This window comes from Enterobacter sp. I4 (assembly GCF_022669095.1).
Taxonomy (GTDB): Bacteria; Pseudomonadota; Gammaproteobacteria; order Enterobacterales; family Enterobacteriaceae; genus Enterobacter; species Enterobacter pasteurii.
Map to the genome: position 1 here is coordinate 338,626 of NZ_JALBUO010000003.1, position 230,686 is coordinate 569,311.

General features: G+C 56.3%; 212 protein-coding genes, 12 tRNA genes, 2 pseudogenes and 1 riboswitch (2 of these 227 running past the window's edge). Of the genes and pseudogenes, 109 read left to right on the forward strand and 117 right to left on the reverse strand.

The features are described from left to right. From artP to artJ, 5 genes are all read left to right on the forward strand, one after another. Positions 1-675 carry the 3' portion of an arginine ABC transporter ATP-binding protein ArtP gene (gene artP, locus MOQ06_RS20850; RefSeq protein WP_006809439.1) on the forward strand. The gene continues 54 nt to the left of window position 1, outside the view, so only the last 675 of its 729 coding nucleotides appear in the window; its start codon lies beyond the left edge, outside the window; its stop codon occupies positions 673-675. A gap of 18 nt (positions 676-693) precedes the next feature. Then, on the forward strand, positions 694-1,425 hold the full coding sequence (artI, locus tag MOQ06_RS20855) for an arginine ABC transporter substrate-binding protein ArtI (protein ID WP_006174322.1): 732 nt from the start codon (positions 694-696) through the stop codon (positions 1,423-1,425). Positions 1,426-1,431: 6 nt separating this feature from the next. Then, positions 1,432-2,148 (forward strand): arginine ABC transporter permease ArtQ, encoded by a 717-nt coding sequence (artQ, locus tag MOQ06_RS20860; RefSeq protein WP_176610775.1) that lies wholly within the window; start codon positions 1,432-1,434, stop codon positions 2,146-2,148. Continuing rightward, positions 2,148-2,816 carry an arginine ABC transporter permease ArtM gene (gene artM, locus MOQ06_RS20865; RefSeq protein WP_176610776.1) on the forward strand — a complete coding sequence of 223 codons (669 nt, stop codon included), beginning with the start codon at positions 2,148-2,150 and terminating at the stop codon, positions 2,814-2,816. Before artQ ends, artM begins: the two co-directional genes overlap by 1 nt. A gap of 175 nt (positions 2,817-2,991) precedes the next feature. Further along, complete coding sequence (gene artJ / locus MOQ06_RS20870; protein ID WP_148418718.1) at positions 2,992-3,723, forward strand: arginine ABC transporter substrate-binding protein ArtJ; 732 nt, start codon at positions 2,992-2,994, stop codon at positions 3,721-3,723. Between the two features lie 75 nt (positions 3,724-3,798). Here the strand turns inward: artJ and MOQ06_RS20875 are convergent, their stop codons facing one another. From MOQ06_RS20875 to nfsA, 11 genes are all read right to left on the reverse strand, one after another. Beyond that, the gene (locus MOQ06_RS20875; RefSeq protein ID WP_242174663.1) at positions 3,799-5,268 is read right to left on the reverse strand and encodes an ATP-binding protein; all 1,470 of its coding nucleotides are present in this window, start codon (positions 5,266-5,268) and stop codon (positions 3,799-3,801) included. Continuing rightward, positions 5,252-5,959, reverse strand: a complete 708-nt coding sequence (locus MOQ06_RS20880; protein WP_242174664.1) for a response regulator transcription factor — start codon at positions 5,957-5,959, stop codon at positions 5,252-5,254. Before MOQ06_RS20880 ends, MOQ06_RS20875 begins: the two co-directional genes overlap by 17 nt. A 72-nt stretch (positions 5,960-6,031) precedes the next feature. After that, positions 6,032-7,159: a 23S rRNA (uracil(747)-C(5))-methyltransferase RlmC gene (gene rlmC, locus MOQ06_RS20885; RefSeq protein WP_242174665.1), complete on the reverse strand. Its 1,128-nt coding sequence runs from the start codon at positions 7,157-7,159 to the stop codon at positions 6,032-6,034. A gap of 40 nt (positions 7,160-7,199) precedes the next feature. Then, a complete protein-coding gene (locus tag MOQ06_RS20890; protein WP_148418714.1) occupies positions 7,200-7,697 on the reverse strand; it encodes a YbjO family protein in 498 nt (165 codons plus the stop codon). Positions 7,698-7,739: 42 nt separating this feature from the next. Then, positions 7,740-8,585 carry a putrescine ABC transporter permease PotI gene (gene potI / locus MOQ06_RS20895; protein ID WP_148418713.1) on the reverse strand — a complete coding sequence of 282 codons (846 nt, stop codon included), beginning with the start codon at positions 8,583-8,585 and terminating at the stop codon, positions 7,740-7,742. Then, a complete protein-coding gene (gene potH / locus MOQ06_RS20900; RefSeq protein ID WP_242174666.1) occupies positions 8,582-9,535 on the reverse strand; it encodes a putrescine ABC transporter permease PotH in 954 nt (317 codons plus the stop codon). Before potH ends, potI begins: the two co-directional genes overlap by 4 nt. Positions 9,536-9,544: 9 nt before the next feature. Further along, positions 9,545-10,678, reverse strand: a complete 1,134-nt coding sequence (gene potG, locus MOQ06_RS20905) for a putrescine ABC transporter ATP-binding subunit PotG (protein ID WP_148419178.1) — start codon at positions 10,676-10,678, stop codon at positions 9,545-9,547. Between the two features lie 102 nt (positions 10,679-10,780). Further along, positions 10,781-11,893 (reverse strand): spermidine/putrescine ABC transporter substrate-binding protein PotF, encoded by a 1,113-nt coding sequence (gene potF, locus MOQ06_RS20910; protein ID WP_176610781.1) that lies wholly within the window; start codon positions 11,891-11,893, stop codon positions 10,781-10,783. Positions 11,894-12,243: 350 nt separating this feature from the next. Further along, positions 12,244-12,720, reverse strand: coding sequence for a YbjN domain-containing protein (locus MOQ06_RS20915; protein ID WP_193356572.1), 477 nt, complete (start codon positions 12,718-12,720; stop codon positions 12,244-12,246). 63 nt (positions 12,721-12,783) lie between these two features. Beyond that, on the reverse strand, positions 12,784-13,686 hold the full coding sequence (gene rimK, locus MOQ06_RS20920) for a 30S ribosomal protein S6--L-glutamate ligase (RefSeq protein WP_148418708.1): 903 nt from the start codon (positions 13,684-13,686) through the stop codon (positions 12,784-12,786). 63 nt (positions 13,687-13,749) lie between these two features. Further along, positions 13,750-14,472: a nitroreductase NfsA gene (gene nfsA, locus MOQ06_RS20925; protein WP_148418707.1), complete on the reverse strand. Its 723-nt coding sequence runs from the start codon at positions 14,470-14,472 to the stop codon at positions 13,750-13,752. Between the two features lie 185 nt (positions 14,473-14,657). Between nfsA and MOQ06_RS20930 the strand changes: the two genes are divergently transcribed. Further along, complete coding sequence (locus MOQ06_RS20930; RefSeq protein ID WP_014169305.1) at positions 14,658-14,927, forward strand: GrxA family glutaredoxin; 270 nt, start codon at positions 14,658-14,660, stop codon at positions 14,925-14,927. Positions 14,928-14,957: 30 nt separating this feature from the next. Here MOQ06_RS20930 and MOQ06_RS20935 read toward each other — a convergent pair whose 3' ends face one another. Next, positions 14,958-15,332, reverse strand: a complete 375-nt coding sequence (locus MOQ06_RS20935) for an inner membrane protein YbjM (protein WP_176610782.1) — start codon at positions 15,330-15,332, stop codon at positions 14,958-14,960. A gap of 275 nt (positions 15,333-15,607) precedes the next feature. Between MOQ06_RS20935 and MOQ06_RS20940 the strand changes: the two genes are divergently transcribed. From MOQ06_RS20940 to arsC, 7 genes are all read left to right on the forward strand, one after another. After that, entirely contained in the window at positions 15,608-17,293 is a 1,686-nt protein-coding gene (locus MOQ06_RS20940) for an aspartate:alanine antiporter (protein WP_242174667.1), read from the forward strand. A gap of 345 nt (positions 17,294-17,638) precedes the next feature. Continuing rightward, positions 17,639-18,256 carry a GIY-YIG nuclease family protein gene (locus MOQ06_RS20945; RefSeq protein WP_242174669.1) on the forward strand — a complete coding sequence of 206 codons (618 nt, stop codon included), beginning with the start codon at positions 17,639-17,641 and terminating at the stop codon, positions 18,254-18,256. 152 nt (positions 18,257-18,408) lie between these two features. Continuing rightward, positions 18,409-18,867 carry a hypothetical protein gene (locus MOQ06_RS20950; protein WP_242174671.1) on the forward strand — a complete coding sequence of 153 codons (459 nt, stop codon included), beginning with the start codon at positions 18,409-18,411 and terminating at the stop codon, positions 18,865-18,867. 411 nt (positions 18,868-19,278) lie between these two features. Continuing rightward, positions 19,279-20,082 (forward strand): DUF3800 domain-containing protein, encoded by an 804-nt coding sequence (locus MOQ06_RS20955; protein ID WP_242174673.1) that lies wholly within the window; start codon positions 19,279-19,281, stop codon positions 20,080-20,082. Positions 20,083-20,728: 646 nt separating this feature from the next. Further along, positions 20,729-21,049, forward strand: a complete 321-nt coding sequence (locus tag MOQ06_RS20960) for a metalloregulator ArsR/SmtB family transcription factor (protein ID WP_242174674.1) — start codon at positions 20,729-20,731, stop codon at positions 21,047-21,049. A 40-nt stretch (positions 21,050-21,089) separates the two neighbouring features. Continuing rightward, positions 21,090-22,379: an arsenic transporter gene (locus MOQ06_RS20965; protein ID WP_242174675.1), complete on the forward strand. Its 1,290-nt coding sequence runs from the start codon at positions 21,090-21,092 to the stop codon at positions 22,377-22,379. Between the two features lie 12 nt (positions 22,380-22,391). Continuing rightward, complete coding sequence (gene arsC / locus MOQ06_RS20970) at positions 22,392-22,823, forward strand: glutaredoxin-dependent arsenate reductase (RefSeq protein WP_242174676.1); 432 nt, start codon at positions 22,392-22,394, stop codon at positions 22,821-22,823. 18 nt (positions 22,824-22,841) lie between these two features. On the opposite strand, the gene MOQ06_RS20975 is transcribed toward arsC, so the two are convergent. After that, on the reverse strand, positions 22,842-23,399 hold the full coding sequence (locus tag MOQ06_RS20975; protein ID WP_242174677.1) for a TetR family transcriptional regulator: 558 nt from the start codon (positions 23,397-23,399) through the stop codon (positions 22,842-22,844). A gap of 82 nt (positions 23,400-23,481) precedes the next feature. Here MOQ06_RS20975 and MOQ06_RS20980 point away from each other — a divergent pair, with 82 nt between their 5' ends. Together MOQ06_RS20980 and MOQ06_RS20985 are read left to right on the forward strand one after the other, a co-directional pair. Continuing rightward, positions 23,482-24,696, forward strand: coding sequence for an MFS transporter (locus MOQ06_RS20980; protein ID WP_242174678.1), 1,215 nt, complete (start codon positions 23,482-23,484; stop codon positions 24,694-24,696). Then, on the forward strand, positions 24,686-25,498 hold the full coding sequence (locus MOQ06_RS20985) for a Cof-type HAD-IIB family hydrolase (protein ID WP_242174686.1): 813 nt from the start codon (positions 24,686-24,688) through the stop codon (positions 25,496-25,498). Before MOQ06_RS20980 ends, MOQ06_RS20985 begins: the two co-directional genes overlap by 11 nt. 46 nt (positions 25,499-25,544) lie before the next feature. Here MOQ06_RS20985 and MOQ06_RS20990 read toward each other — a convergent pair whose 3' ends face one another. Further along, positions 25,545-26,777 (reverse strand): MFS transporter, encoded by a 1,233-nt coding sequence (locus MOQ06_RS20990; protein ID WP_242174688.1) that lies wholly within the window; start codon positions 26,775-26,777, stop codon positions 25,545-25,547. 167 nt (positions 26,778-26,944) lie between these two features. On the opposite strand from MOQ06_RS20990, the gene MOQ06_RS20995 reads away from it, so the two are divergent. The 3 genes from MOQ06_RS20995 (at position 26,945) to deoR (ending at position 29,115) form a co-directional block, all read left to right on the forward strand. Next, positions 26,945-27,673 (forward strand): phosphatase PAP2 family protein, encoded by a 729-nt coding sequence (locus MOQ06_RS20995; protein ID WP_193356582.1) that lies wholly within the window; start codon positions 26,945-26,947, stop codon positions 27,671-27,673. 7 nt (positions 27,674-27,680) lie between these two features. Further along, positions 27,681-28,289: an undecaprenyl-diphosphate phosphatase gene (gene ybjG, locus MOQ06_RS21000; RefSeq protein ID WP_148418698.1), complete on the forward strand. Its 609-nt coding sequence runs from the start codon at positions 27,681-27,683 to the stop codon at positions 28,287-28,289. A gap of 67 nt (positions 28,290-28,356) precedes the next feature. Continuing rightward, on the forward strand, positions 28,357-29,115 hold the full coding sequence (gene deoR, locus MOQ06_RS21005; RefSeq protein WP_242174690.1) for a DNA-binding transcriptional repressor DeoR: 759 nt from the start codon (positions 28,357-28,359) through the stop codon (positions 29,113-29,115). A gap of 67 nt (positions 29,116-29,182) precedes the next feature. Here the strand turns inward: deoR and dacC are convergent, their stop codons facing one another. Then, a complete protein-coding gene (gene dacC, locus MOQ06_RS21010) occupies positions 29,183-30,388 on the reverse strand; it encodes a serine-type D-Ala-D-Ala carboxypeptidase (protein WP_242174692.1) in 1,206 nt (401 codons plus the stop codon). Between the two features lie 243 nt (positions 30,389-30,631). Here dacC and MOQ06_RS21015 point away from each other — a divergent pair, with 243 nt between their 5' ends. After that, entirely contained in the window at positions 30,632-31,258 is a 627-nt protein-coding gene (locus MOQ06_RS21015; protein WP_148418695.1) for a glutathione S-transferase family protein, read from the forward strand. Here the strand turns inward: MOQ06_RS21015 and MOQ06_RS21020 are convergent, their stop codons facing one another. The 5 genes and pseudogenes from MOQ06_RS21020 to MOQ06_RS21040 all read right to left on the reverse strand — a co-directional run bounded on the left by MOQ06_RS21020 (position 31,259) and on the right by MOQ06_RS21040 (position 35,290). Continuing rightward, positions 31,259-32,377: a PQQ-dependent sugar dehydrogenase gene (locus MOQ06_RS21020; RefSeq protein WP_242174693.1), complete on the reverse strand. Its 1,119-nt coding sequence runs from the start codon at positions 32,375-32,377 to the stop codon at positions 31,259-31,261. 106 nt (positions 32,378-32,483) lie between these two features. Continuing rightward, a complete protein-coding gene (bssR, locus tag MOQ06_RS21025) occupies positions 32,484-32,867 on the reverse strand; it encodes a biofilm formation regulator BssR (RefSeq protein ID WP_242174694.1) in 384 nt (127 codons plus the stop codon). A gap of 392 nt (positions 32,868-33,259) precedes the next feature. After that, positions 33,260-33,510 (reverse strand): annotated as a pseudogene (locus MOQ06_RS21030) (bacteriocin immunity protein). Then, entirely contained in the window at positions 33,504-33,758 is a 255-nt protein-coding gene (locus MOQ06_RS21035; RefSeq protein ID WP_242174695.1) for a hypothetical protein, read from the reverse strand. The pseudogene MOQ06_RS21030 and the gene MOQ06_RS21035 overlap by 7 nt, the downstream one beginning before the upstream one ends. After that, positions 33,758-35,290, reverse strand: a complete 1,533-nt coding sequence (locus tag MOQ06_RS21040) for a colicin E3/pyocin S6 family cytotoxin (RefSeq protein WP_277932330.1) — start codon at positions 35,288-35,290, stop codon at positions 33,758-33,760. The genes MOQ06_RS21035 and MOQ06_RS21040 overlap by 1 nt, the downstream gene beginning before the upstream one ends. Positions 35,291-35,555: 265 nt before the next feature. Here MOQ06_RS21040 and rimO point away from each other — a divergent pair, with 265 nt between their 5' ends. Continuing rightward, the gene (gene rimO / locus MOQ06_RS21045; RefSeq protein ID WP_193356585.1) at positions 35,556-36,881 is read left to right on the forward strand and encodes a 30S ribosomal protein S12 methylthiotransferase RimO; all 1,326 of its coding nucleotides are present in this window, start codon (positions 35,556-35,558) and stop codon (positions 36,879-36,881) included. Between the two features lie 102 nt (positions 36,882-36,983). Here the strand turns inward: rimO and gsiD are convergent, their stop codons facing one another. From gsiD to iaaA, 5 genes are read right to left on the reverse strand one after another with little or no spacing between them, the layout of a single operon-like run. Beyond that, positions 36,984-37,895, reverse strand: a complete 912-nt coding sequence (gene gsiD / locus MOQ06_RS21050; RefSeq protein ID WP_148418691.1) for a glutathione ABC transporter permease GsiD — start codon at positions 37,893-37,895, stop codon at positions 36,984-36,986. Position 37,896: 1 nt separating this feature from the next. After that, positions 37,897-38,817 carry a glutathione ABC transporter permease GsiC gene (gsiC, locus tag MOQ06_RS21055; RefSeq protein WP_148418690.1) on the reverse strand — a complete coding sequence of 307 codons (921 nt, stop codon included), beginning with the start codon at positions 38,815-38,817 and terminating at the stop codon, positions 37,897-37,899. 5 nt (positions 38,818-38,822) lie between these two features. Then, on the reverse strand, positions 38,823-40,361 hold the full coding sequence (gsiB, locus tag MOQ06_RS21060; protein WP_242174697.1) for a glutathione ABC transporter substrate-binding protein GsiB: 1,539 nt from the start codon (positions 40,359-40,361) through the stop codon (positions 38,823-38,825). A gap of 23 nt (positions 40,362-40,384) precedes the next feature. After that, positions 40,385-42,256, reverse strand: coding sequence for a glutathione ABC transporter ATP-binding protein GsiA (gene gsiA, locus MOQ06_RS21065; protein ID WP_242174698.1), 1,872 nt, complete (start codon positions 42,254-42,256; stop codon positions 40,385-40,387). Between the two features lie 11 nt (positions 42,257-42,267). Further along, positions 42,268-43,206 carry a beta-aspartyl-peptidase gene (gene iaaA, locus MOQ06_RS21070; RefSeq protein WP_148418687.1) on the reverse strand — a complete coding sequence of 313 codons (939 nt, stop codon included), beginning with the start codon at positions 43,204-43,206 and terminating at the stop codon, positions 42,268-42,270. Between the two features lie 189 nt (positions 43,207-43,395). Between iaaA and moeA the strand changes: the two genes are divergently transcribed. Beyond that, positions 43,396-44,628: a molybdopterin molybdotransferase MoeA gene (gene moeA, locus MOQ06_RS21075; RefSeq protein ID WP_242174700.1), complete on the forward strand. Its 1,233-nt coding sequence runs from the start codon at positions 43,396-43,398 to the stop codon at positions 44,626-44,628. A 1-nt stretch (position 44,629) separates the two neighbouring features. Beyond that, on the forward strand, positions 44,630-45,382 hold the full coding sequence (gene moeB / locus MOQ06_RS21080) for a molybdopterin-synthase adenylyltransferase MoeB (RefSeq protein ID WP_242174701.1): 753 nt from the start codon (positions 44,630-44,632) through the stop codon (positions 45,380-45,382). Between the two features lie 90 nt (positions 45,383-45,472). Here moeB and fsa read toward each other — a convergent pair whose 3' ends face one another. Further along, entirely contained in the window at positions 45,473-46,135 is a 663-nt protein-coding gene (gene fsa / locus MOQ06_RS21085; protein ID WP_242174702.1) for a fructose-6-phosphate aldolase, read from the reverse strand. A 127-nt stretch (positions 46,136-46,262) separates the two neighbouring features. Between fsa and MOQ06_RS21090 the strand changes: the two genes are divergently transcribed. The 4 genes from MOQ06_RS21090 to MOQ06_RS21105 all read left to right on the forward strand — a co-directional run bounded on the left by MOQ06_RS21090 (position 46,263) and on the right by MOQ06_RS21105 (position 51,974). Next, positions 46,263-47,162 carry a glycyl-radical enzyme activating protein gene (locus tag MOQ06_RS21090; protein ID WP_242174703.1) on the forward strand — a complete coding sequence of 300 codons (900 nt, stop codon included), beginning with the start codon at positions 46,263-46,265 and terminating at the stop codon, positions 47,160-47,162. A 4-nt stretch (positions 47,163-47,166) separates the two neighbouring features. Next, the gene (locus tag MOQ06_RS21095) at positions 47,167-49,599 is read left to right on the forward strand and encodes a formate C-acetyltransferase/glycerol dehydratase family glycyl radical enzyme (RefSeq protein ID WP_242174704.1); all 2,433 of its coding nucleotides are present in this window, start codon (positions 47,167-47,169) and stop codon (positions 49,597-49,599) included. A gap of 153 nt (positions 49,600-49,752) precedes the next feature. Beyond that, on the forward strand, positions 49,753-50,568 hold the full coding sequence (locus MOQ06_RS21100; RefSeq protein ID WP_148418681.1) for a Cof-type HAD-IIB family hydrolase: 816 nt from the start codon (positions 49,753-49,755) through the stop codon (positions 50,566-50,568). Positions 50,569-50,717: 149 nt separating this feature from the next. Next, the gene (locus tag MOQ06_RS21105) at positions 50,718-51,974 is read left to right on the forward strand and encodes a DUF1479 domain-containing protein (RefSeq protein WP_148418680.1); all 1,257 of its coding nucleotides are present in this window, start codon (positions 50,718-50,720) and stop codon (positions 51,972-51,974) included. Here MOQ06_RS21105 and MOQ06_RS21110 read toward each other — a convergent pair. Further along, positions 51,971-53,044: a LacI family DNA-binding transcriptional regulator gene (locus tag MOQ06_RS21110; protein WP_242174705.1), complete on the reverse strand. Its 1,074-nt coding sequence runs from the start codon at positions 53,042-53,044 to the stop codon at positions 51,971-51,973. The two genes, MOQ06_RS21105 and MOQ06_RS21110, sit on opposite strands and share 4 nt — an antisense overlap. 286 nt (positions 53,045-53,330) lie before the next feature. Here MOQ06_RS21110 and MOQ06_RS21115 point away from each other — a divergent pair, with 286 nt between their 5' ends. After that, positions 53,331-54,632, forward strand: coding sequence for an MFS transporter (locus MOQ06_RS21115; protein WP_148418678.1), 1,302 nt, complete (start codon positions 53,331-53,333; stop codon positions 54,630-54,632). Between the two features lie 17 nt (positions 54,633-54,649). Beyond that, a complete protein-coding gene (locus MOQ06_RS21120) occupies positions 54,650-57,013 on the forward strand; it encodes a glycoside hydrolase family 31 protein (protein WP_193356599.1) in 2,364 nt (787 codons plus the stop codon). Between the two features lie 90 nt (positions 57,014-57,103). On the opposite strand, the gene MOQ06_RS21125 is transcribed toward MOQ06_RS21120, so the two are convergent. Further along, positions 57,104-58,699: an ABC-F family ATPase gene (locus MOQ06_RS21125; protein WP_003858434.1), complete on the reverse strand. Its 1,596-nt coding sequence runs from the start codon at positions 58,697-58,699 to the stop codon at positions 57,104-57,106. A gap of 222 nt (positions 58,700-58,921) precedes the next feature. On the opposite strand from MOQ06_RS21125, the gene ldtB reads away from it, so the two are divergent. After that, entirely contained in the window at positions 58,922-59,842 is a 921-nt protein-coding gene (gene ldtB / locus MOQ06_RS21130; protein WP_148418676.1) for a L,D-transpeptidase, read from the forward strand. A gap of 42 nt (positions 59,843-59,884) precedes the next feature. Here ldtB and MOQ06_RS21135 read toward each other — a convergent pair whose 3' ends face one another. Genes MOQ06_RS21135 through MOQ06_RS21145 form a run of 3 tightly spaced genes read right to left on the reverse strand, consistent with a single transcriptional unit; the run spans position 59,885 to position 63,367 of the window. Beyond that, complete coding sequence (locus MOQ06_RS21135) at positions 59,885-60,601, reverse strand: GntR family transcriptional regulator (RefSeq protein ID WP_242174706.1); 717 nt, start codon at positions 60,599-60,601, stop codon at positions 59,885-59,887. A 15-nt stretch (positions 60,602-60,616) separates the two neighbouring features. Next, positions 60,617-61,939 (reverse strand): PTS transporter subunit EIIC, encoded by a 1,323-nt coding sequence (locus MOQ06_RS21140; protein WP_193356601.1) that lies wholly within the window; start codon positions 61,937-61,939, stop codon positions 60,617-60,619. A 51-nt stretch (positions 61,940-61,990) separates the two neighbouring features. Further along, on the reverse strand, positions 61,991-63,367 hold the full coding sequence (locus tag MOQ06_RS21145) for a glycoside hydrolase family 1 protein (RefSeq protein ID WP_242174708.1): 1,377 nt from the start codon (positions 63,365-63,367) through the stop codon (positions 61,991-61,993). Between the two features lie 482 nt (positions 63,368-63,849). On the opposite strand from MOQ06_RS21145, the gene MOQ06_RS21150 reads away from it, so the two are divergent. Then, positions 63,850-64,392, forward strand: coding sequence for a DUF523 domain-containing protein (locus tag MOQ06_RS21150; RefSeq protein ID WP_242174710.1), 543 nt, complete (start codon positions 63,850-63,852; stop codon positions 64,390-64,392). A 103-nt stretch (positions 64,393-64,495) separates the two neighbouring features. Here MOQ06_RS21150 and MOQ06_RS21155 read toward each other — a convergent pair whose 3' ends face one another. From MOQ06_RS21155 to MOQ06_RS21195, 9 genes are all read right to left on the reverse strand, one after another. Then, positions 64,496-65,473 (reverse strand): DNA-binding protein, encoded by a 978-nt coding sequence (locus tag MOQ06_RS21155; protein ID WP_242174711.1) that lies wholly within the window; start codon positions 65,471-65,473, stop codon positions 64,496-64,498. Between the two features lie 29 nt (positions 65,474-65,502). Then, complete coding sequence (locus MOQ06_RS21160) at positions 65,503-65,805, reverse strand: hypothetical protein (protein WP_242174712.1); 303 nt, start codon at positions 65,803-65,805, stop codon at positions 65,503-65,505. Next, the gene (locus tag MOQ06_RS21165) at positions 65,798-66,145 is read right to left on the reverse strand and encodes a hypothetical protein (protein WP_242174713.1); all 348 of its coding nucleotides are present in this window, start codon (positions 66,143-66,145) and stop codon (positions 65,798-65,800) included. The genes MOQ06_RS21160 and MOQ06_RS21165 overlap by 8 nt, the downstream gene beginning before the upstream one ends. 119 nt (positions 66,146-66,264) lie before the next feature. Continuing rightward, entirely contained in the window at positions 66,265-67,125 is an 861-nt protein-coding gene (locus MOQ06_RS21170) for a hypothetical protein (RefSeq protein ID WP_242174714.1), read from the reverse strand. Between the two features lie 13 nt (positions 67,126-67,138). Continuing rightward, complete coding sequence (locus MOQ06_RS21175; RefSeq protein ID WP_242174715.1) at positions 67,139-67,933, reverse strand: OmpA family protein; 795 nt, start codon at positions 67,931-67,933, stop codon at positions 67,139-67,141. A gap of 62 nt (positions 67,934-67,995) precedes the next feature. Then, positions 67,996-72,486: a YadA-like family protein gene (locus MOQ06_RS21180; protein ID WP_242174716.1), complete on the reverse strand. Its 4,491-nt coding sequence runs from the start codon at positions 72,484-72,486 to the stop codon at positions 67,996-67,998. A 46-nt stretch (positions 72,487-72,532) separates the two neighbouring features. After that, on the reverse strand, positions 72,533-73,183 hold the full coding sequence (locus MOQ06_RS21185) for a hypothetical protein (RefSeq protein ID WP_242174717.1): 651 nt from the start codon (positions 73,181-73,183) through the stop codon (positions 72,533-72,535). An 8-nt stretch (positions 73,184-73,191) separates the two neighbouring features. Beyond that, on the reverse strand, positions 73,192-73,797 hold the full coding sequence (locus MOQ06_RS21190) for a hypothetical protein (protein WP_242174718.1): 606 nt from the start codon (positions 73,795-73,797) through the stop codon (positions 73,192-73,194). Between the two features lie 10 nt (positions 73,798-73,807). Then, positions 73,808-74,614: an EAL domain-containing protein gene (locus tag MOQ06_RS21195; protein WP_242174720.1), complete on the reverse strand. Its 807-nt coding sequence runs from the start codon at positions 74,612-74,614 to the stop codon at positions 73,808-73,810. Positions 74,615-75,052: 438 nt separating this feature from the next. Between MOQ06_RS21195 and MOQ06_RS21200 the strand changes: the two genes are divergently transcribed. Together MOQ06_RS21200 and MOQ06_RS21205 are read left to right on the forward strand one after the other, a co-directional pair. After that, positions 75,053-75,904 carry a winged helix-turn-helix domain-containing protein gene (locus MOQ06_RS21200; RefSeq protein ID WP_148420730.1) on the forward strand — a complete coding sequence of 284 codons (852 nt, stop codon included), beginning with the start codon at positions 75,053-75,055 and terminating at the stop codon, positions 75,902-75,904. A 187-nt stretch (positions 75,905-76,091) separates the two neighbouring features. Continuing rightward, entirely contained in the window at positions 76,092-76,388 is a 297-nt protein-coding gene (locus tag MOQ06_RS21205; protein WP_242174722.1) for a hypothetical protein, read from the forward strand. Between the two features lie 387 nt (positions 76,389-76,775). Here MOQ06_RS21205 and MOQ06_RS21210 read toward each other — a convergent pair whose 3' ends face one another. The 6 genes from MOQ06_RS21210 to mntR form a co-directional block, all read right to left on the reverse strand. After that, on the reverse strand, positions 76,776-77,816 hold the full coding sequence (locus MOQ06_RS21210) for an aldo/keto reductase (protein WP_242174723.1): 1,041 nt from the start codon (positions 77,814-77,816) through the stop codon (positions 76,776-76,778). A gap of 101 nt (positions 77,817-77,917) precedes the next feature. Continuing rightward, the gene (locus MOQ06_RS21215; protein WP_242174724.1) at positions 77,918-79,441 is read right to left on the reverse strand and encodes an efflux transporter outer membrane subunit; all 1,524 of its coding nucleotides are present in this window, start codon (positions 79,439-79,441) and stop codon (positions 77,918-77,920) included. Continuing rightward, positions 79,441-81,012 (reverse strand): DHA2 family efflux MFS transporter permease subunit, encoded by a 1,572-nt coding sequence (locus MOQ06_RS21220; protein ID WP_242174725.1) that lies wholly within the window; start codon positions 81,010-81,012, stop codon positions 79,441-79,443. Before MOQ06_RS21220 ends, MOQ06_RS21215 begins: the two co-directional genes overlap by 1 nt. Then, positions 81,009-82,103 (reverse strand): HlyD family secretion protein, encoded by a 1,095-nt coding sequence (locus MOQ06_RS21225; protein ID WP_148420735.1) that lies wholly within the window; start codon positions 82,101-82,103, stop codon positions 81,009-81,011. Before MOQ06_RS21225 ends, MOQ06_RS21220 begins: the two co-directional genes overlap by 4 nt. 101 nt (positions 82,104-82,204) lie before the next feature. Beyond that, positions 82,205-83,314, reverse strand: a complete 1,110-nt coding sequence (locus MOQ06_RS21230; RefSeq protein ID WP_176610823.1) for an anion transporter — start codon at positions 83,312-83,314, stop codon at positions 82,205-82,207. Then, positions 83,311-83,781 (reverse strand): manganese-binding transcriptional regulator MntR, encoded by a 471-nt coding sequence (mntR, locus tag MOQ06_RS21235; RefSeq protein WP_148420737.1) that lies wholly within the window; start codon positions 83,779-83,781, stop codon positions 83,311-83,313. The genes MOQ06_RS21230 and mntR overlap by 4 nt, the downstream gene beginning before the upstream one ends. A gap of 183 nt (positions 83,782-83,964) precedes the next feature. Here mntR and mntS point away from each other — a divergent pair, with 183 nt between their 5' ends. Both mntS and MOQ06_RS21245 read left to right on the forward strand, forming a co-directional pair. Further along, a complete protein-coding gene (gene mntS, locus MOQ06_RS21240; RefSeq protein WP_032645368.1) occupies positions 83,965-84,093 on the forward strand; it encodes a manganase accumulation protein MntS in 129 nt (42 codons plus the stop codon). 268 nt (positions 84,094-84,361) lie between these two features. Beyond that, positions 84,362-85,945 carry a phosphoethanolamine transferase gene (locus MOQ06_RS21245; RefSeq protein ID WP_242174726.1) on the forward strand — a complete coding sequence of 528 codons (1,584 nt, stop codon included), beginning with the start codon at positions 84,362-84,364 and terminating at the stop codon, positions 85,943-85,945. 143 nt (positions 85,946-86,088) lie between these two features. On the opposite strand, the gene ompX is transcribed toward MOQ06_RS21245, so the two are convergent. Continuing rightward, positions 86,089-86,607 carry an outer membrane protein OmpX gene (gene ompX, locus MOQ06_RS21250; RefSeq protein WP_003858450.1) on the reverse strand — a complete coding sequence of 173 codons (519 nt, stop codon included), beginning with the start codon at positions 86,605-86,607 and terminating at the stop codon, positions 86,089-86,091. 354 nt (positions 86,608-86,961) lie between these two features. Between ompX and rhtA the strand changes: the two genes are divergently transcribed. The 6 genes from rhtA to ybiO all read left to right on the forward strand — a co-directional run bounded on the left by rhtA (position 86,962) and on the right by ybiO (position 93,561). Continuing rightward, on the forward strand, positions 86,962-87,849 hold the full coding sequence (rhtA, locus tag MOQ06_RS21255; protein ID WP_176610825.1) for a threonine/homoserine exporter RhtA: 888 nt from the start codon (positions 86,962-86,964) through the stop codon (positions 87,847-87,849). A gap of 300 nt (positions 87,850-88,149) precedes the next feature. Further along, positions 88,150-88,653, forward strand: a complete 504-nt coding sequence (gene dps / locus MOQ06_RS21260; protein ID WP_000100801.1) for a DNA starvation/stationary phase protection protein Dps — start codon at positions 88,150-88,152, stop codon at positions 88,651-88,653. 361 nt (positions 88,654-89,014) lie between these two features. Continuing rightward, the gene (gene glnH, locus MOQ06_RS21265) at positions 89,015-89,758 is read left to right on the forward strand and encodes a glutamine ABC transporter substrate-binding protein GlnH (protein ID WP_003858455.1); all 744 of its coding nucleotides are present in this window, start codon (positions 89,015-89,017) and stop codon (positions 89,756-89,758) included. Positions 89,759-89,851: 93 nt separating this feature from the next. Then, positions 89,852-90,511, forward strand: a complete 660-nt coding sequence (gene glnP, locus MOQ06_RS21270; RefSeq protein WP_003858462.1) for a glutamine ABC transporter permease GlnP — start codon at positions 89,852-89,854, stop codon at positions 90,509-90,511. Continuing rightward, positions 90,508-91,230 carry a glutamine ABC transporter ATP-binding protein GlnQ gene (gene glnQ / locus MOQ06_RS21275; protein WP_242174727.1) on the forward strand — a complete coding sequence of 241 codons (723 nt, stop codon included), beginning with the start codon at positions 90,508-90,510 and terminating at the stop codon, positions 91,228-91,230. Before glnP ends, glnQ begins: the two co-directional genes overlap by 4 nt. 120 nt (positions 91,231-91,350) lie before the next feature. Next, complete coding sequence (gene ybiO, locus MOQ06_RS21280; protein ID WP_148420859.1) at positions 91,351-93,561, forward strand: mechanosensitive channel protein; 2,211 nt, start codon at positions 91,351-91,353, stop codon at positions 93,559-93,561. Positions 93,562-93,602: 41 nt separating this feature from the next. Here the strand turns inward: ybiO and rlmF are convergent, their stop codons facing one another. Next, positions 93,603-94,514: a 23S rRNA (adenine(1618)-N(6))-methyltransferase RlmF gene (gene rlmF / locus MOQ06_RS21285; protein WP_242174728.1), complete on the reverse strand. Its 912-nt coding sequence runs from the start codon at positions 94,512-94,514 to the stop codon at positions 93,603-93,605. A gap of 244 nt (positions 94,515-94,758) precedes the next feature. On the opposite strand from rlmF, the gene mcbA reads away from it, so the two are divergent. From mcbA to ybiJ, 3 genes are all read left to right on the forward strand, one after another. Beyond that, positions 94,759-95,022, forward strand: coding sequence for a DUF1471 family periplasmic protein McbA (gene mcbA / locus MOQ06_RS21290; RefSeq protein WP_148420744.1), 264 nt, complete (start codon positions 94,759-94,761; stop codon positions 95,020-95,022). Positions 95,023-95,140: 118 nt separating this feature from the next. After that, a complete protein-coding gene (locus MOQ06_RS21295; RefSeq protein WP_148420745.1) occupies positions 95,141-95,407 on the forward strand; it encodes a DksA/TraR family C4-type zinc finger protein in 267 nt (88 codons plus the stop codon). A gap of 285 nt (positions 95,408-95,692) precedes the next feature. Continuing rightward, positions 95,693-95,953: a DUF1471 family protein YbiJ gene (gene ybiJ / locus MOQ06_RS21300; protein WP_148420746.1), complete on the forward strand. Its 261-nt coding sequence runs from the start codon at positions 95,693-95,695 to the stop codon at positions 95,951-95,953. 116 nt (positions 95,954-96,069) lie between these two features. Here the strand turns inward: ybiJ and ybiB are convergent, their stop codons facing one another. After that, positions 96,070-97,032 carry a DNA-binding protein YbiB gene (gene ybiB, locus MOQ06_RS21305; RefSeq protein WP_148420747.1) on the reverse strand — a complete coding sequence of 321 codons (963 nt, stop codon included), beginning with the start codon at positions 97,030-97,032 and terminating at the stop codon, positions 96,070-96,072. Between the two features lie 220 nt (positions 97,033-97,252). Between ybiB and MOQ06_RS21310 the strand changes: the two genes are divergently transcribed. The 5 genes from MOQ06_RS21310 (at position 97,253) to MOQ06_RS21330 (ending at position 102,610) form a co-directional block, all read left to right on the forward strand. After that, positions 97,253-97,786: a fimbrial protein gene (locus tag MOQ06_RS21310; protein WP_242174729.1), complete on the forward strand. Its 534-nt coding sequence runs from the start codon at positions 97,253-97,255 to the stop codon at positions 97,784-97,786. A gap of 61 nt (positions 97,787-97,847) precedes the next feature. Further along, positions 97,848-98,522, forward strand: a complete 675-nt coding sequence (locus MOQ06_RS21315; protein ID WP_242174730.1) for a molecular chaperone — start codon at positions 97,848-97,850, stop codon at positions 98,520-98,522. Between the two features lie 74 nt (positions 98,523-98,596). Next, positions 98,597-101,092 (forward strand): fimbria/pilus outer membrane usher protein, encoded by a 2,496-nt coding sequence (locus tag MOQ06_RS21320; protein ID WP_242174731.1) that lies wholly within the window; start codon positions 98,597-98,599, stop codon positions 101,090-101,092. A 17-nt stretch (positions 101,093-101,109) separates the two neighbouring features. Beyond that, positions 101,110-102,099, forward strand: a complete 990-nt coding sequence (locus MOQ06_RS21325) for a fimbrial protein (RefSeq protein WP_242174732.1) — start codon at positions 101,110-101,112, stop codon at positions 102,097-102,099. Positions 102,100-102,109: 10 nt separating this feature from the next. Next, complete coding sequence (locus MOQ06_RS21330; RefSeq protein WP_148420752.1) at positions 102,110-102,610, forward strand: fimbrial protein; 501 nt, start codon at positions 102,110-102,112, stop codon at positions 102,608-102,610. Here MOQ06_RS21330 and dinG read toward each other — a convergent pair. Together dinG and rhlE are read right to left on the reverse strand one after the other, a co-directional pair. Then, a complete protein-coding gene (gene dinG / locus MOQ06_RS21335; protein WP_242174733.1) occupies positions 102,597-104,774 on the reverse strand; it encodes an ATP-dependent DNA helicase DinG in 2,178 nt (725 codons plus the stop codon). The two genes, MOQ06_RS21330 and dinG, sit on opposite strands and share 14 nt — an antisense overlap. A 97-nt stretch (positions 104,775-104,871) precedes the next feature. Then, positions 104,872-106,251, reverse strand: coding sequence for an ATP-dependent RNA helicase RhlE (gene rhlE, locus MOQ06_RS21340; RefSeq protein WP_242174734.1), 1,380 nt, complete (start codon positions 106,249-106,251; stop codon positions 104,872-104,874). A 205-nt stretch (positions 106,252-106,456) separates the two neighbouring features. Between rhlE and cecR the strand changes: the two genes are divergently transcribed. The 5 genes from cecR to MOQ06_RS21365 are packed head-to-tail and all read left to right on the forward strand — an operon-like array spanning position 106,457 to position 112,097. Continuing rightward, the gene (cecR, locus tag MOQ06_RS21345; protein ID WP_242174735.1) at positions 106,457-107,134 is read left to right on the forward strand and encodes a transcriptional regulator CecR; all 678 of its coding nucleotides are present in this window, start codon (positions 106,457-106,459) and stop codon (positions 107,132-107,134) included. Then, positions 107,131-108,126, forward strand: coding sequence for a secretion protein HlyD (gene hlyD, locus MOQ06_RS21350; protein WP_193356619.1), 996 nt, complete (start codon positions 107,131-107,133; stop codon positions 108,124-108,126). Before cecR ends, hlyD begins: the two co-directional genes overlap by 4 nt. Then, entirely contained in the window at positions 108,119-109,858 is a 1,740-nt protein-coding gene (locus tag MOQ06_RS21355) for an ATP-binding cassette domain-containing protein (RefSeq protein WP_242174736.1), read from the forward strand. Before hlyD ends, MOQ06_RS21355 begins: the two co-directional genes overlap by 8 nt. Then, a complete protein-coding gene (locus MOQ06_RS21360) occupies positions 109,848-110,981 on the forward strand; it encodes an ABC transporter permease (RefSeq protein ID WP_148420758.1) in 1,134 nt (377 codons plus the stop codon). Before MOQ06_RS21355 ends, MOQ06_RS21360 begins: the two co-directional genes overlap by 11 nt. A gap of 9 nt (positions 110,982-110,990) precedes the next feature. Continuing rightward, positions 110,991-112,097: an ABC transporter permease gene (locus tag MOQ06_RS21365; protein WP_148420759.1), complete on the forward strand. Its 1,107-nt coding sequence runs from the start codon at positions 110,991-110,993 to the stop codon at positions 112,095-112,097. Here the strand turns inward: MOQ06_RS21365 and MOQ06_RS21370 are convergent. Then, the gene (locus MOQ06_RS21370; RefSeq protein WP_006809522.1) at positions 112,059-112,469 is read right to left on the reverse strand and encodes a YbhQ family protein; all 411 of its coding nucleotides are present in this window, start codon (positions 112,467-112,469) and stop codon (positions 112,059-112,061) included. The genes MOQ06_RS21365 and MOQ06_RS21370 overlap by 39 nt on opposite strands. A 133-nt stretch (positions 112,470-112,602) precedes the next feature. Here MOQ06_RS21370 and MOQ06_RS21375 point away from each other — a divergent pair, with 133 nt between their 5' ends. Genes MOQ06_RS21375 through MOQ06_RS21385 form a run of 3 tightly spaced genes read left to right on the forward strand, consistent with a single transcriptional unit; the run spans position 112,603 to position 115,561 of the window. Continuing rightward, positions 112,603-113,364, forward strand: coding sequence for an endonuclease/exonuclease/phosphatase family protein (locus MOQ06_RS21375; protein WP_193356622.1), 762 nt, complete (start codon positions 112,603-112,605; stop codon positions 113,362-113,364). Beyond that, entirely contained in the window at positions 113,361-114,599 is a 1,239-nt protein-coding gene (gene clsB / locus MOQ06_RS21380; RefSeq protein ID WP_242174737.1) for a cardiolipin synthase ClsB, read from the forward strand. Before MOQ06_RS21375 ends, clsB begins: the two co-directional genes overlap by 4 nt. Continuing rightward, positions 114,599-115,561 (forward strand): YbhN family protein, encoded by a 963-nt coding sequence (locus MOQ06_RS21385; protein ID WP_242174738.1) that lies wholly within the window; start codon positions 114,599-114,601, stop codon positions 115,559-115,561. The genes clsB and MOQ06_RS21385 overlap by 1 nt, the downstream gene beginning before the upstream one ends. A gap of 530 nt (positions 115,562-116,091) precedes the next feature. On the opposite strand, the gene MOQ06_RS21390 is transcribed toward MOQ06_RS21385, so the two are convergent. The 6 genes from MOQ06_RS21390 to moaA form a co-directional block, all read right to left on the reverse strand. Beyond that, the gene (locus MOQ06_RS21390) at positions 116,092-116,799 is read right to left on the reverse strand and encodes a Bax inhibitor-1/YccA family protein (protein WP_148420763.1); all 708 of its coding nucleotides are present in this window, start codon (positions 116,797-116,799) and stop codon (positions 116,092-116,094) included. Between the two features lie 58 nt (positions 116,800-116,857). Further along, entirely contained in the window at positions 116,858-117,310 is a 453-nt protein-coding gene (gene moaE / locus MOQ06_RS21395) for a molybdopterin synthase catalytic subunit MoaE (RefSeq protein WP_148420764.1), read from the reverse strand. A 1-nt stretch (position 117,311) separates the two neighbouring features. Continuing rightward, complete coding sequence (gene moaD / locus MOQ06_RS21400) at positions 117,312-117,557, reverse strand: molybdopterin synthase sulfur carrier subunit (protein WP_242174739.1); 246 nt, start codon at positions 117,555-117,557, stop codon at positions 117,312-117,314. After that, positions 117,550-118,035: a cyclic pyranopterin monophosphate synthase MoaC gene (gene moaC / locus MOQ06_RS21405; RefSeq protein WP_242174740.1), complete on the reverse strand. Its 486-nt coding sequence runs from the start codon at positions 118,033-118,035 to the stop codon at positions 117,550-117,552. The genes moaD and moaC overlap by 8 nt, the downstream gene beginning before the upstream one ends. Before the next feature lie 3 nt (positions 118,036-118,038). Beyond that, a complete protein-coding gene (gene moaB, locus MOQ06_RS21410) occupies positions 118,039-118,551 on the reverse strand; it encodes a molybdenum cofactor biosynthesis protein B (RefSeq protein WP_148420767.1) in 513 nt (170 codons plus the stop codon). A gap of 24 nt (positions 118,552-118,575) precedes the next feature. After that, positions 118,576-119,565 carry a GTP 3',8-cyclase MoaA gene (gene moaA / locus MOQ06_RS21415; RefSeq protein ID WP_148420768.1) on the reverse strand — a complete coding sequence of 330 codons (990 nt, stop codon included), beginning with the start codon at positions 119,563-119,565 and terminating at the stop codon, positions 118,576-118,578. Further along, positions 119,553-119,687: riboswitch (molybdenum cofactor riboswitch) on the reverse strand. Its footprint overlaps the gene before it by 13 nt. 227 nt (positions 119,688-119,914) lie before the next feature. Between moaA and yvcK the strand changes: the two genes are divergently transcribed. Beyond that, a complete protein-coding gene (gene yvcK / locus MOQ06_RS21420; RefSeq protein WP_148420769.1) occupies positions 119,915-120,823 on the forward strand; it encodes a uridine diphosphate-N-acetylglucosamine-binding protein YvcK in 909 nt (302 codons plus the stop codon). Positions 120,824-120,885: 62 nt separating this feature from the next. On the opposite strand, the gene uvrB is transcribed toward yvcK, so the two are convergent. Further along, the gene (gene uvrB, locus MOQ06_RS21425; protein WP_242174741.1) at positions 120,886-122,901 is read right to left on the reverse strand and encodes an excinuclease ABC subunit UvrB; all 2,016 of its coding nucleotides are present in this window, start codon (positions 122,899-122,901) and stop codon (positions 120,886-120,888) included. A gap of 751 nt (positions 122,902-123,652) precedes the next feature. Here uvrB and MOQ06_RS21430 point away from each other — a divergent pair. Further along, complete coding sequence (locus MOQ06_RS21430) at positions 123,653-124,375, forward strand: ATP-binding cassette domain-containing protein (RefSeq protein ID WP_242174742.1); 723 nt, start codon at positions 123,653-123,655, stop codon at positions 124,373-124,375. Here the strand turns inward: MOQ06_RS21430 and bioD are convergent. Genes bioD through bioB form a run of 4 tightly spaced genes read right to left on the reverse strand, consistent with a single transcriptional unit; the run spans position 124,338 to position 127,965 of the window. Beyond that, positions 124,338-125,039, reverse strand: coding sequence for a dethiobiotin synthase (bioD, locus tag MOQ06_RS21435; RefSeq protein ID WP_242174743.1), 702 nt, complete (start codon positions 125,037-125,039; stop codon positions 124,338-124,340). The genes MOQ06_RS21430 and bioD overlap by 38 nt on opposite strands. Next, positions 125,032-125,787 (reverse strand): malonyl-ACP O-methyltransferase BioC, encoded by a 756-nt coding sequence (bioC, locus tag MOQ06_RS21440; RefSeq protein ID WP_242174744.1) that lies wholly within the window; start codon positions 125,785-125,787, stop codon positions 125,032-125,034. Before bioC ends, bioD begins: the two co-directional genes overlap by 8 nt. Then, positions 125,771-126,928: an 8-amino-7-oxononanoate synthase gene (gene bioF, locus MOQ06_RS21445; protein ID WP_242174747.1), complete on the reverse strand. Its 1,158-nt coding sequence runs from the start codon at positions 126,926-126,928 to the stop codon at positions 125,771-125,773. The genes bioC and bioF overlap by 17 nt, the downstream gene beginning before the upstream one ends. Beyond that, entirely contained in the window at positions 126,925-127,965 is a 1,041-nt protein-coding gene (bioB, locus tag MOQ06_RS21450) for a biotin synthase BioB (RefSeq protein ID WP_242174749.1), read from the reverse strand. Before bioB ends, bioF begins: the two co-directional genes overlap by 4 nt. Positions 127,966-128,033: 68 nt before the next feature. On the opposite strand from bioB, the gene bioA reads away from it, so the two are divergent. After that, positions 128,034-129,341, forward strand: a complete 1,308-nt coding sequence (gene bioA, locus MOQ06_RS21455) for an adenosylmethionine--8-amino-7-oxononanoate transaminase (RefSeq protein WP_242174752.1) — start codon at positions 128,034-128,036, stop codon at positions 129,339-129,341. A gap of 48 nt (positions 129,342-129,389) precedes the next feature. Continuing rightward, positions 129,390-129,866 carry a kinase inhibitor gene (locus MOQ06_RS21460; RefSeq protein ID WP_014169213.1) on the forward strand — a complete coding sequence of 159 codons (477 nt, stop codon included), beginning with the start codon at positions 129,390-129,392 and terminating at the stop codon, positions 129,864-129,866. A gap of 137 nt (positions 129,867-130,003) precedes the next feature. Here MOQ06_RS21460 and hutH read toward each other — a convergent pair whose 3' ends face one another. The 5 genes from hutH to hutI form a co-directional block, all read right to left on the reverse strand. Continuing rightward, positions 130,004-131,524, reverse strand: coding sequence for a histidine ammonia-lyase (gene hutH, locus MOQ06_RS21465; protein ID WP_193356712.1), 1,521 nt, complete (start codon positions 131,522-131,524; stop codon positions 130,004-130,006). Then, positions 131,521-133,209 carry a urocanate hydratase gene (hutU, locus tag MOQ06_RS21470; RefSeq protein WP_242174755.1) on the reverse strand — a complete coding sequence of 563 codons (1,689 nt, stop codon included), beginning with the start codon at positions 133,207-133,209 and terminating at the stop codon, positions 131,521-131,523. The genes hutH and hutU overlap by 4 nt, the downstream gene beginning before the upstream one ends. Positions 133,210-133,336: 127 nt before the next feature. Continuing rightward, positions 133,337-134,071 (reverse strand): histidine utilization repressor, encoded by a 735-nt coding sequence (locus MOQ06_RS21475; protein WP_242174757.1) that lies wholly within the window; start codon positions 134,069-134,071, stop codon positions 133,337-133,339. Positions 134,072-134,090: 19 nt separating this feature from the next. Next, entirely contained in the window at positions 134,091-135,029 is a 939-nt protein-coding gene (gene hutG, locus MOQ06_RS21480; RefSeq protein ID WP_242174758.1) for a formimidoylglutamase, read from the reverse strand. Further along, positions 135,026-136,249, reverse strand: a complete 1,224-nt coding sequence (gene hutI / locus MOQ06_RS21485) for an imidazolonepropionase (RefSeq protein WP_242174759.1) — start codon at positions 136,247-136,249, stop codon at positions 135,026-135,028. The genes hutG and hutI overlap by 4 nt, the downstream gene beginning before the upstream one ends. A gap of 223 nt (positions 136,250-136,472) precedes the next feature. On the opposite strand from hutI, the gene MOQ06_RS21490 reads away from it, so the two are divergent. Continuing rightward, a complete protein-coding gene (locus MOQ06_RS21490; protein ID WP_176610855.1) occupies positions 136,473-137,756 on the forward strand; it encodes a putative acyl-CoA thioester hydrolase in 1,284 nt (427 codons plus the stop codon). Between the two features lie 53 nt (positions 137,757-137,809). On the opposite strand, the gene tisB is transcribed toward MOQ06_RS21490, so the two are convergent. Together tisB and pgl are read right to left on the reverse strand one after the other, a co-directional pair. Beyond that, complete coding sequence (gene tisB, locus MOQ06_RS22540; protein ID WP_148420784.1) at positions 137,810-137,899, reverse strand: type I toxin-antitoxin system toxin TisB; 90 nt, start codon at positions 137,897-137,899, stop codon at positions 137,810-137,812. Positions 137,900-138,342: 443 nt separating this feature from the next. Then, positions 138,343-139,338 (reverse strand): 6-phosphogluconolactonase, encoded by a 996-nt coding sequence (gene pgl / locus MOQ06_RS21495; RefSeq protein WP_242174760.1) that lies wholly within the window; start codon positions 139,336-139,338, stop codon positions 138,343-138,345. Positions 139,339-139,457: 119 nt separating this feature from the next. Between pgl and MOQ06_RS21500 the strand changes: the two genes are divergently transcribed. Continuing rightward, positions 139,458-140,276, forward strand: a complete 819-nt coding sequence (locus MOQ06_RS21500; RefSeq protein ID WP_242174761.1) for a pyridoxal phosphatase — start codon at positions 139,458-139,460, stop codon at positions 140,274-140,276. On the opposite strand, the gene modC is transcribed toward MOQ06_RS21500, so the two are convergent. The 4 genes from modC to MOQ06_RS21520 form a co-directional block, all read right to left on the reverse strand. Further along, entirely contained in the window at positions 140,277-141,335 is a 1,059-nt protein-coding gene (gene modC, locus MOQ06_RS21505; protein WP_242174762.1) for a molybdenum ABC transporter ATP-binding protein ModC, read from the reverse strand. Then, on the reverse strand, positions 141,335-142,027 hold the full coding sequence (gene modB / locus MOQ06_RS21510; RefSeq protein WP_148420788.1) for a molybdate ABC transporter permease subunit: 693 nt from the start codon (positions 142,025-142,027) through the stop codon (positions 141,335-141,337). Before modB ends, modC begins: the two co-directional genes overlap by 1 nt. Next, entirely contained in the window at positions 142,024-142,800 is a 777-nt protein-coding gene (gene modA / locus MOQ06_RS21515; protein ID WP_242174764.1) for a molybdate ABC transporter substrate-binding protein, read from the reverse strand. Before modA ends, modB begins: the two co-directional genes overlap by 4 nt. 178 nt (positions 142,801-142,978) lie before the next feature. Next, positions 142,979-143,131 carry an AcrZ family multidrug efflux pump-associated protein gene (locus tag MOQ06_RS21520; protein ID WP_003858549.1) on the reverse strand — a complete coding sequence of 51 codons (153 nt, stop codon included), beginning with the start codon at positions 143,129-143,131 and terminating at the stop codon, positions 142,979-142,981. 127 nt (positions 143,132-143,258) lie between these two features. Here MOQ06_RS21520 and modE point away from each other — a divergent pair, with 127 nt between their 5' ends. From modE to gpmA, 7 genes are all read left to right on the forward strand, one after another. Beyond that, entirely contained in the window at positions 143,259-144,047 is a 789-nt protein-coding gene (gene modE, locus MOQ06_RS21525; protein WP_193356716.1) for a molybdenum-dependent transcriptional regulator, read from the forward strand. Positions 144,048-144,114: 67 nt separating this feature from the next. Continuing rightward, positions 144,115-145,587, forward strand: coding sequence for a molybdate ABC transporter ATP-binding protein ModF (gene modF, locus MOQ06_RS21530; protein ID WP_242174765.1), 1,473 nt, complete (start codon positions 144,115-144,117; stop codon positions 145,585-145,587). A 201-nt stretch (positions 145,588-145,788) separates the two neighbouring features. Beyond that, positions 145,789-146,805 carry a UDP-glucose 4-epimerase GalE gene (gene galE / locus MOQ06_RS21535; protein ID WP_242174766.1) on the forward strand — a complete coding sequence of 339 codons (1,017 nt, stop codon included), beginning with the start codon at positions 145,789-145,791 and terminating at the stop codon, positions 146,803-146,805. Positions 146,806-146,814: 9 nt separating this feature from the next. Then, the gene (galT, locus tag MOQ06_RS21540; RefSeq protein ID WP_242174767.1) at positions 146,815-147,861 is read left to right on the forward strand and encodes a galactose-1-phosphate uridylyltransferase; all 1,047 of its coding nucleotides are present in this window, start codon (positions 146,815-146,817) and stop codon (positions 147,859-147,861) included. A 2-nt stretch (positions 147,862-147,863) separates the two neighbouring features. Then, entirely contained in the window at positions 147,864-149,012 is a 1,149-nt protein-coding gene (gene galK / locus MOQ06_RS21545; protein ID WP_148420794.1) for a galactokinase, read from the forward strand. Then, entirely contained in the window at positions 149,006-150,049 is a 1,044-nt protein-coding gene (galM, locus tag MOQ06_RS21550; RefSeq protein WP_242174768.1) for a galactose-1-epimerase, read from the forward strand. Before galK ends, galM begins: the two co-directional genes overlap by 7 nt. 240 nt (positions 150,050-150,289) lie before the next feature. Further along, entirely contained in the window at positions 150,290-151,042 is a 753-nt protein-coding gene (gpmA, locus tag MOQ06_RS21555) for a 2,3-diphosphoglycerate-dependent phosphoglycerate mutase (RefSeq protein WP_148420796.1), read from the forward strand. 59 nt (positions 151,043-151,101) lie between these two features. Here gpmA and aroG read toward each other — a convergent pair whose 3' ends face one another. Then, the gene (gene aroG / locus MOQ06_RS21560; protein WP_148420797.1) at positions 151,102-152,154 is read right to left on the reverse strand and encodes a 3-deoxy-7-phosphoheptulonate synthase AroG; all 1,053 of its coding nucleotides are present in this window, start codon (positions 152,152-152,154) and stop codon (positions 151,102-151,104) included. 304 nt (positions 152,155-152,458) lie between these two features. Between aroG and MOQ06_RS21565 the strand changes: the two genes are divergently transcribed. Beyond that, on the forward strand, positions 152,459-152,824 hold the full coding sequence (locus MOQ06_RS21565) for a YbgS-like family protein (protein WP_242174881.1): 366 nt from the start codon (positions 152,459-152,461) through the stop codon (positions 152,822-152,824). 99 nt (positions 152,825-152,923) lie between these two features. Next, positions 152,924-153,862 carry a CDF family zinc transporter ZitB gene (zitB, locus tag MOQ06_RS21570; protein WP_242174769.1) on the forward strand — a complete coding sequence of 313 codons (939 nt, stop codon included), beginning with the start codon at positions 152,924-152,926 and terminating at the stop codon, positions 153,860-153,862. Here zitB and pnuC read toward each other — a convergent pair. The 20 genes from pnuC to mngA all read right to left on the reverse strand — a co-directional run bounded on the left by pnuC (position 153,859) and on the right by mngA (position 170,714). Next, positions 153,859-154,578 carry a nicotinamide riboside transporter PnuC gene (pnuC, locus tag MOQ06_RS21575; RefSeq protein ID WP_242174770.1) on the reverse strand — a complete coding sequence of 240 codons (720 nt, stop codon included), beginning with the start codon at positions 154,576-154,578 and terminating at the stop codon, positions 153,859-153,861. The genes zitB and pnuC overlap by 4 nt on opposite strands. Before the next feature lie 22 nt (positions 154,579-154,600). Continuing rightward, the gene (nadA, locus tag MOQ06_RS21580) at positions 154,601-155,644 is read right to left on the reverse strand and encodes a quinolinate synthase NadA (RefSeq protein ID WP_242174773.1); all 1,044 of its coding nucleotides are present in this window, start codon (positions 155,642-155,644) and stop codon (positions 154,601-154,603) included. Between the two features lie 205 nt (positions 155,645-155,849). Then, positions 155,850-155,925: transfer RNA gene (locus MOQ06_RS21585), tRNA-Lys, on the reverse strand. Positions 155,926-155,947: 22 nt separating this feature from the next. Continuing rightward, positions 155,948-156,023, reverse strand: a tRNA-Lys gene (locus MOQ06_RS21590). A gap of 145 nt (positions 156,024-156,168) precedes the next feature. After that, a tRNA-Lys gene (locus MOQ06_RS21595) sits at positions 156,169-156,244 on the reverse strand. Between the two features lie 3 nt (positions 156,245-156,247). Then, positions 156,248-156,323, reverse strand: a tRNA-Val gene (locus tag MOQ06_RS21600). A gap of 27 nt (positions 156,324-156,350) precedes the next feature. Beyond that, positions 156,351-156,426: transfer RNA gene (locus MOQ06_RS21605), tRNA-Lys, on the reverse strand. Positions 156,427-156,587: 161 nt separating this feature from the next. After that, positions 156,588-157,376: a cell division protein CpoB gene (gene cpoB, locus MOQ06_RS21610; protein WP_242174775.1), complete on the reverse strand. Its 789-nt coding sequence runs from the start codon at positions 157,374-157,376 to the stop codon at positions 156,588-156,590. Positions 157,377-157,385: 9 nt separating this feature from the next. After that, positions 157,386-157,907 carry a peptidoglycan-associated lipoprotein Pal gene (pal, locus tag MOQ06_RS21615; RefSeq protein WP_003858578.1) on the reverse strand — a complete coding sequence of 174 codons (522 nt, stop codon included), beginning with the start codon at positions 157,905-157,907 and terminating at the stop codon, positions 157,386-157,388. 34 nt (positions 157,908-157,941) lie between these two features. Beyond that, entirely contained in the window at positions 157,942-159,234 is a 1,293-nt protein-coding gene (gene tolB, locus MOQ06_RS21620) for a Tol-Pal system beta propeller repeat protein TolB (protein WP_045308832.1), read from the reverse strand. A gap of 129 nt (positions 159,235-159,363) precedes the next feature. Further along, positions 159,364-160,617, reverse strand: a complete 1,254-nt coding sequence (gene tolA, locus MOQ06_RS21625) for a cell envelope integrity protein TolA (RefSeq protein ID WP_023299616.1) — start codon at positions 160,615-160,617, stop codon at positions 159,364-159,366. 28 nt (positions 160,618-160,645) lie between these two features. Further along, positions 160,646-161,074, reverse strand: coding sequence for a colicin uptake protein TolR (tolR, locus tag MOQ06_RS21630; RefSeq protein WP_003858589.1), 429 nt, complete (start codon positions 161,072-161,074; stop codon positions 160,646-160,648). A gap of 3 nt (positions 161,075-161,077) precedes the next feature. Beyond that, positions 161,078-161,770 (reverse strand): Tol-Pal system protein TolQ, encoded by a 693-nt coding sequence (gene tolQ / locus MOQ06_RS21635; protein ID WP_003858590.1) that lies wholly within the window; start codon positions 161,768-161,770, stop codon positions 161,078-161,080. Then, complete coding sequence (ybgC, locus tag MOQ06_RS21640) at positions 161,767-162,171, reverse strand: tol-pal system-associated acyl-CoA thioesterase (protein WP_003858593.1); 405 nt, start codon at positions 162,169-162,171, stop codon at positions 161,767-161,769. The genes tolQ and ybgC overlap by 4 nt, the downstream gene beginning before the upstream one ends. A 148-nt stretch (positions 162,172-162,319) precedes the next feature. Next, entirely contained in the window at positions 162,320-162,610 is a 291-nt protein-coding gene (gene ybgE / locus MOQ06_RS21645) for a cyd operon protein YbgE (protein WP_176610870.1), read from the reverse strand. Then, positions 162,610-162,723: a cytochrome bd-I oxidase subunit CydX gene (gene cydX, locus MOQ06_RS21650; RefSeq protein WP_006177208.1), complete on the reverse strand. Its 114-nt coding sequence runs from the start codon at positions 162,721-162,723 to the stop codon at positions 162,610-162,612. Before cydX ends, ybgE begins: the two co-directional genes overlap by 1 nt. A 14-nt stretch (positions 162,724-162,737) precedes the next feature. Then, the gene (gene cydB / locus MOQ06_RS21655) at positions 162,738-163,877 is read right to left on the reverse strand and encodes a cytochrome d ubiquinol oxidase subunit II (protein WP_148420803.1); all 1,140 of its coding nucleotides are present in this window, start codon (positions 163,875-163,877) and stop codon (positions 162,738-162,740) included. A gap of 15 nt (positions 163,878-163,892) precedes the next feature. Next, entirely contained in the window at positions 163,893-165,461 is a 1,569-nt protein-coding gene (cydA, locus tag MOQ06_RS21660; protein WP_148420804.1) for a cytochrome ubiquinol oxidase subunit I, read from the reverse strand. A gap of 676 nt (positions 165,462-166,137) precedes the next feature. Continuing rightward, positions 166,138-168,774 (reverse strand): mannosylglycerate hydrolase, encoded by a 2,637-nt coding sequence (mngB, locus tag MOQ06_RS21665; protein WP_242174776.1) that lies wholly within the window; start codon positions 168,772-168,774, stop codon positions 166,138-166,140. Positions 168,775-168,797: 23 nt separating this feature from the next. Beyond that, on the reverse strand, positions 168,798-170,714 hold the full coding sequence (gene mngA / locus MOQ06_RS21670) for a PTS 2-O-a-mannosyl-D-glycerate transporter subunit IIABC (protein ID WP_242174777.1): 1,917 nt from the start codon (positions 170,712-170,714) through the stop codon (positions 168,798-168,800). A gap of 171 nt (positions 170,715-170,885) precedes the next feature. Here mngA and MOQ06_RS21675 point away from each other — a divergent pair, with 171 nt between their 5' ends. Further along, entirely contained in the window at positions 170,886-171,602 is a 717-nt protein-coding gene (locus MOQ06_RS21675; protein ID WP_148420807.1) for a GntR family transcriptional regulator, read from the forward strand. 85 nt (positions 171,603-171,687) lie between these two features. On the opposite strand, the gene sucD is transcribed toward MOQ06_RS21675, so the two are convergent. The 8 genes from sucD to sdhC form a co-directional block, all read right to left on the reverse strand. Next, positions 171,688-172,557 carry a succinate--CoA ligase subunit alpha gene (gene sucD / locus MOQ06_RS21680; RefSeq protein WP_006809578.1) on the reverse strand — a complete coding sequence of 290 codons (870 nt, stop codon included), beginning with the start codon at positions 172,555-172,557 and terminating at the stop codon, positions 171,688-171,690. After that, positions 172,557-173,723, reverse strand: a complete 1,167-nt coding sequence (gene sucC, locus MOQ06_RS21685) for an ADP-forming succinate--CoA ligase subunit beta (protein ID WP_017384968.1) — start codon at positions 173,721-173,723, stop codon at positions 172,557-172,559. Before sucC ends, sucD begins: the two co-directional genes overlap by 1 nt. Positions 173,724-173,818: 95 nt before the next feature. After that, the gene (odhB, locus tag MOQ06_RS21690; protein ID WP_242174778.1) at positions 173,819-175,045 is read right to left on the reverse strand and encodes a 2-oxoglutarate dehydrogenase complex dihydrolipoyllysine-residue succinyltransferase; all 1,227 of its coding nucleotides are present in this window, start codon (positions 175,043-175,045) and stop codon (positions 173,819-173,821) included. Positions 175,046-175,059: 14 nt separating this feature from the next. Beyond that, on the reverse strand, positions 175,060-177,867 hold the full coding sequence (sucA, locus tag MOQ06_RS21695) for a 2-oxoglutarate dehydrogenase E1 component (RefSeq protein ID WP_148420809.1): 2,808 nt from the start codon (positions 177,865-177,867) through the stop codon (positions 175,060-175,062). A gap of 269 nt (positions 177,868-178,136) precedes the next feature. Next, positions 178,137-178,853, reverse strand: a complete 717-nt coding sequence (gene sdhB / locus MOQ06_RS21700) for a succinate dehydrogenase iron-sulfur subunit SdhB (protein WP_148420810.1) — start codon at positions 178,851-178,853, stop codon at positions 178,137-178,139. Positions 178,854-178,868: 15 nt separating this feature from the next. Next, positions 178,869-180,635, reverse strand: coding sequence for a succinate dehydrogenase flavoprotein subunit (gene sdhA / locus MOQ06_RS21705; protein ID WP_014883036.1), 1,767 nt, complete (start codon positions 180,633-180,635; stop codon positions 178,869-178,871). Continuing rightward, positions 180,635-180,982 (reverse strand): succinate dehydrogenase membrane anchor subunit, encoded by a 348-nt coding sequence (sdhD, locus tag MOQ06_RS21710; RefSeq protein ID WP_010428702.1) that lies wholly within the window; start codon positions 180,980-180,982, stop codon positions 180,635-180,637. The genes sdhA and sdhD overlap by 1 nt, the downstream gene beginning before the upstream one ends. Further along, positions 180,976-181,380 carry a succinate dehydrogenase cytochrome b556 subunit gene (sdhC, locus tag MOQ06_RS21715; RefSeq protein ID WP_242174882.1) on the reverse strand — a complete coding sequence of 135 codons (405 nt, stop codon included), beginning with the start codon at positions 181,378-181,380 and terminating at the stop codon, positions 180,976-180,978. Before sdhC ends, sdhD begins: the two co-directional genes overlap by 7 nt. A 639-nt stretch (positions 181,381-182,019) precedes the next feature. On the opposite strand from sdhC, the gene MOQ06_RS21720 reads away from it, so the two are divergent. Then, on the forward strand, positions 182,020-183,303 hold the full coding sequence (locus MOQ06_RS21720; RefSeq protein WP_176610874.1) for a citrate synthase: 1,284 nt from the start codon (positions 182,020-182,022) through the stop codon (positions 183,301-183,303). A gap of 80 nt (positions 183,304-183,383) precedes the next feature. Here the strand turns inward: MOQ06_RS21720 and nei are convergent, their stop codons facing one another. From nei to MOQ06_RS21755, 7 genes are all read right to left on the reverse strand, one after another. Continuing rightward, a complete protein-coding gene (gene nei / locus MOQ06_RS21725; RefSeq protein ID WP_148420812.1) occupies positions 183,384-184,175 on the reverse strand; it encodes an endonuclease VIII in 792 nt (263 codons plus the stop codon). Positions 184,176-184,193: 18 nt separating this feature from the next. Then, positions 184,194-184,934 (reverse strand): 5-oxoprolinase subunit PxpA, encoded by a 741-nt coding sequence (gene pxpA, locus MOQ06_RS21730; protein ID WP_242174779.1) that lies wholly within the window; start codon positions 184,932-184,934, stop codon positions 184,194-184,196. Further along, complete coding sequence (pxpC, locus tag MOQ06_RS21735; RefSeq protein WP_242174782.1) at positions 184,921-185,853, reverse strand: 5-oxoprolinase subunit PxpC; 933 nt, start codon at positions 185,851-185,853, stop codon at positions 184,921-184,923. Before pxpC ends, pxpA begins: the two co-directional genes overlap by 14 nt. Beyond that, positions 185,847-186,503 (reverse strand): 5-oxoprolinase subunit PxpB, encoded by a 657-nt coding sequence (gene pxpB, locus MOQ06_RS21740; RefSeq protein ID WP_176610877.1) that lies wholly within the window; start codon positions 186,501-186,503, stop codon positions 185,847-185,849. Before pxpB ends, pxpC begins: the two co-directional genes overlap by 7 nt. Positions 186,504-186,517: 14 nt before the next feature. Next, positions 186,518-187,261, reverse strand: coding sequence for a type 2 GTP cyclohydrolase I (locus MOQ06_RS21745; protein WP_148420864.1), 744 nt, complete (start codon positions 187,259-187,261; stop codon positions 186,518-186,520). 10 nt (positions 187,262-187,271) lie between these two features. Continuing rightward, entirely contained in the window at positions 187,272-188,684 is a 1,413-nt protein-coding gene (gene phrB / locus MOQ06_RS21750; RefSeq protein ID WP_242174787.1) for a deoxyribodipyrimidine photo-lyase, read from the reverse strand. 186 nt (positions 188,685-188,870) lie between these two features. After that, positions 188,871-189,077: a YbfA family protein gene (locus MOQ06_RS21755; RefSeq protein ID WP_003858637.1), complete on the reverse strand. Its 207-nt coding sequence runs from the start codon at positions 189,075-189,077 to the stop codon at positions 188,871-188,873. Between the two features lie 308 nt (positions 189,078-189,385). On the opposite strand from MOQ06_RS21755, the gene kdpF reads away from it, so the two are divergent. The 9 genes from kdpF to potE all read left to right on the forward strand — a co-directional run bounded on the left by kdpF (position 189,386) and on the right by potE (position 201,317). Then, entirely contained in the window at positions 189,386-189,475 is a 90-nt protein-coding gene (gene kdpF / locus MOQ06_RS21760; protein WP_014069365.1) for a K(+)-transporting ATPase subunit F, read from the forward strand. Continuing rightward, the gene (gene kdpA / locus MOQ06_RS21765; RefSeq protein ID WP_242174790.1) at positions 189,475-191,154 is read left to right on the forward strand and encodes a potassium-transporting ATPase subunit KdpA; all 1,680 of its coding nucleotides are present in this window, start codon (positions 189,475-189,477) and stop codon (positions 191,152-191,154) included. Before kdpF ends, kdpA begins: the two co-directional genes overlap by 1 nt. An 18-nt stretch (positions 191,155-191,172) precedes the next feature. Continuing rightward, positions 191,173-193,221, forward strand: a complete 2,049-nt coding sequence (gene kdpB / locus MOQ06_RS21770; RefSeq protein ID WP_242174791.1) for a potassium-transporting ATPase subunit KdpB — start codon at positions 191,173-191,175, stop codon at positions 193,219-193,221. 12 nt (positions 193,222-193,233) lie between these two features. Further along, positions 193,234-193,809, forward strand: a complete 576-nt coding sequence (gene kdpC, locus MOQ06_RS21775; RefSeq protein WP_242174792.1) for a potassium-transporting ATPase subunit KdpC — start codon at positions 193,234-193,236, stop codon at positions 193,807-193,809. Next, complete coding sequence (gene kdpD, locus MOQ06_RS21780; protein ID WP_242174793.1) at positions 193,810-196,497, forward strand: two-component system sensor histidine kinase KdpD; 2,688 nt, start codon at positions 193,810-193,812, stop codon at positions 196,495-196,497. Next, on the forward strand, positions 196,494-197,171 hold the full coding sequence (kdpE, locus tag MOQ06_RS21785; protein WP_148420821.1) for a two-component system response regulator KdpE: 678 nt from the start codon (positions 196,494-196,496) through the stop codon (positions 197,169-197,171). The genes kdpD and kdpE overlap by 4 nt, the downstream gene beginning before the upstream one ends. A gap of 278 nt (positions 197,172-197,449) precedes the next feature. Continuing rightward, positions 197,450-197,554 carry a leader peptide SpeFL gene (gene speFL / locus MOQ06_RS21790; protein WP_003858645.1) on the forward strand — a complete coding sequence of 35 codons (105 nt, stop codon included), beginning with the start codon at positions 197,450-197,452 and terminating at the stop codon, positions 197,552-197,554. A 254-nt stretch (positions 197,555-197,808) separates the two neighbouring features. Beyond that, positions 197,809-200,007, forward strand: a complete 2,199-nt coding sequence (gene speF / locus MOQ06_RS21795; RefSeq protein ID WP_242174794.1) for an ornithine decarboxylase SpeF — start codon at positions 197,809-197,811, stop codon at positions 200,005-200,007. After that, positions 200,004-201,317, forward strand: coding sequence for a putrescine-ornithine antiporter (gene potE, locus MOQ06_RS21800; protein ID WP_176610883.1), 1,314 nt, complete (start codon positions 200,004-200,006; stop codon positions 201,315-201,317). The genes speF and potE overlap by 4 nt, the downstream gene beginning before the upstream one ends. 103 nt (positions 201,318-201,420) lie before the next feature. Here the strand turns inward: potE and pgm are convergent, their stop codons facing one another. After that, a complete protein-coding gene (pgm, locus tag MOQ06_RS21805) occupies positions 201,421-203,061 on the reverse strand; it encodes a phosphoglucomutase (alpha-D-glucose-1,6-bisphosphate-dependent) (protein ID WP_148420824.1) in 1,641 nt (546 codons plus the stop codon). Positions 203,062-203,085: 24 nt separating this feature from the next. Further along, positions 203,086-203,631 carry a replication initiation negative regulator SeqA gene (gene seqA / locus MOQ06_RS21810; protein ID WP_148420825.1) on the reverse strand — a complete coding sequence of 182 codons (546 nt, stop codon included), beginning with the start codon at positions 203,629-203,631 and terminating at the stop codon, positions 203,086-203,088. Between the two features lie 183 nt (positions 203,632-203,814). Between seqA and ybfF the strand changes: the two genes are divergently transcribed. From ybfF to fur, 4 genes are all read left to right on the forward strand, one after another. After that, a complete protein-coding gene (gene ybfF / locus MOQ06_RS21815) occupies positions 203,815-204,588 on the forward strand; it encodes an esterase (RefSeq protein ID WP_242174795.1) in 774 nt (257 codons plus the stop codon). 128 nt (positions 204,589-204,716) lie between these two features. After that, a complete protein-coding gene (ybfE, locus tag MOQ06_RS21820; protein ID WP_148420827.1) occupies positions 204,717-205,004 on the forward strand; it encodes a LexA regulated protein in 288 nt (95 codons plus the stop codon). A 155-nt stretch (positions 205,005-205,159) separates the two neighbouring features. Continuing rightward, positions 205,160-205,690 carry a flavodoxin FldA gene (gene fldA, locus MOQ06_RS21825; protein WP_014069353.1) on the forward strand — a complete coding sequence of 177 codons (531 nt, stop codon included), beginning with the start codon at positions 205,160-205,162 and terminating at the stop codon, positions 205,688-205,690. 291 nt (positions 205,691-205,981) lie between these two features. Then, entirely contained in the window at positions 205,982-206,428 is a 447-nt protein-coding gene (fur, locus tag MOQ06_RS21830; RefSeq protein WP_003858655.1) for a ferric iron uptake transcriptional regulator, read from the forward strand. Between the two features lie 95 nt (positions 206,429-206,523). On the opposite strand, the gene chiQ is transcribed toward fur, so the two are convergent. Together chiQ and chiP are read right to left on the reverse strand one after the other, a co-directional pair. Further along, entirely contained in the window at positions 206,524-206,853 is a 330-nt protein-coding gene (gene chiQ / locus MOQ06_RS21835; protein ID WP_193356471.1) for a ChiQ/YbfN family lipoprotein, read from the reverse strand. A 47-nt stretch (positions 206,854-206,900) separates the two neighbouring features. Then, positions 206,901-208,298: a chitoporin gene (gene chiP, locus MOQ06_RS21840; RefSeq protein ID WP_148420829.1), complete on the reverse strand. Its 1,398-nt coding sequence runs from the start codon at positions 208,296-208,298 to the stop codon at positions 206,901-206,903. Positions 208,299-208,423: 125 nt separating this feature from the next. On the opposite strand from chiP, the pseudogene MOQ06_RS21845 reads away from it, so the two are divergent. Continuing rightward, positions 208,424-208,492: pseudogene (locus MOQ06_RS21845) on the forward strand (hypothetical protein); the annotation flags it as partial. A gap of 251 nt (positions 208,493-208,743) precedes the next feature. Here the strand turns inward: MOQ06_RS21845 and glnS are convergent. Then, entirely contained in the window at positions 208,744-210,408 is a 1,665-nt protein-coding gene (gene glnS / locus MOQ06_RS21850) for a glutamine--tRNA ligase (RefSeq protein ID WP_242174796.1), read from the reverse strand. 169 nt (positions 210,409-210,577) lie between these two features. Continuing rightward, complete coding sequence (nagE, locus tag MOQ06_RS21855) at positions 210,578-212,527, reverse strand: PTS N-acetyl glucosamine transporter subunit IIABC (RefSeq protein ID WP_242174798.1); 1,950 nt, start codon at positions 212,525-212,527, stop codon at positions 210,578-210,580. Between the two features lie 326 nt (positions 212,528-212,853). Here nagE and nagB point away from each other — a divergent pair, with 326 nt between their 5' ends. From nagB to MOQ06_RS21915, 12 genes are all read left to right on the forward strand, one after another. Further along, positions 212,854-213,654, forward strand: a complete 801-nt coding sequence (nagB, locus tag MOQ06_RS21860; protein ID WP_148420835.1) for a glucosamine-6-phosphate deaminase — start codon at positions 212,854-212,856, stop codon at positions 213,652-213,654. 55 nt (positions 213,655-213,709) lie between these two features. Continuing rightward, a complete protein-coding gene (nagA, locus tag MOQ06_RS21865; protein ID WP_148420837.1) occupies positions 213,710-214,858 on the forward strand; it encodes an N-acetylglucosamine-6-phosphate deacetylase in 1,149 nt (382 codons plus the stop codon). 8 nt (positions 214,859-214,866) lie between these two features. Further along, positions 214,867-216,087: an N-acetylglucosamine repressor gene (locus tag MOQ06_RS21870; RefSeq protein WP_148420838.1), complete on the forward strand. Its 1,221-nt coding sequence runs from the start codon at positions 214,867-214,869 to the stop codon at positions 216,085-216,087. A gap of 45 nt (positions 216,088-216,132) precedes the next feature. Further along, on the forward strand, positions 216,133-216,885 hold the full coding sequence (gene nagD, locus MOQ06_RS21875) for a ribonucleotide monophosphatase NagD (RefSeq protein ID WP_148420840.1): 753 nt from the start codon (positions 216,133-216,135) through the stop codon (positions 216,883-216,885). A 250-nt stretch (positions 216,886-217,135) separates the two neighbouring features. Further along, a complete protein-coding gene (gene asnB, locus MOQ06_RS21880) occupies positions 217,136-218,800 on the forward strand; it encodes an asparagine synthase B (RefSeq protein ID WP_176610890.1) in 1,665 nt (554 codons plus the stop codon). A gap of 226 nt (positions 218,801-219,026) precedes the next feature. Then, positions 219,027-219,103 (forward strand) — tRNA-Met (locus MOQ06_RS21885). Between the two features lie 8 nt (positions 219,104-219,111). Continuing rightward, positions 219,112-219,196 (forward strand) — tRNA-Leu (locus MOQ06_RS21890). Between the two features lie 23 nt (positions 219,197-219,219). After that, positions 219,220-219,294 (forward strand) — tRNA-Gln (locus MOQ06_RS21895). A gap of 32 nt (positions 219,295-219,326) precedes the next feature. Beyond that, positions 219,327-219,401 (forward strand) — tRNA-Gln (locus MOQ06_RS21900). Positions 219,402-219,418: 17 nt separating this feature from the next. Further along, positions 219,419-219,495 (forward strand) — tRNA-Met (locus tag MOQ06_RS21905). 41 nt (positions 219,496-219,536) lie between these two features. Next, a tRNA-Gln gene (locus MOQ06_RS21910) sits at positions 219,537-219,611 on the forward strand. A 34-nt stretch (positions 219,612-219,645) separates the two neighbouring features. Continuing rightward, positions 219,646-219,720 (forward strand) — tRNA-Gln (locus MOQ06_RS21915). Positions 219,721-219,833: 113 nt separating this feature from the next. Here MOQ06_RS21915 and ubiF read toward each other — a convergent pair. After that, on the reverse strand, positions 219,834-221,009 hold the full coding sequence (ubiF, locus tag MOQ06_RS21920; protein WP_242174800.1) for a 3-demethoxyubiquinol 3-hydroxylase: 1,176 nt from the start codon (positions 221,007-221,009) through the stop codon (positions 219,834-219,836). Between the two features lie 135 nt (positions 221,010-221,144). On the opposite strand from ubiF, the gene miaB reads away from it, so the two are divergent. The 10 genes from miaB to rihA form a co-directional block, all read left to right on the forward strand. After that, the gene (gene miaB, locus MOQ06_RS21925; protein WP_148420843.1) at positions 221,145-222,569 is read left to right on the forward strand and encodes a tRNA (N6-isopentenyl adenosine(37)-C2)-methylthiotransferase MiaB; all 1,425 of its coding nucleotides are present in this window, start codon (positions 221,145-221,147) and stop codon (positions 222,567-222,569) included. Between the two features lie 163 nt (positions 222,570-222,732). Further along, positions 222,733-223,779 (forward strand): PhoH family protein, encoded by a 1,047-nt coding sequence (locus MOQ06_RS21930; protein WP_148420845.1) that lies wholly within the window; start codon positions 222,733-222,735, stop codon positions 223,777-223,779. Continuing rightward, the gene (gene ybeY / locus MOQ06_RS21935; RefSeq protein ID WP_003858677.1) at positions 223,776-224,243 is read left to right on the forward strand and encodes an rRNA maturation RNase YbeY; all 468 of its coding nucleotides are present in this window, start codon (positions 223,776-223,778) and stop codon (positions 224,241-224,243) included. The genes MOQ06_RS21930 and ybeY overlap by 4 nt, the downstream gene beginning before the upstream one ends. 84 nt (positions 224,244-224,327) lie before the next feature. Beyond that, positions 224,328-225,206: a CNNM family magnesium/cobalt transport protein CorC gene (gene corC / locus MOQ06_RS21940; protein WP_148420847.1), complete on the forward strand. Its 879-nt coding sequence runs from the start codon at positions 224,328-224,330 to the stop codon at positions 225,204-225,206. A 5-nt stretch (positions 225,207-225,211) separates the two neighbouring features. Then, positions 225,212-226,750, forward strand: a complete 1,539-nt coding sequence (gene lnt / locus MOQ06_RS21945; protein WP_242174802.1) for an apolipoprotein N-acyltransferase — start codon at positions 225,212-225,214, stop codon at positions 226,748-226,750. Positions 226,751-227,145: 395 nt separating this feature from the next. Then, complete coding sequence (locus MOQ06_RS21950) at positions 227,146-228,051, forward strand: amino acid ABC transporter substrate-binding protein (RefSeq protein WP_148420851.1); 906 nt, start codon at positions 227,146-227,148, stop codon at positions 228,049-228,051. 155 nt (positions 228,052-228,206) lie between these two features. Further along, positions 228,207-228,947 (forward strand): glutamate/aspartate ABC transporter permease GltJ, encoded by a 741-nt coding sequence (gltJ, locus tag MOQ06_RS21955; RefSeq protein ID WP_148420853.1) that lies wholly within the window; start codon positions 228,207-228,209, stop codon positions 228,945-228,947. Continuing rightward, the gene (gltK, locus tag MOQ06_RS21960) at positions 228,947-229,621 is read left to right on the forward strand and encodes a glutamate/aspartate ABC transporter permease GltK (protein ID WP_148420855.1); all 675 of its coding nucleotides are present in this window, start codon (positions 228,947-228,949) and stop codon (positions 229,619-229,621) included. The genes gltJ and gltK overlap by 1 nt, the downstream gene beginning before the upstream one ends. Next, entirely contained in the window at positions 229,621-230,346 is a 726-nt protein-coding gene (locus MOQ06_RS21965; RefSeq protein WP_006809622.1) for an amino acid ABC transporter ATP-binding protein, read from the forward strand. Before gltK ends, MOQ06_RS21965 begins: the two co-directional genes overlap by 1 nt. A gap of 120 nt (positions 230,347-230,466) precedes the next feature. Next, positions 230,467-230,686, forward strand: partial view of a pyrimidine-specific ribonucleoside hydrolase RihA gene (rihA, locus tag MOQ06_RS21970; RefSeq protein ID WP_242174804.1) — the beginning only. Its footprint extends 722 nt past the window's final position; the window shows 220 of its 942 coding nt (coding positions 1-220); its start codon is at positions 230,467-230,469; its stop codon lies beyond the right edge, outside the window.

Genomic DNA, 230,686 nt, shown 5'->3' on the forward strand with positions numbered 1-230,686 from the left:
TTCGACATTACGCTGAGCTGCCCGGAGGGCGAAACGCTGGTTTTGCTCGGCCCTAGCGGCGCGGGAAAAAGCTCCCTTCTGCGCGTGCTTAATCTTCTTGAAATGCCCCGCTCGGGGACGCTGGCCATCGCCGGTAACCATTTTGACTTCGCGAAAACGCCGTCTGATAAAGCCATCCGTGAACTGCGTCAAAACGTGGGCATGGTTTTCCAGCAATACAACCTTTGGCCGCACCTGACGGTGGTGCAAAACCTGATTGAAGCCCCGTGCCGCGTGCTCGGTTTAAGCAAAGACCAGGCGATGGCGCGTGCCGAAAAGCTGCTGGAGCGTCTGCGCCTTAAGCCCTACAGCGACCGCTATCCTCTGCACCTTTCCGGCGGCCAGCAACAGCGCGTGGCCATTGCCCGCGCGCTGATGATGGAGCCGGCGGTGCTGCTGTTTGACGAGCCAACCGCGGCGCTGGATCCGGAAATTACTGCCCAGATCGTTAGCATCATTCGTGAGCTGGCGGAAACCAACATTACCCAGGTCATCGTGACCCACGAGGTGGAAGTGGCGCGCAAAACCGCCAGCCGAGTGGTTTACATGGAAAACGGGTATATCGTTGAACAAGGTGATGCGAGCTGCTTCACAAACCCGCAAACCGATGCCTTCAAAAACTACTTATCACACTGATGTGTTAGGGAAATTATAATGAAAAAAGTATTGATTGCCGCGCTGCTTGCTAGCGTCAGCCTTTCCGCTACCGCAGCCCAGACCATCCGTTTCGCCACCGAAGCGTCCTACCCTCCGTTTGAATCCATTGATGCGAACAACAAGATCGTTGGCTTCGACGTGGACCTGGCAAATGCCCTGTGTAAAGAGATCGACGCGACCTGTACCTTCAGCAACCAGGCGTTCGACAGCCTGATCCCAAGCCTGAAGTTCCGTCGTATCGATGCCGTGATGGCCGGTATGGACATCACCCCGGAGCGTGAAAAGCAGGTTCTGTTCACTACCCCTTACTATGACAACTCTGCCCTGTTTATCGGTCAGAAAGGTAAATACGCCTCGGTCGATCTGCTGAAAGGCAAGAAAGTGGGCGTACAGAACGGCACCACGCACCAGAAATTCATCATGGATAAGCATCCGGAAATCACTACCGTGCCGTATGACAGCTACCAGAATGCGAAGCTGGATCTGCAAAACGGTCGTATCGATGCCGTCTTTGGGGATACCGCTGTGGTAACCGAATGGCTGAAAGCGAACGACAAGCTGGCCGCCGTCGGTGACAAAGTGACCGATAAAGACTACTTCGGTACAGGTCTGGGTATTGCCGTGCGTCAGGGCAACACCGAGCTGCAGCAGAAATTCAACGCTGCGCTGGAAAAAGTGAAGAAAGACGGCACCTACGAAACCATCTACAAAAAATGGTTCCAGAAGTAATTCCTGATGAATGAAATTTTTCCTTTAGCAAGCGCCGCCGGGATGACCGTCGGCCTTGCCGTTTGTGCACTGATTATCGGCCTCGCGCTGGCGATGTTCTTTGCGGTGTGGGAGTCCGTTAAGTGGCGCCCCGTCGCATGGCTCGGCTCAGCGCTGGTGACCGTGCTGCGCGGGCTGCCGGAAATTCTGGTGGTCCTGTTTATCTATTTCGGCTCCTCGCAGCTGCTGTTAACGCTGTCGGACGGCTTCACCATTAATCTCGGCTTTGCGCAGATCCCGGTGCAGATGCAGATTGAGAACTTTGACGTCAGCCCGTTCCTGTGCGGCGTGATTGCGCTCTCCCTGCTCTATTCGGCCTATGCCTCACAGACCCTGCGCGGCGCGCTGAAAGCGGTACCGCAGGGACAGTGGGAATCCGGCCAGGCGCTGGGCATGTCGAAGGCGGCGATCTTCTTCCGCCTGGTGATGCCGCAGATGTGGCGTCATGCCCTGCCGGGTTTAGGGAACCAGTGGCTTGTGCTGCTGAAAGACACCGCGCTGGTGAGCCTGATAAGCGTAAATGATTTGATGCTGCAAACCAAAAGCATCGCTACCCGCACCCAGGAGCCGTTTACCTGGTACATTGTGGCGGCGGCTATCTACCTGGCGATCACGTTGCTGAGTCAGTACATCCTCAAGCGCATCGACCTGCGTGCAACGCGTTTTGAACGGAGGCCAGGCTGATGCTGGATTATTTACCCGAACTGATGAAAGGGCTGCACACCAGCCTGACGCTGACCGTGGCGTCCATCATCGTGGCGCTGATCCTGGCGCTGTTCTTCACCATCGTCCTGACGCTGAAAACGCCGGTACTGGTGTGGATTGTCCGTGGCTACATTACGCTGTTTACCGGTACGCCGCTGCTGGTGCAGATCTTCCTGATTTACTACGGCCCGGGGCAGTTCCCGTCGTTGCAGAACTATCCGGTTATCTGGCACCTGCTCTCTGAGCCGTGGCTGTGCGCCCTGATTGCCCTCTCGCTGAACAGCGCGGCCTACACCACGCAGCTGTTCTACGGCGCGATCCGCGCCATTCCGGAAGGCCAGTGGCAGTCCTGCGGTGCGCTGGGGATGAGCAAAAAGGACACGCTGGCGATCCTGCTGCCCTACGCGTTTAAGCGCGCGCTGTCCTCTTATTCGAACGAGGTCGTTCTGGTGTTCAAAAGCACCTCGCTGGCCTACACCATCACCCTGATGGAGGTGATGGGCCACGGGCAGCTGCTGTACGGGCGTACCTACGACGTGATGGTGTTCGGTGCGGCTGGCCTGGTGTATCTGGTGGTCAACGGCCTGCTGACGCTGATGATGCGCCTGATCGAGCGTAAGGCGCTGGCGTTTGAGCGCAGAAATTAACCGGGCAGATGCATAAACCACATATTAAAAGGCGGATAACCTGATGGGTTGTCCGCTTTTTTTTATTCAGCAATCAATATTTAATCATATTTATTGCATATAAATTCATTAAGTGGCATTGTACCTCCATGCCGCAGACACGGCGCATAATGACAAGACAGACGGGAGCATCACAATGAAAAAGTTAGTTCTGGCCGCACTACTCGCTACCTTCGCCGCTGGCGCATCAGCCGCAGATAAAATCAGTTTCGGCGTTTCTGCCACCTATCCGCCGTTTGAATCGCTGGATGCCAGCAACCAGATCGTCGGCTTCGACATCGACCTGGCGAAAGCGCTGTGCAAGCAGATGCAGGCCGACTGCACCTTTACTAACCACGCGTTTGACAGCCTGATCCCGTCCCTGAAGTTTAAAAAATACGACGCGGTGATCTCCGGGATGGACATCACGCCAGAGCGCAGCAAGCAGGTGGCCTTCACCGACCCGTACTACGCCAACTCGGCGGTGGTGATCGCGAAGAAAGGGGCTTATAAATCCTTCGACGAGCTGAAGGGCAAACGCATCGGCATGGAAAACGGCACCACGCACCAGAAGTACCTGCAGGACAAACATCCTGAAGTGAAAACCGTGGCCTATGACAGCTACCAGAACGCGATTATCGACCTGAAAAATGGCCGTATCGACGGGGTATTCGGCGACACCGCCGTGGTGAACGAGTGGCTGAAAACCAACCCGCAGCTGGGAACGGCAACGGAAAAAGTGACCGATCCGCAGTATTTCGGCACCGGTCTGGGCATTGCGGTTCGTCCGGATAACAAGGCGCTGCTGGAAAAACTGAACGGCGCGCTGAAGGCGATCAAAGCTGACGGCACGTACCAGAAAATCAGCGAGCAGTGGTTCCCGCAGTAACCTCTTTTTGTCGGGTGGTCCGGCCTGCGGGGGTGGTCTGTAGGCCGGGTAAGCGCAGCGCCACCCGGCAATTTCTCACAGCGGCACGAAGAATCTGAACCGCGCCCCGCTCGCCGACTCCATCAGCCTAATCCCTCCGCCGTGCAGCTCCAGCATTCTTTTCACGATTAACAGCCCTAACCCGCCCCGGTTTTCCCGCGCCGCCTGCGGCTGTAGCGCCGAAGGACGCTGGAACAGATCGTCGCGCAGCGCCGCATCGACGCCCGTTCCGCTGTCAGCCACTTCAACCTGCAGCCGATCGTTCTCCTGCCACACCGCCAGCCGAATATCGCCCCCCGCTGGCGTATGGCGTATCGCGTTATCCAGCAGGTTGGTGACCACCCGTTCAATCATGGACACGTCGGCGTTCACCAGCGGCAGCGGCCCGGGGACATCAATATGCAGGTTCAGCTCACGCGTGCGGGCGGCCAGTTCAAACTTCTGCGCGACGTCAGATATCAGCTCCGCCATCGCAAAACGCTCGCGCTGGGGCCTGATGCCGCCGTGCTCAAGACGCGCCAGTTCGAACAGCTGCTGCGAGAGATGACGCACCTTTTGCCCCTGACGCAGCGCGGTGGCAAGATATTGCTGATGCTCCTTCGGCGTCAGCGTCGCGGATTTGAGCGAGAGAGTTTCGAGATAGCCCAGCAGGGAGGTCAGCGGCGTGCGCAGATCGTGTGAAATATTGGCGATAAACTCCCGGCGCTGGCGATCGCTGTCCGCCAGCCGATCCCACTGGGAGGTGATTTTGCGCGCCAGCTCGATAAAGCTGTTGCGCAGGATCGCCACTTCATCCCGGCCAGCAGCCTCCAGCGGCTGGGCCGCCAGCCGCCCGATCGCGCTGATGCTGTCCTGCTCAAGCCCGGCCACGTCCTTCGTCAGCTGTTTAACCGGACGCGTTACCCAGTACCAGAGCAGCAGCCCCGCCAGCAGGCCAAACAGCGCCACCAGCAGCATGGACCACAGCGCCGTACTCCAGAGCGCCTTATGCCAGGCCATCTCCGCCAGCGCGTTGGACTCCTCCCCCTGCAAAATAATGTACAGATACCCCTTCAGCTCGCCGTCCTGCCGCAGCGGCGTGGCGCTGAACACCTTCCTGTTCTGGCTGCGGGGATCGTCGCCAAATACCGGCATCACCGTCCCGCTCAGGAAGCTCTGTATCGGAGCGAGGTCAATTTTTTGCCGCTTGATGTGGCCCGGCGGCGCGGCGTCTGCCAGCACGTCGCCATCGGGCGAGACGACGTACAGCTCAACGCTCGGGTTAAAGGTCATTAGCCTATCGAACAGCGGCTTTAAGGCGCCCCGATCGACCCTGCCCTGCGCATCCAGAATCGGTTCCCGCTGGACGATCTGCTGGGCCAGCCCGCCGGAGAGCCGCTGCACCATCGCGTTACCGTACTGCATGCTGCTGTAGAGCTGCACCGCGCAGGCAACGGTAGCGCAGAGCAGCAATAACGCCGTAAACAGCAGCGTCAGGCGCTGGCTCAGGCTAAAGCGACGCATCATGGTTCAGCTCCGCAAATTTGTAGCCTTTGCCCCACACGGTGCGAACGATCTCCGGTTCGGCGGCATCTTTTTCAATTTTGATGCGCAGGCGATTGATGTGGGTGTTAACGGTGTGTTCGTAGCCTTCGTGCTGATAGCCCCACACCTGCTCCAGCAGGGCCAGCCGCGAAAAGACCTCTCCGGGATGGCGGGCAAAGAAATAGAGCAGTTCAAACTCGCGCGGAGTGAGGTCGACGAGCTGACCGTGCAGGCGCACGGCGCGCGCCAGCGGATCGATAGTCAGGCCATGCGCCTGAATAATGCCGTCCGTCTGCGCCTGCCCCATCGCCTGCTGGCGGCGGAACAGCGCCTTAATGCGGGCAATCAGCTCCTGCACCGAGAAGGGTTTTGCCAGGTAGTCATCCGCCCCGGTTTCCAGGCCGGTAATACGATCGGTTTCGCTGCTGCGGGCGCTAATGATGATTATCGGCAGGTAGCGGGTCATCTGGCGGATACGGCGACAAATCTCCAGACCGTCGACGTTAGGCAGCATCAGATCGAGGATCACCGCGTCCCACGGCTGTTTTTCCAGAAGCGGTAACGCCTTTCCCCCGTCCGGCTCGTGGGTAATGGCGTAGCCTTCGTCTTCTAAGTTGAGTCGCAGAAGCGCCGCGATATCGTGGTCATCTTCCACCAGCAGGATCTGCTTCATGGGTAAGCCTTCATTCAATTTTTATGACGTAAGCTTACCTGATTTCGCAGGGATGAAGAGTTCACATTTTGTTTAAGATTTCACGAGCAACGTCAGCACTTCGTAATGCGCGGTGTGCGGGAACATATCAAAGAGCTGAACGCGCTCAATGCGGTAACCCGGCAGGCTGGCGATATCTTTCGCCATGGTTTGTGCGTTACAGCTGGAGTAGACGATAACGTCCGGCGCCATCTGGCTCAGGTAGTCGCAGAGCGCCTGGCCAATGCCCCGGCGCGGCGGGTTGACCAGCACCAGTTCCGGCACGTTGCCCTGCCCGGTGGCGAACCGGGTGGAGTCGAGCGCCTGAAAGCGCAGGTTCGTTAACCCCAGCTCCGCGGCGGACTGCTTCGCGCAGGCAATCGCCTCGGCAGAAATTTCAATCCCGGTGAGCTGCATGTCCGGCGTGGCGCAGTGCAGGCCAAAGCCGCCGACGCCGCAGAACAGATCCCACATGTGATGAACATGCAGCGCGCGCACCCAGTCGCGCGCGGTGGCGTACAGCGCGCTGGCAACGGCCGGGTTAGTCTGGAAGAAGCTTTGCGGACGGATCCACAGCGGCACGTCGTTGAAACGCTCCGCCAGCGCATGCTTTTCGGTGAAGAATATCTCTTTCTCCCCTTCCATGATGGCCATATGCACCGGCTGAATATTGGCGCTGATGACCCTGAGCTGCGGCAGCTGCGCCTGCAGCCACGGCAGCGCCGCGCGCAGCTGCTCCAGTTTGGTTTCCGAACGCAGCACGAAGCGCAGCATCATGCCGCCGTCGATCTGGCTTTCGGTAAGCAGGAGGTATTTCAGCTCGCCGCGCCTGCGGGCGACGCTGTAGGGCGTTAACCCCGCGCGGGCGATAAACGGCTTAAGCGCGGCAAACACCGGCTCAAACGAGGCGGGATACAGCGGGCAGGCGGTGAGATCTTCCGGGGTGCCGTCACGGTGCAGCATGCCCAGCAGCGGCTTTTCGACGCTGCCGCTGACCACCATTTTGGCTTTATTACGAAAGCCCTGCTCCGGCCCGCTGACGGGTGCACACCACTCGCCCACCGCGTGGCCGGCAAGCAGCTGCTGGAGATCGGCCATTTTGGCGGTGAGTTGTTGAGAGACCGGCTGTTCTATCCACTGACAGGAGCGGCAGCGGCCGGCGTCATAGAGTGCGCACTGCATAGGAAAACCTTAAGGATCACGAGGGCTGCGATTATACACATTATTGCAGGCGGAAGAACCGCCGACTGGAGGCCGGGATAAAAAGCAGGCACAAGACCAGCATGTCCGGCAGCTTCTGCATGACCAGTGAATGGAAAATCTCGCGGCGGGAGCTGCCGGGAATGCTGAACAGTTCAGGATAACCATAGCCCAGCGAGGCGGCCCACAGATAGCTGGCGGCGGCGATCTGCGTCAGCAGATAGACCCATCGCGCCCAGTTGCGCCCTTTTACCAGCGAGAACGCGCAGTAGATTTCGATAAACACCAGCATCAGGCTGCTGAGAAACACCAGCGTCAGATTCCACGTCTGCGCGCTGCGGTGAATAAATTCCCCCATCCCGCGCGGGCCCAGCGTGTTCATTATCATCAGCACGTCCAGGCAGCGGATCATAATAATAGCGAGCGCCGCCACCTGCACCAGCGCAGGAACGTTCGGACGAGCGTGCGAATGACGTGTTTTTTGCAAGAATCCCAATGTTTTTACTTCCCTGAAAAACAGTGCCGCGTCATACGCGGCACATCACTGGAAATAATAATTCCTTCAGCCGCGTCTTGCACGCTGGATATCGCGCACGCGCTGCTTTTCCGCGCGCGCCATCAGATACCAGGCGATAAATCCGACAATTCCGACCACGCCGAGGATGATGGACGCCAGGGCGTTGATTTCCGGATTCACCCCCATGCGCACGCTGGAGAAGACCAGCATCGGCAGCGTCGTCGCGCCCGGGCCCGAGACAAAGCTGGCGATAACCAGGTCGTCGAGCGAGAGCGTGAACGCCAGCAGCCAGCCGGAGATCACCGCAGGCATAATCATCGGCAGCGTGATGATGAAGAAAACCTTCAGCGGCGTTGCGCCAAGATCCATCGCCGCCTCTTCAATGGAGCGATCCAGCTCGCGCAGGCGCGAAGAGATTACCACCGCCACGTACGCCGTACAGAAGGTAACGTGCGCCAGCCAGATGGTTAGCATACCGCGATCCGCCGGCCAGCCGATGGCGTGCGCCAGCGCCACAAACAGCAGCAGCAGCGACAGGCCGGTGATCACGTCCGGCATCACCAGCGGCGCGGTGATCATAAACGCAAAGCCGTTGGCCCCGCGGAAGCGGCCAAAGCGCACCATCACCAGCGCGGCAATCGTGCCCAGCACGCAGGCCATCGTCGCCGCCAGCGCCGCAATGGTCAGGCTTAGTCCGACCGCGCTCATCATCGCATCGTCATGGAACAGCGCGCTGTACCAGCGCGTGGACCAGCCCGCCCAGACGGTGACCAGCTTCGAGCTGTTGAACGAGTAGATCACCAGCATCAGCATCGGCGCGTACAGGAAGGTAAAGCCAATCACCAGGATCAGGATTCGCCACGGAGAGCGTACTACCGGCAGGTTGTTCATCCGTGGTCTCCCATCTGCTTCTGCTGGTGTTTATGGAACCACATGATCGGCACGATCAGCAGCAGGAGCATGACGATCGCCACCGCCGAGGCCACCGGCCAGTCGCGGTTATTAAAGAACTCCTGCCACAGCACGCGGCCAATCATAATGCTGTCCGGCCCGCCGAGCAGTTCGGGGATCACAAACTCCCCCACCGCCGGGATAAAGACCAGCATCGACCCGGCAATGATCCCGCCCCTGGTCAGCGGCACGATGACGCTGAAGAAGGTCTTCAGCGGACGCGCGCCAAGATCGAGCGAGGCTTCCACCAGCGAGTAGTCAATACGCGTCAGGGCCGTGTAAATCGGCAGCACCATAAACGGCAGGTAGGCATAAACAATCCCGATATACACCGCGAGATTGGTGTGCAGGATCGTCAGCGGCTGGTCGATAACGCCAAGCCACAGCAGGACGTTATTCAGTATGCCGTTATTTTTCAGGATCCCCATCCAGGCGTACACGCGGATGAGGAACGAGGTCCACGACGGGAGGATCACCAGCAGCAGTAGAATGTTTCGCGTCGACGGCTTGCTGTGCGCCACCGCCCACGCCAGCGGGTAGCCCATCAGCAGACAGCAGATCGTGGAGACCGCCGCCACCTGTAACGACTGCAAGTAGGCTTCAAAATAGAGCGGATCCTCGGTCAGCTGCAGGAAATTACCGAGGTTTAAGGTCAGCGTAAACTGTCCGTCCGCCCACTCCCACAGATCGGTGTACGGCGGGATCGCCCGCGCCATCTCCGCCAGGCTGATCTTAAAGACGATCAGGAACGGCAGCAGAAACAGCAGGATCAGCCAGATATACGGCATGGCGATGACCAGCTTACGGCCATGTGCCATCTGCATGCGCGCCAGCCAGTGCGCGAAACCGCCCGGCTGTTTGACGCGGGCTGGAGGTTCAAGTGTACTCATGACCGCTCCTTATACCGTCAGGACTACGCAGCTGTCCGCATCCCAGCACAGGCTCACCTCGTCGCCCCAGGTCGGCTGTCCCTTGCGATACCGGTGTTCGTTCTGTAGCTGGGCGCTGAGCATCTGCCCGCTTTTCAGGCGCACGTGGTAGATAGAAAGGTCGCCCAGGTAGGCAATGTGCACCACTTCGCCCACGGCAAAGTTGTAGCCATCGGCGGGCGGCTCATCGCAGAGCATGATTTTTTCCGGGCGCAGGGCAACGTAGACCGGCACGTTGTCCATCACGGCGTTATCCGGATCCACCTTAAGCGGGTGCACCAGCCCCGGCGATTCGATCACCAGACCGTCCTCCTCACGCGCTTTCAGCAGCCCTTCGAAGACGTTCACCGAGCCGATAAACTCCGCGCTGTAGCGGGTGGTCGGGTGCTCGTAGATCTCCTCCGGCTCGCCAATCTGCACGAACTTACCGCGATTCATGATCGCAATGCGCCCGGCCATAGTCATCGCCTCTTCCTGGTCGTGGGTCACCATCACGCAGGTCGCCCCCACGCGCTCGAGAATATCCACCACCTCAAGCTGCATGCGGTCGCGCAGCTTTTTATCCAGCGCACCCATCGGTTCGTCGAGCAGTAAGAGCTTCGGACGCTTGGCAAGGCTTCTCGCCAGCGCCACGCGCTGACGCTGGCCGCCGGAAAGCTGGTGCGGCTTACGCTTCGCGAACTCCTGCATGTGCACCAGGCTCAGCATCTCCGCCACGCGCGCGGTGATTTCGGCTTTCGGCAGTTTGTCCTGCTTCAGGCCGAAGGCGATGTTCTGCTCAACGGTCATGTGCGGAAACAGCGCGTAGGACTGGAACATCATGTTAATGGGCCGCTGGTACGGCGGCACGCTGGAGAGATCGACACCGTCGAGCACAATCTGCCCGGCGGTCGGCTGTTCAAACCCGGCGAGCATGCGCAGCAGGGTCGATTTACCGCAGCCGGACGCGCCGAGGAGAGCAAAAATCTCACCCTTGTAGATCGTCAGGCTGACGTCGTCCACGGCATGCTGGCCGTCGAAGGATTTGGTGAGGTTACGAATTTCAAGAAGCGGGGTCAGCGCTTTACGGACTTTCGCCTGCGGGCGGGGGATCGCGTCATTCACGGGGTGCTCTCCGGCAGAAAACAAATCATGGTGCAGGCGCACCATAACGGTGCGCCCGTTGCCGGGAGCGCTACGCGTGCCCGGCCTACAGCTCACGGGTAATTACTTACCGCTTTTCACCTTCGTCCACGCGCGGGTACGCACGCGGTCAATTTTAGGTTCCTGCACCTTCAGGGTGAACAGCTTGGCAAACACGTCGGCCGGCGGATAAATCGCCGGGTTATTACGGATCTCCTCGCTGACCATCGGCACGGAGGCCTTGTTACCGTTGGCGTAGTAGACGTGATCGCTGATGTGGGCAATCACTTCCGGACGCATCAGGTAGTTGAGGAACTGATACGCTTCTTCTTTGTTTTTCGCGTCAGCCGGCATGGCGAAGACGTCGAAGAAGGCCAGCGCCCCCTCTTTCGGTATGAAGTAGGAGACATTGACGCCGTTTTTCGCCTCTTTCGCGCGGTTCGCCGCCTGCCAGACGTCGCCTGCCCAGCCGATCGCCACGCAGATGTCGCCGTTTGCCAGGTCGTTAATGTACTGAGAGGAGTGGAAGTAGCGAATATTCGGACGCAGCTTCAGCAGCAGATCGGTTGCCGGGCCGGTGTAGTCGTCGGCCTTGCTGCTGTTCGGATCTTTGCCGAGATAGTTAAGCACGGTGGCAAAAATTTCTTCCGGGGCATCGAGGAAAGAGACGCCGCAGCTTTTCAGCTTTTCAAGGTTTTCCGGCTTCAGCACCACGTCCCAGCTGTCCAGCTTGACGTCCGGGCCCAGCGCGGCTTTGACTTTATCCACGTTGTAGCCAATACCGGTGGTCGCCCACAGATAAGGCATCGCGTATTTGTTCTCCGGATCGTGTTTGGCAATCAGCTTCAGCACCTCCGGGTCGAGGTTTTTCCAGTTCGGTAATTTGCTCTTGTCCAGCGGCTGGAAGACGCCGGCGGTCAGCTGACGCTCCAGGAAGCTGGCGGAGGGCACCACCAGGTCAAAGCCGGTGCTGCCCGCCATCAGTTTGCCTTCCAGCACCTCGTTGGAGTCGAAGACGTCGTAAACCACCTTAATGCCGGTCTCTTTTTCAAAACTGGCGACGGTGTCCGGCGCAATATAGTCAGACCAGTTATAGACGTGCAGCGTTTTTTGTTCCGCAGCGAGCGTGCCGGCAGAGACGGCCATCAGAGCACCCGCAACCAGACCCGATAACCATTTTTTATTCAAGGCGATCATATTGTTATTCCTTCTGAAAGCTCGTTAACAAACGAACCAAAACTGTGCAGCCTGAAGATATGCAATAATCATGCATAGTTTGTCGCTCTGCCTGAAATAAAAATAACCCCCTTTATCCGGCAGGTCCGCTCGCTTTTTTAAGCATCGCAAGAATAACTGTAGCCCGTGTCTCCGGCTATAGCCCAGACGAAAAAACGCCTTTTATCAATTTTTTATGCAGATTATGTCTACGTGATAAGCCGAAATGGCCTGAGGGGAGGTGAAAGATTCTTTAAAGAAAGGTTAAAAGCAGCAGAAAAAATGGCGTTATGCAGCCGCTCTGGCAGCGACTGCGCAAAAGTCAGACAGCCTTAGTGGAGAAAATTGGGCGCTGCATCGTTATTCTCAGCATCATCTTCCGCGCTGTACAGCAGGTGATGCGCGTTGGCTTCCATCATCACCATGGAAATTTGCTCTTCGCTCAGGCGCATAAACCAGGCGAACTGCTTAAAGGAGAGCCCGGCACCGGAGAATAAAGACTGGCAAACTACCAGCTTCGGCAGATTATCATCCTGTATGTCGAGAAACGCTTTCACGGTCAAAGAACTGGCGTTAATCGCTGACAGATCGGACGCCAGCGCCAGCAGCGCGGAAGGCTTCACCTCGGCCAGCGCCGAGAAAAGAATCACGTCGTTAATCAGATCGATTTTGGCATCGAAAATACCGTCGAAATTTTGCATGTGAGGCAGATGCAGCGCCTGGCAGGAGTCGCATTCGAAAAAAGTAATACCGGCATCATCGAGCCATTGACGTAACGTATCCAGTGTAGGTACGACCTGTAAATCCATCGCTGTGCAGCCTCTTAAATAAAAACGGTGTTCAGATTACGCAAAAAGCGCGCGCCGATCCATTCAACCGCCCGTTTTCAGGCAGAATCCCGGCGTAGCATGGCGTTCAATCCATGCAATCATTTTACCTGCAATATCGACGCCTGTGGTTTTTTCCACCCCTTCCAGCCCCGGAGAGGCGTTCACTTCCATCACCAGCGGGCCGCGCTCGGCGCGCAGCAGATCGACACCCGCCACGTCCAGCCCCAGCGTCTGAGCGGCTTTCACCGCAATCTCGCGCTCGCGCTCGCTGATGACGGCAACCCGGGCGATGCCGCCACGGTGCAGGTTGGAGCGGAAGTCGCCCTCTTTAGCCTGCCGCTCAATGGCGGCCACCACCTCATCGCCGACCACAAAGCAGCGAATGTCGCGCCCTCTGGCCTCTTTAATATACTCTTGCACCAGGATATGAGCATTCAGGCCACGAAAGGCGTCGATCACGCTTTCGGCCGCCTGGCGCGTCTCCGCCAGCACCACCCCAATACCCTGCGTGCCTTCAACCAGCTTAATCACCAGCGGCGCTCCGCCCACCATGTCGATCAGATCGCTGGTGTCGTCCGGCGAATGGGCTATGCCGGTAACGGGCAGATCGATTCCCTGACGCGCGAGCAGCTGTAGCGATCGCAGCTTATCGCGGGCGCGGGAAATCGCCACGGACTCGTTGAGCGGATAGCTGCCCAGCATTTCAAACTGACGCAGCGCGGCCGTGCCGTAATAGGTGATCTGGGAGCCAATGCGGGGGATCACCGCATCAAAATGCGGGAGCTTGCGGCCTTTGTAATGAATCGACGACGCCGCAGGGTCGATGTTCATATAGCAGGACATCGGATCGAGGATCTCAACCTGATGCCCGCGTTTCGCCGCCGCTTCTCGCAGGCGCTTGCATGAATAGAGCGTTCCATCCCGGGACAATATGGCAATTTTCACCCTGCACCTCTCTGAAGACATGGGAAAGCCTGCCTATCATACACGAGGCGCAGGAGGAATGGACTATCGCGTCGCCCAGCCCTGCTTGTGCAGATACTCGAGAATGAACGGGCGGCTTTCCTTAACGATGGTGCGGCGGATATGGTCACTCCAGGTGTCGCGGCGGTTGTTGCTGTCGCGCGTTAAATAGTAGTTCGCCAGCTCTTCGTCATACTGGTCCAGCACGTTCGGATCGACCGGCTGGTAATGATTCTCGTGCACCAGCATCGCCGCAGGAATGCGCGGCTTGAGATCCGGGTTATCCGCCGGCCAGCCAAGGCACAGGCCAAACAGCGGCAGCACGTGCTTCGGAAGCTTCAGCAGTTCCGTCACGCTTTCGATATTGTTGCGCAGCCCGCCGATATACACCCCGCCAAGCCCCAGCGACTCAGCCGCCGTGAAGGCGTTTTGCGCCATCAGCGCGGTATCCACCACGCCCAGCAGCAGCTGTTCCGCCAGCCCCAGCTCCGCCTCCGGGCAGATTTGCAGGTGGCGGTTAAAATCGGCGCAGAATACCCAGAACTCGGCCGCCTGAGCGACGTGCTTTTGCCCGCCCGTCAGGGTCACCAGCTGTTCACGCATTGCCGGATCGGTGATGCGGATAATGGAGCTGCACTGCAAAAAGCTGGAGCTGGAGGTGCCTCTTGCGCTGTCGATGATCGCTTCCCGCTGTGCCTGGGTAATGGGCTCATCGGTGAAATGGCGAATGGAACGGTGGGAACGAAGCAGGTCAATGGTTGGCGTCATCTTGTCTCTCTTTGTGTTGCGTAAAACGTATGGCAGCCAGTATAGGCAATGATCTGCGCGATGTAATTGGCGAAACATAGCCTGACTGTATCAAAGTGACAGGTGAAACCTTCTTTCCATGACGGCAGGTTATCGTGCACTATAGGCGCTATTCGCCGTCAGGCTTGTTTTTTGAGGAGAGAGAAATGTTTGCAGTAATTTTTGGTCGTCCCGGATGCCCTTACTGTGTGCGCGCTAAAGAGCTGGCTGAGAAACTGACTGAAGAGCGTGATGATTTCAACTTCCGTTACGTTGACATCCACGCGGAAGGCATCAGCAAAGCCGATCTGGAAAAAACCGTTGGCAAGCCGGTTGAAACCGTGCCGCAGATCTTCCTCGATCAGAAACACATCGGCGGCTGCACAGATTTTGAAGCCTACGCCAAAGAGCATCTGGGCCTGTTTGCCGCTCAGTAATGCGAAGACGCCCTCTCCCCGAGGGCGTTTTTATTTACGTGGCTTGCGCTGTTGCAGCAGGCTACGCGTAAATAAGAAGCACAGCGCCCCCAGCGCGCACCAGAAAACGCCGCTCATTAACCACGCCACTTCCTGCCAGACGCTTCTCGACGAGAGAAACAGCACGCGCATCAGGAGCAGACAGAGGGGGGCCGCAAGCATCGCCCCGATAAGCGGCATGATCACCTCACCTTTTCGCGAGAGAAAACTGGCCACGACCCCCGGCAGGATGAAAAACAGCAGGCCCAGCTCCGGATGACCAGAAGCTCTGAAGGCTCCCTTCACATTAAAAGCTAACGACATGCAAACGACCGTAAACAGCAAAAAACAGCTGATTGCGCCCGCCCAGTTTCGCTTAATGTTCAAATTATCCTCCTGACTTCCTCTCTATCAAATACACACTCGTCCAGCGGACGCCCAGTCAGATAAAGCAAAGTGGCAATCCTTGCCAAAGGCCGCATGCAGTGATGCGATAATAGGTAGCTGTCGAAAGCTAATACGATTAAACTAACCGCTTGCTATTGGTTTAGGGAAATTATCAGGGAGCGAGACGCGGTTAGCGTTTGTCCCTGACCGTAAAAACAGTAGCCCAAATAGTCCTTTCATTCAACAACTTACTGGTAAACAAGAAGTTAGCCTCCGTGAATATAAACGTCGCAGACTTGTTAAATGGGAATTACATCCTGTTATTATTTGTGGTACTGGCGCTGGGCCTTTGTCTGGGTAAATTACGCCTGGGTTCAGTTCAACTTGGTAATTCCATTGGCGTTTTAGTCGTCTCCTTATTATTAGGTCAGCAGCATTTCAGCATTAACACGGACGCGCTTAACTTAGGTTTCATGCTGTTTATTTTTTGCGTAGGCGTGGAAGCCGGTCCGAACTTTTTTTCAATTTTCTTCCGTGACGGCAAAAATTACCTGATGCTGGCGCTGGTGATGGTCGGCAGCGCACTGCTGATTGCGTTAGGGCTGGGCAAGCTGTTTGGCTGGGACATTGGCTTAACGGCGGGTATGCTGGCGGGCTCGATGACCTCCACGCCGGTGCTGGTCGGCGCCGGCGATACGCTTCGCCATTCGGGGATGGCTGGGTCGCAGCTTTCCACCGCGCTGGACAACCTGAGCCTGGGCTATGCCCTGACCTATCTGATTGGTCTGGTGAGCCTGATTGTTGGCGCGCGCTATTTGCCGAAACTTCAGCATCAGGATCTGCAGACCAGCGCCCAGACCATCGCCCGCGAGCGCGGCCTGGACACGGACTCCAAACGTAAGGTCTACCTGCCGGTTATCCGCGCGTACCGCGTCGGGCCGGAGCTGGTTGCCTGGACCGACGGGAAAAACCTGCGCGAGCTGGGGATTTACCGTCAGACCGGCTGCTATATCGAACGTATCCGTCGTAACGGCATCCTGGCGAACCCGGACGGTGATGCGGTGCTCCAGATGGGCGATGATATTGCCCTCGTCGGCTACCCGGACGCTCACGCGCGTCTCGATCCCAGCTTCCGCAACGGGAAAGAGGTGTTCGACCGCGACCTGCTGGACATGCGTATCGTTACCGAAGAGATTGTGGTGAAGAACCACAACGCCGTGGGCCGCCGACTGGCGCAGCTGAAGCTGACCGACCACGGCTGTTTCCTCAACCGCGTGATTCGCAGCCAGATTGAAATGCCTATCGACGACAACGTGGTTCTCAACAAAGGCGACGTGTTGCAGGTCAGCGGCGATGCCCGGCGCGTCAAAACCGTTGCCGACCGTATCGGCTTTATCTCGATTCACAGCCAGGTGACGGACCTGTTAGCCTTCTGCGCGTTCTTCATTGTTGGCCTGATGATTGGGATGATCACCTTCCAGTTCAGCAACTTTAGCTTCGGCATCGGTAACGCTGCCGGCCTGCTGTTCGCCGGGATCATGCTAGGCTTCCTGCGAGCGAACCATCCTACATTCGGCTATATCCCGCAGGGCGCGCTGAACATGGTGAAGGAGTTCGGCCTGATGGTCTTTATGGCGGGAGTAGGCTTAAGCGCCGGTAGCGGCATTGGCAACGGCCTGGGCGCCGTTGGCTGGCAAATGTTGGTTTCCGGACTTATCGTCAGCCTGGTACCGGTGGTGATCTGCTTCCTGTTCGGTGCCTACGTGCTGCGCATGAACCGCGCCCTGCTCTTCGGGGCGATGATGGGCGCGCGCACCTGCGCCCCGGCGATGGAAATCATCAGCGACACCGCGCGCAGCAACATCCCGGCGCTGGGATATGCGGGAACCTACGCGATCGCAAACGTGCTGCTGACGCTGGCGGGTACGCTGATCGTCATTATCTGGCCGGGACTCGGATAACTCTTAAGTTTGCGCGGAGTGGAAAAAATTTTCGTTACGCGCAGAACTTTTTACGCAGGGTGCAGTCATAACTAGTGCCACTGCTTTTCTTTGATGTCCCCAATTTGTGGAGCCCATCAACCCCGCCGTTTTGGTTCAAGGTTGATGGGTTTTTTGTTGCCTGAAATTCACGCCCAACAAAATCAAACACTTACAATGATACTCTTTCTTGCGTGGCGGGCGCTAAAACTCGTCGCAAAAACCTGAATTTTAATCCCTCTGATTTTTCGTTCTTCTCTCTTTCAAAAAACATCGATTCTTTGCTGCAAATAAATAAAATCAAAAAAAGCCAGCAAGGAGAGCCGAATGTTCAAATTTTATCCTGAGAAAACCTACAGCAGAACGGAAGTCATGAGTGCGCCATCTCCGGTTCCAGCCGTGAACGGTATTTATTTTTGGTGGTTCAAAGAAGTTCCTCCGGGCGTTCCTGCAGAAGGCTGCATAACATTTGACGATTACACTCTGCTGTATGTCGGCATCTCACCAGACAAGCGTGGGAAGCCCAACAGTCGCTCGAATTTAAGGAAACGTATCAAAATGCATTACAGCGGAAATGCTGCTGGCTCAACTCTTAGACGTACGCTTGGAGTGCTATTGAGCCGTGAAAGCAGCTTTCCCCTGCGCCGGGTCGGATCTGGCTCCAGAATGACATTTACTCATCCAGGCGAGCAGTGGCTTGATGCCTGGATGGAAAAGAATGCCAAAGTTCACTGGATACCTGTCGAAGCGCCATGGGAACTTGAGGATACCCTGATCGCATCGATTCCCCTCCCCTTGAACATTCAGGGTAATGCTCATGATTTTAGAATGACGCTTTCGCGAATGCGTAGTCAGGCTGCAGCAGAGGCAAGGTTGATGGAGATTGCTGATGAAAGGGGTTTGAGGAGACGATTAATGGTCCAAACATTACAAATGCACCATTAAACCTGGATTGGTCAGTCATTTATTCCTTTCGGATAAGGTGCATGCATATAGTTAGTTGTCTTTACATCCAATAAAGTTGCATTGAAATAAAATTTCTGGCATCAATACACTATTGTCTTATCAAAGATACAAAGTCATTTATGAGAAAAAACATGAAATTCACCTTTGGTTTACCCTGGCATATTCCCGCCGCTATATTCCTTGTTTTATTCTTGGTTACTCTACTCCAGGTTTTAATCGATATTGAGGGTTATAAAAGCCTTCTTAACTTTCTTTGTGCTATTTTCGCGCTATCAACTATATTGGGTTCAAAGCTTATCCTCTTGGGTAGATTTGATTATTGGAAAAATATTTTAAATGCGTTGTGGAACACAGAGGCTACTTTTGTTTTCTTTTTTGGCGTGTATAAAATTTTCGAATTCTCATCCAAGGGAAAAAGCGCCTCCGAAATCATCGGGTACTGGGCTATCGATCATCCTATACAATTCATTATTAGTGTTTGCTTATTAAGCACAATAATCATAATGAGAATGTCTTTCTCTATAGCGGAAGTCTTTAAAAAAGAAATCATTGAATACTCTAAAAGCAAAGATAACATTGAATCATTATAACAAAGAATATAGACCCTCAAAATTTTTGAAACTGCTACTCATGTAAAATAATTATAGCAAACTCAAATGCATCCCTATATTTAATCAAAAAGTTATATGCATCTACATACTAATTAAGTTGATACCTCTCTACGCCATCCCACTTCGTATAAAGGTTCTCATTTATTTACATGACGGGCTTGAAACACGTCGTGGGTGCTCCATTACGATCCTTTTTAGATCATGCAAATCTATGCACCATTCGGCACTTATAAATAACACGAATTCCGTCATGCCCCCGCAAAACCAAAGTCACTCAAGCCTGCGTTTGATTGCCTCGACATTAATTGAATTAAACTGATCCTTATCAACCACTTAGTGATGTGGTTAAATCATAATCCTACTCTGAAATGTCACTGATGAAGGAAAAGCATGGACACAACTGATCCTGGAAAGCTGATCTGGCATGTCGCCTGCGATGAGTCAGGCATTGATGGTCAGCGATTTTACGGATTTGGCAGCCTATGGATGAAGTACCAAAGGCGTGGGGATTTCGTGCGTATCGTTCGTGATCTTAGGGTAAAGCATAACTGTAGCGATGAAATAAAGTGGCAGAAAGCTCATTCAAAACGAAATGCGGCTTTTTATCATGACCTCCTTGAAATGTTCTTCAAACACCAATGGCTGGCGTTCCACTGCATCATTGTTGAAAAATCAAAAGTAGAGAAATCCTTCCATGGTGGCGATTATGATCTGGCTATGCGTAAACATTTTGGCAAGCTGCTTGAAACTAAAATAGGTAACGTTATCAAGGCTCATCCAAACAGGGAATGTGAGTTCCGTGTGGAAGTAGATCCACTCCCATCACGATATAAAAAAGCTGATGAGGCGTTTGAAGTTATCACTAATCACATGCTAGCAAGAAAATTTGGACGTAAGGACATTATCAAGAGCGTCGTTACGAAGGATTCAAAATCCTCTGAACATATCCAAATTGCAGATTTTCTTTTAGGCGCAGTGATGTGCGCGTATCAAGGAAAAGCAACTTCGGAAGCCAAGCTGGCAGTTACAAACAAAGTTGCTTCTTATTTGGGCTGGGATTCACTTATGTATGATACATGGCCAAAAGAGCGCAAATTCAATATTTGGCTTTTTTTTGACAAGTCGAAAGGACCGAGAGATATTCTTACCAGAGATGTAAATTTGAAGTATGAATTACCTAAACCTAAAAAATAGAGCCGACCTCACAGCCGGCACGGTTGGAGTCCCAGTCACTCGACGAAGTTACCAACTAGGCGGTATCGACTTTCGGGGGGCCGCCTCTAATTCCCCAAAACCCAAAATTCAGTTCACTGATAGTAGCGTTTTGAAGTTTTAAACTCAACAAAATGCATAAAATTCATGTTGTAAGGTATATTACACTTAATTATCGCTTTCAAGTGAGAAATCACAAATATGTACTTCAGTGTTATCTTAAAGAGTAATCGCAGCGCCCTTGTCATCAACGCCATAGTCAGAGCTAGCGACAATCTGTATGTGTAAGTTCTATCTGTCAGCTGAGCAATTGGCTTAATGAATATATCGTTCACAACTCGCTCTCAACTACACGGTTATACATACAGCAAAAAATATACTTTTTAACGCTAAAAAAATCTTAAAATTACCTAATGCATTGATTTATAAGAATAAAAGTCATAACATTCTAGCATAACTGAAGCCATTAATTTTTCTCCTTCAGACGCTGGTTCATGTAAAGGTGCGCAACCCAACCCCCAGACGGCGAGACTGTCAACTCGCAGCATCATATCAACTTCCGCTTTTCTTCAGCAATCAAAATACATATGATTAAACGCATATAAACATTACGCCTGTAGGAACTACCATGCTCTACCCGCTCCAACTCTTCAAAACCCTCTCCGACGAAACGCGGCTCTCCATCGTCATGCTTCTGCGTGAAGCGGGGGAGCTGTGCGTCTGCGATCTCTGCTCCGCCACCGGCGAGCCGCAGCCGAAAGTCTCCCGCCATATGGCGTTACTCCGGGAGTCCGGGCTGGTCATCGATCGCCGGGAGGGAAAATGGGTCCATTACCGGTTATCTCCGAACATGCCCGCGTGGGCAGCGTCCGTTATCGATAACAGCTGGAACTGCCTGCGGGAAGAGACCCGCCTGAAGCTGAAAAGCAACCTTCCGGGTGCGTGCTAAGAAAAATACATTCACAAAAGCAGATATAACGGAGTAGACGATGTTTCTGGCAGGGGCGATTTTTTTATTCACACTGGTGCTGGTCATCTGGCAACCCAGAGGGCTCAGCATCGGCTGGAGCGCGACCATTGGCGCCGCGCTGGCGCTGGCGAGCGGCGTTATCCACGTTAACGATATACCGGTGGTCTGGAATATTGTCTGGAACGCCACGGCCACGTTTATCGCGGTGATCGTTATCAGCCTGCTGCTGGATGAGTCCGGCTTTTTCGAGTGGGCGGCGCTGCACGTTGCCCGCTGGGGAAACGGTCGGGGGCGGCTGCTGTTTACCTGGATCGTGCTGCTGGGGGCGGCCGTTGCGGCGCTGTTCGCCAATGACGGTGCGGCGCTGATCCTGACGCCTATCGTTATCGCCATGCTGCTGGCGCTCGGGTTTAGCAAGCAGGCGACGCTGGCGTTTGTGATGGCGGCAGGCTTTATCGCCGATACCGCCAGCCTGCCGCTGATTGTATCCAACCTGGTCAACATTGTGTCGGCAGACTTCTTTACGCTGGGGTTCAGCGAATACGCCTCGGTGATGATCCCGGTTGATATCGCCGCGATTGCCGCAACGCTGGTCATGCTGCACCTGTTCTTTCGCAAGGACATTCCTCCGACGTACGATCTGTCGAAACTCCGGGAGCCGGCGCGGGCCATTAACGATCTGCCAACCTTCAGAACGGGCTGGATCGTCCTTGTATTACTCCTGATCGGCTTCTTTGTGCTTGAGCCTCTCGGCATTCCCGTCAGCGCCATCGCGAGTGCGGGCGCGCTGATTTTGTTTGCCGTCGCAAAACGCGGGCACGCGATTGATACCGGTAAGGTGCTGCGCGGCGCGCCGTGGCAGATCGTTATCTTCTCGCTGGGGATGTACCTGGTGGTGTATGGCCTGCGCAACGCCGGGCTGACGGAGTCTCTCTCCGGCGTTCTGGATCGCTTAGCCGGTTACGGGCTCTGGGCCACCACGCTGGGAACCGGATTTATCACCGCCTTCCTGTCGTCCATAATGAACAATATGCCAACGGTGCTGATTGGCGCCCTCTCCATTGAAGGCAGCTCGGCAACGGGATTGATTAAAGAGGCGATGATTTACGCTAACGTGATTGGCTGCGATCTGGGACCGAAAATCACGCCGGTCGGCAGCCTTGCCACTTTGCTCTGGCTCCATGTGCTGACGCAAAAGAACATGACGATCGGCTGGGGCTACTATTTTCGGACGGGCATTATAATGACGCTGCCGGTCCTGTTTGTAACGCTCGCCGCGCTGGCGTTACGTCTCTCCGTCACACTGTAGTGAGTACCTGATATGAGCAACATTACCATCTACCACAACCCGGCCTGCGGCACGTCGCGCAATACGCTGGAGATGATCCGCAACAGCGGCACCGAACCCGAAATTATTTTGTATCTCGAGACTCCGCCCTCTCGCGACGAGCTGGTGACGCTGCTTGCCGACATGGGTATTGCCCCCCGTGACCTGCTGCGAAAAAACGTCGAGCCTTATGACCAGCTGGGCCTGGCGGAAGACAGGTTTAACGACAGCCAGCTCGTTGACTACATGCTGCAATATCCGATCCTGATCAATCGCCCGATCGTCGTTACCCCGCTGGGAACGAGGCTGTGTCGCCCCTCGGAGCGCGTGCTGGATATTCTGCCCGACGCCCAAAAAGGGGCGTTTACCAAAGAGGATGGCGAAGCGGTCGTGGACGCTTCTGGTCAAAAAATTAAGGGCCGCTAACGTCGCGGCGCCCTGCCGTTAAGCGCTGGGCGCCTGCTCCCGCGCAATACGGCCCACCATCACCCGGATTTCCTCCCGGGTTAAGGGCGCGCGGTCGGTTACAAAATGCAGGGTCATCCCTTCGATAAACGCGTCCAGCGCGCGGGCGGTGGCCGGATCAAACCACTGCTCAAGCGTGGTCTGACTCATCTTCATCCAGTCCTGCATGACCGTGCGCAGCGCGTTGCTGCGGTGCATAAAGGCATATAGCTGGTACATCAGCGCCATATTGTGCGGGGTGGTCACCGCTGAGCTGTGGATCAGCGTGGTTATCGCCTCGCACGCCCTCTCCCGCCCGGTAACGCCTGCAAAGAAATCCCGGTACTGCTGCGACATCTGCTGCGTAAACCAGGTGAACGCCTCTTCCAGCAGCGGCTCCATACCGTCGAAATAGTAGGTCATCGATCCCAGCGGCACGCCTGCGCAGGTTGCAATCTTGCGGTGCGTGACGGCGTGAATACCGTGCTCGGCGATGGTGTCCAGCGTCGCCTGGAGGATCTTCTCCCGACGGTTGGGGTCGTTCGGTGGTCTGCTCATAAAATCCTCATCCGGTTTGTGTACAAATGTACACAAAGTTGCTAGTGTTGTCGCTATCGTTGTACTTCTGGTGCTGACCCCAATGACGCTGACTTCTCCTCGCAAAGCCCTGCAACTTCGCATGTGGGCGCTGTTTATGTTCTTCTTTATCCCCGGGCTGCTGATGGCCTCCTGGGCGACGCGCACGCCCGCAATCCGCGATACGCTCTCCGTCTCCACGGCGGAAATGGGGATTGTACTGTTTGGCCTGTCGATTGGCTCGATGAGCGGCATCCTGTGTTCGGCCTGGCTGGTGAAGCGCTTTGGCACCCGCACGGTGATCCGCACCACCATGTGCTTCGCCGTGGTCGGTATGCTCGCGCTGAGCGTGGCGCTGTGGTTTGCCTCCCCCCTGATGTTCGCCCTCGGACTGATGGTGTTCGGCGGCAGCTTTGGAGCGGCAGAAGTGGCCATTAACGTTGAAGGAGCCGCCGTCGAGCAGGAGATGAACAAAACGGTGCTGCCGATGATGCATGGCTTTTACAGCCTCGGCACGCTGGCGGGCGCGGGCGTGGGGATGGCGCTGACGGCGCTGGGCATTGCCGCCAATGTGCACATATTACTGGCGGCGCTGGTCTGCATTATCCCCATTCTCACCGGCATCCGGGCTATTCCCGCCGGTACGGGACAAAACGCCTCGGATGAACAAAAGTCTGCGGCAAAAGGGTTGCCCTTCTACCGCGATCTCCAGCTGATGCTGATTGGCGTGGTGGTGCTGGCGATGGCGTTTGCGGAAGGCTCCGCCAACGACTGGCTTCCGCTGCTGATGGTGGACGGGCACGGCTTTAGCCCCACCTCCGGCTCGCTGATATATGCCGGCTTTACGCTCGGTATGACCGTCGGACGCTTTACCGGCGGCTGGTTTATCGACCGCTACAGCCGCGTCGCGGTGGTGCGCGCCAGCGCCCTGCTGGGCGGGCTGGGCATCGCGATGATTATCTTTGTGGACGTAGACTGGATTGCCGGCGTGTCCGTGATCCTGTGGGGGCTGGGCGCCTCTCTCGGCTTCCCGCTGACCATTTCTGCCGCCAGCGATACCGGCCCGGATGCGCCAACCCGCGTAAGCGTCGTGGCGACCACCGGCTACCTTGCTTTCCTGGTGGGGCCGCCGCTGCTTGGGTTCCTCGGCGAGCACTACGGGTTGCGCAGCGCCATGCTGGTGGTATTAGGGTTAGTGATTATTGCCGCACTGGTGGCGCGCGCGGTGGCAAAACCGGACGCTGAACAAACGACAATGGAGAAGGGATATGAGCGTTAAGCTGATTGCAGTCGACATGGATGGCTCCTTCCTGAGCGATGCGAAAACCTACAATCGGGCGCGTTTTCTGGCGCAGTACGCGCGCATGAAGGCGCAAGGCATTCGTTTTGTGGTGGCCAGCGGAAACCAGTACTACCAGCTGATCTCGTTTTTCCCGGAGATCGCCCACGAGATCGCCTTTGTCGCCGAAAACGGCGGCTGGGTCGTTGATGCCGGTGAAGATGTGTTTAACGGCGAGCTGTCGAAAGAGCACTTTCTGACCGTCGCCACCCTGTTAAACGACGTCCCCGGCATTGAGATTATCGCCTGCGGAAAAAACAGCGCCTACACGCTGAAAACCTATGACGACCTCTTTAAAGAGATTGCCCTGAAGTACTATCACCGCCTTGAAAGCGTCAGCAGTTTCGACAACCTCAACGATATTTTCTTTAAGTTCGGGCTTAACGTCTCGGACGACGAAATACCGCGCATTCAGGCGCTGCTGCATGAAAAGCTCGGCGATATCATGGTGCCGGTGACCACCGGACACGGCAGTATCGACCTGATTATCCCCGGCGTGCATAAAGCTAACGGCCTGCGGATCCTTCAGGCGCGCTGGGGCATTAAGGACAGCGAGGTGGTGGCCTTTGGCGACAGCGGTAACGACGTGGAGATGTTGCGCCAGGCAGGGTATGGCTTCGCGATGGCCAATGCCAAACCGCACATTAAAGCGGTGGCCCGCTTTGAGGCGCCGAATAATAATGACGAAGGCGTGCTGGACGTGATTGATAAGGTGCTGAACGGGGAAGCGCCGTTTAACTGATTTCGTGCGCTCTGGTCCCCTCTCCCACCGGGAGAGGGAATAAGGATTACGGTTGCAGCGCGCTTCCTACGCGTTTGTCTTTAAGGAACACCACCATTAACCCTACCCACAGCACGCCGTTGGCGAGGTTGAACAGGCTGAACAGTCCGTTGCCGCCAAGCGCGTAAGCGTGCTTGCTCACCTCAATACCGACGGTGAAAATCAGCATTTGCAGCATGCCCATCGCGGCAGACACCGTGCCTTTACTCATTTCACTGGCGAACAGCGTCAGGCGCACCAGGCCGGCATTCGCCACGCCAATACCAAACGCGTAGACGCTTAGCCCCGCGGTCATCCAGAGGTAGGCATGAGACGAGGCCACGGTCGCCGCCGCCGCAATAATCAGCCCTGCCGTAATGGGCCAGCCGCCCATAATAATCAGCGAACGCACGGTGCGACGCGACGTCAGACGCGCCAGCACCAGGTTACCGATAATCAGCGCGCCGAAAATCGGCACCTGCAACAGGCCATACTCATAGCTGCTAAGCTGCTCGCCGCTGATGATGATCACCGGCGACTGGGCAATCCACGCCAGCAGAGGCAGGCTGACGAAGCCCGTCGCCAGCGCGCCCGCCACAAAACGGCCGTTCTTCAGCACCGCTTTATAATCACGCCCCAGCTCTTTAAGCGAGAGCTTTTCTCCCAGGCGGGTGGCGGTCTCCGGCATCGCGCGGTGCAGACCAAAGAAGGAGACGGCCGCGAGCGCGGCAAAAAGCACAAACATCCCCTCCCACGGCGCAACGTGCACCCATGCGGCTCCCACCAGCGGACCCAGAAGCGGTGCAATCAGCGCCACGTTCGCCATCAGCGCGGTGATCTTGATGCACACCGCCTCCTCGAACGACTCCTGAATGGCGGCATAGCCCACGGCGCCGATAAAGCACAGGCTCACGCCCTGAAGGAAGCGCAGCAGGGTGAACTGCTCAATGTTTTGCGCCAGCAGCGTGGCGAGACAGGTAACGATAAACCACACTACGCCCGTCAGCATTACCGGACGGCGGCCAATACGATCCGACAGCGGCCCTAACAGCCACTGTAAAAACATGCCGCCCGCGAGATAGGCGGTCATGGATGTCGGCACCCACTCAATACCTGCGTTGTACTGCTCAACAACGGCCAGCATGCCAGGCTGGATCATGTCGTTGCCGATATAGGTAGAAAATTCGTAGAGCACCAGACACAGAGGAAAAAGTAACGCCTGACGACCCAGACGATTACCGGAAGAAGAACGGTTTATCATGCAATCTCTTTAGTATGAAAAAATCGCGATGAGTGTAATGAATTGCCGCTGTCTGAGATAGCACATTAACGTGAAATAACAGAAATAAAGCACTTATCGTTGTTGTTTAAGGTTTCCTTAAGTTGGCCTCTCTATGATAGGGCTATTTCACGCTACCGATCGAAATCATGACACACGTCGCCAGCCCTTCAGAATTATCTAAGTTACCGACAACTAAGACAAAACGACTTTACCGTTTGCCGACCCGCTTTTATGGTTATCAGCTTTTCGTGCTGATCGTTCTTGCCCTGCTTTTTACCTGGCTTTCGCGCGATGAATCGCTCGACCGGTGGATAACCGGCTTCTGGTATGACGCCGCGGCGCACCAGTTTCCGCTACAGCAAAACCCGCTGCTGGATCTGCTAAACCATCGGCTGGCGAAATACGTGGCCATTGCGCTGGCCGCCGTGGCGCTTATTTACGGTGCGTTCAGGCGCAATGCCAGGCTGGTAACGGCCGCGCTGCTGATGGGCCTGGGAGCGCTGGTGGTCGGCGCGCTGAAAAGCCTGAGCCACCACAGCTGCCCGTGGGATCTGGTGGAGTATGGCGGCAAAGCCGTTTCGTACCCCCTGTTCAGCGCCGTTCCGGCAGACAGCGGGCCGGGGCGCTGCTTTCCCGGCGGCCACGCCTCGAGCGGCTTTATGATTATGGGGCTGTTTTTTGCCTTCTGGCGCGAACGTCCGCGCCTGGCCTGGGCCTTCGTCGCGCTGGGTGCGGCGATGGGCCTTTTGATGGGCTTCGGGCAGGTGATGCGCGGGGCACATTTTTTCTCTCACAACCTGTGGGCCGGGTGGTGGGTCTGGTTTTCCCAGGTGCTGGCTTACGGGCTGGTTTCTACCTGGTTTGCTAAAGAGTAACGATACTATGTTAGAGAATCTGAACTACGAACTGTTTTACCTGCTCAACGCCACGCCGTCGTCACCGGAATGGATGATTGACCTCGCCACCTTCATTGCGAAGGATGTGATCAGCATTGTACCGGCTCTCGCCGCGATCCTCTGGCTATGGGGGCCACGCACACAGGTTACCGCGCAGCGCCATCTGGTGATCAAAATGGCGATGGCGATCGGCGTCAGCGTACTGGCAAGCTACGCGCTGGGCCACGCCTTCCCGCACGACCGGCCGTTTGTCGAACGCGTCGGCTACAACTTCCTGCACCATGCGCCGGATGACTCGTTCCCGAGCGATCACGGCACGGTTATTTTCACCTTCGCGCTGGCGTTCCTGTTCTGGCATCGCCTGTGGTCCGGGGCGGTGCTGATGGGAGTGGCGCTCGCCATCGCCTGGTCCCGCGTATACCTGGGCGTGCACTGGCCGCTGGATATGGTCGGCGGTTTCCTGGTCGGACTGATGGGCTGCGTCAGCGCGGCCATCATGTGGAGCCTCTTTGGTCCGGCGCTTTATCGTGGATTATCACAGGCCTATCGCGTTCTGTTTGCCCTCCCGATCCGCAAAGGCTGGATACGTGACTAACCCCGGTCCGTCAGGTTACACTTGAGCCCCCGCCCTGCGGGGGCTCACTTTTTTAGCCCGAGGATCTATGGAAACACGCCGCGATGACCGCATTGCTCAGCTGCTCCAGGCGCTGAAGCGCAGCGATAAGCTGCATCTCAAGGAAGCCGCCAGCCTGCTCGGCGTGTCTGAAATGACCATTCGCCGCGATCTGAACAGCGACAGCGCTCCCGTTGTGCTGCTGGGTGGATATATCGTCCTTGAACCGCGTAGCGCCAGCCACTACCTGTTAAGCGATCAAAAAACGCGGCTGGTGGAAGAGAAGCGCAAAGCCGCGCGGCTCGCCGCCTCGCTGGTGCAGCCGCATCAAACGCTGTTTTTTGACTGCGGAACAACTACCCCGTGGATCATCGAGGCCATCGACAGCACCCTTCCTTTTACCGCCGTCTGTTATTCCCTGAACACCTTTCTGGCGCTACAGGAGAAACCGGCGTGCCGGGTGATTTTATGCGGCGGTGAGTTTCACGCCAGCAATGCCATCTTCAAGCCGCTGAACATTCAGGACACGCTCAGCAACCTCTGCCCGGATATCGCCTTTTACTCTGCGGCGGGCGTGAACGTGCAGCAGGGGGCGACCTGTTTTAACCTCGAAGAGCTGCCGGTAAAACACTGGGCGCTTAACGCCGCGCAGCACCACGTGCTGGTGGTTGACCACAGTAAGTTTGGCAAGGTGCGCCCGGCAAGGATGGGGGAACTGTCGCGCTTCGACGCCATCGTGAGCGATTGCCGACCGGATGAAGAGCTGGTGGCGTACGCGAAAGCGCAGCAGGTCAAGCTGATGTATTAAGCGGGGTGCGGCCTGCTGCCCTCACCCCGGCCCTCTTCCACAGGGAGAGGGAGAAAACCCATAAGATTTAGCTAAACCAGCTGCCGAACCATCCGTGGAATTTCATCAGGACGAAATCCCACATCCGGCTGAAGAAGCCGCCCTCTTCCACCGCTTCCATCACCACCAGCGGACGCTGTTCAATCGACTTACCGTTGAGCTGGAAATCAATCGTCCCGACCACCTGGCCTTTTTTCAGCGGCGCGGTGAGCTGCGGATCGGTCAGGGTATAGCTGGCTTTCAGGTTTTTCAGCTGGCCGCGAGGAATGGTCACGGAACCGGCTTCACCCGCCCCCAGGCTCACTTCGCGCTTGTCGCCAAACCAGACGCGCTGGCTTACAAAGGTGGCGTCCGGCTTAATCGGCGTGACGGTTTCAAAGAAGCGGAAGCCCCATGTCAGCAGCTTTTCTGATTCGTTAAAGCGAATGCGGTCGGTTTTAGTGCCCAGCACCACCGAAATCAGGCGCATATCGCCCTGGGTTGCGGAGGCCACGAGGTTATATCCCGCCCCGGCGGTTGTCCCCGTTTTCATACCGTCCACGTTAACGTTGCTGCTCCACAGCAGGCGGTTACGGTTAGGCTGGCGAATATTGTTGAAGGTAAACTCTTTCTCTTTATGGATGGCGTATTCATCCGGAACGTCATGGATCAGCGCTTTGCCCAGCAGCGCCATATCACGCGCGGTACTGAACTGACCCGGCGCGTCCAGGCCGTGAACGGTTTTAAACGTGGTGTTGGTCAGGCCCAGCTTTTGCGCGTAGCCGTTCATTAAGCCAATAAATGAATCCTGACTGCCCGCCACGTAATCGGCCAGCGCGATACAGGCATCATTTCCTGACTGAATAATGACCCCCTTATTCAGATCGGAAACGGAAACCTGGTCGCCGGGCTTCAGGAACATAACGGACGAGCCTCGCAGCGCCGGGTTGCCGGTCGCCCAGGCGTCTTTCCCGACGGTGACCATGTCATCCAGCTTGATCTTGCCCGCTTTCAGCGCCTGGCCAACCACATAGCTGGTCATTATTTTCGTCAGGCTCGCCGGGTCGAGTTTTTCGTCGGCGTTACCCTCTGCCAGCACTTTTCCACTGGCGTAATCCATCAGGATCCAGGCGCGCGCATCGACAGGTGGCGCTTCGGGCGCCGCCTGTTCCGCCGCATAGAGCGTTGGGGCAAAAAGGAAAAGCAGCGCCGAGCCTGCCGCCAGGCTGCGCAGAGAAGAAGTTTTTTGCGTCATAAATGCCACCCGAGTGTCCATTCTAAAAATCACGTCACAATCACCGTGTCGCAAGAAGCGATGAGTAATAGCGCACTACAGCGTTCAAAGAAACCTGTTCCAGGTAAAGTTTTTAAAGTTTATGCAATAACATTCAGATACGCTTTGATTACGGCGTTTTTTTTAGCATCTGTTGCGTAATTGTTAGGTTTATCTCACCATGGCAAAAAGCTGATTCGGATTCACATCTCATCGGGAGTAAATATGATTACGCTGTGGGGCAGGAACAATTCGACAAACGTGAAGAAAGTGCTCTGGACGCTGGAGGAGCTGGATTTACCGTTCAATCAAATCATGGCCGGATTGTCGTTCGGCGTGAATAAGGACGCTGACTATCTGGCGATGAACCCAAACGGGCTGGTGCCGCTGCTGCGTGATGACGAGACGGACGCCACGCTGTGGGAGTCCAATACCATTGTGCGTTACCTTGCCGCTCAGTACGGCCAGGGCCGCCTGTGGGTAGAAAACCCGGCCAGGCGCGCCCAGGGTGAAAAATGGATGGACTGGGCAAACCAGACGCTTTCCCCAACCCACCGCGTGATCCTGATGGGGCTGATCCGCACGCCGGAAGCTGAACGTGACTATCCAGCCATTCACGCCGCGCAGGACGCCTGCGAATCGCTGTTTGCCATGATGGACGACGAACTGGCGAAGCACGCTTGGTTCTCCGGCGACGCGTTTGGCGTGGGCGATATCGCCGTCGCCCCTTTTGTCTGGAACCTGACCAATATGGGGCTGAGCTGGGCCCCGCGCCCGCACCTTGAGCGCTGGATCCGCCAGCTAAGCGAACGTCCGGCTTACCGTAACGTGGTGATGATCCCGGTGAGCTGATTACGCGCCGGACGGGCTGACCTTCAGCAGCTGCCCGTCCGTCTCGTCGGTCAGCACGTACAGATAGCCATCCGGTCCCACGCGCACGTCGCGAATACGCTGATTTTTATCACCAAGAATGCGCCCGTCCTCCGTCACCTTATTGCCATCCACGCTCAGCACGATGATGTCTTTCTCCTTCAGCGCGCCAATAAACAGCTTGTTTTTCCACTGCGGGAAAACGTCGCTATTGTAGAAGGCCATACCGCTGACGGCCGGCGAGACCTTCCAGACAAACAGCGGCTTTTCCGTGCCCTCAACGTGCTCGCCTTTCGCTTCCGGGATTTTCAGGCCGCTGTAGTTGATCCCGTGGGTCGCCATCGGCCAGCCGTAGTTTTTCCCCTTCTCAGGAATGTTAATCTCATCCCCGCCGCGCGGGCCGTGTTCGTTGAGCCACAGCGTGTCGCTCCACGGGTTCATCGCCATCCCCTGCGGATTACGAATGCCGTAAGACCAGATTTCGGGGCGCGCCCCGGCGGTATTCACAAACGGGTTATCCGGCGGCACTTTCCCGTCTTCCGTCAGGCGCACCACCTTGCCCTGAAGCTTATCCAGATCCTGCGCCGTCGGGCGCTGGTTGTTTTCACCCAGGCCAATAAAGAGGTGGCCTTTGCCGTCAAACACCAGCCGTCCGCCAAAGTGGTTGCCGGTGGAGAGCTTCGGCATCTGGCGGAACACCACCTGGAATCCCTCAATGCGCGACAGATCATCGCTAAGCCGCCCGTAGCCCACCGCGGTACCCGCCTTCCCGTCATTACCTGCCTCGGCGAAGCTTAGCCAGACCCGCCGCGACCGTTCAAAATCCGGGGCCAGCACCACATCCAGCAGGCCGCCCTGGCCGCTCGCCCACACCTTCGGCACGCCAACAATCGGATCGGAGAGCCCTTTCCCTGCCTGCCAGTGCTTAAGCTGCCCGTCCTTTAGCGTGACCAGCAGCCCCTTATTGTCCGGAAGAAAAGCCAGCGACCAGGGGTGATCGAGCCTGGTCTGTAACACCTCAACCTTTACCGATTCTGGCGCGGCAAGAAGCGAAACGGGGAATAGCAGTACGGGCAGGAAAATCAGTGAGGAACGAGGCATAACGCACTCCTTTATCGGCATATGGCTTAAAGATTAGCCACTGTTACCGGGCGCGTTAACACTTTTACAAAAGCTTAAGCAAAAGGGGGAGTCGCCTCCCCCGGGTTCATTGCCGGACAAGGGTTTCAGGCTTGTTCAGACACATGATGCAAAGAGAGAGCGTTGTCAGGCAGTTTTCAAGCTTCTCTGCGTTGACCGCAATAAAATTTGGGCAGTCGTGACGTCCGTTCATCAAACAAACCCCTGCTATGGAGAGCACCTCGGCGGAACGGCGCAGCGCCGTCAGCTCGCTGTCGGCGTATTGCGCTTTCAGGTCCGGTGCTTTTTCACGCATGTAATTGCAAAGTTCAAACAGGTTATCACGCAGATTTTCGCTTTCGCTGACTGACATATACCCTTTCGCCTTGCGGAGTTGCAGATAAGCAGCCAGGTCGAGTCGGGCGTTGATCAGCTTGTTAAGCAGATCGCGTTTCAGTCTGTCAACGGACATGCTATTTCCTCCTCTGTCAGCCATGGTACCACTTTCAGAATACGGTTAATTTTTGTACAATTTAATGCCCGGGATCAATAAACGTTAACTGATTAACATTATTTACAATGTTACAACGAATGGCGCATTCAACTGAGCCATAAAGAATGTATAAATCCCCCGCGATACGCTGTAAAATCCCGCCCTGATAATTCCATAATTGATGAATTTTTAACCTATGAGCAATGTTATGCACCAGCCGAAAATCGGCTTTGTCTCCCTGGGCTGCCCGAAAGTCTAAAATAATGCATTGCTGCCTTTTTGCTAATCCCCAGTATGATTGGCTTAGGCGAAAAAAAAGCCGGGATAAAACCCGGCGCTTGAATTAACATTTAATGCTGTCTCCGGCAAATTCATACTTCACGAAAGCCGGGTTTACCGTTGGCTTTACACCATTCTTTAACCTCTTCCCCCTTCAGGACAATCTTCACGGTCATCTCGGGGTAGAAGATAAGGTCAGACCCGTCAGGATGCTCGGTCAGGCGCTTAAATTCCAGTATGTTTTTTATATCTTCACTTTCTGAAGTGTCCGCAACGTTGAAGAATTTACGGACGAACTCCAGGAACTCGTTTCAGTGTAGTCACTGAGTGACCGCTTCAAGATGTTTCCCCGCCAGCGATTTGCACGATAGCGTCTTCCGAATAGAATTTTTCGCCGAGTAAATTTTCTAATTCCAATGCCTGTTTTTGGCTAACATTAAACCCTGCGATGCCTTTGACAAATGCATCTTCATCATCTGGCCCCCACCCCATAATAGCAGCAACGCCTTTCAGTTTGCTCTGAGGGATCTCGACCTCTAAAATCAATTCCTCGCTTTGTTTATCAAAAACTTCCACAGAATAGATTATCATTACTTTTCTACCTTTCTGGTTGGGTCTGCTGGCTTGGTTTGCTCACCTGTTATGTGATTGAACTCGCCTAAATGGTTACGGCCCGAACGATCATAAACTTCGACTGTCCCATGTTGAGAATCCCATTCGTAAATTTTACCTTTGGCATCTTTCCATCTTGCCCGAAGCTGTCCGCCACCTTGAATAGCTGTCTTACGGGGTGCTCTTTTCGCATCAGGGAATGCTGGTAATGGTGGGATCCCTTTTGGTGCGGTGTGGTATTTGTGATCCGCATTCAGATAGATATAAATCGGATCAAACGTCCCGGTAGGATGCACAAGAATATAATCCCGGAATGAACGTTCACCTGGTGAAAGAGTAACCGTTGACCACGGGCTGTTGATCTCACTTTCCGGGTAAACCAGCACGTTTGGCGGAATGTAGATGTTATCCTGATTGCCAGTGTTGGAAGGTGAAGCATATCCCGGATCGTCAGGTGTCCAGACGATTGTCGGCTTGCTTGCGCCATCTTCCCAAAACTCGTAATTTCCGGTGGTTGTGTTCTTCCGGAGCATACGCACCGGCACTTTATCCTGCCCGCCTCTGGCGCTGACGTGGAAACCTTTCGGTCTTATAGTGCCGTACTGGTCAGCTTCCCAGCGGAAACGTACACGGGTCGGAACATCTTCTTTATTTCGGGCGGCCTGCTCAAGCCGCATCCTGTCGATATAGTCCTGCTCACCGCTGTTGAGTTTTGGCGAGTAGAACATACCAAACAGAAAAACTGTTGTGGGATTGGGGGCTATCCAGCGACCAGCGGTTGCAAAATTCCCACCGATTTTTTGCAGTGCCGCATATCCGGTCTCGGTTGTTACACCTGTCGTGATCCCGATAGTTGTCGCGGCTCTTGCTGTCGCCATTCCTGCTGTCGCAGCGGCTTTGGTTGTGTCCGGGGAACTGAAAAGACGCTTATACCACGGGCGATTGTCTTCCGGGGGTGGTGTGGGTGCGGCTGGTTTGTATTTCTTTGCTGCCTGCGCGTGCTGAACAGGTTCTTCTATTGGTTGTTCTGCTTGAGGAGTTGCACGGTAATAGCCAGCATGACCGAAGTTATCAACGGATTCCTGATCGGTTCCTGCATCAGTGCAGCCTTCACCTCGCAAACATGATTTTGCAAAAACGGGTAGAGCACTCAGGGCAGCAATGGCAACAGCTTTGTTTACTGGAGGTTCTGACATACCGAACGGATCGCTGATCTCCACAGTGCCAGGGGCGATCAGGAAGTTCGATCCACCTGGACAGTCACAATGGATGATTGAACCATCAACGGCGACCGCTACGCCGTTCGTTTGTCGGTGATCTCCACTAACAATGACTCCGATTTTCCCACATTTCGGACAAGGTGTGGTCTTATCGCCGATATAGAGTTTCCACTTTCCCATGACAGACATACCAGGGCGTGCGGCTATGCATCGTGAGCCTGTGGAGGTTTTATCCCCGTCTAGCCCAACATTTTTACCGTGAACAATACAGCCTCTGTTTACAGATGCCATAGTGACCGCCTTAGTTCAGAAAATACTCTTTTGTACTGTTGCATAAGTCCCTCTACTTGTTATAAAAATAATCCACCTGGCCATTTTACAAGCAATAACCATACATTCACCAGGCATTAGTTCTAATCAAAACATCGTTTCTTAATCAGAAGAATCGGTTGGCACCGAAAACCTGCCGCGAGCACAATTCTTCAGTACAAATTCCCCCCCAAACTCTGTAGAATCCCTGCCCTGACCATCCCAAAAATCGAACAATTTTTAATCTATGAGCAATGTTATGCACCAGCCGAAAATCGGCTTTGTCTCCCTGGGCTGCCCGAAAAACCTGGTGGATTCCGAACGCATCCTGACTGAACTTCGCACCGAAGGCTATGACGTGGTGCCAAGCTACGACAACGCCGACATGGTGATCGTCAACACCTGCGGGTTCATCGACAGCGCGGTCCAGGAGTCGCTGGAAGCCATTGGTGAAGCCCTGACGGAAAACGGCAAGGTGATTGTTACCGGCTGCCTGGGTGCAAAAGTGGATCAGATCCGCGAGGTGCACCCGAAGGTGCTGGAGATCACCGGACCGCACAGCTACGAGCAGGTGCTGGAACATGTTCATCACTACGTACCAAAGCCAAAGCACAACCCGTTCCTGAGCCTGGTGCCGGAACAGGGCGTGAAGCTGACGCCGCGCCACTACGCGTACTTAAAAATTTCCGAAGGCTGCAACCACCGCTGCACCTTCTGCATCATCCCGTCGATGCGTGGCGATCTGGTAAGCCGTCCGATTGGTGAAGTGCTGGCAGAAGCCAAGCGCCTCGCCGATGCGGGCGTCAAGGAGCTGCTGGTCATCTCCCAGGACACCTCCGCCTACGGCGTGGACGTGAAGCACCGCGCCGGCTTCCACAACGGCGAGCCGGTGAAAACCAGCATGGTTGGCCTGTGCGAGCAGCTCGCTAAGCTCGGGATCTGGACGCGACTGCACTACGTCTACCCGTACCCGCACGTTGATGACGTGATCCCGCTGATGGCGGAAGGCAAAATCCTGCCGTACCTCGACATTCCGCTCCAGCACGCCAGCCCGCGTATTCTGAAGCTGATGAAGCGTCCTGGCTCCGTTGACCGCCAGCTGGCGCGCATCAAACAGTGGCGCGAAATCTGCCCTGACCTGACCCTGCGTTCCACCTTTATCGTCGGCTTCCCGGGTGAAACCGAAGAAGACTTCCAGATGCTGCTCGACTTCCTGAAGGAAGCGCGTCTGGATCGCGTAGGCTGCTTCAAGTACAGCCCGGTTGAAGGCGCAACCGCCAACGAGCTGGCGGATCAGGTACCGGAAGAGGTGAAAGAGGAGCGCTGGAACCGCTTTATGCAGCTGCAACAGCAGATCTCTGCTGAACGCCTGCAGGAGAAAGTGGGCCGCGAGATTCTGGTCATCATCGACGAGGTGGATGAAGAAGGCGCGATTGGCCGCAGCATGGCGGACGCCCCTGAAATCGACGGCGCGGTGTATCTGAACGGTGAAACCAGCGTCAAGCCGGGCGACATCATCCGCGTGAAGGTTGAAAACGCCGACGAATATGACCTGTGGGGCAGCCGGGTTTAATTTCTACCCCCTCACCTCAGGAAACAGACCGCACCGATCAGTCCCCTCTCCCCTCTGGGGAGAGGGTTAGGGTGAGGGGCAAGCCGTAAGGTCCCGCAAAACCTACCCTTTAATCCTCGGATCCAGCGCGTCGCGCAGCCCGTCACCCAGTAAATTAAACGCCAGCACGGTGAGGAAAATCGCCAGGCTCGGGAAGATCGCCACGTGCGGCGCAATCACCATATCCGCCCTCGCCTCGTTCAGCATCGCACCCCACTCCGGCGTCGGCGGCTGTGCCCCTAACCCCAAAAACGACAGGCTCGCCGCCGAGATAATCGACACGCCAATGCGCATGGTGAAGTAGACCACGATGGACGACACCGTCCCCGGCAGAATATGGCTGAACAGGATGGTGGCATCGCTGGCCCCCATGCTGCGTGCCGACTCGATAAAGGTCTGCTGCTTGAGCACCAGCGTGTTGCCACGCACCAGGCGAGCGAAGGCGGGTATGGAAAATACCGCCACGGCGATGATGACGTTCGCCATGCCGCTGCCCATCACCGCCACCACGGCAATGGCCAGCAGAATGCCGGGAAAAGCAAACAGCACGTCGCAGATGCGCATGATGATGCGATCCCACCAGCCTTCGTAGTACCCTGCCACAAGCCCCAGCACGGTGCCAATCGCCGCGCCTATCAGCACCGCAAAAACCCCGGCCGCCAGCGAGATTTGCGCCCCTACCAGCACGCGGCTGAAGATATCGCGCCCGAGCGAGTCCACGCCAAACCAGTGCATCATCGACGGGCCATCGTTCAGACGGTCATAGTCGAAGTAGTTTTCCGCATCAAACGGGGCTATCCACGGGGCAACCATCGCCACCAGGATCAGCAGCAACACGAACAGCCCGGCGACCATCGCGACCGGCTGACGGCGGAATCGCCGCCAGAACTCAACCCACGGGGTACGAATATGGTCCGGCCTGATCCCCGGCATAGCGTTCAAAATGGCCTGACGACGCCAGTTCAATAATCGCATCTTATTTATACCTGATAGCCGGGTTAATGGCGGCATAGAGCACGTCCACCACGAGATTGATAAGAATAAATTCCAGCGAGAAAAGCAGGACTTCCGCCTGAATCACCGGGTAGTCGCGCATGTCGACCGAGTCGACCAGCAGACGCCCCAGCCCCGGCCAGTTGAAGACCTTCTCTACCACGATAGAGCCGCCCAGCAGAAAGCCAAACTGAAGCCCCATCATCGTCACCACCGGGATCATCGCGTTACGAAAACCGTGCTTGAGGATGACCCATTTCTCGCTGACCCCTTTCGCCCGCGCGGTGCGAATATAATCTTCGCTCAGCACGTCAACAAACGAGGCGCGGGTGAAGCGGGCCATCACTGCCGCAACGGCTGCGCCAAGCGTCATGGAGGGGAGAATGTAGTGCTTCCAGGTGTCGGCCCCGACGGTGGGCAACCAGCCCAGCTCGACGGAGAAAATCTGCATCAGCAGCATGCCCAGCGCAAACGCCGGGAAAGAGATGCCGGTGACCGCTAGCGCCATGCCGATTTTATCCGGCCAGCGGTTGCGCCAGACGGCGGCCACAATCCCTGCGCCCAGGCCAAATATCACCGCCCAGCCCATGCTGGCGAGCGTCAGCCAGAAGGTCGGCATAAAGCGGCTGGCAATCTCCTCCGACACCGGCCGACGCGACACCATCGAGATGCCAAAGTCTCCTTGCAGGACGTTGCCAATGTAATGCAGAAACTGCCGGTACAGCGGCTGGTCAAGCCCCAGCTGTTTACGCACCAGCTCGATAACCGTCGCGTCCGCTTCCGGCCCGGCAATTAACCGCGCCGGATCGCCGGGCAGCATGTGGACAAACAAAAACACCAGCACGGCCACAATCAGCAGCGTCGGGATTAGCCCCAGCAGGCGTTTACACACATAATTCAGCATGAGTTTTATTTTAGATCCGCGTCGTCAAAGCTAAAGCCGGTATCCGGCATGATGTAAAAGCCGGTCAGCGCTTTGTTATGGGCCGACACCAGCTTTTCCACCACCAGCGGCACCCACGGCGACTCTTTCCAGATGATGTCCTGCGCCTCTTTGTACAGGCGCGCTTTCTCTTCCGGTTTGGTGGTTTTCAGGGCAGCGGCCAGATCCTTATCCACCTGCGGATTGCTGTAGAACGCGGTGTTGAACAGCGTTGGCGGCCAGTTCTGGGAAGCAAACAGCGGCGACAGCGACCAGTCCGCTTCACCGGTTGAAGCCGTCCAGCCGGTATAGAACATGCGCACGTTGCTCTCTTTCTGCCCTTTACCTTCTACTTCCGCCGCGCGCTGCCCGGCATCCATCGCCGTGACCCGCGCTTTGATGCCCACCTGCGCCAGCTGCTGCTGTGTGAACTGCAGCACCTTCTGAGCGGTACTGTGATTATGCGACGACCACAGCGTGGTGCTGAAACCGTCTGGATAGCCCGCCTCTTTCAGCAGCTCCCGCGCTTTTGCCGGATCGTACGGCCACGGCTGATAGCTCTGGGCGTATTCGATGGTCGGCGGCATCACGCCCGTCGCCGGAGTGGCGTAGCCCGCAAAGGCAACCTTCACCAGCGCCTGACGGTTAATGGCATAGTTGATGGCTTCCCGCACCTTCGGATTATCAAACGGTTTTTGCGTAACGTTCATGCTGATGTAGCGCTGCATAATCGACGGGCTGGCCACCAGCTCCAGCCTGCTGTTTTTCGCCAGCAGCGCCGCCTGTTCGTACGGGATCGGGAAGGCAAACTGCGCTTCGCCGGTTTGCAGCATCGCCGCGCGGGTATTGTTGTCCACGACCGGGCGCCAGGTGATGGTATCCAGCTTCGGCAGCCCCTGCTGCCAGTATCCGGCGAACTTTTTCACCTTCACAAAATCGGTCTGGTTCCAGGTGAGCAGCTCGTACGGCCCGGTTCCCACCGGGTGGAAGCCGATTTCGTTGCCGTATTTTTTCAGGGCGGCGGGCGAAATCATGGCCGTCGCCGGATGCGCCAGAATATTGATAAACGCCGAGAACGGCTCTTTCAGAACGATCTTCACCGTCGCCGGATCGACCACCTCGGTACGGGCAATATTTTTATACAGGTTGTAGCGCTTAAGGCCGTTTTCCGGATTGCTGGCACGGTCGAGGTTAATCTTAACCGCCTCGGCGTTGAAGTCGGTGCCGTCCTGGAACTTCACGCCGCTACGGAGCTTAACGGTGTAAACCAGCCCGTCGTCCGAAACGGTGTACCCTTCCGCCAGCACGTTATTCAGCTTCATCTCTCTGTCCAGGCCAAACAGCCCCTGATAGAACGATTTCGCCACCGCCTGGGAAAGGGTGTCGTTCGCATCGTACGGATCCAGCGTCGTGAAGTTAGACCCCACAGCCACCACCACGTCTTTAGCAGCGAACGCGGGGGCGGCGGCCAGCGCGGCCGTCACGCTCGCGGCCAGCAGCCATTTACGAGCAACAAAAGGAACCATTGTGTTCTCCTGCCTGTTGTAGGTTATAACCGCGAGAATGCATTGTCCTGACGCGGTGGTGCGACAAAATGACCGGGACCGACCTCACGCAGCGCCACGCGCTCGAGGGTTTCGCCCCGTTTACGAATATTGCTCGGCATGTCGTCCTGCAGCAGCACGCGCTGGGCGTGTCGATGCTCCGGATCGGCAACCGGTACGGCGGACATCAGCTTGCGGGTGTACGGGTGCTGCGGGTTTTCAAACACCGCCCGACGCGGGCCAATTTCAACAATCTGCCCCATGTACATCACCGCCACGCGATGGCTGATACGCTCCACTACCGCCATATCGTGGGAGATGAACAGAAACGCAATGCCCATATCCCGCTGCAGGTCGAGCAGCAGGTTAATAATTTGCGCGCGGATAGAGACGTCCAGCGCCGAAACGGACTCGTCGGCGATCACCACCTTCGGGTTCAGCGCCAGCGCGCGCGCGATGCAGATGCGCTGCCGCTGCCCGCCAGAAAATTCGTGCGGGTAACGCCAGGCATGCTCCGGCTTCAGGCCCACGCGCTCCAGCAGCCACGCGACGCGGCGCTGGGCGGCCTCGCCGTCGAGCAGGTTATGCACCCGCAGCGGCTCCATGATCGAGTACCCCACCGTATGGCGCGGATCGAGCGACGCGTAAGGATCCTGGAAAATAAACTGTATATCCCGGCGCACCGCCTGCAGCTTGCTGTTGGGAAGCGTATCGATACGCTCGCCGTTGAAGGTGATGCTCCCCTCCTGCGACTCCACCAGCCTGAGCAGCGCCCGCCCGGTGGTGGATTTACCGCAGCCGGACTCCCCCACCAGCGCCAGCGTTTCGCCCGGCCAGAGATCAAAGCTGACGTTTTCGACCGCGTGTACTTCGCGCTTCACGCGATTAAGGATCCCGCTTCGCAGCGGGAAGCGGGTCACCAGATCGCGCACTTCGAGAATCGGCCTGCCGGGTACCACCGTATCCTGCGCGGTGTCGTCTTCCTGCTGCGCCTGCTGGCTCGGGGAAATCAGCGGAAAGCGGCGCGGAAAATCGCTGCCGTTCATGGCGCCCAGGCGCGGGACCGCCGCCAGCAGCGCTTTGGTATAAGGATGAACAGGCGCATGAAATACCTGCTCCACCGTGCCGGTTTCCACGGCATGGCCCTGATGCATGACCAGCACCCGATCGGCAATATCCGCAACCACGCCCATGTCGTGGGTGATAAAGATCACCCCCATCTCCATCTCCTGTTGCAGCACCTTTATCAGCTGCAGGATCTGGGCCTGAATGGTCACGTCCAGCGCCGTCGTCGGTTCGTCGGCAATCAGTACCGCCGGACGGCACGACAGCGCCATCGCAATCATTACCCGCTGGCGCATACCGCCAGACAGCTGATGCGGATAGCGGGACAAAATCGCGTGCGCCTCGGGAATACGCACCAGCTCCAGCATTCGCCTGGCTTCGTTGAGGGCCTCATCGCCGTTCAGCCCCTGGTGCAGGCGAATAGACTCGGCAATCTGCTCCCCCACCGGAAAGACCGGGTTCAGGGAGGTCATCGGCTCCTGGAAAATCATGGCGATATCCGCCCCGCGCACGCCCTGCATCTGCGACGCGCTGAGCTCGTTGAGGTCGATAACCTGGCGGTTCCTGCGGCGGAGCAGGATCTGTTCGCTGGTGACCCGCCCGCCCGTCTGCTCAAGCAGACGCATCAGCGCCAGCGCGGTCACGGATTTACCCGAACCGGACTCGCCGACTATCGCCAGCGTTTCGCCACGGTTGAGCGAAAACGACAGGTCCTGAACCGCCGGGATAAACTGCCGCTCTTCCTGAAAGGCAATATTCAGCTGATGAACAGCCAACACTTCCCGACTGTCCAGCTCTTCACTGTGCGGCACGCGGCGCCCCCTTATTCACGATAAATTCCTGTGCTGGGCGCATCGCCGGCATACCCCCACGCCCGGTACATCCCTTCGCTGTTGAACGGCAGGGCTACGTTTCCTTCGCGATCCACCGCAATCAGGCCACCTTCGCCGCCCAGCGCCGGCAGCTTTTCCATCACCACCCGCTCGCAGGCTTCGCTCAGGCTTAAACCGCCGTAATCCATCAGCGCGGTGATGTCGTACGCCGCCAGCGCCCGAATAAACACCTCGCCGGTGCCGGTGCACGACACTGCGGCCGTGGCGTTATTGGCGTAGCATCCTGCGCCCGGCAGCGGGCTGTCGCCCACCCGTCCCGGCAGCTTGTTGGTCATACCGCCCGTTGACGTTGCGGCAGCGAGGTTACCGGCTTTATCCAGCGCCACCGCGCCTACCGTGCCCATTTTGCTGCGTTCATCCAGCGGCGCGGAATGATCAAGCTGCGTCATCCCCGCGGTACGGGCTTCCAGCAGCTGGCGGTAACGCTCCTCGGTGGAAAAAAGATCGGGCGAGACCGCGTCCATTCCGCGTTCGACGGCAAATTGCTCTGCCCCCGCGCCCGTCAGCAGCACGTGCGGGCTTTGCTCCATCACCAGGCGCGCGGCAAGTACGGGGTTACGCAGGCGGCTGACGCCTGCCACTGCCCCCGCTTTCAGGGTGACGCCGTCCATCACGCAGGCATCCAGCTCGTGCGTTTCATCCCGCGTAAAGACCGAGCCAATCCCGGCATTAAACAGCGGGCACTCCTCCAGCAGCCGCACCGCCTCGGTCACCACGTCCAGCGCGCTTTCGCCCGCTTCCAGCATCCGCTGGCCGGTTTCCACAATAGCGTTCAGCGCATCTATATAACGCTTTTCCTGCTCGGGACTGAGCTGTGCACGGGTGATTGCCCCGGCACCGCCATGAATTGCGATAACCGCTTTACTCATTTCGCATCACCCATCAGCCTGGCTGGCTGCTTTTTCTATAAATATCATTATCGTCGATGAAACTTCAGATGATTTTTGAATATAGAAAGACGCAACTGTGATGTAAAGCGTACACCCATCGGGTCATACAGTTAGCCGCACTTTTCTGCCATAATGGGCGCTTTCGTTGTTACTCCGCAGGAGCCCACCATGGATTTTACCGCCGGACTGATGCCGCTTGAGACGGCACTCTCGCAGATGCTTGACCGCATTACTCCACTGCACGACGTTGAAACGCTGCCCCTTGTGCGCTGTTTTGGCCGTATTGCCGCGCGCGATATCGTCTCGCCGATGAACGTGCCGGGGTTCGATAACGCGGCGATGGACGGCTACGCCGTGCGTCTGGCGGATCTGCAACCGGGTGCGCCGCTGCCCGTGGCGGGTAAGGCGTTTGCCGGGCAGCCGTTCAGCGGTGAATGGCCAGCGGGCACCTGCGTGCGCATCATGACCGGCGCGCCGGTGCCAAAGGGCTGCGAAGCGGTGGTGATGCAGGAAGAGACCGAACAAACGGACGGCGGCGTGCGCTTTACCGCCAGCGTCAAAGCGGGACAAAATATCCGCCGCACCGGGGAGGACATTACCCTCGGCGCGACGGTCTTTGCCGCCGGGCAAAAATTGACCGTCGCCGAACTGCCGGTCCTGGCGTCGCTTGGCATCGCGGAAATTGACGTGGTTCGCAAAGTGCGCGTGGCGGTGTTCTCCACGGGAGACGAGCTACAGCTGCCGGGCCAGCCGCTGAACGAGGGGCAGATTTACGACACCAACCGTCTGGCGGTGCACCTGATGCTGGAGCAGCTGGGCTGCGAGGTGATTAACCTGGGCATCATTCCTGACGATCCGGAAAAACTGCGCGCGGCGTTCATCGAGGCTGACGCGTCTGCCGACGTGGTGATTAGCTCCGGCGGCGTATCGGTTGGCGAAGCGGACTACACCAAAACCCTGCTTGAAGAGCTGGGCGAAATCGCCTTCTGGAAGCTGGCGATTAAGCCGGGCAAACCGTTCGCGTTTGGCAAGCTTCCGCACAGCTGGTTCTGCGGCCTGCCGGGTAACCCGGTCTCTGCAGCGCTGACCTTCTACCAGCTGGTCATTCCGCTGCTGGCGCGGCTTTCCGGCAACAAGGCCAGCCCGCTGCCGGTACGCCAGCGCGTGCGTGCGGCAACGCGCCTGAAAAAATCCCCGGGTCGTCTCGACTTCCAGCGCGGCATCCTGACGCGCAACGCCGACGGCGAGCTGGAGGTGAGCACCACCGGGCATCAGGGCTCGCACATCTTCAGCTCCTTCAGCCAGGGTAACTGTTTTATCGTGCTTGAGCGCGAGCGCGGCCACGTAGAGGCGGGCGAATGGGTCGAAGTGGAATGCTTTAACCACCTGTTCGGAGGCTGATATGGCGGTGGAGCTGAGCGACCAGGAGATGATGCGTTACAACCGCCAGATTGTGCTGCGCGGGTTTGATTTCGAGGGCCAGGAAGCGCTCAAGTCTGCCCGCGTGCTGGTTGTTGGTCTCGGCGGGCTGGGCTGCGCTGCCGCACAATACCTCGCCGCGGCGGGCGTGGGCAGCATGACGCTGCTGGATTTCGATACCGTGTCGGTGTCTAACCTGCAGCGCCAGACGCTGCACAGCGACGCGACCGTTGGCCAGCCGAAAGTAGAGTCCGCCGGGGCGGCGCTGGCCCGCATTAACCCTGACGTTCAGCTCACCCTGATTGATGCCCAGCTGGATGACGAGGCGCTGTTTGCGCAGATTGCGCAGCACGATCTGGTGCTGGACTGTACCGACAACGTCGCCGTTCGCAACCAGCTTAACGCCGGCTGTTTTACCCACAAAACGCCGCTGGTGTCCGGCGCGGCAATCCGCATGGAAGGACAAATCAGCGTCTTTACCTACGCCCAAGGCGAACCGTGCTACCGCTGCCTGAGCCGCCTGTTTGGTGAAAATGCGCTGACCTGCGTTGAGGCGGGCGTGATGGCGCCGCTAGTCGGCGTGATCGGGTCGCTGCAGGCGATGGAAGCGATTAAGATGCTGGCGCACTACGGCACGCCTGCGGCGGGGAAAATCGTGATGTATGACGCAATGACCTGCCAGTTCCGCGAGATGAAGCTGATGCGTAATCCGGGATGTGAGGTGTGCGGAGGTTAAAGCAAACGGCAACCTTCAGGTTGCCGTTTTAGTGTTTGCTCCCTCTCCCTGTGGGAGAGGGTTGGGGTGAGGGCATCAGGCCGCCCCTCATCAGATCGACGTCCGTCCAAATGCCCCCTGCCAGTCCTGCTCAAACTTCACGATTGCCGCGTCCACCGCCGGAGAGGTGATAAACTGCTGCGCCACGTCCAGCGGCAGCGTGATGGACTCGCACCCTGCCAGCAGGCAGTCCAGCGCCTGACGCGGGGTTTTGAAGCTCGCCGCCAGCACCTTTGACTGCGGGGCATGCAGCGTCAGCAGCTGCTGTAATTCCACAACGGTCTGGATCCCGTCTCCGCCCTGCGCGTCCACGCGGTTCACGTAAGGCGCGACATAGTCTGCTCCCGCCAGCGCGGACAGCATCCCCTGGGCAGCGCCGTATACCGCCGTGCCCAGCGTCGGGATCCCTTCTGCCTTCAGCATTTTGATTGCCGCCAGCCCTTCAGCGGTCACGGGCACTTTTACCACCAGATCGTTAACAATCGCGCGCAGCTTGCGGGCGTCTTCCACCATCCCTTCGGCGGTGGTCGCCATCACCTGCGCGAACAGACGGCCTTTGCCGCCCAGCGCGTCGTGCAGCGCCGGCAGCAGCTCTTCCAGCGGAATTTTACCCGCCGCCACAATGCTTGGGTTCGTGGTCACGCCCGCCAGCGGGAAGATACGCGCCAGCTTTTTGACTGCCGCAACGTCAGATGTGTCGAGATAAAGTTCCATGATGTCACCCTCAAAATTAGCCTGCACTTACCCTATCACGACAAAACCTGCTCAGGAGTTGACCCATATCAAGATAACTTTCATTCGAAAGTAATTTAATCTTCATATGTAATCAGAGGGCGAGAATATGATCTTCAATATACAGCGTTACTCCACCCACGACGGCCCGGGTATTCGTACCGTAGTATTCATGAAAGGCTGCTCGCTGGGCTGTCGCTGGTGCCAGAACCCGGAAAGCCGCGCCCGCACGCGGGACGTGCTGTTTGACGCGCGTCTGTGCCTGGAGGGCTGCGACCTGTGTCAGCAGGTGGCGCAAGGCTGTATCGACCGCGCGCTGAACGGGCTGATCATCCATCGGGAGAAGCTTGACGACGCCACGCTCGATGCCCTCACCGACTGCTGCCCGACCCAGGCGCTCACCGTCTGCGGTGAAGAGAAGCAGGTTGAAGAGATTATGGCGACGGTCCTGCGCGATAAGCCCTTCTACGACCGCAGCGGCGGCGGGATCACCCTCTCCGGCGGTGAGCCGTTTATGAACCCCGAACTGGCGCATGCCCTGTTCAAAGCCAGCCACAACCAGGGAATCCACACCGCCGTCGAAACCTGCCTTCACGTGCCGTGGCGCTATATCGAGCCGTCACTGCCGTACGTCGATCTGTTCCTCGCCGACCTGAAGCACGTTGACTCTGAAGTATTCAAGCAGTGGACGGACGGCTCGGCAAAACGCATCCTGGACAACCTGAAACGCCTGGCCGCTGCCGGGAAAAAAATCACCATCCGCGTGCCGCTGATCCAGGGCTTTAACGCCGATGAAGCCTCTGTTACCGCCATTACCAACTTCGCCGCCGACGAACTCGGCGTTCACGACATTCACTTTCTGCCGTATCACACGCTGGGCATGAACAAATACACCCTGCTCGGCCAACCCTACTCTGCCCCTGACAAACCGCTGGATAACCCTGCCCTGCTGGACTTCGCACAGCAGTATGCCTGCCAGAAAGGGTTAACCGCGACCTTACGAGGATAACACTATGACAACCCTGAATCTCAACACCCTGAGCGAGCGCATCAAGGCGCACAAAATGGCGCTGGTGCATATCGTTAAGCCGCCGGTCTGCACCGAGCGCGCCCGGCACTACACCGAAATGTATCAGCAGCATCTGGACAAGCCGATTCCGGTACGCCGCGCGCTGGCGCTGGCACACCACCTGGCCGAGCGTACCATCTGGATCAAACACGACGAGCTGATCGTCGGTAACCAGGCAAGCGAAGTCCGCGCCGCGCCGATCTTCCCGGAATACACCGTTTCCTGGATTGAGAAAGAGATTGACGATCTGGCGGACCGTCCGGGGGCGGGCTTTGCGGTAAGCGAAGAGAACAAGCGCGTTCTGCATGAGATTTGCCCGTGGTGGCGCGGCCAGACGGTGCAGGATCGCTGCTACGGTATGTTTACCGACGAGCAAAAAAGCCTGCTGGAGACCGGCATCATCAAGGCTGAAGGCAACATGACCTCCGGCGACGCGCACCTGGCGGTGAACTTCCCGCTGCTGCTGGAAAAAGGGCTCGACGGCCTGCGCGCGAAGGTGGCCGAGCGCCGCTCGCGCATCAACCTGACGGTGCTGGAAGACCTGCACGGCGAACAGTTCCTGAAGGCGATTGATATCGTGCTGGACGCGGTTAGCCTGCATATCGAACGTTTCGCGGCCCTGGCGCGCGAAATGGCCGCCGGCGAAACCCGCGAAAGCCGCCGCGACGAGCTGCTGGCCATTGCGGAAAACTGCGACATCATTGCCCACCAGCCGCCAAAAACCTTCTGGCAGGCGCTGCAGCTGTGCTACTTCATTCAGCTGATCCTGCAAATTGAATCCAACGGCCACTCCGTGTCGTTTGCCCGCATGGATCAGTACCTTTATCCGTACTACCGCCGCGACGTGGAGCTGGACCAGAGCCTGGATCGCGAGCACGCCATTGAGCTGCTGCACAGCTGCTGGCTGAAGCTGCTGGAAGTGAACAAGATCCGCTCCGGCTCGCACTCTAAAGCCTCGGCGGGCAGTCCGCTGTATCAGAACGTCACCATCGGCGGCCAGAAGCTGGTCAACGGTGAGCCGATGGACGCGGTAAACCCGCTCTCCTACGCGATTCTGGAATCCTGCGGTCGCCTGCGCTCCACGCAGCCGAACCTGAGCGTGCGTTACCACGCGGGCATGAGCAGCGATTTCCTCGATGCCTGCGTGCAGGTGATCCGCTGCGGCTTCGGCATGCCGGCGTTCAATAACGATGAAATCGTGATCCCGGAATTCATCAAGCTCGGCGTTGAACGAGACGACGCCTATGACTATGCGGCCATCGGCTGCATCGAAACCGCAGTCGGCGGCAAGTGGGGCTACCGCTGCACCGGCATGAGCTTTATCAACTTCGCCCGCGTCATGCTGGCGGCGCTGGAAGGCGGCCGCGACGCCACCAGCGGCAAGGTATTCCTGCCGCAGGAGAAAGCCCTCTCTGCCGGTAACTTCGTCAACTTCGATGAAGTCATGGCGGCCTGGGATACCCAGATCCGCTACTACACCCGCAAATCCATCGAGATTGAGTACGTGGTGGACACCATGCTGGAAGAGAACGTCCACGACATTCTCTGCTCGGCGCTGGTGGATGACTGCATCGAACGCGCGAAAAGCATCAAGCAGGGCGGCGCGAAGTATGACTGGGTGTCCGGCCTGCAGGTGGGGATCGCCAACCTCGGCAACAGCCTGGCGGCGGTGAAGAAGCTGGTATTTGAGCAGGGCGTCATCGGCCAGCAGCAGCTGGCGGCGGCGCTGGCGGACGACTTCGAGGGGCTGACCCACGAGCAGCTGCGCCAGCGCCTGATTAACGGCGCGCCGAAGTACGGTAACGATGACGACGGCGTGGACATGCTGCTGACCCGCGCCTATCAGACCTACATTGAGGAGCTGAAGCAGTATCACAATCCGCGCTACGGCCGCGGTCCGACTGGCGGTAACTACTACGCGGGCACGTCATCCATCTCCGCAAACGTGCCGTTTGGCGCGGCGACGATGGCGACGCCGGACGGACGCAAAGCGCACACCCCGCTGGCAGAAGGGGCAAGCCCGGCTTCCGGTACGGACCATCTCGGCCCGACGGCGGTTATCGGCTCCGTGGGTAAACTGCCTACCGGGGCGATCCTGGGCGGCGTGCTGCTTAACCAGAAGCTGAACCCGTCGACGCTGGAAAACGACAGCGACCGCCAGAAGCTGATGGTGCTGCTGCGTACCTTCTTCGAGGTGCACAAAGGCTGGCATATTCAGTACAACATCGTCTCGCGTGAAACGCTGCTGGAAGCGAAGAAACACCCTGACCAGTACCGCGATCTGGTGGTGCGCGTGGCGGGCTACTCGGCATTCTTTACCGCCCTTTCCCCGGATGCGCAGGACGATATTATCGCCCGTACCGAGCATACGCTGTAACGAAGCATCCCCTCTCCTACAAGGAGAGGGAGAAAATATTAAAGCGGCAACGTCGGTTGCCGCTTTGCTTTTACTTTCGAATGAAATTAAATTTGTGCTCCCCGTCACCTTGTTATTAGAATGTTTCAAAACGCAGTGACCCAGGAGCACAGTATGACCGTTAAAGTTATCGTCACCGATATGGACGGAACTTTCCTTGATGATGCCAAGCAGTACGATCGTGACCGCTTCCAGGCACAGTTTGAACAGCTTAAAGCCCGCAACATTGAGTTTGTCGTTGCCAGCGGCAACCAGTATTACCAGCTCATCTCCTTTTTCCCGGAGCTGAAAAACCAGATCTCCTTCGTGGCGGAAAACGGCGCGCTGGTCTTCGATCACGGTGAGCAAATTTTCCACGGCGAGCTGACCCGCCATGAGTCGCAGATCGTGATTGGCGAACTGCTGAAAGACAAAGGGCTGAATTTTGTGGCCTGCGGTCTGGAGAGCGCCTACGTCAGCGACCAGGCGCCGGACGCGTTCGTGGCGCTGATGTCAAAGCACTATCACCGCTTAAAGCGTATCGGCGACTACCGCGACATTGACGACGTGCTGTTTAAGTTCTCTCTTAACCTGCCGGACAGCGATATCCCGAATCTGGTCGATAAACTGCACGAGTCCCTGGACGGCATCATGAAGCCTGTTACCAGCGGCTTCGGCTTTGTCGATTTGATTATCCCCGGCCTGCACAAAGCCAACGGCATCAGCCGCCTGCTGAAACGCTGGAAAGTTTCCCCGCAGGAGTGCGTGGGCATCGGCGACAGCGGCAACGATGCCGAGATGCTAAAGCTGGTGAAATATTCCTTTGCCATGGGCAACGCGGCAGAAAGCATCAAAGAAATCAGCCGCTACAGCACCGACAACAACAACCACCAGGGCGCGCTGAACGTCATTCAGGCCGTACTCGACAACCACTCCCCGTTCGACGCCTGATCCTCTCCTCGCCGGAGCCTTGCTCCGGCCTCTCACTCTTTTTCCATCCTGTGGTATCGGTCAAGGTTTTAAACTTGCATTAACTTAATTTTAACTTAAAGTATCACATGTAGACATTTTTACTTTCGAATGAAAGATGCGAGGCAGTTATGACCTTTACCAGTGAAACGTTGCCGGCGGATCACAAAGCGGCAATCCGTCAGTTAAAACGTGAGTTACGCGCGCAGATCGGCGACGTGCAGGCGGTGTTTAATAAGCTCAGCGATAAAATTGCCACCCGCGTGGCGGAAATCAACGCCCTTAAGAACAAAGGCGAAACCGTCTGGCCAGTGATCCCATTCGCGGATGTGAAAAACGGCACCCTCACCGACGCTCAGCGCGAGGCCGTTAAACGCCGCGGCTGCGCGGTGATCAAAGGTCACTTCCCGCGCGAGCAGGCGCTGGCGTGGGATCGGTCGATGCTCGACTACCTCGATCTCAACAGGTTTGACGAGGTTTACAACGGTCCGGGGGATAACTTCTTCGGCACCTTAACGGCCTCTCGTCCGGAAATTTACCCTATTTACTGGTCTCAGGCGCAAATGCAGGCACGCCAGAGCGAAGAGATGGCGCAGGTGCAGTCGTTCCTGAACCGCTTATGGACATTCGAGAGCAACGGCAAGCAGTGGTTTAACCCGGACGTGAGCGTGATCTACCCGGACCGCATCCGTCGTCGTCCGCCGGGAACCACATCGAAAGGGCTTGGCGCGCATACCGATTCCGGCGCGCTGGAGCGCTGGCTGCTGCCGGCCTATCAGCAGGTCTTTGCCCGCGTCTTTGACGGCAACGTGGAAAAATACGATCCGTGGAACGCCGCGCACCGTACCGAAGTGGAAGAGTACACGGTGGATAACACCACTAAATGCTCGGTGTTCCGCACCTTCCAGGGCTGGACGGCGCTGTCGGACATGATCCCCGGTCAGGGGCTGCTGCACGTGGTGCCGATCCCGGAAGCGATGGCCTATATTCTGCTGCGACCGCTGCTGGACGACGTGCCGGAAGATGAGCTGTGCGGCGTGGCGCCGGGGCGCGTGCTGCCGATATCCGAGAAGTGGCATCCGCTGCTCATCGAAGCGCTGACCAGCATTCCGGCGCTGGAGGCGGGCGATTCCGTCTGGTGGCACTGCGACGTGATCCACTCCGTCGCGCCGGTTGAGAACCAGCAGGGCTGGGGCAACGTAATGTACATTCCCGCCGCGCCGATGTGCGAGAAGAACCTCGCCTACGCGAAAAAGGTGAAGGAAGCGCTGGAAACCGGCGCGTCGCCGGGAGATTTCCCGCGCGAGGATTATGAAAAGAGCTGGCAGGGCCGCTTTACCGTGAGCGATCTGAACATTCACGGCAAGCGCGCGCTGGGCATGGCTTAACTGTCGTACAGCCCTTCCCGCTCAACGGCGGTGCGTCGTTTCCCCTGACGTATCCGCCGCACCGACTCCCGCACCGTCAGCGTGCCGTTAAGCAGCAACGTACCCACCGGCGCGTCCGGGCGCATCAGCCGCTGCTGGAGCATGTGCACCGCTTCCGTCCCCAGCTCGTCACGCGGGACATGTACCGCGGTCAGCGGCACGTCCTGAATCGCCGCCAGATTAAAACCGTCGATGCTCATCACGGAGACATCCTGCGGCACGCGCAGGCCCTGCTTTTGCAGGGCGCTGATGGTGCCCGCGGCCATAAAATCGCCGCCTACCAGGAATGCCGTGGGCAGATCGTTGCCTTTCTGCTGGTTAAGCCACTCGCTCACCCGCTGCTCCGCTTCTCGTGCGCTGAAGCTCGATACGACCAGCAGATCGCGACGGTCGCTAAACGTCAGGTTATGGGCGCTCCACGCGTCGCGGATCCCCGACAGGCGCTGCTCCATGGTGTAGCGCCGCAGACAGAGCACGTTCATCACCTCACGGTGCCCCATCTCGAACAGGTAATCCGCTGCCCGCTCGCCAATGGCGCGATGATCCGGCGCAACGGCAGGCAGGCGCATGTGCCGGTCGCGGCAGTTGATCAGCATGCAGGGTTTACCGACGTCCACCGCCAGGTCGTGGATATGCGGATCGTCGATGCCGAGGAGGATCGCCGCCTGGGTGTCCGCTTCGTTCATTCGCGCCAGAAACAGCTGGGCGTCGCTGTCGTTTTCTTCCAGCGCGCAGTAGCGCAGCCGAACCTCGTGCGAGGCAAGCCCTTTGCTAACGCTCTGGATCACGCGGTAGTAAAAGATGTCGGACCGCTCGTCAAACGCCCGCTGGGGAGCAAACACCACCAGGCTGTTAAGCAGCAGGCGCCCCGCCGCCATGCCCTCCATCACCCCAAGCTCTCGCGCGCACGCCAGCACCTTTGCGCGCGCTTTTTCGCTGGTGTTGGCCTTTCCCGCCAGCACGCGGGAAACGGTGCTGATGGAGAGCTGGGTACGGGCAGCGATTTCGGTGATTTTAAGCCTTTTGTCCATTTTGTGATCTGGCTCCATATGTGAAATGAAAAAATTTTCACAGCGTGTTTATCAGGTAATAGCTTAGCTGGCGGCCATAATGCCCAAAAACGCCCCGCATTTATGAGAAAGTTTGCACAAAATCCACTATTCCCTGCCCGTTTTCTTTCATAAGGTGAACCTGTCACACAACTTCCATACTAGTTGTATAGCAGCTTAAGTCTCTAAAACCGATAACTTTCAAAAACCTGACGCTGCGTGACGCCTGAACCTTTGTCCCCTTACCGTCCGTCTTGTGGAGAAGAAAATGAGTCAGGACATCAATAACACCCTTGCGACAAGCAAAACGCGTCGCGTCATCAAGAACCTGCGCTGGTACGTGCTGGTGCTGTTCCTTCTTGGCGTGACCGTCAACTACATCACCCGTAACTCGTTAGGCATTCTCGCTCCGGAGCTGAAGGAGAGCCTTGGGATCACCACCGAGCAATACTCCTGGATCGTCGGCGCGTTCCAGATTGCCTACACCATTTTCCAGCCCCTGTGCGGCTGGCTGATTGACGTTATTGGCCTGAAGATTGGCTTTATGGTCTGCGCCGGGATCTGGGCGCTGATGTGTATCTTCCACGCGGGCGCCGGAAGCTGGCTGCACCTCGCTATTCTGCGCTTCTTTATGGGGGCTTCCGAAGCCGCCGCGACGCCGGCAAACGCCAAAACCATCGGTGAATGGTTTCCAAAATCAGAGCGCCCCGTCGCCGCAGGCTGGGCGGGCGTGGGCTTCTCCGTCGGCGCGATGCTGGCCCCGCCTATCATCTACTTTGCCCACGCGTCGTTTGGCTGGCAGGGCGCGTTTATGTTTACCGGCGTGCTGGCGCTGGTGTGGGTGATCCTCTGGTGGGCGTTCTACCACAACCCGGAGCAGCACCCGAACCTCAGCAGCGATGAGCTGGCGTTTATCAAGCAGGATAACGAACCGCCTGCGGTAAAACTGCCCTTCCTGACCGCGCTGAAAACCGTCTCGAAGAACAAACGCTTTTACGGTATCGCCATTCCGGCCTTTATGGCGGAACCGGCCTGGGCGGTGCTGAGCTTCTGGGTGCCGCTCTACCTCGCCAAAGAGCACGGCATGGACCTGAAGCAGATCGCGATGTTCGCCTGGCTGCCGTTCCTGGCAGCCGATCTCGGCAGCGTGGCGAGCGGCTACCTCACCCGCCTCTACACCCGCTGGTTTGGCTGCACGCGCGTTAACTCGGTCGTGGCCAGCTCCGTAACCGGGGCATTTCTGATGATTTCCCTGGCGGTCGTGGCCGTGACCCGCGATCCGTATATCACCATCGTGCTGATCTCCATCGGCGGCTTCGGGCACCAGATTATCTCCTGCATGCTGAGCGCCCTGGTGGTGGAGTCGTTTGATAAAGGGCAGATGGCGACCGTCAACGGCATGCGCGGATCGGCGGCGTGGATCGCCAGCTTCCTGTTCTCTCTGTTAATCGGCGTGACCGCCGACAAAATCGGCTTCAACCCGCTCTTTATCGCCATGGGTTTCTTCGACCTGATTGGCGCTGTTTTCCTGGTGGCATTTATTGCTGAACGTCGCGCCAAGCGCGCCTGATAGTGGATGTATTGCATATGAAAACCCTGAAAAACTGGACCGTCGATAAACAGTCGGCGAATCATCTGGAACTGCTGGTGGATAATCAGCATCGCCTGTGCCTGTACGTGCTGGAAGAGAACCTGTTCCGCGTGCTGATCAAACGCAAAGGCGAGCTGGCGCTGGACCGTACCTGGAGCATCGCCCCTGAGCAGGACGTGCCGTGGGAAGGCCGTCGTCGTGACGATATTAGCGGGTTCTCCTGCCCTGCCTGGACGCTGGCGCAGGAGGGCGACACCTTAACCGTAGCGACAGAACAGCTGCGCGTAACCGTTCATCAGCCCCTGTGGCTCGAGTGGCACTACCGTAACGACGCGGGCGAGTGGCAGCCGCTGGTCAACGACCGCCCGACCAGCGCCTACCTGCTGAACGCCCACGGCGACGGCGTGGCGCACTATCTGAGCCGCCGCCAGGACGAGCGTTTCTATGGCCTCGGCGAGAAAGCGGGTGATTTACAGCGCAACGGCAAACGCTATGAGATGCGCAACCTCGACGCGATGGGTTACAACGCGGCCAGCACCGACCCGCTGTACAAGCACATCCCGTTTACCCTTACCCGCCGCGACGACGTGAGCTACGGCCTGTTTTACGACAACCTGAGCAGCTGCTGGCTGGATCTGGGCAACGAGATCGACAACTACCACACCGCCTACCGCCGCTGGCAGGCGGAAGCGGGCGATATTGATTACTACCTCTTTACCGGCAGCCGCGCGCTGGACGTCACTAAGGCCTTCGTTCGCCTGACCGGGAAAACGCTGTTCGGGCCGAAATGGAGCCTGGGCTACAGCGGCTCGACCATGCACTACACCGACGCGCCGGACGCGCAGAACCAGCTGATGAACTTCATCCGCCTGTGCGACGAGCACGCCATTCCGTGCGACTCGTTCCAGCTCTCCTCCGGCTATACCTCCATCAACGGCAAGCGCTACGTCTTTAACTGGAACTACGACAAGGTGCCGCAGCCGAAGGCAATGAGCCAGGCGTTCCACGACGCGGGGCTGCGGCTTGCGGCCAACATCAAGCCGTGCCTGCTGCAGGATCACCCGCGCTACGGTGAAGTGGCGGAACGCGGCCTGTTCATTCGTGATTCAGAAACCGATGCACCGGAACGTTCAAGCTTCTGGGACGACGAAGGGTCGCACCTCGACTTTACCAACCCGCAGACGGTGCAGTGGTGGCAGAACGGCGTGACCACGCAGCTGCTGGAGATGGGCATCGACTCAACCTGGAACGACAATAACGAGTACGAGGTGTGGGACGGAGAAGCGCGCTGCTATGGCTTCGGCAGGGAGATCGCCATCAAGCACATTCGGCCGGTGATGCCCCTGCTGATGATGCGCGCCTCGCTGGAAGCGCAGCAGCGCTTCGCGCCGGATAAACGTCCTTATCTGATCTCCCGCTCTGGCTGCGCGGGGATGCAGCGCTACGTCCAGACCTGGAGCGGCGACAACCGCACCAGCTGGGACACCCTGCGCTATAACATCCGCATGGGGCTGGGCATGAACCTGTCCGGGCTGTTTAACGTCGGCCATGACGTCGGCGGTTTCTCCGGGGACAAACCCGATGCCGAGCTGTTTGTGCGCTGGGTGCAGAACGGCGTGATGCATCCGCGCTTTACCATCCATTCCTGGAATGACGATCGCACGGTGAACGAGCCGTGGATGTATCCGGGCGTCACGCCTGCCATCCGCAGCGCGATTGAGCTGCGCTACCGCCTGCTGCCGTATCTCTACACCCTGCTCTGGCAGGCGCACGCCGACGACGAGCCGATGCTGCGCCCGACCTTCCTCGATCACGAGCACGACGCGCAGACCTTCGAAGAGTGCGACGAGTTCCTGCTGGGCCGCGACCTGCTGGTGGCAAGCGTCGTGGAAGCCGGGCAGCGCGAGCGCCGCCTCTGGCTGCCGGACAACGAAACCGGCTGGTACGATTTTTACACTCACGAGTGGTTCTCCGGCGGGCAGTGGATCGCCCTGGATGCACCGCTGGAAAAACTGCCGCTGCTGGTGCGTGCCGGAGCGGGCCTGCCGCTCAGCGAACGCATCCGGCACGTGAGCGCCGATAAAGACGATACCCGCGAGCTGAAGCTGTTCCCGGTGAAAGGCGTCGGCACCAGCACCGGTCTGCTGTTTGAAGACGACGGTGAAAGCTGGGGCTACCAGAACGGCAACGCGCTGTGGGTAGAGTGGGAAATGGTGTGCGACGCGACAACCATTAACCTGAAGGTCAACGCGCGCGGCGACTATCGCCCGGCGTGGAAAGCGCTGAAGGTGTCGTTGCCGGCGGGGGAAAAACGCAAGCTGCTGGTGAATGGGGTTGAAGGGGGCGAATGGGTGGTGTAGTTCGGCCTGATGCCCTCACCCTAACCCTCTCCCACGGGGAGAGGGAATAGAACGTAGGCCGGGTAAGGCGAAGCCGCCACCCGGTTTTTTTTAACTCTCAATACCTTTGCTGCGCAGATAATCTTCGTAGTTACCGGTGAAGTCCACTACGCGCTCTGGCGTAATTTCAATCACGCGGGTCGCCAGCGAGCTGACGAACTCACGGTCGTGGGAAACGAAGATCAGGGTGCCCTGATACATCTCCAGCGCCATGTTCAGCGATTCGATAGATTCCATATCCAGGTGGTTGGTTGGTTCGTCCATCACCAGGATGTTCGGTTTTTCCATCATCAGCTTGCCGAACAGCATACGGCCCTTCTCTCCACCGGAGAGCACTTTAGCAGGCTTCTTGATGTCGTCCTGGCTGAACAGCAGGCGCCCAAGAATACTGCGCACCGCCTGCTCGTCGTCGCCTTCCTGCTTCCACTGGCTCATCCAGTCGAAGACGGTGAGATCGTTTTCGAATTCGTATTCATGGTCCTGCGCGTAGTAACCAATCTGCGCGTTTTCAGACCACTTCACGGTACCGTTGTCCGGCTGCAGTTCGCCGACCAGGGTTTTCAGCATGGTGGATTTACCCACGCCGTTGGCGCCCAGAATGGCAATCTTCTCGCCCACTTCCAGCAGCAGGTTGAAGTTTTTAAACAGCGGACCCTCATCGAAGCCTTTGGTAAGGGCTTCCACTTCCAGCGCGTTACGGAACAGTTTCTTGTCCTGCTCGAAGCGGATGAACGGGTTTTGACGGCTGGAGGCTTTAACTTCTTCCAGCTTGATTTTGTCGATCTGACGGGCGCGCGAGGTGGCCTGACGCGATTTAGAGGCGTTGGCGCTAAAGCGGCTGACGAAGGATTGCAGGTCGGCAATCTGCGCTTTCTTCTTGGCGTTGTCGGCCAGCAGACGTTCACGCGCCTGGGTTGCCGCCGTCATGTATTCGTCGTAGTTGCCCGGGTAAACGCGCAGTTCGCCGTAGTCCAGATCCGCCATGTGGGTACAAACCATGTTCAGGAAGTGACGGTCGTGCGAGATGATGATCATGGTGCTGTCGCGATCGTTCAGCGTCTGCTCCAGCCAGCGGATGGTGTCGATGTCCAGGTTGTTCGTTGGTTCGTCAAGCAGCAGGATGTCCGGGTTAGAGAACAGCGCCTGGGCCAGCAGCACGCGCAGCTTCCAGCCTGGCGCGACTTCGCTCATCGGGCCGTAATGCTGTTCGACCGGAATGCCCACGCCCAGCAGCAGTTCGCCCGCACGCGCTTCCGCGGAGTAGCCGTCCATCTCGCCGTACTGGGTCTCCAGATCGGCCACTTTATAGCCGTCTTCTTCGCTCATTTCAGCGAGACCGTAGATACGATCGCGCTCCTGCTTCACTTCCCACAGCTCCGCGTGCCCCATGATCACGGTGTCGAGCACGGTGAACTCTTCGAAGGCGAACTGATCCTGACGCAGCTTACCGATGCGCTCGTTCGGATCGAGCGACACGTTGCCCAGCGTCGGCTCTAAATCGCCGCCGAGGATCTTCATAAAGGTGGATTTTCCGCTACCGTTGGCACCAATCAGGCCGTAACGGTTGCCGCCGCCAAATTTGACGGAAATATTTTCGAACAGCGGCTTACTGCCAAACTGCATAGTGACGTTGCTGGTAACTAACACGGAGAGATTCCTGCGAAAAGTGTGATAAACGCGGCATTATGCCACAATTCCGAATTGAGATCCCGTGTTGCGGCAATCCACTAAACTTTAACAAATTCGAAAAAAATGTGATTTCGTACACATCTGAATTCACTGTTAGCGGGAATGCACATATAATGCGCTCCCATTACAGATTCAGTCTTATCAACTCATCGCCGGAATGGCTTAGATACCTCGCATATCATGAACATGAAATTAACAACGCTTTTTGCGGCGGCGTTAGCCGTAGTAGGTTTTTGTAAGACCGCTTCTGCGGTGACGTATCCCCTGCCTACGGACGGTAGCCGTCTGGTGGGTGAAAACCAGGTGGTGACGGTACCGGAAGGCAACACGCAGCCGCTGGAGTACTTTGCGGCGCAGTACCAGCTCGGCCTGTCTAACATGATGGAAGCTAACCCGGGCGTTGACCCGTATCTGCCGAAAGCGGGAACCGTGCTCAACATCCCACAGCAGCTGATCCTGCCGGACACCGTGCACGAAGGTATCGTGATTAACAGCGCCGAAATGCGTCTGTATTACTACCCGAAAGGCACCAACACCGTGATCGTACTGCCAATCGGTATCGGCCAGCTGGGCAAAGATACCCCGCTGAACTGGACCACCAAAGTTGAGCGTAAGAAAGCGGGCCCAACCTGGACGCCAACGGCCAAAATGCACGCCGAGTACATCGCTGCGGGCGAGCCGCTCCCGGCAGTTGTGCCTGCCGGCCCGGATAACCCGATGGGCCTGTACGCGCTGTACATTGGCCGTCTGTATGCGATTCACGGGACCAACGCCAACTTCGGTATCGGCCTGCGCGTAAGCCACGGCTGCGTGCGTCTGCGTAACGAAGACATCAAATTCCTGTTCGAAAACGTGCCGGTCGGCACGCGCGTGCAGTTCATCAACGAACCGGTGAAGGCGACGTCAGAGCCTGACGGCAGCCGTTACATTGAAGTGCACAACCCGCTGTCCACCAGCGAAGAGCAGATCAACAACAACGAAATCGTACCGATTAAGCTGACCAGCGCGGTGCAGTCCGTTACCTCTCAGGCGGATGTAGAAACGACGGTCGTTGACCAGGCGATTCAGAACCGTTCCGGTATGCCTGTGCGTTTGAACTGATAACGACACAACGAAAAAGCGGGCTTCGATGCCCGCTTTTTTTTATCCGTTATTGACGATAACGATGCCGCCGTGGTCGTAACGATAGTGACAGTGCGCGTACTCCAGCGGCGTGCCATCTTCCAGATAGATCACCTGCTCCACCTCCAGCACCGGATCGGTTTGCTCGCAGACAAGATGCTGCATATCCAGCGCGCTGGGCTTCAGCGCCCGCACCACGCGATACGACCCCATGATCTTCAGCCCCAGCGTCTCCTGAACATACCGGAACACCGAACCCTCAAGATGGGTTTTATTCAGGCCGGGCACCAGGCTGAGCGGCATCACGGTGGAATCAAGCGACATCGGCTCGCCGTTCAGCAAGCGCAGACGGATAAAATCGTATACCGGCGTATCCGGGTTAATCATCAGCGACGCCTGCTCTTTCTCGTTCGGGAAGCGCAGCTCAAAGTGCACCACCTGACTGCTCACCGTGCCCAGATGCTCCCAGGTTTTGGTTGCGCCGAAGTAGTCGCTGCCGGAGAGATCCCACTGCGACAGCTGAAGGAAGTTTTTGCGGATAAACGTGCCCTGCCCCTGGCGGGTATACACCAGCCCTTCAACGATCAGCTGGCGCATCGCCTGCTGAATGGTCATCCGGCTGGTGCTGAACTCCGCCGCCAGCGCAAACTGGTCCGGCAGCGGTTCATTGGCGGCGTACTGCTGGCTGATAATCCGTTTCTTAATTTCCCGCGCTATGGTGATGTACTTCGCCGCCATCGTCCTTCCTTATGATTAGTTTTCTGTCCCGCTGTTTTTCAGGGCCACTCGCTCGGCAACGTTGAGGAAAGGCAGGTAGAAGAATACACCAAATACGATGATTGCCAACTGCACCACCACGGCGCGCCAGTCCCCCGCCGTCGCCAGCCAGGCGCTGAGGAGCGGCGGGGTTGTCCACGGGATCATCACCACGCAGCGCGACATCAGCCCAAGCGTGGTACAGAGCCAGGCGAAGTAAATGCCGATGGCGGGCAGCAGCACAAACGGGATCATCAGCGGCAGGTTAAAGACAATCGGCAGGCCGAAAATCACCGGCTCGTTGATGTTAAACAGGCCCGGCGCCAGCGACAGACGCGCCACCTGCTTCGCCGACCGCTGCCGCGAGAAGATGAAGATAGCAATCAGCAGCGAGATGGTACTGCCCGTTCCGCCCACCATGCCAAAGGTCGGAACGAAGATACTGTTGATGATGTGCGGGATCGGCTGACCACCGGCAAAGGCCAGCATGTTTTCGTTGGTGTTAATCAGCAGAAACGGCTCCAGCACCACGCTGTTGACCACCGACTGGTGAATGCCGAGCGTAAACAGGAAGTTGCCGAAGCTGTAGATAAAAATCGTCCCCGGCAGGCTGGTGTTAATCAGCCGCAGCGGCTGCTGAATAAACGTGGTAATGAGGTGGATCAGATCCGTGTGCAGCACGTTTGCCAGCAGCGCCGCCAGCACCGCAAACAGCGACAGCGTAAGTATAGTCGGGATCAGCGCGGTGAAGGACTGGCTGACCGCCGGCGGCACGTTCTCTCCCAGCGAGATATGCAGCACCCTGAGCCGCGAAATGGCGATAAACAGCTCGGTTGAAAGCAGCCCAATCAGCACGCCGGCGAAAATGCCGGTGGAGCCGATATTGGCGAAGGTCAGCACCTGCGTGACGTTTACCGCGGCGTCGCTGCCGACGGGCGTAAGCGGGACGCGCATCGGCATCATAATGATAAAGCTGCTGACGGCGATAACCACTGCCGAGACCGGATTGTCGAAATCTTTGTTGCGCGCCAGCGACCAGGCAATCATCGGCGCCAGCAGCAGCGCGGCGATATTCAGCGTGCCGTTGACTATCGCCTCGCCCCACACCTTAAATCTCACCAGCGTGTCGCCTTCAAAAAGCCACGGGAAGACCACGTTGTTCACCAGCACCGCCAGGCCGGCGAGGATGAAAATCGGCATTACCGTGGCGAAGGCGTCGCGCAGGGAGCGAAGGTGCACCTGGTTTGCCAGGCGCGCCGAGAACGCTACAAATTTATCGACAAAAGACTGCATGTGCGGTGTGATTTTTGTTTCAGACATAGCGGAGAGTTCCCATCAATCAGTCACAAAAACGGCCCGGCAGCGTACGGCTTACATCTCGCGTCCGTTGGTATGGATGACCTGTTTTAACCACGCGTAGCTTTTCTTCGGCACGCGCTTGAGATCTTTCAGGTCATGGTTTTCGCGGTTGACGTAGACCACGCCGTAGCGCTTACGCATGTCCCCCTGCGAACTGAGAATGTCGATCAACCCCCAGCCGAGATAGCCCATGACTTCAGCCCCATCCTCGAACATGGCGGCCTTCATGGCCTCGATATGCGCCCGGTGATAGTCAATGCGGTAGGTGTCGTCGATCGGGTTTACGCCGTCCCAGGATTCAATCACCCCGATCCCGTTTTCAATCGGGAACACCGGCATCCGCCAGTCGTTGGCGTAGCGGGTGATAATGGTGCGAAAGCCCAGCGGATCGATCTGCCAGTTCCACTCTGTGGCTTTCAGGTACGGGTTATTTTTCTCGCCGTGCAGCAGGTAATAGTTCACCGGCGTGCCGTCCGGGATCGCATCGCTGTCGAGCGTTTTGCTGGCATAGTAGCTGAAGGCCATAAAGTCGTTTTTGGTTCTCGCGAACAGCGCAAGATCCTCAGCACGGTAGATATCGCCGAACCCTTCCTGCTCCACCACCGCCATGACCGCCGGGCTGTAGCCCTGGCCGGCAAAGACGCGCAGCAGGTTCTGGTTGAGAAATTCGTCGTACTGCAGGGCGCAGAAGATATCGCGCGGTTTGCAGGTGGCCGGGTAAACCAGCTGGTGCGCCAGCATGCCGCCCATCAGCTGGCCCGGCTTTGTCTGGTGCAGGTATTCGGTTAACGCCATGTGCGCCACCATCGCATGGTGCTGGAGCTCATACAGCTCGCGCAGGGTTTGCTCCCCTTTCATATAGCCGGAGATGCGGAAGGCTTCCGGCATATGGAAAATGTTCTGCTCGTTGAAGGTCAGCCAGTACTTCACGCGGTCGCCGAAGCAGTCGATCATCTTTTTGCCGTAGCGGATAAAGGCCTCCACCACGCGGCGATCGTTAAAGCCGTTGTACTCCTGCGCCAGCGCCAGCGGCATATCGAAATGGTACAGGCAGATCATCGGCTCTATACCGCGGGCGATCAGATCGTCGATAAAGCGGTCGTAAAAGGCAATGCCTTCCTCGTTGAACTCGCCGTCGCCCTGCGGACAGACCCGGCTCCAGGAAATCTGGAAACGGTAGCAGTTCATGCCCAGATCCTGCATCAGGTCGAAATCTTCCCGGTACCGGTGGTAGGAATCCGTTGCCACTTTCCAGTCGGAGATGTTTTCTCCCGCCTCGCGGATGTCGTAGACCGACATTCCCTTTCCGCCCTCATTCCAGGCCCCTTCCGTCTGCATGCTGGATACCGAGTTGCCCCATAAAAAGTTGGCCGGCAGCAATTTGTTCATGCTCTCTCCCTATATGACTAGTCATTTAAAATCTCATGACTAGTCATATAGGCGAAGATGAAATGTCGATCAAAGGGGAGGATCGTTTTTTGTGAGCGGCGCAATAAAAATGCGATCGCCGCGATCGGGACCGGCTCACTGGTGCTGATGTACTAAAACGCCGCACGCGCGCCGGGCATTATCCCACGGGTACGGCTTAAGAGCTGGGCATCGGCTGGCGTTAACGCCAGCATGATGGGACTGGAGCCAGTTCCAGCAGCCCAGTGCATTGGCGGGGTCAAGCTATTGCGGTAATTGTCGAAGTTATTTAACGGTTCGCCACCGTTGACCCGGCAAAAGATTTTGTCGGCTCAAGTAGCATGAAAGCTACCGGTCGAAGATGCGTGGAGTTACCGGCACCCGGCACGTATCAGCCCTGCAATACAAAATCGTAAGGCAAGGTGTTACAATCCTTAGCGTTCTCTTCTGAACATTCAAATAAAATGATGAATAAAATTCTGGTCAGTGCCTGCCTGATGGGGCTTAAAGTCCGTTATAACGGAAAAGAGAAAGCGCAGATAAGTCAACAACTTGCTCTCTGGCAACAGGAGCAGCGCCTGGTGATTCACTGCCCTGAGCTAGCTGCCGGGCTACCCGTCCCGAGACCACCTGCAGAGATTGTGTCGGCCGATGGTAGAGACGTAATGTGCGGACAAGCCAGAATAATTGAAAATACTGGAACGGATGTAACTGCTCATTATCAGCTTGCAGCCTGGCTGGCTCTGCGAGCAGCACGAGAATCAGGATGTGCAGCAGCATTGTTAACTGATGGTAGCCCAACGTGCGGAAGTCAGTTTATCTATAACGGTTCTTTCAGCAACCAGCTTAAATCGGGTATGGGAGTGGCGGCATCACTGCTCTCCGATCATGGTATTGCGGTATTTTCCGAAACCCAGTTTGCGGAGCTTGTTATCTGGATTCAAGAACGGGAACGAGCGGTTAACCACATAGAGCGCAATTCTGTTCAGAATAGGTGTGATCTTTAAGCCCGCAGGGTCGAGCAGGTAAGAACAAGTGAAAAATTCACTTGTTCTTTCGAATTAATAAAAAGGGATTTGTTTATTAACGCATGCTTTTATATCAAAAATTTTAATTACTCGTTTGAGCTTCCCACAGCATTGCCTTTTGCTCATATGAGACTTTGGCTTTAGGGGAATCATCTGCAATCTGTGAACGTCGTATAAAAGCCAACTGCTCGCGAACATCTGAAACCTCTTTACGAGCTTCAGCACGTGAAAGCTCCAGCTTGTTTGCTTTTTCCTGAGAGCGAGCCAATTCTTGATTTAGCTTATGAATTTGTTCTTTAGCTATGCTTTCATGCGATTCAAGCTTTGCAGCTAAAGTAACCTGTTCATTTCTTGCTCGTTTCAATTCTGAAGTAAGTTGTCTCTCTTTCTCTGCAGCCTGGTCCAGGCGAAGTCGCATCCCAGTCAAATTATTTTCATATGATTGTCTTTCCTGTTGCAGCGTTTGTTCAACAGAACGCAGTGACTCCTGAATGCCGCTTACTAATTTTTCTGTAGTTTCTTCGCGCTGTCGTATTGTTTGATCCTGAGCCTGAACTCTTTCTTTGAGTTGATTAATTTCCATACCGCGTTGACGGGACAAAAGTCTCTCAGATTCAAGAGATTGCGCTAGCCAGGTATTTTCAGAAAAAGCTTCCCGAAGTTTTTCTTCAAGCTCTTCAACTGTCTGCGCAGCATCAGCGAGCTCACGTTCTGCTTGTGCCGTTTGTTCTCCGGCAGCTCGGGTGACCTCTGATACTCGCCGCTCTGCTGCTCGTACAGCTTTGTTGTTTAATTCAGTTGCCAAATGAACGATACGTTCAGTAAGGGATGCTGCTACGGTTTTAACTTCCTCAGCTACTTCTACGGGGAGACCATCACCACTATTTACATTTATACTCGAATGTGATGTCTGATATTCATCCCAAACTTGCTTCAATGTTCCCGGATTTCCACCTCCAATTCGATTACGGAGTGCAAAGCCTGTAACGTTTCGTCCTTCACTTTGCAATGCAATGCCCGCATCGATAACTTGTTTTGGTTCATATTCTGCATCAATCATAGCGCTCTCTCAATAATTTAATAATTAGTCTAAAAAATGCTAACTACCAGACCCAAAATCACAACAATGATAAAAAATACAACTAGTACTTTTGTACCTTTCTTTTTGTGGCATTTAAGTGACTCATGTAAATCCTTTTTAGTCACTACCTCAGAAACTAGTTGTTGCAAGTAAAACAGTTCTTCAGTGACCAGAGATAAAGCCTCCAGACATTTATCTGAAGATTCTTCGTCACGTTTGATATTATCTGTACCCTTAGGGTTATTTAAGCAATCCTCGCCCTCATTATCTGGGAATAACATTTGCCACTGGATTATTATGTCGTTAGCCATCCCCACTCTCCTTTTTCTGCAGTTTTGCCATCCAGTCAAAAACAATCATACTGTGATATCGGCTGATGTAACCACAATGCGTGCAAACAGTGAGATATTCTGCATTGTCTGGAGTCATATCAAATGCATGATTAATTGACTGATACCATACATAATGCCCCTTACCACCTTCCATTTCTCTGGTAGGTATATATAACTTGTTTATCCCACATGATAAACATACCTTACTGGCCTCCCTTTCCAATAAAAATTCACGGAAGATCTCTGGACTAACCTGAGAGAAAATATGGTATAAAGACTCATCTTTGCTTGCGCATGCAACTTTTTCTATTTCACACACAAAATAAACCCTTTGAGATTTTTTATTATAAAAGACCCTTACTTAAAGACTATAACTCTAAATAAGAAAGCTTTCTGTTTGCTGGCATCTCTTAAAGTTAAGAGATGCCACATTTTTTATTATTTAATATTCACACTTACAAAATATTCTTTACCTAAAATCTTACCATTACCTAACCAGTCAACACCTCTGACTCTTAACAACGGCACACTCCCTGCCTGGGATAGTTCATAACCGTTAGAATCGAGTACAGCGAAAGAATTATCTTTTACTACAAAACTAACGAAATGGTTATTATTCGAAGCAGACGTAAGTAATTTTATCTTATTCAGATAAGACGGTGCGTGCTCGGTAACAATTTGGGCGACTTTTTGCTGCCAGCCAGAAAAAGTGCTAATATCCTTCGATACTTCCATATTTGCAGCAATCACTCCGAACAATTCAGCATCAGCTTGTGCAATATTGAGACGAGACTGTGCACTACGGAAAAATCGTTGCTGATCCAGTTGATGTTGTTCCTGCTTTGTTTCTTCTGCTGCTTCTTTTTTCTTCCAGAATTTCCAGCTTTCAGAATCTGACGGTTTCTTAACACTCTCAGATTTTACTGGCATCATCCAGGCTGAGGTATTAACTGTATCGAACAGCGTTGAAGCCATCCAGGCAGTACAGATCGATTGCTGGCTTCTCAAATCACTTTTTAAAAGCACGGCAGTACTGCGATCTACTTTCTCACCTTTTAAAGAATTAACAACGTCATCTTTATTTTTTGCTCCCTGAGCAATAGCGCATATCTCCTGCATTAACACATCATTTCGCTTCCCATTTACACTCGGAGTCATACGAATAAGCGTTTCTGCAATAATATTATATGAAGGAATCGATAGCGTTTTTGCTGCCTCCTGCGGAGCACCTAACACTACATTTGATGAGCAGAGGATTCCCAATCCCGCTGCAATCATGATCTTATTGAATTCACTCATTTATAATCCCTTATTAGTTTAGTTCAACAGTAACTCGGCGGTTTGGGGCCAGACACTCCACAACGGCTAGTGTTTTTGGACCCGCGCAATATTTAATGGCATTGTTCTCCCCCATTCCATATGCTTTTACAGCTTTAGAAGGAATACCATTTTTAACCAGTAGTGATTTTACAGCTATTGCTCGTTTATAAGATAATGTTTCGTTTTCAGCCGAACCGCCAAAACGATCTGTATAACCAGTAACAATAACATTTTGCCTTTTAAAATCAGGATTGAGTTCTAATATTTCCTTAGCAAGTGCTTCTATTTTACCCGAGCCAGCTATATTTAGACTAGCACTTCCAAATGCGAATAATGACTCTGCACTTAAATCCTTATGTAGCGCTACTTTGTTTGTCTTGGCTGATGGCGTTAATTTTGCAAGACAGTCTTCCGGCTTAAAATAAAAACCACGAGCTTTCATTTTATCATCAAAAGTGATTTTGTATTGGCATGTCATTACTCTCCCACCAGGAGCATTAAAATGAAGTATATAATCCCACTCTTTTACAAATAAAACTCCCTCATGAAAATGAGGCGCCCCCATTAGTTCGTAAATCTGCGCCTTCGTCATATTATCTCTTACAAGCAACAGATTTTCTAATGAAACATAGGAACCTTCCTCCCTAACAGCGGATATCATTTGAGGAAATTTTGGTGATCCTGTTTTTCCAGAATCACTAACTTCACTCAATGTTCTGGTACAGCCGGCCACCAGAATAACAGCCAAAAGCGGCCAATGAGAAAAAAGGTTTTTTTTCTTAGTCATAATATATTTATCTCAGTTTTACCAAGCCGGGTTAGACACCCGGCCTGGTCAGAACAATCAGATCACCACTGGTAACCGACGCCTACGTTGACACCATAATCACCCTGCGAGCTTGAGCTACCCGACAGTTTGGTAACCCATTTTCCGTTATCAGAAATAACAGAAACACCTAATGCCACAGCTGATTCTCCCTGGAATGTTCCTCCCCCCATAGCCACCATACTTGCACCCGGCGAATAAGGTTGCGGTAAACCAGCCATAGCCATTGCTCCAGCTACGCCAGCGCTCATTTTACGTCCCTGCTTCTCGACCATATTTTTCAGCTGTCCGAACTTATTGTTCGTATTCTGATTAATCGTGCCAACAGCATCATTCAGTTGGGATACATTTACTGCATCAGTAGGTGCCTCACCTGCCGCAACATTAGTAATTTGACGTTCCGCCCCAATGGAACCTACAGAAACAGAGTTATCACGGTCGGCGATAGAATTTGCCCCCAATGAAACTGAGTTTTGCGATTTTGAGGAAGAGCCATTACCTAATGCAACGCTATTTTCGCCTGATGCAGAAGAATTAGTCCCCACTGACATACTGTTATTACCTGACGCTTTTGCGCCTGCGCCGCCAGCGAGTGAATCCTTTCCTGATGGATTAGGTCTGGAATTATTACTGGTATTATTTACCTGGAACATTCCATCCTTACCTTCACTAATATTAGTGATCGTACCGCCAATATTAGTGATTTCATCGCGGACGCCATTTAACTGGCCAACGTTTACAGCATCTGTCTCTTTTTCCCCAGCGGCTACGTTCGTAATCTGTCTTTCATTCCCCTCACTGCCAACGGAAACCGTATTTTCACGGTCAGCAACAGAGCCAGCCCCCAGCGCCACCGAGTTTTTACCATTCTCAGTCACAACAGCACCAGAACCCAGTGCAACGGAATTTTCAGCCTTAGAAGTTGAATTTTCACCTATAGATACTGAAGCATTTCCTGTGGCCTCGGCATTATGTCCGTTTGCCAACGCGCCTGAGCCTGATGAAATAGCACCATTGCCACTTGCAATTGAATTATCACCAGACGCAACGGCATTAGGGCCAATAGCTACAGAGTCTGTTCCAGTAGCTTGAGAATCCGCTAATGTCGAATTGGTATGGAAATACTTCATCCCTGTGTTATAGATGTTGTTGATAATGACATCACCATAATCCTTTAACTGGCTGACATTGACAGCATCTGTAGCATCAGTACCAGCTGCAACATGAGTAATTTTTTTACCTCCCGCATCAATACCGTTCACTGTTATACTTGGACCGCCATTAATGACGAGACCGGTATTTCCAAGCATTACATTGCGACCGACCGTCAATCCATCGTTAGTCAGAACACTTTGTCCCGTCGTTACTGAACTCAGGACAAGATCTTCATTGAGATCGTATGTAACCGTACCGTTCTTATGTTGCACTGTTAAATTGCCGGAAAGATCTGTTGGATCTTCATCTGCTGAAGCAAATGTAACAGTATCACCTGAATTAACCTCATAAGATGCCGCATAACCAAGGTCATTTGCATCACGGATATTCCAGCTACCACCTGCGCTTGCAGCGACTTCATTTAGCTGACCCAGGTTAACGGCATCATCTAAATTCTGCCCATCAGCCAGTCCGGTTATTCTGTTGCCATCGTTAATTGTGATATTTCCAAATTTCGGCGAGTCTGCAATTTCTATATTGAGATGACCGAAGCTATCAACGTTTGTCCGAATATTTCCACCACTGTAACTGCCTGCTGTGCTGCCCTCACCCAGTACATTCAGAGTGTCGCCCAGGTTCAGGTGGCCGCTGCCGGCGTTCCCTGCCAGGTTCAGCCCCTTCGTCGTCAGGTCGCTTCCCAGACTGGTCATCTGGTCCACGTTCACCGCGTCGGTGCCCGCCACGCCCGCCGCCACGTTGCCAATTATTTTCCCGCCCGCGTCGATGCCGCCGGTGGTGATGGACGGGCCGTTCACAATGGTCAGGCCGTCGGTGTTCAGCACGCTGTTGCCCGCGGTCACCGAGTCCAGATCCAGATCGCGGTTCAGGGTGAGGCTGATCACGCCCGCGCCGTCCGCCCCGGTCTGGTCCACGGCCAGGTTGCCGTCCGCCGAGGTGAACTTCACCTCGCCCGCCGGGCCGATGTTGGCCGCGTTACCCGCCGCGTCCGTCACGTTCCAGCCCGCGTTCGCCGCCGTGGCCACGTCGTCGAGCTGGCTCATGTTGACCGCGTCCTTGCCGTCCACGCCGTCCTCAACCCCGCTGATGCGGCCAGTGTCCCCGTCGTTGATGGTGACGTTGCCGAACTTCGGCGCGTCCGCCAGGGTGATGTTCAGGTTCCCCGCCGCATCCACCTCGGTCTCCAGGTTATCTCCGCTGTAGCTCCCCGCGGTGCTGCCCCCGCCGAGCACGCTCAGGGTGTCGCCCAGGTTCAGGTGCCCGGTCCCGGTATTACCCGCCAGGTTCAGCCCCTTCGCCGTCAGGTCGCGGCCCTGGTCGGCCAGCTGGCTGACGTTCACCGCGTCGGTGCCCGCCACGCCCGGCGCCACGTTGCCGATCACCTTCCCGCCCGCGTCGATGCCGCCGGTGGTGATGCTCGGGCCGTTCGCAATGGTCAGGCCGTCGGTGTTCAGCACGCTGTTGCCCGCGTTCACCGAGTCCACCGCCAGGTCGCGGTTCAGAGTAAACTCAACGTCACCAGCATTTGTGGAACCATTCTGTTCAACCGTCAAATTGTTATCTGTGGAAGAGAATTTAACTTCTCCATTTCCACTAATATTTGCTTTATTTCCGTTTTCATCGGTAACGAACCAGCCTGCGCTTGCTGAGATCACCGCGTTGTTCAACTGACCAACGTTTACTGCATCTGTATCCGCAGTACCTGCTGTAAGTCCGGTAATTTTTCCAGAGCCATTATCGTTAACAGTGACGTTGCCGAACTTCGGTGCGTCCGCCAGGGTGATGTTCAGGTTCCCCGCCGCATCGACATCGGTCTTCAGGTTTGCCCCGCTGTAGCTGCCCGGGGTGCTGCCCCCGCCGAGCACGCTCAGGGTGTCGCCCAGGTTCAGGTGTCCGGTCCCGGTATTACCCGCCAGGTTCAGCCCCTTCGCCGTCAGGTCGCGGCCCTGGTCGGTCAGCTGGCTGACGTTCACCGCGTCGGTGCCCGCGACGCCCGGCGCCACGTTGCCAATAACCTTCCCGCCCGCGTCAATCCCGCCGGTGGTGATGCTCGGGCCGTTCGCGATGGTCAGCCCGTCGGTGTTCAGCACGCTGTTGCCGGCGGCTAAACTACCAGTGTTAGTAAGATCCAAAGTATTACTAAGTGTAATATCCATTACACCAGCATCATCGACACCTGTATTATTAATTTCTAAGTTACTGTTCTGTGATTTGAACTGTAGTGAACCACCATTTCCTATAACGTTGGAATTCCCAGCGTTATCCAAAAAAATAAAACTGTTATCAAACGCAAGCTTATCTATTGCTTCTTGAAAAGCGAAAAGCTGCGAACCATTTATGGCATCAGTGCTGTTATTGTTCACACGACCAGCAGCAAGGCCAGTAATGGTACGAGTGAGCCCTGTCGAACTATCGCCAATACTCATTGTCGATGTTGGATTACCACCCGCCATGGTATAAACATCACCGCGAATTATAATATTAGGAGTCTGGATGATTGAGTCAGTTTTAGATCCGACCCCTAAAGCGATAGAGTTTTCAAATTCCGCCTTACTATTATAACCGATGGCCACAGCCCCATTTGCACTGACTTTTGAATCAACGCCCATAGCAATAGCATTACTAGCGTTTAATAAAGTACTCCCGGAACCTAAAGCTATAGCTCCATTAGAGTTTGTTATATTCCCAAAACCACCTAATAGTACTGAATCGTTACTATCGCTAATATAACCACCTTGCCCTATATTAATAGCGCGCTCACTATTATTCGTTATAACTGCTGTATTATTAGCAAAACGCCCAGAACCAATTGATATTGAACCAATAGAGTTTGCCGTGGTAATACTTCGACCAAGCAGCACAGATTCATTACTTTCCTTTAAGGTATTGTCATTACCTACTATAGTAGATAGAAATCCGTTCTCACTAATATTTCGACCACCAATCATTGTAATATCTAGGTCATTACCATCAGTTGCGGAAACGCTGTTTTTACTACCGATAATAGTAACCGGACGAGCATTAAACCCAAACCCAGCCCCGATTTGATTCACAACAGATACATCTAAATCATCACCGATGATTGAAACTACACCATCTGCCGGAGGTGCGAATGGAACAACCACATTTGAACCGACAATATAAGCCATAGATTGTGGCATGGTGTACATTTCTAGTATAACTGCAATTGCAATAGCGCCAATACGAAAACGCCTCAATCCGCTTGGCTTAACAACAGCACCATTTAAAGTTGTTTTTTTCCCTTTGGCCATTGTTAACTCACTCACAGGGATCAGCATTCCTTTTTCTGCGTTCCATATCAATCTGTATACATTATTCATGTTAATTCCTTTTGAATTCATATTGGTATAATGCAAATGCCTTTTATTACTTAATTCCAACTATCAATCCATCTATCAGTGGTTTTTCTAAAGAATAACCGTACAAGCGACTTTTATTGGAATTGATTATCTCGTAAGCACTTTTATGGTCTCGCTTAACTCGAACTAATAAAGTGCTAGCAAAAAAAACAGCCTGAGTAATAATATCCTTTTTTTGAGCGATATTTTCCAATGAATATTGCCCAATATAATCCATATATATGGATACACTTAATTTTCCAGCAAGCATTTTTGAAGTAGCCAAATCAATTGGATCCTCGAAAAAATCATCAACCACAGCGTAATGATCTGTCTCAATGGAAGACAAAAGCATCAACCACAATGAGGCGTAATCAGCATCACGGCGATTGTTACCCTTTTTAATTTTTTCAAATGATTTTTTTGCTTCATTTAACTGACCTAACGCATAATAATTAACTGCAGAAGCCACACTCATGTTGCTTCCTTCTATACTATGATTTAAATGATCGTATAACTTTCTGGCGTTTTCATGCTGCCCTATTAAATCAAGCTCATTAGCAATTTTTATCGAGACATGATCAGATGTTTTCGCGTTATCGTGCGAAGCGAATACAGTATCCGCCCCAAAAGATAATAGTAAAAAGATAGCCGCAACTGTAATTAAAACATCATTCATAAAACACCTCATAAATTCTCAAAAGAACCACTTTCTAAGCCAATAGTCCTTATTTGACTTAACACTTTGACAATAGGATATGCAGCGCCATCTCCAGACACTCTAAATTTTTGATACGCAGAACGTTTGTAATAACTCGTTCTTTTTCTTTCATTATTTTCTTGCAAATATCTCAACTGTTCTAGTTTTAAACCAAAGTAATCTAAAAGAACCGACTCTTCGTTGTGGGATAGCGATGTTTCAGTCCTAGATAAAATAGCAGGTGTTTTAATGAACAACCTTTTTAATCGTTCTAAAGAAACGTAACGATCGATCACTAAAGAACGCCTGTAATAAAGAACCATATCTTTCTTACAAAGAGTTCGAATAGAATAGAAAACGTTAGTGTTTTCCATACAGGATATTTCCTTAATGATATTTAAATCATCCACGGCTAAAAGAACAACATCATCCATAGTCCTGGCTGACGTAAGGAAAATATCTATTAACCCACCACGAGTCAGATCGTACAGGTAATAACATGTAACATTCAAATATCGTTTACCATTAAATAGAGACTGTAAACCTCTAATATAATAGTAATCGTCAGATATGATTTTAACATTCTTTCGCATAGACGCACCCTTATCCCTGGCCTCCAAATTTACTTAACAAAATGCAAAACTCTTTAACTGGAACTGGCTTTGAGTAATAAAAACCTTGCATTAAAGAAATGCCACACTCTTCAAGTGCATGTTGCTGGTTAGAATTTTCGACTCCTTCAGCAATAACTTTTACATCACAAAAACTCGATAGACTTACTATACTGTTAACTAGTTTCTTGTGTATTAATTCGTTTTTTTCAGTGATACGAGTTACAGAACGATCTAGTTTCAGCATCGCAACGTTAGTGATTCCAAAGTATCGCATTGCTGCGGAGTTTATCCCTGCATCATCAATAGCAATTTTTACACCAATTGAATCATAAAAAGCGATTGATTCGATTAACCCTTCCGTTAAATCCATAACATTTCTTTCGACGATCTCAAGCAACACTTCAACATTTGAAGGGAAGCAATGTTTAAATCTGACGATCTCTTTCTTCATCGCTTCTGACATAATCTGTGATGCAGTTATGTTCAATGTGAAAATAAACCCTTGCGGTATATTTCCTATAGCATTATATCGACTCAGTTGCTCAACTGTTTTAAGTAACAATTGCCTGGCGTAGAAATCTGCTCGACCCGGAGCTTCGAGTTCTTCTATTTGAAATTGATTTAGGATGTAACCTTTATTTGTCTCAACCCGACAAAGAATTTCTACGCCTGCAAGCGTGCAATCTAAAACATTAACAATCGGTTGCAAGAAGGGAGTTACATCCATTATAGATGCTGAGTTATAAACAGCATTGAACTCCATTCGAGACTTCCCACTATTGTTCGTTATCAGCATCGTACGTTCCCTTCTGGCCACCAGGTTGTGTTGCCCTGAACATGTATGTGTATGTTGTCAACGCCTGCGTTGATTGATCTAAACCAATGGTTACTTGCTGTAACACATTTTACATCACCCCTCCCCTTTCAGAATATTATATTAAACAAAAGCAAAAATACGGGATTAACATCTAGTGATATAAAAAAACAAAGACATTTAAACCATGAATATATAAAATACATAAAAGTATAAGATTATAATTTTACGAAACATCTCTATATTAATAAAAAAAGACTCACAAATTCCCCAAAAATATAAAAAATAATCAACAATTATCACCTTTGTTTATTTAACTTAGTGACATAGATTATTCTTATGATAAAGTAGCACTACTAAACAGGCGGGCAATAAATACACAAACTGTAGGCACAACAACTATATATAGGTCAGAAGGTTATGTTATATATTTTTAATGATAAGGTTGTTTATGATGATACTCAGTGTTCTTTAACCAACATTGATACTAATGATACAATACTGCTCCCGGCTACAGCCTCGCGGTTGTTATCACTATTCATTAAATATCAAGGAACTACGTTAACTCGCACCGAAATTTTAAACAGTGTCTGGGATGAATACGGATATAAGGCCTCGAACAATACTCTTTCACAATACATATCCCTTATCCGTAAAAACTTTCAACTTCTTGGAGACAATACTGAATTTCTGATAACTATACCGCGGACTGGATTTGTGCTGACAACGAAAGTCGAAGTCAGGCTAGTTGAAAGCTTAACTGATGCGTCTTCTTTTGTGTCTACATTGGATAACCCTTTGACACCTCTTGAACATTCGGAGTCGTTAGCTTCTTTCCATACCGAACATACCGATAATTCATTAATTATGACAAAAGATAATCTCAGTTCTTTATTGAAAGAAAATGATATTAAATACTTTCATTATATTAATGTGCTTTCATTCATCATACTTTGCTCTGTTTTGCTTTTATTTTACTTATATAGAGGGGAGATTAAAACTACGAAACTTTATCTGGCCGGAAAAATTGACTCCTGCTCAGTTTACACGCTTTATAAAAGCTCGAAGGATTTAATCGGTTCTAAATTAGTTACCATTGAACATATTGCTAAAGATAAGTTACCATGCGTCGCTAATAACTTCTATATCTCACAACTTGAAGACAGTCTGCTTTATGATAAAACAGGTCGGTTATTTATTAGCCGATGTGGTTATCAGGATAATATATCTAAAGTTATCTCTACCTGTAAGAGCCTTTTTACTCATGAATAAAAAATATAAAATCTTGACGTGTTTTATTTTTATCACTCTTATAATAATCCTTACCGTTATTACCTTATGCTTTATCTCGAATAGTAATAATGTAAATTGTACTGCCGCCGTTGAAATGAACTCTCCAGGGGATCATGAATATACTTTTAATGGTACAATCAGCGTTAAGATCCGCCCAGGAACAGGCATGATCAGCATCTTTGGAACATCTGTATCAGCCAGGCAACCCGTTCCAATTAATAAACATCTTGTCAATCGCGACATAACCTTTAAGGTGCTTGGCAGAAACAAGAGTGATTTTTATTTATCTGATATATTAGTTTCTAAACACCCTGATGATAATATGACCCAAAATGAATCAGCAGGGTTATTGTTCGATCTGTTTGATTTTGAGAACAAAAGAATTACGATTCGAAAACATACAAACTCATTTATTATTGGGGATTTACCACTACCCTCCTTCATTTGCATTAAAAAGAAATAAAACACATTAAGCAATAATTATTGAATAATTTTGATTTGCGTGGATTAAAAAAGTATATGATGGGCTTTATCTTCGCCGCTACTTTCAGATTCTGGGAAAGCAGGTTATGCCTGTTAGACTCTTTCCAGTCTATTCCTTCATGCGCAGCTGGATTATTGCCAGCCCGTGGTTGCACTTACGGACTACCTGGAGACGTATGAAGGGAACATCAGCGGGCTGCAGCCCTGGTGAATTACAAAACCAGTATCAGCGCGCTGTCGTAGCGGCAATGAAAATTGCAGGTATTTCATTTACTGGAGTTTTCTGTTTGAACAAAAATGATGAGTACCATAACTTCTTAAGGCCTTCCCCCCCGGCAAGCGACGCGCTGCCGGGGGGGAAGGAAGGTTACTGCTGCGCGAGCTGGCTGCGGCGATATTCGCCCTGCCGCTCCAGCATCCAGCCCGGATATTCGCGCGGCAGCGCGCTGACGGCATCAAGCTCTCTAAGCTCGTCTTCGCTCAGGCGGATCCCGGTCGCGGCAATGTTGTCCTCCAGCTGCTCGACCCGTTTCGCACCGATAATCACGCTGGTCACCGCTTTTTGATGCAGCAGCCACGCCAGCGCGATTTGCGCCACGGAGACGCCCTTACGCTCGGCAATGACGCGCATCACGTCCACGCAGTCGAAGGCGCGATCTTTATTCACCGGCGGGAAGTCAAACTCCAGACGACGGCCTCCGGTTTCGCTCTGCCCGTCACGGCCGTATTTTCCGCTCAGCAGGCCGCCCGCCAGCGGGCTCCAGACCATCAGCCCGACGCCTTCGCTCTGCATCATCGGCACCAGCTCGCGCTCCAGGTCGCGTCCGGCGATGGTGTAATACGCCTGGAGTGAGGCGAAACGGGACAGGCCCAGGCGTTCGGAAATGCCCAGCGCTTTGGCAATCTGCCAGGCCGCCCAGTTAGAGACGCCGATATAGCGCACGTGGCCGTGCTGCACCAGGTTATCCAGCGCATAGAGGGTCTCTTCGATGGGGGTCGCCGGATCGAAGCCGTGTAGCTGATAGAGATCGATATGATCGAGCTGCAGGCGGCGCAGGCTCTCCTTTACGCTGCCGATAATGTGATAGCGCGAGCCGCCGCGTGAGTTCACTCCCGCGGTCCCCGTTTCACCAAACACCTTGGTGGCGACCACCACGTTTTCGCGCGGGACGTTCAGGTTTTTCAGCGCCTGACCGAGGATCTCCTCCGAGCGTCCTTCCGAATAGACGTCGGCAGTGTCGATAAAGTTGATGCCGGCGTCCAGCGCGCGGCCCACCAGCTGCTCGGCGTCGTTTTGCCTGAGCTGGCCAATCTTGCCCCACATGCCGCCCTCGCCGCCGAAGGTCATGGTGCCGAGGCAGAGTTCTGAAACAAACAGTCCGGTATTGCCCAGTTTTTGATAACGCATAACGCTTTCCTCGCATGTCGATGGGTGTCCGTTAGTTATACCCGCCCCTCGGCCATCGCGAATGTGGCGTTCCTGTCCGTTTCTTGCCCAATCCTCCAAATCTATCCGCGCGGGGCATCGCCAAAGACGGCGTAATCCGGGAGCTGCACCTGCTGATACGGCTCCCAGCCGCCGCCGAGTGCTTTGTAGAGCGCCACCAGGTCAAGCGCGCTCTGCACTTGCGCCTGCGCGCGCTGCTGCTGCGCCTGCGCCAGCTGCCGCTGGGCGTCCAGCACGTCGATAAAGCTGGCGATCCCCTGCCGGTAGCTGTCGCTCGCCAGGTCAAAGGCGTTTTGCAGCGCATCGATGGTTTTCGCGAGGCCCGCCTCACGCTGCTGGTCGGTGCGATAGCTCACCAGGGCATTTTCGACGTCGCCGAGCGCCGTCAGCACCGTCTGACGGTAGTCCAGTACCGCCGCGCCCTGCTGCGCGCGCGCCACCTTCACGCTGGAGACCAGCCGACCGCCCTGGAAGATGGGAATGGAAACCTGCGGGCCAAAGCTGTAGAAGTGGCTGCTCCAGTCGGTCAGCCAGCCGGATTCGCTGTTGCGCATGCCAAACTGCCCGGAAAGGGTAAAGCTCGGAAAAAGCTCCGCCACCGAGACGCCGATTTGCGCCGTGGCGGCATGGAGGTTCGCCTCCGCTTCGCGCACGTCCGGGCGACGCCGCGCCAGCGTTGACGGAATGCCCGTTTGCACAATATCCGGCAACGCGGGCATAGGCTGTGAAGACTGGAGTTCAGCATCCAGCGCGCCCGGCGGCTTGCCGAGGAGGATCGCCAGGCCGTTCATCGCCTGACGCGCCTGCGCCTCATACTGCGGCAGCTGGGCTTCAAGAGTGCCCAGCTGCGCCCGGGCGTTTTCCACGTCCATCTGCGGTGACAGCCCGCCGCGCTGGCGGCTCTCCGTGAGCGCCAGCGTCTGCCGGGCGCTCTCAATCTGGGTATTGAGCGTAGCGATGATGCTTTGCGCGCCACGCAGCTGTAGCCAGGCGCGAGCCACTTCCGCCTCAAGCGACACCAGCGCATCGTTACGCTGCTCTACTGCCGCCCTCTGCTGCGCCTCCGCCGCCTCCACCTGACGACGCACCTTGCCCCACAGGTCGATTTCCCACCGGGCGTCAAAGCTGCCCTGATAAAGGTTGATCGGCTGCGTCAGCGGTCCTAACGCCCCCCGCAGCTGCGGGTCGACGTTATCCAGCTGGTCGTACACGCCGTGGGATTTCAGCTCCCCTTCCAGGCCGAGCTGCTGGCGCGTGGCCTGCACGCTGCCGTTCACCGAGGGGAAAAATGCCCCGCCCGCCTGGTTAATCTGTTCACGCGCGCCGGCAATGCGCAGTACCGTCTGCTGTAGCGTCAGGTTCCCGGCGATGGCGCGCTCAACCAGGCTATCGAGCTGCGGCGAGCCGAAGGTTTTCCACCAGCGCGGATTGGTCGCGGCGGAGGTAGTTTGCGATTTCACCGCGCCGTCGCCCTTATCGTTCCAGCGCGCGGCCGCAGGCGGTGCGGGCTGCTGGTAGTCGGGCCCGACGGCGCAGCCCACCAGCAGCATCATTATCATCAGGGGGTGTAAACGTCTGTGTATCATCAGTGTGCTCCTGCACTCCCCTCGCTCTTAACCGGCGAGAGCAACAAACAAAACGGAATCAGTAAAAAGGCCACCGCGCTCAGCAGGGTGAAGACGTCGATGTAGGCCAGGAAGCGCGACTGCTCGATCATCGTCTGGTACATCCGCCCGGTGGCAATGCCGGTCGGATCGCCCACCTGGGTGGTGAAGTTCTGGATCGCCTGCGCGCTTTCGCGTATCGCCAGCTGGAACTGTTCGTTAAACGGCGAGGCGTGATACGCCAGGTGCGCGCTGTGCGCCTGCGAGCGCTCGGTAATGGCCGCCGTCGAGAGCGAAATGCCAATCGAGCCCGCCACGTTGCGGAACATGGTGAACAGCGCCGCCGCATCGGCGTTGAGCCGCCTCGGAATCGAGATAAACGCGATGGTGGTCAGCGGTACGAACAGGAACCCGAGCCCAATCGACTGGGCGCTGCGGAACAGCACCAGGGTTTCGAAGTCAATATCCGGCGTCAGCGTGCGCGACCAGAAGAACGACACCGCCAGGCAGGTAAAGCCAAAGGCGATGATCCAGCGCGTCTGCACCACCGGCATCAGCTTCAGCACCAGCGGAATAGTTAAGACGATCAGCACCGCCCCGGGCGACAGCACCAGCCCGGACCAGGTGGCGGTATAGCCTAAATCCTGCTGCGCCAGCTGCGGGATAACAACCGAGCTGCCGTACAGGATCATCGCCATCCCCGCCATCAGCAGGCTGGAGACGGCGAAGTTACGGTCCTTCATGCAGTGCAGATCCACCACAGGCTTTTTGGCATACACCAGCCAGTAGATCGCGCCGATAATGCCGACCAGCGTCAGCACCGCAAAGGTGCGGATAAAGTTCGAGTAGAACCAGTCGTCGTCCTCGCCCCGGTCGAGCATCACCTGCAAACAGCCCAGACCGAGGGCGATCAGGCCGATCCCCATCCAGTCGACGGTGAGCTTCTCTTCCGATTTTTTCTCCCACGGCGGATCTTCCAGCAGCTGGTAGATCGCCAGCACCGTCACGATCCCCACCGGAATATTGATGAAGAACACCCAGCGCCAGGAGTAGTTATCGGTGATCCAGCCGCCCAGCGTCGGGCCAAGCACCGGCGCAACGATAATGGCAATCGACGAAAGACCGAAAGCTTTGCCCCTGTCCTCCGGCTTGAAGTAGTCGAGCAAAACCGACTGCTGCGTGGGCTGCAATCCGCCGCCGAAGAAGCCCTGCATCACGCGGAACAGGATAATTTGCCACAGCTCGGTGGCGATGCCGCACAGGAACGAGCAGATGGTGAACATGACGATGCAGATCAGGAAGAACTGCTTGCGGCCAAACAGGCGGCTCAGGAACGCCGAGATGGGCAGCACGATGCCGTTCGCCACCAGGTAGCTGGTGAGCACCCAGGTGGATTCGTCATAGCTGGCCGAAAGCGACCCCGCCACGTGCGGCAGCGCCACGTTGACGATGGTGGTGTCCAGAATTTCCATAAACACCGCCAGGGTGACCACAATCGCCACCGCCCACGGGTTGCTGGCGGGCTTCCAGTTTTCGTGGCTGCTGTCCGTCATTCCACGGTGACCTTCGGTTCAACCGACAGCCCCAGCGGCAGCGGCCTGTTCGGATCCAGCCCTTTATCAATGACGATTTTCACCGGCACGCGCTGAACGATCTTCACAAAGTTACCGGTAGCGTTTTCCGACGGGAAGGCGGAGAAGCGCGAGCCGCTGCCCTGCTGGATGCTGTCGATGTGGCCTTCCAGCGCCATATCCGGCCAGGCATCCACGGAGACGGTGACCCTATCTCCGGGCTTCATGCGCTCAAGCTGCGACTCCTTGAAGTTCGCCACTACCCACACGTTCGGGGACACCAGCGAGAACAGCGCCGTGCCCGCCTGCACCAGCGTGCCGGGCTGCACGTTGCGTTTGGTCACAAAGCCGTCGAACGGGGCGCGGACTTCGGTATAAGAGAGGTTCAGGTTGGCGGTTTCCAGCTGCGCTCTGGCCTGGTCGACCTGCCGCTCGCGGGCTTCGACGTTGGTCTCCTGCTGGCGAATTTGCAGCTGAACCTGCTCCGCCACCTCCAGCTGCGCCCGGGCGCTGGCAAGACCCGCCTGCGCGCTGCGCAGCTGGGCATTCGCGGAATCGATACTTTGCTGAGTGGTCGCGCGCGGGTCAACGCCGCGCTGGCGGCGATACTCCGCCTGCGCGTTCGCCATATCCGCCTGCGCTTTCAGCACCTGAGCCCTGGCTTCGTCGCGCTGGGCGGGATATTGCACCTTCGAGAGCGCCAGCTGCGCCTGAGCCTGATGCAGCTGAGCCTGCGCCAGCCCGAGCTCGGCCTTAGCCCGATCGCGCTGGGCGATGTTATCGCGAGGATCGATTACCACCAGCACGTCGCCTTTTTTCACGCGCTGGTTATCCCGCACGCGAAGCTCGGTAACGTAGCCCGCCGTTTTAGGGGCAATCGTCACCACGTCACCGTCGGTAAAGGCGTCGTCGGTGGTCTCTTCGTTACGGGTCAAAAACCACCACACCAGCGCCACAATCACCATCACGATGACCACGATGCCAAGGATAATTAACGGTTTTTTGCCCGGGCGCTTGCGCTCGTTATTATTGTTTTCCTGCTCGTCAGCAGGTGGGTTTTGATCTTCTGCCATAGTTCAGCAACGGTCCTGTCAGTGAGCGGCATCACACTATGCCGTTCACTAAAGCTAGGACGTTGCTATACATTTGCCAGGAAAAACTGACAAATTGCGCACTATATGAGAAGGAATAGTCCGAAACCGACCGCCGCTGACCAGAGCAGCATCGGGATTGACCAGAGATGGAAGCGCCACCAGATGCGGCGGTCGTTTGCCATACGCAGGGCGATCAGGTTCGCCAGCGAGCCGGGCAGCAGCCCAAAGCCACCGACGTTAACCGCCCAGGCCAGCAGCGCCGTAGGGGGAACATAGTTAAGCAGTAAAATGGTGGACGGCACGTTGCTGATGACCTGCGAAAGACCAATCGCCGTCAGCCACAGCCCCGCCTGGGACAGGCCGCTGACGCCGTGAAGAACGCTCTGCAATACCGGGAGCTGGATCAGCAGATGCACATCGATAAACATCGCCATAAAGACCAGCAGCAGCGTCCAGTCAACGCTCACCAGCACCCGCCGGGCGAGGAACAGGAAACCGCACGCCACCAGCAGCGCGCCCGCCAGGGCCTGGTTTAGCTCCAGCGCGGTGAGGAAAACGATATACAGGCCGAGGCAGCTCCAGACCAGGCGCGGCTGCCACTGCGGGCCGGCCGTACCGCTGTGGTACTGCAGCGATTTATTAGGGAAGGCAAACCAGCAGACCACCAGTAGCGTCAGCACGATCGCCAGCGCCAGCGGCGCCATCCGCCAGGTAAAGGCGGTAAACGACAGGCCGGAGCGTCCCCACAGCAAAATGTTCTGCGGGTTTCCAATCGGCGTGAGCAGCGAGCCGGCGTTAACGGCCAGCGCTTCAAAAATGATCAGACGGGTCACCGGAATTTCGCACAGCTTACGCAACGTGAGCGTAAGCGGCACCACGATAAACAGCGCCACGTCGTTGGTCAGAAACGTCGACAGCAGCGCCGCCGAGAAGACCATAAACAGCGCCAGCCTGCGCTCGGTGGCAAAGCGGCGCACCATTTTGCGCCCCAGGACGTCGAAATAGCCGCTCAGCTCAACGCCCTTGGTGAGCATCATCAGCCCGCTCAGGGTGATGATGGTGCGCCAGTCAATGGCCGCAGGCCAGGCCTGCGGCGCAAAGGGCACAAACAGGCTGAGCCCGACGCCAATAATAAGCAGCAGATGGAAAAAGCGATCGCGTTTCAGGGCCTGCAGGCCGGGGATGTTCATTCAGCGGAGGGACCGTATTTGAGCGTAAATTCGCGGAACCGTACCAGCGTCTCTTCGCTGACGTGGTGCTCCATCCCTTCGGCATCCCGACGGGCAATTTCCGGGCTCACGCCCAGCACCAGTAAAAAATTCTCGACGATCTGATGGCGCTCGCGGCTCTCCTGCGCCAGCTTTTCGCCTTCAGCGGTGAGGAACACCCCGCGCCACGGGATCATCTCGATCAGCCCTACCGACGCCAGACGTTTTAACATTTTGGCAACCGTTGGCTGTGAAACGCCCAGACGTGCGGCCATATCCACCTGACGCGCTTCCCCGACTTCACGAATCAGGTCGGAGATCAGCTCAACATAATCATCAATCAGCTCCCGGCGGTGCGCCTCACGCACCTGACGAAACCCTTCCACATGCTCTTCAACGTTCACCAGTTGCGTCGTTTTTTTAGTTGGCTTACCTGCGCGACGGTTCATTGTGCTTCCTCAATGGGGTTGACGCTTCCAGCGCCCTGTAACGGAGCGCACATTGTAAACCATAGCTCTACAAGCACAAAAAATTAACGAATTAGCCATAGCTATACAATATAGCCTGTGCTATATCTGTATGTAATGCAGTCACCCTTCACGGATCGAAGGGATCAAAAATCAGGAGGTCTTATGAACGAATTCAAGAGGTGTATGACCGTGTTTACCCACTCTCCCTTCAAAGTGCGCTTAATGCTGTTGAACATGCTGTGCGATATGTTTAACAACAAACCGCACCAGGACGACAAATCCTCCCACTAAGCGGCGTCGCGGCACGCCGCTTCATTTTCCCTTCACGCTTTCCCTGTAAACGGCCAATTCCCGATTATTTTTGCGGATTTGCAGCCCCCTTCGCAAAACATCTGTTTAGCAACTGTTGACCTTAATTCACGCTCGCACTATCTTCTTGCAGCCCTGCACAATTTGCGGCTCGCTGAAGCGGACCTCGCATTCCCTTTCCACGCACTGTCCGGCAGGCTTTGACCCTTGGCGCCAGGGTGAGCACATGGCGTTTTCGTGATAGTGATCTATGAACGTAACCCTGATTGATACGCTTGTTACCCGCAGCCGGGCCTTAAGCCCGTGGACGGGATTCTATTTTTTGCAGTCGCTGCTGATTAACTTTGCGCTTGGCTACCCCTTCAGCCTGCTTTATGCCGTCGCGTTCACCTGCATCCTGCACCTGCTGTGGCGAAGCGCACCGCGCGTGCAGAAAGTGCTTCTGGGTCTCTGCTCCCTGGTCGCCGCGGCCTATTTCCCGTTTGGCCAGGCGTATGGCGCGCCAAACTTTAATACCCTGCTGGCGCTGCACTCCACCAATATGGAAGAGTCCACGGAGATCCTGACGATCTTCCCGTGGTACAGCTACGTCGTTGGCCTTTTTATTTTTGCCCTTGGGGTGATTGCGGTTCGCCGTAAGCCGGATGCGAGAAAGGCGTGGGGTAAAATTGAAAGCCTGTGCCTGGCCTTCAGCGTGGTGACGTTTTTTGTCGCGCCGGTACAAAACCTGGCCTGGGGCGGCGTGTTTAAGCTTAAAGATACCGGGTATCCGGTGTTTCGCTTCGTCAAGGACGTGGTGGTCAATAACGAGGAAGTGCTCGACGAGCAGGCGCGCATGGCCGAGCTTTCCACGATGAAAGATACCTGGAACGTGCTGGCGGTGAAGCCGAAGTACCACACCTACGTCGTGGTGATCGGCGAAAGCGCGCGTCGCGATGCGCTTGGCGCGTTTGGCGGCCACTGGGACAACACGCCGTTTGCCAGCACCGTCAACGGCACGCTGTTTACCGACTACGTTGCCGCCAGCGGCTCGACGCAGAAATCCCTCGGCCTGACGCTTAACCGCGTGGTGGATGGCAAACCGCAGTTTCAGGATAATTTTGTCACGCTGGCTAACCGCGCCGGTTTCCAGACCTGGTGGTTCTCAAATCAGGGACAGATTGGTGAATACGATACCGCTATTGCCAGCATCGCGAAGCGTGCCGACGAGGTGCAGTTCCTGAAGAGCGGTGACTTTGAAGCGGATAAAAATACCAAAGATGAAGCGCTGCTGAAGATGACGGCGCAGGTTTTTGCCACCCAGCGCACCCAGCCGCAGCTGATTGTCCTGCATCTGATGGGGTCCCATCCGCAGGCCTGCGACCGCACGCAGGGTAAGTACGCCGACTTTGTGCAGTCGAAAGAGACCTCCTGCTACCTCTACACCATGACGCAAACCGACGATCTGCTCAGCAAGCTGTACGCGCAGCTGCGCAACAGCGGCGACAGCTTCTCCATGGTCTATTTCTCAGACCACGGCCTGGCGTTTAAGGAGCGCGGCAAAGAGGTGCAGTATCTGGCGCACGATGATAAATTCCAGCAGAACTTCCAGGTGCCGTTCATGGTGCTGTCGAGCGATGACAAAACGCATCGCATCATTAAGGCACGCCGTTCCGCCAACGACTTCCTGAAATTCTTCTCACAGTGGACGGGCATTAAGGCGAAGGAGATAAAAAATGATTACCCGTTTATCTCCGGGAAGAAGGGTCCGCCAGTTTACATTACCAACTTCAGGTTACAGAAAGTTGACTATAACCATCTGGGGACGGATATTTTCGATATTAAGAGCAAGTGATCTCCGCTGACTCGGGCGGCCTGTTGCCCTCACCCGCGGGGAACGAACGTAAAAAACGGCAATCATGGATTGCCGTTTTGCTTTAAGCTTCTCAAAAAAAATCCGCCACAAGGGGCGGATTTTTTACTGGCTCACCGAAGTGATTAGAAGCGGTAACCTACGCCCGCGATCCAGGTGCCAACGTCAACGTTGCGGATACGGCTCTGCTCATAGGAGAAGTCCAGAGCAACGTTTTCGATTGGGTTGAACTGCATACCTGCGCCATAGGAGAAACCGTAGTCGCTGTTGCTAGCAGTACGGTTCAGACCCTGGTTTTCGGTCTGCTGGAATTTACCGTAGCCAACACCTACAACACCGTAGATGCTTGCCCAGTCATTCAGGCGGTAAGCAGGACCCGCGGTGATGCCGTAGTACTGACCTTTATTGTAAGAGCCATTTTCAGTACGATCTTTCTCGGTGTAGGTGAAAGAACCGATCACGCCCAGCGGGTTGTTGTCTTGCTCGTAACGGTACTTCAGGTTGAAACCGTTGGTTTTGTTCATCACGCCCTGCATATCGCTCTGAGCGTAACCACCAGTTACAGTTGAAGTTGCCGCTACAGCGGTACCTGCGGAAACAGCCAGAACAGCTGCCAGTGCTGAAAGACATGCAATTTTTTTCATAACCACCTCAAATGTGCTTCAAGTAAGTCCGTAAGTTTTAAATATATCAAAAAATTCTGTGAAACTCTTTGTTCTTCACGATGTCTAATGAGACCTTTCCTGTAACAGAACATTTCCAGAAGGCTCTATCTTGTTAAAATAACTCCAGATTTTCACCTTTTAACGCTAATAGTGCGCGCCATCGCCGTTACATTCATCCAGATTATTCCTAATCTTTCAGGCGATAAAATCATCAACCTTTCCTCATTTTACGGATTTTCCCTGGTTTTTTTTCAACAGTAGCTCAACCGTTGCAGCTTATTTCCATTACACTGCCACTTTTACCTCATTTGACATAAATTGACAGGAGAAAGGATGCCTGGTTTACCCCGCAAGTCTTCGGTCTGGATGCCGGTTGTAGTCATACTTATCGCGATGATGTCCATTCAGAGTGGCGCGTCGCTGGCGAAATCCCTCTTTCCGCTGGTCGGTGCGCCGGGCGTCACGGCGCTGCGCATCGCGTTAGGCACCCTGATCCTCGTGGTTATCTTTAAGCCCTGGCGGTTACGCTTTAAAAAGGAGCAGCGGCTGCCCCTGCTCTTTTATGGGCTGGCGCTGGGAGGGATGAACTATATGTTCTATCTCTCAATTCAGACCATCCCGCTGGGGATCGCGGTTGCGCTTGAATTTACCGGCCCGCTGGCCGTCGCCCTCTTCTCTTCCCGTCGTCCGGTAGACTTTATCTGGGTGATCCTTGCCGTGCTGGGGCTATGGTTCCTGCTGCCGCTGGGTCAAAGCGTGTCGCAAGTCGATTTAACGGGTGCCGCTCTGGCGCTGGGCGCAGGGGCGTGCTGGGCGGTTTACATACTAACCGGCCAGCGTGCAGGTGAAGAACACGGTCCGGCGACGGTCGCGTTAGGGTCGCTGATTGCCGCCATCATTTTTGTTCCGCTTGGCATGGCGCAGGCCACGGACTCAATATGGCAGTGGTCCATCCTGCCGGTGGGGCTGGCGGTCGCTATCCTCTCTACGGCGCTGCCCTACTCTCTGGAGATGATCGCCCTGACGCGCCTGCCCACGCGCATTTTCGGCACCCTGATGAGCATGGAACCCGCCCTGGCCGCCGTTTCGGGAATGATTTTCCTCGGCGAAACCCTGACGCTGGTGCAAACGCTGGCGCTCTGCTCCATTATTGCGGCATCAATGGGCTCCACGCTGACCATGCGTCCAGAACCTAAGGTTCAAAAAATCGACCTCGGCTAACCCCTTATATTCTGCATGGTTCATCCGCCATGCAGAATATACGCCGAATCCGTTCGCCCAAATACTTTCTTACAAAGTCGCCTTTATTGCTGAAATATGTCACCCGCCCGCCTTGCCAGAGGATAAATTAAGATTGATCTGCATCAATTTTTATAGATTCCTTTTATTTCAACTAGTTAATAATACAACCATCCTTTCGCTATTAAACCGATAGGCAGCGCCAAACCGCAGAGAAAAAATCCGGTGCTATACTTAGTTCCGTAATTACCTGGGACACAAACATCAAGAGGATATGAGATTATGAGTACCGCTAAACTGGTGAAAACGAAAGCGTCTAATCTGCTTTATACCCGTAACGATGTATCGGATAGCGATAAAAAGGCAACCATTGAGCTGCTGAATCGCCAGGTGGTCCAGTTCATCGATCTTTCGCTGATCACCAAACAGGCCCACTGGAATATGCGCGGTGCAAACTTTATTGCCGTTCATGAAATGCTGGATGGCTTCCGCACAGCACTGGTTACACACCTTGATACCATGGCCGAACGCGCCGTACAGCTGGGCGGCGTGGCGCTGGGCACCACGCAGGTGATCAACAGCAAAACGCCACTGAAAAGCTACCCGCTGGATATTCATACCGTTCAGGATCACCTGAAAGAGCTGGCGGACCGCTACGCGATCGTGGCGAACGACGTTCGTAAAGCCATCGGTGAAGCAAAAGATGAAGATACCGCTGATATCTTCACCGCCGCCTCCCGCGACCTGGATCAGTTCCTGTGGTTCATTGAGTCCAACATCGAATAATCCCTGCGGATTATCTGAATAGCCCTCGCCCCTGGCGGGGGTTTTGCACATTTATGGTGCGCACTTTTGGGCGAAACGGCCGCAAAAGTGAATAAAATGTAATAATCACCTCACACAACCGTTAACGGAAGATTGTTTTTCCGTCAGATTCTGCGCTAAATACCTCCCTGTCAGAAGCCCTTAACGAAGCGCACCAAAACGGTGCTCCATTCTGGTGCAACAGAACAGGATTGCCACGCTTATTGTGCAATGCGTGACATCATCTCCTTTGTAAAACAACAGGTTGTAAAACTGGCACGATTTTTTCATTGTGCCTGACGTTCTCGCAGGGGATCGCCCCGTGGATATAAAAGGAAATGCTATGAAGTCTGTATTAAAAGTTTCACTGGCTGCACTTACCCTGGCGTTTGCGGTGTCCTCTCAGGCCGCCGACAAGCTGGTTGTGGCGACTGACACGGCGTTCGTACCGTTTGAATTTAAGCAGGGTGATAAATACGTCGGTTTTGACGTCGATCTGTGGGCCGCTGTCGCAAAAGAACTTAAGCTGGACTACACCCTGAAGCCAATGGACTTCAGCGGGATCATCCCGGCGCTGCAAACCAAAAACGTTGACCTGGCGCTGGCTGGCATCACCATTACCGAAGAACGTAAAAAAGCGATCGATTTCTCAGACGGCTACTACAAAAGCGGCCTGCTGGTGATGGTGAAAGCGGACAACAACGACGTGAAAAGCGTGAAAGATCTGGACGGTAAAGTGGTCGCTGTGAAGAGCGGCACCGGTTCCGTTGATTACGCGAAAGCCAACATCAAAACCAAAGACCTGCGTCAGTTCCCGAACATCGACAACGCCTATATGGAACTCGGCACCAACCGCGCTGACGCGGTGCTGCACGATACCCCGAACATCCTGTACTTCATCAAAACCGCAGGCAACGGCAAGTTCAAAGCGGTAGGCGATTCTCTGGAAGCACAACAGTACGGTATCGCGTTCCCGAAAGGCAGCGACGACCTGCGTAACAAGGTGAACGGCGCGCTGAAAACGCTGAAAGAGAACGGCACCTATAACGAAATCTACAAAAAATGGTTCGGTACCGAGCCTAAATAATTTTACCTGATCTCAGGTTTGTAACGCCCGGTGGCGCTCACGCTTGCCGGGCCTACGTTTTTTGTTTTTCACCACGGTATACAGGAATACATCATGCAGTTTGACTGGAGCGCCATCTGGCCTGCCATTCCTCTCTTGCTTGAAGGCGCCAAAATGACCCTATGGATCTCGGTCCTTGGTCTGGTTGGCGGGTTGATTATCGGTCTGGTGGCCGGTTTCGCTCGCACCTACGGCGGCTGGATTGCAAACCACATCGCACTGGTTTTCATCGAAGTGATCCGCGGCACCCCGATTGTGGTGCAGGTGATGTTTATCTACTTCGCCCTGCCAATGGCATTCACCGACCTGCGCATTGACCCGTTCAGCGCCGCCGTTGTGACCATAATGATCAACTCAGGTGCCTACATTGCGGAAATCACCCGCGGTGCGGTGCTGTCGATTCATAAAGGCTTCAGCGAAGCCGGCCTGGCGCTAGGCCTTTCACGTCGCGAAACGATCCGTCACGTGATCCTGCCGCTGGCGCTGCGCCGCATGCTGCCACCGCTGGGCAACCAGTGGATCATCAGTATCAAAGACACCTCGCTGTTCATTGTAATCGGCGTTGCCGAGCTGACCCGCCAGGGCCAGGAGATCATTGCGGGTAACTTCCGCGCCCTGGAAATCTGGAGTGCGGTCGCCGTTGTTTATCTGATTATCACGCTTGTCCTGAGCTTTGTTCTGCGTCGTCTTGAAAGAAGGATGAAAATCCTGTGATTGAATTTAAAAACGTTTCCAAGCACTTTGGCCCAACCCAGGTGCTGCACAATATTGATTTGAACATCAGGCAGGGTGAAGTGGTGGTCATTATCGGGCCGTCCGGCTCCGGTAAATCCACCCTGCTGCGCTGCATTAACAAGCTCGAAGAGATCACCGGCGGCGATTTAATCGTCGATGGTCTGAAGGTTAACGATCCGAAAGTGGACGAGCGCCTGATCCGCCAGGAAGCGGGCATGGTGTTCCAGCAGTTCTACCTGTTCCCGCACCTGACGGCGCTGGAAAACGTGATGTTCGGTCCGCTGCGCGTGCGCGGAGCCAGCAAAGCGGCGGCCGAAACGCTGGCGAAAGATCTGCTGGCAAAAGTGGGCCTGGCGGAGCGTGCCCATCACTATCCTTCCGAGCTGTCCGGCGGCCAGCAGCAGCGCGTGGCGATTGCCCGTGCGCTGGCGGTGAAGCCAAAAATGATGCTGTTTGATGAGCCAACCTCCGCACTCGACCCGGAGCTGCGTCACGAGGTGCTTAAGGTCATGCAGGATCTGGCGGAAGAAGGCATGACGATGGTTATCGTTACCCACGAAATCGGCTTTGCCGAAAAGGTGGCGTCCCGTCTGATCTTCATTGATAAAGGCCGTATCGCGGAAGACGGAAATCCGCAGGCGCTGATCGCGAACCCGCCAAGCCAGCGCCTCCAGGAATTCCTTCAGCACGTCTCCTGACAGCAGTACGCTAAGCCGGGCTTGCCCGGCTTTTTTACGCCGGATTGTTCCCAAAAACTCCCCTCCGCTTCTCGCCCTCTATACTTATCATTTTGCACGATATTTTTGTCGGAGGACGCCGTGCCGTGGATCCTGTTGCTCTTGTTTAGCCTGCTTAGCGCGCCATCGCTGGCTGTAACCATTCCTGGCGTCACCACCGGAGCCACCGCCACCCAGCAGAATGCGCCGCCGGAGCCTGACGCCGAAAAGAAAAAAGCCGCCTACAGCGCCCTTGCCGACGTGCTTGAGAACGACACGTCCCGGCAGGAGTTAATCGATCAGCTAAGGAAGGTGGCCGCCACGCCGCCTCAGGATCCGGTTCCGACCATAGCGCCGCCGCAGGTCGAAGAAGAAAAAACGGTGCTGGAAAACGTCACCGACATTAGCCGTCACTACGGTGAAGCGCTGTCGTCGCGTTTTGCCCAGCTCTACCGAAACCTGATTGGCACATCCCACAAGCCTTTTAACCCCCACACCTTCTCCGCTGCCGCCACGCAGTTTGCCATTCTGGCGGGGGCCGTATTCATTTTTTACTGGCTGCTGCGCCTGTGCGTCTGGCCGCTGTACCGAAAAATGGGCCAGTGGGGACGTAAAAAGAATCAGCAAAAAAGCAGCTGGTTACATCTTCCGGCGATGATTACCGGAGCCTTTATCATCGATTTGCTGCTGCTGGCGATGACGCTGTTTGTCGGCCAGCTGCTGGCAGACCGGCTTAACACCGGAAACAAAACCATCGCCTTTCAGCAGGCGCTGTTCCTCAACGCGTTTGCGCTGATTGAATTCTTTAAGGCCCTTCTGCGGCTGATCTTCTGCCCGCGCGTGCCGGATCTTCGCCCCTTCGCGATTCAGGATCGGAGCGCCAAATACTGGGCGGTGCGGCTCAGCGTGCTGAGCGGGTTAATTGGTTACGGCCTGCTGGTTGCCGTGCCGATTATTTCCAACCAGGTTAACGTGCAGTTTGGGGCGCTGGCGAACGTGCTAATCATGCTCTGTATAACCGTCTGGGCGCTGTACCTCATCTTCCATAATAAAAAAGCGATAACCGAGAGCCTGCTGCACCTGGCCGATCGCTCCCTCTCCTTTTTCAGCCTGTTTATCCGCGCCTTTGCCCTGGTGTGGCACTGGCTGGCCAGCGCCTATTTTATTGTGCTGTGCTTCTTCTCGCTGTTCGACCCGGGCAACAGCCTGAAGTTTATGATGGGGGCAACGTTTAAAAGCCTGGCGATTATCGGCATAGCGGCGTTTGTCTCCGGCCTGCTCTCCCGCTGGCTTTCGAAAACCATTACCCTGTCGCCGCCGGTTCAGCGGAATTACCCGGAGCTGCAAAAACGGGTTAACGGCTGGATGTCGGTCTCCCTGAAAGCGGCGCGTATTCTGACGGTCTGCGTGGCAATCATGCTGCTGCTGAACGCGTGGAGCCTGTTTGATTTCTGGAACTGGCTGCATAACGGCGCGGGGGAAAAGACCGTCGATATACTTATTCGTATCGCGCTGATCCTGTTCTTCTCCGCCGTCGGCTGGACGCTGCTGGCAAGCCTTATCGAGAACCGTCTGGTCTCGGATGTCCATGGCAGGCCGCTGCCCAGCGCCCGCGCCCGCACGCTGCTCACGCTGTTTCGCAACGCGCTGGCGGTGATCATCAGCACCATTACCATCATGATTGTGCTGTCGGAGATCGGCGTGAATATCGCCCCGCTGCTGGCAGGCGCTGGTGCCCTGGGGCTGGCGATCTCCTTCGGTTCGCAGACGCTGGTAAAAGATATTATCACCGGCATCTTTATCCAGTTTGAGAACGGGATGAACACCGGAGACCTCGTTACCATCGGGCCGCTCACCGGCACGGTGGAGCGGATGTCCATTCGCTCCGTCGGCGTGCGTCAGGACACCGGGGCGTACCACATCATTCCGTGGTCATCGATCACCACCTTTGCCAACTTTGTGCGCGGCATTGGTTCGGTGGTGGCGAACTACGACGTGGATCGCCATGAAGACGCGGAGAAAGCGAAGCAGGCGCTGCGGGACGCGGTGAGCGAACTGATGGAGATGGAGGATATTCGCGGGCTGGTGATTGGCGAGCCGTCGTTCGCCGGCATCGTCGGGCTGACGAATACCGCCTTTACCCTGCGCGTATCGTTCACCACCCAGCCGCTAAAGCAGTGGACGGTGCGCTTCGCGCTCGACAGCATGGTGAAAAAACACTTCGATCTGGCGGAGGTGCGCGCGCCGGTACAGACCTATCAGGTACTGCCATCACCGGCTACGCCGCCGCCGCCGCAGGCGCCGACGCTGTAATCGTTCTGCCCGGCGGCGCTACGCTTGCCGGGCCTGAAACCCTATTTGCGGCGTTTGTTATCGTCCATAAACGACCAGGCGATGAAGCGGCTCTGCTTCTGGCCCTGCGCCATCTCTTTTTTCACCACTTTTACGGCGCCGGCTTCGGTCAGCGCGCGGTAGAGCGGAGGCAGGTTATCGCCACGGGAGACCAGCGTCGTAAACCATTTCACCTGACGGCCAAAGCCTTTGCTTTCGGCAATCATGCGCAGAATGAACGCCACTTCCCCGCCCTCGCACCAGAGTTCCTGCTGCTGGCCGCCAAAGTTCAGCGCACCATCTTCAGCCTGGCCCAGATTACGACGCTTGCGCTCGCTTCCCGCGCGTGCGGAAGCGGCCGAGTCGTGGAACGGCGGGTTACACATGGTGGCATCGTAGCTTTCGTTCTTATGAATAATGCCGTTGAAAATGGCCGCGGCGTCCTTCTGACGGCGCAGACGAACGGCACGGCTTAAGCCCGGGTTGGCGTTGATAATGGCCTGCGCGCTGGCGAACGCGTCGGCACCGATCTCGCTGCCGGTAAACCGCCACTGGTATTCATGCGCGCCTATCAGCGGATAGATTAGGTTCGCGCCTGTACCGATATCAAGAACGGTGGCCTGGTTCGGCACCGCGCCGCCGTTGTCATCCGCCAGCAGATCGGCAAGGTGATGGACGTAATCCGCACGCCCCGGCACCGGTGGGCAGAGAAAGCCTTCAGGGATGTCCCAGTTCGCTACGCCATAAAAGTGGGCCAGCAGCGCCTTGTTCAGCGTTTTAACCGCCAGCGGATCGGCGAAGTTGATCGACGGTTCACCGGCAGGGGTCTGAACGATAAACGCCCGTAACTGAGGGCAGCTCAGGCACAGGGCATTCATGTCGTAGCGGCTACGGTGGCGGTTACGCGGGTGCAATCCCGGCTTTTGGGAAGTCATGGCATTCTCCTTTAAACAGCCGCGTAAGATACCCTGTGAAGGCGCAGGGGTAAATATCTGTCTGAGAGGCGCAAAAAAACGACCAAAATCAGTGGCCTGTATGTCTATGATCTGTCAAGAAAATGTCAGATTATATCGTTCAAAAAATAAGCAGATCATCATCAAATTTTTGCGCTAAATCACACTCGTCAGGCTTCTAAACTTAAGGGGAATCACCTGTTGTTTCCCTCCTGAGGATGTGATTATGAAAAAGTATCTGACCTTTATTATTGCGGGTGCGCTGGCAGGCGCCTCGTTCTCTGCCTGGTCCGTTCAACCCCTGACCAACGGCAACGACACCAGCCAGCTGCGTGCGGCCGGGACCGTCTCCGTCAGCCGGGCTAGCAACCTTGATGACCTTCAGGACAAGCTGGCTGAAAAAGCCCGTCAGGAAGGAGCTAAAGGGTTTGTGGTGAACGCCGCCGGCGGGGATAACCACATGTACGGTACGGCGACCATCTATAAATAACCCCTTCCAGTCCCGAACTGCATCTGCCCGACGGATGCAGTTCTCTTTCTTTGCGCCTTGTCTGCGCGTTTTTTAACCCCATATTGATAATATGGCTTAAACCACTCAGGGGAACAGCATGGCTTCCGGTTGGGCGAATGACGACGCCGTTAATGAACAGATCAACAGTACTATTGAAGATGCCGTAGCGCGCGCACGCGGTGAAATTCCGCGCGGCGAAAGCCTGGCTGAATGCGAGGAGTGCGGGGAACCCATTCCCGAGGCACGCCGTAAGGCCATTCCCGGCGTACGGCTTTGCATTGCCTGTCAGCAGGAGAAAGATTCAAAAAACGCATCACATTCAGGATATAATCGCAGAGGATCGAAAGACAGCCAGTTACGTTGACTTTCCTTTACCTAAGTTAACCGCGCAAGCGCTTAGCTTTACGCTCACGACTTTCAGCGAACCGCGTAGCAAAACGTGCCCTTCTCATCGCTTCTGTAAAGCGCAGCCGCAAGAAGTGTAAATCGCACCTGCGAATTTATTAATAATCAATAAGTTATTTGTCATTCAAATTTTTTGAGCAACCACGTCAATTCTCTTCGATTTTATCTTCCGCAAAAAAGCGTGATACTTATCACATCGACGGAACATCGTCCCCTTAACAGAATAACCTGCGAGAATTGAACAATGAAAACTATCAAATATGCTGTTGCCGCTGTTGCCCTGTCCGCTCTGTCCTTCGGCGCTTTCGCCGTAGAGCCGGTCTCTTCCACTCAGGCGCAGAGCCTGAACAAAATCGGCGTTGTGAGTGCTGAAGGCGCGACCACGCTGGACGGTCTGGAAGCAAAACTGGCTGAGAAAGCAGCGGCTGCCGGCGCAAGTGGATACACCATTACCTCCGCTAACGGTAATAACAAGCTGAGCGGTACCGCGGTTATCTACAAATAATCGAATGAATTATGCTCCACCCTCACCATCCCTCTGGTGAGATGCTCCAACCCTCATTGACCCTGTTGTTGTTACCCTTTGTTTGCCCGTCCGCCACTGGACGGGCTTTTTTTTGCTTAAAACGACTGCGCCACGCGCTGCATTCCCGCTTCCACCGTCTCCGCTTCCCCTGTCGCCACCAGACAGCACGCCATTTGCAGCCTGATGGAGTGTGGAACAGGCACGTTTCCGGCGAGGCATTGCTCAATCCAGCGAGCGGTCGTATGCGGATCTTTCGCCTCGGGCAATATCACGCCGGTATTCTCCTCGCCGCGTTCCAGAATGGCGCGCGTTCCGGTGGAATCAATAAGCATCAGCTGAGGGCAACGCTGGGGATTGGCGTACACTTCCCCTTCCGTCCCGTGCATTAACAGCGCCCTTCCGCCAATGTCCTCAAAGAATTTACCCACGCGGGTGACGTATTCCGGGTGCGATACGCTGGAAAGGCGCAGCGCCGCATCTTCAGCAAACGGTGTTGCCAGCTTTGCCAGCGTGTGGGCGCTGTTACGGACCCCCATACGCCAGCGCATATCCAGTTGCTTTTCCAGCGGAGGACACAGCGCCCCGACCGGAATGTAGACCGGCTGATGTCCGTCAAGCCTGGCCTGCGCCTGCCCGGCGTGCAGGGTTGGGGCTATGCCCAGCAGATCAAAAATGGTCTCAGTCAGGACGCGGGTTGGATCTTCCGTTACGCCATGCACAACAACCGGGAATCCGAGCCTGTGCAGCAATATTGCCAGCAGCGGCGTCAGGTTTGCCTGCTTGCGGGCACCGTTATAGCTTGGGATCACAATCGGCATCGGTTTTGCCGCCGGCGGCGTTAAGCGCAGCGTTTGCGCCTGCATGGCTTCATAAAAGCCGCGCATCTCCGCTTCACCTTCGCCTTTAATGCGTAGCGCAATCAGGATACCGCCCATCTCCAGATCGGGGACATCACCGTTTAGCATATGGGTGTACAGGGCCCGGGCCGTTTCCCGATCCAGGTCGCGGGCATGGTTCTTTCCACGCCCTACCTCTTTGATAATTTTACGATAATCCACGACATCTCTCCTTGCGGCTCTATGCAGATACTATAGCCCTGATAAATGTCGAGCGGGTAATCATTTTCCGCCCTTAGGTGCTGGAGCAGACGCTTCGAGGATAAAAATGGTCTGAAGAGAAATTGAACGAAAAATAAATCTCAGCGATAGTTCGCCCCGAATTAATCAGCCAGGTGATGATTAATGCGAGAAGTACCACACTTTCATTCAGAGGATTAAAATGAAAAAATTGATTATTGCGGGCATCGCTGCCGGGATGGCGTGTGCTTCCGTTTCTGCATTTGCATCAAGTGGTGAAGGACAAATTAATTTCACGGGTGAAATTATTGATTCCGCATGTACTGTTGTAAATGGTTTAAGCAATCCACTTAATGTTTCATTAGGTAAGGTGGCTAAATCTGCATTTACGGGAAGTGGTTCGACGACGTCGACAACCCGCTTTAGCATTCAACTCAAAGATTGTCCTGAAACGGTCACCAGCGCCTCAGTGACTTTCGGTGGGACGCCTGACGGTAACAATAAGGATATCCTTGCGGTTACGTCAGGAACAGGCGCGGCGTCGGGAGTGGGAGTCCAGCTGCTGGATAAAACCCAAAACCCGCTGAGCTTATATACTGCTTCCACAGAATATGCGCTCACGCCAGGTGCCACAACGAACGATTTACAGTTTGGCGCACGCTATATCCAGACCGGAGACATCATTTCTGCCGGGCTGGCGAACGCCGCATCAACCTTCACCATCGTTTACAACTAATAAAACAGATATTAGCTACCCCAGTGGCTAATATCTGTTACTTCTTTATTACGGTGTCGCTATGCGCAAATATCTTCTGCTCTCCTCCTTTTTATTGATCACCACTGCCGCGAACGCCGGAATTACCATCGGCGGCACGCGCGTGGTATACCCGGAAAATAAAAAAGAATCTTCCATTGGTATCAGCAACCCGGACAACCTTGATTATCTGGTGCAGTCATGGGTTGAGACGGAAGATAACGCGCGGGAGAAAGCACCGTTTTTGATCACACCGCCGCTGTTCCGCCTGGACGGTAAACAGGACAACGTTCTGCGCATCATCCGGACCGGGGGAAATTTGCCCGCCGATCGTGAATCGCTTTTCTGGCTAAATATTAAATCCATTCCGTCTTCTAAGCGCAATGAAATCAGCAACACGCTGCAAATTGCCATTAAAACCCGAATTAAGCTTATCTATCGCCCGGCGGGTATTACCGGTAAACCGGAAGATGTTGCCGCGCAATTATCCTGGCACATGCAGGGCAACCAGCTTATTGTCAACAACCCTACGCCATTTTATATGAACTTCCAGGAAATAAAGCTGGACGGTAAAAAGATTGACAAAGTCACCTATGCAGCTCCAGACGGCGAAACGCGTTTTGCTACCCCGGGGAATATCACCGCGCGCTCGGTGAGCTGGAAAATCATTAATGACTACGGCGGCATTAGCCCGTCATATACCGCAAAGATTAACTAACTCGCCGGGAATATCTGAACATCATTATGCGCTGGGAATATAGCACCGAACCACCCAAACAGCACGGACGCTCAATGCTAATTGCGCTGGGCTGTACCCTGCTGGGCGTTTGCGTGCAAAAAGTTCTGGCCGATGATTATTTCAACCCGGCGCTGCTGGATATTGACAACCCCGGACAGGGAAAAACCGACCTCAGTATTTACGAGATCGGCCCCGGTCAGGCTCCCGGTAAATATCACATCGACGTCTACGTCAATAATAATAAAGTCGCCAGTAAAGAGATTGAGTTCACGCTAAAGAAAGACGCCAGCGGAAAATCGACGCTGCAGCCGTGCCTGAGCGCGGCCCAGTTAAAAAGCTTCGGCATTAAAATAGATAAATTTGTGCAGGATGATAAGGCGCAGTGCATTGACCTGAGCGTTATCCCCTCCGCCAGCGCCACGTTTCACGTTAACCCGCAGCAGCTGCTGTTAAGCATCCCGCAGACCGCCATTACCCGGGTGCCGCGCGACTATGTCGACCCGCAGGAGTATGACGAGGGGATCAACGCCCTGCTGCTGAACTACAGCTTTACCGCCGGGGACAACCGCGGCAAGGGCGAGAACGGCACAGACCAGCGCAGCGAGTTTCTTAACCTGCGTCCCGGTCTTAACCTCGGGGCGTGGCGTTTGCGAAACTACTCCACCTGGAGCAAAACCAGCGGAGACGGTGACGCGGAGAGCCAGTTTTCTTCCGTGTATACCTACGTCCAGCGGGATATTATCGCCCTTGGCAGCAGCGTTAAATTCGGGCAAAGCTCGTCGCCTTCGGACGTGTTTGACAGCATTTCATTCACCGGGGCGCAGATCGCGTCAGACGACGATATGCTGCCGGACAGCATGAAAGGTTTTGCCCCCGTCATCCGCGGAACGGCACACAGCAACGCCCAGGTCATCGTCCGCCAGAACGGCTACGTCATCTATCAAAACTACGTTGCGCCGGGCCCGTTTGAAATAAACGACCTCTACCCCACCGGCGGCAGCGGGGACTTAAACGTCACCGTGAAAGAGACCGACGGCAGCGAACAGCATTTTGTGGTGCCCTACGCTTCGGTGCCGGTATTGCAGCGTGAGGGCCGCTTTAAGTACAGCCTCACCGCAGGACACTACCGCAGCTACGACAGCGACGTCGAAAAAACGCCTTTCATGCAGGGTACGGCAATCTACGGGTTGCCTTACGGCTTTACGGCCTACGGCGGCGTGCAGGCCAGCCAGTATTACGATGCCCTGGCGCTGGGAGTCGGTAAGAATATCGGCGATCTCGGCGCGTTTTCGGTGGATGTCACCGGCGCCAAATCAGAGATGCAGGACAAGGCGCCGACCCACGGGCGCTCCTGGCGCATCCGCTACAGCAAAGATTTCGCCACCACCGGCACCCATTTTTCCATTGCCGGCTACCGCTACAACAGCAAAGGGTTTTATACGCTGCAGGACACCCTGGATTCGCATACCCGCAATGACGACCGGGAAATGCCGGACACCCGACGCAGCCGGGAAGAGGCCACCGTCGATCAGTCCCTGGGCGGAAGGTTTGGATCCCTGACCCTGAGCCTGGTGAAGGAGAATTACTGGAATTCCAGCGAAAGCATGACGTCAGTGAACGTCGGCTATAACAACTCCTGGCACGGGGTGAGCTACGGCCTGAACTACGGGCTCAATAAAAACACTCGCGACGGCAGCGACGACAATAACGAGAAAACCAGCGAGCAGACCATCGCCTTTAACGTCTCCGTGCCGCTCGATCGCTGGCTTCGCAACACCTGGGTCAACTACAACCTGAACAGCACGAAACACGACTCCAGCCAAAGCGTGGGCCTGAACGGCACCGCCCTCGCCGGCGATAACCTCAGCTGGGGCGTCCAGCAGAGCCACGGTCAGAGCAGCGGCGACAGCACCAGCCTGAACGCCGATTACAAAGGCACCTACGGGGAGGTGAGCGCCGGATATTCACAGGATAGCCAGCAGCAGCAGCTTAACGTCGGCCTTCAGGGCAGCATGATCGCCCATGCGCATGGCGTCACGCTGGGCCAGCCGATGGGCGAGACGGCCGCGCTGGTCGAAGCGCCGGGCGCAGACGACACGAACATTACCAATCAGACCGGCGTGAGCACCGATTTCCGCGGCTATGCCATCGTGCCGTACGTGTCGCCATACCGCCATAACACCCTTGCGCTCAACACCGAAACGCTGCCGGAAAAGGCGGACGTTGCTCAGGCCGCAAAAACCGTAACGCCGACGCGCGGGGCGATTGTTCGCGCGCATTACGAAACGCACGTGGGCAGCCGGGTATTAATTACGCTGAAACGCGCGGACGGACGCGCGATCCCGTTCGGCGCAACGGCATCGCAGCCCCATCAGGAGGGCGAATTTATCGTGGGCGATGGCGGGCAGGTTTATATGACCGGCATGCAGAAAAAAGGCAGGGTTGACGTCAGCTGGGGGAAAACCGCCGACAGCCGCTGCTCCGCAACCTATCACCTTCCCGCAAAAGACGACGGGGCTGTTATTAACGTTACGGCGCGGTGCGTATGAGACTTTTCGAGGTAAAAATGAACATATTGAGATTTGCCTTTGCGATGGTTGTCTTGCTCTCAGGCGCGTGCCTGATGCCCCATGCGCAGGCGGCAACCACCTGCGACAGCACCGACCTGCCTTATACCCTGGACGCCGGCACGCTTTCCGTCCCCACGACCCTCGACATTGGCGGCATCATCCCGGGGTCGGCAAAGACGCATACCGTTAACGGCAGCTGTGTCGGGCCAATGACTAATCACACCATTATTTCCTGCTATTACGGAACGGGAACGGAAGTGCCGGGCATGCCGGGCGTGTACTCAACCAACGTAGACGGCATTGGCATTGAGCTTCTGAACAGTAACGGGCAGATCGTTCGTGGAAAGGGCTACTCATGTGATACCACCGCGACGCCCGTCGGGACGGTAAGCAGCGACAGCGGACAAACGTTCTCGTTCAGCTATACCCAGCGCTTAATCAAAACGGCGTCACACATCGGGAGCGGCACCCTGTCGGTGGCGATGGATCCCTTTGGATTCGGCGTTTTTCGTTCTGTCGGTATCTCTGGCGCGCGAAATACGAGCCACTATTCCGCCACGGTTAGCGAAAGAACGGCGACCTGCTCCATCGATCCCCTCAATCTGACGGTCTCACTCGGCGATTTCCCGGTATCACAGTTTACCCACGTGGGCAGCTATACGGCCTGGAAGTATTTCAGCATCACCGCCACCTGCACGGAAGAGGTCAACCTTACGGCCTCGGTGACCAGCGCGAACGGCGTTAACGGCCAGTTTGGTGATGTCCTGAACCTTACGCCCGGCAGCGACAGCGCCACGGGCGTCGGGGTGCGAATGCTGCTTGACGGTGTCGATCTTAAATACGACTTCCCTATCCCGGTTGGTGGAAGAACTGCACCTGACGTGCCGGATGCCATTCCCTTCGCCGTGCAGTATTACCAGACGGATGCCACCGTCACCGCGGGGAAAGCTAATACGATCGCCACAATCGATCTTGAATACCAGTGACGGAGCGAAGATGAAAACGTTACCCCTTTTACTCGCACTGACGAGCCTCCCGGCTGTCGCGACCGACGTTACGCTCAATATCGAAGGAAATATTTACGACACCACCTGTCAGGTGGACGGTGGCAGCCAGAATATGGTGGTGGATCTGGGGCAGGGCGTTGCCAGCGACTTCCGTGACATCGGCGATACCGGTCCGTGGAAAAAATTCGATTTAACGCTGACGAACTGCCCGCCCACGCTGACGGTCGCCACGGTTTCCGTTGACGGCCCGCGCGACAGGGACCATCCCTTCAAATTCGCCAATAGCGGCACCGCAACGGGGGTGGCGCTAGAGCTGGCCGATCGCCTGGACTACATCGTGCTTGCCCCCGAGGCCCGGTTCAGCGTGGTGATCGATGCCGGCACCCACACCGCCACGTTCCCCATGGCAGCACGCTATTACGCAACCGCCATGCCCGTGACTGCCGGCACGTTCAACAGCGTTGTTCAGGCCACCTTTACTTACCAGTAGGACCGCGCCCCCTGGCATGGATGCCTTTTTTACGCCCGGCGGCCAGTTTTGCCGGGCGTTTTTTCACTTCCGGTACCTCCGGCTGCTCAATCGGGAACACCGGCAGCGCGTTCAGCAAACGCTGCCCGTAGTTTTTGGTGAGCAGACGCTTGTCGTATATCACTACTTCGCCCCAGCAGCCGTGGCTGCGAATTAGACGCCCAACCTGCTGAATTAAGTTAAACGACGCCGCCGGTAAGCTTTGCACCTCAAACGGGTAGCGGTTGAGGCTTTTCAGCCACTCGCCTTCGGTGATGACTACCGGGCTGTCGATGGGCGGGAAGGCGATTTTATGAATATGCACCTGCGTCAGATAATCCCCCTTCAGATCCAGACCCTCCGCAAAAGACTGAAGCCCCACCAGCACGCTGCGCTCGCCGTTATCAATCCGCTTGCGGTGGGTTTCCACCAGCCTGTAGCGCGGCTGGTCGCCCTGCACCAGCAGGAGTAAACGCAGATCGGTAACGTGCTCCAGAAAGCGCTGCATCGCGCGCCCGCTGGCAAACAGCACCAGCATGCCGGGGTATTTTTTGCTCTCGACCTGTTCGCGGAAGTAGGCCGCCATCTCGGCAATGTGCTGCTCTTCGTTGTCGATAAGCGGCTCATAGTTCATGCGCGGGATGACCAGCTTGCCCTGCTCGCAGTGGTTAAACGGCGAGTCCAGCGCCACAAAGCGGTCGCCCGCTTTCTCTTTCAGGCCGCTCATCTCCTGCAGCCTTGAGAAGCTGTTCAGGGAACGCAGCGTCGCGGACGTCACCACCACGTGCGGCACGCTGCGCCAGATCAGCTTTTCCAGCTGATCCGCCACGCGGATGCCCACGCAGTGGAAGAACAGATGCACCTGCCCTTCCCGCACCTCGCGGGTCGCCCATTTCGTCACCGGCGCGCCGGACGCCTGCGCCATCGAGGCCAGCCGCCAGAGCTTGCTCTGCGCTTCAAACATCCCCAGCGCGCGGTTCATTTGCAGCAGAATGCGGTGCAAACGCACCACGTCATGGGTACCGGTTTTCTCGCTGAGATCGTTTAAGAACATCTCCGCCAGCCCGCGCAGCTTTTCGAGGTGCTTCGCCAGCTGCTGGCAAATCTCCATAACCTCTTCCGGCAGCTTCCCCATCGCAAAGCGGTGTTCCGCCTCCTGGGCGGCGGGAAGATAGAGGTTGAGGATGTTATTCAGCGAGGAGATAAGGCCGTAAACCTCGTCGCAGTGCTCGCTCAGCCGCTCCGGGACCGCCAGCGGCGGCGTGGTTTTCGGGCGGAACTGCTCCATGCAGGTGGCCACCAGCTTGCAGAACAGATCCAGCTGTAAACGGAACCACGGCGCGGTGATTTCCGCGCTCATCTCCAGCGCGTCCCGCGCCACGTCGGGCAGATGGTGGCCTTCGTCGAGCACCAGCAGCAGGTTTTTCGGCTCCGGCAGCACCGCTTCGCTCTCCAGCGCGGCCATCACCAGCGCGTGGTTTGCCACAACCACCTCCGCCTCCTGAATCTCGCGCCGGGCGACAAAGAACGGGCACTCGCGGTAGTAGTGACAGTTGCGGTTCAGGCAGCTCGCTTTATCGGTGCTGAGCCTGCGCCACAGGTCGTCGCTAATCGCCTGGCTGGTGTGATCCCGCAGGCCGTCCCACTTATAGCCGTCGAGCTCGGTTTTCAGCTTTGCACACTGCTCCTGCTCCGCCTTATTGTTTGGCGTCAGCTCGTCGTCGAGAAAGGCGAGCAGATCCTGCTGGGAAGGTTCACTGCTGGCCAGCGCCGCGAGGTTACGCGGACAAACATAGCGCCCGCGCCCAAAGGCGGCGGTGAACCGCAGGTCGGGGATGATTTTGCGCAGCAGCGGTAAATCTTTGCTGAAGATCTGATCCTGCAGCGCCACGTTGGCGGTGCTGACCACCAGCGTTTTGTCCTCTTCCCGGGCAATCGCGATGCCGGGAATGAGATACGACAGGGTTTTCCCGACGCCGGTCGGGGCTTCTATCGCCAGATGTCGCCCGTCGTCCCCGGCGAGCGTTTTAGCCACGTCGGCAATCATCTGCCGCTGCGGCGCTCGGGGGATAAAATCGGGGATCTGCTGCTGTAGCGCCTTATACCATGCGCCAATTTGCGCTTTTAGCGCCGCGGTTAAAGCCATCGGGAAACCTGGAATACTGTATAAACAGCCACTATTGTGGCACTTTCTTCCCGCTGCCGCAAAAAGAAAAGCCCGGCATTACGACCGGGCTTCCAGATTACTGCGGGTTAGCAGGCTTGCGCGGGCGGCGTCGGCGCTGCCCTTCCCCTGCTGGCTTTCCTTCGCCGCTGCGCCACGGGTTTTCACCGGCCGGTTTGCTGTCGTTATTACGACGCGGCGGTTTGCCCGGGGATTTCGCGGCGCCGCCTTCTGAACGACGCGGCTGCTGGCCGCGGCCGCCGCCCTGCCCACGACCGCCGCCCTGGCGGCCGTTCTGAATCGGCTCGGCTTTGATTGACGGATCAACCTCATAGCCCGGGGTTTCGATGCGCGGGATCTCTTTCTTCAGCAGGCGTTCAATATCGCGCAGCAGCTTGTGTTCATCCACGCAAACCAGAGAGAGCGCTTCACCGGTTGCCGCAGCACGGCCGGTACGGCCAATGCGGTGAACGTAGTCTTCCGGCACGTTTGGCAGCTCGTAGTTCACCACGTGCGGCAGCTCTTCAATGTCCAGACCGCGGGCGGCGATGTCGGTCGCCACCAGCACGCGGATATCGCCAGACTTAAAGTCCGCCAGGGCCCGGGTACGCGCGCCCTGGCTCTTGTTGCCGTGGATCGCCGCGCTGCGGATGCCGTCTTTGTTCAGCTGTTCCGCCAGGTGGTTCGCGCCGTGCTTGGTGCGGGTAAAGACCAGCACCTGCTGCCAGTTGCCCTGGCCGATCATCTGGGAGAGCAGCTCCCGCTTGCGTTTTTTATCAACGAAGTGAACGTGCTGCGTCACCTGCTCGGAGGCGGTATTGCGGCGCGCCACTTCGACTTCCAGCGGGTTATGCAGCAGCTTTTCCGCCAGCGCCTTGATCTCGTCGGAGAAGGTCGCGGAGAACAGCAGGTTCTGACGACGCGCAGGCAGCTTCGCCAGCACGCGGCGAATATCGTGAATAAAGCCCATGTCGAGCATGCGGTCCGCTTCGTCCAGCACCAGAATTTCGATGCTGTCCAGCTTCACCGCGTTCTGGTGTTCCAGATCCAGCAGACGGCCCGGCGTTGCCACCAGCACGTCCACGCCGCCGCGCAGCTTCATCATCTGTGGGTTAATGCTCACCCCACCGAACACCACCAGCGAACGAATGTTGAGGTAGCGGCTGTACTCACGCACGTTCTCGCCGATCTGTGCCGCCAGCTCGCGGGTTGGGGTAAGGATCAGGGCGCGTACCGGACGACGGCCTTTGGCGTGCGGCTGATTTTTTACCAGCAGCTCTAACAGCGGCAGGGTAAAGCCCGCGGTTTTACCGGTGCCGGTCTGGGCGCTGGCCATCAGGTCACGGCCCTGCAACACGGCCGGAATGGCCTGCTGCTGAATAGGGGTTGGCTCAACGTAGCCCTGCTCTGCGATGGCGCGCAGAATTTCCGGGTTCAGGCCAAGGGAATCAAAAGACATAAAAACTCCGAACCGCCCCGACCATCACAGGTGTAGTTTTCAGGGAGATATAACAAACGGGAAGGACAAAAACCACAATGTCACGAAGGTGCGGAGTGTAGCAGCTTTTGTGACGTGGCGCATAAAATATCCCCGGCGATGCCTCGACGTTTGCGCGATTCCGGCATAATCTTAATCAATCGATTGATTAATTTTTAATACCGCCATGAATACGACCCCAACGACAATCAAAGGCGAACAGGCAAAAAGCCAGCTTATCGCCGCCGCGCTGGCGCAGTTTGGCGAGTATGGCCTGCACGCCACCACCCGGGACATCGCCGCCCAGGCCGGACAGAACATTGCGGCCATTACCTACTATTTTGGCTCAAAAGAGGATTTGTACCTCGCCTGCGCCCAGTGGATCGCCGATTTCATTGGCACCCACTTTCGTTCGCACGTTGAAGAGGCCACCGCGCTGTTCAGCCAGCCAGAGCCAGACCGTGCCGCCATCCGCCAGCTGATTCTTAACGCCTGTCACAACATGATCCGCCTGCTGACGCACGACGATACGCTGAACCTGAGCAGGTTTATCTCCCGCGAGCAGCTCTCCCCCACTGTCGCCTACCAGCTGGTTCACGAACAGGTGATCGCCCCGATGCACACCCATCTGACCCGGCTTGTCGCAGCCTATACCGGACGGGACGCCAGCGATACCGCCACCATTTTGCATACCCACGCCCTGTTGGGCGAAGTACTCGCCTTCCGTCTGGGGCGCGAAACCATCCTGTTACGTACGGGCTGGACACAATTCGATGAGGATAAAGCCGCGCAAATTAGCCAGGTCATTACCCGTCACGTTGATCTGATCCTGCAAGGCTTAACGCAAAGGAGCGAGAAGTCATGAAAAAACCTGTCGCCATCATTCTGGTGGTTGTTATTTTGCTTGCTGCGGGCATTGGCGGCTGGCTGTGGTATCAGAGCCAGCAGGATCGTGGCCTGACGCTCTACGGCAACGTTGATATCCGCACCGTGAATATGAGCTTCCGCGTCGGCGGCCGGCTGGCCTCGCTGAACGTTGACGAAGGCGATGCCATTAAAGCCGGGCAGACGCTGGGGATGCTGGACAAGGCCCCGTTTGAGAACGCCCTGATGCAGGCAAAAGCAGGCGTTTCGGTCGCGCAGGCGCAGTATGACCTGATGCTGGCGGGCTATCGCGATGAAGAAATTTCCCAGGCCGCCGCTGCCGTCAAGCAGGCGAAAGCCGCCTATGACTACGCGCAGAACTTCTACAACCGCCAGCAGGGGCTGTGGAAAAGCCGCACCATTTCCGCCAACGATCTGGAAAATGCGCGCTCATCCCGCGACCAGGCGCAGGCGACGCTGAAATCCGCGCAGGATAAGCTCAGCCAGTACCGCTCCGGTAACCGCGCGCAGGATATTGCTCAGGCAAAAGCCAGCCTCGAACAGGCCCAGGCGCAGCTGGCCCAGGCGGAGCTGGATCTGCGCGATACCACCCTCATCGCCCCGTCAGACGGTACCCTCATGACCCGCGCCGTGGAGCCGGGCAGCATGCTCAGCGCGGGCAGCACCGTATTAACGCTCTCCTTAACGCGTCCGGTGTGGGTGCGCGCCTACATTGATGAGCCTAATCTCGGCCAGATGCAGCCGGGCCGCGAGCTGCTGCTCTACACCGACGGTCGCCCGGACAAGCCGTATCACGGCAAGGTGGGCTTTGTCTCCCCAACGGCTGAATTTACGCCGAAAACGGTTGAAACCCCGGATCTGCGTACCGACCTGGTGTATCGCCTGCGCATTATCGTTACCGACGCGGACGACGCGCTGCGTCAGGGTATGCCCGTTACCGTGACCTTAAACGACGGGGAACGACATGAATGATGCGGTTATCCAGCTCAATAATCTGGTCAAACGCTTCGCGGGAATGGACAAACCGGCGGTCGCGCCGCTGAACTGCACCATTCACAAAGGCTATGTGACCGGGCTGGTCGGCCCGGACGGCGCGGGTAAAACCACGCTGATGCGGATGCTGGCCGGGCTGCTGAAGCCGGATGAAGGCGCGGCAAGCGTGCTTGGCCTCGATCCGATTAAAGACGACGCGGCGCTCCACGGCATGCTCGGCTATATGCCGCAGAAGTTTGGCCTGTACGAAGATCTGACGGTGATGGAAAACCTCAATCTTTACGCCGACCTGCGCAGCGTCACCGGCGAAACCCGGCAGAACACCTTTGCGCGCCTGCTGGAGTTTACCTCCCTCGGCCCGTTCACCGACCGGCTGGCGGGCAAGCTCTCCGGCGGGATGAAGCAGAAGCTGGGGCTGGCCTGTACGCTGGTGGGCGAGCCGAAAGTGCTGCTGCTGGATGAACCCGGCGTGGGCGTGGACCCGATTTCCCGCCGCGAGCTGTGGCAGATGGTGCACGAGCTGGCGGGCGACGGCATGCTTATCCTCTGGAGCACCTCCTACCTTGATGAAGCAGAACAGTGCCGCGACGTGCTGCTGATGAACGAAGGGGAACTGCTCTATCAGGGCGAACCCACTAGGCTAACGCAAACCATGGCCGGGCGCAGCTTCCTGCTGCACAGCCCGCAGGAGTCGAACCGCAGGCTGCTCCAGCGGGTGCTGAAGCTCCCGCAGATCAGCGACGGGATGATTCAGGGACGTTCGGTGCGGGCGATCCTCAAAAAAGAGGCCACCGCCGACGATATCCGCCGGGCGCAGGGTATGCCTGAAATTGAGATGCAGGAAACTACCCCGCGCTTTGAAGACGCGTTTATCGATCTGCTGGGGGGCGCGGGAACCTCGGAGTCGCCGCTTGGCGCCATTCTGCACACGGTTGAAGGCACGGCGGGCGAAACGGTGATTGAAGCGGAATCGCTCACCAAGAAATTTGGCGACTTTGCCGCCACCGACAACGTCAACTTTGCCGTGAAGCGCGGCGAAATTTTTGGCCTGCTGGGGCCAAACGGCGCGGGAAAATCGACCACCTTTAAAATGATGTGCGGCCTGCTGGTGCCGACCTCCGGCAAGGCGCTGGTGCTGGACATGGATCTCAAGGTCAGTTCCGGCAAGGCGCGCCAGCACCTGGGCTATATGGCGCAGAAGTTTTCCCTGTACGGCAACCTGACGGTTGAGCAGAACCTGCGCTTTTTCTCCGGCGTCTACGGCCTGCGGGGTCGGGCGCAGAACGAGAAGATTGGCCGCATGTGCGACGCCTTCGGCCTGACCGACATCGCCTCGCAGGCGACCGACGCGCTGCCGCTCGGCTTCAAGCAGCGGCTGGCGCTGGCCTGCTCGTTGATGCATGAGCCGGATATCCTGTTTCTTGATGAACCCACCTCGGGCGTGGATCCCCTCACCCGCCGCGAGTTCTGGCTGCATATCAACAGCATGGTGGAGAAAGGGGTCACGGTAATGGTCACCACCCACTTTATGGACGAGGCGGAGTACTGTGACCGCATCGGGCTGGTTTACCGCGGCAAGCTGATTGCCCACGGCACGCCGGACGATCTGAAAGCGCAGGCCGCCGACGACGAACAGCCGGACCCGACCATGGAGCAGGCGTTTATCACCCTCATCCACGACTGGGATAAGGAGAATGCCCATGCGCAGTAACGCCCTCTCCTGGCGCCGGGTACGCGCCCTGTGCGTCAAAGAGACCCGCCAGATCGTGCGCGATCCCAGCAGCTGGCTGATTGCGGTGGTGATCCCCCTGCTGCTGCTGTTTATTTTCGGCTACGGCATTAACCTCGACTCCAGCAAGCTGCGGATCGGGATTTTGCTGGAGCAGCAGAGCGAAGAGGCGCTGGACTTCACCCACGCCATGACCGGCTCGCCCTACATCGATGCCACCATCAGCGACAGCCGGCAGGAATTGATCCAGAAAATGCAGGCCGGGAAAATTCGCGGCCTGATCGTCATCCCGGTGGATTTCGCGGCCAACATGGCGCGCCCGGGCGCCGACGCGCCGATCCAGGTGATTACCGACGGCAGCGAGCCGAACACCGCGAACTTTGTGCAGGGCTACGCGGAGGGGATCTGGCAGCTCTGGCAGATGCAGCGCGCCGAGGACCGGGGGGAAAAGTTTGAACCGCTGATTGACGTGCAGACGCGCTACTGGTTTAACCCCGCCGCCATCAGCCAGCACTTTATTATTCCGGGCGCGGTGACCATCATCATGACGGTGATAGGGGCGATCCTCACCTCGCTGGTCATCGCCCGCGAATGGGAGCGCGGCACCATGGAGGCGCTGCTCTCCACCGAAGTGACGCGCGTCGAGCTGCTGCTCTGCAAGCTCATCCCCTACTACTTCCTCGGCATGCTGGCGATGCTGCTCTGCATGCTTGTCGCGGTCTTTATCCTCGGCGTGCCGTACCGCGGTTCACTCATCGTGCTGTTCTTTATTACCAGCCTGTTTTTGCTGAGCACGCTGGGAATGGGGCTGCTGATCTCCACCATCACCCGCAACCAGTTTAACGCCGCGCAGGTGGCGCTTAACGCCGCCTTCCTGCCGTCGATTATGTTATCCGGGTTTATCTTCCAGATAGACAGTATGCCCGCGGTGATCCGCGCCGTGACCTACGTCATCCCGGCGCGCTACTTTGTCAGCACGCTGCAAAGCCTGTTCCTGGCGGGGAATATTCCGGTGGTGCTGATTATTAATACCCTGTTCTTGATGGCGTCGGCGGTGATGTTTATCGGCCTGACGTGGCTGAAAACCAGACGGCGACTGGACTGAGGAGTAAGTATGTTTCACCGTTTATGGACACTGATCCGCAAAGAGCTGCAATCGCTGCTGCGCGAGCCGCAGACCCGCGCCATTCTGGTGCTGCCGGTGCTGCTTCAGGTTTTACTGTTTCCGTTTGCCGCCACGCTGGAGGTGACTAACGCCACCATCGCCGTCTACAACGAGGACAACGGCAGGCATTCCGTCGAGCTGACCCAGCGCTTCGCCCGCGCCAAAGCCTTTACCCACGTGCTGTTGCTGAAAAGCCCGCAGGAGATCCAGCCCACCATCGACACGCAGAAAGCGTTGCTGCTGGTGCGCTTCCCGGCGGATTTCTCCCGTAACCTGGACACCTTCCAGACCGCGCCGATGCAGCTGATCCTCGACGGGCGTAACTCCAACAGCGCCCAGATTGCGGCGAACTACCTGCAACAGGTGGTGAAGGATTACCAGCAGGAGCTGATGACGGGCAAACCTAAACCCAACAACAGCGAGCTGGTGGTGCGCAACTGGTACAACCCGAATCTGGACTACAAGTGGTTCGTGGTGCCGTCGCTTATCGCCATGATCACCACCATCGGTGTGATGATCGTCACCTCGCTGTCCGTGGCCCGCGAGCGGGAACAAGGTACGCTCGATCAGCTGCTGGTCTCCCCGCTCGCCACCTGGCAGATCTTCGTCGGCAAGGCGGTGCCGGCGCTGATTGTCGCCACCTTCCAGGCCACCATCGTGCTGGGCATTGGGATTTGGGCCTACCAGATCCCGTTCGCCGGTTCGCTGGCGCTGTTTTACTTCACCATGGTGATTTACGGCCTGTCGCTGGTAGGGTTTGGACTGCTGATTTCCGCGCTCTGCTCCACGCAGCAGCAGGCGTTTATCGGGGTGTTTGTCTTTATGATGCCGGCGATTTTGCTTTCAGGGTACGTTTCGCCTGTTGAGAACATGCCGGTGTGGCTACAGGATTTGACGTGGATAAACCCAATTCGTCACTTTACGGATATCACCAAGCAAATCTATCTGAAGGATGCGAGTCTGGATATTGTGTGGGGAAGCTTGTGGCCGCTACTGGTCATCGCGGCCACAACGGGCTCAGTGGCCTATGCGATGTTTAGACGAAACATCGCGTAGCTTTTTCTCTTTGGTGAGCAACGACACCACTGCAGGCCCTGCGAGGATAGCCAGACCCGCCAGGGCCAGCAGCAGGTTGTTTTGCAGCACGCGTGACAGCAGCCACAGGACGATCATTGCCGCACCGAAATACCAGGTGGTGGTGAGCTCTTCGAGCACATCACCCACTTCACGCCAGCGCGCGTCGTGATGACGCTGTAAAAACAGCATCGACAGCACGGTCACGCCGTAAAGCACGCATAAGCCTAAGCCAACACGCACCAGCGTGCCGCTCATCCAGCCCATCACCAGTACGGCCACGACCAGTAAATGCAACATTATCTGCCAGCAACTCAAACCGGTTGCGACACGAACGCGTTGTTGCCACTTCATGGCTTCTCTCCTGAAGGATTTTTCTCTGCTAATTCAGACTACCGCACTTTACGGAAAATTCCGTAACGCCGCATCTTTTTGTGACGCCTACTACACTTTATTTTCATCGGGATAGTCACCCAGGAAGGTGTTTATGAGCAAAAAAACGCAGCATTTCTCGCTTAAGGTGCTGACGATAAACATTCATAAGGGCTTCACAGCATTTAACCGCCGCTTCATTTTACCGGAGCTGCGCGACGCGGTACGCACCGTCAGCGCCGATATTGTCTGCCTGCAGGAGGTCATGGGCGCCCACGAGGTGCATCCTATGCATTTCGAAAACTGGCCCGACACGCCCCACTACGAATTTCTGGCGGATACCATGTGGAGCGATTACGCCTACGGGCGCAACGCGGTCTATCCGGAGGGGCATCACGGTAACGCCGTGCTGTCGCGTTATCCAATTGAACATTATGAGAATCGCGACGTCTCCGTTGGGGAGAGCGAAAAGCGCGGGCTGCTATACTGCCGCATCACGCCGCCGGATCTTGATTTCCCCATACACGTGGGCTGCGTGCACCTGGGCCTGCGTGAAGCTCACCGTCAGGCCCAGCTGCAGATGCTGGCAGAGTGGACGAATGCGCTGCCCGAGGGCGAGCCCGTGGTGGTTGCCGGTGATTTCAACGACTGGCGGCAGCGCGCCAACCATCCGCTGAAGGTGAACGCGGGGCTGGAGGAGATTTTCACCCGCGCGCGCGGGCGTCCCGCACGGACGTTTCCGGTGCGCTTCCCCCTGCTGCGCCTGGACCGCATCTACGTTAAAAATGCCCATGCCAGCAGCCCGACGGCGCTGGCCTTACTCAACTGGCGACATCTCTCCGACCATGCCCCACTCAGCGCGGAGATACACTTATGAAATGCACATGGCAGGAAGGTAACCGCATTACGCTGCTGGAAAACGGCGATAACTTTTATCCGGCGGTCTTTGAGGCGATTAGCCACGCACAGCAGAAAGTATTCCTGGAAACGTTTATCTGGTTTGAAGACGACGTTGGCCGACAGCTGCACGGCGCGCTGCTGCAGGCCGCCCGGCGCGGTATAAAAATCGAGGTTCTGCTCGACGGGTATGGCTCGCCGGATCTCAGCGATGAATTTGTTAATGAGCTCACCGCCGCGGGCGTGGTGTTCCGCTATTACGATCCCGGCCCGCGCCTGTTCGGCATGCGCACCAACCTGTTCCGCCGTATGCACCGCAAAATCGTGGTGGTGGACGAAACGGTAGCGTTCGTGGGCGGCATAAACTACTCCGCAGAGCATATGTCGGATTACGGTCCGGAGGCCAAGCAGGACTACGCCATCCGCATTGAAGGACCGGTGGTGCAGGACATTCAGCTGTTCGTGCTGGAAAACCTGCCCGGCAAAGAGGCCGCTCGCCGCTGGTGGCGACGCCGCCATCGCCCGGAAGAGAACCGCAAGCCGGGCGAAGCCCAGGCGCTGTTTGTCTGGCGGGATAACGAGGAGCATCGGGACGACATCGAGCGCCACTACCTGAAGATGCTGGCCAACGCCAAACGCGAGGTGATTATCGCCAACGCCTACTTCTTCCCCGGCTATCGTATTTTGCACGCCATGCGCAACGCGGCCCGACGCGGCGTGAGCGTGAAGCTCATCGTGCAGGGCGAGCCGGATATGCCGATTGTGAAGGTCGGCGCCCGTCTGCTCTACCGCTACCTGGTGAAAAGCGGCGTGCAGATCTATGAATATCGCCGCCGCCCGCTGCACGGCAAAGTGGCCGTTATGGATGATCATTGGGCAACCGTCGGCTCCAGCAACCTCGATCCGCTGAGCCTGTCGCTCAATCTGGAAGCGAACCTGATCATTCACGATCGCCAGTTTAACCAGACCCTGCGCGATAACCTTCAGGGGCTTATCAAGAATGACTGCGTGCGGGTGGATGAATCCATGGTGCCGAAACGCAGCTGGTGGAACGTTGGCATCGGCGTGGTGGTGTTCCACTTCCTGCGTCACTTCCCGGCGATGGTGGGCTGGCTGCCCGCGCACACGCCGAAGCTGGCGCTGGTTGATCCTCCGGTTCAACCCGAAATGGAAACCCAGGACCGCGTTGAAGCGGAAGATGGAGGGAAAACCTGATGTCAAAATCGCATCCTCGCTGGCGGCTGGCGAAAAAAATACTCACCTGGCTGTTCTTTATTGCCGTCGCGGTACTGCTGGTGGTGTACGCCCAGAAAGTGGACTGGGAAGAGGTGTGGAAAGTTATCCGCAACTACAACCGGATGGTGCTGCTGGGGGCCGTTGGGCTGGTCATCGTGAGCTACCTGATGTACGGCTGCTACGACCTGCTCGGGCGCGCCTACTGCGGCCATAAGCTGGCAAAGCGGCAGGTGATGCTGGTGTCGTTCATCTGCTACGCCTTCAACCTGACGCTGAGCACCTGGGTGGGCGGCATCGGCATGCGCTATCGCCTGTACTCGCGCCTCGGATTACCCGGCGGAACCATCACCCGCATTTTCTCGCTGAGTATCACCACCAACTGGCTGGGATACATCCTGCTGGGCGGGGTGATTTTCACCATCGGCGTCGTGCAGCTGCCTGCGCACTGGTATATCGATGAAGCAACGTTGCGCATTCTGGGCATTGTGCTGCTGTTGATTATCGCGGTCTATCTGTGGGCGTGCGCCTTTGCTAAACGTCGCCATATGACCATTAAAGGGCAGAAGCTGGTGCTGCCGTCGTGGAAGTTCGCCGTCCTGCAAATGGTGGTTTCCAGCGCCAACTGGATGGCGATGGGGGCCATTATCTGGCTGTTGATTGGAGAAGATGTGAACTACTTCTTCGTGCTGGGCGTGCTGCTGGTGAGCAGTATTGCCGGCGTGATAGTCCATATCCCGGCGGGCATTGGCGTGCTGGAGGCGGTATTTATTGCCCTGCTGGCCGGCGAGCATGTCTCTCAGGGAACGATTATCGCAGCCCTTCTTGCGTACCGCATGATCTACTACTTCCTGCCGCTGGCGCTGGCAACGGTCTGTTATCTGGTGCTGGAGAGTCGGGCGAAGAAGCTGCGGGCGAAGAACGAGAAGGCGATGGCAAAATAAAAGCAAAACGGCAACTTCGTTGCCGTTTTTAGGGTTTGTTCCCTCTCCCTGTGGGCTGAGGGATCCCCAGTAATTTTTTTACCGAAAGCGACGAATGTTGTTTCAGGAAAATAAATGAATTACAGCGACGCCCTGGTCCGGCTGTAAATCGCTGAGGCGTTTCCTGCAGGCCGGGGCGAGGCGCAGGGATGCGCCGAGAGGGCGGCTTTACAGGGAGGTTACCTCCGCCCGTCCCCGATAAGCCGGAAGGAATAAGCCGAAGGCACCGCGAAGCGGCGATTTACCGCCGGGAGCCCGGGTCGCCAGGGTGGTGGCGACTGAGCCACCCTGGCACGTTCACCGGTCATGTCGTTACAGAGTAGCAAGGAACATAACGTGAACGGAATGACCACCACCGCCGTATGTTCCCCTCACCCTAACCCTCTCCCCGGAGGGGCGAGGGGATTGCTTAGTGCTCGCATTAATTTGTGGGGAACACTCAGCCCTGTGGGAGAGGGTCAGGGTGAGGGCATCAGACAGCCCCACCCTCACTAACGACGGTTGCCAAAAATACGCAGCAGCATCAGGAACAGGTTGATAAAGTCCAGATAAAGCGTCAGCGCGCCCAGAATTGAATATTTGCGCAGGTTAGCACTGTCGCGAACGTCAATCTGTTCACCGATATTTTTTAGCTTCTGGGTGTCATAGGCGGTTAAGCCGACAAAGATGACGACACCGATATAGGTTACCGCCCACATCAGCGCTTCACTCTTCAGCCACAGGTTCACCAGCGACGCCAGCACAATCCCAATCAGCCCCATAAACAGCATGCTGCCGAAACCGCTCAGATCGCGTTTGGTGGTGTAGCCGTACAGGCTCATCACGCCAAACATTCCGCCGGTCACCACAAACGTGCTGGCGATAGAGGAGTAGGTGTAGACGATGAAGATACTGGAAAGCGTCAGCCCGGTCAGCGCCGAGTAGAGCATAAACAGCGTGGTCGCCATCCCCGCGCTGAGCTTGTGCACCAGCCCGGAGAGGACGAACACCAGCGCCAGCTGCGCAATGATCAGCCCAAAGAAGGTGATTTTGCTGGAGAAGATGAACATCATCAGTTCAGGCGTGTTTGCCGCATACCAGGCAATAAACGCGGTAAGCAGCAGGCCGACCGTCATCCAGCCATATACCTGAGCCATGTAGGTCTGCAACCCGCTACGGGTCTGCTGTACTATCGAATCGGAACGCGGAAATCGGTCCATGATTCACTCCTGATTAAGTAAACACACACGTTAAGACTAACACATCCTCATAAACCTGTTACCAGCGGCTGGCAGCCTGCTTGTCGCTGTCGCGCGATTCTACCCAGCGCTCGCCTTCCGGCGTCGCCTCACGCTTCCAGAAGGGGGCTTTGGTTTTAAGGTAGTCCATGATGAACTCCCCTGCCGCAAAGGCGCTCCCGCGGTGCGCGCTGGTGACGCCGACAAACACAATCTCTTCGCCGGGCCACATCTCACCGATGCGATGAATAACCGTAACGCGCCCCAGCGGCCAGCGGCCTCGCGCCTCTTCCACGATCGCCGCCAGCGATTTTTCGGTCATACCCGGATAGTGCTCGAGCGTCAACGCTTTTACGCTGTCGCCGAGGTTGTGGTTACGCACTTTTCCGGTGAAGGTCACGACCGCGCCGTCTTCATCGCGCTCTGCCAGCCAGCCGTATTCGGTACCGACGCTAAAGCGTTCAGGGCCGACCAGAATTCGGGTTTCCGCCATCTTAACCCCCCGTAACCGGCGGGAAGAATGCCACTTCATCCCCTTCGGCCAGCGGGTGGCTGAACTCCACCAGCGTCTGGTTAACGGCGGCCAGCAGCTTGCCCTCGTCCAGCGCCAGCGCCCAGCGGTCGCTTTGCGCAGCCAGATGCGCGCGCAGGGCGGCGACGTTTTCAAAAGTAGCGTCCAGCGTCAGGCTGTCGGTATCCACCAGCTCGCGGACCTGGGCAAACAAGAGCACCTTAATCATGGCTGTCCACCTTAAAATCACCGGATTTGCCGCCGCTTTTCGCCAGCAGACGCACCGGGCCAATCACCATATCCTTCTGCACCGCTTTGCACATGTCGTAGATGGTCAGCGCCGCCACGGACGCTGCCGTCAGCGCCTCCATCTCCACGCCGGTCTTCCCAGTTAAGCGGCAGAGGGATTCTATACGCACGCGGTTATGCTCCGGCTGCGCCTGCAGGTTCACCTCCACCTTGCTGAGCATCAGCGGATGGCAAAGCGGGATTAACTCCCAGGTACGTTTTGCAGCCTGAATACCGGCGATGCGGGCGGTGGCAAACACGTCGCCCTTATGATGGCTGCCGTCGATAATCATCGCCAGCGTCTGCGGCAGCATGGTGACGAACGCTTCTGCGCGCGCCTCGCGCACCGTTTCAGCCTTGGCGGAGACATCCACCATATGCGCTTCGCCGGCGGCGTTAATGTGGGTCAGTTGTGACATAGCTTATTTCTTTAAATGGGGATGAAAATTACACGGACGGGTACGGGCATCCAGCTGCGGGGCAATAATATTCTCCCACGCGGTGCGGCAGGCCTTAGTCGAACCCGGCATGGCGAAGATCAGCGTGTTGTTCGCCACGCCCGCTACGGCGCGCGACTGAAGCGTGGAGGTGCCAATCTCTTCAAAGGAGAGCATGCGGAACACTTCACCGAAGCCTTCCACTTCGCGATCGAACAGCGGGAGCAGCGCTTCTGGCGCCTGGTCGCCTGCGGTAAAGCCGGTACCGCCGGTAATCAGCACCACCTGGACGTCCTCACCCGCAATCCACTGCGAGACCTGCGCGCGAATGGCGTAACGGTTCTCTTTGACGATCGCTTTATCAACAACCTGGTGTCCGGCTTCGTGTGCCGCCTCGCGCAGCCAGTGGCCGGAGGTGTCATCCTCTTCACCGCGACGGTCGGAAACGGTAAGAATAGCAATGCGTGTCGGGATAAATTCTGCGCTTACCTGACTCATCTTCTGGTTCCTTCTAAAGCCTGATTACCCGCCGATATAAGACAGGTTCTGAGTAATTCCGGTATTGCCCTGATGCAGGAAATGGGTCTGCTTTTTGTGCGTCAGCGCCTCGGAAATGCGTGCTTCAAGCGCGTCCTGCTGGGCATCGTCCTCCAGCAAATCACGCAGATCGACGCCGCCATCGCCGAACAGGCAGAGGTGCAGTTTGCCCACGGAGGAGACGCGCAGGCGGTTGCAGCTGGCACAGAAGTCTTTCTCATAGGGCATGATAAGCCCGATTTCGCCTTCATAATCCGGGTGACAGAAGACCTGCGCCGGGCCATCGCTACGCTGGCGGATCTGATGGATCCAGCCGCGCTTCAGCAGTTCATCGCGCAGCACCATGCCGGAGATGTGATGCCGGCGGAACAGCTCGCTGCCCTCTCCGGTTTCCATCAGCTCAATAAAACGCAGTTGAATACGGCGCGGTTTGATCCACGCCAGGAAGGTGTCCAGCTGATGGTGATTCACATCACGCATCAAAACGGTATTGACTTTGACCTTGTCGAAACCGGCCGTAAACGCCGCGTCAATGCCGTCCATCACCTGACGGAACTTGTCCTGGCCGGTAATGGCGTGGAACTGACGGGCGTCAAGGCTATCGACGCTGACGTTAATCGCCGTCAGGCCCGCTTCGCGCCAGTTCGCCACGTCGCGCGCCATGCGATAGCCGTTGGTGGTCACCGCAATCTGGCGGATACGCTCGTTTTCGCGCACGGCGGCAATGATGTCAGGGAAATCACGACGCAGGGAGGGTTCTCCCCCGGTCAGACGGACCTTTTCCGTACCGAGTTCAGAGAACGCACGCGTGACGCGGCGCACTTCATCCACGGAGAGAAAGCCGTTATTGGTGACGCTGCCAGGCTTATAGCCGTCGGGCAGACAGTAGGTGCAACGGAAGTTACACACATCGGTAATCGACAAACGTAAGTAGAAAAACTTACGCGCGAAAGCATCAGTAAGTTGTGAAGCCATGTACACCTTTCCAGATACGGGAGGCACAGTCATTTCTTTCTGTACCCTGGTGGCAAATCCGCCACGGCCAGGGCGCCATATCTCTCGACACAGGCGCCAGGGCTAGAGTGTATGTTTTCAGTTTTGAAAACGTGGTTATGGCGATAGTAGCGTGGAAATCTCCACTGCGCCATTCTCGCTTTTCGCTATATAAATTTATACATAACGGTGTTATCGTGCATTTTCACTACAGAATACGCAAAAACAGCGCTTTCGCATTGATATACGTCATTATGGATTGTGAGAAGCATCGTCTTTTAGGGGTGGTTGCGTTACTGTGACGCAAGATAAAACAGGATAAGGAATGGGTATGCGCAATCGCACTTTTGCGGATCTGGACCGCGTGGTCGCACTTGGAGGAGGCCATGGCCTGGGTCGGGTTATGTCGTCGTTATCGTCACTTGGCTCACGCCTGACGGGCATCGTGACCACCACCGACAACGGCGGCTCCACCGGGCGGATCCGGCGCGCCGAAGGCGGGATTGCCTGGGGTGACATGCGCAACTGTCTTAACCAGCTCATTACGGAGCCAAGCGTGGCGTCGGCGATGTTTGAGTACCGTTTTGGCGGGAATGGCGAACTTTCAGGCCATAACCTGGGAAATCTGATGTTAAAGGCGCTGGACCACCTGAGCGTGCGGCCTCTGGAGGCGATCAACTTAATTCGTAACCTGCTCAAAGTGGATGCGTTTCTGATCCCGATGTCGGAACAGCCGGTGGATTTGATGGCGATCGATGCCGACGATCACGAGGTATACGGCGAGGTGAATATCGATCAGCTTATTCTGCCGCCAAAAGAGTTGATGACCTACCCCAGCGTACACGCAACGCGTGAAGCGGTAGAAGCGATTGGCGAAGCCGATCTTATCCTGATTGGGCCGGGAAGTTTTTATACCAGCCTGATGCCGATCCTGCTGGTAAACGAGCTGGCGCAGGCGCTGCGCAGAACGCCCGCGCCCATGGTGTATATCGGTAATTTAGGTCGCGAACTCAGCCCGGCGGCGGCGAGCCTGTCGCTGGCGGACAAGCTTGAACTGATGGAGCAGTACGTCGGCAAAAAAATTATCGACGGTGTCGTGGTCGGGCCGAAAGTGGATGTATCGGGAATTGGCGATCGCGTAGTGGTGCAGGAGCCGCTGGAGGCAAGCGACATAAAATACCGTCACGACCGCCACCTGCTGCGCGAGGCGCTGGAGAAGGCGATTCAGGAGCTGGGGTAGGCTCGTTTTGTGCGGCCTGATGCCCTCTCCCACAGGGAGAGGGCGAAAACACGCTGCTTTACCTAAGATGCGGCGATGAAGAGATCCCGAAGCTGATGCAGCTGGTCGCGAATCTGCGCCGCCTCTTCGAACTCCAGGTTCTGGGCGTGCTGCATCATCTGCCCTTCCAGCTCGTGGATCTTCTGCTGCAGCGCTTTCGGCGTCAGCGCGACGGTATCCTCTTCCACCACTGAACGGGCCTTGCCGCGGCCTTTCGCTTTGGTCTTCGCAATGTTCTGACCCAGCGCCAGAATATCCACCACCTTCTTGTTCAGCCCCTGCGGTGTAATGCCGTGCTCTTCGTTGTAGCGCTGCTGCTTCTCGCGACGGCGTTCCGTTTCGCCAATGGCTTTCGCCATCGACGGGGTAATTTTATCCCCGTACAGGATCGCCTTCCCGTTGACGTTACGCGCGGCGCGGCCAATGGTCTGGATCAGCGAACGCTCGGAGCGCAGGAAGCCCTCTTTGTCGGCGTCCAGAATGGCCACCAGCGAAACTTCCGGCATGTCCAGACCTTCTCGCAGAAGGTTGATCCCCACCAGCACGTCGAACTCGCCCAGACGCAGATCGCGGATAATCTCCATGCGCTCCACGGTATCGATGTCCGAGTGCAGATAACGCACCTTCTCGCCGTGCTCTTCCAGATACTCCGTCAGATCTTCCGCCATGCGCTTGGTGAGCGTGGTAACCAGCACGCGCTCGTTGATGGCGGAACGGGCGCGAATTTCCGAGAGCAGGTCGTCCACCTGGGTTGCCACCGGACGCACTTCGATAATCGGATCCAGCAGCCCGGTCGGGCGCACCACCTGGTCCACCACGTCATCACCGGATTTTTCCAGCTCGTAGTTGCCCGGCGTTGCCGATACGTAGATAGTCTGCGGGGCAAGCGCCTCAAACTCTTCAAACTTCATCGGACGGTTGTCCAGCGCTGACGGCAGACGGAACCCGTACTCCACCAGCGTCTCTTTACGCGCGCGGTCACCGCGGTACATCCCGCCGATCTGGGGGATGGTGACGTGTGATTCGTCGATCACCAGCAGGCCGTCCGCCGGAAGGTAGTCAAACAGCGTGGGCGGCGCTTCGCCCGGCCCGCGCCCGGAAAGATAGCGCGAGTAGTTTTCAATGCCGGAGCAGTATCCCAGCTCGTTCATCATCTCCAGATCGAACTGGGTACGCTGGCTCAGGCGCTGCTCTTCCAGCAGCTTGTTGTTCGCCAGCAGCACCTTGCGGCGGTCCGCCAGCTCAAGCTTGATCTCTTCCATCGCCTGCACGATACGTTCGCGTGGCGTGACGTAGTGCGTTTTCGGGTAGATGGTGAAGCGCTGGATAACGGACTCGACGTGGCCGGTCAGCGGATCGAACAGCGACAGCCGTTCCACCTCTTCGTCGAACAGCTCAACGCGCAGCGCCATGTCGTCCGATTCCGCCGGGAAGATGTCGATCACCTCACCGCGCACGCGGAAGGTCCCGCGCTGAAACGCCTGGTCGTTACGGGTGTACTGCAGCTCCGCCAGACGGCGCAAAATCGCGCGCTGATCGATGATCATCCCCTGCGTCAGGTGCAGCATCATCTTGAGATAGAGATCCGGATCGCCCAGGCCGTAGATTGCCGAAACCGAGGCCACCACCACCACGTCGCGACGCTCCAGCAGCGCTTTGGTCGCCGACAGACGCATCTGCTCAATGTGTTCATTCACCGAGGCATCTTTTTCGATAAACGTGTCGGAGCTGGGAACGTAGGCTTCCGGCTGGTAATAGTCGTAGTAGGAGACGAAATACTCTACGGCGTTTTCCGGGAAGAACTCTTTCATCTCACCGTACAGCTGCGCCGCCAGCGTTTTGTTGGGCGCCAGGACCATGGTTGGCCGCTGAAGATCGGCAATGACGTTGGCAATGGTAAACGTTTTACCCGAACCGGTTACCCCAAGCAGGGTCTGGTGCGCCAGCCCGTCTTCCAGCCCCTCTTCCAGGCGACGAATAGCCTCGGGCTGGTCCCCGGATGGACGGAAAGCAGAATTCAATTTGAACGGTTTACTCATGGGCAACGACCTGATGACGTAATAAGCGGCAGGTGAGTAATTTTACTCGTTGTAGCCAGGATTGCCAGTAAAAAACACTGGATGAAAAACCAGTAGCGTGTCAGGATATTTAGCGTAGCGGGGAGAGGTTTAGCGCGATCCCGACCAAAATTTTATATCAGACAAAATAAAACACCACGCTTTGGGGGTTATCCCCAGAACTATTACTTTTTTAACATTTGTCAAGGGACGATATGAAAGTTTTGTGGCAACCCGACGTGGTGCGGTGCCGGTAATTGCATTTATCTAATTCATTAATAAACAACGATTATTTCATCAAGCCGCGTTTCGCATCAATTTGGGCGTAACCCGCGTATTCTCTCGCTTATCGCGTGTTTTCTAACTCTAATGCACAAGGTTATCCACAGGAATAGTGGATAACTGCCTCCAGCCCGTATGGCGCGTACTTCAGCAAATTCCCGGTTTTTCCCACGAAGCGGCGCTAAAAAATTTTTATCACTCTTTTTTGCCTGGAAAGCGCTCAATTTTTCATAAGCAGTCGGTGAGATCTTAATCACATTTCCGTCATTTTCCCCTGCACCACAATTCAACATGTTCGGCACCGGGAGCGTGCATTTGAAGCAGCCGTTTTACTTTTAAGCAGTGTGTTATTCCTAAAAACGGCCTTTTTTTAATCATTATTCAGCTTCTGGCAGGCGTTTTGCAGACATCAACCTGAGCCTTACACCCATACATTTTTAAGGAGAGAAAGATGTTGAGTCTGCGTGCTGTAAATCAGTTTTACGGAAGCCAACATACGCTATGGAACGTGAATGTCGACTTTCCGCAAGGGATCTGTACAGGCATCGTTGGCCTGCCCGGCATGGGCAAATCCACGCTCATGAACTGCATTACCGGAAAAGTGCCCGTCGAGAGCGGCACCATCATCTGGCATGAAGCCGGTGCGCCGCCGCGTAATTTGCTTAGCCCGTCGGCAGACCCCCCGGCGCCGCCAACGATAGGCTATGTCCCGCAGGATCGGCGGATATTTTCCCAGCTGACCATTGATGAAAACCTGCATATCGCCATGCGGGCGACGGGTAAACCCGATCCTGCCGCAAAAAGCGAGGCGTATGATCTGTTCCCGGAGCTGTATCCGCTGCGCCAGGTCCGCGCCGCTACGCTTTCGCCTGACGACCAGTATCGGCTGGCCCTGGCCAGCGCGCTGGTTAACCGCCCGCGGGTGCTGATCCTGGATGAGCCCATGCATGGCGCCGGGCAGAGTTTCGCCCACAGGCTGGGACAGCTGCTGGTGCGGCTGAATCGGGAGCTGGGAATGACGGTGCTGTTAGCGGAGCAGCAGCTGTCGTTTATCCGCCGGGTGGCGGACCGTTTCTGCATGCTCTATCGCGGGCGTAACGTGGCGCAGGGCCACGTTAACGAACTGAATGACGAGCTTATTGCACACTGGATGGCGCGGGACGTAAGGCGCTGAGATTGAGATACTGCCCGGTTTCCGCCTGCTCTGCACCGTCGGCAAGCCACGGGATCTCCCCCAGGAACGGCGCTGGCAGCATCCGCTTCAGCGTCGCCAGATACTCAGCATGACGCTTACCCGGCGCAACCACGTCGTTGGCTATCCAGCCTGCCAGCGGCAGCCCGGCCTGCCGTACGGCCTGAGCGGTCAGCACGGCGTGGTTAATACACCCAAGCTTCACGCCGACCACCAGAATCACCGGGAGCCGTTCGGCCTGCACCCAGTCGGCAAACGTCTGCTGTTCCGAAAGCGGGGTAAACCAGCCGCCGGCCCCTTCCACCAGCACCCAGTCGGCCTGATTTTCAAGCGCGCGCAGGCCGGATGAGAGCACGGCGAACTCAATCGGACGGCCTTCATCAGCACTCACGATGTGCGGCGAGGTTGGCTCGGCAAAGGTGTAGGGATTTACCGCAGAATAGGCCAGGCTGAGGCTGCCGTTACGCTGTAGCGCCAGCGCGTCGGTATTGCGTAACCCCTCAGGGGTCATCTCGCTGCCGGAGGCCACGGGCTTATATCCGGCGGCCTTTTTCCCCAGCCGTTTCGCCGCCTGCAGCAGCGCGGCGCTGGCAACCGTTTTACCGACTTCGGTGTCCGTGCCGGTAACAAAATAACGTTCAGTCACGTTCAATAATCCCATGAAAAAGATGATAGGAGAGCGGGAACTGGCCCCGCGCCTGCGGCCAGGCCAGCTCCAGACGCTGTAGCTGACCGCGGGTGAGCGGCTTCTTCTCCCGCCCGGCGTGCAGGTGCGTGGCGCCAATGCCCTTCAGAGAGCGCATGGCGCTTAGCGCATCGCTAAATTCGAGGGTGACGGTCTGGACCACGCTGCGATAGCGCCAGCCGTCCAGCGCCTGGATGACCTGCCCGTGGGAGAGAAACCGGTTGGCGTGCGGCTGCGCATCCACCGCCCTCCACGCCTGATTCAGCTCCGGCAGCGAACTTTCCAGCAGGGTGGTAAACGCCACCCTCCCACCGGGCCGCGCCACGCGGTACAGCTCGCGCAGCGCCTGCGGCAGGCTGGTGCACCACTGCACCGCCAGATGGCTCCAGACCAGGTCGAACCGGGCGTCCGCCAGCGGAATGGACTCGATATCGGCCACCAGATAATGGTCCGCCGACTGCTGCTGACGGGCTTCTTCCAGCATTCGCGAGGACAGATCCAGCGCCGTAACGTGGCTGCCGTTTTCGCGCCAGTAGCGGCTGTTGCTTCCCGGCCCGCAGCCCGCGTCCAGCACCTGCGCAAACCGTTTATCGCCGAGCGCGGAGAGCAGCCCGCGCGCGCTCAGGCGCTGCAGCTCATCGTGCTGTGAATAGCTTTGCGCAGCCCGGCCAAACGCCGCGGCAACGGCCTGCTTATTGACGGAAGACATGCAGAGCCTCCAGAAGGGCGTCGATATCCCCGGTTTCGTGCGCTGCCGTGAGGGTCAGACGCAAACGCGCGGTGCCCGGCGGAACGGTAGGCGGACGGATAGCCGTCACCCACATTCCGCTTTCCCGCAGCGCCTGTGCCAGCGCCAGCGCCCGGTGGTTTTCGCCCACGATCAGAGGCTGTATGGCGCTTTGTGAATCGGTCAGGCGGAACGGGAGCTCGCTAATGCCCCGGCGAAAACGCTGAATATGTTCAGCCAGGCGCGCACGGCGTTCAGCCCCCTCTTCGCCCCGGATCACGGACAGTGACGCGCAAAGCGCCACGGCCTGCGCCGGGGGCATGCTGGTGCTGTAGATCAGGTGCCGGGCGAACTGGACGAGGTAATCGGCCACCGGCTCTCTGCACAGCACCGCGGCGCCGCTAACGCCAAACCCTTTTCCGAAGGTAACCACCAGCAGCTCCGGCCTGACGCGCTGCCGGTACGCGCTTCCGCGCCCCTCCTCGCCGACGACGCCAGTGCCGTGGGCATCGTCAACCATCAGCCAGGCATTATGCCGTTTTGCGGCCTCGTGCAGGGCGGCGAGCGGCGCGCTGTCGCCATCCATGCTGAATATCCCTTCCGTCACCGCCAGCTGGAGACCTGTACCGTTTTTTTCCAGCAGGGCGTTCAGCTGAGCGACATCGTTATGGGCAAAACGCCGCAGCTGCGCCGGGCTGAGATGTGCCGCTTCGAGCAGCGAGGCGTGGCTCAGGCGGTCTGCAACAATGCGGTCCTCTTTGCCCATCAGGGCGGCAATTACCGCCTGATTGGCGGCAAAACCGGAGATAAACAGCAGCGCGCGCGGATAGCCCAGCCAGTCGGCCAGCGCCTCCTCCAGCGCCTGATGCGCGGCGGTGTAGCCGCTGACGTGCCCGGAGCCGCCGCTGCCCACGCCGTATCGTTCCGCGCCCTGCTGCCAGGCGCGAACGACCTGCGGGTGCTGGCTCAGGCCAAGATAGTCGTTGCTGGAGAAATTGCAGAACCGCTGGCCTTCCCGGGTGAGAAAACGGCCTGCGCCGTGTTCCACCACCCCGCGTACCCGAAACGCATCCGCCGCCCGACGCTCGTCGAGCGCGGTACTGATGCGCGCCTGCCAGGTCATACGGCTGCCGCGTTGTAGAACCGATCGGTGTCGGCGTTGAAAATCTGCTGCTCCAGCTGCTGCTGTTGCTCGATATCCCCCGCCTGCACCCCGGTCTGGTGCGGATTCAGCCCCAGCTTGCGGAACAGCTGAACGTCTTTGTCCTCTTCCGGGTTCGGCGTGGTCAGCAGCTTGCAGCCGTAGAAAATGGAGTTGGCCCCGGCCATAAAGCACATCGCCTGGGTCTGCTCGCTCATCTGCTCGCGACCGGCAGAAAGGCGAACGTAAGAGGTCGGCATCATGATGCGCGCCACCGCGATGGTGCGGATAAAATCAAACGCATCCACGTCGTCGTTATCCGCCAGCGGCGTGCCTTTCACCTTCACCAGCATGTTGATTGGCACGCTTTCCGGCGGGGTCGGCAGGTTCGCCAGCTGTAACAGCAGGCCGGCACGATCCCTCACCGTCTCGCCCAGGCCCACGATACCGCCGGAACAGACCTTGATCCCCGCGTCACGCACCTTATCCAGCGTGTCCAGACGCTCCTGATAGGTGCGCGTGGTGATGATGTTGCCGTAGAACTCCGGCGAGGTGTCGAGGTTGTGGTTGTAATAATCCAGCCCCGCCGCCGACAGACGCTGCGCCTGCTCGTCGTTCAGCGTGCCGAGCGTCATGCAGGCTTCGAGCCCCATCTCCTTCACGCCCTTTACCATCTGCTCCAGATACGGCATGTCGCGATCGCTGGGGTTTTTCCACGCCGCCCCCATGCAGAAACGGGTCGAACCAGCGTTTTTCGCCTTACGCGCGGAGTCAAGCACCTGCTCCACCTCCATCAGGCGCTCGGATTCAAGTCCGGTTTTATAGCGCGCGCTTTGCGGGCAATATTTGCAGTCTTCCGGGCAGGCACCGGTTTTGATCGACAGCAGCGTGCTGACCTGAACATGGCGAGGATCGAAGTGCTGCCGGTGCACCTGCTGCGCTTCAAACATCAGCTCCAGGAAAGGTTTGTTGAATAATTCAGTGACTTGCGACATCGTCCAGCGTGCGCGGTGAGCCATCGGGCTTCTCCAAAGGGTTTTGTTAATTGTCGGTTCGGTTTATACTTGTAAACCTAAAACTTTTCAAAATGGTTTACAAGTCGATTATGACCCAGGACGATCTCGCCTTCGACAGACAGCATATCTGGCACCCTTACACCTCCACGACCCGTCCCCTTCCCGTCTATCCAGTGGCCTCCGCCCACGGATGCGAGCTGCATCTCGCCAGCGGCGAGCGGCTTGTGGACGGAATGTCCTCCTGGTGGGCAGCAATCCATGGCTATAACCATCCGCGGCTGAACGCGGCGATGAAGTCCCAGATTGACCGGATGTCACACGTGATGTTTGGCGGGATCGCCCATCAGCCTGCGGTCGATCTGTGCCGCCGTCTGGTAGCGATTACCCCCGACGCGCTGGAGTGCGTGTTTCTTGCCGACTCCGGCTCGGTGGCCGTGGAGGTGGCAATGAAAATGGCGTTGCAGTACTGGCATGCGAAAGGCGAAACGCGCCAGCGATTCCTCACCTTCCGTAACGGCTATCACGGCGACACCTTTGGCGCGATGTCGGTGTGCGATCCGGACAACTCCATGCACAGCCTTTGGAAAGGCTATCTGCCGGAAAACCTGTTTGCTCCGGCTCCGCAGAGCCGCTTCGACGGCGAATGGGACGAGATGGACATGGTGGGCTTTGCGCGGCTGATGGCGGCCCATCGCCATGAGATTGCTGCCGTGATTCTCGAGCCGATTGTGCAGGGCGCGGGCGGAATGCGGATGTACCATCCCGAGTGGCTGAAGCGCATTCGAAAAATGTGCGACCGCGAGGGCATTCTGCTGATAGCCGATGAGATCGCAACCGGCTTTGGCCGCACCGGGAAGCTTTTCGCCTGCGAGCATGCGGGGATTGCGCCGGATATTCTGTGCCTGGGCAAAGCGTTGACCGGCGGCACCATGACGCTCTCCGCCACGCTTACCACACGCCACGTTGCCGACACCATCAGCGACGGCGAAGCGGGCTGTTTTATGCACGGCCCAACGTTTATGGGCAACCCGCTGGCCTGCGCGGTGGCAAGCGAAAGCCTCGCCATTCTGGAGAGCGGCGAATGGCAGGCGCAGGTGGCGGCGATTGAGGCGCAGCTGAAACAGGCGCTGAGCGCGGCGGCGGATGCGCCATACGTGGCGGACGTCCGCGTGCTGGGCGCCATCGGCGTGGTCGAAACGACGCATCCGGTGAACATGGCCGCATTGCAGCGCTTCTTCGTTGACCAGGGCGTGTGGGTGCGGCCGTTCGGTAAGCTGATCTACCTGATGCCGCCGTACAGCATTTCGCAGGAGCAGTTACGCAAGCTCACGTCGGCGGTGGTTAAAGCCGTGACTATTCCGGCGCATTTCACGATTTAACCCTATGGGTTACACTTTGTGAACGAGTGACTCACGAGGGTAAACCGTATGAAAATCATCAGCAAAGACTTACGCGACGGCGAAAAGCTGCCGGAACGACACGTTTTTAACGGGATGGGCTATCAGGGAGATAATATCTCTCCCCACCTGGCGTGGGACGATGTGCCCGCCGGAACCAAAAGCTTTGTCGTGACCTGCTACGATCCGGACGCCCCGACCGGCTCCGGCTGGTGGCACTGGATTGTGGCAAACCTGCCTGCGGATACGCGCGTGCTGCCGCAGGGTTCCGGCTCCGACCTGGTTGCCCTCCCTGAAGGTGCAATACAGACGCGCACTGATTTTGGCAAAGCGGGCTACGGCGGCGCGGCGCCGCCGAAAGGGGAAACCCACCGCTATATCTTCACGGTGCACGCGCTGGACGTGGATAAGATTGAGGTCGACGAAGGGGCAAGCGGCGCGATGGTGGGCTTTAACGTGCATTTCCATTCGCTCGGGAGCGCATCGATTACGGCGATGTATTCGTAATCGTGCGGTCTGATGGCCCCTCACCCCAGCCCTCTCCCCAAAGGGGAGAGGGAACTTGAACACCCTCTCCCCAAAGGGGAGAGGGAACTTGAACACCCTCTCCCCTTTGGGGAGAGGGCCGGGGTGAGGGGAAAAAATCACAGCACCGGCGGCAGCAACCCCACCAGCCGTCCTTCTTCCAGAAGCTGCATCGCCTTATCAATATCCGGGGCAAAGAAGCGGTCGTCATCGTAGTGCGTAACGTGCTCGCGCAGCGCGTGACGCGCCTGCTCCAGCAGCGGGCTGGACGTCAGCCCTTCGCGCAGATCGATGCCCTGACACGCCGCCAGCCACTCTACCGCCAGCACGCCGCGGGTGTTGGCGGCCATCTCCCACAGGCGACGCCCGGCAGCCGGGGCCATCGAGACGTGATCCTCCTGGTTTGCGGAGGTGGGCAGGCTGTCCACGCTGTGCGGATGCGACAGCGCTTTGTTCTCGCTCGCCAGCGCCGCGGCGGTTACCTGGGCGATCATAAAGCCCGAGTTTACGCCGCCGTTGCGCACCAGGAACGGCGGCAGCTGGGACATATGCTTATCCATCATCAGCGCAATGCGGCGCTCGGACAGCGCGCCCACTTCGGCAACCGCCAGCGCAATATTATCCGCCGCCATCGCCACGGGTTCGGCGTGGAAGTTGCCCCCGGACACCACCTCATTTTCCTGCGCAAACACCAGCGGGTTATCGGACACCGCGTTGGCTTCCACCAGCAGCACCTCTGCCGCCTGACGCAGCTGCGTCAGGCACGCGCCCATCACCTGCGGCTGACAGCGCAGGGAATACGGATCCTGCACCTTCTCACAGTTGTGGTGTGAATCGGCAATGGCGCTGGTGTCGGTGAGCAGATGCCGGTACATCGCGGCGGCATCAATCTGGCCGCGCTGGCCGCGCACCTCGTGAATACGCGCGTCGAACGGTCGACGCGAGCCGAGCACCGCCTCGGTGGTCAGCGCGCCGCAGACCACCGCCGACGCAAACAGATCTTCCGCTTCAAACAGGCCGCGCAGCGCGAAAGCCGTCGATGCCTGAGTGCCGTTGAGCAGTGCCAGCCCCTCTTTTGCCGCGAGGGTGACTGGCGCCAGCCCGGCTTTCTTCAGCGCCTCTCTGGCAGGCAGCCACTCCCCCTGCCAGCGGGCCTGGCCCTCGCCCAGCAGCAGCAGGGACATATGCGCCAGCGGCGCCAGATCGCCCGATGCACCGACGGAGCCTTTTGCCGGGATCCACGGATAAACTTCTGCATTCACCAGCGCCATCAGCGCCTGGATCACGCTCAGACGAATGCCGGAAAAACCGCGCGCCAGGCTGTTGATTTTCAACACCATCATCAGGCGGACAATGTCGTCGTCCAGCGGCTGGCCAACGCCCGCCGCGTGCGACAGCACCAGCGAACGCTGTAAATTCTCCAGATCGTGCGTGGCAATGCGGGTCTGGGCCAGCAGGCCAAAACCGGTGTTGATGCCGTAAGCGGTGCGCCCTTCAGCCACGATGGCCTCGACGCACGCCACGCTGTCGTTAATCGCACGGTGGGCGCTTTCATCAAGCGTGAGCGTGACCGGCTGGCGCCAGACGCGACGCAGCTGTTTGAGCGTCAGCGAGCCGGGAGTAACAGTTAAGGCGTTCATGCAGGCTTTCCTTGTGTGGCGGTAATCATCGGCAGGTTCAGTCCCTGCTCTCTGGCACAGTCAATGGCAATCTCGTAACCCGCATCCGCATGGCGCATTACGCCCGTCGCCGGGTCGTTGTGCAGCACGCGGGCAATGCGCGCGGCGGCTTCATCCGTTCCGTCACAGACGATGACCATCCCGGAGTGCTGGGAGAAGCCCATCCCGACGCCGCCGCCGTGGTGGAGAGACACCCAGGTTGCGCCGCTGGCGGTATTGAGTAGGGCATTCAGCAGCGGCCAGTCGGAGACCGCATCGGAGCCGTCGCGCATGGCTTCGGTTTCACGGTTCGGGCTGGCGACGGAGCCAGAGTCCAGGTGGTCGCGACCAATCACGATCGGCGCGGAGACTTCGCCGCTGCGCACCATTTCGTTAAAGGCCAGGCCGAGCTTTTGCCGCCACTCCAGCCCTACCCAGCAGATGCGCGCCGGCAAGCCCTGAAAGCTGATGCGTTCGCGGGCCATGTCCAGCCAGCGGTGCAGATGCTCGTCGTCGGCGACAATCTCCTTCACTTTGGCGTCGGTTTTGTAGATATCCTCCGGATCGCCGGACAGGGCAACCCAGCGGAACGGCCCTATGCCGCGGCAGAACAGCGGACGAATATAGGCAGGCACGAAGCCGGGGAAGTCAAAGGCATTGCTGACGCCCATCTCTTTTGCCATCTGGCGGATGTTGTTGCCGTAATCAAAGACCGGAATGCCCATCCTGCTGAAGGCGAGCATCGCGGATACGTGTTCCGCCATCGAACGCTTGGCCGCCAGCACCGTGCCCTCCGGATCGGAATCCGCTTTTTGCTGGTACGTTTCCCAGCTCCAGCCTTTAGGCAGATAGCCGTGCAGCGGATCGTGGGCGCTGGTCTGGTCGGTAACGAGATCCGGGCGCACGCCGCGCGCCACCAGCTCAGGCAGAATATCCGCCGCATTGCCGCACAGGGCAACCGACACCGCTTTGCCTTCGGCGGTGTAGCGCTTAATTCGCGCCAGGGCGTCGTCAAGGTCGGTGGCCTGCTCGTCCACGTAGCGGGTGCGCAGACGGAAGTCGATGCGGCTCTGCTGGCATTCGATGTTCAGCGAGCAGGCTCCCGCCAGCGTTGCGGCCAGCGGCTGCGCGCCGCCCATGCCGCCCAGACCGGCGGTGAGCACCCAGCGGCCCTTCAGCGAGCCGCTATAGTGCTGGCGGCCTGCCTCCACGAAGGTTTCGTAGGTGCCCTGCACGATGCCCTGGCTGCCGATGTAGATCCAGCTGCCGGCGGTCATCTGGCCGTACATTGCCAGCCCCTTAGCGTCCAGCTCGTTGAAGTGCTCCCACGTCGCCCAGTGCGGCACCAGGTTGGAGTTGGCAATCAGCACGCGGGGCGCATTTTTGTGGGTTTTGAATACGCCGACCGGCTTGCCGGACTGCACCAGCAGGGTTTCGTCGTTTTCCAGATTCGTTAAAGACTCAACAATGGCGTCATAGCACGCCCAGTTGCGCGCGGCGCGGCCAATGCCGCCGTAAACCACCAGCTCGTGGGGGTTTTCTGCCACCTCAGGATCGAGGTTGTTCATCAACATGCGCAGCGGTGCTTCGGTGAGCCAGCTTTTTGCAGTGAGGGTGGTGCCGCGCGCGGCGCGGACGTCCTGCTTGCGGTATTTATCTGACGACATTGTGTGTTCCTTATAAGGGACAGGTGATGCATTTAGATATACTTGTATAGACAAGCACACACAAGGCCGGATTTAACAGAAAAGATACAATTTTGCTATATTGCGTTAGCGATCACGCTTATCGATCTTATGACATAAAGTGGCCCTGCAGCCGGTAGCGATTCCCCGGGAACAGCAGCTTCGCGTGCGACACAATTTGCGAGGATGACCAGGTACGGCGGCGGATCAGCAGGCAGGGATCGTGCTCTTTAATGCGCAACAGCTCGCATTCCTGCGGCGTGGCGCGCACCGCCTCCACAATATGCTCCCCTTCCGTCAGCGGGGCAACGAGGGAGAGATACGCATGCGGCGTCGTTTGCGTGTAGTCCTGGTTCAGATAGTCCGGGATCAGCCCGGCGTTAACGCAGCGATCTTCAATCTGTACCGGAACGTCGTTCTCATAGTGCACCATCACCGAATGGAAGATGCGCGTGCCCTCCTTCACGTTCAGCTCAGCGGCCTGCCCGGCGCTGGCCTGCGTCTCCTCAAGCACCAGCACTTCGCAATGGTGCTGATGATGACGGGCGGTAATTTCATCGGCAATGCTGCGGATTTCAAACAGCGCCGATTGCCCTTTTGGCTCGGCCACAAAGGTTCCGACCCCCTGCAAACGCACCAGCAGCCCTTCATCGGTAAGTTCGCGCAGCGCACGGTTGATGGTCATGCGGCTAAAGCCAAACTGCGCCACCAGCTCGGCTTCTGACGGAATGCGGTCGTGCGGACGCCAGACGCCCGCGGCGATTTTTTCACTGATCGCCTTTTTCACCTTTTCATAAAAAGGTGCGGGCGGGCTGGCCGGTTGCTGCGGTGAGCGTGAAAACATGCTGACTCCTGTAATGTTGTTATGCCCACCAGTGAGCAATTTGCCAGGCCAGTCGGGCGGCTAGCTTCGCGCCCTGACCGTCCCGATCGTAGTGCGGGTTAAATTCCACGAGATCTGCCGCCTGTAGTTTACCGCTTCGGCAGATACGCTCAATCACCGGCAAGAGATCCAGGGCCGGAACCCCCAGCGCCGCAGGGGCCGACACGGCGGGCATTTCTGCGCCGGGCAGCACATCGAGATCGATAGTGAGATAAACCCGGTCTGCCCCCGCGAGCACGCGGTCCAGGGAGGATAACGCATCGCGGCGAAAATGCAGATCTTCCACCAGCGTTACGTTTAGCCACTCGGCTTCATCCCACAGCGCCTGCGTATTCGCCGCACGGCTTACGCCCAGGCAGGCGTAGTGAAACTCGCGCGACCGGGACGCGCAATAGTGCGCCAGCTGGCGGAACGGCGTGCCGGATGTCGCCCGCTCAGCCTTGCGTAAATCCAGGTGCGCATCAAGGTTGATCGTCGCAACGCGTTCAGCGGCAAAGGCATCAAGCACGCCGCGCCCGTGCGCCCAGGCGGTTTCATGTCCGCCGCCGAATACCAGGGTTCGCATCCCGGACTGCTGGCACGCGGTTACCGCATCGCTCAGCGCCCGCTGTGCCGCCTCCAGGGCGTTGCCTTCAACATAAACAGAGCCCATATCCACCAGCCGCGCGTGTCCCTGATGGCTTGCCATATTCGCCAGCGCGCCGCGCAGCACGTCGGGGGCCTGCGCGGCTCCGGGCCTGCCCTGGTTACGCTTTACCCCTTCATCACATTCAAAGCCCATCAGGGCGATGCCTGACGGCTCGGGGGAGAAGCGTTCACGCTGCCGTATCGTCTGGAAAAGGCGCTTTGCGGTGCTGGACTCGGCGCTGTCGTCACGCCCCTGCCAGACCTGCGGAGAAACGGGATGCCACAGCTTCATGCTATCTGCCCCCGGAATACGCGATGATATAAGGGATTACGCCCCGGCTCGTAAACCATCTCAACCGGATGATTTGCTTCCCAGACGACAAAGTCGGCCACGTAGCCCGCCTTCAACTGCCCGTGCGTCGCGCCGCGCCCCAGCGCCTGCGCGGCATGGCGCGTCACGCCTGCCCAGGCTTCTTCCGGCGTCAGGCCAAACTGGACGCAGGCCATATTCATCGCCAGATGCAGGCTGGCAAACGGGCTGGTGCCCGGATTGTAATCGGTGGCTACGGCCATCGGCACGCCCTGTTTTCTGAGCTGCTCCACCGGGGGACGCTGACGCTCCTGAAGAAAATAGAACGCCCCCGGGAGTAATACGGCGACCGTGCCGCCGTGCGCCATCGCCTGGATCCCCGCCTCATCAAGGTACTCAATATGATCCGCGGAAAGCCCCCTGTAGCGGCTGACCAGCGCCGCGCCGCCCTGGCTGGAGAGCTGCTCTACGTGCCCTTTAACCGGGATACCGAGCGCGGCGGCGGCCCGGAACAGGCGTTCGGTTTGTGCCGGGGTAAAGCCAACGTTTTCACAAAACACGTCCACCGCTTCAAAGAGTTCTTTTTGCCAAAGCGCGGGGACGATCTCCTCACAGACCAGCGTCATATACGCGTCCGGATCCTGCCGGTACTCAGCAGGGACGGCGTGCGCCGCCAGCAGCGTCGGGCTGATGTCCACCAGGTTGTTCAGGCCGAGCTGGCGCGTAACCAGCAGCATTTTCTCTTCGGTATCGGCATTGAGCCCGTATCCCGATTTGATTTCAACGGTCGTTACCCCTTCGTTCATCAGGCGCCGGAGACGCTGCTGCGCCAGAGCCAGCAGGGTTTCCGGTGAACTGTTGCGGGTGGCCGTGACCGTGGCGTTAATCCCGCCCCCCTGGGCGCTAATGGTCTGATACGATACGCCGTTAAGCCGCTGCTCCCATTCCGCCGCGCGGTCGCCGCCGAACACCAGGTGGGTATGGCAGTCGATCAGGCCGGGAGTGACCAGACGCCCGTTGAGATCGACACACTGGCGATGCCCGGAGGGGACCTCTGATTCAGGAATAACGTCCAGAATCGTTTGGCCACGCACCACGAGAGCATGCTGCTCTTTCAGGCCATACGGTTCCGGTTCGCCTGCAACCAGGGTTGCCAGTCGGGCATTTCGCCATATCACATCGTCGGGATGAATCTGCTGCATGTGCCTTCCACTTGTCATGGGTTGTATAGACATTTATTTTCATCTGCCGCCGACTGTCAACCGCCCTGAGGAAAAATGTTATTTATTTGTGATGACTTTCCCGTCCCCTCCGGGCAAAAGTGCAACTTTTCCCCTTTTTATCTTCCCGTTTCGCTCAACTTAGTATAAAAAAGCAGGCTATTTCGTCTATCCAGATAAGACTTGCATACCCAGGAGCATTACCTTGACTATTTCCAGGATTTCCCGTCTGGCGTTGGCACTTGCCTTTGGCGTGACTTTATCCGCGTGCAGCTCAACACCACCGGATCAGCAACCCTCTGAGCAGGTTGCTCCGGGCACCGCTTCCCGCCCTGTTCTGTCTGCGGATGAAGCGAAGAATTTCACCCGTGCGCACTATTTCTCGTCGATGGATCCAAACGCTGCCCCGTGGACGCCTTCTTCTATTAACCTGCCGAAACAGCCAGACTTCGTTGTTGGCCCGGCCGGGGCGCAGGGCGTCACGCACACCTCTATTCAGGCAGCGGTCGATGCGGCAATCACCAAACACAGCGCATCTCGTCAGTACATTGCGATCCTGCCGGGTGAATACGAAGGCACCGTGTACGTTCCGGCGGCCCCTGGCAGCATTACCATTTACGGCCTGGGCGAAAAAGCGGTCGACGTAAAAATTGGCCTGGCAATTGATTCAGAGCTCGACGGCGCGGCCTGGCGCCATCTGGTGAACCCGGCGGGCAAATACATGCCAGGCAAACCGGCGTGGTATATGTTTGATAAATGCCAGAGCAAGCGTGCCGCCACCGTTGGCGTGATGTGCTCGGCGGTATTCTGGTCCCAGAACAACGGCCTGCAGTTACAGAATCTGACCATTCAGAACACCCTGGGCGACAGCGTTGACGCAGGTAATCACCAGGCCGTGGCGCTGCGCAGCGATGGCGACAAGGTACAAATCAACAACGTCAATATTCTTGGCCGTCAGAACACCTTCTTCGTCACCAACAGCGGCGTGCAGAATACCCTCCAGAATAACCGCCTGACGCGCACCCTGGTTACCAACAGCTACGTTGAAGGTGATGTGGATATGGTGTCCGGTCGCGGTGCGGTGGTGTTCGAGAACACCGACTTCCGCGTGGTGAACTCGCGCACTCAGCAGGAAGGTTACGTGTTCGCGCCGGCCACGCAGTCCAACCTCTTCTATGGCTTCCTGGCCGTTAACAGCCGCTTTACGGCTGCCGGTGACGGCGTTGCGCAGCTTGGCCGCTCGCTGGACGTGGACTCCGCCACGAACGGTCAGGTGGTGATCCGCGACAGCGTGATTAACGAAGGCTTTAACGTGGCGAAACCGTGGGCAGACGCGGCGATCTCCAAACGTCCGTTCTCCGGCAACACCGGCACGGTGGATGATAAAGAGAAGGTGCAGCGCAATCTGAACGACGCTAACTTCAACCGCATGTGGGAATACAACAACCGCGGTCTGGGTAGCAAGGTGGTTGCCGAGCCGAAGCAGTAAAATAAGCGTAAAAGGGGGATTTTTAATCCCCCTTTTTACTGCGACTGGATACGTCAGGTACCGAACTTAAGAAACGCATCCAATAGTTGCATAATTGCAACCATGAGTTGCAGGAACAGAATTGCCCATTCCACACCGCTCATACGCCACTCCTTTGGTATAGAGCACTTCTCCTCTGGCTTACCTTTCCGCTGCCTGTCGCCCGAGGTGTGTTGGTTATGTTTTGATGTGCTCCGCAGTTTAGGCACTGTCGGCACCACCCGACAGCCAGGACTTAAAAAGGATCCTGAATTGCGGAACTGCAACACATCAAACCAACGCGCAGAATAATATCAGACCATCACTGTACATAAAAACAGTTGTGGCGAGTTTAGGAATTTATAAAGGGCAATCATATAATCTACTGATTTTATTACAGATATAGAGTTACCATCACGTCATAATTCCTTTTTTAGGCTGATGATGAATTTACATCATCCTAAGCCAATATTATGATGACCGCGTTGGTTACGTTTTGATGTGCTCACCCGGCTACCACCGGGCGTAAAAAAACCTCGCATTTGCGAGGTTTTTTGCTTTCTGCGGATCAGTGCGCGTTAATCACAACCCACATTGGCCCCTGGCCGACCGCATAGCGTCCTTTCTCTTCCAGTAGCCCCTGCACGCCCTTGATCTCATAAAGCGCGATGTGGTGGGATTTCTGCCCCGCCGCAATCAGGTATTTGCCGCTGTGATCGACATTAAAGCCGCGCGGCTGGGTCTCTGTCGGCTGGAAGCCCTCAATCGCCAGCACGCTGCCGTCTTCAGAGACGCTAAATACGGTGATCAGGCTGGAGGTACGGTCACAGGCATACAGGTGACGGCCATCCGGCGTGATATGAATATCGGCCGCCCAGCGGGTGTCGGAGAAGTCAGACGGCATCATGTCCAGCGTCTGCACGCACTCAATCTGACCGTTAGGATCTTTCAGCTCCCACACGTCTACCGAGCTGTTTAGCTCGTTTACCACGTAGGCATACTGCTGATTCGGATGGAAGACCATATGGCGCGGGCCTGCCCCTTCCACGGTGGTCACTTCCGCCGGGCTTTGCTCGACCAGATGGCCGTCTTCGCTCAGGGTGAACAGACAGATGCGATCCTGCTTCAGCGCCGGGACCCACAGCGTGCGGTTATCCGGGGAGATGTTAGCTGAGTGGCAACCTTCGAGCCCTTCCACCACGTCGACCGTTTCAACCGGAATACCGTCTTCCAGGCGGGTGACGCTCACGCAGCCTGCATTGTAGGAGCCGCTGAAGATAAAGTTGCCCTTATGGTCGGTAGAAATATGGGTCGGGCTGCCCGGCAGCGGTGCTTCTGCGGTATAGGTCAGCGCGCCATCATCCGGGGAGATGCGGTAGGCCAGAACGCGAAATTCCGGGCGCACGCCGACATAAAGAAAACGTTTATCCGGGCTGACGACCATCGGCTGAACCTGGCCTGGCACATCAACAACCTGAACCAGCGTAAGCGAACCTTCTGTATTCAAACGCCAGACATGGATCTGCTGACTTTCAGGACTGGCGGTATAAACGGTTTGTTTCATGAATACTCCTGATTATTTTTAACGGTGAATGCTGAATTGTAGTTCGGGATTTTGCAGGGATCCGCTCTCGGTGTACCATCCCGACAGGCCTTAAATTCAACATTAACCCGGAAGAAAAAATGACCTCGCGAGTGATTGCCCTGGATTTAGACGGAACACTGCTTACCCCTCAGAAAACCCTGCTCCCCTCTTCTCTTGAAGCCCTAAAAAGAGCCCAGGAAGCGGGGTATCAACTCCTCATCGTAACGGGTCGACATCACGTTGCCATTCATCCTTTTTATCAGGCACTGGGCTTAGATACACCTGCAATTTGTTGTAATGGCACCTATTTGTATGATTATCAGGCGAAAAAGGTTTTAACGTCCGATCCGCTTCCCGTTTCTCAGGCGCTGCAATTGATTGATTTACTGGATGAGCACGCGATTCACGGCCTGATGTACGTGGATAACGCCATGATGTATGAGCGCCCGACCGGCCACGTGATCCGCACCAGCAACTGGGCGCTGTCCCTGCCGGAAGCGCAGCGTCCGGTGTTCACTCAGGTATCTTCCCTGCGCCAGGCGGCGGAGGATGTCGATGCCATCTGGAAATTCGCCCTGACCGATGAAGACACCACCAAACTTAATACCTTCGCTAAACATGTCGAGCACACTCTGGGCCTGGCATGCGAATGGTCGTGGCACGATCAGGTAGATATAGCCCGTAAAGGCAACAGCAAAGGCAAACGGCTGACCCAGTTCGTTGAGTCGCAGGGCTGGTCAATGCGGGACGTGATTGCGTTTGGCGATAACTATAACGACATCAGCATGCTGGAAGCTGCCGGCACGGGCGTGGCGATGGGCAACGCCGATGATGCGGTGAAAGCGCGGGCTGACGTGGTGATTGGCGAGAACACCACGGACAGCATCGCGCAGTATATCTATACCCACCTGCTGTAATCAGGCGGTGATGGAGACGCTCTTGATTTGCGCGTAGAGCCACAGGCCAGGCCTGATGCCTAACTCATCCCTGGCCCACGGGCTGATGCGCGCCCACAGCGTTCTGCTGCCCACCTCCAGCTGCACTTCTACCTGACCGTTATCGTCAAAACACTGCGCCACTCTGGCGCGCAGTATATTGCGGATGCTGGTTTGCAGCGGCGGTTGCAGCACCAGAGAGACGTCCGACGCCTGAATGCGGATCCGTAAGGTCGACTGTAGCGGCGTGTCGATTTTATTGACCCACAGATGCTGATCGCCCAGCGCCAGCGCGGTCATCGCATAGTGCGGATGGTGTTCCAGCACGCACACCTTCAGAATGCTGCTCTGCTGCTCCTTTGGCAGCCACGGATGCATGACGCTGCTGCCCCACACCTCTTCCAGGTTGCCAAAGGCCTTCACGCCGCCCGCTTCCAGCACCAGCACTTTGTCGGCCAGATGTAAGATCTCGTCCAGCGAATGGCTGACGTACAGCATTGGAACGTTGATTTCACGCGCCAGACGTTGCAGATACGGCAGCAGCTCGCGCTTGCGCGGAATATCCAGCGAGGCCAGCGGTTCATCCAGCAGCAGCAGTTCCGGCGCGGTTAACAAGGCGCGGCCAATCGCCACGCGCTGTTTTTCACCGCCCGACAGCGAAGACGGCAGGCGATCCAGCAGCGGCTCGATGCCCAGCAGCGCCACCAGCTTATCAAACTGTCCGGCCATGCTTTTCGCCATACCGTAGCGCAGGTTGCCGCGCACGCTGTAGTGTGGAAACAGGCGCGCGTCCTGAAACACATAGCCGATGCGGCGCTTCTCAGGTGCAAGGCAGATCTTCTTTTCTGCGTCATTGAGGACGCGGTTATTCAGCACAATGCGGCCGGACTGAGGACGCGTCAGGCCGCTAATCGCATTAATCAGCGACGTTTTACCCGCCCCGGAAACGCCAAAAATGGCGGTGATGCCGCTGGCAGGCAGCGTTTCGTTCAGCGTCAACGTGTGGTTGCCCAGAGTCTGGGTAAAGTTGAGTTCCAGCATCACTGTTTCCCCATCCGTTCACGGCTGAGGCGCGCCAGCCACTCGGACACCAGCAGCGAGACCAGGGCGAGCACGATCGAAATAATGCATAACCGGGCCGCCGCTCCTTCGCCGCCCGGCGTCTGAATCAGGGTATACATCGCCGACGGGATGGTACGCGTCTCGCCCGGAATGTTTGATACAAACGTGATAGTTGCACCAAACTCGCCCAGCGAACGGGCGAAGGCCAGCACCGTGCCGACGATAATGCCCGGTAACGTGAGCGGCAGCGTGATGGTCAGAAACACCCGCCAGCGGCCTGCGCCCAGCGTGCGGGCAGCCTGTTCTAACCGGATATCAACCCCTTCCAGCGCCAGGCGGATGGCGCGCACCATCAGCGGGAAGGACATTACCGCCGCGGCAAGCACCGCGCCGCGCCAGCTGAAAGCAAAGGTGAGTCCAAACCAGTCGTACAGCCATTCACCGATAAAACCGCGCCTCCCCATCGAGACCAGCAGCAGATAGCCGACCACCACGGGCGGCAGCACGAGCGGGAGATGAAGAACGCTGTCGAGCAGGGCTTTGCCTGGAAACTTCACGCGAACCAGCAACCAGGCAAAGAACACCCCAAAGGGCAAGCTCAGCGCAACCGCCAGGGAAGAGACTTTCAGGCTCAGCAGCACGGCCTGCCATTCAGGTTCGGTCAATATCATTCGTGAGTCGTAAATCCGTAACGTTTAAAGATCGCGGACGCTTCCGGCCCCTTCAGGTAATCAACGAAGGCCGTTACGGTCGCTTTTTTATGTCCATCAACTATCGCAACAGGATATTCCACTTTCTTATGCGAGTCTTCCGGGAAGGTGCCCACCACCTTCACGCCTTTACTGGCAACCGCATCAGAGCCATACACAATCCCGAGCGGGGCTTCGTTACGCTCTACCAGCGCCAGCGCGCCGCGCACGTCTTCCGCAGGTGCCAGCTTCGGCGACAGCGTCTCCCAGGCGCCCAGCTTTTGCAGCGCTTCCTTCGCATAAATCCCGGCCGGGACATGCGCGGGATCGCCTACCGCCAGACGGCCGCCGTTGAGCAGACGGGTCCAGTCCGTCTGTTTGTTAATGGTGATGTCGCCCTGCCTGCTGTTTGCAGGCGCGATCGCCACCAGGCTATTTCCCAGCAGGGTTTCACGGGTGTCCGTTTCAACAGCCTTTTTCTCAACCGCGTAATCCATCCATTTCTGATCGGCAGAGATGAACAGATCGGCAGGCGCCCCGGCTTCAATCTGGCGGGCCAGCGTGGAAGAGGAGGCAAACGACGAAACGACCTCAACGTTTTTCTCTTTTTTGTATACCGCGGCAATATCCTGCATCGCGTTAGTCAGCGACGCCGCCGCAAAGACCGTGATTTTTCCCTCATCTGCCAGCGCGTGCCCGGTGAGTGAAAGCGTCAGCGTTGCCCCTGCGAAAAGGCGTACCCATGAACGTGCCATTTGAAGCTCCTGTGCGTATCGTTATATAAAAATAAATATAACGATATATCACAGGCGTTCCTAGCGCTAAATCGTACCGATTAATGAGTAAGCTCAAGGAAAGTTGTAAATGATATCGGCGGAAAAGAGGGAAACTTGAGAGCAAAACGCCCGGGCTGGCCGGGCGTTTTGGAGGAAATTATTGCTGCTTTTTAGGCTGGTCCCGACGATGACCAATGTTCGAAAAGACGTTGAACACTTCACCCAGGCCGTAGATGGCACCGAGGATGATAGCCATCACTACTGGCACCATGATTACCGCGAATACCAGACTTTTCAACAACTCTAACATGGTTTTCTCCAGATCTTGTGAACGGCTTATTCTACCCTGAAAAGTAATAAAAACATCCCCTTTTGTGCGGTGCGCTTTGCGCGCCAGGGCATTTGGGTCACAATAGCCTTTTTGCCGGGACACCGTTATGCAGGCCGAAATTCTCCTCACCCTACGACTTCAGCAGAAGCTTTTCGCCGATCCGCGACGCATCGCCCTGTTAAAACAAATAGAACAAACTGGCTCGATTAGCCAGGGGGCCAAAAACGCCGGCATCAGCTATAAAAGCGCCTGGGATGCGATCAACGAGATGAACACCCTGAGCGAGCAGACGCTGGTTGACCGGGCCACGGGCGGAAAAGGCGGCGGCGGCGCCGCGTTAACGCGCTACGGGCAACGGCTGATCCAGCTCTACGATTTACTGGCGCAGATCCAGCAAAAGGCATTTGATGTGTTAAGCGATGACGACAGCCTGCCGCTGGACAGCCTTCTGGCCGCCATCTCTCGTTTCTCGTTACAGACCAGCGCCCGTAACCAGTGGTTTGGTACGGTAACGGGACGCGATCGTTCCCGGGTGCAGGAGCACATTGAGATCCTGCTCGCAGACGGCACGACGCGCCTGAAAGCCGCCGTCACCGCGCAAAGCAGCCAACGCCTCGGGCTAAACGAAGGTAGCGAAGTGCTGATATTACTGAAGGCGCCCTGGATCGGCATCACGCGCTATCCCGAACATGCAGCAGAAGCGGATAACCAGCTGCGGGGAAGCATCAGCCATATTGAACGCGGTGAAGAACAGTGCGAGGTGCTGATGACGCTTGCGGACGGCCAGACGCTTTGCGCCACCGTTCCGGTAAACGACGCGGCTGAATTAGAAGAAGGTGCTGTCGTGACCGCATATTTCAATGCAGACCGGGTGATTATCGCCACATTGTGCTAAGCGCATTGACAATCCATCCGACTCTGGGTATCCCTGACATCTGTTGCTGCAAAAAATGGGATAACACATGTCGTCATTGCATATTTCGCAAGGCACGTTTCGTCTTAGCGATACCCGTACCCTGTCGCTGCCTGAATTAACCTTACGCGCCGGAGAAAGCTGGGCGTTTGTGGGCACTAACGGCAGCGGAAAATCAGCGCTGGCCCGCGCCCTGGCGGGGGAACTAACCCAGCTGCAGGGTGTGCGCCAGTGTGGCTTCACCCGGCTGACGCGCCTTTCCTTTGAGCAGCTGCAGAAGCTGGTCAGCGATGAGTGGCAGCGTAACAATACCGATATGCTCAGCCCTGGCGAAGAAGATACCGGCCGCACGACGGCGGAAATTATCCAGGATGAGATAAAAGATCCTGCCCGCTGCCGCCAGCTGGCGGAGCAGTTTGGCATTACCGCCCTGCTTACCCGACGCTTCAAATACCTTTCTACCGGCGAGACGCGCAAAGCGCTGCTGTGCCAGGCGCTGATGGGCGAGCCGGAACTCCTCATTCTGGATGAGCCGTTTGACGGCCTGGACGTACAGTCCCGCGCACAGCTGGCCGCGCTGCTGGCGAGGCTCAACCAGCAGGGATACACCGTTGTGCTGGTCCTTAACCGCTTTGATGAAATTCCTGATTTCGTACAGCACGCGGGCGTGCTGGCAGACTGTAGCCTGACCGAAACCGGGGAAAAAGCGACGCTGCTGCGCCAGGCGCTGGTTGCGCAGCTGGCGCACAGCGAAAAGCTGGACGGCATCGCCCTGCCGGAGCCGGATGCGCCATCGGCACGACGCGGGCTGGATCCCGATCAGCCGCGCATCGTGCTGCGCGACGGCGTGGTGGCTTATGACGATCGCCCCATCCTTAATCACCTCAGCTGGACGGTTAATCCGGGTGAACACTGGCAGATCACCGGCCCCAACGGGGCGGGTAAATCCACGCTGCTGAGCCTGATTACCGGCGATCATCCGCAGGGGTACAGCAACGATCTGACCCTCTTCGGCCGCCGTCGCGGCAGCGGGGAAACCATCTGGGACATCAAAAAGCACATTGGCTATGTCAGCAGCAGCCTGCATCTGGATTACCGCGTGAGCACCACGGTGCGCAACGCGATCCTCTCCGGCTACTTCGATTCCATCGGCATTTATCAGGCGGTATCGGATAAGCAGCACAAGCTGGTGCAGCAGTGGCTGGATATTCTGGGCATGGACAACCGGGTAGCCGACGCCCCGTTCCACAGCCTGTCGTGGGGGCAGCAGCGGCTGGCGTTAATTGTCCGCGCGCTGGTTAAACACCCTACGCTGCTGATTCTGGACGAACCGTTGCAGGGGCTGGATCCGCTGAACCGCCAGCTGATCCGCCGCTTTGTGGACGTGCTGATTAGCGAGGGGGAAACCCAGCTGCTGTTCGTGTCGCACCACGCTGAGGATGCCCCGTCCTGCATTACCCACCGGCTGGAGTTTGTCCCTGACGGCGAGCGCTACCGCTATCTGCTCAGCAAAATCGATTAACTGCCGGAGGGCGCTGCCCTCCGCTTTTCAGATAACCTGCAACAATACATCTCTATCTCTTTGATCTAAAATGCACCCAGTCTGTGAAAAAGCGAGTTTGAAAAGCAGTGTAAACGATACCACTATTTTATCCCATGTCACACTTTTAGCGTCTCTGATATGCTATGGTTAATTCATACCATAAGCCTAATGGAGCGTAATATGCGAGTTCTGGTAACAGGTGGTAGCGGTTACATCGGAAGTCATACCTGTGTGCAACTGCTGCAAAGCGGGCACGATGTCGTCATCCTTGATAACCTGTGCAACAGCAAGCGCAGCGTGCTGCCCGTCATTGAACGTCTTTCGGGTAAACGACCGACCTTCGTGGAAAGCGATATCCGCAATGAAGCGTTAATGACCGAAATCCTTCGCGATCGCGAGATTGAGACCGTGATCCACTTCGCGGGCCTGAAGGCGGTTGGCGAATCGGTGGCTAAACCGCTTGAGTACTACGACAACAACGTTAACGGTACCCTGCGTCTGATTTCCGCCATGCGTGCCGCAAACGTCAAAAACTTTATCTTCAGCTCCTCCGCGACCGTCTACGGCGACCAGCCAAAAATTCCTTACGTTGAAAGCTTCCCGACCGGCACGCCGCAAAGCCCGTATGGCAAAAGCAAGCTGATGGTGGAGCAGATCCTGACCGACCTGCAAAAAGCGCAGCCCGAGTGGAGCATTGCGCTGCTGCGCTACTTCAATCCGGTTGGCGCGCATCCGTCAGGCGATATGGGTGAGGATCCGCAGGGCATTCCTAACAACCTGATGCCGTATATCGCGCAGGTGGCCGTGGGCCGTCGTGATTCCCTGGCTATTTTTGGCAACGATTACCCCACCGAAGACGGCACCGGCGTGCGCGATTACATTCACGTCATGGATTTGGCCGACGGACACGTGGCGGCGATGCAGCAGCTGGCAGATAAACCTGGCGTGCATATTTATAACCTCGGCGCCGGGATCGGCAGCAGCGTGCTGGATGTGGTAAATGCCTTCAGCAAAGCCTGCGGCAAGCCGGTGAACTATCACTTCGCCCCCCGCCGTGATGGCGATCTCCCTGCTTACTGGGCCGATGCCACCAAAGCGGATAAAGAGCTTAACTGGCGTGTCACCCGCACGCTTGATGAAATGGCACAGGATACCTGGCACTGGCAGTCACGCCATCCGCAGGGCTATCCGGACTAAGGATTTGTCATGACGCAATTCAACCCCGTCGATCACCCGCATCGTCGTTTTAACCCGCTCAGCGGGCAATGGATTTTAGTTTCTCCGCATCGCGCCAAGCGCCCCTGGCAGGGGGCGCAGGAGACGCCTGCAAAACAGACGCTGCCTCAGCATGACCCGGACTGCTTCCTCTGTCCGGGCAATACGCGCGTGACGGGCGATAAAAACCCGGACTACAAAGGCACCTTCGTTTTTACTAACGATTTCGCGGCGCTGATGACCGACACGCCGGACGCGCCGGAAAGCCACGATCCGCTGATGCGCTGCGAAAGCGCCCGAGGCACCAGCCGCGTAATCTGCTTCTCTCCCGATCACAGCAAAACGCTGCCGGAGCTGAGCGTTGAGGCGCTGAAAGAGGTGGTATCCACCTGGCAGGCGCAAACGGCGGAGCTGGGCCAGACCTATCCGTGGGTGCAGGTTTTTGAAAATAAAGGCGCGGCGATGGGCTGTTCTAACCCCCATCCGCACGGGCAGATCTGGGCGAACAGCTTCCTGCCAAATGAAGCCGAGCGCGAAGATCGTCTGCAAAAAGCGTATTTCACCCAGAACGGCTCACCGATGCTGGTGGATTACACCCGGCGGGAGCTGGCGGACGGCAGCCGTACCGTGGTGGAAACGGAACATTGGCTTGCCGTGGTGCCATACTGGGCGGCGTGGCCGTTTGAAACCCTGCTGCTGCCAAAAGCGCCTGTTCAGCGCATTACCGACCTCAGCGACGCCCAGCGAGACGACCTTGCGCTGGCGCTGAAGAAGCTGACCAGCCGTTACGACAACCTCTTCCAGTGCTCCTTCCCGTACTCCATGGGCTGGCACGGCGCGCCGTTTAACGGCGAAGAGAATCAACACTGGCAGCTGCATGCCCATTTTTACCCGCCGCTGCTGCGTTCCGCGACGGTACGTAAATTCATGGTGGGCTACGAAATGCTGGCGGAAACCCAGCGTGACCTGACGGCGGAACAGGCGGCAGAGCGTCTGCGTGCCGTTAGCGACGTCCACTACCGCGAATCAGGAGTCTAAAAATGAGTCTGAAAGATAAAACACAATCCCTGTTTGCTGAAAAATTTGGCTACCCTGCCACCCACGTTATCCAGGCGCCCGGCCGCGTTAACCTGATCGGTGAGCATACCGACTACAACGACGGTTTCGTGCTGCCATGCGCCATCGACTACCAGACGGTCATCAGCTGCGCGAAACGCGACGATCGTAAAGTACGGGTAATCGCTGCGGATTACGACAACGAAATTGACGAATTTTCCCTCGATGCGCCGATCGTCACCCACGAGAGCCAGCAGTGGGCCAACTATGTTCGCGGCGTGGTGAAGCACCTGCAAAAGCGCGACAAGAATTTCGGCGGGGCCGATCTGACGATCGGCGGCAACGTGCCGCAGGGTGCGGGATTGAGTTCATCTGCATCGCTGGAGGTCGCGGTCGGCACCGTGTTCCAGCAGCTTTATCATCTGCCGCTGGACGGCGCGCAGATCGCCCTGAACGGTCAGGAAGCGGAAAACCAGTTCGTGGGCTGCAACTGCGGCATTATGGATCAGCTGATCTCCGCGCTGGGCAAGAAAGACCATGCGCTGCTGATTGACTGCCGCTCCCTCGGAACCAAAGCGGTTCCGCTGCCGAAAGGGGCAGCAGTGGTGATCGTCAACAGTAACTTCAAGCGTACCCTGGTGGGCAGCGAATACAACACGCGTCGCGAACAGTGTGAAACCGGCGCGCGTTTCTTCCAGCAGCCGGCCCTGCGCGATGTTTCGCTTGAGGAATTTAACAAGGTTGCCCACGAGCTGGATCCCGTGGTCACGAAGCGCGTGCGTCATATACTGACGGAGAATGCCCGTACCGTAGAGGCCGCCTCCGCGCTGGCGAAAGGTGACCTGAAGCGGATGGGCGAGCTGATGGCAGAATCTCATGCCTCCATGCGCGACGATTTCGAAATTACCGTGCCGCAAATCGACACGCTGGTTGAGATTGTAAAAGCCACGATTGGCGACAAAGGCGGGGTACGCATGACCGGCGGCGGGTTTGGCGGGTGTATCGTCGCCCTGATGCCGGAAGAGCTGGTCCCTGCCGTCCAGGACGCCGTGGCTAAGCAGTACGAAGCCAGAACGGGCATCAAAGAAACTTTCTACGTCTGTAAAGCATCACAAGGAGCCGGACAGTGCTAAACGAAACACCTACACTCGCACCGGATGGTCTGCCGTATCGCCTGTTAACCCTGCGCAACAGCGCCGGGATGGTGGTTACGCTGATGGACTGGGGCGCAACGCTACTTTCTGCCCGCGTGCCGATGCCTGACGGCAGCGTGCGCGAAACCCTGCTCGGCTGCGCGTCGCCAGAGCAGTATATCGAGCAGACCGCCTTTCTTGGCGCCTCCATAGGCCGCTACGCCAACCGCATTGCCAAAAGCCGCTTTGAGCTGGACGGCGCTGGATATTCGCTGCTTTCAAGCCAGGGCGAGAATCAGCTTCACGGCGGACCGGAAGGCTTTGATAAGCGCCGCTGGAAAATTGCGCAGCAAAATGACGGCGAAGTATGGTTCTCTCTGGACTCCCTTGAGGGAGACCAGGGCTACCCGGGCAATCTCACCGCGACCGCTCGCTTCACGCTGACCGAGGATAACCGCATCGTCATTGAGTACCGCGCAACGGTCGATAAGCCGTGCCCGGTCAACCTGACGAACCACGCCTATTTCAACCTCGACGGTAGCCAGAGCGATGTCCGCAGCCATAAGCTGCAAATCCTGGCGGAGGAATACCTGCCGGTCGATGAAGCAGGCATCCCTTATCAGGGGCTGAAACCGGTAAGCGGCAGTAGCTTCGATTTCCGTCAGTCGAAAACCATCGCGCAGGATTTCCTGAGCGATGACGATCAGCGCAAGGTGAAAGGTTACGACCACGCCTTCCTGTTGCAGGCAAAAGGCGATCTTGCTCAGCCTGCCGCACGGGTCTGGTCCGCTGATGAGAAGCTACAGATGACGGTGTACACCACCGCCCCTGCCCTGCAGTTCTATTCCGGTAACTATCTGGGTGGTACCACGGCGCGCGAGCACAACTCCTACAGCGACTGGCAGGGGCTGGCGCTGGAAAGCGAGTTTCTGCCGGACAGCCCTAACCATCCGGAATGGCCGCAGCCGGACTGCGTGCTGCGTCCGGGGGAAGAGTACGTAAGCGTCACCGAATACCATTTCGTTCCGCGCGCTTAAGCCCGCTGGCGCAAGCGTAGCGCCGCCCTGCAAAAAGCGTCAGGCCCTCTCCGTGAGGGCTTTTTTATGCGCGTTTTGCTGAAAATAGCGACGATTGCAGACAAAATCATAACCCTGGATTCACATGCATCTTACACTCTCGAACTATTTTCGCTATGGTTAGGGTTAAGCGTTGCTGCTGACACGGTCACGGCAATATAATGAGAATTGTTATCATTCAAAATGCTTGAGGAGTAAGAAATGGCTAATACTAAGCTTGTCCTGGTGCGCCACGGCGAAAGCCAGTGGAACAACGAAAACCGCTTCACCGGCTGGTATGACGTTGATCTGTCCGAGAAAGGCGTAAGCGAAGCGAAAGCGGCGGGTAAGCTGCTGAAGGAAGAAGGCTTCACCTTTGACTTTGCTTACACCTCTGTGCTGAAACGTGCCATCCATACCCTGTGGAACATTCTGGACGAGCTGGATCAGGCCTGGCTGCCGGTTGAGAAATCCTGGAAACTTAACGAGCGTCACTACGGTGCGCTGCAGGGGCTGAACAAAGCGGAAACCGCAGAAAAATATGGCGACGAGCAGGTGAAGCAGTGGCGTCGTGGTTTTGCGGTAACCCCACCAGAGCTGACCAAAGATGACGAGCGTTATCCGGGTCACGATCCGCGTTACGCGAAGCTGACCGAAGCCGAGCTGCCGCAGACCGAAAGCCTGGCGCTGACCATCGATCGCGTCGTGCCTTACTGGAACGAAACCATTCTGCCACGTCTGAAGAGCGGCGAGCGCGTCATTATCGCGGCTCACGGCAACTCCCTGCGTGCGCTGGTGAAATATCTGGACAACATGGGTGAAGATGAAATCCTCGAACTGAACATCCCTACCGGCGTGCCGCTGGTGTACGAGTTCGACGAAAACTTCAAACCAGTTAAACATTACTATCTGGGTAACGCTGACGAAATCGCTGCAAAAGCCGCGGCCGTCGCCAACCAGGGTAAAGCGAAGTAATTTTCGCGGACATAAAAAAAGCGTGGAGCAATCCACGCTTTTTTATTGCCTGAGGTCAATTAGCCGCGACGCGCTTTTACCGCCCCGGCCAGCTGGCGCAGGATCGCGTCGGTATCATCCCAGCCAATGCAGGCATCGGTCACGCTCTTGCCGTAGACAAGCGGCTCGCTGCCCTCAAGATTCTGGTTGCCTTCCACCAGGTGGCTCTCAATCATCACCCCAATGACCGCGTGCTCACCGCCGGCGATTTGCTGACAAACATCCGCACCGACTTCCATCTGCTTTTTGAACTGTTTGCTCGAGTTCGCATGGCTGAAGTCGATCATCACCCGCGGCTCCAGGCCCGCTTTCTCCAGCCCGGCCTTCACTTCCGCCACATGTCTGGCGCTGTAGTTTGGCTCTTTGCCGCCGCGCAGAATGATATGGCAGTCACCGTTACCGCTGGTGTTCACGATGGCCGAATGGCCCCACTTGGTTACCGAGAGGAAGCAGTGTGGCGCGCCAGCCGCGTTGATCGCGTCAATGGCGACCTTGATGGTGCCGTCGGTGCCGTTTTTGAAACCAACCGGGCATGACAGGCCAGACGCCAGCTCGCGGTGAACCTGAGATTCCGTGGTACGCGCGCCAATCGCGCCCCAGCTCATCAGGTCAGCCAGATACTGCGGCGTGATCATATCAAGAAACTCACCGGCAGCAGGCAGCCCGCTGTCGTTGATCTCCAGCAGCAGCTTACGCGCAATACGCAGGCCGTCGTTGATCTGGAAGCTGTTATCCATATGCGGATCGTTGATCAGCCCTTTCCAGCCCACGGTGGTACGCGGTTTTTCAAAATAGACGCGCATTACGATTTCCAGCTCGCCTTTCAGCTCTTCGCGCAGGGCAAGCAGGCGCGCCGCGTACTCTTTGGCCGCGGCAGGATCGTGAATGGAGCATGGCCCAATCACCACCAGAAGACGATCGTCGCTACCTTTCAGGATCTTGTGGATCGCCTTGCGGGCATGGGACACCGTGTTGGCGGCATTTTCGGTGGCGGGGAATTTTTCAAGGAGCGCTACGGGAGGTAATAACTCATTGATCTCTTTAATACGTAAATCGTCGTTCTGATAATTCATCTTGTTTCCGGCTCTGCCATATCTTTAGTAATGAAAGCAATGCTTTCAATCTAACTTGTCGGCCACGAAGTGTAAACGGGCTTTTACACTTCGCGCAGATAATTCCTGGAATTTACCAAAAATACGCAACAAAATAGCGAAAAATGAGATCTGGCCTAAGCTTTTTACTTGTAACGTCTGATTTTAAATATTTATACGCGATCCCATTCTGACATTGCTCGGGAGTACGGGATCTTTCGCCACTGAACAAGATGCACTGTTGGAGAATGTTATCCAGCGTAACGATAAGAACAGGAGCACCATGATGAAAATGACGAAACTGACTACGCTTTTCCTGACGGCAACCCTTACCCTGGCAAGCGGCAGCGTACTGGCAGCCGATGCAAACTCTTCAGGCTCTACCAGCAACGGCGATGCTAACGCCGCTGCTGCTGCGGGCCAGGTCGCCCCGGATGCCAAAGAGAATATCGCCCCTAATAAGGTTGATAATAACGACATCAACACCGACCACACCAATACCGGCGGGACAAATACCGGCACGATGAACCATGACGGTATGACCACCGACGAGGTTCACAAAAACTCAATGTGTAAAGACGGGAAATGCCCGGACCCGAATGACAAAGTAGGTAGCGATGCCGATACCAAAACGGACGGCACCACCCAGTAATCATCGGTAAGATGAAATAAGGAGAGCGCGTGCTCTCCTTTTTTATTTAAGCTCTTAAAAACGCTACACTAAAAATAATAATAAATCAGGAACGATACCATGGCGCACTCCCACTCTCATTCTTCCCCTTCCGGCGATGAAAACGCCAAACGGCTTCTGCTGGCTTTCGGCGTAACCGCCACGTTTATGGTGATCGAGGTTATCGGTGGATTGATATCCGGATCGCTGGCCCTGCTGGCCGATGCGGGGCATATGCTTACCGACGCCGCCGCCCTGCTGTTTGCCCTGCTTGCCGTGCAGTTTGCCCGCCGTCCCCCCAATGCTCGCCACACGTTTGGCTGGCTCAGGCTGACAACGCTTGCCGCCTTCGTAAATGCGATTGCGCTGGTGGTGATTACCCTTCTTATCGTCTGGGAAGCTATTCAGCGCTTCATGCATCCGCAGCCGGTAGCCGGGACGACGATGATGGTCATTGCCATCGCCGGGTTACTGGCCAATATTCTGGCATTCTGGATTTTGCACCGCGGCAGCAGTGAAAAAAATCTGAACGTGCGGGCTGCGGCGCTGCATGTGTTGGGCGACCTGCTGGGCTCGGTTGGTGCGATTGTGGCCGCGCTGATTATTATGGGAACCGGATGGACACCTGTTGACCCGATTCTGTCGGTGCTGGTGTCGTGCCTGGTGTTACGCAGCGCCTGGCGCCTGTTAAAAGAGAGCGTGAATGAGCTTCTGGAGGGTGCACCTGCGTCCCTGGACATCGGCGAGCTCAAGCGCAATTTGAGTCGCTCCATTCCTGAAGTGCGTAACGTTCATCACGTTCACGTCTGGCTGGTAGGCGAAAAACCGCTTATGACGCTGCACGTTCAGGTTGTTCCGCCCCACGATCACGACGCGCTGCTTGAACGTATTCAGCACTTCCTTGAGCATCACTACGAGATTGCGCACTCCACCATACAGATGGAGTATCAGGCGTGTAGCGGGCCAGACTGCCACCTGAACGAGGCGCAGTCCGGCCATTCACACGCGCATCACCATTAGCGGGAAAGCGCGCGAGAGCCTCGCTCACGCGCGCTGTTAATCCACATGCGGCTACCGTTAAGGGCGATAAAGGTCAGCAGCATGTATTCCAGCGACATGGCATAAACGCCCTGACGGGCAAAAATCACCACGCTGATCACGTTGATGACCACCCACAGCAGCCAGTTTTCAACGTATTTACGGGTCATCAGGATCATTGCGGCAATTGACAGCACCATCATGCAGGAATCCCAGAACGGGAAGGCGTCCGGCTGAAGCGCAGGCATGGTGACGTTTAACCCCATACCGGACATCACCGAAACCGCAACGCGCGTCAGGAAGGCAAATACCGGATCGATAAAGACGGTCATTAAGCCGATAGCGACCACGCAGACAGCGAGCCAGGCGATGGCTTTGGGCAGCGGCAGCCAGCGGATTTGCAGTTCCGCCTCCTGCTGACTGTTTTGCCGCGACCAGGCATACCAGCCATAGATATTGGCCGCAAAGAAGAACAGCTGCAAAAGCAGGCTGGCATAGAGCTGGATCTGGAAGAAGATAATTGCAAACAGCGTGACGTTAATCAGCCCGAACGCATAGTTACCGATCTTCTCAAGGCTGGCCAGCCAGATGCAGAGCAAACCGGCCAGCGTACCCACCGCCTCAATCCACGACAGGTCATAGCCACCCGCACCAATCGGGATGTGAACCAGGATGTTCTGTGTGCTAAAAAAATCCATTTTTTCTCCGGGGCGTAACAGGTTAAGTACGTAGTGTAGCCGCAAAATCCAGCATACGGTTAAGCGGAATTAATGCACCTTCACGCAGAGCAGCATCCACATGGATCTCATGCATGGCCCCACCGTTTTCCAGCCCCTCCGCAATGGCTTTCAGGCCATTCATCGCCATCCACGGGCAGTGGGCGCAGCTGCGGCACGTCGCCCCTTCTCCGGCGGTGGGTGCTTCGAGCAGTTCTTTTTCCGGCACGGCCTGCTGCATCTTGTAGAAGATACCGCGATCGGTCGCCACGATGAGCTGCTTGTGCGGCAGGGTTTTTGCGGCACTGATAAGCTGGCTGGTCGAGCCGACGGCATCCGCCATATCGACAATTGACTGCGGGGATTCCGGATGCACCAGGATAGCGGCGTCCGGGTATAGCCCTTTCATGCGGGTGAGTGCCTGGGTCTTAAACTCGTCGTGAACGATGCAGGCCCCCTGCCAGCACAGCACGTCAGCACCGGTCTGTTTTTGCACGTAGTTGCCGAGATGGCGATCGGGTGCCCAGATGATTTTCTCCCCCAGGCTGTCCAGATGTTCAATCAGCTCAACGGCGATGCTGGACGTAACCACCCAGTCTGCACGCGCCTTTACCGCGGCGGACGTGTTGGCATAGACCACGACGGTCCGGTCCGGATGAGCATCGCAGAAGGCTGTGAATGCATCTGTCGGGCAGCCAAGATCGAGAGAACATTCCGCACTCAGCGTCGGCATCAGAATCGTTTTCTCAGGGCTCAGAATTTTTGCCGTTTCGCCCATAAACCGCACGCCAGCGACCAGAAGCGTGGAAGCGGGATGTTTAGCACCGAAGCGCGCCATCTCCAGGGAATCCGAAATGCAGCCGCCCGTCTCTTCGGCCAGCTGCTGAATTTCCGGGTCGGTGTAGTAATGCGCCACCATCACCGCATCTCGCTCTTTCAGAAGGCGCTTGATTTTCTCACGGTAGAACTGCTTTTCATCCCGGCTTAGTGGCGCTGGCTTCGGCGGGAAGGGATAAATAGCGGCTTCGGGATCAAACATCACACTCATTATGGCTTCTCGTTTTACTGGCTTAACAATATTGCCTTTGTTTTGCAGGAGACAGCAAAAATGATGGCAACGGTGTTTTATATACTAAACAAGATAGCGAATTCGAGGCGCAATGTCACCGGGAATTGATGCCTGCAGCATTTGTCGGGCAACGGCCGGGGAACGACAGATAGCAAAAAAGCGCCTTTAGGGCGCTTTTTTACATTGGTGGGTCGTGCAGGATTCGAACCTGCGACCAATTGATTAAAAGTCAACTGCTCTACCAACTGAGCTAACGACCCCTTGCGGGATTTTTCTTCGAAGTGGTGGGTCGTGCAGGATTCGAACCTGCGACCAATTGATTAAAAGTCAACTGCTCTACCAACTGAGCTAACGACCCATTCGGGTGCTGACTTCGAAGATTTACTCGGTTCCACTTTTAAAGTGGTGGGTCGTGCAGGATGACTCGGCTTCGCCTCGCCCTACGGGCCGTTGCTGAAGCAACGTTATCCTTCACGTTTAATATCTCGAGTAAGACATTAAATTGGTGGGTCGTGCAGGATTCGAACCTGCGACCAATTGATTAAAAGTCAACTGCTCTACCAACTGAGCTAACGACCCGAGTGGTGGGTGATGACGGGCTCGAACCGCCGACCCCCTCCGTGTAAAGGAGATGCTCTACCAACTGAGCTAATCACCCACTCTGTACTGCCGGAACTGCGTTAAGTGGTGGGTCGTGCAGGATTCGAACCTGCGACCAATTGATTAAAAGTCAACTGCTCTACCAACTGAGCTAACGACCCACTTTTATGCTGCTTTCACGTTGTTTGATATCCCGTGGCAACGGCGGCATATATTACTGATTTAAGAATTCAGCGCAACAAAAATTTCGATGAAGATCACTTAACTGCTTAGGAATCATGCTGCACGACCAGAAATAACGCGATTTCTGGTCATGCGATAATCAACCCATCGAACTCAAACGTTTTTGCGCCTGTTTGGCGCCGTCGGTGCCCGGGAATTTCGCAACCACCTGCTGATAAACCGCTTTGGCTTTTGCAGTGTCGCCTTTGTCCTGCATGATCACGCCGACTTTAAACATCGCATCAGGCGCTTTCGGTGATTTCGGGTAATTTTTCACCACAGAGGCAAAATAAAACGCCGCATCATCCTTTTTACCCTTGTTGTAATTCAACTGACCCAGCCAGTAATTCGCATTTGGCTGGTAAGTAGAATCGGGGTACTTCTTCACGAAGTTCTGGAACGCAACGATAGCATCGTCCTGACGCGCCTTGTCCTGAACCAGGGCAATGGCCGCGTTGTAGTCCGTATTCGCGTCACCGCTTTGTACAGGCGCTCCAGACGACGCGGAGGCATCTGCCGCAGGTGCAGGCGTCGCCGCACCGCTTTGATCGCCTGCTGCGGGCTGTGCAGCCGCACCGCCGCTGCTCAGGCTATCCATCTGCGACAAGATTTGCTTCTGGCGTTCCACAACCTGATTAAGCTGATACTGACTCTCCTGGATCTGACCACGAAGGGAATCGATATCGTTCTGGTTGTCGGAAAGTTGCTGCTGGAGTTGAGTTAAAAGCTGGCTGTGAGCGTTAGAGATACGCTCGAGTTGAGTGACCCGGTCTTCTACCGAGCCTGAGCCGACACTACTGATTGGTGCCTGAGCAAAAGCGGCCCAGGGGGCCGCTATTCCAACCAGTAACGACAGACTCATCAGATGATGTCTGAAGTTACTGCTCATGCAATTCTCTTAGTAAACGAGTACGGCACGACGGTTTTTGGAGTAAGCCGCTTCGTCGTGACCCAGTACTGCTGGTTTTTCTTTACCGTAAGAAACGATGGAGATCTGGTCAGCAGAAACGCCTTTACCCTGCAGGTACATTTTAACAGCGTTCGCACGACGTTCACCCAGGGAGATGTTGTACTCTGGAGTACCACGTTCGTCCGCGTGACCTTCTACGGTGACTTTGTAAGACGGGTTGCTACGCAGGAAGTTTGCGTGCGCATCCAGCATTGCAGCGAAGTCAGAACGGATGTCGTATTTATCCAGATCGAAGTAAACGATGTTGTTCTGCTGCAGCTGCTGCATCTGAAGACGCGCTTGCTCTTCAGAAGACATGTTGCCATTGCCGTTAGCGTCCATACCGGTGCCGGCACCCATCATGCCTTCGCCGCTCTGGTCATTGCTTGCGTTCTTGTTAGAAGAACACGCTGCGATTGCCATTACAGGCAGAGCGATCATCAGCCCCTTCAGCACTTTGTTCAGTTGCATTTCTAAGATTCCTTTAGTAATCAATTAATTATTATTACAGATACGGCGACCAGGCAGGTGATTTAACCTGTCCATCAGTTGCCGGAAGACGCGCTTTGAAACGCCCATCTGTAGAAACCAGATTCAGCACGGATCCCATCCCCTGAGAAGAGCTGTAGATTACCATAGTGCCGTTAGGTGCCAGACTTGGCGTTTCATCCAGGAACGTTGACGACAGTATTTGTACGCCTCCCGTTACCAGATCTTGTTTGGCAATGTGCTGCTGACCACCCGCAGTGCTGACCATTACCATTGTTTTACCATCGGCACTGACGTCAGCATCCTGGTTCTGAGAACCTTCCCAGGTAATACGCTGCGCTGCTCCGCCGTTGATATTCATTTTATAAACTTGTGGACGACCCGCCTGGTCAGACGTAAAGGCCAGATTCTGGCTGTCCGGGAACCAGGTTGGTTCAGTATTGTTGCTACGGCCGTCCGTGATCTGGCGGATCTGACCAGATCCAATATCCATCACATACAGGTTCAGGCTACCGGTTTTAGACAGGGCAAAGGCCAACTTAGTCCCATCCGGAGAGAACGCAGGTGCACCGTTGTGGCGCGGGAATGAAGCAACCTGACGCACGGCACCGTTAGACAGCGTCTGAATAACCAGCGCGGAACGGCCGCTCTCGAAGGTCACGTACGCCAGTTTGGAGCCGTCAGGAGACCATGCCGGAGACATCAGCGGCTGTGGAGAACGGTGAACGGTGAACTGGTTGTAGCCATCGTAGTCAGAGACGCGCAGCTCATACGGGAACTGTCCGCCGTTGGTCTGAACCACGTACGCGATACGGGTACGGAACGCACCTTTAATACCGGTCAGCTTCTCGAACACTTCGTCACTTGCCGTATGGCCAGCGTAGCGCAGCCACTGCTTGTTCACTTTATACGTGTTCTGAGCCAGAACGGTACCCGGCGCACCGCCGGTATCAACCAGCTGATACGCAACGTTATAGCCGCCGTCTGGTGCAGGCGTAACCTGACCGACAACTACCGCATCAATACCCAGTGCAGACCATGCAGCAGGCTGAACGTCCTGCGCAGTACCCGGCTGCTGAGGCAGGCGGGAACGATCTAATGGGTTAAATTTACCGCTGTTACGCAGGTCAGCTGCAACAATGCCGCCAATATCTTCAGGCGCAGCGCCCGGGCCTGCCCACTGGAACGGAACGACACCAATTGGACGCGCCGAGTCCACCCCCTGGGTGATCTCGATACGTACTTCTGCGTGCAGTACAGCTGCCCACAGCATTAAAAAACTAACTGCTACACGTAATGCCTGCTTCATCATATCTCCCTTATCTGGGTAACCTTACCCACGATAATTTAGCAGAATGTTAACAAACCCAAATAGACAAAACTACTTATCCTGTTTACGACCATAGACTGTTTTTCATACTTCCGTTAGAAGAGTTGATTACAGCTTAAAGTCCAGTTTGGCATCTTTTATCCTTTCATAAACAGCCTCGCTAGGCGGTTTAGGAATGTTCGCCGATCTGGCTGCGGCCAGCGCAGCCTGACAGAGCGCAGGATCGCCCCCTTCAGACGTCACGCTTTTCAACCTGCCGTCTGGCGCAAGATTGATGTGCAGTACGCATTGCTTGCCCTGATACAGGCCTGCATCAAAGAGTCGGCTCTGAATCGCAACCTGGATCTGTTTGGCATAAGCACTAATATCTGCACCTGTTGCCCCACCGTTGGCTCCGGAGGTACCGCTGTCTTTTGACGGCTGTCCATTTCCTTTCGCCCCACCGCCCGTTTTCGGTGCATTCTTACCGGAACTCAGGTCGCCCAGCAGATCGTCAACCCCTGCGGCTGCGGCAGCTTTCTCAGCGGCTGCGGCCTTTTTAGCAGCGGCTTTTTCGGCTGCTGCTTTCTTATCGGCAGCGGCTTTCTCAGCTGCAGCTTTTTTATCAGCAGCGGCTTTTTCCGCAGCGGCGGCTTTTTCTGCCGCAGCTTTCTCAGCGGCAGCCGCTTTCTTCGCCGCTTCGGCGGCCGCTTTTTTCTCTGCTTCCTGGGCGGCTTTCTTCGCGGCTTCTGCTTCGGCTTTCTTCTGTGCGTCAGCAGCGGCTTTTTTCGCGGCTTCGGCTTCCGCTTTCTTCTTCGCATCAGCAGCGGCTTTCTTCGCGGCTTCTGCTTCGGCCTTCTTCTGCGCGTCAGCAGCGGCTTTTTTCGCCGCTTCTGCAGCTACTTTCGCCTGAGCATCTGCCTGCGCCTTAGCGTCTGCTGCGGCTTTGGCTGCCGCCTCCTCCGCCTGCTTCTGCTGTTCCTGCGCTTTCTTCGCTGCGGCTTCAGCCTGTTTCTGCTGCTCCGCCTGCTCTTTCGCGGCTTCCTGCGCCTGCAAACGCTCTTTCTCAAGCTGCTTCAAACGTTCCTGCTCGGCGGCCTGCTTTTCACGCAGCTCTTCCGCCTGCTGTTGCGCCTGTTTTTCACGCTGCTCTTCAGCGCGTTTTGCGCTCGCCTGCTGCTGTTGCTGACGATTATAGTTCTGCACTACCGCACCGGGATCTACCATGACGGCGTCGATGGATGAGCCTCCACCACCGCCCGATGCATCAATGTGCTCATCGAACGAACTCCAGATCAGCGCTGCAAAAAGAATCACGTGCAGCACTGCGGAGACGATTATCGCTCGCTTAAGCTTGTCGTTCTGTTCGGTTGCCTTTGACACTATCGGTTCCCAAAAACTACGCAGATGATCAAATAGGCTGAGTCATTAAGCCAACTGACTTAACGCCCGCGCTATGTAGCAAGTTCAGCGCTTTGATAATTTCATCATATGGTACGTCTTTCGCACCACCGATTAAGAAGACCGTCTTCGGATTTGACTCCAGGCGTCGTTGCGCTTCAGCAATAACCTGCTCTGGGGGGAGCTGATCCATACGATCCTTCTCGACCACCACGCTGTACTGCCCTACGCCGGAAACCTCAATGATGACCGGAGGATCGTCATTGGTGCTTACCGCCTGTGATTCTGTCGCATCCGGCAGATCAACTTCCACGCTCTGGGTGATGATGGGGGCTGTCGCCATAAAGATCAGCAGCAGCACCAGCAGCACGTCCAGTAACGGAACGATATTGATTTCGGACTTGAGCTCGCGACGACCTCGTCCACGCGATCTGGCCATGGTTTACCCCTTGTTGCTCTCGGTGCTGGTAAACGCCTGACGATGCAGAATCGCGGTGAACTCTTCCATAAAGTTGTCGTAGTTCAGTTCCAGTTTGTTCACGCGCTGGTTCAGACGGTTGTACGCCATCACCGCCGGAATTGCGGCGAACAGACCGATTGCGGTTGCGATCAGTGCTTCTGCGATACCCGGTGCTACCATCTGTAACGTTGCCTGCTTCACCGCGCCAAGAGCAATAAAGGCGTGCATGATCCCCCATACCGTACCAAACAGGCCGATATACGGGCTGATGGAGCCTACGGTGCCGAGGAATGGAATATGCGTTTCAAGATTTTCCAGCTCGCGGTTCATGGAGATGCGCATCGCACGCGACGCGCCTTCTACCACGGCTTCCGGCGCATGGCTGTTAGCACGGTGTAAGCGTGCAAACTCTTTGAAACCGCTGTAGAAAATTTGTTCGGAGCCAGAAAGGTTATCACGGCGTCCCTGGCTTTCCTGATACAAACGAGAAAGCTCAATACCCGACCAGAACTTATCTTCAAACGCTTCGGCTTCGCGCCCAGCGGCATTGAGGATACGCGTTCTCTGGATGATGATGGCCCAGGAAGCGATTGAAAAACCAATCAAAATCAACATGATAAGTTTAACCAGAAGGCTTGCCTTCAGGAACAAATCAAGGATATTCATGTCAGTCACTGCTTAAACTCCGCGACAATAGACTTAGGAAGCGCACGAGGCTTCATTATGGTTGGATCAACACAGACAATCAGTACTTCAGCTGAGTTCAGTACCGTGTTCTCTGCATTGACTATCCGCTGCGTGAAAACCAGTGAAGTTCCGCGCATTGATGTAATTTCAGTTTGGACTTCGAGCATATCGTCGAGTCTGGCAGGCGCAAAATACTCAAGCGTCATCTTGCGTACCACAAAGGCAACTCGCTCAGCCAACAGCACCTGTTGACTAAAGTGATGATGGCGCAGCATCTCTGTGCGTGCCCGTTCATAAAAAGCAACGTAGCTGGCGTGGTAGACCACACCACCGGCATCGGTATCTTCGTAATAGACACGTACCGGCCATCGAAACAGCGTTGTATTCACTTTACATCCCGGTAAAACATGAAAAGTTGGGGCTTTCAAACTTCGCTACTATACGCGCGGGAATGATGGTTTGGAATGGGGGAAAGTAAACGGAGAGTAAATTTTTATGGGCTCGGATAAGCCCATATCGTTAACGGACATTTCTTATTCAGAAGAAGAAGAAAATCAAACCGGCGAGGAGAACCAGATCGGCAATCAGCGGACAGAAGATGCCCTGCCAGTGAATCGCTTTCGGTCGAAAGCCGACACCGTGAATGACCCCTGCACACACCGCCCACATCATCAGGAAGCCGTGCCAGATCTCAAGCTCGCTGGTTTTCGCCGCGAAGCGCGACGGGTCCCAGAAGATACAGCCTGCCAGCAGTAATGCCATCACTAAAGAAAGCGCCCGTAACGGGCGCTTATCCATTACCGCATATAACGTTGCGATAATGTTCATTAGTGTTTTTCTTCACCTGCTTTAGACGCTTCAACATGCTCAAGCGCCAGGGCAGTGATGACACCAAATGCACAGGCAAGAAGCGTCCCTAAAATCCATGCGAAATACCACATATTCAGCTCCTTACTTAATACATAGAGTGGGTGTTGCTTTCGATATGTTCTTTAGTGATACGACCGAACATTTTCCAGTAACACCAGGAGGTGTAGAGCAGGATAATCGGTACGAATACACAAGCAACATACGTCATCAGGTTCAGCGTCAGCTGGCTGGACGTTGCATCCCACATGGTCAGGCTAGCGTTCATCATGGTGCTGGATGGCATCACGAACGGGAACATAGCAATACCGGCCGTCAGGATGATGCACGCCAGCGTCAGTGAAGAGAACACGAACGCCAGGGCGCCTTTCTCCAGACGAGACGTCAGCACGGTCAGCAGCGGCAGCAGCACACCCAGAGCCGGGATAGCCCACAGCGCAGGGGTATTATTGAAGTTCACCAGCCATGCACCTGCCTGACGCGCCACTTCTTTGGTCAGCGGGTTAGACGGTGCAGTGTGGTTGATGGCGGACGTCACCACGTAACCATCAATACCGTACACTACCCACACGCCAGCCAGCGCGAAGCAGACCAGCGTCACCAGCGCCGCAACCTGGGCGGTAGCACGGGAGCGCAGGTGCAGTTCACCCACGGTACGCATCTGCAGATACGTTGCACCCTGCGTGATGATCATCGCCACGCTCACCACACCCGCCAGCAGACCAAACGGATTCAGCAGCTGGAAGAAGTTGCCGGTGTAGAACAGACGCATGTACTCGTCGACGTGGAACGGTACGCCCTGCAGCAGGTTACCGAATGCCACACCAATCACCAGCGGTGGAACGAAGCTACCAATAAAGATGCCCCAGTCCCACATGTTGCGCCAGCGGGTATCTTCAATCTTGGAACGGTAGTCGAAACCAACCGGACGGAAGAATAAAGACGCCAGCACCAGAATCATCGCCACATAGAAGCCGGAGAACGCAGCCGCGTAGACCATCGGCCAGGCCGCGAACAGCGCGCCGCCTGCGGTGATCAGCCACACCTGGTTACCGTCCCAGTGCGGGGCGATGGAGTTGATCATGATTCGACGCTCGGTGTCATTACGACCGAGGAAACGGGTGAGCATGCCCACGCCCATGTCGAAACCATCGGTGACCGCAAAACCGATCAGCAGAACACCGATCAGCAGCCACCAGACAAAACGCAATACTTCATAATCGATCATTTGATGACTCCTGTCTTAGCGTGCCGGCTGAGTAGTCACAGCAGACTGCTCGTAGTGGTAGCGACCGGTTTTCAGGCTGCTCGGGCCAAGGCGCGCGAACTTGAACATCAGGAACAGTTCAGCCACCAGGAACAGGGTGTACAGACCACAAATCAGCAGCATGGAGAAGATCAGGTCGCCTGCGGTCAGGGAGGAGTTCGCTACCGCCGTTGGCAGCACCTCACCAATCGCCCATGGCTGACGGCCATATTCCGCGACAAACCAGCCGGATTCGATAGCAATCCATGGCAGTGGGATACCGTACAGCGCCGTGCGCAGCAGCCATTTTTTCTCACCGATACGGTTACGAATCACTGACCAGAACGAGGCCGCGATGATCAGCAGCATGATAATGCCGCAGCCCACCATGATACGGAACGCGAAGTACAGCGGCGCAACGCGTGGAATAGAGTCTTTGGTTGCCATCTGAATCTGCGCTTCCGTCGCGTCGGAGACGTTAGGGGTATAGCGTTTCAGCAGCAGACCGTAACCGAGGTCTTTCTTCACGTCATTAAACCGATCGCGAACGGCCTGGTCGGTAGAGCCGGCGCGCAGCTGCTCCAGCAGCGAGTAAGCTTTCATCCCGTTACGGATACGCTCTTCGTGCTGCACCATCAGATCTTTCAGGCCAGTAACCTGTTTATCGACGGAACGGGTGGCGATGATGCCCAGCGCGTAAGGAATTTGAATGGCGAAGCGGTTTTCCTGCGCGTCCTGATCGGGAATACCGAACAGGGTAAACGCTGCCGGCGCAGGCTGGGTTTCCCATTCCGCTTCAATCGCGGCCAGCTTGGTTTTCTGCACGTCGCCCATTTCGTAACCGGATTCATCACCCAGAACGATAACAGACAGAATTGCTGCCATACCGAAGCTTGCTGCGATAGCAAAAGAGCGTTTTGCGAAGGCGAAGTCACGACCGCGCAGCATGTAGTAGGAGCTGATGCCCAGTACGAACATGGCGCCGCACACATAGCCAGATGCTACGGTGTGTACGAATTTAACCTGAGCAACCGGGTTCAGGACCAGCTCAGCGAAGCTGACCATCTCCATACGCATGGTTTCGAAGTTGAAATCAGACGCGATGGGGTTTTGCATCCAGCCGTTCGCCACCAGGATCCACAGTGCGGACAGGTTGGAGCCTAATGCCACCAGCCAGGTTACCGCCATATGCTGGACTTTGCCCAGACGGTCCCAGCCGAAGAAGAACAGACCTACAAAGGTGGATTCGAGGAAGAAGGCCATCAGACCTTCAATGGCCAGCGGCGCACCGAAGATATCCCCAACGTAGTGGGAATAATAAGACCAGTTAGTCCCGAACTGGAACTCCATGGTCAGACCGGTTGCCACGCCCAGCGCAAAGTTGATACCAAACAACTTGCCCCAGAACTTGGTCATATCTTTATAAATCTGTTTGCCGGAGAGGACGTAAACCGTTTCCATGATTGCCAGCAGGAACGCCATACCGAGCGTCAGCGGTACAAACAGGAAGTGGTACATCGCGGTCAAGGCAAACTGTAAGCGCGACAGTTCGACTACGTCTAACATTATGACTCCTTGCTCATCGCATGAAGACTCCGAGAGTGGTTCCCGTTAGATAAGGATCCACACGCATGCCCCAATACAAAGTAATCTGCATCCCTTCTTCATTGCTTATTCCCGACAAGAAAAAAGCAGTGATGAAAGGTTACAAATACGTTAAGAAAAAACCAAATTGATCCCGCAAATATAATACGCTGCAAAACCCTTACAATAAACAGGTTTTTATTCGAACAGATTTACGTTTTTCGACGGCGATCAATTTATAGCAAAATTACCACTTTTAGGCCATTTTGATCGGGAACAATTTAACGCCTTTTGGAGCCTTTTTCCAAGTATTAAACATTGATTTAAATCAAAAACGGCCAGCTCTGTTAATGATGTTTCTTTGTGATATGGATAGTAAAAACCATGTTAACGATATGTATATTTAAAGTCGTGAATGGTTATAAAAGGCAGAAGATAATATAAACAGATGTGATTTTTATTAACGCGGCAGGAAAAACGTATTTGGCATAAAGATAAACATATTATGTTATCCGCTTCACAGTATTTTTTTATTGCTGTGCTGGAACGGCGCATGGTTACATTTTATTCACTTTTAATGGTCTTGAAATTAACACCTCTGCGTGATTATTCATTAAAAAAGGCCGCCCCCTCTGCGGCCTTTTTATTGCGGCAAGCGTTACCGGTCAATCTTCAGGCTAAAAGTGCGCGACTGCCCGGGACGGAATGGCCCGGAAATGTCCGCCCCGCCCTCTCCTGCTGCGGTAAACCTCTCATTCATGTCCGTTTCGCCGCAGGCCTTAACCGCACGATTCACGGTAATCGCCACGTCACAGGAGCGGGTCTCCGAAGGGTTGTACAGGCGCAGAATCATCTCGTCACGATCTTCCGCCTTTTTAAGCGCGCTGAGTACACACCCGTTTGGCGCCAGCGTCAGCAGGCTGTAACTTGTAGGTGCGGTGACTGCGGCCCGGTTAAGCTTCATCGCATCCCACGGGATTTTGTTATAGCAGTGCACGGGCGTTAACCATGATTTCGCCTGCTGCGCAACGCCGGCACTCACAGGCGTACCGTTAAAGCTGAACAGGCTAAAGCGACAGGTTAGCTGACCACGCACCTGCGAATCCGGCACCGGCATTTTGATCCCGGACGGTCTGCCCGGTCGCAGAAGTAAATCCTCCTTCCCCAGCACCCCCACGCCGCGAAGCAGCGTTAGGGCGAAGGTTTTTTGACGCTCGCCAGTTACCTCAAATTCGCGCAACCCTTCGGTGAAAAGCGCCATTCCGTTGCGTCTTTCCTGAAGCACCGCGTAATTAAGCAGATTCCACACCGGCAGCGGCGCTTCCTTCCAGCCCTCCTCCTGCCAGCTGGCCATCGCCTCATCCCGTACGGGACGCGTCAGCGAACCGAACTGGGTGTCGGCTAACACCTCCTCGGTGGTGAAGGGCGTTGGGATCAGCACCCGAACACGATGGTCGTCCGCATGGTTTTCCAGACGCGCCTCAACGTCGATACGCCGGCTGTTATGGCTGAGCGTAATCGTCATTTCAGCCTCAAGCGTCCCCGTCCGCTGACGCGCAGAACGTTCGGCCAGACTGGCCGGCACCGCCATACGATGGTGGATCACCGCCCTGCTCTGCCAGGCTTCGTGGAACACCTCCACCTGATGCTCGCCCTGCGCTGAAGTGAGTCTCCACTCCTCGCGCGAAGGCGAATAATCGTACTCATCGCCATCGTCCGAGCTCTCTTCAATTTCCAGCGCGCGGTCATAGATAAGTCCGGACGCTTTGTCGAGCAGGCGCAGGGTTCCGTCTCCATTCAGCGTAATCTCCCAGAACGCATTTTCCAGCAGTGCCCCCGGGGAATCTGCCGGTGCGAGCACCCTGCCGGCCACGTGCGGCTCGATATAAAGCGTGCGGTAACCCATTGACGGCAGGATTTGAGCGATCTGGATGTCAAACTCCATGAAGGGATCGTAGTTACCGTAATGCACAATCTGTCGGTCAATCAGACCGGGGTCGATCTCACGCGCGCCGCGGAGGTAATAAGGGATTTCATTACCCCTGTCGTCCAGCAGGCGGAACCGGCTGGCGCGCAGACGCAGCGTGGTGTTAATGACTTCCTCGCGCGGCCACGGCGTCAGGTTAAACATCACCAGCTTGTCCTCATCGCTCTGCGGCATGTTGTCGACAATCTTGCGCATATAGAAGCGCATCAGGTTATCGGCCATGTCTTCCGCCAGCTCGAAGCGGGACATCACCTCGCGGTGCACTTTGTCGCTACAGCAGCAGCCGATACTGTCGTGGGCGTGATTCTTGAGGATCTCCTTCCACATTTTTTCCAGCAAACCGTGGTGATACTCAAAGCCCAGCGTCCAGGCAAGCGTGGCCAGCGGCTCAAGCACGTTGACGATTTTATTCTCGATACGGGCGTGGGCGATCTTAATGTCCATCCGCGTGGAGCCAATCGTGCGGTGCACGCGCATGTATTTGCCGTCAATAAACTCCCCTTTCAGCGTCGCCAGATCGTCGCGGCGCGCGTCGATGCGGTCAAACACCTCCTCAAAGCGGCTCATGACAAACTGACGCTGCGGATAGATTTCCCGAAGTTTATCCATCACCGCAAAAATGTTCTGCTGTAGCGGCATCTGGTCATGGCCGTTCGGCAGCAAAATTTCCTTCGTTACCGAGGCTTTTTCGAGCACCTCAAAATAGCTGTCGAGTCGTTTCCGCAGCCCGGCTTCATCCTCCGGTAAGTACTTACCAATCGCGTAACCCAGCGGCAGCACCTGCGCCGTAACTTCACTCCCGTCCTGGCTCTGCCAGAGGAATTCGGTTTTATCGGTACCGTGACGCTCGGAACAGCCGCGCCAGAACAGGGTGCGCGTGATGCCAAAACCGTTATAAATGTGCGGCAGCTGGGAAGACATCCCGAAGGAGTCCGGCAGATAGCCAATCTTCATCGGCTCGCCAAAGGCCATGCAGTCGCGAATGCCGTACATCAGATTTCGCACAATCGACTCACCGGAGACAATAGTGGTGTCCGTCTGGGTATACCACGGCCCGATGATGAGCTTTCCGGCCTCTACCAGCGCTTTCACGCGCGGCCTGCTTTCCGGCTTCACCGCAAAATAATCTTCCAGCACCGCCGTCTGGCCATCCAGGACGTAGTACTTATACTCCGCGTCCTGCTCAAGACGGGTGAGGATCTCTTCCATATTATTGACCAGAAGAATACGTGACGCTTCGGTGGTGAAGTACCACTCACGGTCCCAGTGCATATGTGGCGTGATATGAACACGAGATACGGCTTTCATCTTCGTTTCCTGTCAGTGCGTGTTTAGGATGGAATGTCTTCGGCCACGTATTTGCCGCTCGCCACGGCCTGACGCCGCCAGAGCAGTAAAATAAGCGTGGAGATTGCGGAGCCGATCAGCGCGGCGCCAAACCAGCCCGCAGCGGCCATCACGCCGCCGAGCCCGGCATCGTGCAGTAAGAAGAGGGAGAAAATACCGGCTCCCGGGGTGGAGAGCCCAATGCCTATCGCCCCGACAATCGCCCCGGTCGCCATTGACCCCAGAACAAATGAGCCGATGACACGCAGCGGATCCTCGATAGCCATCGGTATCGCCCCTTCCGTAATGCCCGCCAGCCCCAGTAGCCAGGTGGATTTTCCGGTTTCGATTTCGAACTGCTTAAACAGTTTCGGCGCCAGCATCGTTGACGCCGTGACGGTAAAGGCCGATACCATTTTGACGGAGGCAAAGATCGCATAAGGCCCGTAGACGCCGTTAGCCATCGCTCCCAGGCAAAAGGCGTAAGAAGCCTTGTTGACCGGCCCGCCCAGGTCGAACGAGCACATAAAGCCGAGGATCGCGCCCAGGAGCAGCGCATTTGCGCCGGACAGCCCGTTAAGCCAGACGGTCAGCGCGGTATTGACCCAGGCCACCGGTTCGCCGATCGCAAACAGCATCAGGCTGCCTGCGCCGAGCACGCCGATCACCGGATAGAGATAAAAGGTCAGAAAGCCGTTGTAGCGGCTGCTCAGGCGAATATGATTTTTCACCCAGCGCATCAGGTAGCCTGCAATAAGCCCGCCGACGATTGCGCCCAGAAAACCGGCACCGATCGTATTGGCGGCTAAACCGGCAGCGAAGCCCGGCGTGAGAGCAGGTTTATCCGCCAGCGAGTAAGCGGTATAGGCCGCCAGAACCGGCACCATCAGAATGCCGAGCATGCCGCCGCCCAGCTTGCGGTACAACCACAGCCACGAGTTTTCCTGATCGAAGAGATGCTGTAAGCCCAGAAGCTGCGCCAGCAGTACCGACACGGCCAGCACCGTACCGCCAGCGACAATCAGCGGTACCGCAAAGGAGATGCCGCTGAGAAGCGCCTGCTTGAGTTCCGTTTTAACGCTCTTTTTCGCTTCAGTATCGGGATGCGCAAAACGCGCATCGGATGAAGGCCGTAGCGCCAGCGCGCGCTCAATGAGCGCTTCCGCGTGGCGCAACGGTTCCGCGACGGGAACGGAAATGGCGGGGATCCCGTGAAAGCGTTCGCTCTCTTTGATCGCCACTTCCGCAGCAAAGATGCAGGCTTTCGCCTCACGCAGCTGCTGCGCGGTGAGTCGCCCCTCAATGCCGTTCGCCCCCTGCTTCTCTACCACTACGTTGACGCCGAGCCGACGTCCCGCTTTTTCGAGATATTCCGCTGCCATATAGGTATGGGCGATCCCGGCCGGACAGGCGGTCACGCAGACGATGGTCGGGGCATTCACGGCGACGTCGGCCTCTTCAGCCTCCGGGTTCGTCTCCAGAGCAGCGAGCACCGCTTCCGGGCTGGTCGCCGTCATCACCCGGGCCCTGAGATCGTCGTCCGCCAGGCGAGAGGTCAGCGCCGTCAGCACCTGGATATGCGTCGATCCCGCCTGTGCGGGAGGAATGGCGAGCAGAAAAATCAGCTCAACCTCTTCAGGCCCGTCCACGCCCTCCCATGCCAGCGGTTCGCGTAGCGTTGCCACGGCAAAAGCCGCTTCCTTCACGACCGCTGATTTGCCATGAGGGACGGCCAGCCCCTCCCCCAGCGCTGTCGGGCCAAGCGATTCCCGATGGAACACTTCTGCCAGAAACGTATCGGCGTCGGCGATTTTGCCCAAGGCCACCAGCCGCATCGCAAGCTGGCGTATTGCCTCATCGCGGCCTGTAAACTGCGCCTGTACGCAGACAGCACGCGGATCGGTCAGGGTCGTCAGGTTCATAAAGATCCTCACATATGCAGAGTTATTGTCTGGGGAGGATTGTGGCAGACCTAATAATACATTTATGTGATCATTTTCACTGATAACGATATTTGTATTCTATTTGTATTATTTACAAATCATCCACTGAAGGCATAATTCCCTGAAAAGGTATTAAACAGGCGCGAAAGAATGGGCAATAAACCGAGGTACCGGCAGATCGCCGATGCGTTCCGCGAGAAAATCAATGCCGGTGAGTTAAAGCCAGGCGACGCGCTGCCGACGGAATCCAGCCTGCAGGAGGCGTTTAGCGTCAGCCGGGTCACCGTGCGGCAGGCGCTGAAGCTGCTCGCCGACGAGCAGATCATCGAAAGCATTCAGGGCAGTGGCTCGTATGTAAAAGAGGAGCGGGTGAATTACGACATTTATCAACTCACCGGCTTTTACGAAAAGCTGGCGGATCGAAACGTCGATACGCACAGCGATGTAAAAATCTTCGAAGTGGTCAAGGCCGATGAGAGGCTCGCAGCAAGGCTCGCAATTAACCAGGATGACAAGGTCTGGCACGTCAAGCGCGTACGCTTCATCAGGGAAAAGCCGGTAAACCTGGAGGAGACATGGATGCCGCTGGCGATGTTCCCCGATCTTACCTGGGAAGTAATGGAAAATTCGAAATACCACTACGTTGAGCAGATCAAAAGGATGGTTATCGATCGCAGCGAGCAGGAGCTGGTTCCGATCATGCCCTCGGATGAGGCGATCGCCGCCCTGGCGCTGGATCCGGCGAAGCCGATTCTGGAAAAGGTCTCTCGCGGGTTCCTGAAAGACGGTCGGGTATTTGAATACAGTCGCAACGTGTTTAATTCTGACGACTACAGGTTCACCCTCGTCGCCAGGCGCAGACAATAAAAAAGGCCGCTTTACAGCGGCCAACCATGTCGAAACGGACATTTTTTTATACTTCAACGCCCCCCTTCCGGGGAGCAGAGAGGACTTACTTAATGATGGATTTCAGCGCTTCACCGATATCCGCCAGGCTGCGAACGGTTTTCACGCCTGCGGCTTCCAGTGCTGCGAATTTCTCATCAGCCGTACCTTTACCGCCGGCGATAATCGCCCCCGCGTGACCCATACGCTTGCCTTTCGGCGCGGTCACGCCCGCAATGTAGCCCACTACCGGCTTGGTCACGTGATCTTTGATGTAAGCAGCCGCTTCTTCTTCCGCGCTACCGCCGATCTCACCGATCATCACGATCGCTTCGGTCTGTGGATCTTCCTGGAACAGCTTCAGGATGTCGATGAAGTTAGAGCCCGGGATCGGATCACCGCCGATGCCCACGCAGGTGGACTGGCCGAAGCCGTAGTCGGTGGTCTGCTTAACCGCTTCATAGGTCAGGGTACCGGAGCGGGAAACGATGCCCACTTTACCCGGCTTGTGAATGTGGCCCGGCATGATGCCGATTTTGCATTCGCCTGGGGTGATTACGCCCGGGCAGTTCGGGCCGATCATGCGCACGCCCGCTTCATCCAGCTTCACCTTCACGGTCAGCATATCCAGCGTCGGGATACCTTCGGTGATGGTGATGATAAGCTTAATGCCTGCGTCGATCGCTTCCAGAATGGAGTCTTTGCAGAACGGAGCCGGAACGTAGATTACGGTCGCGGTAGCGCCGGTTGCTTCTACGGCTTCACGCACGGTGTTGAACACCGGCAGGCCCAGGTGCGTGGTGCCGCCTTTACCTGGCGTCACGCCGCCAACCATCTGCGTACCGTAGGCAATCGCCTGTTCAGAGTGGAAAGTCCCCTGGCTACCGGTGAAGCCCTGGCAGATAACCTTGGTATCTTTATTAATTAAAACGGACATTATTTCCCCTCCACTGCGGCAACAACCTGCTGAGCTGCATCCGTCAGACTTTTCGCTGCAATAATATTCAGGCCGCTGTCAGCCAGTTTTTTCGCGCCGAGTTCAGCGTTGTTCCCTTCCAGACGAACCACTACCGGAACGTTAACGCCCACTTCTTCTACCGCGCCGATGATACCGTCGGCGATCAGGTCGCAACGCACGATACCGCCGAAGATGTTAACCAGAACGGCTTTCACGTTGCTGTCAGAGAGAATGATTTTGAACGCTTCGGTTACGCGCTCTTTGGTTGCGCCACCGCCCACGTCGAGGAAGTTCGCCGGCTCACCGCCGTGCAGCTTAACGATGTCCATGGTGCCCATTGCCAGGCCCGCGCCGTTAACCATGCAGCCGATGTTGCCGTCCAGCGCCACGTAGTTCAGTTCCCACTGTGCAGCCTGCGCTTCACGCGGATCTTCCTGAGACTGATCGCGCATTTCACGCAGATCGGACTGGCGGAACAGCGCGTTGCCGTCAGCGCCCAGTTTGCCGTCCAGGCAGATCAGATCGCCCTGGGTAGTGATCACCAGCGGGTTGATCTCGATCAGCGCCAGGTCGCGCTCCAGGAAGATGGTCGCCAGACCCATAAAGATCTTGGTGAACTGCTGAACCAGCTTGCCTTCCAGACCCAGCTTGAACGCCAGCTCGCGCCCCTGGTAAGGCATTGGGCCTGCCAGCGGATCGATAGCGACTTTATGGATCAGGTGCGGGGTCTCTTCCGCTACTTTTTCAATTTCCACGCCGCCTTCGGTAGACGCCATGAACACCACGCGACGGGAGCTACGGTCCACCACGGCGCCGAGGTACAGTTCTTTTGCGATGTCGGTCGCAGCTTCAACCAGGATCTGGTTAACCGGCTGGCCGTTCGCATCCGTCTGGTAAGTTACCAGACGCTTGCCGAGCCAATGTTCAGCAAAGGCACGGATCTCTTCTTTGCTCTTAACAACCTTCACACCGCCCGCTTTACCACGGCCACCAGCGTGAACCTGACATTTAACTACCCACGGGCCGGAACCGATTTTAGATGCGGCTTCTTCTGCTTCACGCGGGGTAGTACAGGCATAACCCACCGGAGCCGGTAAGCCATACCGGGCAAACAGCTGTTTGGCCTGATATTCATGTAAGTTCATGTGTTCTATCCATCCTTCAGGGTAATCGTTATCTTCAAACCTGCAGGCCGGCGCAAGGCTTATCCGGCCTACAGGGCAGGTGATGCTAAAAGGGACTAGACGTCCAGCAGCAGACGCGTTGGATCTTCCAGCAGCTCTTTAATCGCTACCAGGAAGCCCACGGACTCGCGGCCGTCGATCAGGCGGTGATCGTAAGAGAGCGCCAGATACATCATTGGCAGGATCTCCACTTTACCGTCTACCGCCATAGGACGATCTTTAATGGCGTGCATACCCAGGATCGCGCTCTGCGGCGGGTTAATGATCGGGGTAGACATCAGCGAGCCAAACACGCCGCCGTTGGTAATGGTGAAGTTACCGCCGGTCAGGTCGTCTACGGTCAGCTTGCCGTCGCGGCCTTTCACGGCCAGCTCTTTGATTTTCTTCTCAATGTCAGCCATGCCCAGGGTGTCCACATCATGCAGAACCGGGGTCACCAGGCCGCGTGGGGTAGAAACCGCCATGCTGACGTCGAAGTAGTTGTGGTAAACCACGTCATCGCCATCGATAGACGCGTTCACTTCCGGGTAGCGTTTCAGCGCTTCAACCACCGCTTTCACGTAGAAGGACATAAAGCCCAGACGGATACCGTGACGTTTTTCAAACGCGTCACCGTACTGCTTGCGCAGGTCCATGATTGGCTTCATGTTGACTTCGTTAAACGTGGTCAGCATCGCGGTAGAGTTTTTCGCTTCCAGCAGACGCTCGGCCACGCGCTTGCGCAGGCGGGTCATCGGCACGCGTTTTTCGCTACGTGCGCCAAGCTGAGGCTGTGCCGCTGGTGCTGCCGCAGGCGCTTTCGCTTCTGCTTTCGCATCAGAAGGCGCTTTTGCCAGATGCTTGTCGATGTCTTCACGCGTCAGGCGGCCGCCTACGCCGGTGCCTTTAATGGCTGCCGGATCGAGGCTGTGCTCGGCCAGCAGGCGACGGATCGCCGGGCTGAGCGCGTCGTTGCTTTGCTCTTCCAGAGAAGCCTGCTGGCGCTGGGCCGGCGTAGACGCCTTCTCTTCAGATTTGGCGCTGGACTCTTTGCCCGCGCTGTTGCCTTCACGCAGGCGACCCAGGATCTGGCGAGAGGTTACGGTCGTACCTTCATCTTCCAGGACCGCATCCAGAATGCCATCCGCTGAAGCCGGTACTTCCAGTACCACTTTGTCAGTTTCGATTTCTACCAGCACTTCGTCGCGGGTTACCGCGTCGCCTGGTTTTTTGTGCCAGGTGGCGACGGTTGCATCTGCTACGGACTCAGGCAGGTCGGGAACAAGAATATCTACGCTACTCATTATGTATCCTTTAATTAATCGACGTTCAGCGCGTCATTGACCAGATCTTGTTGCTGCTTCTGGTGAACGGACATATACCCTACCGCCGGAGAGGCGGAGGCCGGGCGACCTGCATAACGCAGAGCAGACCCAAATGGAATCACTTCACGGAAATGATGCTGGCTGCAATACCACGCGCCCTGGTTGAGCGGCTCTTCCTGGCACCAGACAAAATCATGTACGTGAGCGTACTGTTTCAGCACTTCCTGCATCGCCTGATGCGGGAACGGATAAAGCTGTTCGATACGCACGATGGCGACATCTTTCTGATCGTTCTTACGGCGCTGTTCCAGCAGGTCGTAATAAACCTTACCAGAACACATCACGACACGCTTAACGCCCTGCGGATCCAGTTCGTCAACTTCACCGATGGCCGGCAGGAAGGTGCCGTTTGCCAGCTCTTCCAGGCTGGAGACCGCCAGCGGATGGCGCAGCAGCGATTTCGGCGACATAACCACCAGCGGACGGCGCATACCGCGCAGCGCCTGGCGACGCAGCATGTGGTACACCTGAGCCGGGGTGGACGGCACGCAAACCTGCATGTTCTGTTCGGCGCAGAGCTGCAGATAACGTTCCAGACGCGCGGAGGAGTGCTCCGGGCCCTGCCCTTCATAACCGTGCGGCAGCAGCATCACCAGGCCACACATGCGGCCCCACTTCTGTTCGCCGGAGGAGATGAACTGGTCGATAACCACCTGCGCACCGTTGGCGAAGTCACCGAACTGCGCTTCCCAGATGGTCAGGGTGCGCGGCTCCGCGGTGGCGTAACCGTATTCGAACGCCAGTACCGCTTCTTCAGACAGCACGGAGTCCCAGACCTTGAACTGGCCCTGACCGTTATGCACGTGCTGAAGCGGGGTATAGGTTGAACCGTTAGACTGGTTGTGAACCACCGCGTGACGGTGGAAGAAGGTGCCTCGGCCCGCATCTTCACCTGACAGACGAACCGGAATGCCTTCATCAACCAGCGTCGCATAAGCCAGCGTTTCCGCGCCGCCCCAGTCGAACAGCTTCTCGCCCGCCGCCATCGCCTGGCGATCGCCATAGATTTTGGCCACGCGAGACTGCATCTCGATCGCTTCCGGCACGGTGCTGATGCGCTTAGCCAGCTCCTGCAGGCGCTTCATCTCAACCTTGTTCGGGTAGCTCTCGTCCCACTCGTGGTTGAGGTACGGCGACCAGGTGAAGGAGTGCATGTTCATTGGGCGCAGCTCTTTCACAACGCATTCACCCGCATCCAGCGCGTCGCGGTAGAGGTTGACCATCTCGGTCGCATCTTCCAGCGTCGCCACGTTTTCGCCTTCCAGCTTGTCAGCATAGATTTTACGCGGCGTCGGGTGTTTTTTGATTTTCTGATACATCAGAGGCTGGGTTGCACTTGGCTCATCCGCTTCGTTGTGGCCGTGGCGGCGATAGCAGAAGAGGTCAATGAACACATCACGCTTAAAGGTGTTACGGAAGTCCAGCGCCAGACGGGTAACAAAGGCAACGGCTTCCGGGTCATCCGCGTTAACGTGGAAGATTGGCGCCTGAACCATTTTACCGATGTCGGTGCAGTACGGGGTGGAGCGCGCATCCAGCGGGTTCGAGGTGGTGAAGCCCACCTGGTTGTTGATCACGATGCGAACGGTACCGCCCACTTCATAACCACGCGCTTTCGACATGTTCAGGGTTTCCTGAACCACGCCCTGCCCTGTCACCGCCGCATCGCCGTGAATGGTGATTGGCAGCACTTTATTGCTGCTTGGCTCGTCCAGACGATCCAGACGCGCGCGCACGGAACCGATTACCACCGGGCTGACGATTTCGAGGTGTGACGGGTTAAACGCCAGCGCCAGGTGAACCTGGCCGCCCTCGGTTTCGATATCCGACGAGAAGCCCATGTGGTACTTCACGTCACCGGTGCCAAGGTGCTCTTTATGTTTACCCGCAAACTCGTCAAACAGATCCTGCGGTTTTTTACCCAGCACGTTAACCAGCACGTTCAGACGGCCACGGTGCGCCATGCCCAGCACCACTTCGCGCGTGCCGCTCTTACCGGCATGACGAATCAGCTCTTTCAGCATCGGGACTAACGCATCGCCGCCTTCCAGCGAGAAGCGTTTCGCGCCCGGGAATTTTGCGCCCAGATAGCGCTCAAGGCCTTCGGCTGCGGTCAGTTCGCTCAGGAAACGTTTTTTCTCGTCTGCTGAGAAATTCGCGTGGCCCGCCACGGATTCGATACGCTGTTGGATCCAGCGTTTCTCTTCGGTGGAGGTAATGTGCATATATTCCGCGCCGATGGAGCCGCAGTAGGTTTGCTTGAGCGCATCAATCAGATCGCCCAGCTTCATCGTGTCTTTGCCGATGGCAAAAGAACCTACGTTAAAGCTTTCCTGGAAATCGGCCTCGGTCAGATCGTGATAGGCCGGATCGAGATCCGCCACACGTTCCTGCTGCCACAGTCCCAGCGGATCGAGATTCGCATGCTGGTGACCGCGGAAGCGATAAGCGTTGATAAGCTGCAGGACTTTAACCTGCTTCGCATTGGTGTCAGGGTCGGAAATCGCAGAAGAGTAACGTGAGGCATCCTTCGCCAGACGACGGAAATAATCACGTGTTTTGGAATGGAATTGATCCGGTTTGACCCCTGTACCAGGCAACTGCTGGAACATGGAACGCCAGTTTGCGTCCACTGAGTCAGGATCGGTTAAGAAGTCTTCATAGAGCTGTTCTATCCAGCTCTGGTTAGAACCAGAGAGGTAAGAAGAGTCCAGCCAGGCTTTCATTGCGCCGTTCTGCATCGTGATCCCTTAAGCATTTTTATGCTTACTTTCGCCGTAGAAACTACCACGCACACCACGTGTACGTGCCGGGGTTCACCTGCGAGCTCTTTTACTTTGGCCCGCGAAGGAACCTTTAGAAACTGTCTTAAGGGTTTCCCCTCACCCCGACCCTCTCCCACAGGGAGAGGGGGAAGGTCGTCGGCAGTTTTTAAAGATTTCCTGCAATCTGTTCCCTCTCCCTGTGGGAGAGGGTTAGGGTGAGGGGAACATCGCTCCCCTCTCACTACTTACGCACTGCGCTGCAGCAGCATCGACTTAATATGGCCGATGGCGCGCGTCGGGTTCAGCCCCTTAGGACACACACTGACGCAGTTCATGATGCTATGGCAGCGGAATACGCTGAAAGCGTCACTTAGCCCTTCCAGGCGGTTATCGGTTTCGGTATCGCGGCTGTCGATCAGGAAGCGATAGGCAGCCAGCAGACCCGCAGGGCCGATAAACTTGTCCGGGTTCCACCAGAATGACGGACACGACGTTGAACAACATGCACAGAGAATACACTCGTACAGCCCATCGAGTTTTTCACGCTGCTCGGGAGACTGTAAGTGCTCGCGAGCGGGTGGATTTTGCCCATTATTCAATAAGTAAGGCTTAATCTTCTCATATTGTGCATAGAATTGTCCCATGTCCACCACCAAATCACGCACGACCGGCAGGCCTGGCAGAGGACGGATAACAATTTTCTGGCCTGGACGGTTTAGCGCTGAAATTGGCGTGATGCAGGCCAGGCCATTTTTGCCGTTCATGTTCACACCGTCGGAGCCACACACCCCTTCACGGCAGGAGCGGCGGAACGACAGGGTAGGATCTTTTTCCTTCAGCTGGATTAAGGCGTCCAGCAGCATCATGTCACGACCTTCTTCCGCTTCCAGGGTGTAGTCCTGCATACGCGGAGCATCGTCTACATCCGGGTTATAACGATAAACTGAGAATTCGAGTTTCATTATCCTGTCTCCGCATTAGTAAGTACGAATCTTCGGCGGGAACGCCGGACGCAGTTTCGGTTCCATGTTGACGCTACGACGCGTCATGGATTCCGACTCTGGCAGATACAGGGAATGGCACAGCCAGTTTTCGTCATCACGATCCGGGAAGTCGAAGCGGCTATGCGCGCCGCGGCTTTCGGTACGGAAGTTAGCCGACATCGCGGTCGCGAACGCGGTTTCCATCAGGTTATCCAGCTCCAGGCACTCAACGCGCTGGGTATTGAACTCGCTGGAGGTATCGTCCAGACGGGCATTTTTCAGACGCTCGCGGATCGCTTTCAGCTGCTCCAGGCCTTTAGCCATGGCGTCACCTTCACGGAATACCGAGAAGTTGTGCTGCATGCATTCCTGCAGCGCTTTACGAATTTCCACCGGATCTTCGCCGTTACGGTTGCCGTTCCAGCGGTTGAGACGCTCAAGAGAGGCATCAATTTCGTCGTCGGTCGCGTCACGCAGCGCGCCCTGCTCGGCGATGGATTCCTGCAGATGCAGACCCACCGCACGGCCAAACACCACCAGGTCCAGCAGGGAATTGCCGCCCAGACGGTTTGCACCGTGAACGGATACGCAGGCAATTTCGCCTACCGCGAACAGGCCAGGGATGACCACGTCTTCGCCCTGCTCGTTCACGGTCAGCGCCTGACCGGTCACTTTGGTCGGAATACCGCCCATCATATAGTGGCAGGTTGGGATAACCGGAATCGGCTCTTTCACCGGGTCGACGTGGGCGAAGGTACGGGACAGCTCCAGAATGCCCGGCAGGCGGGATTCCAGCACCTCTTTACCGAGATGGTCGAGCTTCAGCTTCGCGTGCGGACCCCATGGGCCATCGCAGCCGCGGCCTTCGCGGATTTCGATCATGATGGAACGCGCCACCACGTCGCGACCCGCCAGGTCTTTCGCGTTCGGGGCATAACGCTCCATGAAGCGCTCGCCGTGTTTGTTCAGCAGGTAGCCGCCTTCACCGCGGCAGCCTTCCGTGACCAGCACGCCCGCACCGGCGATACCGGTTGGGTGGAACTGCCACATCTCCATATCCTGCACCGGCACGCCGGCGCGGATTGCCATACCCACGCCGTCACCGGTGTTGATGTGGGCGTTGGTGGTGGACTGGTAAATACGGCCCGCGCCGCCGGTCGCCAGCACGGTTGCGCGGGCTTTGAAGTAGACTACCTCGCCGGTTTCAATGCACAGTGCGGTACAACCCACCACTGCGCCATCGGCGTTTTTCACCAGATCCAGCGCATACCACTCGGAGAAGATGGTGGTGTGGTTTTTCAGGTTCTGCTGATACAGCGTGTGCAGCAGCGCGTGACCGGTACGGTCAGCCGCCGCCGCGGTGCGTGCCGCCTGCTCGCCGCCGAAGTTTTTCGACTGGCCGCCAAACGGACGCTGATAGATGGTGCCGTTTTCCAGGCGGGAGAACGGCAGACCCATGTGGTCCAGCTCCAGAATCGCTTCCGGGCCGGTTTTACACATGTATTCGATGGCATCCTGGTCGCCGATGTAATCGGAACCTTTTACCGTATCGTACATGTGCCATTCCCAGTTATCTTCATGGGAGTTACCCAGCGCAACGGTGATACCGCCCTGCGCGGACACAGTGTGGGAACGGGTCGGGAAGACTTTTGAGAGCAGCGCACAGGTCTGGCCGCTCTGGGAAATTTGCAGTGCGGCGCGCATACCTGCGCCACCCGCACCAATCACAACAGCATCAAATTCTCTGACTGGCAGTTTCATTACACACCCCACACCACAACAAATCCATAAATGACGTAAACCACCAGAGCAACAACAATAACAAGCTGAAGCGGAAGGCGAATCGCCAGCGGTTTAACGTAATCGGTCAACACCTGCCACATGCCAATCCAGGCATGAATAAGGATGGAGAACAGCGCCAGCAGGGTGAACACTTTGGTGAAGGCCGATCCGAAGAAACCACTCCAGATTTCCCACGTCAGCGTCCCGCTGGTCGCGAAGAAACCGATCATATAGATGATGTAAAGCGTGAGGACGATCGCGGTAGCGCGGACCAGAATGAAGTCATGTACGCCGTTGCGTCCTAATGCGGAGGCGTTGCTTACCATACGAGAACTCCTGCGAGAAGTGAAAGCAAGACAGTGATCACAAATGAAATGTTAGCGGTACGTTTTCCGGCCTCGAACGTCTCTTCCAGATAGCCAAAGTCCATCAGCATATGGCGAACGCCGCCAACAACGTGATAGGCCAGCGCGGTGAGAATGCCCCACATGATGAATTTCACGAAGAAGCTGTTCATGATGGCTGAGGCCTGGAGGAATCCTTCAGGGGATGAGAGGCTGGTTCCCAGTAACCACAGCAAAATACCGACCGCCACAAACGTAATCACACCTGAAACACGGTGCAGAATGGACGCTATTGCTGTTACAGGGAATCGGATCGTTTTGAGATCCAGATTGACAGGTCTTTGTTTTTTCACATTTCTTATCATGAATAACGCCCACATGCTGTTCTTATTGTTTCCTTCCTCCGGACTGCGATGCGGGTCAGACAGCGTTCCTTTTCTATAACTGCGCGTCATGCAAAACATTGCTTCCAAATGCTAAAACGACACGTTACAACGCTGGGTGGCTCGGGATTGCAGGGTGTTCCGGAGACCTGGCGGCAGTATAGGCCGTTCACAAAATCATTACAATTAACCTACATACAGTTTGTTGGGTTTTCTCTGGAACAGTGATCGGGGTCACGATAACAACATCTTTTTAATTTTTAATCATCTGATTTGACAAATGTTAAACAATATTGTTACAAACGTCATTAGAAAAGGCATATAATGCGCAAAAGTTATGAGGTCTTACTTTCACCTGACAAATAGTTATGTAACAGTGTGATGGTATTGACCGAAGTTATCAGGACAGTTATTAGTGATATACAGGTTTGAATAATTCGGACTGCAAAAACGCTGATTTGCTGTTGTTTCACTGATATTTCATTCGTTTACCTGCAAGGCGCCATAGCTCTGTACCCTGGTTTCTCCTCGTGAGCTGAGCGGTAAGCCAAATAACAATCTGGTAACGGTGATTAACAGCTGAATGCAAATCCGGTGAAAAGCAGTCTTAAGCATAAGGCGCTAAGGAGACCGTAAATGGCTGATACAAAGGCAAAACTCACCCTAAATGGTGATGATGCTATTGAACTGGATGTGCTAAAAGGCACGCTCGGTCAGGATGTTATTGATATCCGTACGCTGGGTTCTAAAGGGGTATTCACCTTTGACCCTGGATTCACCTCCACCGCATCTTGCGAATCCAAAATCACCTACATTGACGGTGACGAAGGTATCCTGCTCCATCGCGGCTTCCCCATCGATCAGTTAGCCACCGAATCCAACTATCTGGAAGTGTGCTACATCCTGCTGAACGGCGAAAAGCCGACCCAGGCTGAATACGATGAATTCAAAACCACCGTGACCCGTCACACCATGATCCATGAGCAGATTACCCGTCTGTTCCATGCGTTTCGTCGTGACTCTCACCCGATGGCGGTCATGTGCGGTATTACCGGTGCGCTGGCGGCGTTCTACCACGATTCTCTGGACGTGAATAACCCGCGTCATCGTGATATCGCGGCGTTCCGTCTGCTGTCCAAAATGCCTACCATGGCGGCGATGTGCTACAAATACTCCATCGGCCAGCCGTTTGTTTATCCGCGCAACGACCTCTCCTACGCCGGTAACTTCCTGCGCATGATGTTCTCCACGCCGTGCGAAGAGTACGAAGTGAATCCGGTGCTGGAACGCGCAATGGACCGTATTCTGATCCTGCACGCTGACCACGAACAGAACGCGTCCACTTCTACCGTCCGTACCGCTGGCTCTTCAGGCGCGAACCCGTTCGCCTGTATTGCGGCGGGTATCGCCTCCCTGTGGGGACCGGCGCACGGCGGCGCGAACGAAGCGGCGCTGAAGATGCTGGAAGAGATCAGCTCCGTTGAGCACATTCCGGAATTCGTGCGTCGCGCGAAAGACAAGAATGACTCCTTCCGCCTGATGGGCTTTGGTCACCGCGTTTACAAAAACTACGACCCACGCGCAACCGTCATGCGCGAGACCTGCCACGAAGTGCTGAAAGAGCTGGGCACCAAAGATGACCTGCTGGAAGTGGCGATGGAGCTGGAGCACATCGCGCTGAACGACCCGTACTTCATCGAGAAGAAACTCTACCCGAACGTCGATTTCTACTCCGGTATCATTCTGAAAGCGATGGGCATTCCGTCCTCCATGTTCACCGTGATCTTCGCTATGGCACGTACCGTAGGCTGGATTGCGCACTGGAACGAAATGCACAGCGAAGGCATGAAAATCGCCCGTCCTCGTCAGCTGTATACCGGCTACGAGCAGCGCGACTTCAAGTCTGATATTAAGCGCTAACAGAAGCTGGGTAAGGCCCTCTCCCACAGGGTGAGGGTGAAAACATTAAAAACGGTAACCTACGGGTTACCGTTTTACTTTTATCTCTGGCAGTGCGGGCACCAGTAAAAGGGCCTCGACGAGAGCATCATCCTGTCGATAATCCCGCCGCATCGCTCACACTTTTTTCCCGCCCGATGAAACACCTTAAAGCGGAACAGCGCCCCGTGATGCCTGTTCTCATCCACCACGCCGCGCGTGCTGTAGGATAAGCGCGGAATATCAAGCAGCGCGTGGGACAGCGCGTCCAGCTGTTCATCGCTCAGCTGAGAGGCTTTGCGCTGCGGCGCCAGCCCCACGCTCCAGAGGATTTCCACCCGCAGATAGTTGCCTAACCCGGCCAGGAACGCCTGGTCGAGCAGCAGCCCGGAAAATTGCCGGTTGCGGAACTTAGGTGATAACAGCCGGGCTTTAACGTCGCTCGCCGTCAGGCGCATGTCCAGCACGTCCGGCCCGACCCGCTGCAGGAACGGGTGCGTCAGCAGCTGCTCCGGCGTTAACATTTCGATATCCGACGCGCTGTAAAGCAGGATTGCTTTATCCGCCGTTTGCAGCCTGACGCGCAGCACGCGGGTGGTTTGCGGCTGCTCGTCTGCCTCCACCACCCGCCAGACGCCGTAAAGCTGATTGTGGCTGTATAACGTCAGGTTATGGGAAAAGTGGGTCAGCAACGCTTTGCCGCGCGTTTCAATATGGGTCACCGTCTGCCCCACCAGCTGTGATTCGTACGGCTTCAGTTGAGGAAAGGCAAACCAGGCTTTTGTCAGGGTTTTGCCCTTTATCGCCGCCTCCAGGCTATCCGCCGCGCGGCGGATCTCCGGACCTTCTGGCATAGTATTGTCCTTACATAATTATTCTGCGCTGACGAGAATGCCCACTTCCGAGAACGCCGCCCGCAGGCGTCGCGCAAACCGGAGCGCATGCTCGCCGTCGCCGTGTAAACACACCGTATCGGCCTGAACGCTTGCCGCTGTGCCATCTACGGCGATGACCCGCCCGGCGCGCACCATCTCCAGGGTCTGCGCCAGGGCCTTATCTTCGTCGGTAATCAGCGCGCCGGCCTGCGTACGCGGCACCAGGCTGCCATCCGGCTGGTATTCCCGGTCGGCAAATACTTCCTGTCGGGTGGTTAACCCCAGACGCGCGCCGGCGCGGATCAGTTCGCTGCCCGCCAGGCCCACCAGAATCAGCTGCGGATTATAGTCCCGCACCGCGCGGGCGATGGCGTCCGCCAGCGCCGGATCCTTCGCCGCCTGGTTATAGAGCATGCCGTGCGGTTTCACGTGGCGCATCACGCCCTTCTCCGCGCGCACAATCGCGTCCAGCGCACCGGTCTGATAGAGCATTTGCGCGTACACCGTCTCAGGCGGCAGATCCATCGCCGTACGGCCAAAGTTTTCCCGGTCGGGAAAGCTGGGGTGAGCCCCAATCGCGACGCCGTTTTTAACGGCGGTACGCACGCTCTCCAGCATGGTCTGCGCGTCCCCCGCATGAAAACCGCAGGCGATGTTGACCGAGGAGACCAGCGTCATCAGCGCCGCATCGGCGCTGCTGCCCTCCCCCAGGTCGGCGTTCAGGTCAATCTTTACCATCGAGCCTCCACGCCAGCTGTTCGAGATAACGCTGCCGATCCTGTCGCGCCTTCAGCGCCTCCTCCAGCGAACACTGCACAAAATGAATCGGCTGGCCGAGGGGAATTTGCGCCAGATGGTAGCGATCCGCCTCGATGATGCAGGCAATGCGCGGATAACCGCCGGTGGTTTGCGCGTCGTTCATCAGCACAATAGGCTGACCGTTACCCGGCACCTGGATCACGCCCGGCAACAGCCCGTGGGAAAGCAGCTCCCGATCGGTCGTGCGGGTTAACGGCTGCCCCTGAAGGCGATACCCCATGCGGTTACTCTGCGGGCAGATCTTCCACGGCGAGCGCCAGAAAGACTCCTTTGAGGCCTCATCGAACTCATGATATTCCGGCCCCGGCAGGGCGCGGATCAGGTTCCCCCACAGCAGCTGCTTCACGCCCTGCGTGGTGGTGAAATGGCGCGCTGATGGCTTAATCGCCAGGCGATCGCCGTCGCGCAGCAGCCGTCCTTCATGCCCGCCCATTCCCGCTTTCTGGTCTGTACTGGCTGAGCCCAGCACCTCAGGCACGTCGATGCCTCCCGCCACCGCAAGGTAGCTGCGCACGCCGTGCAGAGGGCGTTTAAGCGTCAGTCGCTGCCCGGCCTTCGCCCGCAGGCGCCAGCCGGTCCACACCGCTTTGCCGTCCAGCGTCGCGTCACAGCCCGCACCGGTTAAGGCAAACCAGGTTTCCTGACCAAACTCAATCACGCACTGGCCCAGCGTAATTTCTAACGCCGCCGTGCTGCCGGCGTTGCCTACCAGCAGGTTGGCAATCTCCAGCGACGGGCGGTCAAGCGCACCGCAGTAGCTCACGCCCGACTGACGCAGGCCAAAGCGTCCGGCATCCTGAACGGAGGTGTAAAGCCCGGCGCGAATAAGCGTTAACATACTCCCTCCTTCTGCGGGATAAAGCGCAGGGTGTCACCCGGACGCAGAAGTATTGGCGCGTCCTGGCCGGGTTCAAATAACGGCGTGGACGTGTGCCCGATAAGCTGCCAGCCTCCCGGCGAGGCGAGCGGATAAATTCCCGTCTGTTCACCGCCAATCGCCACCGTGCCCGCCGGTACGCTCAGGCGCGGCTCCGCGCGGCGCGGGGTATGCAGCTGAGGCGACAGCCCGCCAAGATACGGAAAGCCCGGCTGAAAACCCAAAAACCAGACGACATAATCGACGGCGCTATGCAGCTCCACAACCTGCTTTTCCGTAAGCCCACAGTGTTCAGCCACCACGCCCAGGTCGGGGCCGCCCTTGCCGCCATAGACGACCGGGATCTCAATCGTCCGCGACTCCGGCTCCAGCGCCTCGCTCTCCTCCCACCAGCGCTGCAGACGCTCAATCGCATCCAGCGCCCCCGCGTGCGGGTTACGCAGCACCACAGTGATATTATTCATGCCCGGAATAGCTTCAACCACGCCGGGCAGATCGGGCAGACGCTGAGCCAGCCGCCAGATACGCTTTTGCGTGGCAAGCGTTACCGGAGGCTCGAGCTCCAGAACTACCGCGGTTTCACCCAGAAGATAACAACGCGCTCGCTGCACTTAACTACCTCTCATCAGGCCGGATTAGGGATATCAATAAAGGTCACATCCAGATCGGTATTTTCCGTCAGCCACTCGCTGAGGGCGCGGATGCCGCCGCGCTCGGTGGCGTGATGGCCTGCCGCGTAAAAGTGCAGACCCTGTTCACGCGCAGAATGGATAGTCTGCTCGGAAACCTCGCCGGTAATGAAGGCGTCGACGCCGAATCGCGCCGCGCTATCAATAAAGCCCTGACCGCCGCCGGTACACCAGGCCACGCGCTTCACGGTATCCGGCCCGGTATCGCCGCACCACAGCGGACGACGCCCCAGGCGCGCTTCGATCCATGAGGCCAGCTCCAGCCCCGGTACCGGCATTGACAGCTCGCCCCACGGAACCAGCGGCTCAATTTCGCCCATGACCGTAATGCCCAGCAGCTGCGCCAGCTGGACGTTATTGCCCAGTTCAGGGTGCGCATCCAGCGGCAGATGGTAACCGTACAGGTTGATGTCGTTCGCCAGCAGCGTTTTGAGGCGGTTGCGCTTCATGCCGCGAATTACGGGCGATTCGTTTTTCCAGAAATAGCCATGGTGGACTATCACTGCGTCGGCTTCCTGACGCACCGCCTCGTCCAGCAGCGCCTGGCTTGCCGTCACGCCGGTGATAATTTTCTGCACCGTTTCGCGACCTTCCACCTGCATCCCGTTCGGGCCGTAGTCGCTAAAGGAGGCGGCGTTCAGTTTTTCGTTAATCAGGCGTTCCAGTTCACTGTTTTTCATCATCACTCTCTCAAACTTTTCGGGCGGCTTCGTACGCCGCCAGCGTGGCGACGCGCGCCTGTTTATGGTCGACAACGGGACGGGGATAATCCAGGGTAACCCGCTGTTTATCCGCCCATGTCCAGGGGTCATGAATGGCTTTGGCGGGGACATCCTTCAGCTCAGGCAGCCAGCGGCGGATAAACGCGCCGTCAGCGTCAAATCGCTGTCCCTGCGTGGTCGGGTTAAAGATCCGAAAATAAGGAGCCGCGTCCGTTCCGGTGGAGGCCGCCCACTGCCAGCCGCCGTTATTCGCCGCCAGATCGCCATCGATGAGCTGAGAAATAAAATAGCGCTCTCCGATTCGCCAGTCGATAAGCAGATCCTTCACCAGGAAGCTGGCGGTTATCATGCGCAGACGGTTATGCATCCACCCGGTTTCATTCATCTGCCGCATAGCTGCATCAACAATCGGATAGCCGGTGCGTCCGCTCTGCCACGCCTTCAGCAGCTTTTCATTGGACTGCCACTTTACGTTATCGGTCCAACGAATGAAGGGACGATGTTTACATAACTCAGGATGATACGTCATCAGGTGGCGATAAAACTCGCGCCAGATCAGCTCGTTCAGCCATACTGCACCCGCGCCACCGTCCAGCGCCCGGGGCTGTTCCGCCAGCAGCCGGTGCAAGCACTGGCGCGGGGAGAGCGCGCCCAGCGCTAAACAGGCCGACAGGCGGCTGGTGCCTTCAATCGCCGGAAAATCCCGGCGCGCCTCGTATTCAGCCGCGCCCTGTTTGCAGAAGTCGCGCAGCTGGGCAATAGCCGCTTTCTCGCTGGCGGGAAATAACGCTTCATCGAACGTCTGGCGGGGGTAATTCAGGCTGATTTCCGCCGGATCCGCTATCGTTTCTCCTCGCCCGGCAGGCGCGGGCACGCACTCGGGCAGCCCTTCCTTCAGGCGTTTGATAAAGGCATTTTTAAACGGCGTGAAAACTTTATACATCTCGTGATTGCCGGTCATTACGCTGCCCGGCGCGAGCATCACGCTGTCATCGAATCCTTCACAGACAACGCCCGCAAGGTTTTTTTCCAGCTGTCGGTCGCGCTGCTGCTCGTTAAATTCGTACTGGTAGTTGTAAAAAAGATGCGTTACCGCGTGCTGCCTGCAGATGGCCTGCACCGTCTGAAGCTGCCCGGAAAAATCGTTCACCTCTTTGTAGATCAGCGGAATGCCTTTTTCGGCCAGCGAACGCTGCACATCGTTCAGGTACGCGTTGAGTAAAGCCGCCTGCCGGGGTGCCATATCGTGCTGCCGCCACTGTTCAGGGGTGGCGATAAACAGGGCCAGCACCTTAGCGTCCCTGGCGCGGCAGGCGGCCGCGAGAGCGATGTTGTCGTGAATGCGTAAATCCGCGCGAAACCAAACCAGATGGGTGGGCATAAAACTCCTGGCAATTGTCCATTATGTCCGTAAGGGCATGCCGTAAAAGGAAAAAGGCACGCATTGAACTACTTTGCCATGAAGTGTAGACGGGATGAAATAAAAAAGGCCGCCCGAGGCGGCCTTAACGCTACTTGTCCTGCGTTAATACTTTTTGCAATTTTTTATGGCTACGTATCATACGTATCAGTAGAAGTCGCAGGTTGCCTTCTCGGCCTGATCCATCCATACCGGTTTCTCGCTGGTTTTTGCCCAGACGCGGTGCAGATAGCTGTAAAAACGTGCGCGATCTTTCCAGAACAGCATCACCGGCAGGGCCAGCACGCCAGCCACTACGGCGAAAGTGCGACGCATGAAAATGATATGAGCCGGAAACTCTTTATAAAGATCCATATTTTTCTCCCCTGTAGTTGGCCGGAAACGTTCTCCGGAAAATGTGAAATCTGTGACCTGGATAAAATAATACCGCTTTGTTTGTAATTTTACTACTCATCCGACCACTCAATTTCATCCATTTAGTGAATATTTACATTCACGCCGTAATTAAGTTACAAAAAAGTTAACGATTTACTTATCAATAGTTAAATCATGGTCTTTTCGTTTTTATACTTTTTTTACACCCGCCCCGCGGATTTTTGCGAAATCTTTGCGCCGTAAACCCTACCGTTAGCACCAATACAAATGTCACCCGGAGGTGGGTTGTGAGTGCAGGTCTGATTGCCGGCATTGTGCTGGTGTTCCTGTTATTGGGTTATCTGGTTTATGCCCTGATTAATGCGGAGGCGTTCTAATGGCTGCTCAGGCGTTTTTGCTTATTGCGGGCTTTTTACTGGTGCTGTTTGTCCTTGCCAGGCCGCTGGGAACGGCGCTGGCGCGGCTGATCAACAACGTGCCCCTGCCGGGCACGGGCCTCGTCGAAAACGGGTTATGGCGCGTGCTGGGCGTCAGCGACCGGGAAATGAACTGGCGGCAATACCTGACGGCGATAGTGCTTCTGAATATCGTGGGTCTGGTCGTCCTATTCGCCATGCTGATGCTTCAGGGTAGCCTGCCGCTTAACCCGCAGCGGCTACCCGGCTTATCCTGGCATCTGGCGCTAAACACCGCGGTCAGCTTCGTTACTAACACCAACTGGCAATCCTATGCCGGTGAAACCACGCTCAGCTATTTCAGCCAGATGGCCGGATTAACCGTGCAAAACTTTCTCTCTGCGGCCAGCGGTATCGCGGTTATTTTTGCCCTGACGCGCGCCTTCGCCCGTCAGAATGTGGGCACGCTGGGCAACGCCTGGGTTGATATAACGCGTATCACCCTCTGGATCCTGGTTCCCGTGGCGCTGGTTATTGCCCTGTTCTTTATTCAGCAGGGCAGCCTGCAAAACCTGCTGCCTTATACCCCTTACACCTCGCTTGAAGGCGCCAGTGGCCTCCTGCCGATGGGGCCGGTGGCGTCGCAGGAAGCGATAAAGATGCTGGGCACCAACGGCGGCGGCTTCTTCAACGCCAACTCAGCCCATCCGTTTGAAAACCCAACGGCTCTCACCAACCTGGTCCAGATGCTGGCGATCTTCCTGATCCCCGCCGCGCTCTGCTTCGCCTTTGGCGATGTGGTTAACGATCGCCGTCAGGGACGCACGCTGCTGTGGGCCATGTCGTCGATCTTCGTGGTGTGCGTCGCGCTGGTGATGTGGGCCGAATGGCACGGCAACAGCCACTTCATGCAGCTCGGGGCCAGCAGCAATATCAACATGGAAGGTAAAGAGAGCCGCTTCGGCATTCTTGCCAGCAGCCTCTATGCGGTAGTCACCACGGCGGCCTCCTGCGGGGCGGTGAACGCCATGCACGACTCTTTCACCGCGCTCGGCGGCATGATCCCGATGTGGCTGATGCAGATCGGCGAAGTGGTCTTCGGTGGGGTCGGCTCGGGTCTGTACGGCATGCTGCTGTTCGTTCTGCTGGCGGTATTTATCGCCGGGCTGATGATTGGCCGCACGCCTGAGTATCTCGGTAAAAAAATCGACGTGCGCGAGATGAAATTAACCGCGCTGGCGATCCTGGTTACCCCTGCCCTCGTGCTGCTCGGCACCGCGCTGGCGCTGATGACTGAAGCAGGCCGCAGCGGCATCTTCAACCCCGGCATCCACGGCTTTAGCGAAGTGCTTTACGCCGTATCGTCTGCGGCCAACAACAACGGCAGCGCCTTTGCAGGGTTGAGCGCCAACTCGCCATTCTGGAACTGCCTGCTGGCGTTCTGCATGTTCGTGGGGCGTTTCGGCGTGATCGTTCCCGTCATGGCGATCGCCGGAGCGCTGGTGAATAAAAAAATTCAGCCGACCACTACCGGTACGTTACCGACTCACGGCGCGCTGTTTGTCGGTCTGCTGGTGGGTACCGTCCTGCTGGTGGGCGCCCTGACCTTTATCCCCGCCCTCGCGTTAGGCCCGGTCGCGGAAACTCTCTCTTTACGCTGATTTTGCGGAGAATTTGTCATGAGTCGTAAACAACTGGCCCTGCTCGAACCGACGTTAGTTCGTCAGGCCCTCATGGATGCGGTGAAAAAACTGAGCCCGCGCGTGCAGTGGCACAACCCGGTGATGTTTATCGTCTGGATAGGAAGTTTACTCACCACCGCGCTGGCGATTGCCATGGGAACGGGTCAACTGTCGGGGAATGCCACCTTCACCGCCGCCATCAGCCTGTGGCTGTGGTTTACCGTGCTGTTCGCCAACTTCGCCGAAGCGCTGGCGGAAGGCCGCAGTAAGGCGCAGGCCAACAGCCTGAAAGGGGTTAAAAAAACCGCTTTCGCGCGCAAATTACGCGAACCGAAATACGGCGCGCAGATGGATCGCGTCCCGGCAGATGAACTGCGCAAGGGTGATGTGGTGCTGGTGGAAGCGGGCGACATCATCCCCTGCGACGGGGAGGTGATTGAAGGGGGCGCATCGGTTGACGAAAGCGCCATTACCGGGGAATCCGCGCCGGTTATACGTGAATCGGGTGGAGATTTCGCTTCCGTCACCGGCGGAACGCGCATCCTTTCCGACTGGCTGGTGATCCGGTGCAGCGTTAACCCGGGCGAAACCTTCCTCGACAGGATGATCGCCATGGTGGAAGGGGCACAGCGCCGTAAAACGCCGAACGAGATCGCCCTGACCATCCTGCTGGTGGCGCTCACCATCGTCTTCCTGCTGGCAACGGCAACCCTGTGGCCCTTCTCCGCCTACGGCGGCACGGCGGTCAGCATCACCGTGCTGGCCGCCCTGCTGGTGTGCCTGATCCCCACCACCATCGGCGGCCTGCTTTCGGCGATTGGCGTGGCGGGGATGAGCCGCATGCTGGGCGCGAACGTGATTGCCACCAGCGGACGCGCCGTTGAGGCGGCGGGCGACGTTGACGTGCTGCTGCTGGATAAAACCGGCACCATCACCCTCGGCAACCGTCAGGCATCCGAATTTTTACCGGCTCCCGGCGTGGATGAAAAAACGCTGGCCGACGCGGCGCAGCTCTCGTCTCTGGCCGATGAAACGCCGGAAGGTCGTAGCATCGTGGTTCTGGCAAAGCAGCGCTTCAACCTGCGCCAGCGCGACGTCCAGAGCCTGCAGGCCACGTTCGTCCCGTTCACGGCGCAAACCCGGATGAGCGGGATCAACATTCAGGACAGGATGATCCGCAAAGGGTCCGTTGATGCCATTCGCCGCCACATTGAGGCGAATAACGGCCATTTCCCACCGGAAGTCGACAAATTGGTGGAAAGCATCGCGCGACAGGGGGCAACCCCGCTGGTGGTGGCGGAAGGTTCCCGCGTGCTCGGCGCGATCGCCCTGAAGGATATCGTAAAGGGCGGTATTAAAGAGCGTTTTGCCCAGATGCGGAAGATGGGCATTAAAACGGTGATGATCACCGGGGATAACCGTCTCACCGCGGCCGCCATTGCCGCCGAAGCGGGGGTGGATGATTTCCTCTCCGAGGCGACGCCGGAAGCGAAGCTGGCCCTGATCCGCCAGTATCAGGCGGAAGGCCGTCTGGTGGCGATGACCGGCGACGGCACCAACGATGCCCCGGCGCTGGCGCAGGCCGACGTGGCGGTAGCGATGAACTCCGGCACCCAGGCGGCAAAAGAGGCGGGCAACATGGTCGACCTTGACTCGAACCCGACCAAGCTCATCGAGGTGGTGCACATCGGGAAGCAAATGCTGATGACGCGCGGCTCGCTGACCACGTTCAGTATCGCAAACGACGTGGCGAAGTATTTCGCCATTATCCCGGCGGCTTTTGCAGCCACCTATCCGCAGCTGAATGCCCTGAACGTGATGCACCTGCACTCGCCGGCCTCGGCGATTCTGAGCGCGGTGATCTTCAACGCCCTGATTATTGTCTTCCTGATCCCGCTGGCGCTGAAGGGGGTGAGCTATAAGCCGCTGACGGCCGCCGCCATGCTGCGCCGCAACCTGTGGGTTTACGGTCTCGGCGGGCTGGTGGTGCCCTTTATCGGCATCAAGGTTATCGACGTACTGTTAACGCTGTTCGGGCTGGTTTAAAAGGTGAATCAAATGACGATGTTACGTCCCGCTATACTGTTGTTTATTCTGCTGTCTCTGGTTACCGGCGGGCTTTACCCGCTGGCGACCACCGCGCTGGGCCAGTGGTGGTTTCAGGATCGGGCCAACGGCTCGCTGATTATTCAGAACGGTGAAAACCGGGGGTCGCGCCTGATTGGACAGAATTTCACAGAGGCACGCTACTTCCAGGGACGCCCTTCCGCCACTGCGGAAAGCCCGTATAATCCCATGGCGTCCGGCGGCAGTAACCTGGCGGGCAGCAATCCCGCGCTGGATAAAGCGGTAGCGGAACGCATTGCCGCCCTGCGCGCCGCGAACCCGCAGGCCAGCCGGGAGGTGCCGATTGAGCTGGTCACCGCCTCCGCGAGCGGCCTGGACTACAGCCTGACGCCGGAAGCGGTGGCCTGGCAAATTCCGCGCGTGGCCGCCGCCCGCCGGCTGCCCGTCGAACAGGTGAGCCAGCTGGTCGCAGAGCACACGCAAAAGCCGCTGGTCAGCGTCATCGGCATGCCGGTAGTGAACATTGTTGAACTGAATCTGGCGCTGGACGCGCTAAGGAAAAACTAAATGACCGACGAGCCCATGCGCCCGGATCCGGACAGGCTGCTTGAACAGACGGCTGAAGCCCATCGCGGCAAGCTGAAAATTTTCTTCGGCGCCTGCGCGGGCGTCGGGAAAACCTTCGCCATGCTGACGGAAGCCCAGCGGCTGCGGGCGCAGGGGCTTGATATTCTCATCGGCGTGGTTGAAACCCACGGTCGCAAAGAGACCGCGGCGCTGCTGACGGGGCTTGCCACGCAGCCGCCCCGGCGCATCAGCCACCGCGGGCGGCTGGTGACGGAGTTCGATCTGGACGCGGCCCTCGCCCGCCGTCCCGCCCTGATTCTGATGGACGAGCTGGCGCACAGCAACGCGCCAGGCTCCCGTCACCCGAAGCGCTGGCAGGACGTTGAGGAATTACTTGAAGCCGGGATTGACGTTTTTACCACGGTGAACGTTCAGCATCTGGAAAGCCTGAACGACGTGGTGAGCGGCGTAACGGGCATTCAGGTGCGGGAGACCGTTCCCGATCCGTTTTTCGATTCTGCCGATGAAGTGGTTCTGGTTGACCTGCCGCCGGACGATCTGCGCCAGCGCCTGCACGAGGGCAAGGTATATATTGCCGGCCAGGCCGAACGCGCCATTGAACATTTTTTCCGCAAAGGCAACCTGATTGCCCTGCGCGAGCTGGCCCTGCGCCGCACTGCCGATCGCGTTGATGACCAGATGCGCGCCTGGCGCGATCTGCAGGGGCGGGAGCGCGTCTGGCATACGCGGGACGCCATTCTGCTGTGCATCGGCCACGGCAGCGGCAATGAAAAGCTGGTCCGCACCGCCGCTCGTCTCGCGGCGAAGTTTGGCAGCGTCTGGCATGCGGTGTATGTCGAAACGCCACAGCTTCACGCCCTGCCGGAAAATCAGCGCCGCGCCATCCTGAGCGCGCTGCGGCTGGCGCAGGAGCTGGGCGCGGAAACGGCGACCCTCTCCGATCCGCAGGAGGATAAAGCCATCGTGCGCTACGCGCGTGAGCACAATCTGGGCAAAATTGTTACCGGACGTCGCCAGCACCGCCGCTGGTTTAGCCGTGAATCCTTTGCCGACAGGCTGGCGCGCCGCGCGCCGGATCTTGATTTAGTCATCGTCGCGCTGGACGACAGGCCCGCCCCCCTGCCCAACCGAGCGCCGGACGCGCGCACCTTTGGCGATAAATGGCGGATCCAGATCCGCGGCTGCCTTGTTGCCGTGGTGCTGTGCGCCCTGATTACGGTAATCGCCAGCCAGTGGCTGATCGCCTTCGACGCCGCCAACCTGGTCATGATCTATCTCCTGGGCGTAGTGGTGGTGGCCCTCTTTTACGGTCGCTGGCCGTCGGTGCTGGCAACGGTGATCAACGTCGTCAGCTTCGATCTGTTCTTCATTGCCCCGCGAGGGACGCTCGCCGTCTCGGACGTGCAGTACATTCTGACCTTTGCGGTGATGCTTACCGTCGGGCTGGTGATTGGGAATCTGACGGCGGGGGTACGCTACCAGGCCCGCATTGCCCGCTACCGCGAGCAGCGCACGCGCCATCTGTACGAGATGTCAAAATCGCTGGCGGTGGGCCGCACGCCGCTGGATATCGTCCAGACCAGCGAGCAGTTTATCCGCTCGACGTTTCATGCCGGTAATCTGATTTTGCTTCCCGACGAGCAGGGGCATCTTCGCCCCCTCACCTCCTCCTCGGGCATGACGCCGTGGGATGAAGCCATTGCCCGCTGGAGTTTCGATAAGGGGTTACCTGCCGGTGCCGGGACCGACACCCTACCCGGCGTGCCTTACCAGATCCTGCCGCTGCGCAGCGCGGATAAAAATCACGGGCTGGTCATCGTGGAGCCGTCTAACCTGCGCCAGCTGATGATCCCCGAGCAGCAGCGCCTGCTGGAAACCTTCACGCTGCTGGTTGCCAGCGCCCTTGAGCGGCTGGCGCTCACGGCCAGCGAAGAGCAGGCGCGTCTGGCAAGCGAGCGCGAAAGCATTCGCAATTCGCTGCTGGCGGCGCTGTCCCACGATTTACGCACCCCGCTCACCGTGCTGTTCGGTCAGTCCGAAATTCTTACGCTGGATCTCGCGGCGGAAGGGTCAAAGCATGCGATGCACGCCAGTGAAATTCGCCAGCACGTGCTGAATACCACGCGTCTGGTGAATAACCTGCTGGACATGGCGCGCATTCAGTCCGGCGGGTTTAACCTCAAAAAAGAGTGGCTCACGCTTGAGGAGGTCGTCGGGAGTGCGCTGAAGATGCTGGAGCCGGGGCTGGGCGGACGCCATATTGAACTGAACATGCCGGATCCCCTGACGTTAATTCACGTTGATGGCCCTCTGTTTGAGCGGGTGCTGATCAACCTGCTGGAAAATGCCGCGAAATATGCCGGAGCAAAGGCGCAGATTGGCATTACTGCCGCGATGGACGCTCAGGCGCTGCGGCTTGAAGTCTGGGATACCGGGCCGGGCATTCCCGCTGGCCAGGAACACGCCATTTTTGATAAATTCGCGCGCGGCAGTAAGGAGTCTGCTATTCCGGGCGTTGGGCTGGGGCTGGCGATCTGCCAGGCCATCGTCGACGTGCATGGTGGCACCATTTCGGCCGAAAACCGTCCGGAAGGCGGCGCCCGCTTTTGTGTTACACTTCCTCTTGAAACCCCACCAGAACTTGATGAATTGCCAGAGGATTTGTGATTAACGTTCTGATTGTTGAAGATGAGCTCGCTATCAGTCGATTTCTGCGCACCGCGCTGGAAGGCGACGGTTTGCGCGTTCACGAAGCCGGTACGCTTCAACGTGGGTTAATCGAAGCCGCGACCCGCAAGCCGGACCTGGTTATCCTGGACCTGGGGCTACCGGATGGCGACGGCATTGATTTTATTCGCGAGGTGCGTCAGTGGAGCCAGATGCCGATTCTGGTGCTCTCTGCCCGCACCGAAGAGACGGATAAAATCGCCGCGCTGGATGCCGGCGCGGATGATTACCTGATTAAGCCGTTTGGCATTGGCGAGCTGCAGGCGCGGCTTCGCGTCGCATTGCGTCGCCACAGCGCCACCGCGCCTTCCGATCCGGTATATACCTTTGGCGATATCCGGGTCGATCTTGCCGCCCGCCGCATCCTGCGGGGAGACGAAGAGATACACCTTACGCCTATAGAGTTTCGTCTTCTGGCCGTGCTGCTCAATAACCATGGAAAAGTGTTGACCCAGCGACAGCTGTTAAGCCAGGTCTGGGGACCGAATGCTGTCGAACATAGTCACTATTTACGCATTTATATGGGGCACCTTCGCCAGAAGCTTGAAGCCGACCCCGCGCGCCCTCGTCATTTATTAACAGAAACCGGTATCGGCTATCGTTTTATGATCTGAATAAGTATTCAGACTTATTTTCGGTAATCCCTCCGCGTCATCTTAATAAGCCATAAAAATAGCGACAAGTTTATTTTTATGGCTACGCACGGCTATTAAAAACACAAAGAAAACACTCAATTAACATGAAATCAACAAAACAGCATTTTGATCTGCATTATTCATAAAAAACGACTAATTATTTCTGCAATGATCGGTTAAGGGTGATCTAATTCACAGTTAATCGCTTTTTACCGGATAAAATGACCATGCTTTCAATTACTGAAAGGAAACTGAACATGGAAAACAATAACCGTTTAATGCCCCATATAAGGCGGACAACGCATATCATGATGTTTGCCCACCGAAACTGTTTTGACTTTCACCTCTTTAACGCCCGGTAGTCCTTCGACTTCTGGCGCATCTGCTTACAGGTCATCCTGAAACACGCGATTTTACAGGCTGTTGCCTGTGAACACCTGCGCTCATTTCTTGTAATTCAGATTCTCCGCATCCGGGCGGACTGAATTTCACTCAGCAAAAAGCAAATAACTGATTTCCGTATCAGCGGTCACGCTTTGCTTTTTTTTCCGGAAACAATCGATTTCTTTCTCATAAGAAGTCGAGGGATCAATATTGCCTGAATAAAGAGAGAAAGATGAAAAAATTAAAAATTGCCGTCAGCCGTGCCTGTCCTGAATGTTTTACTACCCAGCGCGAAATGGTGGACGTTAACGCTTCGGATTATATTGACGTGGCGGCCGTGGTTCTGGCCGTCAGCGATATTTTCACTGGCGCAATTGAAGAGATAGAGGCCACGGGATTTGGCATCCCGGTGTTTATTGCCACGCATAAGGAAGAAATGGTTCCGGCTGAATTTTTGTCGCGTATTCACGGCGTTTTTGAGTACGCCGACAGCTGCAGTGCGTTCTACGGACGCCAGCTGGAAGCGGCCGCGCAGAAATACGAAACCCAGCTTCGTCCCCCGTTCTTCCGCGCGCTGGTCGATTACGTCCAGCAGGGCAACAGCGCGTTTGACTGTCCCGGGCATCAGGGAGGTCAGTTCTTCCGCCGCCATCCTGCCGGCAATCAGTTTGTTGATTTCTTTGGCGAAACGCTTTTTCGCTCCGATCTGTGCAACGCCGACGTGGCAATGGGCGACCTGCTGATCCACGAAGGCGCGCCGTGCATCGCCCAGCAGCATGCGGCAAAAGTCTTTAACGCTGACAAAACCTACTTCGTGCTGAACGGCACCTCCTCCTCCAATAAGGTGGTGCTGAACGCCCTGCTCACCCCAGGCGATCTGGTGCTTTTCGATCGTAATAACCACAAGTCTAATCACCACGGCGCGCTGTTGCAGGCGGGTGCAACGCCGGTGTACCTGGAAACGGCGCGCAACCCGTACGGCTTTATCGGCGGTATTGATGCACGCTGCTTTGAGGAGAGCTACCTGCGTGAGCTGGTGTCGGAGGTTGCGCCGGACCGCGCGCGCGACGCACGTCCGTTCCGTCTGGCGGTGATCCAGCTGGGCACCTACGACGGCACCATTTATAACGCCCGTCAGGTGGTGGATAACATTGGCCACCTGTGTGACTACATTCTGTTTGACTCTGCGTGGGTCGGCTACGAGCAGTTTATCCCGATGATGGCCGACTGCTCGCCGCTGCTGCTGGAGCTGAACGAGAACGATCCGGGGATCCTGGTTACCCAGTCCGTGCATAAGCAGCAGGCGGGATTCTCGCAAACCTCGCAGATCCACAAGAAGGACAGCCACATCAAAGGCCAGCCGCGCTATGTCCCGCACAAGCGCCTCAACAACGCCTTTATGATGCACGCCTCCACCAGCCCGTTTTACCCGCTGTTTGCCGCGCTGGACATCAACGCCCGCATGCATGAGGGGCAAAGCGGCCGTAATATGTGGATGGACTGCGTGGTGACGGGCATCGAGGCGCGCAAGCTGATCCTGGAAAATTGCCAGTTTATTCGTCCTTTCGTCCCTGAAACGGTTGACGGCAGGGCGTGGGAAAGCTGGGACACGGCGGAGATCGCGACGGATTTGCGCTTCTTCCACTTCGTGCCGGGTGAGCGCTGGCACGCTTTTGAAGGCTACGCCGAGCACCAGTATTTTATCGATCCGTGCAAGCTGCTGCTGACCACGCCGGGAATAAACGCCCGCACCGGCGAGTATGACGATTTCGGCGTGCCCGCCACTATCCTTGCCAACTTCCTGCGTGAAAACGGCATCGTGCCGGAAAAATGCGACCTCAACTCCATTCTTTTCCTGCTCACCCCGGCGGAGGACATGGGCAAACTGCAGCAGCTGGTCGCCCAGCTGGTGCGCTTCGAAAAGCTGCTCCAGAGCGATGCGCCGCTGAAAGCGGTTCTCCCCTCTCTTTATAAGCAGCATCCGGAACGTTACGCGAATTACACTCTGCGCCAGATTTGCCAGGAGATGCACGACCTCTATGCCCGCCATAACGTCAAGCAGCTGCAAAAAGAGATGTTCCGCAAGTCCCACTTCCCGCGCGTGATGATGAACCCGCAGGAGGCGAACTACGCCTACCTGCGCGGAGAAGTCGAGCTGGTTTCCCTGCGCGATGCAGAAGGCCGTATCGCCGCGGAGGGGGCGCTCCCTTACCCACCGGGGGTGCTGTGCGTGGTTCCGGGGGAAGTCTGGGGCGGTTCCGTGCTGCGCTACTTTGCCGCGCTGGAGGACGGGATCAATCTGCTGCCGGGCTTTGCGCCGGAGCTACAGGGCGTGTACGTCGAGGAGCGTGACGGTCGTAAACAGGTGCGCTGCTACGTCATTAAACAACCTGCCGCTCAGCCCGCGCTGCTGAAAGGAGAAAAAGTATGAGTAAGGCCAACAAGATGGGCGTGGTGCAGCTGACAATTCTCACCATGGTGAACATGATGGGGTCCGGGATCATCATGCTGCCCACCAAGCTCGCCGAAGTGGGGACGATTTCGATTATCTCCTGGCTGGTCACCGCCGTGGGATCGATGGCGCTGGCGTGGGCGTTTGCCAAGTGTGGAATGTTCAGCCGCAAGTCAGGCGGCATGGGCGGCTACGCCGAATATGCGTTCGGCAAGTCCGGTAACTTTATGGCCAACTACACCTACGGCGTATCGCTGCTGATCGCTAACGTGGCGATTGCTATTTCCGCCGTCGGCTACGGCACGGAGCTGTTTGGCGCGACGCTCAGTCCGGTACAGATTGGTTTAGCCACCATCGGCGTGCTGTGGATCTGCACCGTCGCCAACTTCGGCGGCGCGCGCATCACCGGACAGCTCAGCAGCATCACCGTCTGGGGCGTGATCATCCCTGTGGTCGGCCTGTGCGTTATCGGCTGGTTCTGGTTCAGCCCGACGCTGTACGCGAATTCCTGGAACCCGCACCACGTGCCGTTCTTTTCCGCAGTCGGGTCTTCTATCGCCATGACGCTGTGGGCCTTCCTCGGCCTGGAGTCGGCCTGCGCAAACGCTGAAGTGGTGGAAAATCCGGAGAAAAATGTCCCCATCGCGGTGCTCGGCGGAACGCTGGGCGCGGCGGTGATCTACATCATCTCCACTAACGTGATTGCGGGGATTGTGCCAAACGCGGATCTGGCAAACTCCACGGCACCGTTCGGGCTGGCCTTCGCGAAGATGTTCAACCCGGAGGTGGGGAAAGTCATCATGGGGCTGATGGTGATGTCCTGCTGCGGCTCGCTCCTCGGCTGGCAGTTCACCATCGCACAGGTGTTTAAATCTTCGGCTGACGAAGGCTACTTCCCGAAAATCTTCTCCCGGGTGACAAAAGCCGATGCGCCGGTGCAGGGCATGCTGGCCATTGCGATTGTCCAGAGCGGCCTGTCGTTAATGACCATCAGCCCGTCGCTGAACAGCCAGTTCAACGTGCTGGTCAACCTGGCGGTAGTAACGAACATCATTCCTTACATTCTGTCGATGGCGGCGCTGGTGATTATTCAGAAGGTGGCGAAAGTGGATCCGCGAAAGGCCCGGGCGGCAAATATTGTGGCGCTGACGGGGGCGATTTACAGCTTCTACGCGCTCTACTCGTCCGGTCAGGAAGCGATGCTGTACGGCGCGATGGTGACATTTATGGGCTGGACGCTGTACGGTCTGGTGTCGCCGAGATTTGAACTAAAGAATAAGCACGGCTAGGTAAAAGCAAAACGGCAACCCTGAGGTTGCCGTTTTCCATGTTTTCCCCCTCTCCCTGTGGGAGAGGGCCGGGGTGAGGGCACCAGCCCGCACCAAACACCACTTACGCGTTTTTCAGCACTTCACTGACAATCTCAACCGCTTCTTTCTCAATCTGCTGGCGGTGCTCAGCGCCGAGGAAGCTTTCGCAGTAGATTTTGTACGCATCTTCCGTACCGGATGGACGCGCCGCGAACCAGCCGTTTTCAGTCATCACCTTCAGACCGCCGATGGACGCGCCGTTGCCCGGTGCCGCCGTCAGACGCGCGGTGATCGGGTCACCCGCCAGCGTGCTTGCGCTGACCATCTCCGGAGAGAGTTTGGACAGGGCCGCCTTCTGGGCAGAGGTCGCGCCAGCCTGAATACGGTTGTAGCTTGGCGCACCAAAACGTTCCGCCAGCTCGTTGTAATGCTCCTGCGGGTTCTTGCCGGTGACAGCGGTGATTTCCGCGGCCAGCAGGCACATGATGATGCCGTCTTTATCGGTTGACCATGGGGTGCCGTCGAAGCGAAGGAAGGATGCTCCCGCGCTCTCTTCACCGCCAAAGCCGAAGCTGCCGTCGTGCAGACCGTCTACAAACCACTTAAAGCCCACCGGCACTTCCACCAGCTTGCGACCCAGCGCGTCGACCACGCGGTCGATCATCGCGGAGGAAACCAGCGTTTTACCGACGGCGACCTCTTTGCCCCACTGCGGACGATGCTGGAACAGGTAGTTGATCGCAACGGCCAGATAGTGGTTAGGGTTCATCAGCCCGGCAGGGGTAACGATACCGTGGCGGTCGTAATCCGGATCGTTAGCAAACGCCAGGTCGAATTTGTCGCGCAGCGCCAGCAGGCCAGCCATTGCGCATTCAGAGGAGCAGTCCATACGGATCGCGCCGTCTTTATCCAGATGCATAAAGCGGAAGGTCTGGTCGACGTGATCGTTCACGATGGTGAGATCCAGCTTGTAGTGCTCGGCAATACGCTTCCAGTATTCAATACCGGAGCCGCCCAGCGGATCCACGCCCAGCTTCAGGCCGGCTTTCTGGATCGCGGCCATATCAACGATATCCGCCAGCCCTTCCACAAACGGCTGCACCAGATCCTGCTCTTTCACATGACCGGAGGCCATGGCTTCATCCAGGGAGATACGCTTCACGCCGTCCAGGCCATTAGCCAGCAGCGCGTTCGCGCGATCTTCCACCACTTTCGTGACGTTGGTGTCTGCCGGACCACCGTTCGGCGGGTTGTATTTGATACCGCCATCTTCCGGCGGGTTGTGGGACGGGGTGATAACGATACCGTCAGCCAGCGCGCCGCCTTTTTTGTTGTGTACCAGAATGGCGTTAGAAACCGCAGGCGTTGGCGTAAAGCCGTTGTTCTCCTGAACAATCACGTCCACGCCGTTCGCCGCCAGCACTTCCAGCACCGAGATAAAAGCGGGTTCAGACAGGGCGTGAGTATCTTTCCCAACGTAGCACGGACCGGTGACGCCATTTTTGGCGCGCTCTTCCGCGATGGCCTGAGCAATGGCCAGAATGTGCGGTTCGTTAAAGCTGTGGCGCGCCGCGCTGCCGCGGTGGCCAGATGTACCAAACTTCACTGCGTGTTCTGCGTTGCCCAGAACCGGTTTCAGCACGTAGTACTGTGCGGTCAGCTGAGCGACGTTAATCAAATCGCGTTGTTGTGCAGGTTGGCCTGCACGGCTGTGATTTGCCATTGCCTGGTCCTTCTGATGCAAGGGTTAAATTGTACCGCAAACCTTTTCGATCAACTCCGCCGGGAACTGCATGGACTGCATGATATGTTCGATCATGCTGCACTTGCGGCCCGTATTGGTATTGGTGATCACCCAGTATGGTGTACCGGGAACGTGTTTGGGTTTGGTTTGATTGCCATTTTGCAGCAGCGTCTGCTCGTCGCCGGCGAAGTAAACGCGAGTACGACCGTGGAGCGACTCTGTCGCCTCAGCAAACGCTTTGTTATCCAGTGAGTAAAGTGTAGACAGCACCAGCATAAAGCGGTTAACCGCCTTTTTCTGCTCTGCATATTCATCCGACAGCAGCAGCTCGCGCATAGCGCGCACTTTGTCTTTAGCCGGCATGACGGCAGGTTTTACTTGTGCGACAACGCTCGGCTGAGACACGACATCTTTAGAAACAGAAGCGGGCTGTGAGGCGGCGGAAATTTTAAGCATGCGCCGTAAAATGTCGGACGCGCTCTCCCCAATATGCCGCGTCTGGCTGGCAATATACTGATAGAGTTCGTCATCAACTTCGATTGTTTTCATCTTAATCCAGTGCGATATCTTATCTGAATACAAGTCATTGAGATTATAAGGTCTAATCCCAACAGCGGATAGCGTCAAACCAGGTTGGCGGCAAAAGTCGGATTAAACTGGATCCTTGCCCCCGGGCGGCAGAATGGTCAACATGATACCCTAACCTGACAAACCTAAAAAAAGAACTTTGCCATGAAATTGAATACCCGAGCGCAAACTGCACAATCGCCGAACAATAATTCTCCCATCGTACTGGTTCACGGTCTGTTTGGCAGCCTGGATAACCTGGGCGTGCTGGCGCGCGATTTGGTTACCGATCATGAAATTCTTCAGGTTGATATGCGAAACCACGGTCTTTCCGGGCGTTCAGAGGAGATGACCTATGCGGCCATGGCGCAGGATCTGCTGGACACGCTGGATGCGAACGATATCCAGACAGCGACGCTCATCGGGCACTCAATGGGCGGCAAGGCGGTGATGGCGCTCACCGCGCTCGCGCCCGAGCGCATCTCCGGGCTGGTGGTCATTGACGTTGCGCCCGTCAATTACGACGTTCGTCGCCACGATGAAATTTTTGCTGCGATCGGCGCCGTGACGGCGTCAGGCGCTTCCACCCGCCAGCAGGCGGCTACCGTTATGCGCGACCATCTTGATGAAGAGGGCGTGGTGCAGTTCCTGTTGAAATCGTTTGTGGACGGACAATGGCGCTTTAACGTGCCGGTGCTGTGGGATCAATATTCGCACATCGTGGGCTGGGAGAATGTACCCGCCTGGCCGCACCCTACCCTCTTTATCCGTGGCGGTAACTCCCCCTACGTCACTGACGCGTACCGCGACACGCTGCTGGCGCAGTTCCCGCAGGCTCGCGCCCACGTGATTGCCGGCGCCGGGCACTGGGTGCACGCGGAAAAACCGGATGCCGTACTGCGCGCCATTCGTCGCTATCTCACTGATACTGCGAATTGATTAAAAAGCCAGCGACCGGAAGACGACGGGCTTCCAGTCGTTGGCGTGTGGATTTGGGTGATGTATGATGGCGCGCTTATCGCCCGGGCATTAGCAGGGCGGCGTGTTTCCCCCGAAGTCTCAGAATCATGGCCAAAGAACAAACGGACCGTACGACACTAGATCTGTTCGCGAATGAGCGTCGACCGGGACGACCGAAAACGAATCCGCTTTCGCGTGATGAACAGCTGCGTATTAATAAACGCAACCAGCTTAAACGCGATAAAAATCGTGGGCTTAAGCGTGTCGAACTGAAGCTGAATGCCGATGCCGTCGATGCGCTTAACGAGCTGGCTGACGCGCGCAACATCAGCCGCAGCGAACTGATCGAAGAGATGCTGATCGCCCAACTTGAGGCCTTACGCGGCAAGGCGTAACTCAGAAAATCCCCAATATTACCCTTTTCATGTAGCACAGAGTGCAGTCCTGCGTGATAGCTGTTTCCGCAGGGTTGCCAGTTCTGCTATTATTGCCCTTATCCGTGGACAATTTGCGCCACCATACCATTAAGTTTCAAGAGGTTATTTTACTCATGGCAATCATCGGCATTTTCTTTGGCAGTGATACCGGCAATACTGAAAATATCGCAAAAAACATTCAAAAACAGCTCGGTAAAGACGTTGCTGATGTGCATGACATCGCCAAGAGCAGCAAAGAAGATCTCGAGGGCTATGACATCCTGCTGCTGGGCATCCCGACCTGGTACTACGGTGAAGCGCAGTGTGACTGGGATGATTTCTTCCCGACGCTGGAAGAAGTCGACTTCAACGGCAAGCTGGTTGCCCTGTTCGGCTGTGGCGATCAGGAAGACTATGCTGAATACTTCTGTGATGCGCTGGGCACCATTCGCGACATCATTGAGCCACGCGGTGCGGCAATTGTCGGCCACTGGCCAACGGCGGGTTATCACTTCGAAGCCTCTAAAGGCCTGGCAGATGACGATCACTTCGTTGGCCTGGCGATTGACGAAGACCGTCAGCCAGAGCTTACCGCTGAGCGTGTTGAAAAATGGGTTAAGCAGATCCGCGAAGAGCTGAACCTGGACGACATTCTTAACGCCTGATTTCCCTGCGGCGCAGCTCCGGTTGCGCCCGTTTTCCAGGTTATACCGATTAAATTAATTGCTACAAACTTTTAACTTTTTCGTTCAGACCTGTACAATATCCCCCTGGTAAAAAGTGGGTGCCATCGAACAAGTTTGTTGGTGATACCACGTTTTTATAAGCATACTTTGCTTGAGACTTGCAGTTTTCATTTAGCCATGGCAGTTCTATAATGAGACGCATTATCCCAAGTGCATTTTCTGTCACTTCTTCTTTAGAAGTGAATCGTTTAGCAACAGGACAGATTCCGCATGACTGACAACAATACCGCATTAAAGAAAGCTGGCCTGAAAGTAACGCTTCCTCGGTTAAAAATCCTTGAAGTGCTTCAGGGGCCAGACAATCACCATGTCAGTGCGGAAGACCTTTACAAGCGTCTTATCGATATGGGTGAAGAGATTGGGCTGGCAACCGTCTATCGTGTGCTGAACCAGTTCGATGACGCGGGCATTGTTACTCGTCATAATTTCGAAGGCGGTAAATCCGTGTTCGAGCTGACTCAGCAGCACCACCACGATCACCTGATCTGCCTCGATTGCGGCAAGGTCATTGAATTTAGCGATGATTCCATTGAATCACGCCAGCGTGAAATCGCCGCCCGTCATGGCATCCGCCTGACTAACCATAGCCTGTACCTGTACGGTCACTGCGCTGAAGGTGATTGCCGCGAAAATGAACACGCGCACGACGCAAAATAAGTTAGCGTTCATACTCTGAGCCAGCCGAAAGGTTGGCTTTTTTTTGCCCAAAAAAAGCCCGGTGGCGCAGCGCCACCGGGGAGGATAACAGCAGGTTACTTACCGTTATTGCTTCGAATGTCTTCCCAAATCTTGTCGCAACGCTTCGCCACTTCCTGATCGTTACCCGTTTTACGCGCCTGAATGCAGGCCTGATAGTCCATCACGCGAACGGTTTCCTGCTTGGCGAACTGCTCGTGCGCCTTGTCTTTTTTCAGCACGTCCAGCACGCTCTGGCAGGCTTCAATCTTCTCAGGCGAGCCTTGCGCGGTATTGATGCAGGCGCTATACGCCTCCTTCAGGCGAGAATCTTCCTTTGGCGCCGGTTCCTGCGCGCACGCCACCAGCCCCGATGCCAGCAGCGCGACGATTACGATTTTTTTCATCATATTTAGTCTCCGGTTCGGCGGGAGCTAACCCGCCGGACTCTTCATCAGAAGATGGTGAATGGCGCGATGACCATGAACTTCACGTCACGTTCATCCTGGAAGATGTTGCCGTAACCGCCCGCGTAGCTCGGGATATCGGAGTGGTTGTCATACTGGGTGAAGTGCAGCTTAAACATCGTGCCTTTCGCCCGGCCTTCCTGAAGGGTGTAAATCGCATCCAGACTGTATGAAGACTCCTTCAGACGGTAGTTCGGATCGTAGTAAGCGTCCGGCGTCGCCATATCCCCCGGCTTCGCGTCCCAGGCGTACGCGTAGGATGCCCCTACAGCCCAGCCCGGCAGGTTCCAGTTCTTCAGGTCATACATCGCGCCGAAGAAGACCGCTTTTTCACCGTCGGCGTTGAAGTCAGAGCGGTTATCCCACCAGATGTCCAGGCGACCGTTGGAGGAGGCGTAGGTTGGCGTCATACGCTGCAGGAAGTAGCCCTGCTGCCCTTCTGCCTTCACCCACGTCCCTTCCAGACGCAAATCGACCTGGCCTACCTTGTAGCCGAAGGTCAGCGCCTGCAGCCAGGCCGTACCGTCATAGATATCATTTACGCCGCCATCGCTGACCTTATCGCGCGTACCGTAGAACTGGTAGCTGGTGCTCAGCGGGCTGCCTGCGATATCAAATTTGTAGCTGGCTTTCGCAAAATACTGATCGATATAGCCTTCAGCCTGACCAAAGGCGGCTTCCAGCACCAGATCGTTTTTGAAGTCATACTTCGCGCCGAGCGAGTGGAGATAGTCGACCTTTGTTTTTTTATCGTTTTGATAGAACTTGTCCATCTCAATGTGCCACGGCGCTTTGTACTCGTTGGTCCACATATAGGAGAAGCTCAGCGCACCCGCATCGCCGTAGTCAAAATTAGCGCCAGCTTCCGCCCCCTGATAGGTACCCGGCATAAAGCTCCAGTGCGGGGCTAACAGCGTCTGGCCGGTTGGCTGAATATAACCACCACGCGCCCAGACCGGGCCATATTTGAATTTCGCAGCCGCTTTATACAGGCTGATGCCGCTTTTATCCCCGGACCAGTCTTCTTTATAAGCTTTGTTGCTGGAGGAGAAAGCAATTTCATTCGGGTGGCCGCTGTCACCATTTTCCGCCATTTCAATTGCCGTAAATGCCGCAATATCCAGACCGAACATATCGGCGGCATATCCCGACTGGAAATCCAGATTGGCGTTCCAGGTGGAGTGAGAAAGGTTGGTTTTGTATTTATCTTCAGTGACGTCTTTACGGTCACGCTCACGCTGCCAGTAATAAATACCGCCCGTGAGGGTAGAATCTTCGATGAAACCGGCTGCTTTTGCTTCTGGCGCAACCACCAGACCCGACATTGCTGTCACACCGGCGATAGCCAGCGCCAGCGCACTACGTTTGCCACTGAACGTACGCATAGATTATTCCTCTTTGACGAATTAAAACGCCTTAAACGGCGAAAAATAAAAAGACCAAACGGTCAGGGGTAGTCAGAAATACCCTCGAATTAACTACCGTCTTTAGGTTATTTTTCGCGACGCGAATTATCAATGCTTTTAATGAGGCAAAAGTCAGTATTATGACGAAGTGCACATATTTCGTAGCGGCTTGTAACAATTACCGCGGAGTGAGCGCTGGCGGGGAACAGACGCGTTTTCAGTAAGTAACAAGGTAATGAAGAATTTATTTTAAGCGGATTCAGTTTTTCATAAACAGAGAAACTTTTTTCAAAAAAATAAGTAGCACCACGTTGACCTGCATTTTTTATTTATACTTTTTCCCCCTTTGCTTAACGACATGATCGTTAAATAAAAAAACGCCGCATTACGCGGCGTTTGTTTCTCATTGACCAGTGCAGCGTTATTATTCGCCGATCTTAGTCCAGGTATCGCGCAGACCCACGGTACGGTTAAATACCGGTTTTTCAGCCGTGCTGTAGCGGCTGTCCAGGCAGAAGTAACCTTCACGTTCGAACTGGAACGCTTTACCGGCTTCAGCGGCTTTCAGAGACGGTTCCGCGTAGCCCTGTTTGATGACCAGCGATTCCGGGTTGATGGTGGCGAGGAAGTCTTCCGCCGCGCCAGGGTTCGGCACGCTGAACAGGCGATCGTACAGGCGGATCTCAACCGGCAGCGCGTGCGTCGCGCTCACCCAGTGAATAACGCCCTTCACTTTACGTCCATCCGCCGGATCTTTGCTCAGCGTCTCTGCATCATAGGTACAAAAGATAGTCGTGATGTTACCTTCTGCATCCTTCTCCACGCGCTCGGCTTTGATCACGTAGGCGTTGCGCAGGCGAACCTCTTTGCCCAGCACCAGACGCTTGTACTGCTTGTTCGCTTCTTCACGGAAGTCAGCGCGATCGATCCAGATTTCACCGCTGAACGGCACGTCACGGGTGCCCATTTCCGGTTTGTTCGGATGGTTTGGCATAGAGACCATTTCGCTGCCGCCGTGATAGTTTTCGATGACCAGCTTCACCGGATCGATAACCGCCATCGCGCGAGGCGCGTTTTCGTTCAGATCTTCACGAATGCAGGATTCCAGAGAGGCCATCTCAATGGTGTTGTCCTGCTTGGTGACGCCGATACGTTTGCAGAACTCGCGAATGGACGCGGCAGTATAACCACGACGACGCAGGCCCGAGATGGTCGGCATGCGCGGATCGTCCCAGCCTTCAACGTGCTTGTCGGTTACCAGCAGGTTCAGCTTACGCTTGGACATCACGGTGTATTCCAGATTCAGGCGAGAGAACTCGTACTGACGCGGATGCACGGGGATCGTGATGTTATCCAGCACCCAGTCGTACAGACGACGGTTGTCCTGGAACTCCAGCGTGCACAGAGAGTGCGTAATGCCTTCCAGCGCATCGCTGATGCAGTGGGTGAAGTCGTACATCGGGTAGATGCACCACTTATTGCCGGTCTGATGGTGTTCCGCGAACTTAATGCGGTACAGCACCGGGTCGCGCATCACGATGAACGGTGACGCCATATCGATTTTGGCGCGCAGGCACGCTTTACCTTCTTCGAAGCCGCCGGCGCGCATTTTTTCAAACAGCGCCAGGTTCTCTTCCACGCTGCGATCGCGGAACGGGCTGTTTTTGCCAGGCTGAGTCAGCGTACCGCGATACTCACGGATTTCGTCAGCAGACAGCTCGTCAACGTAGGCCAGACCTTTGTTGATCAACTCAACCGCATAGGCGTACAGCCGATCGAAATAGTCAGAGGAGTAGCAGATATCGCCAGACCAGTTGAAGCCCAGCCACTGCACGTCGTTTTTGATCGACTCAACGTATTCGATGTCTTCTTTTACTGGGTTGGTGTCATCGAAACGCAGGTTGCACTGTCCCTGGTAATCCTGGGCGATGCCAAAGTTCAGGCAGATCGATTTAGCGTGACCAATGTGCAGGTAGCCGTTTGGCTCCGGCGGGAAACGCGTATGCACCGTGGTGTGCTTACCACTGGCCAGATCTTCATCGATGATCTGACGAATAAAGTTACTCGGGCGGGCTTCTGCCTCACTCATCGTGGATTCCTCAAAGCGTAAACAACGTATAACGGCATATGATCTTATAAGCCGGACGTAGTGACAACCCTTAAAACGTCCCGGAAGAAAATAATGGGGGCAATTGCTGCAAAAAAAAGCGGCGGAGGATATCCCCCGCCGCTAAAGGCATAACTCTACTCAGGAGCGATTACTTGCCTTTAATCTCATACAGTGGCGTTTGACCGGCAACCACCTGACCCTGCGCCTGGATAACCAGACCGCTGAAGTCGTCGATGTTGCTGCATACCACCGGGCTTATCATGGAGCGCGCATTGGCGTTCAGGTAATCCAGATCCATTTCCAGGATCGGCTGGCCTGCCACGACTTCAGCGCCCTCTTCCACCAGGCGAGTAAAGCCCTGACCGTTCAGCGCAACGGTGTCGATACCCATATGGACAACGATCTCCGCGCCTTTTTCCGTTTCCAGGCAGAACGCGTGGTTGGTGTTGAAGATTTTCACGATAGTACCGGCTGCCGGAGAGACCACGGTTTTGTCCGTAGGCTTCACCGCCACGCCGTCACCTACCGCCTTGCTGGCGAACGCTTCGTCAGGCACCTGCTCAAGCGCAACGACGTCACCTGTCACCGGAGAAACCAGCGCCGCGACGGTCACCGCGTTTGGCACCGCCTGCGGTTTAGCAGCCGGAGCGTCAGTCACCGGAGCGCTATCCGCTGACGCGGCAGCAACCGGCCCACGGGCAACCACTTTTTTCATCTCGTCGCCGATAGATTCGGCTTTCGCACCCACGATGACCTGGATGGTTTGCTTGTTCAGCTTCACCACGCCAGACGCGCCCAGGCGTTTACACATTGCATCGCTTACGCGCGCAGAGTCGCCAACGGTCAGGCGCAGACGGGTAATACAGGCATCAATGGCTTTCAGGTTGTCGGTACCGCCTACCGCGGCAATGTAGCTGGTTGCCAGCTGGGTTAAACCTTCTTCGGTATTGCTGTTTGCTTCGCTGGTAACAACGTCGTCTTTCGTGTCTTCGCGGCCCGGCGTCTTCAGGTTAAACATGCGAATAACCGCGCTGAACAGAACGAAGTAGATAACGAAGAAGATCAGACCCATCACCACCAGCATCCAGACGTTGCTGCTTGCCGCCGGCAGGTTGTACATCAGCACGTAGTCGATAGCGCCTGCGGAGAAGGAGAAGCCAGCATGGATGCCCAGAAGAGTGGCAACAAACAGGCTGATACCGGTCAGGATGGCGTGCATGAGGTACAGCAGCGGAGCCAGGAACATGAACAGGAATTCCAGCGGCTCGGTCACGCCGGTCAGGAAGGCCGTTACCGCCACGGACAGCAGCATACCGCCAACCATTGGGCGACGCGCTTTCGGCGCGGCCAGGTACATCGCCAGCGCAGCGCCAGGCAGACCAAACATCATGATTGGGAAGAAGCCGGACATAAACATGCCCGCGGTGCCGTCGCCTGCGTAGAAGCGGTTGATATCACCGTGGAATACGGCGCCCGCCGCGTTGGTGAACTCACCAATCTGGAACCAGGCGATGGTGTTCAGCACCTGATGCAGACCCGTTGGGATCAGCAGACGGTTGATGAAGCCGAAGATACCCGCACCCATTGCGCCCGCGGAAACGATCCACTCGCCACCCGCATGGATAGCGTGCTGCACCGGTGGCCACACGTAGCCAAAGATGGCGGCAAGGATCAGACAGAAAAAGCCCGTCGCGATCGGCACGAAGCGTTTTCCACCGAAGAAGCTCAGGAAGTCAGGGAGCTTGATACCCGCCCAACGGTTGTACACGGCACCACCGACGAGACCGGTAATGATACCCGCCAGTACGCCCATGTTGATTTCAGGGTTGATGGTCACCATCGCTTTCGTGAGGATGAAGTAACCCACGGCTCCGGCCAGTGCCGCAGCACCGGCGCTGTCTTTAGACCAGCTTGATGCCACACCGATGGCGAAAATCAGCGCCAGGTTGTCAAAAATTGCGCCGCCTGCCTGGGCGATAAACGGCACGTTGAGAAGATCGGGTTGCCCGAATCGCAGCAGGAGCGCTGCAACCGGTAGCACGGCGATAGGGAGCTGCAAAGCCCTACCGAGGCGCTGGAAAAAACCTAAAATATTCATCCTATTCCCCCTACGAGACCCGTTGTGAAGGCTCGCGCATAAACTATGTTTTTTATTGTGTCACGAACGATAGATACAGTTGATGATTCACTGGCAGTGTGAGTGTGTGAAAAATTAATTCGTATCGCAAATTAAACACCTATTTTTTGTGATTATTGTCACCAAATATCGTATTCAACCCTCCCTTTCACTGGCTAACGACGAAAACTTATTTTATCATTCAAAAAATCAAGACGGATTGATCCGGCCTGAAAGGTTCCAGGTTACGCTTAGTTCAGGTTGCACTAATCATCCGCCCACTTTTACTTAAACTTTAGAGGTGAATAATGAGACTGATTCCCCTGGCAACAGCTGAACAAGTCGGAAAATGGGCTGCACGTCATATCGTTAACCGCATCAACGCCTTCAAGCCAACTGCCGATCGTCCTTTCGTTCTCGGCCTTCCAACCGGCGGCACGCCGCTGACCGCGTATAAAGCGCTGGTGGAAATGCATAAAGCGGGCCAGGTTAGCTTCAAACACGTTGTGACCTTTAACATGGACGAATATGTCGGCCTGCCAAAGGAACATCCGGAAAGCTACCACAGCTTTATGCACCGTAACTTCTTCGATCACGTTGATATCCCGGCGGAAAATATTAACCTGCTGAATGGAAACGCGCCTGATATTGACGCAGAATGCCGTCAGTATGAAGAAAAAATCCGTTCTTACGGTAAAATCCACCTGTTTATGGGCGGCGTGGGCAACGATGGCCACATCGCGTTCAACGAACCGGCCTCTTCACTGGCATCCCGTACACGTATCAAAACGCTGACCCACGACACGCGTGTGGCTAACTCCCGCTTCTTTGACGGCGACGTGAACCAGGTGCCTAAATACGCGCTGACCGTTGGCGTAGGCACCCTGCTGGATGCCGAAGAAGTGATGATTCTGGTGCTGGGAGCCGTGAAAGCGCAGGCGCTTCAGGCCGCTGTTGAAGGTAACGTAAACCACATGTGGACCATCAGCTGCCTGCAGCTGCATCCAAAATCAGTCATCGTGTGTGACGAACCGTCCACCATGGAACTGAAAGTGAAAACGCTGAAATACTTCAACGAGTTAGAAGCAGAGAACATCAAAGGTCTGTAATTGAATAACCGCCTCTTTATTCAGGGGCGGTCGCTTTTGTTAACCGGGGGTCAATATGTACGCTTTAACCCACGGTCGGATTTATACCGGCCATGAAATTCTGGATGACCATGCGATTGTTATCGCCAATGGCCTGATTGAACGTGTTTGCCCGCTGGCAGAACTGCCGCCGGAGATCGAGCAGCGTTCTCTCAATGGAGCTGCGATCTCCCCCGGTTTCATCGACGTACAGCTTAACGGCTGCGGCGGTGTCCAGTTTAACGATACCCCAGAGGCGGTAACGGTTGAAACGCTGGAAATCATGCAAAAAGCCAATGAGAAATCGGGCTGCACCAGCTATCTGCCGACGCTTATCACCAGCAGCGACGACCTGATGAAGCAGGGTATCCGCGTCATGCGCGAGTACCAGGCAAAATATCCGAATCAGGCGCTGGGCCTGCATCTGGAAGGACCATGGCTGAACATGGTCAAGAAAGGCACCCATAACCCGAACTATGTGCGCAAGCCGGATGCCGAACTGGTTGATTACCTGTGCGCCAACGCCGATGCGATCGTTAAAGTCACGCTGGCACCGGAAATGACCGGCACGGACGTTATCAGCAAGCTGGCTGCCGCCGGGATTGTGGTATCAGCGGGTCACTCGAACGCCACGCTGAAGGAGGCGAAAGCAGGTTTCCGCGCAGGCATTACGTTTGCCACGCACCTTTACAACGCGATGCCGTACATCACCGGCCGCGAACCGGGCCTGGTTGGAGCTATTCTGGATGAGCCGGACGTCTACTGCGGCATTATCGCCGACGGTATGCATGTCGATTACGCTAACATCCGCAACGCCAAGCGCCTTAAGGGCGACAAGCTGTGCCTGGTAACCGATGCCACCGCACCGGCAGGGGCAAATATTGACCAGTTCATTTTTGCTGGTAAAACAATATACTACCGGAATGGACTGTGCGTGGATGAGAACGGCACGCTGAGCGGTTCTTCTCTGACGATGATCGAAGGGGTACGTAACCTCGTTGAGCATTGCGGAATTGCACTTGATGAAGTGCTGCGTATGGCCACGCTTTATCCGGCACGCGCAATTGGCGTGGATAAACGGCTCGGTGGTATTGCACCCGGTATGGTTGCAAACCTGACGGCGTTCACACACGATTATAAAATTATTAAGACCATCGTTAATGGTAACGAGGTCGTCACTGAGTAAGTAAAAGTATGACACCAGGCGGACAAGCTCAAATCGGTAATGTCGATCTCGTTAAACAGCTTAACAGCGCGGCAGTTTATCGCCTGATTGACCAGCACGGGCCAATCTCACGCATCCAGATAGCCGAACAAAGCCAGCTTGCTCCCGCCAGCGTGACAAAAATTACGCGTCAGCTTATTGAGCGCGGCCTGATCAAAGAAGTCGATCAGCAGGCCTCCACCGGAGGCCGCCGCGCGATCTCCATCGTTACTGAAACCCGCAACTTTCAGGCGATTGGCGTCCGTTTAGGCCGTCATGACACCACGCTTACGCTCTACGATCTGAGCAGCAAAGCCATTGCCGAAGAGCACTACCCGCTTCCTGAACGCACTCAGGAGACGCTTGAACACGCCTTACTGAATACCATTGCGCACTTTATCGAAAGCTGTCAGCGCAAGATCCGCGAGCTGATTGCCATTTCGGTCATTCTGCCCGGCCTGGTCGACCCGGAGAGCGGCGTTATTCGCTACATGCCGCATATAAACGTGGAAAACTGGGGGCTGGTTGAGGCGCTGGAAAAGCGCTTTAAGCTGACCTGTTTTGTCGGTCACGATATCCGCTCACTGGCGCTGGCGGAGCACTACTTTGGTGCGAGCCAGGACTGCGAAGACTCTATTCTGGTGCGCGTGCATCGTGGTACAGGCGCTGGCATCATCTCTAACGGGCGCATTTTTATCGGTCGTAACGGCAACGTGGGCGAGATTGGCCATATCCAGGTTGAACCGCTCGGCGAGCGCTGCCACTGCGGTAACTTTGGCTGCCTCGAAACCGTGGCCGCCAATGCCGCCATTGAGCATCGCGTTCGCCATCTGCTGGAACAGGGTTACCAGAGCCGCGTTACGCTGGACGATTGTAAAATCGCCGCCATCTGCAAAGCCGCCAACAAAGGCGACGCGCTGGCCTGCGAAGTGATCGAACAGGTTGGACGCCATCTGGGTAAAACCATCGCCATTGCCATCAACCTGTTTAATCCGCAGAAAGTGGTGATTGCCGGCGAGATCGTTGAAGCAGAAAAAGTACTGCTGCCGGCTATTGAAGGCTGCATCAATACCCAGGCGCTGAAAGCGTTTCGCCAGAACCTGCCGGTGGTGCGTTCTACGCTCGATCACCGCTCGGCGATTGGCGCGTTCGCGCTGGTAAAACGTGCGATGCTCAACGGGATCCTGCTCCAGCATTTGCTGGAATCCTGATCGGACCTTATAGTAACGCCTTCTTTTTTTGATGTCGGGTTGACCATGACCATTAAGAATGTAATTTGTGATATCGACGGCGTGCTGATGCACGACAACGTTGCCGTGCCGGGTGCTGCGGAGTTTCTTCATCGCATCATCGACAAAGGAATGCCACTGGTTCTTCTCACGAACTACCCTTCACAGACTGGTCAGGATCTGGCAAACCGCTTTGCGACTGCGGGCGTTAACGTACCGGACAGCGTGTTTTATACCTCCGCCATGGCAACGGCTGACTTCCTGAAGCGTCAGGAAGGCAAGAAAGCCTACGTGGTCGGCGAAGGTGCGCTGATCCATGAGCTCTACAAAGCGGGCTTTACCATTACCGACGTGAACCCGGACTTTGTCATCGTGGGCGAAACGCGTTCCTTTAACTGGGAGATGATGCATAAAGCAGCCTACTTTGTCGCCAGCGGCGCGCGCTTTATCGCCACCAACCCGGATACGCACGGCCGCGGCTTCTATCCGGCCTGCGGCGCACTGTGCGCCGGTATCGAAAAAATCTCCGGCCGTAAGCCGTTTGTTGTCGGTAAACCGAGCCCGTGGATCGTTCGTGCAGCGCTGAATACGATGCAGGCCCACTCTGAAGAGACCGTGATTGTCGGCGATAACCTGCGCACCGATATTCTGGCCGGCTTCCAGGCGGGGCTCGAAACGATACTGGTGCTCTCTGGCGTCTCGACGATTGACGATATCGACACCATGCCCTTCCGCCCAAGCTGGATATACCCTTCCGTCGACGAAATCGACGTTATTTGATTCAGAACCACGCCTCAGGGCGTGGTTTTTTATTTCTGTAGCCAAAAAACACAGTCAAATCTAACAAAAAGCACCTTCCATTGAATAATCATCAATAAAACCGCACGAAACATACTCATTTTTTAAGATTCCGCAATCGTCATTGCACTTTTTGCGTATTCACCCGTAAAACGCTTGCGCCCTCTCCCCCTTTTGCGGCATTTTCATTAGCAAGCAACATCACAACGCAACAGGGTTAACGGAGAAGGTTATGTGTTCTATTTTTGGCGTACTGGATATTAAAACTGACGCGGGCGAACTGCGTAAAAAAGCACTTGAGCTGTCCCGCCTGATGCGCCATCGCGGTCCGGACTGGTCCGGCGTTTATGCCAGCGATAAAGCGATTCTGGCTCACGAGCGTCTCTCCATTGTTGACGTCAACGCCGGTGCACAGCCGCTGTATAACGAGAAAAAAACGCACGCGCTGGCTGTGAACGGTGAAATCTACAACCATCAGGCCCTGCGCGCCGAGTATGGCGACCGCTACGCCTTCCAGACCGGCTCTGACTGTGAAGTGATCCTGGCGCTGTACCAGGAGAAAGGCCCGGAATTCCTCGACGACCTGCAGGGCATGTTTGCCTTCGCCCTGTACGACAGCGAAAAAGACGCTTACCTGATTGGCCGCGACCATATCGGTATCATTCCGCTGTACATGGGCCACGACGAGCACGGCAACTTCTATGTCGCGTCAGAGATGAAAGCGCTGGTGCCGGTTTGCCGCACCATTAAAGAGTTCCCGGCAGGCAGCTACCTGTGGAGCAAAGATGGCGAAATCCGTCAGTACTACCAGCGCGACTGGTTTGACTACGACGCGGTAAAAGACAACGTTACGGATAAAGCCGAACTGCGCCAGGCGCTGGAAGATTCCGTTAAGAGCCACCTGATGTCAGACGTGCCGTACGGCGTGCTGCTCTCCGGCGGGCTGGACTCTTCCGTGATCTCCGCCATCACCAAGAAATTCGCCGCGCGCCGCGTGGAAGATCAGGAGCGCTCTGAAGCCTGGTGGCCGCAGCTGCACTCCTTTGCCGTGGGCCTGGAAGGTGCGCCTGACCTGAAAGCCGCGCAGGAGGTGGCGAACCACCTCGGCACCGTGCACCATGAAATTCACTTCACCGTGCAGGAAGGCCTGGATGCGATTCGCGATGTGATCTACCACATTGAAACGTATGATGTGACCACCATCCGCGCCTCCACGCCGATGTATTTGATGTCGCGTAAGATCAAAGCGATGGGTATCAAGATGGTGCTCTCCGGCGAGGGTTCAGACGAGGTGTTCGGCGGCTACCTCTACTTCCACAAAGCGCCGAACGCCAAAGAGCTACATGAAGAGACCGTGCGCAAGCTCCAGGCGCTGCACATGTTCGACTGCGCTCGCGCCAACAAAGCGATGTCCGCCTGGGGTGTGGAAGCCCGCGTGCCGTTTCTGGATAAGAATTTCCTCGACGTGGCGATGCGCATCAACCCGCAGGACAAAATGTGCGGCAACGGCAAAATGGAAAAACATATCCTGCGCGAATGTTTTGAATCCTACCTGCCGGCAAGCGTGGCGTGGCGTCAGAAAGAGCAATTCTCCGATGGCGTAGGCTACAGCTGGATCGACACCCTGAAGGAGGTGGCGGCGAAACAGGTTTCTGACCAACAACTGGAAACCGCGAGCTTCCGCTTTCCGTACAACACGCCGGGTTCGAAAGAGGCGTATCTGTACCGTGAAATCTTTGAAGAACTGTTCCCGGTTCCAAGCGCTGCCGAGTGCGTTCCGGGTGGTCCATCTGTCGCCTGCTCGTCAGCCAAAGCCATTGAATGGGATGAATCTTTCAAGGCCATGAACGATCCGTCAGGACGGGCGGTAGGCGTACACCAGTCAGCCTATAAATAACGTTCAGATTGTCATCAGGCCCTCCGGGGCCTGATTTTTTTTGCCTCACTTTTCACCGCATAAAATCGATTAATAACCAATAATTGTCGAATATTCGGCCTCGCTGTTCGCAACCTAACCAAACAGTCACATTCCGGCTATTTTCATTGAAAAAGGTGTTGACGCTGCAAGGGTCTATACGCATAATGCGCCCCGCAACGCCGATAAGGTAACGCGAAAAAAAGATGGCTACGTAGCTCAGTTGGTTAGAGCACATCACTCATAATGATGGGGTCACAGGTTCGAATCCCGTCGTAGCCACCATCTTTTTTGCGGGAGTGGCGAAATTGGTAGACGCACCAGATTTAGGTTCTGGCGCCGCAAGGTGTGCGAGTTCAAGTCTCGCCTCCCGCACCATTCCCAGGTAAGCGTTGCACGGATGGGGTATCGCCAAGCGGTAAGGCACCGGTTTTTGATACCGGCATTCCCTGGTTCGAATCCAGGTACCCCAGCCATATTTCTTCGATTATGCGGTTCTCCGCGGTATTGGGGTATCGCCAAGCGGTAAGGCACCGGTTTTTGATACCGGCATTCCCTGGTTCGAATCCAGGTACCCCAGCCATCGAAGATTGCAGTACTGGCTACGTAGCTCAGTTGGTTAGAGCACATCACTCATAATGATGGGGTCACAGGTTCGAATCCCGTCGTAGCCACCATATTTACGTTATCGAATACTATTCGGTAAACTGAACATTGTTGGGGTATCGCCAAGCGGTAAGGCACCGGATTCTGATTCCGGCATTCCGAGGTTCGAATCCTCGTACCCCAGCCACTTTAAAGTCGTTAAGCAGTACGTTTAACGCAATTGGGGTGTCGCCAAGCGGTAAGGCTCTGGTTTCTGATACCAGCATTCCGGGGTTCGAATCCCTGCACCCCAGCCACTTAAAACAAACAAGCCCGCTCTGCGGGCTTTTTTGTTTTTGTCGTCAGTGCGGTCTGGGCCCCTCACCCTAACCCTCTCCCCGGAGGGGCGAGGGAATAGTCGGAGCAAAGATTAGAGTCCGAGGGCGTATTTCAGGGCCTGACGCTTCAGGCCACCGGCGCGTTCCGCCGCCATCAATCCAATATTTCGCAATATACGCACCGGACCAACGTCATTGCTGAACCCGGCATAGAACAGATCCATCCCCGACTGCATAATGAAGTTATCCGCCATACGGCGCGTCTGGTAGCGCTTCAGCACCTGATGGCTGGCCCACGATTCCGCGTGGGCGCGGGCGTTACCTGCCACATCCAGTAGCGCGTCGACGTCACGGTATCCCAGGTTGACTCCCTGCCCTGCCAGCGGATGGATGGTGTGCGCCGCGTCCCCCACCAGGGCCAGCCCTTCACGGGCATACTGCAACGCATGGCGTCGCATCAGCGGGAATGCGCCCGCAGCAACCGGCGTGACCTGCCCAAGGCATTCCGGGAAGTGCAGCATAATCTCGCGCTGCAATTGTTCCATGCTCAGCCCCTGTAACTGGCGAATACGCGCCGGCTTGTCGTACCACACCAGCGAAGCCCAGTTATCAAACAGCGGCAAGAACGCATGCGGACCGTTCGGCGTAAAATGCTGCCAGGTGCTTTCGCCCGGCGCGGTCTCGCACTGGACGGTGATCAGCATGCAGGACTGATGATACTGCCAGGCATGGATGCCAATGCCCGCCATCTGCCTGACCTGCGAATTTGCACCATCCGCCCCCACCACCAGCTTCACGGCGAGCTCGTCGTCGTTGTCCAGCGTAAGAAGATAGCCGCCGTCATGACGATGAAGGGCTTTCAGCGAGGCCGGAACGCGAAGCGTCACCTTCGGGTGCGCCTCCAGCGCCTGCCAGAGCGCGAGCTGCAAGACGTTGTTTTCTACCATATAGCCCAGGCGCGGCAGCTTCAGCTCGGCGGCATCAAACGACACGTGAGCATTTTCCCACTCCCAGGTTTCAAGACGGCTATAGGGGTGCGCGCGCATCGCCAGTACCGCCTCCCAGACGCCCAGCCCGCGAAGCAAATCAACGGACGCCGCGCTAATGGCGGATATGCGCACGTCCGGCTTGCTGGCGGGATCGAATGCCGGCGGAGCAGCCTGTTCAATAACGGTTACGTCAAATCCCTGCTGCGCCAGCCCCAGCGCCAGCGCGCCGCCGACCATACCGCCGCCGACGACGGCAACTTCGGTGTGTTGGAGTGTCATGGTCACTATTCCTTATTGGAGAATGCCTTAAGTTTACCGGATTTTTGCGGTCCTGAGGTTGACAACCTTCATACTGGTCACAACCGCACCAAAGCATTACAATACGCGGCTTGCAATCCTGAGCTGAGCAAGTCGATGACTAAAAAACTCCATATAAAAACCTGGGGCTGTCAGATGAACGAATACGATTCATCCAAGATGGCCGATCTGCTGGATACCACCCACGGATACCAGCTGACTGAAAATGTGAAAGAAGCCGATGTGCTGCTGCTGAACACCTGTTCAATTCGTGAAAAAGCGCAGGAGAAAGTCTTTCATGTGTTAGGCCGCTGGAAACTGCTTAAGCGGAAAAATCCGGACCTGATCATTGGCGTTGGGGGCTGCGTTGCATCGCAGGAAGGTAAGCTGATCCGCCAGCGAGCACCCTATGTGGATATCGTCTTTGGCCCTCAGACCCTGCACCGCCTGCCAGAGATGATCAATCAGGTTCGCGGCAATCGTAGCCCGGTAGTGGACGTAAGCTTCCCTGAGATCGAGAAGTTTGACCGTCTGCCGGAGCCGCGTGCCGATGGCCCGACCGCGTTCGTCTCCATCATGGAAGGCTGCAATAAATACTGTACTTACTGCGTGGTGCCTTATACCCGCGGTGAAGAGGTCAGCCGCCCGGCAGACGATATTCTGTTCGAAATCGCGCAGCTTGCCGCGCAGGGCGTGCGTGAAGTAAACCTGCTGGGCCAGAACGTGAACGCCTGGCGCGGTGAAAACTACGACGGTACCACGGGCAGCTTTGCAGAACTGCTGCGCCTGGTGGCCGCGATTGACGGCATCGACCGTATTCGCTTTACCACCAGCCATCCGATGGAGTTTACCGACGACATCATCGACGTTTACCGCGATACGCCGGAGCTGGTGAGCTTCCTGCACCTGCCGATTCAGTGCGGCTCTGACCGCGTGCTGAACCTGATGGGGCGTCCACATACGGTGCTGGAATACAAATCCACCATCCGTAAGCTGCGCGAAGCGCGTCCGGATATCCAGATCAGCTCCGACTTCATCGTTGGTTTCCCAGGCGAAACCGCTGAAGACTTCGAGCGCACCATGAAGCTCATCGGCGAAGTCAATTTTGACGTCAGCTACAGCTTCATCTTCTCTCCGCGTCCCGGAACCCCGGCGGCCGATATGGTTGACGATGTGCCGGAAGAAGAGAAAAAGCAGCGTCTGTATATTCTGCAGGAGCGTATTAACCAGCAGGCCAACGCCTGGAGCCGTCGCATGCTCGGGACCGTCCAGCGTATTCTGGTGGAAGGTACCTCCCGTAAGAGCATTATGGAGCTGTCCGGTCGTACCGAGAACAACCGCGTGGTGAACTTTGAAGGCACCCCGGACATGATCGGCAAATTTGTGGACGTGGAGATTGTCGACGTGCTCACCAACTCGCTGCGCGCGAAGCTGGTGCGTACCGAAGACGAAATGGGTCTGCGCATTGCTGAGACCCCGGAATCCGTTATCTCTCGCACCCGCAAAGTCAACGATTCTGGCGTAGGCATTTACCAGCCATAATCCTTCTGGCCTGCCTGTCCGGCAGGCCTTGTATTTCCTCTCAGCACCCCCAATATCTACCGCAACGCTTGCGCCTTTATTCTATGGCGTGAATAATTTCGGTAATGACCATTTTATTACGCCGTGTGGCCTCAGGTCAGTTAACCAATCAAAGAGGAACAGTTTGAACATAGATACGCGTGAAATTACCCTAACGCCCGCAGACAACGCTCGCCTGCTGAGCCTGTGCGGGCCGTTTGATGACAACATCAAGCAACTTGAGCGACGTCTGGGTATCGAAATCAATCGTCGCGATAACCATTTCAAACTCACCGGACGCCCTATCTGCGTCAACGCCGCGGCGGATATTCTGCGCAGCCTGTATGTTGATACCGCCCCGATGCGTGGCGAAATTCAGGATATTGAACCTGAACAAATTCACCTTGCCATCAAAGAGGCGCGCGTGCTCGAGCAGAGCGCAGAAAGCGTGCCGGACTACGGTAAGGCCATCAATATCAAAACCAAGCGCGGCGTGATTAAGCCTCGTACCCCAAACCAGGCGCAGTACATCGCCAACATTCTCGACCATGACATCACCTTCGGCGTGGGCCCGGCGGGTACGGGTAAAACCTATCTGGCGGTTGCCGCTGCGGTAGATGCGCTGGAGCGTCAGGAGATTCGCCGTATTCTGCTGACCCGTCCTGCTGTAGAAGCCGGTGAGAAACTCGGCTTCCTGCCGGGCGACTTAAGCCAGAAGGTGGATCCTTACCTGCGCCCGCTGTACGACGCGCTGTTCGAAATGCTGGGCTTCGAGAAAGTTGAGAAGCTCATCGAACGTAACGTGATTGAAGTCGCCCCGCTGGCCTACATGCGTGGCCGTACGCTTAACGATGCGTTCATCATTCTGGATGAAAGCCAGAACACCACCATCGAACAGATGAAGATGTTCCTGACGCGTATTGGCTTTAACTCGAAAGCGGTTATTACCGGTGACGTCACCCAGATTGACCTGCCGCGCAGCACCAAATCGGGTTTGCGTCATGCCATCGAAGTGCTGGCCGAGGTGGACGAAATCAGCTTTAACTTCTTCCACAGCGAAGACGTGGTACGCCACCCGGTGGTCGCGCGTATCGTTAACGCTTATGAGGCCTGGGAAGAGGCCGATCAGAAGCGCAGGGCCGAGCTGGCCGCAGAACGTAAGCGCGAAGCGCAGGAGCATGAACAGAAATGAGTCAGGTGATCCTCGATTTACAGCTGGCCTGTGAAGATAATTCCGGCATGCCGGAAGAGGCACAGTTTCAGAAATGGCTGGATGCCGTTATCCCCCAGTTTCAGGAAGAATCGGAAGTCACGATTCGCCTGGTGGATGAAGCGGAAAGCCACGAGCTTAACCTGACCTATCGCGGGAAAGATAAACCGACCAACGTGCTCTCTTTCCCGTTCGAAGCTCCTCCGGGCATCGAGATGCCATTGCTGGGCGATCTGATCATCTGCCGTCAGGTGGTTGAGCAGGAAGCCAAAGAGCAGCAAAAGCCGCTGGAGGCGCACTGGGCACACATGGTCGTGCACGGTAGCCTGCATCTTCTGGGTTACGACCATATTGAAGATGACGAAGCGGAAGAGATGGAATCCCTCGAGACAGAGATAATGCTTGCTCTGGGCTATGAGGATCCGTACATTGCCGAGAAAGAATAGTCAGTCACTGACTACCATGCCGCCGCGCAGGGATAGAGCGCGGCGGTTAACGTTGAACTAACAAGAGAACCCTTTACAAACGCCATGAGCGACGACAATTCACACAGTAGCGACACGACAACCACTAAAAAGGGATTTTTCTCCCTCATTCTGAACCAGCTTTTCCACGGCGAACCGAAAAACCGTGATGAACTGCTGGAGCTGATTCGTGATTCCGGGCAAAACGACCTTATCGACGAAGATACGCGCGAAATGCTCGAAGGGGTCATGGACATCGCCGACCAGCGCGTCCGCGACATTATGATCCCCCGCTCGCAGATGATTACCCTGAAACGCAACCAGACGCTGGACGAGTGCCTCGATGTAATCATCGAATCGGCCCACTCGCGCTTCCCGGTCATCAGCGAAGACAAAGATCACATTGAAGGGGTTTTGATGGCGAAAGATCTGCTGCCGTTTATGCGCAGCGATGCCGAAGCCTTCAGTATGGAAAAAGTGTTACGCCCGGCGGTGGTTGTGCCGGAAAGTAAACGTGTGGATCGGATGCTGAAGGAGTTCCGCTCCCAGCGCTACCACATGGCGATTGTGATTGATGAATTTGGTGGCGTTTCCGGTCTGGTCACGATTGAAGACATCCTTGAGCTGATCGTTGGCGAAATCGAAGACGAGTATGACGAAGAAGAGGATATCGACTTCCGTCAGCTGAGCCGCCACACCTGGACCGTGCGCGCGCTGGCCTCTATTGAGGACTTCAACGACACCTTTGGCACCAGCTTCAGCGATGAAGAGGTGGACACCATTGGTGGTCTGGTGATGCAGGCCTTCGGCCATCTTCCGGCCCGCGGTGAAACCGTCGACATCGATGGTTACCAGTTTAAGGTCGCCATGGCCGACAGCCGACGTATTATTCAGGTCCACGTCAGAATGCCGGACGACTCACCGGTGCCAAAACTGGAAGATTAATGTAAATGGCATTTGCCCCATTATTTGAACGCCAGCGCGTCCGTTTGCTGCTGGCGCTATTACTCGGAGCCAGCGGTACGCTGGCTTTTTCTCCTTACGATATCTGGCCGGCCGCCCTTCTCTCGCTGATGGGGCTACAGGGTCTGACCCTGAACCGTCGTCCGGTACAGGCCGCCGCCATCGGCTACTTCTGGGGCCTGGGGCTGTTTGGCTCTGGTATTAACTGGGTCTACGTCAGTATCGCGCAGTTTGGCGGCATGCCGGGGCCGGTTAACGTCTTCCTGGTTGTGCTGCTCGCCGCGTATCTCTCGCTCTACACCGGCCTGTTCGCGGGGATCCTGTCCCGGCTGTGGCCAAAAACGACCTGGCTGCGCGTGGCGATAGCCGCTCCCGTTGTCTGGCAAATCACCGAGTTTCTGCGCGGCTGGGTACTCACCGGCTTCCCGTGGCTACAGTTCGGCTACAGCCAGATAGACGGCCCGCTGAAAGGCCTGGCCCCGGTCATGGGCGTGGAGGCGATTAACTTTCTGCTGATGGTGGTCAGCGGCCTGCTGGTGCTGGCGCTGGCTACGCGCAGCTGGAAACCGCTGGCAGCCGGGCTAATCCTCTTTGCCCTGCCCTTCCCGCTGCGTTATATCCAGTGGTTCACGCTGGAGCCCGCCCGCGCCACGCAGGTTTCTCTGGTGCAGGGCGATATCCCGCAGTCAATGAAATGGGACGAGAATCAGCTGCTGAACACGCTGAAAATCTACGCTAACGCCACCGAACAGGTGATGGGCAAATCGCAGCTCATCATCTGGCCCGAGTCCGCAATCCCCGACCTGGAGATCAACCAGCAGCCCTTCCTGAAGATGATGGACGATTTGCTGCGCGCACGCGGCAGTACCCTGATTACCGGCATCGTGGACGCGCGTCTGAACCAGCAGAACCGCTACGACACCTACAACACCATCATCACCCTCGGTAAGGACAGCGAATACAGCTATACCTCCACCAATCGCTACAACAAGAACCACCTTGTACCGTTTGGCGAGTTTGTTCCGCTGGAGTCGATACTGCGCCCGCTGGCACCGTTCTTCGATCTGCCGATGTCCTCGTTCAGCCGTGGCCCTTACGTTCAGCCGCAGCTGCACGCGCACGGTTTTGCCCTGACGGCCGCCATTTGCTACGAGATTATCCTCGGCGAGCAGGTGCGCGATAACTTCCGCCCGGATACCGACTACCTGCTGACCATCTCGAACGATGCGTGGTTCGGCAAGTCGATTGGCCCGTGGCAGCATTTCCAGATGGCGCGAATGCGTTCCCTGGAGCTGGCGCGTCCGCTGCTGCGCAGCACCAATAACGGCATCACCGCCGTGATTGGCCCGCAGGGCGAAATCCAGGCCATGATCCCGCAGTTCACCCGTGAAGTACTGACCACTAAGGTCACGCCTGCCACGGGCCTGACGCCGTACGCCCGTACCGGCAACTGGCCACTGTGGATCCTGACCGCGCTGTTCGGTTTTGCCGCGGTGCTGATGAGTCTGCGTCAGCATCGTAAATAACCCCTCACCCTAGCCCTCTCCCCCTGGGAGAGGGAAGAGTCCACGCACAGTTTCACCATCCAGCTCCGCCTTTTCCCCTCTCCCTTCCAGGGAGAGGGGCGATTCTGGCACGCCTATTGCTTTAATTAATCACGCACACGCTGTCTGGCTTAACGTGCAACCCTGTTGCACCAGCAACGATCGTCGGTAGCACCGAAACGGTGCAACGAGAGATTATTGCCTCTGAATGGTGCGGCGCGCTTCGCAAAAATAAACAATAACGCAGCAAAATCTTTACATTAAGCCAGACTAAATGTTAACAAGCTTGCATAACACTGCACTCGCATTGCGCGAGATATAACAACATCACAATGGGTATCAAAGCGTCACTGGCGCTGATAAGAAAGGAGTTGGGTATGCAATTACGTAAACTGGCCACAGCAATGCTGGTTATGGGAATGTCCGCGGGCGTCGTTCACGCTGAAGACGCTCCGGCAGCAGGAAGCACCCTCGACAAGATTGCCAAAAACGGCGTGATCGTGGTCGGCCACCGTGAATCTTCTGTCCCGTTCTCTTACTACGACAACACGCAAAAAGTCGTGGGCTATTCACAGGACTACTCCAACGCCATCGTTGAAGCTGTGAAGAAAAAGCTGAACAAACCTGACCTGCAGGTGAAGCTGATCCCCATCACTTCACAGAACCGTATTCCCCTGCTGCAAAACGGCACATTTGATTTCGAGTGTGGCTCCACCACCAACAACCTTGAGCGCCAGAAGCAGGCTGCCTTCTCCGACACCATTTTCGTTGTGGGCACCCGCCTGCTGACCAAAAAAGGCGGCGACATCAAAGATTTCGCTGATCTGAAAGGTAAAGCGGTTGTCGTGACCTCCGGTACCACGTCCGAAGTGCTGCTGCACAAGCTGAACGACGAGAAGAAAATGGACATGCGCATCATCAGCGCGAAAGACCATGGCGACTCCTTCCGTACGCTGGAAAGCGGCCGTGCCGTCGCGTTTATGATGGATGACGCGCTGCTGGCGGGCGAGCGCGCGAAGGCGAAAAAACCAGACAACTGGGAGATCGTAGGTACCGCGCAGTCGAAAGAAGCGTACGGCTGTATGCTGCGTAAAGGCGACGCGGACTTCAAGAAACTGATCGACGACACCATCGCTCAGGCGCAAACCTCTGGCGAAGCAGCCAAATGGTTCGACAAGTGGTTCAAAAACCCGATTCCACCAAAAAACCTGAACATGAACTTTGAACTGTCTGACGACATGAAGGCGCTGTTCAAATCACCAAACGACAAAGCTCTTAACTAATTAGAACGACAGGGGCGGGATCTCCTGCCCTCTCGATTGTCGGGAAGCATGGACAGACTATACGTTGAGTGGTCGTTCCCCACTCAGCGCAAAAATTGAGCTTCTCACCAATCTTCGAGGGTAGCGCTGCTACCCTCTTTTTTCTGGAGTTTACTATGTCAATTGACTGGAACTGGGGCATCTTCCTGCAACAGGCCCCGTTCGGCAACACCACCTATCTTGGCTGGCTGTGGAGCGGCTTTCAGGTTACCGTTGCGTTATCGATAACGGCGTGGATCATCGCGTTTTTTGTCGGTTCGCTGTTCGGCATTCTGCGTACCGTACCTAACCGTTTTCTCTCTTCGATTGGCACGCTGTATGTGGAACTGTTCCGTAACGTTCCGCTGATCGTGCAGTTCTTTACCTGGTATCTGGTGATCCCGGAACTGCTGCCGGAAGATCTCGGCATGTGGTTCAAGGCAGAACTGGATCCTAACGTACAATTCTTTGTCTCCTCCATGCTGTGTCTGGGGCTGTTCACCGCCGCGCGCGTCTGCGAGCAGGTGCGTGCCGCCATTCAGTCGCTGCCTCGCGGACAAAAGAATGCGGCGCTGGCGATGGGGCTGACCCTGCCACAAGCCTACCGTTACGTTCTCCTGCCTAACGCCTACCGCGTCATCGTTCCGCCAATGACCTCTGAGATGATGAACCTGGTGAAAAACTCGGCCATCGCCTCGACCATTGGTCTGGTCGATATGGCGGCGCAGGCTGGCAAGCTGCTGGACTACTCCGCTCACGCGTGGGAATCCTTTACGGCGATTACGCTCGCGTATGTTCTGATTAACGCTTTCATCATGCTGGTGATGAACCTGGTTGAACGCAAAGTACGCCTGCCGGGCAACCTGGGGGGCAAATAATGTACGAATTTGACTGGAGTTCTATTGTTCCCTCCATGCCCTATCTGCTGGACGGGCTGGCAATCACCTTAAAGATCACCGTCATTGCGGTTATCGTGGGTATTGTGTGGGGCACCCTGCTGGCGGTGATGCGCCTGTCGAGCTTTAAGCCGTTCGCCTGGTTTGCCACGGCTTACGTTAACGTGTTCCGCTCTATCCCGCTGGTGATGGTGCTGCTGTGGTTTTACCTGATTGTTCCCGGCTTTTTACAGAACGTGCTGGGGCTGTCGCCTAAAACCGACATCCGCCTGATCTCCGCCATGGTGGCGTTTTCCATGTTTGAAGCCGCCTACTACTCCGAGATCATTCGTGCGGGTATTCAGAGCATCTCGCGCGGGCAGTCGAGCGCTGCGCTGGCGCTCGGGATGACGCACTGGCAGTCCATGAAGCTCATAATTCTGCCGCAGGCGTTTCGCGCCATGGTTCCGCTGCTGCTGACGCAGGGCATCGTACTGTTCCAGGATACCTCTCTGGTTTACGTGCTGAGCCTGGCAGACTTCTTCCGTACCGCCTCCACCATTGGCGAACGTGACGGAACGCAGGTTGAGATGATCCTCTTCGCGGGCGGGGTCTATTTTGTGATTAGTTTAAGCGCATCGCTGTTGGTCAGCTGGCTGAAGAAAAGGACGGTATAATGATTTCCCTGAAAAATGTTTCTAAATGGTATGGGCACTTTCAGGTGCTGACCGACTGCTCAACGGAAGTAAAAAAAGGCGATGTGGTGGTCGTATGCGGTCCGTCCGGTTCCGGTAAGTCCACGCTGATCAAAACCGTTAACGGTCTGGAACCCGTACAGCAGGGCGAAATTGTCGTTAACGGCACCAAAGTTAATGACAGGAAAACCAACCTTGCCCAGCTTCGCTCCCACGTTGGGATGGTGTTCCAGCATTTTGAGCTGTTCCCGCACCTTTCCATCATTGAGAACCTGACGCTGGCGCAGGTAAAAGTGCTGAAGCGCGATAAAAAAGCGGCGCGAGAAAAGGGGCTGAAGCTGCTGGAACGCGTTGGCCTTTCTGCGCATGCGGATAAATTCCCGGCTCAGCTTTCCGGCGGCCAGCAGCAGCGCGTGGCTATCGCGCGCGCGCTGTGCATGGATCCGGTGGCAATGCTGTTCGATGAACCTACCTCCGCGCTCGATCCTGAGATGATCAACGAAGTGCTGGACGTGATGGTGGAGCTGGCGCACGAAGGGATGACCATGATGGTGGTGACCCACGAAATGGGCTTCGCCCGGAAAGTGGCTAACCGCGTCATCTTTATGGATGAAGGTAAAATTGTTGAAGACTCACCGAAAGAAGAGTTCTTCGCAAACCCGAAATCCGAACGCGCGAAAGACTTCCTCGCCAAAATCCTGCATTAATCCTCTCAGTGCGCAATCCGCGGATTGCGCACTGCCTCACGCTTTCACGTTCTTGTTCTCGTCGGCGTCACGGGGCAGCGTTAACCTTGTCACAAAATAACGCTACGTACGGAGAACGCCATGGCACAGCCTATTATTCTCGACTGCGATCCGGGTCATGATGACGCGATTGCACTCGTCCTCGCTCTTGCCTCCCCTGAACTTGAAGTCAAAGCCGTCACCTCGTCCGCCGGGAACCAGACGCCGGATAAAACCCTGCGCAACGTGCTGCGCATGCTGACGCTGTTGAAACGTACCGATATCCCTGTCGCCGGCGGCGCTGTTAAGCCGCTGATGCGCG

Excerpts from the sequence above, each read along its gene's own strand:
- artI (WP_006174322.1), top strand. The coding sequence starts at position 694 with ATGAAAAAAGTATTGATTGCCGCGCTGCTTGCTAGCGTCAGCCTTTCC.
- artQ (WP_176610775.1), top strand. The coding sequence starts at position 1,432 with ATGAATGAAATTTTTCCTTTAGCAAGCGCCGCCGGGATGACCGTCGGC.
- artM (WP_176610776.1), top strand. The coding sequence starts at position 2,148 with ATGCTGGATTATTTACCCGAACTGATGAAAGGGCTGCACACCAGCCTG.
- artJ (WP_148418718.1), top strand. The coding sequence starts at position 2,992 with ATGAAAAAGTTAGTTCTGGCCGCACTACTCGCTACCTTCGCCGCTGGC.
- MOQ06_RS20875 (WP_242174663.1), bottom strand. The coding sequence starts at position 5,268 with ATGATGCGTCGCTTTAGCCTGAGCCAGCGCCTGACGCTGCTGTTTACG.
- MOQ06_RS20880 (WP_242174664.1), bottom strand. The coding sequence starts at position 5,959 with ATGAAGCAGATCCTGCTGGTGGAAGATGACCACGATATCGCGGCGCTT.
- rlmC (WP_242174665.1), bottom strand. The coding sequence starts at position 7,159 with ATGCAGTGCGCACTCTATGACGCCGGCCGCTGCCGCTCCTGTCAGTGG.
- potI (WP_148418713.1), bottom strand. The coding sequence starts at position 8,585 with ATGAACAACCTGCCGGTAGTACGCTCTCCGTGGCGAATCCTGATCCTG.
- potH (WP_242174666.1), bottom strand. The coding sequence starts at position 9,535 with ATGAGTACACTTGAACCTCCAGCCCGCGTCAAACAGCCGGGCGGTTTC.
- potF (WP_176610781.1), bottom strand. The coding sequence starts at position 11,893 with ATGATCGCCTTGAATAAAAAATGGTTATCGGGTCTGGTTGCGGGTGCT.
- MOQ06_RS20915 (WP_193356572.1), bottom strand. The coding sequence starts at position 12,720 with ATGGATTTACAGGTCGTACCTACACTGGATACGTTACGTCAATGGCTC.
- nfsA (WP_148418707.1), bottom strand. The coding sequence starts at position 14,472 with ATGACGCCAACCATTGACCTGCTTCGTTCCCACCGTTCCATTCGCCAT.
- MOQ06_RS20930 (WP_014169305.1), top strand. The coding sequence starts at position 14,658 with ATGTTTGCAGTAATTTTTGGTCGTCCCGGATGCCCTTACTGTGTGCGC.
- MOQ06_RS20945 (WP_242174669.1), top strand. The coding sequence starts at position 17,639 with ATGTTCAAATTTTATCCTGAGAAAACCTACAGCAGAACGGAAGTCATG.
- MOQ06_RS20950 (WP_242174671.1), top strand. The coding sequence starts at position 18,409 with ATGAAATTCACCTTTGGTTTACCCTGGCATATTCCCGCCGCTATATTC.
- MOQ06_RS20955 (WP_242174673.1), top strand. The coding sequence starts at position 19,279 with ATGGACACAACTGATCCTGGAAAGCTGATCTGGCATGTCGCCTGCGAT.
- MOQ06_RS20960 (WP_242174674.1), top strand. The coding sequence starts at position 20,729 with ATGCTCTACCCGCTCCAACTCTTCAAAACCCTCTCCGACGAAACGCGG.
- MOQ06_RS20965 (WP_242174675.1), top strand. The coding sequence starts at position 21,090 with ATGTTTCTGGCAGGGGCGATTTTTTTATTCACACTGGTGCTGGTCATC.
- arsC (WP_242174676.1), top strand. The coding sequence starts at position 22,392 with ATGAGCAACATTACCATCTACCACAACCCGGCCTGCGGCACGTCGCGC.
- MOQ06_RS20975 (WP_242174677.1), bottom strand. The coding sequence starts at position 23,399 with ATGAGCAGACCACCGAACGACCCCAACCGTCGGGAGAAGATCCTCCAG.
- MOQ06_RS20980 (WP_242174678.1), top strand. The coding sequence starts at position 23,482 with ATGACGCTGACTTCTCCTCGCAAAGCCCTGCAACTTCGCATGTGGGCG.
- MOQ06_RS20985 (WP_242174686.1), top strand. The coding sequence starts at position 24,686 with ATGAGCGTTAAGCTGATTGCAGTCGACATGGATGGCTCCTTCCTGAGC.
- MOQ06_RS20990 (WP_242174688.1), bottom strand. The coding sequence starts at position 26,777 with ATGATAAACCGTTCTTCTTCCGGTAATCGTCTGGGTCGTCAGGCGTTA.
- MOQ06_RS20995 (WP_193356582.1), top strand. The coding sequence starts at position 26,945 with ATGACACACGTCGCCAGCCCTTCAGAATTATCTAAGTTACCGACAACT.
- ybjG (WP_148418698.1), top strand. The coding sequence starts at position 27,681 with ATGTTAGAGAATCTGAACTACGAACTGTTTTACCTGCTCAACGCCACG.
- deoR (WP_242174690.1), top strand. The coding sequence starts at position 28,357 with ATGGAAACACGCCGCGATGACCGCATTGCTCAGCTGCTCCAGGCGCTG.
- dacC (WP_242174692.1), bottom strand. The coding sequence starts at position 30,388 with ATGACGCAAAAAACTTCTTCTCTGCGCAGCCTGGCGGCAGGCTCGGCG.
- MOQ06_RS21015 (WP_148418695.1), top strand. The coding sequence starts at position 30,632 with ATGATTACGCTGTGGGGCAGGAACAATTCGACAAACGTGAAGAAAGTG.
- MOQ06_RS21020 (WP_242174693.1), bottom strand. The coding sequence starts at position 32,377 with ATGCCTCGTTCCTCACTGATTTTCCTGCCCGTACTGCTATTCCCCGTT.
- bssR (WP_242174694.1), bottom strand. The coding sequence starts at position 32,867 with ATGTCCGTTGACAGACTGAAACGCGATCTGCTTAACAAGCTGATCAAC.
- MOQ06_RS21035 (WP_242174695.1), bottom strand. The coding sequence starts at position 33,758 with ATGATAATCTATTCTGTGGAAGTTTTTGATAAACAAAGCGAGGAATTG.
- MOQ06_RS21040 (WP_277932330.1), bottom strand. The coding sequence starts at position 35,290 with ATGGCATCTGTAAACAGAGGCTGTATTGTTCACGGTAAAAATGTTGGG.
- rimO (WP_193356585.1), top strand. The coding sequence starts at position 35,556 with ATGAGCAATGTTATGCACCAGCCGAAAATCGGCTTTGTCTCCCTGGGC.
- gsiD (WP_148418691.1), bottom strand. The coding sequence starts at position 37,895 with ATGCGATTATTGAACTGGCGTCGTCAGGCCATTTTGAACGCTATGCCG.
- gsiC (WP_148418690.1), bottom strand. The coding sequence starts at position 38,817 with ATGCTGAATTATGTGTGTAAACGCCTGCTGGGGCTAATCCCGACGCTG.
- gsiB (WP_242174697.1), bottom strand. The coding sequence starts at position 40,361 with ATGGTTCCTTTTGTTGCTCGTAAATGGCTGCTGGCCGCGAGCGTGACG.
- iaaA (WP_148418687.1), bottom strand. The coding sequence starts at position 43,206 with ATGAGTAAAGCGGTTATCGCAATTCATGGCGGTGCCGGGGCAATCACC.
- moeA (WP_242174700.1), top strand. The coding sequence starts at position 43,396 with ATGGATTTTACCGCCGGACTGATGCCGCTTGAGACGGCACTCTCGCAG.
- moeB (WP_242174701.1), top strand. The coding sequence starts at position 44,630 with ATGGCGGTGGAGCTGAGCGACCAGGAGATGATGCGTTACAACCGCCAG.
- fsa (WP_242174702.1), bottom strand. The coding sequence starts at position 46,135 with ATGGAACTTTATCTCGACACATCTGACGTTGCGGCAGTCAAAAAGCTG.
- MOQ06_RS21090 (WP_242174703.1), top strand. The coding sequence starts at position 46,263 with ATGATCTTCAATATACAGCGTTACTCCACCCACGACGGCCCGGGTATT.
- MOQ06_RS21095 (WP_242174704.1), top strand. The coding sequence starts at position 47,167 with ATGACAACCCTGAATCTCAACACCCTGAGCGAGCGCATCAAGGCGCAC.
- MOQ06_RS21100 (WP_148418681.1), top strand. The coding sequence starts at position 49,753 with ATGACCGTTAAAGTTATCGTCACCGATATGGACGGAACTTTCCTTGAT.
- MOQ06_RS21105 (WP_148418680.1), top strand. The coding sequence starts at position 50,718 with ATGACCTTTACCAGTGAAACGTTGCCGGCGGATCACAAAGCGGCAATC.
- MOQ06_RS21110 (WP_242174705.1), bottom strand. The coding sequence starts at position 53,044 with ATGGACAAAAGGCTTAAAATCACCGAAATCGCTGCCCGTACCCAGCTC.
- MOQ06_RS21115 (WP_148418678.1), top strand. The coding sequence starts at position 53,331 with ATGAGTCAGGACATCAATAACACCCTTGCGACAAGCAAAACGCGTCGC.
- MOQ06_RS21120 (WP_193356599.1), top strand. The coding sequence starts at position 54,650 with ATGAAAACCCTGAAAAACTGGACCGTCGATAAACAGTCGGCGAATCAT.
- ldtB (WP_148418676.1), top strand. The coding sequence starts at position 58,922 with ATGAACATGAAATTAACAACGCTTTTTGCGGCGGCGTTAGCCGTAGTA.
- MOQ06_RS21135 (WP_242174706.1), bottom strand. The coding sequence starts at position 60,601 with ATGGCGGCGAAGTACATCACCATAGCGCGGGAAATTAAGAAACGGATT.
- MOQ06_RS21140 (WP_193356601.1), bottom strand. The coding sequence starts at position 61,939 with ATGTCTGAAACAAAAATCACACCGCACATGCAGTCTTTTGTCGATAAA.
- MOQ06_RS21145 (WP_242174708.1), bottom strand. The coding sequence starts at position 63,367 with ATGAACAAATTGCTGCCGGCCAACTTTTTATGGGGCAACTCGGTATCC.
- MOQ06_RS21150 (WP_242174710.1), top strand. The coding sequence starts at position 63,850 with ATGATGAATAAAATTCTGGTCAGTGCCTGCCTGATGGGGCTTAAAGTC.
- MOQ06_RS21155 (WP_242174711.1), bottom strand. The coding sequence starts at position 65,473 with ATGATTGATGCAGAATATGAACCAAAACAAGTTATCGATGCGGGCATT.
- MOQ06_RS21160 (WP_242174712.1), bottom strand. The coding sequence starts at position 65,805 with ATGGCTAACGACATAATAATCCAGTGGCAAATGTTATTCCCAGATAAT.
- MOQ06_RS21170 (WP_242174714.1), bottom strand. The coding sequence starts at position 67,125 with ATGAGTGAATTCAATAAGATCATGATTGCAGCGGGATTGGGAATCCTC.
- MOQ06_RS21175 (WP_242174715.1), bottom strand. The coding sequence starts at position 67,933 with ATGACTAAGAAAAAAAACCTTTTTTCTCATTGGCCGCTTTTGGCTGTT.
- MOQ06_RS21180 (WP_242174716.1), bottom strand. The coding sequence starts at position 72,486 with ATGAATAATGTATACAGATTGATATGGAACGCAGAAAAAGGAATGCTG.
- MOQ06_RS21185 (WP_242174717.1), bottom strand. The coding sequence starts at position 73,183 with ATGAATGATGTTTTAATTACAGTTGCGGCTATCTTTTTACTATTATCT.
- MOQ06_RS21190 (WP_242174718.1), bottom strand. The coding sequence starts at position 73,797 with ATGCGAAAGAATGTTAAAATCATATCTGACGATTACTATTATATTAGA.
- MOQ06_RS21195 (WP_242174720.1), bottom strand. The coding sequence starts at position 74,614 with ATGCTGATAACGAACAATAGTGGGAAGTCTCGAATGGAGTTCAATGCT.
- MOQ06_RS21200 (WP_148420730.1), top strand. The coding sequence starts at position 75,053 with ATGTTATATATTTTTAATGATAAGGTTGTTTATGATGATACTCAGTGT.
- MOQ06_RS21205 (WP_242174722.1), top strand. The coding sequence starts at position 76,092 with ATGATCAGCATCTTTGGAACATCTGTATCAGCCAGGCAACCCGTTCCA.
- MOQ06_RS21210 (WP_242174723.1), bottom strand. The coding sequence starts at position 77,816 with ATGCGTTATCAAAAACTGGGCAATACCGGACTGTTTGTTTCAGAACTC.
- MOQ06_RS21215 (WP_242174724.1), bottom strand. The coding sequence starts at position 79,441 with ATGATACACAGACGTTTACACCCCCTGATGATAATGATGCTGCTGGTG.
- MOQ06_RS21220 (WP_242174725.1), bottom strand. The coding sequence starts at position 81,012 with ATGACGGACAGCAGCCACGAAAACTGGAAGCCCGCCAGCAACCCGTGG.
- MOQ06_RS21225 (WP_148420735.1), bottom strand. The coding sequence starts at position 82,103 with ATGGCAGAAGATCAAAACCCACCTGCTGACGAGCAGGAAAACAATAAT.
- MOQ06_RS21230 (WP_176610823.1), bottom strand. The coding sequence starts at position 83,314 with ATGAACATCCCCGGCCTGCAGGCCCTGAAACGCGATCGCTTTTTCCAT.
- mntR (WP_148420737.1), bottom strand. The coding sequence starts at position 83,781 with ATGAACCGTCGCGCAGGTAAGCCAACTAAAAAAACGACGCAACTGGTG.
- mntS (WP_032645368.1), top strand. The coding sequence starts at position 83,965 with ATGAACGAATTCAAGAGGTGTATGACCGTGTTTACCCACTCTCCCTTC.
- MOQ06_RS21245 (WP_242174726.1), top strand. The coding sequence starts at position 84,362 with ATGAACGTAACCCTGATTGATACGCTTGTTACCCGCAGCCGGGCCTTA.
- ompX (WP_003858450.1), bottom strand. The coding sequence starts at position 86,607 with ATGAAAAAAATTGCATGTCTTTCAGCACTGGCAGCTGTTCTGGCTGTT.
- rhtA (WP_176610825.1), top strand. The coding sequence starts at position 86,962 with ATGCCTGGTTTACCCCGCAAGTCTTCGGTCTGGATGCCGGTTGTAGTC.
- dps (WP_000100801.1), top strand. The coding sequence starts at position 88,150 with ATGAGTACCGCTAAACTGGTGAAAACGAAAGCGTCTAATCTGCTTTAT.
- glnH (WP_003858455.1), top strand. The coding sequence starts at position 89,015 with ATGAAGTCTGTATTAAAAGTTTCACTGGCTGCACTTACCCTGGCGTTT.
- glnP (WP_003858462.1), top strand. The coding sequence starts at position 89,852 with ATGCAGTTTGACTGGAGCGCCATCTGGCCTGCCATTCCTCTCTTGCTT.
- rlmF (WP_242174728.1), bottom strand. The coding sequence starts at position 94,514 with ATGACTTCCCAAAAGCCGGGATTGCACCCGCGTAACCGCCACCGTAGC.
- mcbA (WP_148420744.1), top strand. The coding sequence starts at position 94,759 with ATGAAAAAGTATCTGACCTTTATTATTGCGGGTGCGCTGGCAGGCGCC.
- MOQ06_RS21295 (WP_148420745.1), top strand. The coding sequence starts at position 95,141 with ATGGCTTCCGGTTGGGCGAATGACGACGCCGTTAATGAACAGATCAAC.
- ybiJ (WP_148420746.1), top strand. The coding sequence starts at position 95,693 with ATGAAAACTATCAAATATGCTGTTGCCGCTGTTGCCCTGTCCGCTCTG.
- MOQ06_RS21310 (WP_242174729.1), top strand. The coding sequence starts at position 97,253 with ATGAAAAAATTGATTATTGCGGGCATCGCTGCCGGGATGGCGTGTGCT.
- MOQ06_RS21315 (WP_242174730.1), top strand. The coding sequence starts at position 97,848 with ATGCGCAAATATCTTCTGCTCTCCTCCTTTTTATTGATCACCACTGCC.
- MOQ06_RS21320 (WP_242174731.1), top strand. The coding sequence starts at position 98,597 with ATGCTAATTGCGCTGGGCTGTACCCTGCTGGGCGTTTGCGTGCAAAAA.
- MOQ06_RS21325 (WP_242174732.1), top strand. The coding sequence starts at position 101,110 with ATGAACATATTGAGATTTGCCTTTGCGATGGTTGTCTTGCTCTCAGGC.
- MOQ06_RS21330 (WP_148420752.1), top strand. The coding sequence starts at position 102,110 with ATGAAAACGTTACCCCTTTTACTCGCACTGACGAGCCTCCCGGCTGTC.
- dinG (WP_242174733.1), bottom strand. The coding sequence starts at position 104,774 with ATGGCTTTAACCGCGGCGCTAAAAGCGCAAATTGGCGCATGGTATAAG.
- rhlE (WP_242174734.1), bottom strand. The coding sequence starts at position 106,251 with ATGTCTTTTGATTCCCTTGGCCTGAACCCGGAAATTCTGCGCGCCATC.
- cecR (WP_242174735.1), top strand. The coding sequence starts at position 106,457 with ATGAATACGACCCCAACGACAATCAAAGGCGAACAGGCAAAAAGCCAG.
- hlyD (WP_193356619.1), top strand. The coding sequence starts at position 107,131 with ATGAAAAAACCTGTCGCCATCATTCTGGTGGTTGTTATTTTGCTTGCT.
- MOQ06_RS21355 (WP_242174736.1), top strand. The coding sequence starts at position 108,119 with ATGAATGATGCGGTTATCCAGCTCAATAATCTGGTCAAACGCTTCGCG.
- MOQ06_RS21360 (WP_148420758.1), top strand. The coding sequence starts at position 109,848 with ATGCGCAGTAACGCCCTCTCCTGGCGCCGGGTACGCGCCCTGTGCGTC.
- MOQ06_RS21365 (WP_148420759.1), top strand. The coding sequence starts at position 110,991 with ATGTTTCACCGTTTATGGACACTGATCCGCAAAGAGCTGCAATCGCTG.
- MOQ06_RS21370 (WP_006809522.1), bottom strand. The coding sequence starts at position 112,469 with ATGAAGTGGCAACAACGCGTTCGTGTCGCAACCGGTTTGAGTTGCTGG.
- MOQ06_RS21375 (WP_193356622.1), top strand. The coding sequence starts at position 112,603 with ATGAGCAAAAAAACGCAGCATTTCTCGCTTAAGGTGCTGACGATAAAC.
- clsB (WP_242174737.1), top strand. The coding sequence starts at position 113,361 with ATGAAATGCACATGGCAGGAAGGTAACCGCATTACGCTGCTGGAAAAC.
- MOQ06_RS21385 (WP_242174738.1), top strand. The coding sequence starts at position 114,599 with ATGTCAAAATCGCATCCTCGCTGGCGGCTGGCGAAAAAAATACTCACC.
- MOQ06_RS21390 (WP_148420763.1), bottom strand. The coding sequence starts at position 116,799 with ATGGACCGATTTCCGCGTTCCGATTCGATAGTACAGCAGACCCGTAGC.
- moaE (WP_148420764.1), bottom strand. The coding sequence starts at position 117,310 with ATGGCGGAAACCCGAATTCTGGTCGGCCCTGAACGCTTTAGCGTCGGT.
- moaD (WP_242174739.1), bottom strand. The coding sequence starts at position 117,557 with ATGATTAAGGTGCTCTTGTTTGCCCAGGTCCGCGAGCTGGTGGATACC.
- moaC (WP_242174740.1), bottom strand. The coding sequence starts at position 118,035 with ATGTCACAACTGACCCACATTAACGCCGCCGGCGAAGCGCATATGGTG.
- moaB (WP_148420767.1), bottom strand. The coding sequence starts at position 118,551 with ATGAGTCAGGTAAGCGCAGAATTTATCCCGACACGCATTGCTATTCTT.
- moaA (WP_148420768.1), bottom strand. The coding sequence starts at position 119,565 with ATGGCTTCACAACTTACTGATGCTTTCGCGCGTAAGTTTTTCTACTTA.
- yvcK (WP_148420769.1), top strand. The coding sequence starts at position 119,915 with ATGCGCAATCGCACTTTTGCGGATCTGGACCGCGTGGTCGCACTTGGA.
- uvrB (WP_242174741.1), bottom strand. The coding sequence starts at position 122,901 with ATGAGTAAACCGTTCAAATTGAATTCTGCTTTCCGTCCATCCGGGGAC.
- MOQ06_RS21430 (WP_242174742.1), top strand. The coding sequence starts at position 123,653 with ATGTTGAGTCTGCGTGCTGTAAATCAGTTTTACGGAAGCCAACATACG.
- bioC (WP_242174744.1), bottom strand. The coding sequence starts at position 125,787 with ATGTCTTCCGTCAATAAGCAGGCCGTTGCCGCGGCGTTTGGCCGGGCT.
- bioF (WP_242174747.1), bottom strand. The coding sequence starts at position 126,928 with ATGACCTGGCAGGCGCGCATCAGTACCGCGCTCGACGAGCGTCGGGCG.
- bioB (WP_242174749.1), bottom strand. The coding sequence starts at position 127,965 with ATGGCTCACCGCGCACGCTGGACGATGTCGCAAGTCACTGAATTATTC.
- bioA (WP_242174752.1), top strand. The coding sequence starts at position 128,034 with ATGGTTTACAAGTCGATTATGACCCAGGACGATCTCGCCTTCGACAGA.
- MOQ06_RS21460 (WP_014169213.1), top strand. The coding sequence starts at position 129,390 with ATGAAAATCATCAGCAAAGACTTACGCGACGGCGAAAAGCTGCCGGAA.
- hutH (WP_193356712.1), bottom strand. The coding sequence starts at position 131,524 with ATGAACGCCTTAACTGTTACTCCCGGCTCGCTGACGCTCAAACAGCTG.
- hutU (WP_242174755.1), bottom strand. The coding sequence starts at position 133,209 with ATGTCGTCAGATAAATACCGCAAGCAGGACGTCCGCGCCGCGCGCGGC.
- MOQ06_RS21475 (WP_242174757.1), bottom strand. The coding sequence starts at position 134,071 with ATGTTTTCACGCTCACCGCAGCAACCGGCCAGCCCGCCCGCACCTTTT.
- hutG (WP_242174758.1), bottom strand. The coding sequence starts at position 135,029 with ATGAAGCTGTGGCATCCCGTTTCTCCGCAGGTCTGGCAGGGGCGTGAC.
- hutI (WP_242174759.1), bottom strand. The coding sequence starts at position 136,249 with ATGCAGCAGATTCATCCCGACGATGTGATATGGCGAAATGCCCGACTG.
- tisB (WP_148420784.1), bottom strand. The coding sequence starts at position 137,899 with ATGAGCGGTGTGGAATGGGCAATTCTGTTCCTGCAACTCATGGTTGCA.
- pgl (WP_242174760.1), bottom strand. The coding sequence starts at position 139,338 with ATGAAACAAACCGTTTATACCGCCAGTCCTGAAAGTCAGCAGATCCAT.
- MOQ06_RS21500 (WP_242174761.1), top strand. The coding sequence starts at position 139,458 with ATGACCTCGCGAGTGATTGCCCTGGATTTAGACGGAACACTGCTTACC.
- modC (WP_242174762.1), bottom strand. The coding sequence starts at position 141,335 with ATGCTGGAACTCAACTTTACCCAGACTCTGGGCAACCACACGTTGACG.
- modB (WP_148420788.1), bottom strand. The coding sequence starts at position 142,027 with ATGATATTGACCGAACCTGAATGGCAGGCCGTGCTGCTGAGCCTGAAA.
- modA (WP_242174764.1), bottom strand. The coding sequence starts at position 142,800 with ATGGCACGTTCATGGGTACGCCTTTTCGCAGGGGCAACGCTGACGCTT.
- MOQ06_RS21520 (WP_003858549.1), bottom strand. The coding sequence starts at position 143,131 with ATGTTAGAGTTGTTGAAAAGTCTGGTATTCGCGGTAATCATGGTGCCA.
- modE (WP_193356716.1), top strand. The coding sequence starts at position 143,259 with ATGCAGGCCGAAATTCTCCTCACCCTACGACTTCAGCAGAAGCTTTTC.
- modF (WP_242174765.1), top strand. The coding sequence starts at position 144,115 with ATGTCGTCATTGCATATTTCGCAAGGCACGTTTCGTCTTAGCGATACC.
- galE (WP_242174766.1), top strand. The coding sequence starts at position 145,789 with ATGCGAGTTCTGGTAACAGGTGGTAGCGGTTACATCGGAAGTCATACC.
- galT (WP_242174767.1), top strand. The coding sequence starts at position 146,815 with ATGACGCAATTCAACCCCGTCGATCACCCGCATCGTCGTTTTAACCCG.
- galK (WP_148420794.1), top strand. The coding sequence starts at position 147,864 with ATGAGTCTGAAAGATAAAACACAATCCCTGTTTGCTGAAAAATTTGGC.
- gpmA (WP_148420796.1), top strand. The coding sequence starts at position 150,290 with ATGGCTAATACTAAGCTTGTCCTGGTGCGCCACGGCGAAAGCCAGTGG.
- aroG (WP_148420797.1), bottom strand. The coding sequence starts at position 152,154 with ATGAATTATCAGAACGACGATTTACGTATTAAAGAGATCAATGAGTTA.
- MOQ06_RS21565 (WP_242174881.1), top strand. The coding sequence starts at position 152,459 with ATGAAAATGACGAAACTGACTACGCTTTTCCTGACGGCAACCCTTACC.
- zitB (WP_242174769.1), top strand. The coding sequence starts at position 152,924 with ATGGCGCACTCCCACTCTCATTCTTCCCCTTCCGGCGATGAAAACGCC.
- pnuC (WP_242174770.1), bottom strand. The coding sequence starts at position 154,578 with ATGGATTTTTTTAGCACACAGAACATCCTGGTTCACATCCCGATTGGT.
- nadA (WP_242174773.1), bottom strand. The coding sequence starts at position 155,644 with ATGAGTGTGATGTTTGATCCCGAAGCCGCTATTTATCCCTTCCCGCCG.
- cpoB (WP_242174775.1), bottom strand. The coding sequence starts at position 157,376 with ATGAGCAGTAACTTCAGACATCATCTGATGAGTCTGTCGTTACTGGTT.
- pal (WP_003858578.1), bottom strand. The coding sequence starts at position 157,907 with ATGCAACTGAACAAAGTGCTGAAGGGGCTGATGATCGCTCTGCCTGTA.
- tolB (WP_045308832.1), bottom strand. The coding sequence starts at position 159,234 with ATGAAGCAGGCATTACGTGTAGCAGTTAGTTTTTTAATGCTGTGGGCA.
- tolR (WP_003858589.1), bottom strand. The coding sequence starts at position 161,074 with ATGGCCAGATCGCGTGGACGAGGTCGTCGCGAGCTCAAGTCCGAAATC.
- ybgE (WP_176610870.1), bottom strand. The coding sequence starts at position 162,610 with ATGAACATTATCGCAACGTTATATGCGGTAATGGATAAGCGCCCGTTA.
- cydX (WP_006177208.1), bottom strand. The coding sequence starts at position 162,723 with ATGTGGTATTTCGCATGGATTTTAGGGACGCTTCTTGCCTGTGCATTT.
- cydB (WP_148420803.1), bottom strand. The coding sequence starts at position 163,877 with ATGATCGATTATGAAGTATTGCGTTTTGTCTGGTGGCTGCTGATCGGT.
- cydA (WP_148420804.1), bottom strand. The coding sequence starts at position 165,461 with ATGTTAGACGTAGTCGAACTGTCGCGCTTACAGTTTGCCTTGACCGCG.
- mngB (WP_242174776.1), bottom strand. The coding sequence starts at position 168,774 with ATGAAAGCCGTATCTCGTGTTCATATCACGCCACATATGCACTGGGAC.
- mngA (WP_242174777.1), bottom strand. The coding sequence starts at position 170,714 with ATGAACCTGACGACCCTGACCGATCCGCGTGCTGTCTGCGTACAGGCG.
- MOQ06_RS21675 (WP_148420807.1), top strand. The coding sequence starts at position 170,886 with ATGGGCAATAAACCGAGGTACCGGCAGATCGCCGATGCGTTCCGCGAG.
- sucD (WP_006809578.1), bottom strand. The coding sequence starts at position 172,557 with ATGTCCGTTTTAATTAATAAAGATACCAAGGTTATCTGCCAGGGCTTC.
- sucC (WP_017384968.1), bottom strand. The coding sequence starts at position 173,723 with ATGAACTTACATGAATATCAGGCCAAACAGCTGTTTGCCCGGTATGGC.
- odhB (WP_242174778.1), bottom strand. The coding sequence starts at position 175,045 with ATGAGTAGCGTAGATATTCTTGTTCCCGACCTGCCTGAGTCCGTAGCA.
- sucA (WP_148420809.1), bottom strand. The coding sequence starts at position 177,867 with ATGCAGAACGGCGCAATGAAAGCCTGGCTGGACTCTTCTTACCTCTCT.
- sdhB (WP_148420810.1), bottom strand. The coding sequence starts at position 178,853 with ATGAAACTCGAATTCTCAGTTTATCGTTATAACCCGGATGTAGACGAT.
- sdhA (WP_014883036.1), bottom strand. The coding sequence starts at position 180,635 with ATGAAACTGCCAGTCAGAGAATTTGATGCTGTTGTGATTGGTGCGGGT.
- sdhD (WP_010428702.1), bottom strand. The coding sequence starts at position 180,982 with ATGGTAAGCAACGCCTCCGCATTAGGACGCAACGGCGTACATGACTTC.
- sdhC (WP_242174882.1), bottom strand. The coding sequence starts at position 181,380 with ATGTGGGCGTTATTCATGATAAGAAATGTGAAAAAACAAAGACCTGTC.
- MOQ06_RS21720 (WP_176610874.1), top strand. The coding sequence starts at position 182,020 with ATGGCTGATACAAAGGCAAAACTCACCCTAAATGGTGATGATGCTATT.
- nei (WP_148420812.1), bottom strand. The coding sequence starts at position 184,175 with ATGCCAGAAGGTCCGGAGATCCGCCGCGCGGCGGATAGCCTGGAGGCG.
- pxpA (WP_242174779.1), bottom strand. The coding sequence starts at position 184,934 with ATGGTAAAGATTGACCTGAACGCCGACCTGGGGGAGGGCAGCAGCGCC.
- pxpC (WP_242174782.1), bottom strand. The coding sequence starts at position 185,853 with ATGTTAACGCTTATTCGCGCCGGGCTTTACACCTCCGTTCAGGATGCC.
- MOQ06_RS21745 (WP_148420864.1), bottom strand. The coding sequence starts at position 187,261 with ATGAAAAACAGTGAACTGGAACGCCTGATTAACGAAAAACTGAACGCC.
- phrB (WP_242174787.1), bottom strand. The coding sequence starts at position 188,684 with ATGCCCACCCATCTGGTTTGGTTTCGCGCGGATTTACGCATTCACGAC.
- MOQ06_RS21755 (WP_003858637.1), bottom strand. The coding sequence starts at position 189,077 with ATGGATCTTTATAAAGAGTTTCCGGCTCATATCATTTTCATGCGTCGC.
- kdpA (WP_242174790.1), top strand. The coding sequence starts at position 189,475 with ATGGCTGCTCAGGCGTTTTTGCTTATTGCGGGCTTTTTACTGGTGCTG.
- kdpB (WP_242174791.1), top strand. The coding sequence starts at position 191,173 with ATGAGTCGTAAACAACTGGCCCTGCTCGAACCGACGTTAGTTCGTCAG.
- kdpC (WP_242174792.1), top strand. The coding sequence starts at position 193,234 with ATGACGATGTTACGTCCCGCTATACTGTTGTTTATTCTGCTGTCTCTG.
- kdpD (WP_242174793.1), top strand. The coding sequence starts at position 193,810 with ATGACCGACGAGCCCATGCGCCCGGATCCGGACAGGCTGCTTGAACAG.
- speFL (WP_003858645.1), top strand. The coding sequence starts at position 197,450 with ATGGAAAACAATAACCGTTTAATGCCCCATATAAGGCGGACAACGCAT.
- speF (WP_242174794.1), top strand. The coding sequence starts at position 197,809 with ATGAAAAAATTAAAAATTGCCGTCAGCCGTGCCTGTCCTGAATGTTTT.
- potE (WP_176610883.1), top strand. The coding sequence starts at position 200,004 with ATGAGTAAGGCCAACAAGATGGGCGTGGTGCAGCTGACAATTCTCACC.
- pgm (WP_148420824.1), bottom strand. The coding sequence starts at position 203,061 with ATGGCAAATCACAGCCGTGCAGGCCAACCTGCACAACAACGCGATTTG.
- seqA (WP_148420825.1), bottom strand. The coding sequence starts at position 203,631 with ATGAAAACAATCGAAGTTGATGACGAACTCTATCAGTATATTGCCAGC.
- ybfF (WP_242174795.1), top strand. The coding sequence starts at position 203,815 with ATGAAATTGAATACCCGAGCGCAAACTGCACAATCGCCGAACAATAAT.
- ybfE (WP_148420827.1), top strand. The coding sequence starts at position 204,717 with ATGGCCAAAGAACAAACGGACCGTACGACACTAGATCTGTTCGCGAAT.
- fldA (WP_014069353.1), top strand. The coding sequence starts at position 205,160 with ATGGCAATCATCGGCATTTTCTTTGGCAGTGATACCGGCAATACTGAA.
- fur (WP_003858655.1), top strand. The coding sequence starts at position 205,982 with ATGACTGACAACAATACCGCATTAAAGAAAGCTGGCCTGAAAGTAACG.
- chiQ (WP_193356471.1), bottom strand. The coding sequence starts at position 206,853 with ATGAAAAAAATCGTAATCGTCGCGCTGCTGGCATCGGGGCTGGTGGCG.
- chiP (WP_148420829.1), bottom strand. The coding sequence starts at position 208,298 with ATGCGTACGTTCAGTGGCAAACGTAGTGCGCTGGCGCTGGCTATCGCC.
- glnS (WP_242174796.1), bottom strand. The coding sequence starts at position 210,408 with ATGAGTGAGGCAGAAGCCCGCCCGAGTAACTTTATTCGTCAGATCATC.
- nagE (WP_242174798.1), bottom strand. The coding sequence starts at position 212,527 with ATGAATATTTTAGGTTTTTTCCAGCGCCTCGGTAGGGCTTTGCAGCTC.
- nagB (WP_148420835.1), top strand. The coding sequence starts at position 212,854 with ATGAGACTGATTCCCCTGGCAACAGCTGAACAAGTCGGAAAATGGGCT.
- nagA (WP_148420837.1), top strand. The coding sequence starts at position 213,710 with ATGTACGCTTTAACCCACGGTCGGATTTATACCGGCCATGAAATTCTG.
- MOQ06_RS21870 (WP_148420838.1), top strand. The coding sequence starts at position 214,867 with ATGACACCAGGCGGACAAGCTCAAATCGGTAATGTCGATCTCGTTAAA.
- nagD (WP_148420840.1), top strand. The coding sequence starts at position 216,133 with ATGACCATTAAGAATGTAATTTGTGATATCGACGGCGTGCTGATGCAC.
- asnB (WP_176610890.1), top strand. The coding sequence starts at position 217,136 with ATGTGTTCTATTTTTGGCGTACTGGATATTAAAACTGACGCGGGCGAA.
- ubiF (WP_242174800.1), bottom strand. The coding sequence starts at position 221,009 with ATGACACTCCAACACACCGAAGTTGCCGTCGTCGGCGGCGGTATGGTC.
- miaB (WP_148420843.1), top strand. The coding sequence starts at position 221,145 with ATGACTAAAAAACTCCATATAAAAACCTGGGGCTGTCAGATGAACGAA.
- ybeY (WP_003858677.1), top strand. The coding sequence starts at position 223,776 with ATGAGTCAGGTGATCCTCGATTTACAGCTGGCCTGTGAAGATAATTCC.
- corC (WP_148420847.1), top strand. The coding sequence starts at position 224,328 with ATGAGCGACGACAATTCACACAGTAGCGACACGACAACCACTAAAAAG.
- lnt (WP_242174802.1), top strand. The coding sequence starts at position 225,212 with ATGGCATTTGCCCCATTATTTGAACGCCAGCGCGTCCGTTTGCTGCTG.
- MOQ06_RS21950 (WP_148420851.1), top strand. The coding sequence starts at position 227,146 with ATGCAATTACGTAAACTGGCCACAGCAATGCTGGTTATGGGAATGTCC.
- gltJ (WP_148420853.1), top strand. The coding sequence starts at position 228,207 with ATGTCAATTGACTGGAACTGGGGCATCTTCCTGCAACAGGCCCCGTTC.
- gltK (WP_148420855.1), top strand. The coding sequence starts at position 228,947 with ATGTACGAATTTGACTGGAGTTCTATTGTTCCCTCCATGCCCTATCTG.
- MOQ06_RS21965 (WP_006809622.1), top strand. The coding sequence starts at position 229,621 with ATGATTTCCCTGAAAAATGTTTCTAAATGGTATGGGCACTTTCAGGTG.